The 225,148-nt window shown below is 65.1% G+C and carries 225 protein-coding genes, 2 tRNA genes, 1 other RNA gene and 3 pseudogenes (2 of these 231 only partly in view); 113 read left to right on the top strand and 118 right to left on the bottom strand.

What is annotated here, in order from left to right; genetic code table 11:
• Positions 1-343 carry the 5' portion of a hypothetical protein gene (locus EP007_RS11210; protein WP_128477736.1) on the bottom strand. The gene continues 200 nt to the left of window position 1, outside the view, so the window shows 343 of its 543 coding nt (coding positions 1-343); the start codon lies at positions 341-343; its stop codon lies beyond the left edge, outside the window.
• Between the two features lie 388 nt (positions 344-731).
• Here EP007_RS11210 and EP007_RS11205 point away from each other — a divergent pair, with 388 nt between their 5' ends.
• Positions 732-2,651 carry a beta-CASP ribonuclease aCPSF1 gene (locus EP007_RS11205; RefSeq protein WP_128477735.1) on the top strand — a complete coding sequence of 640 codons (1,920 nt, stop codon included), beginning with the start codon at positions 732-734 and terminating at the stop codon, positions 2,649-2,651.
• A 371-nt stretch (positions 2,652-3,022) separates the two neighbouring features.
• Here the strand turns inward: EP007_RS11205 and sppA are convergent, their stop codons facing one another.
• From sppA to EP007_RS11180, 5 genes are all read right to left on the bottom strand, one after another.
• Positions 3,023-4,039 (bottom strand): signal peptide peptidase SppA, encoded by a 1,017-nt coding sequence (gene sppA, locus EP007_RS11200; protein WP_128477734.1) that lies wholly within the window; start codon positions 4,037-4,039, stop codon positions 3,023-3,025.
• Between the two features lie 123 nt (positions 4,040-4,162).
• Positions 4,163-4,723, bottom strand: a complete 561-nt coding sequence (locus EP007_RS11195; RefSeq protein WP_208023489.1) for a YqaA family protein — start codon at positions 4,721-4,723, stop codon at positions 4,163-4,165.
• A 160-nt stretch (positions 4,724-4,883) separates the two neighbouring features.
• Positions 4,884-5,933, bottom strand: a complete 1,050-nt coding sequence (gene mfnA, locus EP007_RS11190; RefSeq protein WP_128477733.1) for a tyrosine decarboxylase MfnA — start codon at positions 5,931-5,933, stop codon at positions 4,884-4,886.
• 87 nt (positions 5,934-6,020) lie between these two features.
• Positions 6,021-6,509 carry an MGMT family protein gene (locus EP007_RS11185; RefSeq protein WP_128477732.1) on the bottom strand — a complete coding sequence of 163 codons (489 nt, stop codon included), beginning with the start codon at positions 6,507-6,509 and terminating at the stop codon, positions 6,021-6,023.
• Between the two features lie 47 nt (positions 6,510-6,556).
• A complete protein-coding gene (locus tag EP007_RS11180; RefSeq protein WP_128477731.1) occupies positions 6,557-6,889 on the bottom strand; it encodes a helix-turn-helix domain-containing protein in 333 nt (110 codons plus the stop codon).
• A gap of 100 nt (positions 6,890-6,989) precedes the next feature.
• Here EP007_RS11180 and EP007_RS11175 point away from each other — a divergent pair, with 100 nt between their 5' ends.
• From EP007_RS11175 to EP007_RS11155, 5 genes are all read left to right on the top strand, one after another.
• Entirely contained in the window at positions 6,990-7,556 is a 567-nt protein-coding gene (locus EP007_RS11175) for a HalX domain-containing protein (protein WP_128477730.1), read from the top strand.
• Positions 7,557-7,641: 85 nt separating this feature from the next.
• Complete coding sequence (gene trpC, locus EP007_RS11170; protein WP_128478577.1) at positions 7,642-8,454, top strand: indole-3-glycerol phosphate synthase; 813 nt, start codon at positions 7,642-7,644, stop codon at positions 8,452-8,454.
• Positions 8,455-8,461: 7 nt separating this feature from the next.
• Positions 8,462-9,700 (top strand): tryptophan synthase subunit beta, encoded by a 1,239-nt coding sequence (gene trpB / locus EP007_RS11165; protein ID WP_128477729.1) that lies wholly within the window; start codon positions 8,462-8,464, stop codon positions 9,698-9,700.
• A complete protein-coding gene (trpA, locus tag EP007_RS11160) occupies positions 9,690-10,520 on the top strand; it encodes a tryptophan synthase subunit alpha (protein ID WP_128477728.1) in 831 nt (276 codons plus the stop codon). The genes trpB and trpA overlap by 11 nt, the downstream gene beginning before the upstream one ends.
• Positions 10,521-10,547: 27 nt before the next feature.
• Positions 10,548-11,342, top strand: coding sequence for a 2-amino-3,7-dideoxy-D-threo-hept-6-ulosonate synthase (locus EP007_RS11155; RefSeq protein WP_128477727.1), 795 nt, complete (start codon positions 10,548-10,550; stop codon positions 11,340-11,342).
• A 409-nt stretch (positions 11,343-11,751) separates the two neighbouring features.
• Here the strand turns inward: EP007_RS11155 and EP007_RS11150 are convergent, their stop codons facing one another.
• The 6 genes from EP007_RS11150 to EP007_RS11125 form a co-directional block, all read right to left on the bottom strand.
• Complete coding sequence (locus tag EP007_RS11150; RefSeq protein ID WP_128477726.1) at positions 11,752-12,189, bottom strand: transcription elongation factor Spt5; 438 nt, start codon at positions 12,187-12,189, stop codon at positions 11,752-11,754.
• Between the two features lie 10 nt (positions 12,190-12,199).
• The gene (locus EP007_RS11145) at positions 12,200-12,367 is read right to left on the bottom strand and encodes a protein translocase SEC61 complex subunit gamma (RefSeq protein ID WP_128477725.1); all 168 of its coding nucleotides are present in this window, start codon (positions 12,365-12,367) and stop codon (positions 12,200-12,202) included.
• 177 nt (positions 12,368-12,544) lie between these two features.
• A complete protein-coding gene (gene ftsZ / locus EP007_RS11140) occupies positions 12,545-13,693 on the bottom strand; it encodes a cell division protein FtsZ (protein WP_128477724.1) in 1,149 nt (382 codons plus the stop codon).
• Between the two features lie 98 nt (positions 13,694-13,791).
• Positions 13,792-15,249 carry a D-aminoacyl-tRNA deacylase gene (locus EP007_RS11135; protein WP_128477723.1) on the bottom strand — a complete coding sequence of 486 codons (1,458 nt, stop codon included), beginning with the start codon at positions 15,247-15,249 and terminating at the stop codon, positions 13,792-13,794.
• Between the two features lie 121 nt (positions 15,250-15,370).
• The gene (locus EP007_RS11130; RefSeq protein WP_128477722.1) at positions 15,371-16,714 is read right to left on the bottom strand and encodes a sodium:calcium antiporter; all 1,344 of its coding nucleotides are present in this window, start codon (positions 16,712-16,714) and stop codon (positions 15,371-15,373) included.
• A gap of 47 nt (positions 16,715-16,761) precedes the next feature.
• On the bottom strand, positions 16,762-17,739 hold the full coding sequence (locus EP007_RS11125) for a calcium/sodium antiporter (RefSeq protein WP_128477721.1): 978 nt from the start codon (positions 17,737-17,739) through the stop codon (positions 16,762-16,764).
• A 124-nt stretch (positions 17,740-17,863) separates the two neighbouring features.
• Here EP007_RS11125 and EP007_RS11120 point away from each other — a divergent pair, with 124 nt between their 5' ends.
• On the top strand, positions 17,864-18,694 hold the full coding sequence (locus EP007_RS11120) for a shikimate dehydrogenase (protein WP_128477720.1): 831 nt from the start codon (positions 17,864-17,866) through the stop codon (positions 18,692-18,694).
• A 27-nt stretch (positions 18,695-18,721) separates the two neighbouring features.
• Positions 18,722-19,378, top strand: a complete 657-nt coding sequence (locus tag EP007_RS11115) for a helix-hairpin-helix domain-containing protein (RefSeq protein ID WP_128477719.1) — start codon at positions 18,722-18,724, stop codon at positions 19,376-19,378.
• 99 nt (positions 19,379-19,477) lie between these two features.
• Here the strand turns inward: EP007_RS11115 and EP007_RS11110 are convergent, their stop codons facing one another.
• On the bottom strand, positions 19,478-19,834 hold the full coding sequence (locus EP007_RS11110) for a nuclear transport factor 2 family protein (protein ID WP_128477718.1): 357 nt from the start codon (positions 19,832-19,834) through the stop codon (positions 19,478-19,480).
• A gap of 94 nt (positions 19,835-19,928) precedes the next feature.
• Between EP007_RS11110 and EP007_RS11105 the strand changes: the two genes are divergently transcribed.
• The 4 genes from EP007_RS11105 to EP007_RS11085 all read left to right on the top strand — a co-directional run bounded on the left by EP007_RS11105 (position 19,929) and on the right by EP007_RS11085 (position 24,226).
• Positions 19,929-21,029 (top strand): pyridoxal phosphate-dependent aminotransferase, encoded by a 1,101-nt coding sequence (locus EP007_RS11105; protein ID WP_128477717.1) that lies wholly within the window; start codon positions 19,929-19,931, stop codon positions 21,027-21,029.
• 955 nt (positions 21,030-21,984) lie between these two features.
• Positions 21,985-22,959 carry a hypothetical protein gene (locus EP007_RS11095; RefSeq protein ID WP_128477715.1) on the top strand — a complete coding sequence of 325 codons (975 nt, stop codon included), beginning with the start codon at positions 21,985-21,987 and terminating at the stop codon, positions 22,957-22,959.
• A 106-nt stretch (positions 22,960-23,065) separates the two neighbouring features.
• Complete coding sequence (locus EP007_RS11090) at positions 23,066-23,548, top strand: DUF7109 family protein (RefSeq protein WP_128477714.1); 483 nt, start codon at positions 23,066-23,068, stop codon at positions 23,546-23,548.
• A gap of 75 nt (positions 23,549-23,623) precedes the next feature.
• The gene (locus EP007_RS11085) at positions 23,624-24,226 is read left to right on the top strand and encodes an NUDIX hydrolase (RefSeq protein WP_128477713.1); all 603 of its coding nucleotides are present in this window, start codon (positions 23,624-23,626) and stop codon (positions 24,224-24,226) included.
• Positions 24,227-24,367: 141 nt separating this feature from the next.
• On the opposite strand, the gene EP007_RS17515 is transcribed toward EP007_RS11085, so the two are convergent.
• Complete coding sequence (locus EP007_RS17515; protein ID WP_166035552.1) at positions 24,368-24,508, bottom strand: hypothetical protein; 141 nt, start codon at positions 24,506-24,508, stop codon at positions 24,368-24,370.
• 152 nt (positions 24,509-24,660) lie between these two features.
• On the opposite strand from EP007_RS17515, the gene EP007_RS11080 reads away from it, so the two are divergent.
• The 4 genes from EP007_RS11080 (at position 24,661) to EP007_RS11065 (ending at position 28,289) form a co-directional block, all read left to right on the top strand.
• Positions 24,661-25,443, top strand: a complete 783-nt coding sequence (locus tag EP007_RS11080) for a DUF7388 family protein (RefSeq protein WP_128477712.1) — start codon at positions 24,661-24,663, stop codon at positions 25,441-25,443.
• Between the two features lie 65 nt (positions 25,444-25,508).
• Positions 25,509-26,231: a fumarylacetoacetate hydrolase family protein gene (locus tag EP007_RS11075; protein WP_128477711.1), complete on the top strand. Its 723-nt coding sequence runs from the start codon at positions 25,509-25,511 to the stop codon at positions 26,229-26,231.
• A 162-nt stretch (positions 26,232-26,393) separates the two neighbouring features.
• A complete protein-coding gene (locus EP007_RS11070) occupies positions 26,394-27,164 on the top strand; it encodes a creatininase family protein (RefSeq protein WP_128477710.1) in 771 nt (256 codons plus the stop codon).
• Positions 27,165-28,289 (top strand): NAD(P)/FAD-dependent oxidoreductase, encoded by a 1,125-nt coding sequence (locus EP007_RS11065; protein WP_128477709.1) that lies wholly within the window; start codon positions 27,165-27,167, stop codon positions 28,287-28,289.
• Positions 28,290-28,500: 211 nt separating this feature from the next.
• Here EP007_RS11065 and EP007_RS11060 read toward each other — a convergent pair.
• Both EP007_RS11060 and EP007_RS17510 read right to left on the bottom strand, forming a co-directional pair.
• Positions 28,501-28,911 (bottom strand): annotated as a pseudogene (locus EP007_RS11060) (Hsp20/alpha crystallin family protein); the annotation flags it as partial.
• Positions 28,908-29,066, bottom strand: coding sequence for a DUF7559 family protein (locus EP007_RS17510; RefSeq protein ID WP_166035550.1), 159 nt, complete (start codon positions 29,064-29,066; stop codon positions 28,908-28,910). The gene EP007_RS17510 and the pseudogene EP007_RS11060, both read right to left, overlap by 4 nt.
• A gap of 123 nt (positions 29,067-29,189) precedes the next feature.
• Between EP007_RS17510 and EP007_RS11055 the strand changes: the two genes are divergently transcribed.
• The 3 genes from EP007_RS11055 to EP007_RS11045 all read left to right on the top strand — a co-directional run bounded on the left by EP007_RS11055 (position 29,190) and on the right by EP007_RS11045 (position 32,553).
• Positions 29,190-29,981, top strand: coding sequence for a hypothetical protein (locus EP007_RS11055; RefSeq protein ID WP_128477707.1), 792 nt, complete (start codon positions 29,190-29,192; stop codon positions 29,979-29,981).
• A gap of 83 nt (positions 29,982-30,064) precedes the next feature.
• Positions 30,065-31,792, top strand: coding sequence for a radical SAM protein (locus EP007_RS11050; protein WP_128477706.1), 1,728 nt, complete (start codon positions 30,065-30,067; stop codon positions 31,790-31,792).
• A 329-nt stretch (positions 31,793-32,121) separates the two neighbouring features.
• Complete coding sequence (locus EP007_RS11045) at positions 32,122-32,553, top strand: TRAM domain-containing protein (RefSeq protein ID WP_128477705.1); 432 nt, start codon at positions 32,122-32,124, stop codon at positions 32,551-32,553.
• A gap of 219 nt (positions 32,554-32,772) precedes the next feature.
• On the opposite strand, the gene EP007_RS11040 is transcribed toward EP007_RS11045, so the two are convergent.
• The 3 genes from EP007_RS11040 to EP007_RS11030 all read right to left on the bottom strand — a co-directional run bounded on the left by EP007_RS11040 (position 32,773) and on the right by EP007_RS11030 (position 34,643).
• Complete coding sequence (locus tag EP007_RS11040) at positions 32,773-33,456, bottom strand: YkgJ family cysteine cluster protein (RefSeq protein WP_128477704.1); 684 nt, start codon at positions 33,454-33,456, stop codon at positions 32,773-32,775.
• 81 nt (positions 33,457-33,537) lie between these two features.
• Positions 33,538-34,314, bottom strand: a complete 777-nt coding sequence (locus EP007_RS11035) for an MBL fold metallo-hydrolase (protein WP_128477703.1) — start codon at positions 34,312-34,314, stop codon at positions 33,538-33,540.
• A gap of 59 nt (positions 34,315-34,373) precedes the next feature.
• Positions 34,374-34,643, bottom strand: a complete 270-nt coding sequence (locus tag EP007_RS11030) for a MarR family transcriptional regulator (RefSeq protein WP_128477702.1) — start codon at positions 34,641-34,643, stop codon at positions 34,374-34,376.
• A 151-nt stretch (positions 34,644-34,794) separates the two neighbouring features.
• On the opposite strand from EP007_RS11030, the gene EP007_RS11025 reads away from it, so the two are divergent.
• Complete coding sequence (locus tag EP007_RS11025) at positions 34,795-35,199, top strand: PPOX class F420-dependent oxidoreductase (RefSeq protein ID WP_128477701.1); 405 nt, start codon at positions 34,795-34,797, stop codon at positions 35,197-35,199.
• 2 nt (positions 35,200-35,201) lie between these two features.
• On the opposite strand, the gene EP007_RS17505 is transcribed toward EP007_RS11025, so the two are convergent.
• Complete coding sequence (locus EP007_RS17505) at positions 35,202-35,363, bottom strand: hypothetical protein (protein ID WP_166035548.1); 162 nt, start codon at positions 35,361-35,363, stop codon at positions 35,202-35,204.
• 126 nt (positions 35,364-35,489) lie between these two features.
• Here EP007_RS17505 and EP007_RS11020 point away from each other — a divergent pair, with 126 nt between their 5' ends.
• Positions 35,490-36,197 carry a class I SAM-dependent methyltransferase gene (locus EP007_RS11020; protein WP_128478576.1) on the top strand — a complete coding sequence of 236 codons (708 nt, stop codon included), beginning with the start codon at positions 35,490-35,492 and terminating at the stop codon, positions 36,195-36,197.
• Between the two features lie 110 nt (positions 36,198-36,307).
• On the top strand, positions 36,308-37,261 hold the full coding sequence (locus EP007_RS11015; RefSeq protein WP_128477700.1) for a glycosyltransferase family 2 protein: 954 nt from the start codon (positions 36,308-36,310) through the stop codon (positions 37,259-37,261).
• Positions 37,262-37,277: 16 nt separating this feature from the next.
• Here EP007_RS11015 and EP007_RS11010 read toward each other — a convergent pair whose 3' ends face one another.
• From EP007_RS11010 to katG, 3 genes are all read right to left on the bottom strand, one after another.
• Positions 37,278-37,760, bottom strand: a complete 483-nt coding sequence (locus EP007_RS11010) for a DUF7344 domain-containing protein (RefSeq protein ID WP_128477699.1) — start codon at positions 37,758-37,760, stop codon at positions 37,278-37,280.
• Positions 37,761-37,875: 115 nt separating this feature from the next.
• Entirely contained in the window at positions 37,876-38,694 is an 819-nt protein-coding gene (locus tag EP007_RS11005; protein WP_128477698.1) for an amidohydrolase family protein, read from the bottom strand.
• An 88-nt stretch (positions 38,695-38,782) separates the two neighbouring features.
• Positions 38,783-40,918: a catalase/peroxidase HPI gene (gene katG, locus EP007_RS11000; protein WP_128477697.1), complete on the bottom strand. Its 2,136-nt coding sequence runs from the start codon at positions 40,916-40,918 to the stop codon at positions 38,783-38,785.
• Positions 40,919-41,192: 274 nt separating this feature from the next.
• Between katG and thsA the strand changes: the two genes are divergently transcribed.
• Both thsA and EP007_RS10990 read left to right on the top strand, forming a co-directional pair.
• Positions 41,193-42,755 carry a thermosome subunit alpha gene (gene thsA / locus EP007_RS10995; RefSeq protein ID WP_128477696.1) on the top strand — a complete coding sequence of 521 codons (1,563 nt, stop codon included), beginning with the start codon at positions 41,193-41,195 and terminating at the stop codon, positions 42,753-42,755.
• A gap of 94 nt (positions 42,756-42,849) precedes the next feature.
• Positions 42,850-43,659, top strand: coding sequence for a hypothetical protein (locus EP007_RS10990; RefSeq protein WP_128477695.1), 810 nt, complete (start codon positions 42,850-42,852; stop codon positions 43,657-43,659).
• A gap of 169 nt (positions 43,660-43,828) precedes the next feature.
• Here the strand turns inward: EP007_RS10990 and EP007_RS10985 are convergent.
• A pseudogene (locus tag EP007_RS10985) lies at positions 43,829-44,915 on the bottom strand (SDR family oxidoreductase).
• A 280-nt stretch (positions 44,916-45,195) separates the two neighbouring features.
• Positions 45,196-45,987, bottom strand: coding sequence for a GHMP family kinase ATP-binding protein (locus EP007_RS10980; protein ID WP_128477694.1), 792 nt, complete (start codon positions 45,985-45,987; stop codon positions 45,196-45,198).
• A gap of 132 nt (positions 45,988-46,119) precedes the next feature.
• On the opposite strand from EP007_RS10980, the gene pyrF reads away from it, so the two are divergent.
• Together pyrF and EP007_RS10970 are read left to right on the top strand one after the other, a co-directional pair.
• The gene (gene pyrF, locus EP007_RS10975; protein WP_128477693.1) at positions 46,120-46,923 is read left to right on the top strand and encodes an orotidine-5'-phosphate decarboxylase; all 804 of its coding nucleotides are present in this window, start codon (positions 46,120-46,122) and stop codon (positions 46,921-46,923) included.
• Between the two features lie 56 nt (positions 46,924-46,979).
• Positions 46,980-47,249, top strand: coding sequence for a DUF7520 family protein (locus EP007_RS10970; protein WP_128477692.1), 270 nt, complete (start codon positions 46,980-46,982; stop codon positions 47,247-47,249).
• Between the two features lie 34 nt (positions 47,250-47,283).
• On the opposite strand, the gene EP007_RS10965 is transcribed toward EP007_RS10970, so the two are convergent.
• Both EP007_RS10965 and EP007_RS10960 read right to left on the bottom strand, forming a co-directional pair.
• Positions 47,284-48,042, bottom strand: coding sequence for an SAM hydrolase/SAM-dependent halogenase family protein (locus EP007_RS10965; protein WP_128477691.1), 759 nt, complete (start codon positions 48,040-48,042; stop codon positions 47,284-47,286).
• A gap of 149 nt (positions 48,043-48,191) precedes the next feature.
• Entirely contained in the window at positions 48,192-48,710 is a 519-nt protein-coding gene (locus tag EP007_RS10960) for a nicotinamide-nucleotide adenylyltransferase (protein ID WP_128477690.1), read from the bottom strand.
• 170 nt (positions 48,711-48,880) lie between these two features.
• Between EP007_RS10960 and lonB the strand changes: the two genes are divergently transcribed.
• The 4 genes from lonB (at position 48,881) to EP007_RS10940 (ending at position 52,510) form a co-directional block, all read left to right on the top strand.
• Entirely contained in the window at positions 48,881-50,893 is a 2,013-nt protein-coding gene (lonB, locus tag EP007_RS10955; RefSeq protein WP_128477689.1) for an ATP-dependent protease LonB, read from the top strand.
• Positions 50,894-51,064: 171 nt separating this feature from the next.
• Positions 51,065-51,256 carry a hypothetical protein gene (locus EP007_RS10950; protein WP_128477688.1) on the top strand — a complete coding sequence of 64 codons (192 nt, stop codon included), beginning with the start codon at positions 51,065-51,067 and terminating at the stop codon, positions 51,254-51,256.
• Positions 51,257-51,430: 174 nt separating this feature from the next.
• The gene (locus EP007_RS10945; RefSeq protein ID WP_128477687.1) at positions 51,431-52,258 is read left to right on the top strand and encodes an acyl-CoA synthetase family protein; all 828 of its coding nucleotides are present in this window, start codon (positions 51,431-51,433) and stop codon (positions 52,256-52,258) included.
• Positions 52,259-52,327: 69 nt separating this feature from the next.
• Positions 52,328-52,510 (top strand): GNAT family N-acetyltransferase, encoded by a 183-nt coding sequence (locus EP007_RS10940; RefSeq protein ID WP_128477686.1) that lies wholly within the window; start codon positions 52,328-52,330, stop codon positions 52,508-52,510.
• Positions 52,511-52,522: 12 nt separating this feature from the next.
• Here EP007_RS10940 and EP007_RS10935 read toward each other — a convergent pair whose 3' ends face one another.
• From EP007_RS10935 to EP007_RS10900, 8 genes are all read right to left on the bottom strand, one after another.
• The gene (locus EP007_RS10935; RefSeq protein WP_128477685.1) at positions 52,523-54,532 is read right to left on the bottom strand and encodes an AMP-binding protein; all 2,010 of its coding nucleotides are present in this window, start codon (positions 54,530-54,532) and stop codon (positions 52,523-52,525) included.
• Between the two features lie 272 nt (positions 54,533-54,804).
• Positions 54,805-55,656 (bottom strand): hypothetical protein, encoded by an 852-nt coding sequence (locus EP007_RS10930; protein ID WP_128477684.1) that lies wholly within the window; start codon positions 55,654-55,656, stop codon positions 54,805-54,807.
• Between the two features lie 45 nt (positions 55,657-55,701).
• Complete coding sequence (locus EP007_RS10925; protein ID WP_243700370.1) at positions 55,702-56,742, bottom strand: CPBP family intramembrane glutamic endopeptidase; 1,041 nt, start codon at positions 56,740-56,742, stop codon at positions 55,702-55,704.
• 55 nt (positions 56,743-56,797) lie between these two features.
• Entirely contained in the window at positions 56,798-57,964 is a 1,167-nt protein-coding gene (dnaJ, locus tag EP007_RS10920) for a molecular chaperone DnaJ (protein WP_128477683.1), read from the bottom strand.
• A 954-nt stretch (positions 57,965-58,918) separates the two neighbouring features.
• A complete protein-coding gene (gene dnaK / locus EP007_RS10915; protein ID WP_128477682.1) occupies positions 58,919-60,823 on the bottom strand; it encodes a molecular chaperone DnaK in 1,905 nt (634 codons plus the stop codon).
• Positions 60,824-61,048: 225 nt separating this feature from the next.
• Complete coding sequence (locus tag EP007_RS10910) at positions 61,049-61,690, bottom strand: nucleotide exchange factor GrpE (protein WP_128477681.1); 642 nt, start codon at positions 61,688-61,690, stop codon at positions 61,049-61,051.
• A gap of 90 nt (positions 61,691-61,780) precedes the next feature.
• On the bottom strand, positions 61,781-62,056 hold the full coding sequence (locus tag EP007_RS10905; RefSeq protein ID WP_128477680.1) for a hypothetical protein: 276 nt from the start codon (positions 62,054-62,056) through the stop codon (positions 61,781-61,783).
• A 315-nt stretch (positions 62,057-62,371) separates the two neighbouring features.
• A complete protein-coding gene (locus tag EP007_RS10900) occupies positions 62,372-62,836 on the bottom strand; it encodes a luciferase domain-containing protein (protein ID WP_128477679.1) in 465 nt (154 codons plus the stop codon).
• Positions 62,837-62,979: 143 nt separating this feature from the next.
• On the opposite strand from EP007_RS10900, the gene EP007_RS10895 reads away from it, so the two are divergent.
• The gene (locus EP007_RS10895) at positions 62,980-64,323 is read left to right on the top strand and encodes a DEAD/DEAH box helicase (protein ID WP_128477678.1); all 1,344 of its coding nucleotides are present in this window, start codon (positions 62,980-62,982) and stop codon (positions 64,321-64,323) included.
• Positions 64,324-64,363: 40 nt separating this feature from the next.
• Here the strand turns inward: EP007_RS10895 and EP007_RS10890 are convergent, their stop codons facing one another.
• Positions 64,364-64,777: a hypothetical protein gene (locus tag EP007_RS10890; protein ID WP_128477677.1), complete on the bottom strand. Its 414-nt coding sequence runs from the start codon at positions 64,775-64,777 to the stop codon at positions 64,364-64,366.
• Positions 64,778-64,854: 77 nt separating this feature from the next.
• Here EP007_RS10890 and EP007_RS10885 point away from each other — a divergent pair, with 77 nt between their 5' ends.
• The gene (locus EP007_RS10885) at positions 64,855-66,393 is read left to right on the top strand and encodes a DUF790 family protein (RefSeq protein WP_128477676.1); all 1,539 of its coding nucleotides are present in this window, start codon (positions 64,855-64,857) and stop codon (positions 66,391-66,393) included.
• A 35-nt stretch (positions 66,394-66,428) separates the two neighbouring features.
• Here EP007_RS10885 and EP007_RS10880 read toward each other — a convergent pair whose 3' ends face one another.
• Positions 66,429-66,938 (bottom strand): DUF7122 family protein, encoded by a 510-nt coding sequence (locus EP007_RS10880; protein ID WP_128477675.1) that lies wholly within the window; start codon positions 66,936-66,938, stop codon positions 66,429-66,431.
• Positions 66,935-67,888, bottom strand: a complete 954-nt coding sequence (locus EP007_RS10875) for an RsmB/NOP family class I SAM-dependent RNA methyltransferase (protein ID WP_128477674.1) — start codon at positions 67,886-67,888, stop codon at positions 66,935-66,937. Before EP007_RS10875 ends, EP007_RS10880 begins: the two co-directional genes overlap by 4 nt.
• 147 nt (positions 67,889-68,035) lie before the next feature.
• On the opposite strand from EP007_RS10875, the gene EP007_RS10870 reads away from it, so the two are divergent.
• The 3 genes from EP007_RS10870 (at position 68,036) to EP007_RS10860 (ending at position 69,635) form a co-directional block, all read left to right on the top strand.
• A complete protein-coding gene (locus tag EP007_RS10870) occupies positions 68,036-68,314 on the top strand; it encodes a hypothetical protein (RefSeq protein WP_208023486.1) in 279 nt (92 codons plus the stop codon).
• 93 nt (positions 68,315-68,407) lie between these two features.
• Positions 68,408-68,794 carry a hypothetical protein gene (locus EP007_RS10865; protein ID WP_128477673.1) on the top strand — a complete coding sequence of 129 codons (387 nt, stop codon included), beginning with the start codon at positions 68,408-68,410 and terminating at the stop codon, positions 68,792-68,794.
• A 94-nt stretch (positions 68,795-68,888) separates the two neighbouring features.
• The gene (locus EP007_RS10860; protein ID WP_128477672.1) at positions 68,889-69,635 is read left to right on the top strand and encodes a proteasome assembly chaperone family protein; all 747 of its coding nucleotides are present in this window, start codon (positions 68,889-68,891) and stop codon (positions 69,633-69,635) included.
• A gap of 241 nt (positions 69,636-69,876) precedes the next feature.
• Here the strand turns inward: EP007_RS10860 and EP007_RS17500 are convergent, their stop codons facing one another.
• A complete protein-coding gene (locus tag EP007_RS17500) occupies positions 69,877-70,029 on the bottom strand; it encodes a hypothetical protein (RefSeq protein WP_166035546.1) in 153 nt (50 codons plus the stop codon).
• A 289-nt stretch (positions 70,030-70,318) separates the two neighbouring features.
• Positions 70,319-71,689, bottom strand: a complete 1,371-nt coding sequence (locus tag EP007_RS10855) for a geranylgeranyl reductase family protein (RefSeq protein ID WP_128477671.1) — start codon at positions 71,687-71,689, stop codon at positions 70,319-70,321.
• Positions 71,690-71,830: 141 nt separating this feature from the next.
• Between EP007_RS10855 and EP007_RS10850 the strand changes: the two genes are divergently transcribed.
• Complete coding sequence (locus tag EP007_RS10850) at positions 71,831-72,166, top strand: 2Fe-2S iron-sulfur cluster-binding protein (protein ID WP_128477670.1); 336 nt, start codon at positions 71,831-71,833, stop codon at positions 72,164-72,166.
• A gap of 132 nt (positions 72,167-72,298) precedes the next feature.
• On the opposite strand, the gene EP007_RS10845 is transcribed toward EP007_RS10850, so the two are convergent.
• The 7 genes from EP007_RS10845 to EP007_RS10815 form a co-directional block, all read right to left on the bottom strand.
• Positions 72,299-73,111 (bottom strand): aminoglycoside N(3)-acetyltransferase, encoded by an 813-nt coding sequence (locus EP007_RS10845; protein ID WP_128477669.1) that lies wholly within the window; start codon positions 73,109-73,111, stop codon positions 72,299-72,301.
• A 120-nt stretch (positions 73,112-73,231) separates the two neighbouring features.
• Positions 73,232-73,825 (bottom strand): flavin reductase family protein, encoded by a 594-nt coding sequence (locus tag EP007_RS10840; protein ID WP_128477668.1) that lies wholly within the window; start codon positions 73,823-73,825, stop codon positions 73,232-73,234.
• A 93-nt stretch (positions 73,826-73,918) separates the two neighbouring features.
• Positions 73,919-75,124 (bottom strand): MBL fold metallo-hydrolase, encoded by a 1,206-nt coding sequence (locus tag EP007_RS10835; protein WP_128477667.1) that lies wholly within the window; start codon positions 75,122-75,124, stop codon positions 73,919-73,921.
• A gap of 247 nt (positions 75,125-75,371) precedes the next feature.
• The gene (locus EP007_RS10830; protein ID WP_243700369.1) at positions 75,372-76,043 is read right to left on the bottom strand and encodes an HAD family hydrolase; all 672 of its coding nucleotides are present in this window, start codon (positions 76,041-76,043) and stop codon (positions 75,372-75,374) included.
• Between the two features lie 106 nt (positions 76,044-76,149).
• A complete protein-coding gene (locus EP007_RS10825; RefSeq protein ID WP_128477666.1) occupies positions 76,150-76,560 on the bottom strand; it encodes a CoA-binding protein in 411 nt (136 codons plus the stop codon).
• 47 nt (positions 76,561-76,607) lie between these two features.
• Positions 76,608-77,264, bottom strand: coding sequence for an RAD55 family ATPase (locus EP007_RS10820; protein ID WP_128477665.1), 657 nt, complete (start codon positions 77,262-77,264; stop codon positions 76,608-76,610).
• A gap of 193 nt (positions 77,265-77,457) precedes the next feature.
• Positions 77,458-78,576, bottom strand: coding sequence for a hypothetical protein (locus EP007_RS10815; RefSeq protein WP_128477664.1), 1,119 nt, complete (start codon positions 78,574-78,576; stop codon positions 77,458-77,460).
• A 119-nt stretch (positions 78,577-78,695) separates the two neighbouring features.
• Between EP007_RS10815 and EP007_RS10810 the strand changes: the two genes are divergently transcribed.
• From EP007_RS10810 to EP007_RS10805, 3 genes are all read left to right on the top strand, one after another.
• Positions 78,696-80,000 (top strand): geranylgeranylglyceryl/heptaprenylglyceryl phosphate synthase, encoded by a 1,305-nt coding sequence (locus EP007_RS10810; protein ID WP_128477663.1) that lies wholly within the window; start codon positions 78,696-78,698, stop codon positions 79,998-80,000.
• Positions 80,001-80,135: 135 nt separating this feature from the next.
• Entirely contained in the window at positions 80,136-80,303 is a 168-nt protein-coding gene (locus EP007_RS17495) for a hypothetical protein (protein ID WP_166035544.1), read from the top strand.
• A 72-nt stretch (positions 80,304-80,375) separates the two neighbouring features.
• A tRNA-Arg gene (locus EP007_RS10805) sits at positions 80,376-80,450 on the top strand.
• A gap of 136 nt (positions 80,451-80,586) precedes the next feature.
• Here EP007_RS10805 and EP007_RS10800 read toward each other — a convergent pair.
• A complete protein-coding gene (locus tag EP007_RS10800; protein ID WP_128477662.1) occupies positions 80,587-81,093 on the bottom strand; it encodes a DUF7311 family protein in 507 nt (168 codons plus the stop codon).
• On the bottom strand, positions 81,093-81,623 hold the full coding sequence (locus EP007_RS10795; RefSeq protein ID WP_128477661.1) for a DUF7310 family coiled-coil domain-containing protein: 531 nt from the start codon (positions 81,621-81,623) through the stop codon (positions 81,093-81,095). The genes EP007_RS10800 and EP007_RS10795 overlap by 1 nt, the downstream gene beginning before the upstream one ends.
• A 176-nt stretch (positions 81,624-81,799) precedes the next feature.
• Here EP007_RS10795 and EP007_RS10790 point away from each other — a divergent pair, with 176 nt between their 5' ends.
• The 3 genes from EP007_RS10790 (at position 81,800) to EP007_RS10780 (ending at position 83,723) form a co-directional block, all read left to right on the top strand.
• Complete coding sequence (locus EP007_RS10790) at positions 81,800-82,879, top strand: tubulin/FtsZ family protein (RefSeq protein ID WP_128477660.1); 1,080 nt, start codon at positions 81,800-81,802, stop codon at positions 82,877-82,879.
• 83 nt (positions 82,880-82,962) lie between these two features.
• Entirely contained in the window at positions 82,963-83,268 is a 306-nt protein-coding gene (locus tag EP007_RS10785) for a toxin-antitoxin system TumE family protein (RefSeq protein ID WP_128477659.1), read from the top strand.
• 35 nt (positions 83,269-83,303) lie between these two features.
• Positions 83,304-83,723 (top strand): HVO_A0114 family putative DNA-binding protein, encoded by a 420-nt coding sequence (locus tag EP007_RS10780; RefSeq protein WP_243700368.1) that lies wholly within the window; start codon positions 83,304-83,306, stop codon positions 83,721-83,723.
• Positions 83,724-83,765: 42 nt separating this feature from the next.
• Here EP007_RS10780 and EP007_RS10775 read toward each other — a convergent pair whose 3' ends face one another.
• The 3 genes from EP007_RS10775 to EP007_RS10765 all read right to left on the bottom strand — a co-directional run bounded on the left by EP007_RS10775 (position 83,766) and on the right by EP007_RS10765 (position 86,984).
• Positions 83,766-85,109, bottom strand: coding sequence for an alkaline phosphatase family protein (locus EP007_RS10775; RefSeq protein ID WP_128477658.1), 1,344 nt, complete (start codon positions 85,107-85,109; stop codon positions 83,766-83,768).
• A 123-nt stretch (positions 85,110-85,232) separates the two neighbouring features.
• A complete protein-coding gene (locus EP007_RS10770; protein WP_128477657.1) occupies positions 85,233-86,348 on the bottom strand; it encodes a DHH family phosphoesterase in 1,116 nt (371 codons plus the stop codon).
• A gap of 102 nt (positions 86,349-86,450) precedes the next feature.
• Positions 86,451-86,984 carry an inorganic diphosphatase gene (locus tag EP007_RS10765; protein WP_128477656.1) on the bottom strand — a complete coding sequence of 178 codons (534 nt, stop codon included), beginning with the start codon at positions 86,982-86,984 and terminating at the stop codon, positions 86,451-86,453.
• Between the two features lie 227 nt (positions 86,985-87,211).
• On the opposite strand from EP007_RS10765, the gene EP007_RS10760 reads away from it, so the two are divergent.
• The gene (locus tag EP007_RS10760) at positions 87,212-87,568 is read left to right on the top strand and encodes a PadR family transcriptional regulator (RefSeq protein ID WP_128477655.1); all 357 of its coding nucleotides are present in this window, start codon (positions 87,212-87,214) and stop codon (positions 87,566-87,568) included.
• Positions 87,569-87,592: 24 nt separating this feature from the next.
• Here EP007_RS10760 and EP007_RS10755 read toward each other — a convergent pair whose 3' ends face one another.
• The gene (locus EP007_RS10755) at positions 87,593-88,204 is read right to left on the bottom strand and encodes a DUF7108 family protein (RefSeq protein ID WP_166035542.1); all 612 of its coding nucleotides are present in this window, start codon (positions 88,202-88,204) and stop codon (positions 87,593-87,595) included.
• Entirely contained in the window at positions 88,197-88,790 is a 594-nt protein-coding gene (gene rnhA / locus EP007_RS10750; protein WP_128477654.1) for a ribonuclease HI, read from the bottom strand. The genes EP007_RS10755 and rnhA overlap by 8 nt, the downstream gene beginning before the upstream one ends.
• Positions 88,791-88,968: 178 nt before the next feature.
• Between rnhA and EP007_RS10745 the strand changes: the two genes are divergently transcribed.
• The 3 genes from EP007_RS10745 to EP007_RS10735 all read left to right on the top strand — a co-directional run bounded on the left by EP007_RS10745 (position 88,969) and on the right by EP007_RS10735 (position 91,873).
• Positions 88,969-89,934 (top strand): transcription initiation factor IIB, encoded by a 966-nt coding sequence (locus EP007_RS10745; protein WP_128477653.1) that lies wholly within the window; start codon positions 88,969-88,971, stop codon positions 89,932-89,934.
• A gap of 412 nt (positions 89,935-90,346) precedes the next feature.
• Positions 90,347-91,606: a DNA repair protein NreA gene (gene nreA, locus EP007_RS10740; protein WP_128477652.1), complete on the top strand. Its 1,260-nt coding sequence runs from the start codon at positions 90,347-90,349 to the stop codon at positions 91,604-91,606.
• Positions 91,607-91,651: 45 nt separating this feature from the next.
• The gene (locus EP007_RS10735; RefSeq protein WP_208023484.1) at positions 91,652-91,873 is read left to right on the top strand and encodes a hypothetical protein; all 222 of its coding nucleotides are present in this window, start codon (positions 91,652-91,654) and stop codon (positions 91,871-91,873) included.
• Here EP007_RS10735 and EP007_RS10730 read toward each other — a convergent pair whose 3' ends face one another.
• The 6 genes from EP007_RS10730 to EP007_RS10705 form a co-directional block, all read right to left on the bottom strand.
• A complete protein-coding gene (locus EP007_RS10730) occupies positions 91,874-92,323 on the bottom strand; it encodes a DUF302 domain-containing protein (RefSeq protein WP_128477651.1) in 450 nt (149 codons plus the stop codon).
• 92 nt (positions 92,324-92,415) lie between these two features.
• The gene (locus EP007_RS10725) at positions 92,416-93,096 is read right to left on the bottom strand and encodes a CPBP family intramembrane glutamic endopeptidase (protein WP_243700367.1); all 681 of its coding nucleotides are present in this window, start codon (positions 93,094-93,096) and stop codon (positions 92,416-92,418) included.
• A 1-nt stretch (position 93,097) separates the two neighbouring features.
• Positions 93,098-93,388 (bottom strand): DUF5789 family protein, encoded by a 291-nt coding sequence (locus tag EP007_RS10720; protein ID WP_128477650.1) that lies wholly within the window; start codon positions 93,386-93,388, stop codon positions 93,098-93,100.
• A gap of 134 nt (positions 93,389-93,522) precedes the next feature.
• Positions 93,523-93,819 carry a HalOD1 output domain-containing protein gene (locus EP007_RS10715; RefSeq protein WP_166035540.1) on the bottom strand — a complete coding sequence of 99 codons (297 nt, stop codon included), beginning with the start codon at positions 93,817-93,819 and terminating at the stop codon, positions 93,523-93,525.
• 108 nt (positions 93,820-93,927) lie between these two features.
• Complete coding sequence (locus EP007_RS18270; RefSeq protein ID WP_368408073.1) at positions 93,928-94,521, bottom strand: plastocyanin/azurin family copper-binding protein; 594 nt, start codon at positions 94,519-94,521, stop codon at positions 93,928-93,930.
• A 38-nt stretch (positions 94,522-94,559) separates the two neighbouring features.
• Positions 94,560-95,852 (bottom strand): amidohydrolase, encoded by a 1,293-nt coding sequence (locus EP007_RS10705; protein WP_128477649.1) that lies wholly within the window; start codon positions 95,850-95,852, stop codon positions 94,560-94,562.
• Between the two features lie 254 nt (positions 95,853-96,106).
• On the opposite strand from EP007_RS10705, the gene EP007_RS10700 reads away from it, so the two are divergent.
• Together EP007_RS10700 and EP007_RS10695 are read left to right on the top strand one after the other, a co-directional pair.
• Entirely contained in the window at positions 96,107-97,681 is a 1,575-nt protein-coding gene (locus tag EP007_RS10700) for a Na+/H+ antiporter NhaC family protein (protein WP_128477648.1), read from the top strand.
• Positions 97,678-97,944, top strand: a complete 267-nt coding sequence (locus tag EP007_RS10695; protein WP_128477647.1) for a DUF7513 family protein — start codon at positions 97,678-97,680, stop codon at positions 97,942-97,944. Before EP007_RS10700 ends, EP007_RS10695 begins: the two co-directional genes overlap by 4 nt.
• Positions 97,945-98,054: 110 nt before the next feature.
• On the opposite strand, the gene EP007_RS10690 is transcribed toward EP007_RS10695, so the two are convergent.
• On the bottom strand, positions 98,055-98,381 hold the full coding sequence (locus tag EP007_RS10690; RefSeq protein WP_128477646.1) for an uS10/mL48 family ribosomal protein: 327 nt from the start codon (positions 98,379-98,381) through the stop codon (positions 98,055-98,057).
• Between the two features lie 215 nt (positions 98,382-98,596).
• On the opposite strand from EP007_RS10690, the gene EP007_RS10685 reads away from it, so the two are divergent.
• Entirely contained in the window at positions 98,597-99,034 is a 438-nt protein-coding gene (locus tag EP007_RS10685; protein ID WP_128477645.1) for a bis(5'-nucleosyl)-tetraphosphatase, read from the top strand.
• A gap of 206 nt (positions 99,035-99,240) precedes the next feature.
• Positions 99,241-100,320, top strand: coding sequence for a DUF5787 family protein (locus EP007_RS10680; RefSeq protein WP_128478566.1), 1,080 nt, complete (start codon positions 99,241-99,243; stop codon positions 100,318-100,320).
• Positions 100,321-100,351: 31 nt separating this feature from the next.
• Here the strand turns inward: EP007_RS10680 and EP007_RS10675 are convergent, their stop codons facing one another.
• Positions 100,352-100,852 (bottom strand): DUF5797 family protein, encoded by a 501-nt coding sequence (locus EP007_RS10675; protein WP_128477644.1) that lies wholly within the window; start codon positions 100,850-100,852, stop codon positions 100,352-100,354.
• Positions 100,853-101,240: 388 nt separating this feature from the next.
• On the opposite strand from EP007_RS10675, the gene EP007_RS10670 reads away from it, so the two are divergent.
• Positions 101,241-102,017 (top strand): enoyl-CoA hydratase/isomerase family protein, encoded by a 777-nt coding sequence (locus EP007_RS10670; RefSeq protein WP_128477643.1) that lies wholly within the window; start codon positions 101,241-101,243, stop codon positions 102,015-102,017.
• 131 nt (positions 102,018-102,148) lie between these two features.
• Here EP007_RS10670 and EP007_RS10665 read toward each other — a convergent pair.
• Positions 102,149-102,433 (bottom strand): annotated as a pseudogene (locus EP007_RS10665) (MFS transporter); the annotation flags it as partial.
• Between the two features lie 295 nt (positions 102,434-102,728).
• On the opposite strand from EP007_RS10665, the gene EP007_RS10660 reads away from it, so the two are divergent.
• Together EP007_RS10660 and EP007_RS10655 are read left to right on the top strand one after the other, a co-directional pair.
• On the top strand, positions 102,729-103,940 hold the full coding sequence (locus tag EP007_RS10660) for an inorganic phosphate transporter (protein WP_128477641.1): 1,212 nt from the start codon (positions 102,729-102,731) through the stop codon (positions 103,938-103,940).
• Positions 103,941-104,176: 236 nt separating this feature from the next.
• Positions 104,177-104,770, top strand: a complete 594-nt coding sequence (locus EP007_RS10655; RefSeq protein ID WP_128477640.1) for a cupin domain-containing protein — start codon at positions 104,177-104,179, stop codon at positions 104,768-104,770.
• Positions 104,771-104,812: 42 nt separating this feature from the next.
• Here EP007_RS10655 and EP007_RS10650 read toward each other — a convergent pair whose 3' ends face one another.
• On the bottom strand, positions 104,813-105,244 hold the full coding sequence (locus tag EP007_RS10650) for a universal stress protein (protein WP_128477639.1): 432 nt from the start codon (positions 105,242-105,244) through the stop codon (positions 104,813-104,815).
• 124 nt (positions 105,245-105,368) lie between these two features.
• On the opposite strand from EP007_RS10650, the gene EP007_RS10645 reads away from it, so the two are divergent.
• On the top strand, positions 105,369-106,562 hold the full coding sequence (locus tag EP007_RS10645) for a threonine synthase (protein WP_128477638.1): 1,194 nt from the start codon (positions 105,369-105,371) through the stop codon (positions 106,560-106,562).
• Here the strand turns inward: EP007_RS10645 and EP007_RS17490 are convergent, their stop codons facing one another.
• Together EP007_RS17490 and EP007_RS17485 are read right to left on the bottom strand one after the other, a co-directional pair.
• On the bottom strand, positions 106,563-106,718 hold the full coding sequence (locus EP007_RS17490; RefSeq protein ID WP_166035538.1) for a hypothetical protein: 156 nt from the start codon (positions 106,716-106,718) through the stop codon (positions 106,563-106,565).
• An 81-nt stretch (positions 106,719-106,799) separates the two neighbouring features.
• Positions 106,800-106,970, bottom strand: a complete 171-nt coding sequence (locus EP007_RS17485) for a hypothetical protein (RefSeq protein WP_166035536.1) — start codon at positions 106,968-106,970, stop codon at positions 106,800-106,802.
• A gap of 243 nt (positions 106,971-107,213) precedes the next feature.
• Between EP007_RS17485 and EP007_RS10640 the strand changes: the two genes are divergently transcribed.
• Positions 107,214-107,927, top strand: coding sequence for a metal-dependent transcriptional regulator (locus EP007_RS10640; protein ID WP_128477637.1), 714 nt, complete (start codon positions 107,214-107,216; stop codon positions 107,925-107,927).
• Between the two features lie 75 nt (positions 107,928-108,002).
• On the top strand, positions 108,003-108,677 hold the full coding sequence (locus tag EP007_RS10635; RefSeq protein WP_128477636.1) for a LysE family translocator: 675 nt from the start codon (positions 108,003-108,005) through the stop codon (positions 108,675-108,677).
• Positions 108,678-108,726: 49 nt separating this feature from the next.
• On the opposite strand, the gene EP007_RS10630 is transcribed toward EP007_RS10635, so the two are convergent.
• The 4 genes from EP007_RS10630 to EP007_RS10615 form a co-directional block, all read right to left on the bottom strand.
• The gene (locus EP007_RS10630; protein ID WP_128477635.1) at positions 108,727-109,437 is read right to left on the bottom strand and encodes an HD domain-containing protein; all 711 of its coding nucleotides are present in this window, start codon (positions 109,435-109,437) and stop codon (positions 108,727-108,729) included.
• A gap of 258 nt (positions 109,438-109,695) precedes the next feature.
• Positions 109,696-110,418 (bottom strand): alanyl-tRNA editing protein, encoded by a 723-nt coding sequence (locus EP007_RS10625; RefSeq protein ID WP_128477634.1) that lies wholly within the window; start codon positions 110,416-110,418, stop codon positions 109,696-109,698.
• 68 nt (positions 110,419-110,486) lie between these two features.
• A complete protein-coding gene (locus EP007_RS10620; RefSeq protein ID WP_128477633.1) occupies positions 110,487-110,747 on the bottom strand; it encodes a hypothetical protein in 261 nt (86 codons plus the stop codon).
• A 207-nt stretch (positions 110,748-110,954) separates the two neighbouring features.
• Entirely contained in the window at positions 110,955-111,164 is a 210-nt protein-coding gene (locus EP007_RS10615; protein ID WP_128477632.1) for a DUF2065 domain-containing protein, read from the bottom strand.
• A gap of 241 nt (positions 111,165-111,405) precedes the next feature.
• Here EP007_RS10615 and EP007_RS17480 point away from each other — a divergent pair, with 241 nt between their 5' ends.
• On the top strand, positions 111,406-111,564 hold the full coding sequence (locus tag EP007_RS17480; protein ID WP_166035534.1) for a hypothetical protein: 159 nt from the start codon (positions 111,406-111,408) through the stop codon (positions 111,562-111,564).
• 54 nt (positions 111,565-111,618) lie between these two features.
• Here EP007_RS17480 and EP007_RS10610 read toward each other — a convergent pair.
• The 8 genes from EP007_RS10610 to EP007_RS17935 all read right to left on the bottom strand — a co-directional run bounded on the left by EP007_RS10610 (position 111,619) and on the right by EP007_RS17935 (position 121,447).
• Positions 111,619-111,722: transfer RNA gene (locus EP007_RS10610), tRNA-Gln, on the bottom strand.
• A gap of 52 nt (positions 111,723-111,774) precedes the next feature.
• The gene (locus tag EP007_RS10605) at positions 111,775-112,524 is read right to left on the bottom strand and encodes an HNH endonuclease (RefSeq protein ID WP_128477631.1); all 750 of its coding nucleotides are present in this window, start codon (positions 112,522-112,524) and stop codon (positions 111,775-111,777) included.
• A gap of 86 nt (positions 112,525-112,610) precedes the next feature.
• Positions 112,611-113,039: a metal-dependent transcriptional regulator gene (locus EP007_RS10600; RefSeq protein WP_128477630.1), complete on the bottom strand. Its 429-nt coding sequence runs from the start codon at positions 113,037-113,039 to the stop codon at positions 112,611-112,613.
• A complete protein-coding gene (locus EP007_RS10595; RefSeq protein WP_128477629.1) occupies positions 113,036-113,527 on the bottom strand; it encodes a ferritin-like domain-containing protein in 492 nt (163 codons plus the stop codon). Before EP007_RS10595 ends, EP007_RS10600 begins: the two co-directional genes overlap by 4 nt.
• 157 nt (positions 113,528-113,684) lie before the next feature.
• On the bottom strand, positions 113,685-114,899 hold the full coding sequence (gene sufD / locus EP007_RS10590) for a Fe-S cluster assembly protein SufD (protein ID WP_128477628.1): 1,215 nt from the start codon (positions 114,897-114,899) through the stop codon (positions 113,685-113,687).
• The gene (gene sufB / locus EP007_RS10585) at positions 114,896-116,326 is read right to left on the bottom strand and encodes a Fe-S cluster assembly protein SufB (RefSeq protein ID WP_128477627.1); all 1,431 of its coding nucleotides are present in this window, start codon (positions 116,324-116,326) and stop codon (positions 114,896-114,898) included. The genes sufD and sufB overlap by 4 nt, the downstream gene beginning before the upstream one ends.
• A gap of 9 nt (positions 116,327-116,335) precedes the next feature.
• The gene (locus tag EP007_RS10580; protein ID WP_128477626.1) at positions 116,336-117,235 is read right to left on the bottom strand and encodes an ABC transporter ATP-binding protein; all 900 of its coding nucleotides are present in this window, start codon (positions 117,233-117,235) and stop codon (positions 116,336-116,338) included.
• A 150-nt stretch (positions 117,236-117,385) separates the two neighbouring features.
• Positions 117,386-121,447: a DNA polymerase domain-containing protein gene (locus tag EP007_RS17935; protein WP_128477625.1), complete on the bottom strand. Its 4,062-nt coding sequence runs from the start codon at positions 121,445-121,447 to the stop codon at positions 117,386-117,388.
• 591 nt (positions 121,448-122,038) lie between these two features.
• On the opposite strand from EP007_RS17935, the gene EP007_RS10570 reads away from it, so the two are divergent.
• From EP007_RS10570 to EP007_RS10560, 3 genes are all read left to right on the top strand, one after another.
• A complete protein-coding gene (locus EP007_RS10570) occupies positions 122,039-122,224 on the top strand; it encodes a DUF7331 family protein (protein ID WP_128477624.1) in 186 nt (61 codons plus the stop codon).
• A gap of 81 nt (positions 122,225-122,305) precedes the next feature.
• On the top strand, positions 122,306-122,803 hold the full coding sequence (locus EP007_RS10565) for a DUF7322 domain-containing protein (protein ID WP_128477623.1): 498 nt from the start codon (positions 122,306-122,308) through the stop codon (positions 122,801-122,803).
• Positions 122,804-122,828: 25 nt separating this feature from the next.
• The gene (locus EP007_RS10560; RefSeq protein ID WP_128477622.1) at positions 122,829-123,254 is read left to right on the top strand and encodes a DUF7346 family protein; all 426 of its coding nucleotides are present in this window, start codon (positions 122,829-122,831) and stop codon (positions 123,252-123,254) included.
• A gap of 78 nt (positions 123,255-123,332) precedes the next feature.
• Here EP007_RS10560 and rad50 read toward each other — a convergent pair whose 3' ends face one another.
• The 12 genes from rad50 to EP007_RS10500 form a co-directional block, all read right to left on the bottom strand.
• Entirely contained in the window at positions 123,333-125,999 is a 2,667-nt protein-coding gene (gene rad50 / locus EP007_RS10555; RefSeq protein ID WP_128477621.1) for a DNA double-strand break repair ATPase Rad50, read from the bottom strand.
• Entirely contained in the window at positions 125,996-127,456 is a 1,461-nt protein-coding gene (gene mre11, locus EP007_RS10550; RefSeq protein WP_128477620.1) for a DNA double-strand break repair protein Mre11, read from the bottom strand. The genes rad50 and mre11 overlap by 4 nt, the downstream gene beginning before the upstream one ends.
• Before the next feature lie 264 nt (positions 127,457-127,720).
• Positions 127,721-128,146 (bottom strand): hypothetical protein, encoded by a 426-nt coding sequence (locus EP007_RS10545; protein WP_128477619.1) that lies wholly within the window; start codon positions 128,144-128,146, stop codon positions 127,721-127,723.
• A gap of 224 nt (positions 128,147-128,370) precedes the next feature.
• On the bottom strand, positions 128,371-129,354 hold the full coding sequence (gene fen, locus EP007_RS10540; RefSeq protein WP_128477618.1) for a flap endonuclease-1: 984 nt from the start codon (positions 129,352-129,354) through the stop codon (positions 128,371-128,373).
• Between the two features lie 252 nt (positions 129,355-129,606).
• Positions 129,607-130,146 carry a peptide-methionine (S)-S-oxide reductase MsrA gene (msrA, locus tag EP007_RS10535; protein ID WP_128477617.1) on the bottom strand — a complete coding sequence of 180 codons (540 nt, stop codon included), beginning with the start codon at positions 130,144-130,146 and terminating at the stop codon, positions 129,607-129,609.
• Between the two features lie 386 nt (positions 130,147-130,532).
• The gene (locus EP007_RS10530) at positions 130,533-131,189 is read right to left on the bottom strand and encodes a cytochrome c biogenesis protein CcdA (RefSeq protein WP_128477616.1); all 657 of its coding nucleotides are present in this window, start codon (positions 131,187-131,189) and stop codon (positions 130,533-130,535) included.
• Positions 131,190-131,238: 49 nt separating this feature from the next.
• On the bottom strand, positions 131,239-131,766 hold the full coding sequence (locus EP007_RS10525; RefSeq protein ID WP_128477615.1) for a TlpA family protein disulfide reductase: 528 nt from the start codon (positions 131,764-131,766) through the stop codon (positions 131,239-131,241).
• Positions 131,763-132,440, bottom strand: a complete 678-nt coding sequence (locus EP007_RS10520; RefSeq protein WP_128477614.1) for an SCO family protein — start codon at positions 132,438-132,440, stop codon at positions 131,763-131,765. Before EP007_RS10520 ends, EP007_RS10525 begins: the two co-directional genes overlap by 4 nt.
• 120 nt (positions 132,441-132,560) lie before the next feature.
• Complete coding sequence (locus tag EP007_RS10515) at positions 132,561-133,787, bottom strand: ABC transporter substrate-binding protein (RefSeq protein ID WP_128477613.1); 1,227 nt, start codon at positions 133,785-133,787, stop codon at positions 132,561-132,563.
• Positions 133,788-133,957: 170 nt separating this feature from the next.
• Positions 133,958-134,614: a rubrerythrin family protein gene (locus tag EP007_RS10510; protein ID WP_128477612.1), complete on the bottom strand. Its 657-nt coding sequence runs from the start codon at positions 134,612-134,614 to the stop codon at positions 133,958-133,960.
• An 81-nt stretch (positions 134,615-134,695) separates the two neighbouring features.
• Positions 134,696-135,676: a PLP-dependent cysteine synthase family protein gene (locus EP007_RS10505; RefSeq protein ID WP_128477611.1), complete on the bottom strand. Its 981-nt coding sequence runs from the start codon at positions 135,674-135,676 to the stop codon at positions 134,696-134,698.
• 100 nt (positions 135,677-135,776) lie between these two features.
• On the bottom strand, positions 135,777-136,079 hold the full coding sequence (locus tag EP007_RS10500; RefSeq protein ID WP_128477610.1) for a DUF5798 family protein: 303 nt from the start codon (positions 136,077-136,079) through the stop codon (positions 135,777-135,779).
• Between the two features lie 81 nt (positions 136,080-136,160).
• Here EP007_RS10500 and EP007_RS10495 point away from each other — a divergent pair, with 81 nt between their 5' ends.
• The 3 genes from EP007_RS10495 (at position 136,161) to ffs (ending at position 137,632) form a co-directional block, all read left to right on the top strand.
• Positions 136,161-136,580 (top strand): DUF7548 family protein, encoded by a 420-nt coding sequence (locus EP007_RS10495; RefSeq protein WP_128477609.1) that lies wholly within the window; start codon positions 136,161-136,163, stop codon positions 136,578-136,580.
• A 118-nt stretch (positions 136,581-136,698) separates the two neighbouring features.
• Positions 136,699-137,163: a DUF5658 family protein gene (locus EP007_RS17930; protein ID WP_243700365.1), complete on the top strand. Its 465-nt coding sequence runs from the start codon at positions 136,699-136,701 to the stop codon at positions 137,161-137,163.
• Between the two features lie 156 nt (positions 137,164-137,319).
• An RNA gene (gene ffs / locus EP007_RS10485) (signal recognition particle sRNA) lies at positions 137,320-137,632 on the top strand.
• A gap of 87 nt (positions 137,633-137,719) precedes the next feature.
• Here the strand turns inward: ffs and EP007_RS10480 are convergent.
• Both EP007_RS10480 and EP007_RS10475 read right to left on the bottom strand, forming a co-directional pair.
• Entirely contained in the window at positions 137,720-138,139 is a 420-nt protein-coding gene (locus EP007_RS10480) for a Rieske (2Fe-2S) protein (protein ID WP_128477608.1), read from the bottom strand.
• Positions 138,140-138,267: 128 nt separating this feature from the next.
• On the bottom strand, positions 138,268-138,558 hold the full coding sequence (locus EP007_RS10475; RefSeq protein WP_128477607.1) for a transcriptional regulator: 291 nt from the start codon (positions 138,556-138,558) through the stop codon (positions 138,268-138,270).
• An 89-nt stretch (positions 138,559-138,647) separates the two neighbouring features.
• Between EP007_RS10475 and EP007_RS10470 the strand changes: the two genes are divergently transcribed.
• The 3 genes from EP007_RS10470 to EP007_RS10460 all read left to right on the top strand — a co-directional run bounded on the left by EP007_RS10470 (position 138,648) and on the right by EP007_RS10460 (position 141,821).
• Complete coding sequence (locus EP007_RS10470) at positions 138,648-140,264, top strand: bacterio-opsin activator domain-containing protein (RefSeq protein ID WP_128477606.1); 1,617 nt, start codon at positions 138,648-138,650, stop codon at positions 140,262-140,264.
• 102 nt (positions 140,265-140,366) lie between these two features.
• Positions 140,367-140,729, top strand: a complete 363-nt coding sequence (locus EP007_RS10465; RefSeq protein WP_128477605.1) for a DUF7344 domain-containing protein — start codon at positions 140,367-140,369, stop codon at positions 140,727-140,729.
• Positions 140,730-140,852: 123 nt separating this feature from the next.
• A complete protein-coding gene (locus EP007_RS10460) occupies positions 140,853-141,821 on the top strand; it encodes a sugar phosphate nucleotidyltransferase (RefSeq protein ID WP_128477604.1) in 969 nt (322 codons plus the stop codon).
• A 307-nt stretch (positions 141,822-142,128) separates the two neighbouring features.
• Here the strand turns inward: EP007_RS10460 and EP007_RS10455 are convergent, their stop codons facing one another.
• From EP007_RS10455 to EP007_RS10445, 3 genes are all read right to left on the bottom strand, one after another.
• Entirely contained in the window at positions 142,129-142,884 is a 756-nt protein-coding gene (locus tag EP007_RS10455; RefSeq protein ID WP_128477603.1) for a diphthine--ammonia ligase, read from the bottom strand.
• A 48-nt stretch (positions 142,885-142,932) separates the two neighbouring features.
• On the bottom strand, positions 142,933-144,090 hold the full coding sequence (locus tag EP007_RS10450; RefSeq protein WP_128477602.1) for a DUF373 family protein: 1,158 nt from the start codon (positions 144,088-144,090) through the stop codon (positions 142,933-142,935).
• 386 nt (positions 144,091-144,476) lie between these two features.
• Entirely contained in the window at positions 144,477-145,196 is a 720-nt protein-coding gene (locus EP007_RS10445; RefSeq protein ID WP_128477601.1) for a PHP domain-containing protein, read from the bottom strand.
• 61 nt (positions 145,197-145,257) lie between these two features.
• On the opposite strand from EP007_RS10445, the gene EP007_RS10440 reads away from it, so the two are divergent.
• Positions 145,258-145,695, top strand: coding sequence for a hypothetical protein (locus EP007_RS10440; RefSeq protein WP_128477600.1), 438 nt, complete (start codon positions 145,258-145,260; stop codon positions 145,693-145,695).
• On the opposite strand, the gene EP007_RS10435 is transcribed toward EP007_RS10440, so the two are convergent.
• The 3 genes from EP007_RS10435 to EP007_RS17475 all read right to left on the bottom strand — a co-directional run bounded on the left by EP007_RS10435 (position 145,692) and on the right by EP007_RS17475 (position 147,309).
• Complete coding sequence (locus EP007_RS10435; protein WP_128477599.1) at positions 145,692-146,579, bottom strand: endonuclease III domain-containing protein; 888 nt, start codon at positions 146,577-146,579, stop codon at positions 145,692-145,694. The two genes, EP007_RS10440 and EP007_RS10435, sit on opposite strands and share 4 nt — an antisense overlap.
• Before the next feature lie 45 nt (positions 146,580-146,624).
• Positions 146,625-147,056 (bottom strand): DUF371 domain-containing protein, encoded by a 432-nt coding sequence (locus EP007_RS10430; RefSeq protein WP_128477598.1) that lies wholly within the window; start codon positions 147,054-147,056, stop codon positions 146,625-146,627.
• 100 nt (positions 147,057-147,156) lie between these two features.
• Positions 147,157-147,309 carry a hypothetical protein gene (locus EP007_RS17475; protein ID WP_166035532.1) on the bottom strand — a complete coding sequence of 51 codons (153 nt, stop codon included), beginning with the start codon at positions 147,307-147,309 and terminating at the stop codon, positions 147,157-147,159.
• Positions 147,310-147,421: 112 nt separating this feature from the next.
• On the opposite strand from EP007_RS17475, the gene EP007_RS10425 reads away from it, so the two are divergent.
• From EP007_RS10425 to EP007_RS10385, 9 genes are all read left to right on the top strand, one after another.
• The gene (locus EP007_RS10425; RefSeq protein ID WP_128477597.1) at positions 147,422-149,296 is read left to right on the top strand and encodes a glycoside hydrolase family 2 protein; all 1,875 of its coding nucleotides are present in this window, start codon (positions 147,422-147,424) and stop codon (positions 149,294-149,296) included.
• Positions 149,297-149,663: 367 nt separating this feature from the next.
• Entirely contained in the window at positions 149,664-150,527 is an 864-nt protein-coding gene (locus tag EP007_RS10420; RefSeq protein WP_128477596.1) for a coiled-coil protein, read from the top strand.
• A 610-nt stretch (positions 150,528-151,137) separates the two neighbouring features.
• Positions 151,138-153,309 carry a methionine--tRNA ligase gene (metG, locus tag EP007_RS10415; protein ID WP_128477595.1) on the top strand — a complete coding sequence of 724 codons (2,172 nt, stop codon included), beginning with the start codon at positions 151,138-151,140 and terminating at the stop codon, positions 153,307-153,309.
• 390 nt (positions 153,310-153,699) lie between these two features.
• Positions 153,700-154,293: a twin-arginine translocation signal domain-containing protein gene (locus EP007_RS10410; protein WP_128477594.1), complete on the top strand. Its 594-nt coding sequence runs from the start codon at positions 153,700-153,702 to the stop codon at positions 154,291-154,293.
• A gap of 100 nt (positions 154,294-154,393) precedes the next feature.
• Positions 154,394-156,157 carry a pyruvate kinase gene (pyk, locus tag EP007_RS10405; RefSeq protein ID WP_128477593.1) on the top strand — a complete coding sequence of 588 codons (1,764 nt, stop codon included), beginning with the start codon at positions 154,394-154,396 and terminating at the stop codon, positions 156,155-156,157.
• Between the two features lie 86 nt (positions 156,158-156,243).
• Positions 156,244-156,423 (top strand): DUF7312 domain-containing protein, encoded by a 180-nt coding sequence (locus tag EP007_RS10400; protein WP_128477592.1) that lies wholly within the window; start codon positions 156,244-156,246, stop codon positions 156,421-156,423.
• A 110-nt stretch (positions 156,424-156,533) separates the two neighbouring features.
• Positions 156,534-157,121: an NfeD family protein gene (locus tag EP007_RS10395; protein WP_128477591.1), complete on the top strand. Its 588-nt coding sequence runs from the start codon at positions 156,534-156,536 to the stop codon at positions 157,119-157,121.
• A 99-nt stretch (positions 157,122-157,220) separates the two neighbouring features.
• Entirely contained in the window at positions 157,221-158,378 is a 1,158-nt protein-coding gene (locus tag EP007_RS10390) for an SPFH domain-containing protein (protein WP_128477590.1), read from the top strand.
• Positions 158,379-158,637: 259 nt separating this feature from the next.
• Positions 158,638-159,249: a winged helix-turn-helix transcriptional regulator gene (locus tag EP007_RS10385; protein WP_128477589.1), complete on the top strand. Its 612-nt coding sequence runs from the start codon at positions 158,638-158,640 to the stop codon at positions 159,247-159,249.
• Positions 159,250-159,461: 212 nt separating this feature from the next.
• On the opposite strand, the gene EP007_RS10380 is transcribed toward EP007_RS10385, so the two are convergent.
• The gene (locus EP007_RS10380) at positions 159,462-159,704 is read right to left on the bottom strand and encodes a DUF7123 family protein (RefSeq protein WP_128477588.1); all 243 of its coding nucleotides are present in this window, start codon (positions 159,702-159,704) and stop codon (positions 159,462-159,464) included.
• A 384-nt stretch (positions 159,705-160,088) separates the two neighbouring features.
• On the opposite strand from EP007_RS10380, the gene EP007_RS10375 reads away from it, so the two are divergent.
• A complete protein-coding gene (locus EP007_RS10375) occupies positions 160,089-161,939 on the top strand; it encodes a flippase-like domain-containing protein (RefSeq protein WP_128477587.1) in 1,851 nt (616 codons plus the stop codon).
• Positions 161,940-162,086: 147 nt separating this feature from the next.
• Here the strand turns inward: EP007_RS10375 and yjjX are convergent, their stop codons facing one another.
• Both yjjX and EP007_RS10365 read right to left on the bottom strand, forming a co-directional pair.
• Positions 162,087-162,605: an inosine/xanthosine triphosphatase gene (gene yjjX / locus EP007_RS10370; protein ID WP_128477586.1), complete on the bottom strand. Its 519-nt coding sequence runs from the start codon at positions 162,603-162,605 to the stop codon at positions 162,087-162,089.
• A 48-nt stretch (positions 162,606-162,653) separates the two neighbouring features.
• Positions 162,654-163,430 (bottom strand): cobalamin-binding protein, encoded by a 777-nt coding sequence (locus tag EP007_RS10365; protein WP_128477585.1) that lies wholly within the window; start codon positions 163,428-163,430, stop codon positions 162,654-162,656.
• 260 nt (positions 163,431-163,690) lie between these two features.
• Here EP007_RS10365 and EP007_RS10360 point away from each other — a divergent pair, with 260 nt between their 5' ends.
• From EP007_RS10360 to EP007_RS10345, 4 genes are all read left to right on the top strand, one after another.
• Entirely contained in the window at positions 163,691-164,659 is a 969-nt protein-coding gene (locus EP007_RS10360; RefSeq protein ID WP_128477584.1) for a transcription initiation factor IIB, read from the top strand.
• Between the two features lie 134 nt (positions 164,660-164,793).
• Positions 164,794-165,825 carry a DNA-methyltransferase gene (locus EP007_RS10355; RefSeq protein WP_128477583.1) on the top strand — a complete coding sequence of 344 codons (1,032 nt, stop codon included), beginning with the start codon at positions 164,794-164,796 and terminating at the stop codon, positions 165,823-165,825.
• Positions 165,826-165,918: 93 nt separating this feature from the next.
• A complete protein-coding gene (locus EP007_RS10350; protein WP_128477582.1) occupies positions 165,919-166,590 on the top strand; it encodes a type I 3-dehydroquinate dehydratase in 672 nt (223 codons plus the stop codon).
• A gap of 73 nt (positions 166,591-166,663) precedes the next feature.
• Complete coding sequence (locus EP007_RS10345; RefSeq protein WP_128477581.1) at positions 166,664-167,113, top strand: zinc ribbon domain-containing protein; 450 nt, start codon at positions 166,664-166,666, stop codon at positions 167,111-167,113.
• 30 nt (positions 167,114-167,143) lie between these two features.
• Here the strand turns inward: EP007_RS10345 and EP007_RS10340 are convergent, their stop codons facing one another.
• From EP007_RS10340 to ppsA, 3 genes are all read right to left on the bottom strand, one after another.
• A complete protein-coding gene (locus tag EP007_RS10340) occupies positions 167,144-168,310 on the bottom strand; it encodes a 3-dehydroquinate synthase II (protein WP_128477580.1) in 1,167 nt (388 codons plus the stop codon).
• A gap of 91 nt (positions 168,311-168,401) precedes the next feature.
• Complete coding sequence (locus tag EP007_RS10335) at positions 168,402-169,445, bottom strand: hypothetical protein (RefSeq protein ID WP_128477579.1); 1,044 nt, start codon at positions 169,443-169,445, stop codon at positions 168,402-168,404.
• A gap of 150 nt (positions 169,446-169,595) precedes the next feature.
• Positions 169,596-171,935 carry a phosphoenolpyruvate synthase gene (gene ppsA, locus EP007_RS10330; RefSeq protein WP_128477578.1) on the bottom strand — a complete coding sequence of 780 codons (2,340 nt, stop codon included), beginning with the start codon at positions 171,933-171,935 and terminating at the stop codon, positions 169,596-169,598.
• A 518-nt stretch (positions 171,936-172,453) separates the two neighbouring features.
• Between ppsA and EP007_RS10325 the strand changes: the two genes are divergently transcribed.
• Positions 172,454-172,885 carry a hypothetical protein gene (locus EP007_RS10325; RefSeq protein WP_128477577.1) on the top strand — a complete coding sequence of 144 codons (432 nt, stop codon included), beginning with the start codon at positions 172,454-172,456 and terminating at the stop codon, positions 172,883-172,885.
• 371 nt (positions 172,886-173,256) lie between these two features.
• Here EP007_RS10325 and EP007_RS10320 read toward each other — a convergent pair whose 3' ends face one another.
• Positions 173,257-174,171, bottom strand: a complete 915-nt coding sequence (locus EP007_RS10320; protein ID WP_128477576.1) for a PhzF family phenazine biosynthesis protein — start codon at positions 174,169-174,171, stop codon at positions 173,257-173,259.
• A 163-nt stretch (positions 174,172-174,334) separates the two neighbouring features.
• Here EP007_RS10320 and EP007_RS10315 point away from each other — a divergent pair, with 163 nt between their 5' ends.
• The 4 genes from EP007_RS10315 to EP007_RS10300 all read left to right on the top strand — a co-directional run bounded on the left by EP007_RS10315 (position 174,335) and on the right by EP007_RS10300 (position 177,026).
• On the top strand, positions 174,335-175,045 hold the full coding sequence (locus EP007_RS10315; RefSeq protein ID WP_128477575.1) for a phosphoribosyltransferase: 711 nt from the start codon (positions 174,335-174,337) through the stop codon (positions 175,043-175,045).
• Positions 175,046-175,146: 101 nt separating this feature from the next.
• Entirely contained in the window at positions 175,147-175,485 is a 339-nt protein-coding gene (locus tag EP007_RS10310) for a DMT family transporter (RefSeq protein ID WP_128477574.1), read from the top strand.
• A 116-nt stretch (positions 175,486-175,601) separates the two neighbouring features.
• Positions 175,602-176,456, top strand: coding sequence for an S-methyl-5'-thioadenosine phosphorylase (gene mtnP, locus EP007_RS10305; RefSeq protein WP_128477573.1), 855 nt, complete (start codon positions 175,602-175,604; stop codon positions 176,454-176,456).
• Positions 176,457-176,555: 99 nt separating this feature from the next.
• The gene (locus EP007_RS10300; protein WP_128477572.1) at positions 176,556-177,026 is read left to right on the top strand and encodes a CBS domain-containing protein; all 471 of its coding nucleotides are present in this window, start codon (positions 176,556-176,558) and stop codon (positions 177,024-177,026) included.
• Positions 177,027-177,065: 39 nt separating this feature from the next.
• Here EP007_RS10300 and EP007_RS10295 read toward each other — a convergent pair whose 3' ends face one another.
• From EP007_RS10295 to EP007_RS10280, 4 genes are all read right to left on the bottom strand, one after another.
• On the bottom strand, positions 177,066-178,127 hold the full coding sequence (locus tag EP007_RS10295) for a segregation and condensation protein A (protein ID WP_128477571.1): 1,062 nt from the start codon (positions 178,125-178,127) through the stop codon (positions 177,066-177,068).
• Positions 178,120-181,701 (bottom strand): chromosome segregation protein SMC, encoded by a 3,582-nt coding sequence (gene smc / locus EP007_RS10290; protein ID WP_128477570.1) that lies wholly within the window; start codon positions 181,699-181,701, stop codon positions 178,120-178,122. Before smc ends, EP007_RS10295 begins: the two co-directional genes overlap by 8 nt.
• Before the next feature lie 25 nt (positions 181,702-181,726).
• Positions 181,727-182,008 carry a DUF7518 family protein gene (locus EP007_RS10285; protein WP_128477569.1) on the bottom strand — a complete coding sequence of 94 codons (282 nt, stop codon included), beginning with the start codon at positions 182,006-182,008 and terminating at the stop codon, positions 181,727-181,729.
• A gap of 82 nt (positions 182,009-182,090) precedes the next feature.
• Entirely contained in the window at positions 182,091-183,734 is a 1,644-nt protein-coding gene (locus tag EP007_RS10280; protein WP_128477568.1) for a sensor histidine kinase, read from the bottom strand.
• A 79-nt stretch (positions 183,735-183,813) separates the two neighbouring features.
• Here EP007_RS10280 and gatB point away from each other — a divergent pair, with 79 nt between their 5' ends.
• From gatB to EP007_RS10265, 3 genes are all read left to right on the top strand, one after another.
• A complete protein-coding gene (gene gatB, locus EP007_RS10275; protein WP_128477567.1) occupies positions 183,814-185,301 on the top strand; it encodes an Asp-tRNA(Asn)/Glu-tRNA(Gln) amidotransferase subunit GatB in 1,488 nt (495 codons plus the stop codon).
• Between the two features lie 286 nt (positions 185,302-185,587).
• Complete coding sequence (locus EP007_RS10270) at positions 185,588-185,872, top strand: lytic murein transglycosylase (protein ID WP_368408103.1); 285 nt, start codon at positions 185,588-185,590, stop codon at positions 185,870-185,872.
• A 155-nt stretch (positions 185,873-186,027) separates the two neighbouring features.
• Positions 186,028-190,200, top strand: coding sequence for a DNA topoisomerase I (locus EP007_RS10265; RefSeq protein ID WP_128477566.1), 4,173 nt, complete (start codon positions 186,028-186,030; stop codon positions 190,198-190,200).
• A gap of 70 nt (positions 190,201-190,270) precedes the next feature.
• Here EP007_RS10265 and EP007_RS10260 read toward each other — a convergent pair whose 3' ends face one another.
• The gene (locus EP007_RS10260; RefSeq protein ID WP_128477565.1) at positions 190,271-190,645 is read right to left on the bottom strand and encodes a hypothetical protein; all 375 of its coding nucleotides are present in this window, start codon (positions 190,643-190,645) and stop codon (positions 190,271-190,273) included.
• A gap of 216 nt (positions 190,646-190,861) precedes the next feature.
• On the opposite strand from EP007_RS10260, the gene EP007_RS10255 reads away from it, so the two are divergent.
• Positions 190,862-191,584, top strand: a complete 723-nt coding sequence (locus tag EP007_RS10255) for a phosphoglycerol geranylgeranyltransferase (RefSeq protein WP_128477564.1) — start codon at positions 190,862-190,864, stop codon at positions 191,582-191,584.
• A gap of 36 nt (positions 191,585-191,620) precedes the next feature.
• Here the strand turns inward: EP007_RS10255 and EP007_RS10250 are convergent, their stop codons facing one another.
• The 3 genes from EP007_RS10250 to EP007_RS10240 all read right to left on the bottom strand — a co-directional run bounded on the left by EP007_RS10250 (position 191,621) and on the right by EP007_RS10240 (position 195,084).
• Positions 191,621-193,834 (bottom strand): amino acid permease, encoded by a 2,214-nt coding sequence (locus tag EP007_RS10250; RefSeq protein ID WP_128477563.1) that lies wholly within the window; start codon positions 193,832-193,834, stop codon positions 191,621-191,623.
• A gap of 6 nt (positions 193,835-193,840) precedes the next feature.
• Positions 193,841-194,326, bottom strand: coding sequence for an NAD(P)-binding protein (locus EP007_RS10245; RefSeq protein ID WP_128477562.1), 486 nt, complete (start codon positions 194,324-194,326; stop codon positions 193,841-193,843).
• Positions 194,327-194,604: 278 nt separating this feature from the next.
• Positions 194,605-195,084 carry an Lrp/AsnC family transcriptional regulator gene (locus tag EP007_RS10240; protein WP_128477561.1) on the bottom strand — a complete coding sequence of 160 codons (480 nt, stop codon included), beginning with the start codon at positions 195,082-195,084 and terminating at the stop codon, positions 194,605-194,607.
• A 128-nt stretch (positions 195,085-195,212) separates the two neighbouring features.
• Here EP007_RS10240 and EP007_RS10235 point away from each other — a divergent pair, with 128 nt between their 5' ends.
• The 7 genes from EP007_RS10235 (at position 195,213) to EP007_RS10205 (ending at position 202,948) form a co-directional block, all read left to right on the top strand.
• A complete protein-coding gene (locus EP007_RS10235; protein ID WP_128477560.1) occupies positions 195,213-196,154 on the top strand; it encodes an ABC transporter ATP-binding protein in 942 nt (313 codons plus the stop codon).
• The gene (locus EP007_RS10230; RefSeq protein ID WP_128477559.1) at positions 196,147-196,944 is read left to right on the top strand and encodes an ABC transporter permease subunit; all 798 of its coding nucleotides are present in this window, start codon (positions 196,147-196,149) and stop codon (positions 196,942-196,944) included. The genes EP007_RS10235 and EP007_RS10230 overlap by 8 nt, the downstream gene beginning before the upstream one ends.
• Positions 196,944-197,156, top strand: a complete 213-nt coding sequence (locus EP007_RS10225; RefSeq protein WP_128477558.1) for a TetR/AcrR family transcriptional regulator — start codon at positions 196,944-196,946, stop codon at positions 197,154-197,156. The genes EP007_RS10230 and EP007_RS10225 overlap by 1 nt, the downstream gene beginning before the upstream one ends.
• A gap of 66 nt (positions 197,157-197,222) precedes the next feature.
• Positions 197,223-198,524 (top strand): aspartate--tRNA(Asn) ligase, encoded by a 1,302-nt coding sequence (gene aspS / locus EP007_RS10220; protein WP_128477557.1) that lies wholly within the window; start codon positions 197,223-197,225, stop codon positions 198,522-198,524.
• Positions 198,525-198,668: 144 nt separating this feature from the next.
• Complete coding sequence (locus EP007_RS10215) at positions 198,669-199,505, top strand: pantoate kinase (protein WP_128477556.1); 837 nt, start codon at positions 198,669-198,671, stop codon at positions 199,503-199,505.
• A 30-nt stretch (positions 199,506-199,535) separates the two neighbouring features.
• Positions 199,536-200,285, top strand: coding sequence for a 4-phosphopantoate--beta-alanine ligase (locus EP007_RS10210; RefSeq protein ID WP_128477555.1), 750 nt, complete (start codon positions 199,536-199,538; stop codon positions 200,283-200,285).
• A gap of 98 nt (positions 200,286-200,383) precedes the next feature.
• The gene (locus EP007_RS10205) at positions 200,384-202,948 is read left to right on the top strand and encodes an AAA family ATPase (RefSeq protein ID WP_128477554.1); all 2,565 of its coding nucleotides are present in this window, start codon (positions 200,384-200,386) and stop codon (positions 202,946-202,948) included.
• A 75-nt stretch (positions 202,949-203,023) separates the two neighbouring features.
• Here the strand turns inward: EP007_RS10205 and EP007_RS10200 are convergent, their stop codons facing one another.
• Positions 203,024-203,218 (bottom strand): cold-shock protein, encoded by a 195-nt coding sequence (locus EP007_RS10200; RefSeq protein WP_128478563.1) that lies wholly within the window; start codon positions 203,216-203,218, stop codon positions 203,024-203,026.
• Between the two features lie 208 nt (positions 203,219-203,426).
• On the opposite strand from EP007_RS10200, the gene EP007_RS10195 reads away from it, so the two are divergent.
• From EP007_RS10195 to EP007_RS10175, 5 genes are all read left to right on the top strand, one after another.
• Positions 203,427-204,356, top strand: coding sequence for a sulfide-dependent adenosine diphosphate thiazole synthase (locus tag EP007_RS10195; RefSeq protein WP_128477553.1), 930 nt, complete (start codon positions 203,427-203,429; stop codon positions 204,354-204,356).
• Positions 204,357-204,373: 17 nt separating this feature from the next.
• Positions 204,374-205,159 (top strand): DUF7001 family protein, encoded by a 786-nt coding sequence (locus EP007_RS10190; protein ID WP_128477552.1) that lies wholly within the window; start codon positions 204,374-204,376, stop codon positions 205,157-205,159.
• A gap of 163 nt (positions 205,160-205,322) precedes the next feature.
• Positions 205,323-205,772, top strand: coding sequence for a winged helix-turn-helix domain-containing protein (locus tag EP007_RS10185; protein ID WP_128477551.1), 450 nt, complete (start codon positions 205,323-205,325; stop codon positions 205,770-205,772).
• Positions 205,769-206,047, top strand: coding sequence for a DUF7521 family protein (locus EP007_RS10180; protein WP_128477550.1), 279 nt, complete (start codon positions 205,769-205,771; stop codon positions 206,045-206,047). Before EP007_RS10185 ends, EP007_RS10180 begins: the two co-directional genes overlap by 4 nt.
• Before the next feature lie 237 nt (positions 206,048-206,284).
• Positions 206,285-208,864 (top strand): efflux RND transporter permease subunit, encoded by a 2,580-nt coding sequence (locus EP007_RS10175; RefSeq protein ID WP_128477549.1) that lies wholly within the window; start codon positions 206,285-206,287, stop codon positions 208,862-208,864.
• Between the two features lie 185 nt (positions 208,865-209,049).
• Here EP007_RS10175 and EP007_RS10170 read toward each other — a convergent pair whose 3' ends face one another.
• The gene (locus EP007_RS10170; RefSeq protein ID WP_128477548.1) at positions 209,050-209,727 is read right to left on the bottom strand and encodes a class I SAM-dependent methyltransferase; all 678 of its coding nucleotides are present in this window, start codon (positions 209,725-209,727) and stop codon (positions 209,050-209,052) included.
• Positions 209,728-209,883: 156 nt separating this feature from the next.
• On the opposite strand from EP007_RS10170, the gene EP007_RS10165 reads away from it, so the two are divergent.
• Positions 209,884-212,430, top strand: coding sequence for a methyl-accepting chemotaxis protein (locus EP007_RS10165; protein ID WP_128477547.1), 2,547 nt, complete (start codon positions 209,884-209,886; stop codon positions 212,428-212,430).
• 155 nt (positions 212,431-212,585) lie between these two features.
• Positions 212,586-212,834 carry a PRC-barrel domain containing protein gene (locus tag EP007_RS10160; RefSeq protein ID WP_128477546.1) on the top strand — a complete coding sequence of 83 codons (249 nt, stop codon included), beginning with the start codon at positions 212,586-212,588 and terminating at the stop codon, positions 212,832-212,834.
• Between the two features lie 33 nt (positions 212,835-212,867).
• Here the strand turns inward: EP007_RS10160 and EP007_RS10155 are convergent, their stop codons facing one another.
• Genes EP007_RS10155 through EP007_RS10145 form a run of 3 tightly spaced genes read right to left on the bottom strand, consistent with a single transcriptional unit; the run spans position 212,868 to position 215,136 of the window.
• Entirely contained in the window at positions 212,868-213,767 is a 900-nt protein-coding gene (locus EP007_RS10155; RefSeq protein ID WP_128477545.1) for a thiamine-phosphate synthase family protein, read from the bottom strand.
• The gene (gene dcd, locus EP007_RS10150) at positions 213,764-214,369 is read right to left on the bottom strand and encodes a dCTP deaminase (protein WP_128477544.1); all 606 of its coding nucleotides are present in this window, start codon (positions 214,367-214,369) and stop codon (positions 213,764-213,766) included. The genes EP007_RS10155 and dcd overlap by 4 nt, the downstream gene beginning before the upstream one ends.
• Before the next feature lie 41 nt (positions 214,370-214,410).
• Positions 214,411-215,136 carry a Yip1 family protein gene (locus tag EP007_RS10145; RefSeq protein WP_128477543.1) on the bottom strand — a complete coding sequence of 242 codons (726 nt, stop codon included), beginning with the start codon at positions 215,134-215,136 and terminating at the stop codon, positions 214,411-214,413.
• A 101-nt stretch (positions 215,137-215,237) separates the two neighbouring features.
• Between EP007_RS10145 and pth2 the strand changes: the two genes are divergently transcribed.
• The 9 genes from pth2 to EP007_RS17775 all read left to right on the top strand — a co-directional run.
• Positions 215,238-215,576, top strand: coding sequence for a peptidyl-tRNA hydrolase Pth2 (pth2, locus tag EP007_RS10140; protein ID WP_128477542.1), 339 nt, complete (start codon positions 215,238-215,240; stop codon positions 215,574-215,576).
• A gap of 417 nt (positions 215,577-215,993) precedes the next feature.
• Positions 215,994-217,331: a tRNA pseudouridine(13) synthase TruD gene (gene truD / locus EP007_RS10135; RefSeq protein WP_128477541.1), complete on the top strand. Its 1,338-nt coding sequence runs from the start codon at positions 215,994-215,996 to the stop codon at positions 217,329-217,331.
• A gap of 316 nt (positions 217,332-217,647) precedes the next feature.
• Positions 217,648-218,772 carry a biotin synthase BioB gene (bioB, locus tag EP007_RS10130; RefSeq protein ID WP_128477540.1) on the top strand — a complete coding sequence of 375 codons (1,125 nt, stop codon included), beginning with the start codon at positions 217,648-217,650 and terminating at the stop codon, positions 218,770-218,772.
• A 15-nt stretch (positions 218,773-218,787) separates the two neighbouring features.
• A complete protein-coding gene (locus tag EP007_RS10125; RefSeq protein ID WP_128477539.1) occupies positions 218,788-219,846 on the top strand; it encodes a transcriptional regulator in 1,059 nt (352 codons plus the stop codon).
• Positions 219,847-219,852: 6 nt separating this feature from the next.
• On the top strand, positions 219,853-221,076 hold the full coding sequence (locus tag EP007_RS10120) for an aminotransferase class I/II-fold pyridoxal phosphate-dependent enzyme (protein WP_128477538.1): 1,224 nt from the start codon (positions 219,853-219,855) through the stop codon (positions 221,074-221,076).
• Positions 221,073-221,765: a dethiobiotin synthase gene (bioD, locus tag EP007_RS10115; RefSeq protein WP_128477537.1), complete on the top strand. Its 693-nt coding sequence runs from the start codon at positions 221,073-221,075 to the stop codon at positions 221,763-221,765. The genes EP007_RS10120 and bioD overlap by 4 nt, the downstream gene beginning before the upstream one ends.
• A 51-nt stretch (positions 221,766-221,816) precedes the next feature.
• The gene (locus tag EP007_RS10110) at positions 221,817-222,551 is read left to right on the top strand and encodes a DUF2103 domain-containing protein (RefSeq protein WP_128477536.1); all 735 of its coding nucleotides are present in this window, start codon (positions 221,817-221,819) and stop codon (positions 222,549-222,551) included.
• 194 nt (positions 222,552-222,745) lie between these two features.
• Entirely contained in the window at positions 222,746-222,913 is a 168-nt protein-coding gene (locus EP007_RS17470) for a hypothetical protein (RefSeq protein WP_166035530.1), read from the top strand.
• Between the two features lie 298 nt (positions 222,914-223,211).
• Positions 223,212-225,148 carry the 5' portion of a hypothetical protein gene (locus tag EP007_RS17775; protein ID WP_208023483.1) on the top strand. It continues 2,392 nt past the right edge of the window, so the window shows 1,937 of its 4,329 coding nt (coding positions 1-1,937); the start codon lies at positions 223,212-223,214; its stop codon lies beyond the right edge, outside the window.

Genomic DNA, 225,148 nt, shown 5'->3' with positions numbered 1-225,148 from the left:
AGTGGAACGTCGCCTCGCCGAGCAGGCGGAGCGGTTGGGTCCCGGCGACCGTTCCGGCGAGTTCCCGGCCCAGCATCTCGTCTACCACGAACCCCGGATAGTCGCCTGCCACGTCCAACTCACGGAGGACGGCGACCAGCGCCGCGACGTTGACCGCGCGGTCGCCGTCAGCGAAGACCGCGTCCACTTCCTCGCGGTAGGCCTCGGAGCCGACCTCGGAGACCTCCGTCTCGAAGAGGTCGCCGAGGCCCGCGCGGACCTCGTTGATGAGCGGTACCACCACGTCCGCCCGGTCGCGGACCCACTCGTACTCGTCGGCGACGCGCTCGGGAGTCAGTCGCATGGTCGGAGGATGGTCGCCCGCCGACTTGTGTCTGTCCGCTTTCGAAGCGGTCGGTCCCGCAGGCGCGACCCAGAGCGCGGCGATGCCCGCTTTGAGAAGGCTTTTATAACATCGGCAACTAATGGCGCGTAAGCGGGTTTTCCTGCGTCCCCGAGTGAGCGTCCGGTCATCCCCGGTGGTCTCGGGGACGTGGACGACTCGCTGACGCGAGTTCCCACATCCCGCGGAGAAGGAAATCTATGCTGTGCTGTACTCTACATCGTAGTCTTGACGGCGTTTCGACCGGTCCGACGTGCGACCGTGAGCGAGTAGCACGCGGAGGCACACGACCGGTCGGCCGAGCCACGAGTAGAGTCCCAGTACGGACAGACGGAACCACTTTTTCACTATGAGTAAAGTAGACCAGCAGTTAGAGGACCTGCGAGCAGAGATTACGAGCGAGTTACCGAGTGACATCTCGGTATCCGACGTGAAGTACGAAGGCCCGGAACTGGTCGTGTACACGCGCGACCCCAAGAAGTTCGCCCGAAACGGCGACCTCATCCGGCAGTTGGCCAGCCAACTTCGCAAGCGCATCACGGTCCGGCCCGACCCGGACGTGCTGTCGCGGCCCGAAGACGCCCGCCAGCAAGTGCTCGATGTCATCCCCGAGGAGGCCGGAGTGACCGACCTCGACTTCCACGCCGACACGGGCGAGGTCGTCATCGAAGCCGAGAAGCCGGGCATGGTCATCGGCAAGCACGGGTCCACGCTCCGAGACATCACCCAAGAAGTCGGCTGGACGCCCGAAGTCGTCCGGACGCCGCCCATCGAGTCTTCGACGGTCTCGAACGTCCGGAACTTCCTGAAACAGGAGCGCGACGAGCGCCGGGACATCCTCGAAAAGGTGGGTCGCCAGATTCACCGCGAGGAGATGTCCGACGACGAGTACGTCCGTATCACGACGCTCGGTTGTTGCCGGGAGGTCGGTCGCGCGAGTTTCATCCTCTCGACACCGGAGACCCGCATTCTCATCGACTGCGGCGACAAGCCCGGCGCGGAGGGCGAGGTGCCGTATCTCCAAGTCGAGGAGGCGCTTGGCGCGGGCGCCAACACCATCGACGCGGTAGTGCTGACCCACGCCCACCTCGACCACTCGGCGCTGATTCCGCTCCTGTTCAAGTACGGCTACGACGGTCCCATCTACACGACGGAACCGACCCGCGACCTGATGGGCCTGCTCCAACTCGACTACCTCGACGTGGCCGCCAAAGAGGGCCGCGCGCCGCCGTACGACTCCGAGATGGTCCGGGAGGCCATCAAACACACCATCCCGCTGGAGTACGGCGACGTGACCGACATCGCGCCCGACGTGAAACTCACGCTCCACAACGCGGGTCACATCCTCGGAAGCGCGGTCTCGCACTTCCACATCGGCGACGGCCTGTACAACGTCGCGTTCTCGGGTGACATCCACTATGACGACACGCGCCTGTTCAACGGCGCGGTCAACGACTTCCCGCGAGTCGAGACGCTCGTCCTCGAATCGACGTACGGCGGTCGCAACGACTACCAGACCGACCAAGAGGACTCCGAGAAACGGCTTAAGGAGGTCATCAACGAGACCTACGAGAAGGGCGGGAAAGTCGTCATCCCCGCGTTCGCGGTGGGTCGCTCCCAAGAGATGATGCTCGTCATCGAGGAGGCGATGCGCAACGGCGACATCCCCGAGATGCCGGTCCACTTGGACGGCATGATTTGGGAGGCGACGGCCATCCATACGACCTACCCCGAGTACCTACGCGACGATTTGCGGGACCGCATCTTCCACGAGGACGAGAACCCCTTCCTCGCCGACCAGTTCAACCACATCGACGGCGGCGAGGAGGAGCGCCAAGAGGTCGCCGACGGCGACGAGTGCATCGTCATCTCGACCTCCGGCATGGTCACGGGCGGTCCCATCATGTCGTGGCTCGAACACCTCGGCGGCGACCCCGACAACACGATGACGTTCGTCGGCTATCAGGCCCAAGGGACGCTCGGCCGACGCATCCAGAACGGCTGGGACGAGATTCCGCTGAACCGCGGCGGCGGCCGCAACGGCAAACTTTCGCTCGAACTCGACGTGGAGACGGTCGATGGCTTCTCCGGCCACGCCGACCGGCAGGGCCTAATGAACTTCGTGAAGACGATGAACCCGCGGCCCGAGAAGGTGCTGTGCGTTCACGGCGACGAGTCCTCCACGCAGGACCTCTCGTCGTCGCTCTACCACGAGTTCAACATGCGGACGTTCGCGCCGAAGAATCTGGAGACGTTCCGGTTCAAGTGAAGTAGGCGAGCGTCGATTCGGTTCGCAGGTTTTCCCTTTCTCCGGTCTTCGGGGGGTTTCGAGTGGTCGGTGGTCCCGAGTTCGCGGGGAGAGGTGGTTTTGCTCGCTGATTCTACTCGCGGAGAACGACGGTGCGACCGGGACGGAGCTAGCTACTGCCGACGCCACTCAAACCGCAACCGCACCGCCCCGCGAGGGCCTCACACCTCCCCAACCTCCTCACTCCTTCGCTTCGCTCAGTCGTTCGTCCCTCACGCGATGGGCGCGGCCACTTGCGGGCCGCGCCCGCACGCGCCGGGTCGAAGGTACAGATACGCGAGAAAATCCGAACTCCCGCTGCGAGACGAGTCCGCGACGAGTCGAGCGCCGACCTATCGCAACTTGAACTCGAACCCGTCCACGTCGCCGCTGTCGCCACCCAGCGCGCTGGCGACGCCAGCGCCGAAGGCGTACGCAACCGCTTGGGAGCCGCCGCGGAGGCGATCCATCACGCCGCGGTCCGGTTCGAACTCCTCGACCGTGACCCCCTCGACGCCGAGGTCCGCGGCGAGGCGGTCCTCGACCTGCCGCTTCGTGGCGAGTTCGTCCACCAGTCCGATGGATGCGGCGTCGTCGCCCAGATACACCCTCGCCTCGGTGTCTCGGACCTGCTCGTCGCTCAGTTCCCGGCCGTCGGTCACGCGCTCGACGAACTCGTCGTAGTAGCCGTCGATGATGCCCTGCAAATACTCGCGCTCGTCGTCGGTCATCTCTTTGAGCGACTGGCCCGCGTCCTTGTACTTGCCCGCCGCGAACCGCTCGTACTCCAGCCCGAGCTTGTCGGCCATCCCCTTGGCGTTGACCCGCGAGCCGATGACCCCGATGGAGCCGACGATGCTTCCCTCGCGGGCGTAGATGTCGTCACAGCCGCTAGCTATCCAGTAGCCGCCGCTGGCGCACACGTCCGTCGCGTAGGCGACCGTCGGCCCGTCGAAGCGCTCGGCCGCGAGTCGGATGTCGTCGCTCGGCACAACCTCGCCGCCGGGCGTGTTGAGTCGTAGGAGGAGCGCCCGCGCGGCGTCGTCCTCGTCGGCGCGCTCTATCTGCTCGACCACGTCGTCGGCGGGTGTGCCGCCGGGTCGCGGGGGAATCGAACTACCGCCGCCGTCGCGGGTGATTGGTCCCTCAACCGCCACCTCCGCCACGTCGTAACTGGCGGCCCACCGCGACGCGAGGTTTCCGGCCGCCCGTGCGCCGAGGACGCCCGCCAGCACGGCCAACACGACGCCGAGGAGTCTGGCGAGGTTGCCCTCGGGAACTGCCACGAACAGGAGCCACCCGAGCGCCACCGCCGCGAAGACCCCGACGAGTACGACGGACCCCTGTACGACCCGCGAGCTATCCGCCACGGTCGCTCACCTCGATAGACTGCATACCACGGAGTGAGGCCGGACGGCCCGTAAGTCTTCGCTCGGCGGCACTCCCCGCTACGGCAGGGGGTTTCAGGTGAGAAATCCAGTAACGCCGGAGAGTCAGAGGACGGCCACGGTCGAACCCACGAGGAAGAGAGTCACGAGCAGTCGGCCGACACTCCCGGCGAACGTCGCCAGCGCGAACTTCCCGTAGTCCTCTTCGAGGACCGCGAAGGCGTAGATGGAGATGGTGTCGGGGAAGAAGGGAACTGACAGCGCCAGCGCCATCCCGACGTACCCCCACTTCTGGGCGAGTTGGACCGTCTTCTTCTCGGACCACTCGATGACATCGAACCGCGAGCGCCGGAGAAAGCTGATGATGGGTCCCGACTCCTTGGCCTCTTGGCCGATGTGGAACGCGAGCATGCTCCCGGCGGCCTTACCGACGCCGCTGACGACGATAATGAGCGCAAGTCGTCCCGCCCGCGAGAGACCGAGGTCCAGCGGCGCGGCCAGCACGACTTCGCTCACGCCGGGCAACGCGAACGCGATGAGGAACGAGTAGACGAAAATGATGGCCAGCCCCGCCCACCCCGTCGTGGTCTCGACGGCGTGTTCTAACCACTCGAACGACCCGAGAGCCAGCCCATCGACGAACACGGGGGCAACGATACCGAACACAAGTGGATAGACAGCAAACCACGATTATCAGCTTTTTGCCTTCGTTTTTTCACGGCTCCCTGCGCCGGAATCGGTACTGACTCGGGCGAGACTCGGCAGTCGCGTCGGAGGCGTCCATTGGTGTCACGAACGCCGACGAGTCGGAAAACCGGTTGGGCGCTCAGACCGAATCGAGGTCCGCGAGGAACGTTTCGAGCATCTCGCGGGTGACGTGGGGCATGCAGACGATCCGCAACTCGCCGGTCGCGGTGGGCGAGACTCGCCACCCCTCCGACTGGAGCGCCGAAATCTCCTCGCGGGGGATGTCGGCCGCGACGAGCGGAAGCACCGGGTCAACGACCTCGTAGCCCCGCGCTTCGAGTTCGGCGGCCACCCACTCTGCATTCGCCTGTCCGCGCTCGTAGTTCTCGCGGTAGCCCTCGCGCCAGAGGGCGTCTATCGCGGCCTGCGCGCCAGCGACGCCCGCGCCGCTCCGAGTGCCGGTCAGGGTCGCCTGCGAGGTCGATTCGAGGTAGGGCGTATCCACCGCGAGCGCGTCGAGAGTCGCCTCGTCGCGGGCGAGAAAGCCACCCGCGGGGACCGGCGCGCGGCCCATCTTGTGGGGATCGATGGCCATCGTATCCACCGGCGCGTCCGCGAAGTCCCACTCCCAATCGGTAAAGGGCAGGACGAATCCGCCCCACGCGGCATCGACGTGGAAGAGCGCCCCGACCTCGCGCGCAATCTCCGCGAGGTCCGGAATCGGGTCCACACGGCCGTACTCGGTGGTCCCAGCGACTCCCGCGAGTAGCGCGGTCTCGTCGTCGGCGAGTCGTCGAACCGCCGCGAGGTCGGCCCGGCGGTCGTCGTCTGCTGGCGCGAGTCGGAGTTCCACGTCCAGCACGTCGGCGGCCTTCTGAAAGCTGAAGTGGGCGCTCTCGGGCGCGACGACGTTCGGGTCGTCGGCGTCCGCGAGGTTTCTGGCCGCCCGGACCGCCTGTAGGTTGGCTTCGGTCCCGCCGCTGGCGACGTAGCCGTGCGGGTCGTCGAGACCGGTCATCTCCCCGAGGAGGGAGACGGTCTCGCGCTCCAGTTCGGCGACCGCCGGATAGGTCGTCGGGTCGCCGGGGTTGTCCGCGAGGAATCGCTCGGCGGCCTCGCGGGCGTCGGGGTGGGGCACGGTACACATCGAGGAGAGGACGCGCCCGAAGTTCTGCGGCGCTCGCTGCATGGTCAGTACATTTTGTCGGGAGCGTTTATCGGTTCTGTTATCGGTCGCCGCGAGGGTCGGCCGACGCCGGGCGACACGCGCCCCGTCTCACAGTCCTTCCAGCGAGCGCAACTTCTGTTCGACCGCGGCGGGGGCGGCGCTCGGCCCGTCGCGGACGCGGTGGTCGGGAATCAGAAGCGGCGCGGGGTTCTCGTCCAACGCGGTCCGGACCAGATTCAGGTCCTCGTCGTCGGTGTGGTCGATGCCGCTGGTCATTCGGGCCAGCGTCTCGACGTTTATCTGGTCGCCGTAGGGAATCTCGCGGACGCCCTCCAGCACGCGGCGCTGGTCGGTCGGAACCGTGAGCGCGATTTCCACGTCTGAGAAGTCGTCGTCCTCGATGCCGTCGAGGTAGTCGAAGATGCGCTCGAAGAGGTCGTGGTCCTCGGCGGCCTCCTCGTCGGGCGTCTCGGGAAACGAGACGCTGAGGACTCGACCGCTCGCGGTCCCGAACTGGACGTATCGGTCCAGATACGACGACTCGCGCGCGAAGATGCCAGTAATGCCGTCGTCTCCGCCTGCGTCGTCAATGTCCATGCCGCCTGATTCGGGCGGGCCGGACTTGAACATTCCGCGGGCGGTCGTCAGTCGAACCGCCACGTCTCGGCGCGCGTCGGACCGTCAGCCGTGAAGACGCGAGCGGTCGCGGCGTCGTCCCCGACCTCGAAGACGATTCGGTCGATTCGGGACCGATAGACTCGATAGTGATTCCCGTCGGCGTCGATTCGAGTCCGTTCGGCGAGCAAGCCCCGGTCAACGAGTCGTGGGAGACGCCGATACAGCGTCGAGTCGGGGACACCAAACGCTTCGCGTATCCGCTTTGCGGGGACCGGACGCGAACTCGCCGCGGACAGAATCGCACAGGTGTACCCGTCCAACAGTTCTAACGCGTCTACAGCGATACCATCTCGGGCCACGCTCGGACCTTATTTCCTGTCATTCAAATGCTGTGAGGTGATTCCCGGAGGTGGGAACGCGCGTCGGAGTTTATAATTTTGCGACTCAAGCACCGGAAATATGGACGAGAATGAAACGAAGCCGACAGTTCTCTTCGTGGAGGGCGAACCGACGCTCCGGACGCTCTACGAGGAGTGGTACTCGGCGGCCGTCGGCGTCCCGACCGCCGCGGACGCCGACGCCGCGCTTGCGGCCGACGAGCGAGATTACGACGCAGTCCTGACCGAGCGACGACTGCCGGACGCGACCGGCCGCGAGATAATCGCGGGCGTCGGCGAGGACCGTTTCACGGGGTTCGTCACCAGCGCCACGCCCGATTTCGACCTCGTGGCCGCGCCGGTTGATGTGTACCTCCGCAAGCCCATCTCCCGCGAGCAGTTTCGCGCGACGGTCGAGCGGTTCGACGCCCTCGCCTCGCGGAGTCCGGAGGTCCGGACGTTCGCGGCGCTCGCCGAGAAGCGTCGGGCGCTCCGGGCGGCGACCTCCCGCCGGGCCAGACGGTCGAGCGAGGCGTTCGACAGGTTAGAGTCGCGCTTCGAGACGCTCCGGGACCGACACGCCGAAGCGGTCGAAGACGTGCCCTCGCCGACGGTCGGACGGAAGGCGGAATCGAACTCCTCGGTGTGACCGAGTAACGCCTCCGAACAGTCGCCGGTCCGCGGTCCGGGTAGACGCAAGTCTTATGTACAATTCCGTCCGTCATTGTACAATGATGAACGACAGCGACGAACTCGCACCCGCGGTCGCCGCCATCCTGCGGTCCGCCGAGGGCCGCGGCGACCCCGATCGAGGGCCGGTCTCGGTGGACGCGCGGTCGCTCCCCGCGGCGCTGGCCGACGCCGAGACCGACGGGCGCGCGCCGGTTATCGCGGAAGTGAAGCCGACGAGTCCGACCACGGAGGGGACCCGCGAGGAGGACCCCGTGGCGCTCGCCGAGGCGATGGTCGAGGGCGGTGCGGCCGCCCTCTCGGTCCTCACGGAACCCGACCACTTCGGCGGGTCGCCCGAGAACCTGCGGCGAGTCCGCGCGGCGGTTGACGTGCCGGTCCTCCGGAAGGACTTCCTTCTGCGCGAGGCGCAACTCGACACCGTGGAGGCAGACGTAGTTTTGCTCATCGCTCGGTTCCTCGGCGACGACCTCCCGGACCTCGTAGCGGCCGCCGAGGAGCGCGGATTCCAGCCACTCGTGGAGGTTCACGACCGCGAGGAACTGCGGGCGGCCCTCGACGCCGGGACCGACATCGTCGGCGTCAACAACCGCGATTTGGCCCGACTGGAGGTGGACCTCGAAACCTTCGAGAGCGTCGCGCCCGAAGCGCCCGACGACGTGACGCTGGTCGCCGAAAGCGGTATCGCCACGCCTGACGACGCCCGCCGGATGATCGGGGCGGGCGCTGACGGCCTGTTGGTCGGGAGCGCGATTATGGACGGCGTTTCGGAGTCCGACGACTCCGGAAGTCGAGCGAACGACTCGCTCGACAACGTAACCGAGAACACGCGGCAGTTGACACGAATACGACGGTGACACAGACATGAGTAGCGAATCCAAGTTCGGCGAGTACGGCGGCCAGTACGTCCCAGAGGCGTTGATGCCCGCCATAGAGGAGTTGACTGACGCCTACCAGCGTTACGTCCTCGACAACGAGGACGGCTTCATGGACGAGTTCCGCGAGCGCCTGCGTGACTTCGGCGGACGCCCCACGCCCCTGCAGCGTGCCGACCGCCTGAGCGAGCGGTACGACCGAGACGTGTATCTCAAACGCGAGGACCTGCTCCACGGCGGCGCGCACAAACTGAACAACGCCTTGGGACAGGTCCTGCTGGCGAAGTACATGGGCAAGGAGCGAATCGTCGCCGAGACCGGGGCGGGCCAGCACGGCACCGCGACGGCGATGGCCTGTGCGTACCTCGACATGGACTGCGAAATCTACATGGGTCGGACCGACATCAACCGCCAGCGGCCCAACGTCTTCCGGATGCGCATCCACGACGCCGAGGTGAACCCAGTAGACATCGGGTCGGGGACGCTGAAGGAGGCCATCAACGAGACGATGCGCGACTGGGCGACCAACGTCGAGGACACCCACTACGTCATCGGTTCCATCGTGGGTCCACACCCCTTCCCCCGGATGGTCCGAGACTTCCAGTCGGTCATCTCCGAGGAGGCCCGCGAACAGATTCGAGAGCAGGCGGGCCGACTCCCCGACAGCGTGGTCGCCTGCGCTGGCGGCGGGTCGAACACGATGGGGACGTTCCACGAGTTCGTGGGTGACGAGGACGTAGACCTCGTGGCCGTCGAGGCGGGCGGGTCCAGTCTCACAATCGAGGAGGACGAAGGACTCGCGCCTCACTCAGCCTCGCTCTCGACCGGCGACGAGGGCGTCCTCCACGGTGCGCGCACCAAACTCCTCCAGAGTACGGACGGCCAGATTCTCGAATCCCACAGCGTGAGCGCCGGACTCGATTACTCCGGCGTCGGCCCGGAACTGGCCCACCTCGCCGACGAGGGCCGCGTGAGGCCGGTCAACGTCGGCGACGACGCCGCGCTCGAAGCGTTCCACCGACTCTCGAAGATGGAGGGCATCATCCCCGCGCTCGAATCCAGCCACGCGCTGGCCTACCTTGAAGAAAATCCCGACGAACTGGGCGACCTCGTCGTCCTCAACGTCTCCGGACGGGGCGACAAGGACCTCGATACGGTCATCGAGGAGAGCGACAAGCGGAATCTCGACGCCGCGCCGACGATGGAGGTGTTCGAGCATGGGGAGTGAAATCCGCAACGCCTTCGCCGACGACCCGGCGCTGGTCTCGTACGTCGCGGCGGGCGACCCCGACGCCGAGTCCACGAAGGAGTACGTCCGGGCGCTCGTCCGCGGCGGGACCGATGTGGTGGAACTCGGCCTGCCCTTCTCGGAACCCATCGCGGAGGGACCGACCATCCAGCAGGCCATCCGCCGGGCGCTCGACGCCGGGATGACCCCAGACCGGTACTTCGACCTCGTGGCCGAGTTGCGCGAGGAGGTGGACGTACCGCTGGTCTGTATGACGTACTACAATCTCATCTACCAGTACGACGCTGGCGACGGACGGGAGGGTCCCGAACCCTTCGTGGCGGCCGCCGCCGAGGCGGGCATCTCCGGCATCATCGTCCCGGACCTGCCGGTAGACGAGAGCGACCCGCTGAAAGACGCCTGCAAGAAACACGGTCTCGACCTCGTTTTCATCGTCGCGCCGACGACGACCGACGAGCGACTCGACCGCATGCTCGACCGCGCCTCGGGGTTCGTCTACGTCCAGGGGCGACTGGGCACGACGGGCGCGCGCTCGGACGTGAGCGACGACACCCACGGGAGCCTCGACCGCCTCGCCGAAACCGACCTCCCGAAGGCGGTCGGGTTCGGCATCAGCGAGCGCGGCCACGCCCGAGAAATCGTCGCGGGCGGCGCGGACGGCATCATCGTCGGGAGCGCGTTCGTAGATATCGTTGCCGAACAGGACGACGCCGCAGACCGCCTCGAAGCGAAGGCCCGCGAACTCAAACAGGGCGCGCTCGCTGGCGCACCAGACCTTCCGGAACCGGAAGGCAAATAACCACTCTTTGCTACATATTCACACATTATGGACGTAGGAACTGCGGCACGACTCGAACGAATCGGCACAGATGGGACACACGTAATCGTCCCGATGGACCACGGCATCACACTGGGCGCGGTGAACGGTCTCGTGGACATCGAATCGACCATCGACGCCGTGACCCGCGGCGGCGCGGACGCAGTCCTCACGCAGAAGGGCATCGCGCCGCGAGTCCACGACAACAAGAACGGCGCGGGCTACGTCGTCCACCTCAACGCCTCGACTTCCATCGGACCGGACAACAACGACAAGCGCATGACCGGCACGGTCAAGGAGGCGGTCCGTGCAGGCGCGGACGCGGTGTCGCTCCACGTCAACGTCGGGAGCGAGTACGAGCGCGAGCAGATGGAAGACCTCGCCCGCGTCACCGAGGAGGCCGCCGAATACGGCGTGCCGGTGCTGGCGATGGCCTACGCCCGCGGGCCGGGCGTGGACGAACACGACGCCGAGAGTCTCGGCCACGCGGTCCGCTTCGCCGAGGAGGTCGGGAGCGACGTGGTGAAGACCGCCTACAGCGGCGACACCGAGAGCTTCGAGCGCGTGGTCGAATCGACGCGCCTCCCGGTCGTCATCGCTGGCGGCGAACCGGAAGGCGACCGCGCGACCCTCGAAGCGGTCCGCGGCGCGATGGACGCGGGCGCAGCGGGCGTCTCGATGGGCCGGTCCATCTTCCAGCACGACGACCCCGAGGCGATTACGCGCGCCGTGACGAGCGTGGTCCACGACGGTTCCTCTGCCGAGGATGCGCTGGGAGAAGCCGGTCTGGCGGTCGAAGCCTGACGGTTCGGGGGTCAGCGGACAACATTTCTGTCGCTACGTGGATAATCGGTTTCGTTCTCCTGCTGTTCTCGGAGCGCGGATTTGGGTTCGGTCTCTCGAAAGCGACGGGTAATTTCTCTCCCGGCGCGTGCGGGCGCGACCCCGCGGCGTCGCGTCCATCCGCGCGAGGTCTGCGCGAACGGACGTGAGCGCAGGCTCGGAAGACGCGGTTTGTCTTCCGGTGGACGACTGAACGACCGGAGGGAGTAAGGGAGGAGGTTGGGGAGGTGTGAGGTTCGCGGTCGCGGTGCGGTGCCGTGCGGTATGAGTGGTTTCGGCAGTAGCTAGCTTCGCTCTGCCTTTCGATTTTCTCACTACTTCACTCTCTCTCGAAACGTACCGCCAGAAAACGACCTCGCTCGAAAAGCCTCTACCGCTCTTCGGAGTCCAAGACGCGAATCTGGTCGCCCCGAACCGTCACCGGAATCGGAACGGTCGCCTCGTACAGTTCGACTGTCACTTGGTCCTTGCCCTCGTCGATGCGCTGGACCTGCGCCTTCTCGCCTTTGAACGGTCCAGCGATGAGTTCCACGATGTCGCCCTCCGCGATGCCCTCCACGTCGGGGGTCGGCGAGAGGAAGTGTTCGACCTCGGAGATGTCGCTCTTGCCCGGCACGATGCTCTGGGCGTGGGGAATCTCTTCGAGGACGCGGTTGATGACGGCGTCGTCGTCGGCCTCGACCATCACGTAACTCGTCAGCGAGTCGGGCGCGAGCGCGGCGTGAATCTCCGGCTCTTCGCGGGTGATAATCATGTCCGCCACGGTGCGCTCCTGACTCGCGGTCGTCTTGACTGCGTACATTGGCATTCTAGATCACCTAGGCGGGGAGGAAACTCATGATGGCGAACATAATAAAGCCGAGCAGTCCTACGAGGATGATTCCCGCACCCGCAATCTTCGAAATCTTCGAGAACTCCTCCCACGAGGGCGTGCTGGCGAGTTTCAGGACTCGCACGTACGACGAGAGGTCGAGCTTGATGTCCATGTTACCGGGGCTTAGAGAGCGTCCTTTTTCTATCTATTGCTCTCGTGTCGCGGCGTCCGGGTCGAAAATTTCTCCGGCTTACTTCGTCGTCGCTACAGCGAGCGCTCTCAAGAGTGCGACCGAGGAGAGAACGGGGCAGGGCGGCCCCCAACTGCTCCCGAAATTCGTGACGGCGAGTTACTCTACGTAGTCGATATCCTGCAGTCGCTTGTTGGCCTTGGCCTGCTGGGCCTCGTTGCGGCCGTAAATCTGGGGCGACTCGACGCCGGTGACGACGATCATCGTGCGCATCTCGCCGTCGAGTTCTTCGTCGATGGAGGTCCCCCAGATGATGCGCGCGTCGGGGTCGATGCGGTCGTATATCTCTTCGACGACGCCTTCGGCCTCCTCGATGGACATGTCGTTGCCGCCCGTGACGTTCACGAGTGCGGAGTTCGCGCCCGAGATGTCCACGTCCAAAAGCGGCGAGCGCATCGCGGATTTCACCGAGTCCTGTGCCTTGGCGTCGGAATCGCTCTCGCCAAGACCGATCATCGCCACGCCGCCTTTCTCCATGACAGTCCGAACGTCGGCGAAGTCGAGGTTGACGAGACCGGGTTTCGTGATGAGTTCCGTGATGCCCTTGACCGAGCGCATCAGCACCTCGTCGGCGACCTTGAACGCTTGGCGGACGGGAAGCTTCCCGACCGAATCGAGCAGGCGGTCGTTGGGAACGACGATAACCGTGTCAGAAACGTCGCGCAGGCGCTCTAGTCCCGCCTCGGCGTTGGTCCGGCGGACCTCGCCCTCCGCGGTGAACGGCGTCGTCACGATGGAGATAGTCAGCGCGCCCGACTCGCGGGCGGCCTTGGCGACGACCGGCGCGGAACCGGTCCCCGTCCCGCCGCCGAGTCCGGCGGTGACGAACACCATGTCCGAACCCTGAATCGCGTCGTAAATCTCTTCCTGACTCTCAAGAGCGGCCTCCTCGCCGACTTGCGGGAGCGAGCCAGCGCCCCGGCCTTGGGTCTTCTGCTCGCCCATGAGAATCTTGGTGTCGGCTTCGATCTCTACGAGATGCTGTACGTCCGTGTTGGCCGCCACGAGTTTCGCGCCGTGGATGCCTTCCTCGGCCATGCGATTGACCGTGTTGCCACCGGCACCGCCACAGCCGACGACGGTGATATCCGTCTGGAGGTCCTGCAGAACGTCTTTGAGTTCCTCGTCGGTCATCGTCCCCGACGCATTCGCGGCCTGCGACTGGGCCCCAGTCCCCGAGCTGGCCTGTCGGGAGTCCTGCTGTCCCCCCTCGGCTTCCTCGATGGCGTCTTCGACTAGCGAGTCCATGCTGAAGTTGGCTTGAGAACGGAGCGTAATTATCTTTCCCCTCTCTGTCGGACGGATGTCTGACAGATACGGCCGCTCGCGGACGCGAGCGCCGAAACTCACGCGTCGAATCGGCGAACGCGTTCCGACTGGACCGTCTCGGGTTCGATTTCTCTGCCGTTTACCGTGACCGACTGCCCGGCCGAGAGCTTTCCGAACGCCGGTCCCTCCGAGACCCCGAGCGTCTGGGCTTTCTCTGGGTCGAACGCGGTCTGGCGCGCGACGACCGCGCCGTCCTCGCGCGCGACCGAATCGTACTTCTCGTGGAGTAGGTCCGCCAGCGTCTCGACTAACGCCTCGCGGTCGTCCACATCGCGGACCGCGGCCCGGCCCGCCGCGCGACTCCCGCTCTGCTCGGTCTCGAACGCGAGCGTTCGGGCGATTACCGCCTCGCGGGTCGCCTCGTCGTCGATACTCTGCGCTTCCGTGAGCAGGTCGGTCGGCAGTTCGACGACCTCGTAGGCGTCGTCCATCTCTCCAGTGCGGTCTCTGTCGTCGGCGAGACCATCCGTGTCGTCCGCGAACTCCTCGGCGGGGTCGCCAAAGCGCAGGCCCGCCGAAATCGCCGAGAGGTCGGCTTCGAGAGCTTCGACGAGTTCGAGCGGAACGCCGGTCGTCTCCCGGACCCACGTCTCGCTCACCACGTCGTAGCCGAGGTCCGCGACGACTCGCTTCAGGTCGGGATAGTCACCCTCGATGACCGCGCGCTCGGCGCGACTCTCCTCGAAGGCCCGCCGGACCACCTCGCGGTTGTGCTCGGGCGACCCCATCGCGTCCAGCACCCAGTCGGCCGCGATGTGACCCACGGTCCAGTCGGTCCCGCGCTCGATGCGCTCGAACCGGGGGACGTAGTGGCCCCCGCCGAATCCGACCAACTGCCGCTCGCGGTGGGGGGAAACGCCCGCCAAGTCGAGGACGGCCTTCGCCACCGCTCGCGCGCCCTCGGGGTCGTCCCACTGCGCTTCGTCGCTTCCCAGTTCCGCGAACAGCGAGGGGACGCCCACCTCCGAGGGACCGTGGTGGGTACACTCCATCCCGACTTCGTAGGAGTCGGGCGCGTGGTCCGCGAACGCCGCTAACAGGCGCGCGTGGGCGTTCGGGCACGCCTCCGCGAGACCGCCCTCGACGCCGCCGTAGTCGGCCGGGCCGAAGTTGCCCGTGAAGTGGGCCGTCAGGAGCGGGCCGGTGTCTCCGGAGTGGCGCGAGACGAAGACGAGTAGGTCGGGTGTGTCCGAATCGGCGGCGGCCGATTCGGACGCGCCCGAGTCGGTCGCTTCCGCGGCGTTCGGTTCGCCGAACGCCGCGGCCGTCTCCTCGATTTCGAGGTGGAGGGCGTCGAACTCTCGGAGTTCGAAGGAAGCGTCTCGACTCGTCCCGTCGAGTCGGTAGTAGGGTCCGCCGCCCTCGGCGTCCGGGCGGGCGTCGTCCTCGCGTCGCTCCCAGTCCGCGAGGTCCAGCAGGTGGTCGCCGATGTGTTCGGAGGCCGAGTCGGCTCTGCTGACGACGATGGCAATCACGCGAGAAACTACGGCAGGACCGAAAGAAAAGCGCGTCGGATAGCGTCGTCGGAGACGACGGGGAAGATAGCGTCGTCCAGAGGACACGAAAATAGCGTCGCCCCGTCGGCGACGACCGGTCTCAGTCGGCGTGTTCGACCGGGTCAGAGCCGCCGGGGAGCGCGTTGCGGGCGTTCGCGGCCGTGCGGTCGAAGATGCCTCGGAGTTCGCCGCGCCGAAGGACGAACAGCGCCGCGCCGAGGACGAGGTAGACCGCGGTGTAGGCGTAAAGAATGAGCATGCTCCACTCACCGGCCTGCGGTTCGGCCAGTATCCGAATGACGGCGAACTCGGCGACGACCTGCGAAAGGAAGAGTACGAGCAGGACGATTGCCTCCCGGACGCTAATCTCGAAGTTCGCCAGTATTCCCAGCGCGAAGAAGCTCTGGGCCGCCGTAATCCAGATTTCGGCCTGCTGTTTCTCGTCGAACGGGAGCGACCCGACCGCGCCCGAGGCGATGCTGTAGACCACAGCGAGCGTCCCGATGAGGAGCGTCCACTGGTTGAGCTTCGAGGAGATGAGCGCGTTGAACCCGGCGGTCGAACGCGCCTTATTGACGAGGTACGCGACCACGATGAGTTCGGGCGACTCGGAAGCCAGCGGCGCAATCCACTGAATCATGAAAAAGGGCGGGATGCCCAGCGCCAGTCCCAACTCTTCCAAGCCGTGCGCGAAGGGGTGGACCGCGGTGTAAATCATTCCGCCCGAGTAGCCAAACAGCAGGAGGACGCTGGCGACGCGGGGGAGTTTGGAGAAGCTCTGGAAGTACGCCGGAACGCCGACCTGTTCGTCGTGTTCGTCCACCTCGCCGCGGATGATGATACCGATGTAAATCGCGTACAGGCCGACGAGGAAGAGAGTATCCACCATGCCGATGCCAGCGCCGAACGGCACGAAGAAGGCGTAGGCCGTCGCGGCCAGTAGAAACGCGATTTCGGTTGCGAGGTCGCGGTCTATCTGCACCTTGCTCTTCAGGAATCCCGACTCCTTGACCACCGCGGGGTCCTCCGAGCTAAGCGTTCGATACACCGTGAACAGCGCGATGCCCGACCACCCCAGACCGATGAGAATGCGGTTCGCGCCGGTCATGTTTGCGACCGCGAGGTTCGCGGCCTCCATGCCGCGCTCGGTGCCGACGTTCGCTCCGGCGGTCCACGCGTAGAGCGCGTCAACCGCGTACTCGGGAGCGACCGCGAGGACCGCCAGTACGGCCAGCGCGAACGCGCGCGGTACGTCTTTTTCGGCCGTCTCGGCACCCCACGCCAGCATGAAGGATGCCCCGAGTACCGCGATGCCGGAGATGGCGACCGTCTGGAGGTGAGTCAGGGCGGGCGTGCTTCCCGTCGCCCAGATGTAGAGCCACGGGAGCGTGAGCGCCGTGGTCGCGCCGACCGCGGAGAGCGGATGACGTAAGCGACCTAACATTCTGCTCGGGGATAGCGCATCCCGAAAAGTAGGTCTTGCGTTCTATCTCAGGGGAAGAGAAGGTAAACGAACCCACCGTACGCACCGATGAGCGCGATACCGCTCCACCGCGAGATGTTTCGTCCGTAGGCCATCAGCGCCATCGCACCGACGGTAAACGCGATCATCACGGGGAAGTGGAACGTCTGGACGTTGGAGTTGACGGCCAGCGGGTTGACCACCGCGAGCAGGCCAATAACCGCGAGGATGTTGTAGATGTTCGACCCGACGACGTTCCCGATGCTGAACTCGGCCTCGTCGCGGAGCGAACTCACGAGCGAGGTGGCCAGTTCGGGCAACGACGTGCCGAACGCGATGATGGTGATGCCGATAAAGAGGTCGCCGAAGCCGAACGACCGGAGGAGACCGGTGCCGCCCTGCACGAGTCCGAACGAGCCAGCGAGAAGACAGACTCCCGCGCCCGCCAGCATGGCGAGTTGTCGAGGCGTCACCGACCCCGACGCTTCCTCGATCTGCATCTCGTCGGGGACGGCCTCTTCGTCCGCCGAGCGGGAGTTGTAGAGCATGTATCCCGTGAAGACTGCCAGAAGGGCGAGCATCCCGACGCCGTCCATCTGGCCGAGCGTCCCGTCGCTCCCCAGAACGACGAGCAAGACCGCGGCCGCGAGCATGAACGGCCCGTGTCGCCAGAGGACCTTCGAGTTGACCGACAACGGTTGGACGAGCGCCGACGCGCCGAGGACTAACCCGATGTTGGCGATGTTCGAACCGATGATGTTGCCCAGTCCGATGTCGTCCGAGATACCGATACCACCGACGAGACTGACGAACAGTTCGGGTGCAGTCGTCGAGAACGCGACGATGGTGACGCCGACCGTCGCGGGCGCGATACCGTAGCCGATAGCCAGCGACGAGGCGCTATCGACCAGTAACTCCGCACCGAGATACAGCAGGAGAATTCCCCCGATGAGATAGAGCGTATCGACTGACAGTAGTAATCCTCCTAATGCTTGAAGTGGTATCATCGTTCCCTACTGGCGTTCCAACCAGAGTATCGTCATAAATACTTGGATTATTATATGTCGTGATAACTGGTATCACGGGTCAGCGAACACAGCAGTTAACCCGTTCCTCGGCCTTGCGCCCGACATGGACGTGTTCGGACTCCTCGGCAACCCCGTGGGTCACTCGCTGTCGCCGCCGATGCACGAAGCGGCCTACGACGAACTCGAGGTGGACGGGCGGTACGTCACCTTCGAACCGGCACCGGACGACCTCGGCGCGGCAATCGAGGGCGCACAAGCACTCGGCGTTGCGGGCCTGAACGTCACGATTCCGTTCAAACAGGATGCGCTAGCCCACGTCGAGCCGGACGACCTCGCGGCCCGCATCGGCGCGGTCAACACAATCGACTTCGCGGACGGCGGCGACTCGGCGAGCGACGCCGCGGACGACCCGCCGACCGGCCACAACACCGACGCGGCGGGCGTTCGCCGGTCGTTCGCCCACCACGACGTAACGCTCGCGGACCGAGACGCCGTCGTCGTCGGCGCTGGCGGCGCGGCCCGCGCGGCCGCTTTCGCCCTCGCGGACGCTGGCGCGACTGTCCATGTCGCCAACCGAACGGTCGAGCGCGCCGAAAGTCTCGCCTCCGAACTCCCGGAAACGACCGCTGGCGGTCTCGACTCGCTGGAGACCCGCGTGCCCGACGCCGACGTGTTGGTCAACGCGACCAGCGTCGGCATGGAGGAAGACCGGTCGCCGGTCCCGGCCGAGACGCTCCACGGCGACCTCGCCGTGCTGGACGCGGTGTATCGCCCCCTCGACACGCGACTCCTGCGGGAGGCCCGCGAGCGCGGCGCGACGACCATCGACGGCGCGTGGATGCTCCTCTATCAGGGCGTCGAAGCGTTCGAACTGTGGACCGGCCGAGATGCGCCCGTGAACGCGATGAACGAGGCGCTTCGGGCACGGCTTTAAGTGGCGCGGCCGTCTACTGTCGCGCAAATGGGACTGCTCACTAAGCTGAAGTCGTTGCTTGGACTCGAGGACGACCGCTCGCAGGTGCGCCGAACCGAGTCCGGCGTCACTATCGAGCGCGAACCCGACGAGTCGGCCGAACCGAACGTGGAAGCCGAGAGCGCCGTAAAAGGCGTCGATACCGGCACGGAGGAGTCCGCCGACGCGACGGAGTCCGACACCCCCGACATCGAGGACGCCGAACCGACGGACGGCAGCGAAACTGCGGACGAAACCGAATCCACGGACGACGCGGCCGAGACCGGCATCTCCACAGAAGACGTGACGACCGCTCCGGAGGGAAGCGAGAGCGCCGAGACCGGACGCGACGCCGCCGAACCGGCAGAGGCGGTCCAACCGTCGTCGGACGCGGCCCATCCCGACCAGAGCGCGGGTGACGAACCCGAACCAACCCCCGAGGAGACCGAGGACTCCGAATCGGACGCCGCCGAGGAACCGGTCGGCGAGGGCGAACCGCTCGAAGAGATCAAGGGAATCGGGTCGGCCTACGCCGAACGCCTCCGAGACGCTGGCGTCACCGACGTGACCGAGCTAGCGAAGGCCGACGCCGAGCAACTGGCCGACGAGACGGGTCTCTCGGACAAGCGCATCTCGACGTGGATCGAGCGAGCACAGGCGCGATAGTTCGGCGCGTCAGAATCGAGTAGTTCGGCTGTTCTCCGGAGTCTATCTGTCGTAGCGGCCGCTCTTCTCGATGCGTCGAAATAGCTCACTTCGCGCCTGCTACACCTCGTCGCGGTCGGTGTAGGTCCACCGCGCCTCGATTTTGCCGTCGTCGTCGAATCGGTGGAAGTCCGCGAAGTCGAAGGCGACCTCCTCGCCGTCCTGCCAACCGGTAAATCGTCCGCGCACCGCCACCGTGTCGCCGTCCGCGACCAACTGATTGATTTCGTGGTCGCCGTCTTCGAGCGGTCGGTTTTCGAGGTAGAACTCCCGAAACTCGGCCATGCCATCGAGCGTGGACTGGCCGGGTCGGTCGTAGGTCACGTCGTCGGCGAACAGCGAGAACACCGCGTCGTACTCCTCGGCGTCGATGTGGTCGTAGTACGCTCGGACCACGTCGGGGTCTGCGTTCGTCACGTCTCGAAGCTATCGTCTCGCCGAAGTTAATTTCGGGGGTTGTCGAGACCCGTTGGTCGAAAGAAAGACTTGCTCGGGGTCCGAGCGTTGCGGTATGGATTACGACACGCCGCTGTTCTTCCACGTAATGCAGTACGCGGCCGACGCCGACCGTGACGTGGTCGATATGGTGAGCGGCAACCCCGACTGGGGGTCGCCCGACGCAATCAGCGAGGGTCTCCACGAGTACGCCGATTTGGGAGGCGCTGACTTCCAGTATCCCCCGAGCGAGGGACTGGCCGCGCTCCGCGAGGAGATCGCCGAGCGCCGGAACGTTGACCGGTCGCAGGTCGTCGTCACCAACGGCGGCGGCGAGGCGAACTACCTCGCCATGGCCCGCGCGCTCGAACGCGAGCGCGGGTCGGAGTTCGTGCTGACCGACCCCGTCTACCCGTACTACCCCGGCAAGACGACGATGCTCGGCGCGAGCGCAAAGTACGTCGCCACCGCCGAAGACGGGTCGCTCGACCCGGCCGACGTGCGCGAGGCCGCCAGCGAGGAGACGGCCGGAATCGTGGTGAACACGCCCAACAACCCCACCGGCGCGGTCTACGACGAGGCGACGATGCGCGAACTCGTCGCTATCGCCGAGGAGTACGACGCCCTGCTGGTCAGCGACGAGGTGTACGACCACTTCGACTTTTCGGGGGAGTTCACCTCGGCGCTCGCCTTCGACTCGGACCACCGCGTCGTCACGAACTCCTACTCGAAGACGTTCGCCATCACGGGATTCCGGGTCGGCTACGCGATTTTCCCCGAGTCGCTGGTGGACGTGGCCAAGACCCGCCACATGCTGACCAACGTCGCCACTACGCGACCCGGCCAGCATGCAGTCCTCCACGCGCTCCGGAACACCGACCCGGCCTACTACGAGGCGAACCGCGAGTTGTTACGCGAGCGCATCGAGACGTTCACCGACGCGTTGGACGCCGCTGGCGCTGACTACTCGACGCCCGAGGGCGCGTTCTACGTGATGGCGCGGTTCCCCGAGTTCCCCGGCACGCTGGAGAACGTCGAGCGACTGGTGGACGAGGCAGGTGTCGCGGGCATGCCTGGCGAGGCGTTCGGCGAGTCCCGAAGCGATTGGCTCCGGTTCGCGCTCGTCTCGCCCCGCGTCGAGGAGGCCGCGGAGCGATTGGCGGACTACTTCGCGTAGCGGTCGCTCGCTGTCGAATTGGCTCAGCTCTTTCGAGGTAGTCGGACTGGCGGTTACGGCGTCGGGCGGCTTTGCCGTCCGACGACGGTACAGTGCGATAAAATCACGCTTTAGATTCGGTTTCTGACGAGAGGTGCCTGCGAACGTTAAACTGCGTCTCACGAGTGATTTCGTCTCCAGTACCGAGCGTTCCAGTCACCGAAAACTTGTACGCCCCATCGGGTAGGTTCACGAACAGATACGTCGTCGTCTGACCGTAGGGCGTCGGGTGTTTGAACAGGCTCAGGGACCACTTATGCCGCTCTCCGCTTTTCAGTGTGCGGCCTTCGGACGTTCCGACACCGCCCTCATTTGCGACTCTTTCCCAGCCGGACGACGATTTTCGCTCGATCTTCCATGCTTTCATCGGCTGGATGTTCAGCGGACACTCAGTCTTATTGTGTAGCGTGAAGAGCAACGAGTCATTCCGTTGTTCAACAGTGAAATCATCCGTCCCGGCTGACAAAGAGACGTTTTCAGGACTGCTACAGTTTGAACCGGAGACTCCTGTCCGTGACGTCGTAGTATCTGGTGGCTCGGACGATGAGTTATCTAAAAGCTGTCTACCCGACGCCATACAGCCTGATAACGGAACGAGGCTTGCACTACACAGGGTGAGCAGTTCTCTACGGCGCACAAGTGTTACTTATCCATCTGATCTCATATTCTTTCTGTTGGCTCAAGAATTTCTTTTGAGTGCAAGACAGCTTCGATAGAGGGTCGTGTATCACCGGTTTTATAGCGTGAAACACAGGTTTTCGAGATTGAGCGACAGAGTCTCGTATTTGCTGTTGTTCCCCACGGTAGAATACACTGTGAAGTGGGGACCCCATAACTGTTTTTTATTTGCCAAATTTAGACTTAATATAATATTTTCTAGATTAAATATAAGTTTCATTGGAGCAACTTCTATGGTATGGTGGATACCAATCCTACCACGGAAGCGACGGGGCAGAGTAGAAGAGATTACCTGAAGAGCGTCGGTTCAGCCGCTGTTGCACTAACTGCGACTACGGGAAGTGTGTCCGCAGGTGAGTCTGATACGATTGTCTTACCAATCGGGAAGGAGGTCCCTTCCTCGGACGTTATCAAAACAGGTACTCGCGGACAGGCTGATGAGGTGAGGCCCGACTTCCTCCCGGATTTGGAACAGGTGAGAGCCGAAGAAGCGGCCCGCTCCCAGTCATCTTCCGATCCATCAGGTGTGCGCGAATCTTCAACTGCCAGTAGCTCTTCACAGCACGAAGATAGCGTAACGATTAGCCAAGATTTCAACGGATGGGCTGGCAGTACGAGCTACTGGCACGACGACGGGAGCCACATTACGAACATCTACAGTCGGTGGGACGTCCCGAGCGAACCGGAGAACGAGAATACGGACGCAACTCACTTCTTCTTCCCCGGATTGCAAAACGACGGAGACCCACACTCCATCCTTCAGCCGGTGCTTGAGTGGAACAACGGCACCGGAAAAGAATGGATCATGCGGTCTTGGCGAGTCGGCGACCAGACTGAGAACAGCCCCCACATCAGCGTCAGTCCCGGTGATACGCTCGAAGGGTTCGTTTACATGCAGGGGTCGGACAACACGTCTGACGAATGGATGATCGGAGGCACGAATCTAGATACCAACGAGACGGTCCAACTCACCACGCCCGCACTCGATAGTAGAGGCGAGTTCCGACAGGCTGTCACCGCCTTCGAGACGTACGATTTCCCGGAAGGAGACTGTGACAAGCTCCCCGGAGGTGTTACCTTCAGAAAGCTCCAGATGCTGGATGACCACGACGATGTCAGTGAGAACTGGGGCGTGTGGCACGAGGAGGACATCGGGTGTTCTCTCAGCGTCTCCTACTCTAACTCCGCTAACGAGACGTACATCTACCCGTAGTAGTACGGTGTAGTTCGGCGACTCGGTCGGGATGGTCGCTCGAACTCGTCGCTGACGGTGCCTTCCCGAACAACTAAGCCCCCGCGAGAACCCCACCCGATAACGAATGGCCGACACCAAGGACGAACTCGCGGGGGTGGTGGACCTCTTCGGCGGTCTCGCCCGCGACGACCTCGAACAGGCGCTGGTCGAACTCGCGTTCAAGCAGGGCAAAGAGGTCGAGCGCGAAGCGTTCGCCGCCGAAATCGAGCGCGCGGTCGCGGATTACTATCTCGTGGAGACCGAGCGCGGAGTTGAATCGGGCGACGCGGACGAACCGCTCCTCGTCGCCGGTCCCGCGGCGTTCCCCACGGTGCCGGAGAACGGCGAGGACCTGCCCCACATCCTCGACGCGCCCGACCGCGAGTTGGACCGCGAGCGACTGGGTGAGGCGGTCGCCGAGCGCCTCGCCGAGGAGGCGCGGACCCTCGCCGCCGCGGGCGACGCCGAACGAGCGCAGGAACTGCTCGACGTGAGCTACGACCTCGAAGCGTGGGCACCCGTCGAGACCGACGACGTGCGCGAGCGGTTGGACAGGGCCTTCGAGTAGTGCTAGCAGAGTCGCCTCGCCGCAGGCCCGTCCGCGGACGGACGAATTAAGGCCACGCGGTGCGACGTTGGGCGTATGGAGTTGGGTCGCGTAGCCGACCACATGCCGCGGACGGTCGCCGACGAGGACCACGACGCGGCGGTGGTAGCCCCGGTCGTCACTCGCGGAAGCGACTACTACCTGCTGTTCACCAAGCGCGCCGACCACCTCGGCGAACACGCCGGGCAGATGAGTTTCCCCGGCGGCGGGTGCGAACCGAGTGACGCCGACCTCCGGGCCACCGCGCTCCGCGAGGCCGAAGAGGAAATCGGGCTTCGCGCCGACGAGACCGACGTGGTGGGTCAACTCGATGACATACGGACCACGAGCAGGTACGCGGTGACGCCCTACGTCGCCCGCGTCCCCGACCGCGAGTACACCCCCGACGAGCGCGAGGTGGCCGAAATCGCGGTCCTGCCGGTCGATGGGCTGTTGGACCCCGACAACTACGAGGTCGAGCGCAGGGAGCATCCCCAGTACGGCGAGGCCATCGTCCACTTCTTCCGCGTGAACGGGTACACCGTCTGGGGCGCGACGGCCCGAATTTTGGTGCAGTTGTTGGAACTGACGACCGATTGGCGTGCGCCGAAGAAGGTCGATAGGGTCGTGGACCCCGACGCCGACGTTCGACAGGATTGAGACCGCGTAGCTACGTCGAGCGAAGCGAGACGTTTAGGGTTACGTTGACTGGGGCGTTTTCGACGGCGAGGAACTAGCTTCGGGCTTGAGCCAATCATACCGCACCCGCACGGCACCGTTCCGCACCGCACCGCATCAGCCTCACGCCTCCCCAACCTCGTCGGCCGCATCCGCGGCCGACTTCCCTCGCGCGGTTGGCGCGATGCACGACGGCGTCGCGCCCCCACGCGCCGGTTCGTAAATCAAGTCGAGTGCCCTCACCCAATCACCGAAATCGCTCACGTCTCCACCTCGGTAAGTATCGACCGCGCCGATACCCTTTTCACCCTCCCACGGATACGACTGGCTACATGGTCGCACAGACGATGGATCGCGTTCCGCACGAGCAGTAGAACCGTACGACGACGAGCGACTGTTACTGGAGGTGTTCGCGCATGCTAACTACTAGTGAGACTATCGCAGAGACTGGACTGGACGCCGCCGCGCTCAAACCCGCCGAGTGTGACGTGTCGCGCGCGGCCGAGTTACCCTTCGAGACCGTAGCTATCGACTACGAGGGGCGCGAACACCTGCCGGACGAAGAGACGCTGGCAGGTCTCGCCGAGGAGGTGGAGGTCCGCCTGACCACGCCGGTCAGGGCCGAGGGGTTCGACCCCCTCGGCGACGACTCGGGCTACGACCGCATCCCCGATACGGTCCAGCGCGTCGCCGTGGCCGGACACGCCGCCTACCTCTCGGAGACCGAGCGCGGGAAGGCCGTCGCGCCCCGACTCCGCGCGGCGGTCGAGCGCGACCCGGCGGCGTGGGTCGGTACCGAGGGCGTCGAACGCCTCGCGCTGGCCACCGGCGCGACGCAGTTCGAACTCCTCTCTCGAACCACCGAGCAAGACCTGCGCGCCCTACGAGCGGCCGGGTTCGACGGCGAACTCGCGGTGTACGCACCGACCGTCCTCACGGACGACGACGACGCGGTACTCGACGCGGTGGGCGACTACACCGCCCGGCGCGGCCCCGTGGCGAGCGCGCTCCCCGAGGGCGCGTCCACTGACGGGACCGCGAGCGGACGGGCGCGCGAAGTCCTCTCGGCCGCGACGCGGGACTACGCGCTGGTCGGGTCGCCCGCCGAAGTCGGCGAGCGCGTCGCCGACCTGAAGGCAGCGGGCGCGGACCTCGTAGTCGGCTATCCCGCACGCGGCGTCGAGGAGTTCGTGAGCTAACTTCCAGTCGGCCACTACCCTGCCGGAGTCGGTATTTCTTTCCCGCCGAGTTCCGAACGTCGAGTATGCGACTCGCACGCCTGCTGACGCCGGAGGGACCGGTTTCCGGCCAGTACGAGGACGGTACGATTCACGCCGACGACGGCACCTACGAGGTCGGCCGCGACGGGCGACTGCTCCCGCCCGCCGACCCGACCGCGCTCTACTGTGTCGGCCGCAACTACGCCGAAACGCTCGACCAGATGGAGTACGAGCGCCCCGAGGAACCGGACTTTTTCATCAAACCGCCGACCTCCCTGCTCGCTCACGACCAGCCGATTCCGTACCCCGAGTTCACCGACGAACTGACGTATGCGGGCGAGTTGGCGGCCATCGTCGGCGAGCGATGCCGGAACGTCGCTCCCGAGGAAGTCCCCGAGGTCGTCCGCGGCTACACCATCATGAACGACGTGGACGCGCTCGACCAGCAGGGCCGGACCGCCCGGAAGGCCTTCGACGGGTCGGGACCGCTCGGCCCGTGGGTCGAGACCGACGTGGACCCGAGCGACCTCGACATGTGGACCGACGTTGCGGGCGAGCGCCGCCAAGAGGCCAACACCGAACTGATGCTGTTCGAACCCTACGAAATCATCTCGTACCTCTCGGCGCGGTTCACCCTCCGCCCCGGCGACGTAATCGCGTTCGGCAGTCCCGCGAATCCGGGGACCGTCGAACCCGGCGACGAGGTCGAAATTACCTACGAGGGCGTCGGGACGCTTCGGAACGAAGTGGTCGCTTCGAGCCAGTAGCGTCGTTTTCGAGGTCGGTGTCTCGGACTCCGAGAAGAACGGGTAGAAAGCCCCCGCCCGGTCCACCCAAACGGTGGTTTGCTCGGCCTGCTACCGCTACGTTGAACTCCACGCTTTTCCGGCGGCCACACCTCTAAGTGCCCGCTGGCCCTTCCCCCGGCCATGAGTTGCAGGTATCTCCACGAACGCACGACGACCGCGGCGGCCGACGCCTTCCAGCAAGCCGAAGTCGCGGTCCTGCCGACCGGGAGCGTCGAACAGCACGGTCCCGCGCTCCCGCTCGGAACCGACCTGCTGGCGGCCCGCGCGGTGGCTGAGACGGTCGGCGACCACCCCGACGCCCTCCTGCTCCCGCCGATTCCGGTCGGCGTCAGCGCCCACCACCGCCAGTTCGACGGGACGCTCTGGACCGACCCCGAGACCTTCGAGAGCTACGTCGCCGACATCGTGGCGAGCGCGGCCGAACACGGCGTCCGGAAAGCGGTCGTCGTCAACGGCCACGGCGGGAACTCCGAGGCGCTCCGGCGCGCGGCCCGCGGCCTGCGCGAGGAGGAAGTCGCCTTCGCCGCGCCGTGGAACTGGTGGTCGAACCTCGACGCCCTGATTGCCGAGGAGTTGGATACCTCGCTCGGTCACGCCGACGAGGTCGAGACCAGCATGATGCTCGCCGTCGCCGAAGACCTCGTGCGCGAGTCGGCCCTCGAAGCGGCCGAAGACGAGGGCGGCGACTCGTGGGGCAAATCGATCCAGGGCGCGTCGGTCGGCTTCGACGCCATCGACTTCACCGAGAGCGGCGCGGTCGGCGAACCCACCGCGGGGTCGAAGGAAGTCGGCGAGAAACTGCTGGCCCACGCGACCGACGACCTCGCGGCCCTCGTAGAGTGGTTGGCCGAACAGGACGTAGACGACCTCTGGCCGCGGGGGCACAAGTAGATGCGAATCGCAGTCATCGGCGGCGGTGCGGTCGGCGTCACCGCGGCCTACGACCTCGCGCGACGGGGCGAGTCGGTCGTCCTCTACGAGAAAGGCAACATTGCGGGCGGAAGCACCGGCCGGGCCGCGGGCGTCCTCTACGACGCCTTTGCCGCGCCGGAGGACGCGCGCGTCGGCGACCGCGCCATCGAGCGGTTCCGCGAGTTCTCGGGCGAAGGCGACTTCGAGTTTCACGAAACGCCCTACGTCTGGTTCGCCCACGAGGGCGACGAGCGCCGCGGGGCGGCCGTCCGCGAACAGGTGTCCCGAATGCGGGACGCGGGCCGAAACGTCGCGCTCGCGGAGCCTGCGGACCTTCGAGAGCGGTTCCCCGCGGTGGACTGGTCCGATGTCGGCACCGCCGCGGTCGCGGAGAACGCGGGTCACGCCGACACCGCGAGTTACGCCCGACTGCTGGCCCGAAAAGCCGAGCGAGCGGGCGCGGAGATTCGAACCGACACCGAGGTCCGAATCGACGCCGACGAGCGCCGGGTGTGGCCCGCTGGCGCGGACGACGACGCGGAGTCGTTCGACGCGATACTGGTCGCCGCGGGCGCTCACACCAAGCGTCTGCTCGCCCTCGCGGGGATTCCCGTCCCGCTCAAACCCTACCGCGTGCAGGCGCTGACCGCCGGATTCGACGCCGAGCGCCGGGGCGACCTCCCGATGTGCTACGACGCGACCGCTGGCTACTACCTGCGGCCCCATCCCGAGGGCCTGCTGGCGGGCGACGGCACCGAGGAGGTCGAGAGCGACCCGGACGACTGGACCCGCGACGCTGACCGGGAGTTCTGCGAGGTGACTTGCGAGCGACTCGGCCAGCGACTCGGCGAGTTCGGCGCGGTCCGGGAGTCGTGGGCCGGTCTCTGCGTGGCGACGCCCGACCGCGACCCCCTGCTCGGCGAACTGCGCGAGGGTCTTTTCGTCGCGGCCGGGTGGCAGGGCCACGGGTTCATGCGCTCCCCGGCGCTCGGCGAGGCGGCGGCCGAGACAATTCTCGGCGAAAATCCCGTGCCGGAGTTCGTTCCCACCAGATTCGGCGGCGACGAAGAGTTCGAGATAGTCGAGGGAATGACCGTCGAGTGACGCCTGCTACTGTTCGAGTGAGTTCGCCGAGTAACCGGCCGACTCGCTCAGTCGTCTCGTCCATACCGAACGGTCGCTCGACTGTCGATTCGGTGTTGTGTCGGCGCAAGGATAGCAAGCGGCCCGCCAGTGAGGTGAGATGAGGTGTGAGGTGAGAGCGTTGCGCGACGCCGGTCGGAGAGTCGGCGGGGGTCGCGGCGGCCGACTACGCCTCGGCGGACTCCGGCACGGAGCTGTCAGTCGCCGCTTCGCGCTTGGGGACGTGAACTCGAAGCGTTCCGTTTTCGGTCAGGGTCGCCGACGCCTCCTCGGCGTCAACCACGGCGTCAGCGGGCAGGTCGGCTTTGCCGTCGAGCGAGAGACCTCGACCGGGGAACAGCATCTCGAACCCCTCGTAGAAGTCCCGGAAGCGGTCGATGCGGACGTGGACCGCGCCGTCGGCGTACCGGACCTGCACGTCGCTTCCGGTCGCGCCCGGCGCGTCGAACACGACGAGGTAGGCGTCGTCGCTCTCCAGCAGGTCTACGGGGAGGGGTTTGGACTCTTGGACCTTGCTCGCGGCCCGGCCGACGCGCTGGAGGACCGTGCCACCGACCGACCGGGCGATATCTCGCAGAGTCATAGCTCGATAGCGTTGAGGCAATCAGTTCCGCCGCAGTACGGACACTGGAAGTCCGAGACTCCCACGTCGTCGGGCATGTCATAGGTGTAATGCATCTCGAACATGTCCATCTCGCAGTCGTCGTTCGTACACTTCACTTCGAGCGTCGCGGGCATGACTGAATCTTACGGCCCAGTGACCATAAACGCGAGGGCTTCGGCGATTCTGCGTCGGGCGGTTCGACGCCGAAACCGACCCGAACGAAAACAATGATGTGCCGCGTGACACGATACAAGTATATGTCATTTCGCCGCCCCGAAGCTCGGCACTTTCCCCTCTCGCTCGGCGTCCTCGTCGGTCTCGGTGGCTACCTCGCTACGCCGGGACCGTGGCCGACCGACCCCGTCCTCAGTCTCGGTCTCGGCGCGTGCATCTGCGTCGTCGTCTGGACCGCCGTCGAACAGAAACCGGACGCGCTCGACCGAGCGGTCGAAGCGCGCGCCTACCTGCTCGTCGGCGGTCTCGGTCTCCTCGCAGTCATAGGCGTCGCTGCGCCGACGCTGGTCCACGGGACGACGATGGGCGACGGTAAATCGATTCGACTCCTCGTCTTCATCTGCGGGATTGCTGTCGCGGTCGCGCTCGGTAACTCGCATCGAGGAAAACTGCTGCTAGAGCGCCAGCGCGTCCGGGCGAGCGTCGCCGCGGTCGAACCCCAGCGATGGGAGTTCGGACTCAGCGTCGTGGGTTCCGCCGCGCTCATCTCGGTCCTCGGGCTCGTGATGGGAGATTCGTTCTCCGTGACATCGTTCGTCGGAACGTTACTCGGGCTAACTATCGGAAACGCTTTTACCGGAACGACCGACCGCGAACTGGTCGCACTTGAGGACCATCTGCTGATTCGCCAGACCGGGAATCGAGGAGGGACCGCAATCCCATGGCGGCGACTCCGAGACGTGACTATCGAGGACGACACGCTCAGAGTCGCGCGGGGCCTGCCGTATCCCACCGTCTACACGGCCGACCTCTCGGAGGTCGAAGACGCCCACGCCGCCCGCGAAGCGTTCCGGTCGTACCCGTATCTGCACTGACTGCGGCGGGAGTTTCCTCGGGAAGGGGGTCGCTTTCGCACCGTGTAGTCACCGTTTTACCCATCGAGGGGCAACTGTGGTCCATGACCGACCTCGCGGACCTCGACGTGACCCTCGTGGACGGGTACGTCGACGAACCGGCCCACTTCGGCGTGCCGCCCTATATTTCGACGTATCCGCGGTACACCGCTGGCGCAATCGTGGACGCGGGCGTCCCGAAGGACAACGTCACGTACCACACCATCGACGAGTTGCGAGACGATTCCTCGAAGTGGCACGACGTGGAGGACGCCGACCTGTTCGTCTACATCGGCGGGATGACCGTGCCCGGCAGCTACGTCGGGGGCACCCCGGCGGAACCAGACGAAGTGCGCAAGATGGCGTGGAACGCGAACGGGACCAGTCTGATGGGCGGTCCCGTGAAGTTCGGCGTCGGCGACGAGAACGCGGGCGCGACCGAGACCGAACGCGACGACTTGGACTTCGACTTCGTGGCGAAAGGCGATGTGGAGGCCGCGGCCTACGACCTGCTCGACAGCGGACTGGAAGGGTTCAACAACCGGATGCGCGACAACGAGGAGATAGACCGGTGGGCCGCGGACGGCGCGTTCGTCATCGAACAGCACCCCAACCACCCCGACTACCTCATCGCCGAGATGGAGACCTCACGGGGGTGTCCCTACCGGTGTTCGTTCTGCACGGAACCGCTGTACGGCAACCCCTCGTTCCGGCGACCGCCGTCGGTCGTCAGCGAGGTCCAGACGCTCTACGAGCGGGGCGCGCGACACTTCCGACTCGGGCGACAGGCCGACATCCTCGCGTACGGCGGCGACGGCGAGAAGCCCAATCCCGACGCGCTCCGGAACCTCTACGGCGGCATCCGGGAGGTCGCGCCCGACCTCGAAACGCTCCACCTCGACAATATGAATCCCATCACGGTGGTCGAGTGGCCCGAGTTGGCCCGCGAGGGCATCCGGGTCATCGCCGAACACAACACGCCCGGCGACACCGCGGCGTTCGGTCTCGAATCGGCCGACCCCCGAGTGCAGGAGGAAAACAACCTCAACGTCACCGCCGAGGAGTGTTTCGAGGCGGTCAAAATCGTCAACGAGGAGGCTGGGTGGCGTCCCGGCGAGGACCCCGCGGATGCTCCCACGCACGGCGACGCGGCGAAAAACCGACTCCCGAAGCTCCTACCGGGAATCAATCTGCTTCACGGCTTGAAGGGTGAGCGTCGGGAGACGTTCGACCACAACAAGCAGTTCCTCGAACGAGTCTACGACGAGGGTCTGATGCTTCGTCGCGTCAACATTCGGCAGGTCATGGCCTTCGACGGCACGGACATGAGCGACGTGGGCGCGGACATCGCCAAGGACCACAAGAAACTGTTCAAGCAGTACAAGACCGAGGTCCGCGAGGAGATAGACAACCCGATGCTCCGGCGTCTCGCGCCGACGGGGACGATTCTGCCGGACGTGCATCTCGAATATCACGAGGGCGGCCGGACGTTCGGGCGACAGCTCGGAACGTATCCGCTCCTCGTTGGGATTCCGGGCGAGCGCGACCTTGGCCAGACCGTGGACGTAGCAGTCGTGGACCACGGCTATCGGTCGGTGACGGGTCTCGTCCACCCGCTCGATTTGAACAGCGCGACGATGGACGAACTCACCGCGATTCCCGGACTCGGCAAGCAACGCGCCGGAAACGTCATCGTGAACCGCCCCTACGACTCGCCCGCGGACCTCGATGCCGACGTGGGCGTGGACCTGACGACGTTCACCACCGCAGAACGCCCGGAAGGCGCTGACTGAGTGCTGTTGCGGTGCTGTCGCAGTCCTGTTGCAGTCCTATCGCGGTCCGCAGCGAGGGAGCGGAGCGACCGAGCGAGCGCACCAGCAGCACCCGAGTACACCGACACCTCCCGCGAGCGAGGGAACGGAGTGACCGAGCGAGCGGTCCGAGGAACCCTCGAAGAAGCGCCGACGGCGCTTCTGAGGGGGTGACGACGGATTTTGATCGACCTTTTGCCAGCGAGGGAGGCCGCGCGCCGCTGGCGCGCGGCCGACCGAGCGCAGCAAAAGGTCGTTGGGTAAAATTCTTTACGCGCTGACCACTTAGGTTCAAATGGAGGCATATAGCCTTGGAGATCTCTGACAAACTCCTGTGTCTGTTCAGTGCTGACGTAACTATCGAAGACGACAAGTACGTCGTCGAAGTACCGCGTCGAGAAATCGAAACCGGATCGGTCGAACCGGGCGAGACCTACCGCGTCGCGCTCATCTCGGACGACTCGGACTCCTCTCAGCAGTCCGAGTCGAAGTCCCAGTCCAAATCTCAGTCTCAGTCCGAGAGCAGCGGCGCGCCGTCCGAACCCCAGCCCCCCGTCGAGGAGGGCGAAGTGCGCTACGTCGAGGTCGAGGACATCGGCAAGCAGGGCGACGGTATCGCCCGCGTCGAGCGTGGCTACGTCATCATCGTCCCCGACGCCGAAATCGGCGAGCGCGTCAAGGTCGAGATTACGGAAGTCAAGTCCAACTTCGCTGTCGGCGAAATCATCGAAGAGGACTTCTAAACGACCCTTTTTGCTGTCGGGGCGGTCGCCGTCGGCGGCCGCTCGGCTCTCAGTTCATCAGCCGTGAGTGCGCGCTCGGACACCCTCGCCAGTCGCCAGTTCCCGAGGGTTTACCTGCGAGGACGGGACGAACCGGTCGCGTGCCGACTCATCGACCGAACTCCGGACGATACGCGCTGGTCGCCGTTGCGGTTCTGCACGCGGTCTCGCTCGCTGCGTTCACCCCTCGTAGGCCGACCCGTCCGGGCGCTTCGCGCCCTCCGAGTCGTGGACCACGACGCCGTCGTCGGGTTCGGCGGGGGCGTACTCGTCGCGGACCGCGATGGCCTCCCGTAGTTCCCGGACCGCGCGCTCCTTGAGCGCCGCCGCGAGGTCCTCGGCGTCCTCCCGAGAGATATCTCTCCCCAGTCCCTCGCACTCGTGAGCGCGGACGACGCCCTCCTCGTCCACCGCCTCGCCCATCGGCTGGCTCGTCCCGCCGAGCGCCACCGAGAAGGGGTAGGTCTCGCAGATGAGCGGCCGGTCGCCGTGGACCGAACAGGCTCCGGTGCCGTCGTCGGTCTCCTCGTAGAAGGTACAGTCACCGCACGAATCGGTCTGGAGCGCCCATTCGAAGGTCTCGCCCGCGGGTTCGGCGTCGGTGGTGTCGTCCGCATCGGCGTTGCCCTCTCCGTCGAGACCGTAGGGCATCGGCCGAGCAACGTCTCTCCAGTCGTACTCCGTCGCGGCTTGGAGGTCTCGAACCTCGTCGGGGAAGACCGTCGCAGTGTGGGCGTCGTCAGCCTCGGCTTTACAGCACGCACCGCAACGCGTACACTCGAAGCCGATGGTCTCGATGGCATCCGCGAGGTCGTCGGTGTCGAGGGCTCGGGCGTTTTCGAGTTCCGTTTCGAGACTCTGCACACGTTCGAGTTGGCGTTCACGGGCAAAAGGGTGTTTATCGGTGCTGTGAACTCGGCGAGTGTTACCGAGCGCTCGCGGCGCTTACCGGCCGGAGTCCGCAACGAGCGCCCGGTTGCCGTCCCACTCTACTTTGCCCTCGACGGCCAGTTTGTCGAGATGCGCGGCCGTCGTAGTTCGCGCGAGGTCCCGAACGCCCGAGAGGTCCTTGTCGTAGGCGGCGTTCAGAATCTCGTCCAGCGCGCTCGCGCCGTCGCGGACCGCCGCCAGAATCGTCGCCTCGCGGTCGAGACGGTGGCGGAGCAGGCGCTCGATTTCGGCTCTTGGCTCGTCGATAGCGAGACCGTGACCGGGGAAGAGCCGGTCCGGGTTCCGAGCGTAGAGTCGCCGGAGCGAGGTGAGGTAGGCGCGCACGTCGCCCTCGTCCGCGCCGACGACTACGCTCCCCGACGAGACCACGAGGTCGCCGGTCAGTATCGCACCGTCGGCCGCGAGCGCGACGTGGTCGGGCGCGTGGCCCGGCGTCTCCACGACCGTCGCGTCGGCGATTGCAGTTCCCTCGCGGAAGGTTCGGTCGGGTGGGACGCCGGTGGCGCGCTCGAAACGCTCTTCGCGGCCCGCCCGCGCCCAGACGGCCGCGTCGCAGGACTCCGCGTAGTGGGCGACCGCGCCCACATGGTCGGGGTGGGCGTGCGTGACGAGGACGTGTTCGACCGACGCCGACGCGACAGCGGCGTCGAGGTCGGCGGTTCGGTCCGCGGGGTCTACGAGAATCGCGTTCGTGTCGCCGAGGACGTAGGCGTTGGTCGCTCCCGTCGGCGCGAGCGTCTGGGTCGGGACCGAGACTCGTCGGAGTTCCATGTTGGACGTGAAGTCGGCGGAGCAAAAAAGGGAGGAGAGTCTACTGCGACGCGGCGCGGTTAGCGGTCGAGGAAGTAGACTTGCTTGCGCGCGTCCTGAAAGCTGTAGCGCGAATCGACGAGGTCCTGCTCTTCGAGGCGGTTCAGCGCGTAGCGAACCGTGCGGTCGGGCAGAAGCGATTCCTCGGCGAGTTGGCCCTGCGAGAGGGGCGAATCGGTCTCCAGTACCTTGGCGACCAGCTTGGCGCTCGGGGGGAGTTCGCGCAGGCGGTCGCGGAAATCGTCCGATAACGGTTCGGCGACGGGTGGCTCGTCCGTGGTCGTGCTCATACGTACCTCACTTCCGAAGAGACGGGTAAATGTTGGCTATATGTTTATCAGTATACCCTAAATTCCTTAAGGTTGTATTATGTCACCTTAAATTGGTCTCCGCTCCGACAGGGCGGCAAAAATTACGTCGGCCGACCGCGATTAATTCGGCATGGAGTCGATTCCCGAGTCGTTCCACGACTTATTCGAGCGCGAGACGTTCGCCAACTTCGCCACCCTGATGCCCGAGGGGACCCCGCAGGTGACGCCGGTCTGGATAGACCGCGACGAGGACGACCACCTGCTGGTCAACACCGCTCGCGGTCGCCGGAAGGCCAAGAACGTCGAACGCGACCCCAAGGTCGGCGTCTGCGTGATGGACCCCGACGACCCGTACCGATACGTCTCGGTCCGGGGCGAGGTGGTCGAAGTCACCGAGGACGGCGCAATCGAACACATCGACGAACTCGCGCGGCGCTACATGGGCGTCGAGGAGTACCCCAACCACGGCGAGGAGTCGGGTCCGCGAGTCCTCGTCAGAATCCGGCCCGACCGCGTCGTCACGAGCGGCGAGTAGACCTACTCGCGGAGACGGTCGGTCCGCGGGTCGTCGCCGTGACGGTTGTATCGCCCGAGCAAGCATTTGCAGTCCGGGCAGTGGACGACGACGAAACGGCCGCGTTCGTGGCGAACGAGGTCCGCAGCGTCGAGGTGGCGTCCGCATCCCTTACAGTTAGTCACGCGTTCCCCTGTGTGTGATTCGGTCCCGAGACTCAAAGAAGTTCCTTCCGACGAGCGAACCGGTCGGTCACGAGACGGTTCCAATACCGTTTTAGTCCCCCCGTGGACTACATGAATACGAGAAGCGTGAAAGGAGCGGAGTGGTATCAGGCCGACGAGGTCGCCGAGGAGTACGAAGACAAGCGATTCTCCCGCGGTGGGCGGCTAATCGACCGCCGGGAGAAGAAGGCCGTCCTCGACGCTATCGGCCCGCTGGAGGACCAAAAGGTGCTGGAGCTAGCCTGCGGTACCGGCAGATTCACCGTCATGTTGGCCGAGCGCGGGGCCGACATCGTCGGGTTGGATATCTCTGCCGCGATGCTCCAACAGGGCCGCCAGAAGGCCCGGAACGCGGGGGTCGCCGACCACCTCGAGTTCATGCGCGGCGACGCGGGTCGGTTACCGTTTCCCGACGACCATTTCGACACTGTGTTCGCCATGCGATTTTTCCATCTCGCGGACACGCCCGCGACCTTCCTCTCGGAGATGCGTCGAGTCGCCAAGGAACGAGTCGTCTTCGACACGTTCAACGCCCGGAGTACCCGGAGCGTCTACAACTGGTTGCTTCCGATGGGGTCGCACCTCTACTCGCGCGAGGACGTTGACAAACTGTTAGACGAGGCCGACCTTCACCTCGTGGATGCCGAACACGACTGGATACTGCCCTACGGCTTTTATCGAAAGATTCCGGGGGCTATCGCGGGACCGATTCGGAACATGGATACGTCAATCGGCGAGTCACCAGTCGGCGACTACTTTGCGTCAGTCTCCTACTGGAACGCCCGCGTCGAGTGAGCGAGACCAACACCTCCGTTAGCGTCTCGGAGGCGAAAACTCCCGCTACGTGATAGTTCTCCGAACCGAGGCCGAACTGTTTTTAAGGCTTCGGCCGGAGATTCCGGGGTATGGAGCTATCCGTGGTGGTTCCGACGCTCAACGGCCGCGAGCGTCTCGCGTCCTGTCTCGACGCGCTCGCGGCCCACGCTCCCGACGCCGAAGTGGTCGTCGTCAACGGCCCTTCGGCCGACGGGACCACCGGGATGATACGAGAGCGCGACGACGTGGACGTGCTGGTCGAGGTCTCCGACCGGAAGCTCAACGTCGCTCGCAACGCCGGTCTCTTGACCGCCAGCGGCGACGCCGTGGCGCTGGTCGGACAAGACAACGCGGTCGAACCGTCGTGGACCGAGGGCGTCCACGACGCGCTCGAAGGCGACGACGCCGACGTGGTGACTGGACCGGTCCACCGCTCGGTCCGTGCGGGCGTGACCACCGAGTCCGAGGAGTGTCGAACCATCGACGGGCGGGAGGTAACCTACTTCGACGGCGGGAACGTCGCGTTCACCCGCGAGGCCATCGAATCGGCCGACGGCTTCGACGAGTATCTCGTCACTGGCGGCGCGCGCGACTGCGCGCACCGACTCGCCGCCAACGACTACGAGGTAATGTGGTCGTCGTCAGTCTCCGTGAGACACAACGACGGCGACGACGGCGACGAGGAAGACGACGACCGCGACTGGGGGTGGAAGTACCGCGCGCTGGCGTACCGACTCGTGAAGAACTACGGCCCGCGGCCCGGCATCTTCGGGCGGACGCTCAAAGACGCGGTGTCCGACGCGGCGTCAAACGCGGCCGACGTAGTTCGGGGCGAACAGGCTCCCTCGGGGTGGTTCGGAACCGGCAAGCGCGTGACCAAAAACATCGCTGTCGGCGCCAAGGACGGTCTCTGGGCGCGGTTCAAAGACCGAAGCGACGCCAGAAACCCCTACGGTCTCTCGATGCGGGCCGACCGGGCCGTCGAGGTGTACGACTGGCGGACCGACCCCGAGACGCTGGACGAACCCGAACAGAAACGGTGAGCGGACCGCGGTCTCCCTACTGCTCGTCGCTGGTCTCGATGCGTTCGTGCCAGCGTTCGAGTCTGTCGCTTCCCCAGTAGCGAATTTCCTGCGTTCGGGCGTCGTAGTCAACTACGCCCGCGTCAACCATCTTCGGGATGTGGATGTGATGGAGCGTCGAAAGGACGTGGCTCCGGCCGGGGCGCTCGCCGGTTCGCTCGGCGCGTCGCTCGACGAGGTGGTCGGCCAGTTCGTCCGCCGTCGCGGTCCGGCGGGACGCGTCCCGGAGGTAGGAGATAATCGCACGCCGGTCGTGGTTAGCGAGGAGTTCGAGCGTCGCATCGAGCGAGAGCGTCACGTTCCCGGCCGGTGGGTCGGCGCGCGAGTCCGCGCGGTCGCATCTCTCGCAGTTCTCTCGCCTCTCGTTTTCCTCTTCTCGCTTCTCCTCGCAGTCCTCGTGGTCTCGCTCGCCGTCGTGGCCGTCGTTCGCGTCGCTTCCGTTCTCCCCGTTGTCTGCCATCCGTTTCCGCCCCGAGTACACATCGGGAGCGTGAACCTAATGATTTTGCCCGCGAACTGACTGGTTCGCTGGCGTCGAACTGGGTTCGTGGCTGTCGGGCCGGGGTCGCCGCGCCTCAGAAGTCCTCGGGGAGCGAGTCGCCGAGGACCCGCCGGGCGTTCTTGTCGAACACCTTTCGCATGGCGTCTTCGGGCACGTCGAGGGTCAGAATCTCCATGACCGCCACGTTGGGATGAGAACTGGGCGCGCCGCTGCCGAACAGCACGCGGTCGGGGTGTTCCATCATCGCGCGCTCCAACAGGTCCCGATACCGGACGTAACTCGTGTCGAGGTAGCAGGTGTCGTGTGACTCCAACATGTCCACCGCCTCGCTCATCAGGTCGCGGTTGAGGGGGTGGCCCCCGAAGTGCGCCAGCACGACGGGCAACGACCGCGAGAGTAGGGTCTCGCTGACCGCGGTCGGCGAGAATCCCTCGCCGCCGTGGACGAGAACCGGCAGGCCCACGTCCTCCAACTGGTCGAGAGTCTCCTCGTCGGGCAGACCGTCCTCGGCCGGGTTCAGCTTGAACCCGTGAAATCGGTCGTCGTAGGCGTACTGCTCTACGTCCTCTGGAGACGTGTGATGCTCTTTCCGGCGGGCGGTGAGGTTTCGTAGCCGCGAGGACGCCCGGTCGCCGGAGTCGCGCGGTCCGTTGATGCGGGCGAACGCCAGAAACGGTCGGTCCACGCTTCGGCGCGCGACGGCGTTGTTCGCGCTGACGTAGCTTCCGCCGTCGCGCGGGCCGGGGAACACCACCGACCGGACGACGCCCGCTTGATGCATCTCTCGCTCTAATCTGTCTGGACTAATTGCCCGCCCGCGGGTCTGGACGCCCCCGGCGTCGAGGCGCGCGTGTACGTCCACCACCCGGAAACGATGCTCCAACTCCAGCATTGAGAGATAGATTCGAAACTGCCCTATTTTTCAGTGTCGGTTGCATCCGGCCGGGTCGGCGAGGAGTCTCGCCGTCGAGCGAGCGAGACTACTCCAAGTCGAAGCGGTCGAGTTTCATGATCTTGCTCCACGTCTCCGCGAAGTCGCGGACGAACTTCTCTTCGGCGTCGTCGCTGCCGTAGGTCTCCGCGATGGCTCGAAGTCGGGAGTTCGACCCGAAGATGAGGTCCGCGCGAGTGGCCGTCCACTCGACTTCACCCGTGTCGCGGTCGATTCCCTCGTACACTCCGTCGGCGTCGGAGACCGGTTCCCACTCCGTGCCCATGTCGAGCAGGTTCACGAAGAAGTCGTTGGTCAGCGTGCCCGGTCGGTCGGTGAAGACGCCGTACTCGGACTGCTGGTAGTTCGCGTCCAGCGCGCGCATGCCGCCGACCAGAACCGTCATCTCGGACGCCGTCAGGTTCAGGAGGTCGGCCTTGTCCACCAGCAACTCCTCGGCCGGTCGGTCGTACTCGCCGCCGAAGTAGTTACGGAACCCGTCAACTTCGGGCTTGAGCGCCTCGAAGGATTCGACATCGGTCTGCTCCTGCGAGGCGTCGGTCCGGCCCGGTTCGAACGGGATTTCCACATCGTACCCGGCGTCCGCGGCCGCCTGCTCGACGGCCGCGGTGCCGCCCAGCACGGTGAGGTCGGCGAGCGAGACCCGCGTCTCGTCGGACCGCGAACCGTTGAACTCGGCCTGAATCTCTTCGAGGGTCTCCAGTACCGTCTCCAACTGTTCGGGTTCGTTCACTTCCCAGTTGTTCTGCGGTTCGAGGCGGATGCGCGCTCCGTTCGCGCCGCCGCGCTTGTCGCTGTCGCGGTACGTCGATGCCGCCGCCCACGCGGTCTTGACGAGTTGGGAGGTGGACAGTTCCGAGTCGAGAATTTCCGCTTTGAGTTCGGCGACCTCCTCGTCACCGACGAGGTCGTAGTCGGCGTCGGGGAGCGGGTCCTGCCACAGCATCTCCTCGTCCGGAACCTCGGGGCCGAGGAACCGCTCGGGCGGTCCCATGTCGCGGTGAGTCAGCTTGTACCACGCCTTGGCGAAGTTGATGCCGAACTCCATCGGGTTCTCTTGGAAGCGCTCGACGATTTCCCGGTAGTCCGGGTCGCGCTTCAGGGCGATGTCCGTCGTCAGCATCATCGGCGTCTCCGTCTCGCCGTCCTCGTGAGCGGCGGGTGCGGCGTCGCGGAGTTCTTCGTCAACCGGAATCCACTGCCACGCGCCGCCGGGACCCTTCTGGGCCGCCCACTCGTAGTCGAGCAGGTTGTCGAGGTAGCCCGTGCCCCACTGGGTCGGTGCCTGCGTCCACGGACCCTCGATACCGCTGGTGATTGTGTCCTGACCTTTGCCCGAGCCGTAGTCGCTCTCCCAGCCGAGACCCTGCGCCTCGATGGGGGCCGCTTCGGGTTCCGGACCGACGTGTTCGTCGGGGTCGTCGGCACCGTGGACCTTCCCGAACGTGTGTCCGCCAGCGATGAGCGCGACGGTCTCCTCGTCGTTCATCGCCATTCGGCTGAACGACTCGCGGATGTTCTCCGCGGACGCCTCGGGGTCGGGGTTGCCGTCCGGTCCCTCGGGATTCACGTAGATGAGACCCATCACGGTGGCACCGAGCCCGTCTTGAAGTTCTCCGTCCTCGTCGAAGCGCTCGGAGGCCTCCCACTCGTTCTCGGGACCCCAATCGACGGCGTCGTCGGGCTTGAACGCGTCCTCGCGTCCGCCAGCAAAGCCGAACGTCTTAGCTCCCATCGATTCGATGGCGACGTTCCCGGCCAGAATCATCAGGTCGGCCCACGAGAGCTTGCGACCGTACTTCTGCTTGACCGGCAGGAGCAGTCGGCGCGCCTTGTCGAGGTTCGCGTTGTCGGGCCAACTGTTGAGCGGCGCGAGGCGCTGGGCACCCTCGGACGCGCCGCCGCGGCCGTCGCTGGTACGATACGTACCGGCGCTGTGCCACGCCATCCGGATGAAGAGCGGGCCGTAGTGGCCGTAGTCCGCTGGCCACCAGTCTTTCGAGGTCGTCATCACATCTTCGAGGTCCGCCTTCACCTCTTCGAGGTCGAGCGTCTGGAACTCCTCGGCGTAGTCGAAGTCTTCGTCGTACGGACCGAAGCTACGGTCGTTGTCGTCGAGAATCTCCAAGTCCAACTGATCCGGCCACCAGTCGTGGGTAGACATTTCACTTGACATATTCTGAATTCACTCATTAGAGACCGGGAACTGCTATTACAAAAAAGTAGGTGGTCTTCCCTGGTTTTCGATTTGCAAAACAGGAACATGATTTTCTATAACGTCAAATCAGCTGTGCGCCGCGATTCGTCGCCGTGCCGAGACCACGACGACGGAGTTCGGTGTGGCTCTCGGGTACGTCGCGGAAACTTTTATATAGATGTTCAAACATCTTTTGAACGGGGGAATAACCATGGCCGAATCACCATCCGGACAGCCACGCATGGGCGGACGACCAATGTTCATCCTCTCGGAGGATACCGAGCGAACGCAGGGCAGAGACGCTCAGTCGTCGAACATCTCCGCGGGAAAGGCGGTCAGCGAGGCCGTACGCACGACGCTCGGACCGCGCGGAATGGACAAGATGTTGGTCACGGACACCGGCGACGTGACCATCACCAACGACGGCGCGACCATCCTGAACACGATGGATATCGAACACCCCGCGGCCCAGATGATAGTCGAAGTCGCCGAGGCTCAAGAGGACGAGGTGGGCGACGGCACAACCACGGCCGCGGTCCTCGCGGGCGAACTGCTCTCGAAGGCAGAGAGCCTGCTGGACGACGACGTACACCCGACGACAATCGTCGAGGGGTACGCAGCGGCCCGCGACATCGCGCTCGACGCAATCGATGGTCTCGTGCGCGAAGAGGAACTGACCGACGACCTGCTGAGACAGGTGGCCGAGTCGAGCATGACGGGCAAGGGGACTGGCGACGTGACGACCGACAAACTGGCTGACGAAGTAGTCCGAGCAATCCGCCACGTCGAGGACGAGGCGGGCGTGAGCCGCGACGAGGTTCGCGTCCACACCCGGACCGGCGGATCGTCGTCCGCCACGGAACTCGTACCGGGCGTCATCAGCGACGCCGAACCGCTCCACGACAACATGCCCCTCGAAGTCGCGGACGCGACCATCGCGGTCATAGACGAGAAGTTCGGCGTCCGCGAGACCGAAATCGACGCCGAGTACAGCGTCGAGAGCGTCGAGCAACTCACCGCCGCCATGGACGCCGAGGACCGCGAACTGCGCGAGTACGCCGACGCGCTCGCCGAGGCGGGCGTGGACGTGGTGGTCTCGACCGACTCCATCGACGACCGCCCGGCCGCCTACCTCGCGGACGCGGGCATCCTCGCGTTCGAGAGCGTGGACGACGACGAGGCCGCCGCTATCGCGTCGGCGACCGGCGCGAGCAGGACGAGCAAGGTCGCGGACATCGAGGACGCCGACCTCGGCGCGGCCGAGACGGTCCGCGTCCGGACGTTCGGCGACGACGACCTCGCGTTCGTAGAAGGCGGCCAAGCCGCCGAGACGGTCACGATGCTCGTCCGTGGTGGCACCGAACACGTCGTGGACGAACTCGAACGCGCGCTCTCGGACGCGCTAGACGTGGTGACCGCGGCGCTCGACTCCGGCGGCGTGGTCGCGGGCGCTGGCGCGACCGAAATCGTCGTCGCCGACCGCGTCCGCGAGGAGGCCGCCAGTATCCAGGGCCGCAAGCAACTCGCCGTCGAAGCCTTCGCCGACGCCGTGGACGTACTCCCACGCACGCTCGCGGAGAACACCGGCATGGACCCGATAGACGGACTGGTGGACCTCCGGGCCGCCAACGAGGAGCGCGCGGGCCGGGCCGGTCTCATCGCCACGGGCCAGCACGGCGAGGTCGGCGACCCCGTTGAGGCGGGCGTTCTCGACCCCGCCGCGGTCAAGCGCGAGGCGGTCGAGTCGGCCACCGAGGCCGCGACGATGATCGCCCGTATCGACGACGTGATTGCGGCGGAGTAACCGAACCGCCTACTTTTTGAGTCGAATTGGCGCCTCGTTTCGGTTTCTATCGGAATATTCTTACGCCATCTTAGTCATTATTGACTACAAAGACGTGAATCAATTTGACGCTGGCGACACGAACCTTTCGCGGTCTATCGCGCTCGACGCAAGTACGGTTGATTCTGTCACGGTTACTGTCGCAGTTCCGGCCACACGAACCGAAGAGTGGGCCGTACTCGACTCGCTTTATACCACTTCAAAAGCTAGTTTCCGTCCGTTTCTCGATAAAGCGAGCGACCTACAGTACGACTCGAACATCGATTTCTTCGACACTGTTCGTCGTGATGCTCCGGTATCAGTTCTGACAACGACTCATCTCGGCAAAGACGGCTCTAATCCGGAACGTGTTGAGGCAGTCCAGTCGGCGCTTCTCGTTTCGGAACTCACCAATTCAGAGACGCTCGTTCTGGTGGACGGAGGCAAAACGAAAGCTGAGGCGTTTGTGAAGGCTATCGATGGTATTGTTTCCGAAATTCCGCCGACGACTCACTGTATCCGTGCCGAACAGTATTTTCCAACTGCCTTACTCGCGGACATCCTTGCAAGTCATCTCGCACATCAGATTACAGATTCGAGCGACTGTACTGCGGTGACTCCACCGTCTCCCGAATCGAAGCGTGAATACGCAGACGAGTGGGGCAAAGCATACAGTTCACTTTTCCAGTCCCAAGCAAGATACGAGCGAACACCCGTGCCGACGAAACGCGGTCGAACCGTCCGTGAGCGAATTCGGTGCTGGTACGAGGGTTACGTTGCAGTCGGAAACGGTGAGTATCCGATGACGGACTCGCTAACACCTGTAGTTCACTCCGCAGAGAAACGCGGATTTTCGAGGCTAGCCGACCAATTATCCCAGATATGAGTCGGTGTCAGTTCCTACGTCCACGTCCATCATCGACGCCCGTCGAACTTGCGTTCTCGGACTTCCGGGCCATGGTCACGCAGGCTCCACGCGGACACCACGCGCTCGTTTTACTGTATCTTCTCCCGACGTAAATATCTTTAGGTTAATTAGACTATTTACCGGAGCGTCAGTTTCGCGGTATCCGCACCGCGGACTCGCTGGACTGTTCCTCCTCGCGCTCACGCGACTCCGCACCGCGGCGCTTCGACTGATACCGACCGTACAGCGCCAGTCCAACCGCTCTGAGACCGGCGAGCGCGAGGCCGGTCAGACTTCGGCGCTGCGCGGTCTCGGTGTAGGCGCTCGACTCGGAGACGTGTCGGTCGTAGTCGCCGCGCGCTTCGAGTTCACCCGTGGGGCTGTCGATGTTGTTCTGACTCTCCGTCTGCGGGCGCGCCGGGCGGTCTTTCTTCTGCATCGGGACGAACAACGTCTCCATGATGGTATCCATCAGTCCGGCGGCGTAGTAGCCGAGGGCCGCCATGCCCTTGGCACCGCCGCCGCCGCACGTCCCGCTGGGGATGCTCCGCGGCGTGCAGAATCGCCCGCGCTACCGTCTCGGGCGTGTAGAGTGGCGGCGGGAGCGTCGCCTCCTCGTCCATGTAGTTCTTCGCGTGGTCGGAGTACGGCGTGTCGATGGACGCGGGCTTGACCAGTGTGACCGAAATCGGCGCGCCGTCCCGTTGAAGTTCCATCCGGAGTGCGTCCGTGAACCCCTTGACGGCGTGTTTGCTCGCCGAGTAACTGCCCTGTATCGGGATGGCGCGGTCGGAGGCGACGCTCCCGATGTTGATTATCGCGCCGCCGTGCTCCGTCAGGTGTTCGGCCGCTTCGAGCGACCCGTAGAGCAGGCCCCAGACGTTGGTGTCGAACTGCTCGCGCATGTCTTCGACCGGCGTGTCCACCAACTTCCCGTAGAGGAACGCGCCCGCGACGTTGACCCACGTGTCGAACCCGCCGTATTCGTCCCGCGCCGTCTCCGCGATTCTGCGAACGTCGTCGCGGTCGCTCACGTCGGCGACGACGTAGGTCGCGTCTCCGCCGAACTCCCGTATCTCGTCGGTCAACTCGCGCAGGGCGTCCTCGCTCCGGGCCGCAAGGACCACCCGTGCGCCGCGCTCGGCGGCCATTCGCGCCGTCGTCAGGCCGACGCCCGACGACGCGCCGGTGATGACCATCACCTGCTCCTCAACGGGTTTCAGGTCCACGCTCATCGGGACTCCACCTCGGTCGGAGTTGCCGCGGTGCTGGCGCGTAGGTCTGCGAGCGGGGAAGCGGAGAAAGAAATAGTCGCGCGCTCCTGTGCTACCGTGACGCCGCCGCGTTCTGTCCGTGTCATCGTGTGGTCTCCACCCCTGTCGGGGTTCGAAATCACACTCACCGTCGTCTTAATCTCGGTGGCAGAATCGGCGGCGACTCTCGGCGGCGGAACGGTGATCATCGCTCGGCGACGGAACGGTGGTCAGCCTCTGCGACGGACCGGTCGGGTGACGGTCACCGCAGTTGCGCGCCCTCCGAACACACTTCGGTCCGACGGTCCAACACGCCCTCGACGCCCACCGCGAACACCGTCTCGCCGACCATCGCCATGCTGGCGACACCGCCCGCCGACTCCACCTCGGCGACGGTCTCGCGGACCGCCTCGGTCGGTAGGCCGATGGCTCGCGCGAACTGCCACGAGTCGCGGGTTAGACGCGCCAGCGAGAGGTCGTCAGGGAGCGCGTCGATAGTGGCCGACCCCTCGCGGGCGACGCGGGCCATCAAGTCCTCGTCGGCCAGCGCCTCCTCGGTGGCGATAGGACCGAACGAGGCGTACTCGATGGGTGTCTCGCGCTCGTATTTTCGAGGGTCGCCGCCGTCGCCGACGACCAGACCGCCGCGGTTCTGGACGAACACGTCGCCGAGACCGGTCCCTGCCTCGACTTCCGCGCGGTGGGCGAGTTCGACCAGTTGCTCGCGCGAGCGGTCGAGTCCGAACTCGGCGTTCGCGGCGACGACAGCGGCGAGAGTTGCGGCCCCGCTTGCACCGAACCCCCGGCCGATGGGAATCTTGGCGATGAGGTCGGCGCGCGCTGGTACGTCCAGTTTCCGGAGCGCGCGCTCTACGGGGTCGAAGTCGGTTCGCTCGCCATCGACCGTGACGAGGGGGTCGGCGCGCGGGTCGTCGTGGGGCGTCACGTCGGCGACCACGCCGTCGGCGATAGCCACGCTCGCGCCCTTCGACTGGTCTGCGGTCTCGGCGGGCGCGAAGACGGCGGTGACGCTTCCGGGGGCGAACGCTCGCATGTCGGTTAATTGGCCGGAATCCCTTTTGAACCCTCGGGACTCGGCGATTCGGGACGGGACATCGCGCCGTCGAACCGAGGTCACTACACGAATTCGACGCCTTTGTATCCGCACCCGCAGAATCCGGGAGCAATGACCGCGTTCTTCGATAGACTCGCCGACCGCATCGCGGACATCGACAGCATCGTCTCGGTGGGACTCGACCCCGACACCGACCGCTTGCCCGACGAAGTTCGGGACGCCGACCTGCCGCGCTGGGAGTTCAACCGCCGCATCATCGACGCGACCCACGAACACGCCGCCGTGTTCAAGCCCAACGCGGCGTTCTACGAGGACCCCGAGGGCTGGCGGGCCTTGGAGCGGACCGTCGAGTACGCCCGCGAGACGGGCGTTCCGGTCCTGCTCGACGCCAAGCGCGCGGACATCGGCAACACCTCGCGGCAGTACGCGAAGGTTCTGGACTCGGTGGACGCCGTCACGCTCAACCCCTTCCTCGGCCGGGACTCGCTCGCGCCGTTCCTCGACCGCGAGGACGCCGGGTGTTTCCTGCTCTGTCGGACCTCCAACCCCGGCGGCGCGGACGTACAGGAGTTGGAACTCGCCGACGGCGGACTGGTCTACGAGCGCGTCGCCGACCTCGCCAGCGAGTGGAACGACAACGGTAACGTGGGTCTCGTCGTGGGCGCGACGACGCCCGACGAACTCCGAACTGTCCGCGAGCGCGTCCCCGACCTCCCGTTTCTCGTGCCCGGCGTCGGCGCGCAGGGCGGCGACGCCGATGCCGCGGCGACCTACGCGATGGCCACGAACGGCGCGGGACTGGTCAACTCCACGCGGGGAATAATCTTCGCGGGAGAGGACTCCGAGCGGTCGTACGCCGACGCCGCCGAGGAGGCCGCACGGAACCTGAAAGAGCGTCTGAACCGGTATCGTTGAGGGTTTCCCACGGCTGAGACCGATACGCCTAATCGCCGCCGGTTCGAAGGCCGACTGTGAACACCGACTCGACGATTTCGAGCCGACCGATTTTCGCCGCCGTCTCCGTCATCGTCGTCCTCTTGGCGGGCGGTATCGGCGCCGTCGTCGGCGCGTCCGGACAGGAGCGGTCCGTGGCGATGGACCTGCTCGGCGTCGTCTCGTTCCAGATGACGCCCGTCTCGATGGCCGCGTTCGGCATGACCGTGACCGCGAGCGTGCTGGCGCTTCTGTTCGGTCTCGTGACCGTCGCGGCCCGGTACGACGACGCTGGCAAGGGTGTCTGAACGCGGAACCGCTCGCTAAACGACCGAACTCTTTTCACTCGATTTGCACGTTGTCGCCGACCGAGACGCCGAACGCCTCGTCGCCGCGGCCGCGGTTCACCGCCAACTCGACGTTGCCGTGGCTTCCGACCGTGACGAGTCGTTCGCCCGGTTCGAGTTCCGCGTAGGCCCGCGCGACGGGCGCGGACTCGCTGCCGACGGCGACCTCTTCCCGGCCGTCGAGCAGTTCGCCGGGGAGGTTCGTCACGGCGTTGCCGAAGCCGTCCACGACGAGGACTTCGCCGAGCGCCGTCTCGCCGTCGAGTGATGGCTCCGGAAAGCGCAGGTTCTCGTAGTCGCCGACGGCCGCCACGTCCTCGCGCTCGTGGAGGCTCTCGACGCCGACCTCGTGAATCGCGGCGGCGGCGGGCGCGAACACGTCTCGCCCGTGGAATGTCGAACTCTCCGGGTCGGCGTATTCGACTTCAAAAACCTCCACGTCTGCGCCCTCGCGCTCGGCCAACTCGCGGGCCGCGGGAAGCAGGACGCCGTTGTCGGGACCGACGAGCGCGTGGTCGCCCGCCCGCACAGCGAGGGCGGCGCGCTCGGTGCCGACGCCGGGGTCCACGACGACGAGGTGGACCGCGGGCGGGAAGTACGGCAGAACCTCTCGAAGCCAGAACGCCGCGGTCCGCACGTCCTGTCGGGGGAAGTCGTGGCCGACATCCACCAGTCGCACGTCGGTTCGCTGTAGCATCACGCCCTTCATCGCGGCGGGGTAGGGCGTGCCGAAGTCCGAAGCGAGCGTTATCATGGTTGCTCTTCGGCTCCCGCCATCTAAAACGTACCAGTCTGTGAGTCATCGGGAGCGAGTCGGGATTCCGAGTCGAATCAACGTCTCCGTGACTCCTCGGACTCGCCACTAGTTATACGGAGAAACCCTCAGACGCCCCGGACTTCGCCTCACTCTCCGTTGCTGTCCGAATCACTGACTTTTTGAATCCGTTCCAGTCCGCCGGTCTCCTCGACCACTTCCACGACGGCGTCGGGGACCAGTCGCTCCCAGTCGTCGCCCTCGATCATCCGGTCGCGGACCTCCGTCCCCTCCAGCACGTCGCGGTTGTACATCGGCGACTGGCGCACCTCGACGCCCGCCTCCTCGAAGAGTCGGATGACGAGCGGGTTGTTCGAGTACGCCACGTCGAAGTCCGGACTCATGCTTTGGACGTGGCTGACCCACACCGAGTTGCGGTCCAAGTCCTCGATGGGGACCGCGTAGGTCACGAGGTCCGAATCGACCAGCGACTTGGTAATCATCATGATGCGCTCGCCAGCGGTGAAGGGGTCGTGTCGGCTGTGGGAATCGCCCGCGCTCCCGATACCGAGGACTAACTCGTCTACCTCCTCGGCGATACTCTGGACCACGTTGTGGTGGCCGTTGTGGTAGGGTTGGAACCGACCGATGTAGAACCCGCGAGTCATACGTATCGTTCCACGGTGAGGTTTTATAAGGGTGGCGAGTCGCCCCGTTCGAGTGAAACCGGAGTTTCAGCCCGCAATGAGTCGAATTGGGCGCGGCCCCCGCTGGCAAATCAAGGGAGAAAGTATATCAATTCTCCAGCCCTGCCTTTAGACACGTACAGGACAGTTCTATGAGTAAGGATACCGATAACGAGGCTCCGCCGCAGGAGCAAGCGTCCGAGCAGGGGGACTCGGCGTTCGAGGACCTCGGCAGTGACATCGAGCCCGACATCGTTGACGACGACGCTGTCGAGGCCGATCTGCTGGGCGGACTCGACATCGAGACCACCGAAGAGATAGACATTCCCGACCGACTGGTGGATCAGGTAATCGGTCAGGATCACGCCCGCGACGTAGTGCAGAAGGCGGCGAAACAGCGCCGTCACGTGATGATGATCGGCACGCCCGGAACGGGCAAGTCGATGCTGGCCAAGGCGATGAGCGAACTCCTGCCGAAGGAGGACCTTCAAGACGTTCTCGTCTACCACAACCCCGACGACGGTAACGAACCCAAGGTTCGGACCGTTCCGGCAGGGAAAGGCGAGCAGATAATCGACGCCCACAAGGAGGAAGCCCGCAAGCGCAACCAGATGCGGTCGTTCCTGATGTGGGTCATCATCGCCATCGTGGTCGGCTATGCGCTTCTCATCGCTACCCGACCACTGTTGGGCATTCTCGCGGCGGGTGTCATCTACCTCGCGTTCCGCTACGGGTCGCGGGGCAACGACGCGATGATTCCGAACCTGCTGATCAACACCGCCGACCAGAACAGCGCGCCGTTCGAGGACGCCACCGGTGCCCACGCCGGTGCGCTGCTGGGCGACGTTCGTCACGACCCCTTCCAGTCCGGCGGGATGGAGACTCCGAGCCACGACCGCGTGGAACCGGGAGCCATCCACAAGGCCAACAAGGGCGTGCTGTTCGTGGACGAGATCAACACCCTCGACATCCGGTCCCAGCAGAAGCTGATGACCGCGATTCAGGAGGGCGAATTCTCCATTACGGGCCAGTCCGAGCGCTCCTCGGGCGCGATGGTCCAGACCGAACCCGTCCCCTGCGACTTCATCATGATCGCCGCGGGGAACATGGACGCGATGGAGAACATGCACCCGGCGCTCCGCTCGCGCATCAAGGGGTACGGCTACGAGGTGTACATGGACGACACCATCGACGACACCCCGGAGATGCGCCGGAAGTACACCCGGTTCATCGCCCAAGAGGTCGAGAAAGACGGGCGTCTGCCCCACTTCAACGAGGAGGCAATCGAGGAGGTCATCCTCGAAGCGCAGCGTCGGTCGGGCCGCAAGGAACACCTCACGCTCAAGCTTCGTGACCTCGGCGGACTCGTCCGCGTCGCTGGCGACATCGCTCGCGCCGCGAACAAGGACCAGACCGAGCGCGAGGACGTGCTGCAGGCCAAGCGCCGCTCGCGGTCCATCGAACAGCAGGTCGCCGACGACTACATCGAGCGCCGCAAGGACTACGAACTCACCGTCAATCAGGGCAACGTCGTCGGCCGCGTCAACGGACTCGCCGTGATGGGCGAGGACTCCGGCATCGTCCTCCCCGTGATGGCCGAAGTGACGCCCTCGCAGGGACCAGGCGAAGTCATCGCCACGGGCCAACTCAAGGAGATGGCCATGGAGGCGGTCCAGAACGTCTCGGCCATCATCAAGAAGTTCAGCGACGAGGACATCACCGAACGGGACGTTCACATCCAGTTCGTGCAGGCGGGCCAGCAGGGCGTTGACGGCGACTCGGCGTCCATCACGGTCGCCACGGCCGTCATCTCCGCGCTCGAAGACATCCCGGTCGCCCAAGACCTCGCCATGACCGGGTCGCTGTCGGTCCGGGGCGACGTGCTGCCGGTCGGTGGCGTCACCCACAAAATCGAGGCCGCCGCGAAGGCGGGTCTCGACCGCGTCATCATCCCGGCCGCCAACGAGGACGACGTGATGATCGAAGAGGAGTATCAAGACCAGATCGAGATCATCCCGGTCAGCCACATCAGCGAAGTGCTGGAGGTCGCACTCGCTGGCGAGGCCGAAAAGGACGGTCTCGTGGACCGCCTGAAGAACATCACCGGGTCGGCACTCGACCGACAGGTCGGCCGTCAGGGCACCGGCAGTCCGAGTCCGCAATAGCCTCGCGCCCTCGACTCCGACCGTTTCTCCGTATTTTCACTCCGACAGTGCGAGCGACGGCGCTCGTCGGCCGAATCGACGCTCCGTGGGTCGCCAGATAAGCATGAGATTCGCTCCCAATCGCTGGAAGCGATAGACATTTCTTTTAGGCGACGTACCGTAGAACGAACCATGGGACTCAAAAAGAGCCTCCTCAGCGGTATCGTCGCGTTCGTACTCACCACCCTCATCGCCCGCGTTGGCGGCGGAAAGGGAACGAAAATGGGACTGCTGACCGGTAGCGCAGTCGCGCTCGTCACGTTGCTGTCCGGCGAGAGCGACAGCACGGAGATCGAGTTCGAGGACGAAATCCCCGCCGAGTAATCTCTCGGTTCGCGGACGGTCGAGCGACTGCCGCACGGAATCACCCTCTTTTGGTCGAAGCGAGTTCCGAGAATCGTCGGTCGCGCCCGGAGTCGTCCCCGAGATGGAACAAACCGCGAGTGTCGCGGCCGCGAATCGACGCGACTTTTCCGACCGACTCCTAATTCTTCGACTATGGACGTACTGGGCGACCTCGTGACCCGCGAGCGCCGGAGCGACGACGCCGGTTCGGACCGAGTCTCGCAGGACGACGACGAGCGCCAGAGCGCCACCGCTCTCCTCGCGCCGCGCGAGAACCGGCGCTACGACGCTCACCGATTTCGGACGACCGCGCTGAAGACCGGCAACTTCTGGCGGCGGCGAGGCGTTCACGAAGACGCCACCGTCGCGGTCGCCGACGACCCCGAACCGGAGGCGGTTTTCTCCCTGCTCGGGGCGGCCCTGCTCGGTGCGAGGACGCGGTTTGGTCTCCCGGAGACCGCTGACGCGGCCGACTCCGTCGTCAGGTCCGAGACCGACGCGCTCGACGCCCGCGTCGTCGTCGCGCCCCACGACGAAATCGGCGATTACGAGGTCCCGCCGGGAAGCCAGCGCGTGGGCTACGGCGGACCGCCCGACGACCCCGCAATCGCACACTTCGAGCGCGACGTGTGGAGCGAGAACCCCTCGTTCCCCGAGACGCCGATAGACCCCGAGGCGGTCGCGCTCGTCGCGCGCGACGAGCGCGACGGGTCGGGCGTTGACGCCGTCCGCGAGTTCTCGCACGCCGACCTCCTCGCGGGAGCGCGCACGGTGGCCGACGACTGGGGTCTCGAACAGGGCGACGAGGTTGCGGTCCGCGCGCCGCTCGCGGTCCCCGGAACGGTCGTCGCGGGCGTGGTCGCGCCCTTGCTCGCGGGCGCGACGGTGTTGCTTCCGGACGCCGAGGCGACGGGCGACTTCGCAGTCGCACGGGGCGAGGCCCCGGAGCGCGAGGTCGTTCGGCCCGAGAACGTACTTTGAGGTGCCGAGGTCCTCCACCCAGCCACCCAAGAGAAAACGGCTTTACCGCGTCCGCTCGGAGACGAATGTATGCCCGGCGTCACTTTTGCGCGCGGCGAGCGAGTCACGCTCCGCACCGTCGAACGCGACGACGTGCCGTTCCTCCAGCGCGGCCGCAACCACCCCGTGGTCCGCGGACCGCTCGGTCTGCCCGACCCCACGAACGCCCGGCAGGTCGAGGACACCGTCGAGGAGTGGGTCGAAGAGGACTGATTTCGGTCCTCGCTACTCGGCGTCTTCCAACTGCTCCAAGGATTCGGGGTTCTCGATACTACTCATATCGCCCAAATCCTCGCCGGTGTAGGTCGCCTCGATTGCTCGCCGGATGATTTTGCCGGATTGGGTCTTCGGGAACTCGTCCACGAATAGCACCTCGCGGGGGCGGAACGGTTTCCCGAGTTCGTCGCCGACCTGTCCGCGCAACTCCTCGCGCAGGTCGTCGCCGACCTCGAAGCTGTCTTCGAGGATGACGTAGGCGACGACGGCCTGCCCGGTGGTATCGTCGGGCACGCCGACCGCGGCGGCCTGATTGACGGCCTCGTGGTCGATGAGCGCGCCCTCGACCTCCGCGGGACCGACCTTGCGGCCCGCCACGTTGATGGCGTCGTCGGCCCGGCCGTGGAGGAACCAGAAGCCATCGGCGTCCTTCTGGGCCCAGTCGCCGTGGTCCCACATCGGCGGGTCCTCGAACGTGGACCAGTATTCTTCGAGATAGCGCTCGTCGCCCGACCAGAGGCTTTTGGTCATCGAGGGACACGAATCTCTGGCGACGAGGAACCCGCGCTCGTGGGTGTCGGCGATGGACTCGCCCTGCGAGTCCACGATGTCGATGTCCATGCCCAGTCCGGGTCCGCCCAACGTGGTTGGCTTGAGCGACTGAATCGGCATCGGCATGAGGAAACAGCCCATGATTTCGGTGCCGCCGGAGATGTTGATGATGGGCGCGTCCCCGCCGCCGACTTTCTCGTGGAACCACCGCCAGCTCTCGGGGTCCCACGGTTCACCCGTGGACCCGAGTAGGCGGAGCGTCGAGAGGTCGTGTTTCTCGACCTGTTCGTCGCCGTACTTCCGGAGTGCGCGAATCGCGGTCGGCGAGATGCCGAACGTCGAGATGCCGTGGCGGTCGATCATCTCCCAGAAGCGGTCGGGTTCGGGGTGGTCTGGCGCGCCCTCGTACATGAAGACGGTGCCGCCCAAGGCGTGGTTGCCGATGAGCGTCCACGGTCCCATCATCCACCCGATGTCGCTCACCCAGAAGAAACGGTCGCTGGGCTTGTGGTCGAAGCCGAAGTAGATTTCCTTGGCGGCCTGCATCAGCGCGCCAGCGTGCGTGTGGACGATGCCCTTCGGCTTGCCGGTCGTACCCGACGAGTACAGCAGCATCGACTCGTCGTTCGAGTCCATCGACGCGGTGTCGTACTCGTCCGATTGAGTCTCGACGGCTTCCTCCCACGACTCGTCGCGGCTCCGCCACTTCAGGGACTTCTCGTCGCTGGTGATGTAACCCAGTCGCTCGTAGACGATGGTGTGTTCGACGTGGCCCGCTTGGTCGATGGCCTCGTCGGCGGCGTCTTTCAGCAACACCTCGTCACCGCGACGGTAGAAGCCGTCCGCGGTGAACAGCACTTCGCATTCGGGGTCCTCGATGCGGGTCGCGGTCGCGTCCACCCCGAACCCGGAGAAGATGGGCACGACGATGGCCCCGACCTTGAACGCGCCGTAGAGAATCGAGACGACCTCTGGGACCATCGGCATGTAGAGTCCAACCGAGTCGCCCGCCTCGACGCCGCGTTCTTCGAGCGCGTTGGCGACCTTGTTCGACCGGCGAGCGAGTTCGTGGTAAGTAATCTCCCGGACCTCGCCGTCCTCGCCCTCCCAGATGGTGGCGACCTTGTTTCGGGTCTCGCTGTCGGGCCGAGCGTGGCGGTCCACGACGTTGTGGGCGATGTTCAACTCGCCGCCCTCGTACCACTCCGAGAACTGCGGTCCCTCGCTATCGTCGCGGATAGCGTCGTAGTCCTCGTAGAAGTCGATGCCGAGGTACTCGACCAGGTCGTCCCAGAACCACTCGACGCCCGACTCCTCGACGCCCTCGACCTCCGAGGTCGTCCGTTCTATCAATTCGTCGTAGTCCTCGATGCCGTACTCTTGCATGAACTGGTAGACGTTCGTCGATTCCACGAACTCCTCGCTGGGTTCGTGGACGACCTCGTCTACGTCTTCGAGCGTATCCATGGTGTCCTCCTACTCGCAAATGTTGCGCGGACCTGCCAAGTAACTTGCTCAACGACCTTTTCCAGCGGTCGTCGCGCTTGCAAACTGTCGGTGAAAAACCGTCGGCACCGCCTCAGCCGGTCCTCACTTCGTTCGGACCCTCCCTTCGAAGGGTTCCTCGGTCCGCTCGCTCGGTCGCTTGCGCGACGCTTCGCGCCGCGCTATCGCTCTCTCCCTCGCGGAAGGTTTCGGTGTGTCACTCCCGGACTCCACTGCGACCCCGAACGTACGTCTCACTCGTGCCGGGGCAGAAATCGTCCGAGCGCGTCGGCGACCGCCTCGGGGTCCTCGACATCGCTCGCGTCCCGGCGAACGTCCCGCAGTCCCCACGGCGACCACCCGGCGCGCCGGACGACGACCGCGTCGTCGGCCACGTCGTAGCTCTCGAACTCCGACCACGGCCGGAGTTGCTTGTGGGCCGGACTCCCCGCAATTAGCCCCGCCGACGAAATCCGAATCTCGCGCTCGGTCGTCCCGCCGTAGAGTCCGGCCGCCATCGGAACGAGTAGCTGGAACAGCCACCTGAGCGGGTCGAAGTGGAGCAGTATCTCTCCGACGAAGCAGAGGACGCCGCCGACGAACAGCGCGACGACGGTCCACTTGATACGCGTCCGGTCGCGTTTCGGGGCGCGTGCGCTGAACGCGACATCCACCGGAGCGTCCGCGAGGCGGGCCTTCACGTATCGGTTGTGCGACGCCACAATTAGGCCGAGACCCGCGACCAGTCCCGCCAGCGCACCGGCGAAGGCAACGCCTGCGACCGCTCCGGGCGGGGCCTCGCCGCGAACGACTTCCGAGACGAATAGCGCGACGAGATAGCCCAACGGCGGGACCAGTGCGGCCCAGACCGACCGCGTTCCGCCGAGTCGGACCGCCAGCGACTCTCGGCGGCCGAACAACCCGACCACGTACGCGACGAGGACGGTACTCCCGAGCAGGACGAAAAAGAGTGTGCCGGGACTGGGCGTCGCGGCGAGCTCGAACGCGATGGTGACCGCCGGGACCGCGACCGCGGCGGCGTAGAGACCGACGACGAAGCCGAAGAATCCCTCCGTGCCGTCGCCGTACGTCGAGTCCTCAGACATGTCTCTCGACCGGACGTTTCGGGCATCGAAACAAAAGCGTTCCCCTCACGCCCACTCGACGCCCAAGCCCTCGTGGACGACGAACTCCAGCGCGTTGACGAGGTAGTGGGCGACCACCACGACCAGCAGACTACCCGAGAGGACGTAAGCGGCCGCCAGCGCGAACCCGAGCAGGCCCGTCACCGCAACGCCGCCGGGACCCTGCGCGCCGTGGCCGATGGCGAACGCGACGGTCGAGAAGAGAGCCAACAACCACGGCGAGACGCCGAATCCCGCGGCGAACGCGCCGACGAGCGCCGCTCGAAAGAGCAGTTCCTCGAAGCCAGCGATGATCGGCAGGACGACCCCGAGCAGGACTGCCCACCCGCGGAGCGAGTCGGGCGCGAGCGATTCGCGCAGGCCCTCCGAATAGTCGATGCCCGTCGCGTCCAGCACCGTCGCGGAGAGTTCGTTGGCGAGGTAGAGCGCGACGCCGAGGACCGCGCCGATTCCGAGGGCGGGCAGACCGACGCTCCACGGATTGCCCGTCTCGACGCCGAGCGCGACCGGGGGCAGGTCGGCCAGCCACGCCGCACCGAGGATGGCGACGCCGAAGACGCCCTGACTCAGCGCGACGTTCGCCAGCAGGGCACCGGTCGAGAACTCGATTTCGTCGGGATCGCGTTTCGCGTCCTCACCCTCTGCCCGCCCGCGCTCGCGCGCTCGCCGAGCGTCGGCTTCCGCCTCGTTCTCTCCCCACGGTGCATCGTCGTTGCCAGCGGCGTCGCTCGGCCGGTGGTCGAGAGCGTTCGCGTCGTCCGCGTCCTTCCCTCGGTCTCCCTCGTCGCTCCACGGGTCGCCGCCCTCGTCGAGAATTTCGCTGGCGCGGCGCTCGGCCCGCGACCGGCCGGTGTCGCGGTGGCGTTCGATTCGGGCCGCGCCGGTCGCCGGAACCCCGGAGTGAGAGTCCCCACCCCCGTCTCCCGGCGGCGCGTCGTCCTCGTCGCCGTCGAACATCGCCTGCGAGGCCCGCGCGAGGACGATGAGCAGTCCGAGAACGAGCATCGTCACCGCGGCGAATGACGGGTACTGCGGCGCTGGCGACATCGCTATCGAGTAGGGACCCCGCCGTCAAAAACCTCGGTCCCTCGGTGGCGGTCGCTCAGAACGAGTTTTTGATTTTCTCGAAGAAGCCTTCCTCGACGCTGACCTCCTCGCCACCCGCCTCCGCGAACTGCTGGAGCGCCTCCTTCTGCTCGTCGTTCAGGTTGTCGGGGGTGACGACCTGCACCTGCACGTAGAGGTCGCCCTGCCCGCGCCGTCGGAGGCGGGGCATCCCCTTGCCCTGCAGGCGGAACGTCTCGCCGCTCTGGGTGCCCGCGGGCACGTCCATCTCGACGGTGCCGTCGAGGGTCGGAATCTCGACGGTGTCGCCGAACGTCGCCTGCGGGAACGAGATGGGTTCCTGCCGCCGGAGGTCGTCGCCGTCGCGCTCGAAGTCGGGGTGGTCCTCGACTTCGATCTCGATGAGCAGGTCGCCGTTCGGGCCGCCGTTGGGTCCGGGCGCGCCCTCGCCCTCCATCTGGAGGCTCTGGCCCGACTGGATGCCCGCCGGGACTTCGACCGACAGCGTGGCTTCCTTGCGGACCGTGCCGTCGCCGCCACAGGTCGAACACGTCTCGGCGTAGATTTCGCCCTCGCCGCCGCAGTGGCGACAGGTCTGGGTCTGCTGGACGCGCCCGAGCGGGGTCTGTTGGACCTGCGTGACCTGCCCCCGACCGTTGCACTCCTGACAGGTGTTCGAGTCGGTGCCCGGCGGGTGACCCTCGCCGTCGCAGTCGCCACAGCGCTCGGGCCGCCGGACGCTGACCTGCTTCTGGACGCCCTCGTAGGCGTCTTGGAGGTCGATGGTCAGGCGCGTCCGGAGGTCTTGGCCCTTCTGCGGGCGGTTGGACCGGCCGCCGCCACTGCCCCCGCCGAAGAACTGCTCGAAGATGTCGCCCATACCGCCTTGGCCGCCCATGCCGCCGCCGAACGGACCGCCGCCGCCCATACCCCCGCGGCCAGCGCCGCCCGCCCCGCCGTCGAAGCCGCCGCGCTTCTCGGCCTGCTCGAACCGTTCGTGGCCCATCTGGTCGTAGGCTTGGCGCTTCTCCTCGTCGGTCAGCACTTCCTTGGCCTTCTGGAGCTTTTTGAACTTCTCCTCGGCGTTCGGGTCGTCGCTCACGTCGGGGTGGTAGTCGGTCGCCTTGTCGCGGTAGGCAGATTTTATCTCGTCCTCGTCGGCGTCCCTACTCACGCCGAGTATGTCGTAGAAGTCCTCGCTCATTCGTTGTGCCTTCGTAATCGGTTCTGCCACTTGAAGGGACCGGGTTCCTACGAACTCGACGCGAAGCGAGCGAATCGCGCGAACGTCGCGTTTCCGCGTCGAACCTCACGCACGACTACTCGGCCGGGGTCGTCTACATTTCTGGTTAAGTAAAATTTATTATTATCCATTAATAACGTATTGTTGAGTGGTAGACAATGAATGTCAAACGACTCGCTATCACGCTCGTACTCGCACTGTGTCTTGTCACTGCCGGTAGTGGCGGCGTTTCCGCCACTGACGTCGGTACCGACGACTGCATGCCCGCGCAGGGAACGTCGGTCACTACGCAGTCCGACGTTGGAACTCAAGGCTGTACCACACCCATCTGCGGAAGTTGGTGTTACGACTCGGTCTCCGCCGAGCCGTAATCGCGCCACAGAACGCTCTTTTCGGACGCTTGGCGGCGTCGGCCTGTATCAGAAAATGACCGCTGTACGAACTTCGTAGTCTCGCGTCAACTCTCGTGGTCGTCGCCGCGACGAGAGTTATCAGATATTGCAATGAATAAAATTTATATTTGTGCCACTAGATGTTATTGCTGAGTGGTAGACAATGAATGTCAAACGACTCGCTATTACGCTCGTACTCGCACTGTGTCTTGTCACCGCAGGTACCGGTTCGGTTTCGGCCGCCGACGCCGGAACGGACGACTGTCTACCCTTCCCGGAGACTTCGGTCAGTGATTCGGACGTGGGTACGGAGTGCTGTATAATACCTCCGTGCCCTACGTCCGGTGACTCAGCCACGAGTGCGTCCGGCGTATAGCTCGAAACTAACTGCTCGGGAGATTTTTCGAGTCGCTGTGACTTGTTCTGCGACGCCGCTGTCCGACTCCAGCACATCGGTCCCCGTGGGCGAAACACCTCACATCTAGCCGCACGACGATAAAAATAGTAGCCCGCCGAAACGCGATTACTCTTCGTCGTCGTCCACGTCCTCGAAGTCGGCGTCAACGTACTCTTCGTCGTCGCCAGCGTCCGCACCGCCGGGTCCGGCCTGACCGCCCATGCCGCCCGGTCCAGCACCCGCCGCGCCGCCGGGACCTGCACCCGCACCGCCAGCACCGGCCTGAGCCTGCTGTTGGTACATCTGCTTGCCGATTTCCTGAAGCGCCTCACTGAGGCTTTCGGTGGCGTCTTCGAGGTCGTCCTTCGTGGCGTCCTCGTCCTGTAGGACCTCCTGAAGTCCCTCGATTTCGGTCTCGATATCGGATTTGAGGTCGTCGTCGATCTCCTCCTCGTTCTCGTCGAGCAGGGTCTCGGCGCGCTGGATGGCGCTCTCGGCCTCGTTGCGGGCCTCGATGCGCTCACGGCGCTGCTGGTCCTCCTCCTCGTGCTTCTCGGCCTCTTCCTGCATCTGCTCGATCTGGTCGTCGGAGAGACCCGCACCGCCCTCGATGGTAATCTCCTCGGAGTTGCCCGAGCCTTGGTCCTCGGCCGTGACGTTGACGATACCGTTCTCGTCGATGTTGAACCCGACCTCGATCTGGGGCGTTCCGGCCGGAGCGGGCGGGATGCCCGTCAACTGGAACTCGCCGAGCAGTTCGTTCTCCTCGGCGATTTCGCGCTCGCCTTGGAAGACTCGGACCTGCACGGAGGTCTGGTTGGCCGCGGCCGTGGTGAACACCTTCGACTCCTCGGTCGGAATCGTGGTGTTCTTGTCGATAAGACGCTCGAAGAGACCGCCCTTGACCTCGATACCGAGCGAGAGGGGCGTCACGTCGAGCAGTACGATGTCGTCCACGTCGCCCGAGAGAACGCCGCCCTGAATCGCCGCGCCGAGCGCGACGGCCTCGTCGGGGTTGACGTTCTTCTTTGGCTCTTGGCCGGTCATCTCCTCGACCTGTTCTTGGACCTGGGGCATCCGCGTCGAACCGCCGACAAGGATGACCTCGTCGATGTCGCTCTCGGAGTAGCCCGCGTCTTCGAGCGCCTGCTCGGTCGGGCCGACAGTGCGCTTGATGAGGTCCGAAGTCAGACTCTCGAACTTCGCGCGAGTGATGCTGTTTTCGAGGTGGACCGGACCCTCGTCGGTCGCCGTGATGAACGGGAGGTTGATGTCGGCTTCTTTCCGGGAGGAGAGTTCGATTTTGGCTTCTTCGGCCGCGTCCTTCAGCCGCTGGAGGGCCTGTCGGTCCTCGCGGAGGTCGATGTTGTGCTCGTTCTCGAACTCGTCGGCGAGGTAGTCGATGATGGCCTCGTCCCAGTCGTCGCCGCCGAGGTCGTTGTCACCGTTCGTGGCGACGACCTCGTAGACGCCGCCGCCGAGGTCGAGGATGGACACGTCGAAGGTCCCTCCGCCGAGGTCGTAGACGAGGACGGTCTGGTCGGACTCGTCGTCCAGTCCGTACGCCATCGACGCGGCGGTCGGTTCGTTGACGATGCGCTCGACCTCGAACCCGGCAATTTCACCGGCGTCCTTGGTCGCTTGGCGCTGTTTGTCGTTGAAGTAGGCAGGGACCGTGATGACCGCCTTCTCCACGTCGTCGCCGAGGTACTCCTCGGCGTCGCGCTTGATTTTCTGGAGGGTCATCGCCGAAATCTGCTCCGGCGTGTAGTCCTCACCGTCGATTTCGACGGTGTAGTCCTCCTCGCCCATGTGCCGCTTGATGGACTGGATCGTGCGCTCGGGATTCTGAACCGCCTGATTCTTGGCGGGTTTCCCGACGAGACGCTCGCCGTCGTCGAACGCGACGACCGAGGGCGTGGTTCGCTCGCCCTCGCTGTTGACGATAATCTCCGGGTCGCCGCCCTCCATGACCGCGAACGCGCTGTTCGTGGTACCAAGGTCGATGCCCAGAATCTTGTTGCTCGCCATCTTGTTCGATACGTTGCGGGTTCTGCCGTTTAAGCCTTGCTAGTCTCGCTGTACGGCATCGAGACGAGATTCGGCCGCCCTCTTGCGGTTTCAGAAATGTCCTGTGCCCGTGAATGACATACTTATATATCGGACCGCAATTCTACTCGTCGGCGAGAATACTGATTCGAACGGCGCACGGATTCGGACAACGTACGGATTCGAACGCCGAACTCCGGGCGTCGGCTACTCGCCGTCGCCACCCTCGCTGACGGTCACCTGCGCGGCCCGGAGGACCTTCTCGTCCATCTCGTAGCCGGGTTGGTACACGTCGGCGACGGTGCCCTCGGGTTGGTCGCTCTCGACCTGCATCATCACTTCGTGGCGCTGGGGGTCGGTCTCGGTACCGGGTTCGGGGGCGATTTCGGTTACGTCCTCGTCCTCGAACACGCGGTCGAGTTCCTTCAGCGTCATCTCGACGCCCTCCTGTAGGCTCTCGACGTTCTCGTGGTCGTCCTCGACGGCGCGCTTCAGGTTGTCGCGCACGTCCAGCAGATTCTCCACGAGGTCCTCAGTGGCGCGATTTTTCATCTGCTCTTGGCGCTTCTTGGCGCGCTTCTTGTAGTTCTTGAAGTCCGCTCGGTTGCGCTTGAGTTTGGATTCGAGGTCGTCGGCGCGCTCCTCGGTCTCGGCCTTGTCGGCTTCGAGACCCGCGAGGTGGCCTTCGAGGTCGGTGGCGAGTTCGGCGTCCTGCGCGGCGACTTCGGCGACGAGTTTGGTACTCTCCGGGCCGAGGAGGTCGGCCTGCTCCTCGGCGTCGGCGTTCTCTACGTCTTCGGTCGCCTCGGCGTCGTCCCGAACCTGCTCGGTGACTTCCTCGTCGGTCATACCCGATACAAACGGTTGGGCGCGTTTAAGGATTCAGAATCAATAATCGCGGTACCGATAGAACGCGGTTCCCTGACTCGACCACATTGCTCACGAGTCAGGACAGCCGAAAGTATGCAACAACTCAACGTCACCTTCGTCGTCTATTTCGGCTTCGACGTTCACACAGTCTACTTGATTACTCAGGTCTGCCGTCTTTAGCGAAGCAATCGACTCCGAGTCATCTACTCGGACACGAATCGTGTAGTTCTCCGATTTGCGTGGGATATTCGAGACGTATTCGAATCCCGCTTGCACGGTCTGACCGTATTCCGCCGCCGGAACTCGTTTCGTTTCCCAAAGCTCGACTTCGTCGTTCGTCTCCATCAGAAACTGCACAGAATGAGGTGTATCATCGAAATTCGTGATTTTGACACTCTCTATCCGTGTACCAGCGTCCTCAGATGATTGTATGCATCCGGCTCCGCCAAGAACGGGTAAAAGGCTCAAAAAGTGTCTGCGATTCATTTTCTATGTCAGTTCTCGTAATCAGCCGTTAGTCAACGACGAGATGAGACACTTACGCTCTTAGTTCGTCTCGCGTCGTCGTTTCCGTTGGAATCGTTTCGGTCGTCTACAACGACATCCGTAATTGCTTTAGCCCCATGTCGCAGAACCGTTCTCCGTCTGCTGTCCGGCAGTCTATTTCCCAGTCTCCATCACGCCCCGCCGCTCGAACGCCGCCCGAACCGCCTCGCTCACGCCCAAATCGTCTAGCTCCGCCGCGACATCGACGTTCTCGAAGTTCTCCGCACCCTTCGGCGTCTTCTTCAGGTTGTTGACGTGGTAGAGATACGACAACCGCAACAGCCAGATGGACTGTTCTACGTCCTCGTCGTCCTCGACGTAGCGCGTCGTCCACCCCGATTCGGGGACGACGTGATGCTCCTCGGTCGCGCCCTCCCCGACGAGGGTCTCGCGCAGGCGCTTGGTGAACGGCACGTCCACGATACCCCACCGGTGGACGTGACCCACCTCGCGCGGGCCGAGCGTGAACTCTCGGCCCTCGAAGCGGTGTTCGTTGGTTTCGACGTGGGGCCACGCGGCGACTTCCTCGATGATTCGGTCCACGAGTCGCGCCGCTTGACGCTGGTCTCGGTCCCCCATAATCTCGCTCGGCATAACGCCGCCCGGAAACTTAACCTACCTGCCCGTCCGTCGGTGGCCCGGTCGCTCCGGAGCGGCGACGCAAGACTCCGCGAAGCTACGGCGCGCCGTTTATGTCTCGCGGGCACCGAGTTCTCACCAACGTGGCCGACGCGACGCTGACCTACAAAGGGGGAACCGTCCGGGTCGAGAGCGACACCGACCTCGACCTGCCCCACGCCGAGACCGACGCGCGCTCGAAGACCTTGCGAGCGCCCGCCTTCCGGTACGCCGCGCTCCGCGAGGCGCTGGACCGGCGAAGCGTCTCCTCCGAGGATTCGGTCCTCGACGCGCCGGACCTCCCCGACGTGGCTTCGACCTACGAACTCCGGGAGTACCAGCGCGACGCGCTCTCGGCGTGGGCGGACGCCGGGAAGCGGGGAGTCCTCGAACTCCCGACCGGGAGCGGCAAGACCGTCATCGGCCTGCAAGCCATCGAGGAGTGCCAGACCGCGACGCTGGTCGTCGTCCCCACTATCGACTTGCTGGAGCAGTGGCGCGGCGAGTTGGAGGCGGAGTTCGGCGTCCCCGTCGGCCAACTGGGCGGCGGCGAGCAGACCGTCGAACCCCTCACCGTCTCGACCTACGACTCGGCGTACCTGCGCGCCGACGAGTTGGGCGACCGATTCGGTCTCGCCGTCTTCGACGAGGTCCACCACCTCGGCGGCGAGGGCTATCGGGACATCGCGCGCCTGCTGGCCGCGCCCGCCCGGATGGGCCTGACCGCGACGTTCGAGCGCCCGGACGGCGCACACGAGGCCGTCGCCGAGTTGGTCGGCGAGCGCGTCTACGCCATCGACCCCGACGAACTCGCGGGCGACCACCTCGCGCCCTACGACATCAAGCGCCTCGAAGTCGAACTGACCGACGAGGAACGCAGGCGCTACGAGGACGCCAACGAGGTGTTCACGAACTATCTCGCCAAATCCAACATCCGGATGCAGAGCGGGAGCGACTATCAGGAACTCGTCAAGCGCTCCGGGTCGGACCCCGAGGCGCGCGAGGCCCTGCTCGCCAAACAGCGCGCCCGAGAAGTGATGATGAACAGCAAGAGGAAAGTCGAGACCCTCGAAGCAATTCTTGGAGACCACCGCGACGACCGAATTATTGTCTTCACGGCGCACAACGATCTCGTCTACCGACTCTCCGAGCGATTCTTACTCCCAGCCATCACCCACCAGACCGGCGCACCCGAGCGCCGCGAGATTCTGAGCAGGTTCCGCGAGGGCGACTACTCGCGGGTCGTCACCTCGAACGTTCTGGACGAGGGCGTGGACGTGCCCGACGCGAACGTCGCGGTCGTCCTCTCGGGGAGCGGGAGCGAACGCGAGTTCACCCAGCGTCTCGGTCGCATCCTCCGGCCGACCGAGGACGACCGGCCCGCCCTGCTCTACGAGGTCGTCAGTGCCGAGACCGCCGAGGAGCGCGTTGCCGAGCGGCGGCGCTGAGTTGGGCGGCGACTCTTCGCGGTGAGCGGAGCGGCGATACCTACTCGTCCAGCGTGCGAATCTCGGCGTTGATGGACCCCTCGCGCTTGAACTGGGCGTAGGTGAACTCGAACTCGACGGCCACCGTCCGAGTCTCGCCCGCTGGCACCGTCACGTCCGCCTTCTCGCGGGTCGCGTCGGTGGCGACGCTCCCGTCGTCCGCGGTCTCGGTTCCGGTCTCGGACTCGGCGGCGACGACCGTCACGAAGAGCGTGCCCGAGCCGTCGATTTCGCCCGCGTTCTCGACCGTGATGTCCACGACGAGCGCGCCGGAGTCGCCCTCTCGGAAATCTGTCCCCGCAACGTCCAGCGCGGCCGCCGGTCCGTCGTCGCCGCCCGCGCACCCCGCGAGGAGGGAGAGACCGCCGGTCGCGCCGAGAAGCGCACCGTTTCGTAGCGTGTCGCGCCTTCGCATACGCGGGAGTCCCAGTCCACCGGAATGAGTCTTCTGCCTTCCGACCGCTTTTGTACGCGCCGGTCCTCTCTCCGAGTATGCTAACCAAGGACCTGCTTCGCGTCTCCAGAGCAGGCGGCGGGTATCGCCCCCAGTTCGCTGGCCGGGAACACCGGCCGCTGGCCGCGCGGGTCCTCGGCACGTATCAGGGCCACGTCGGCGAGACCCGGAGCGACCTCGATTCGGCGCTCGCCGACTTGGAAGGCGAGGCCGACCACTTCAAACTCGTCCGGGGGTTCGCCAAACTCCTCGAACGCGAGGCCGCCTTCGAGACCCGCGCGACGATTCCACCGGAGCGCGCCCGCCGGGCCGCCTTCGAGGCCGCCGAGACGGTTGGCGTCGTCTCCGAGAGCGAGCGCGACGCCGCGCTTCGGGAGGCGAGCGACCGCCTCGCGGCCAACCCCGACCCCAGCAAACTCGCCGACTCGCTGTACGCCGACTTGGAGGAGCGACAGGTCCTCGCGGCGTTCGACGCGCGCTGGGACCCCGACCAACTGCTCGCGCAGTACAACCTCTCGCTGGCCCAAACGGCCCTTTTTGATGCGACCGAACTACGCGTTCGCACGTCGGACCCGAAGGCGCTCGTCTCGGCGGTCAAGCGCCTCCGCTTGATGTACGAGATTCGCAGGACGGAGGACGAGCGCCAAACGTCCCTCTCGGACCGCGAAGTCGTCGTCACCGGTCCCGACGCGCTCTTTCGCTCGACGCGGCGGTACGGCACCCGGTTCGCGCGCCTGCTCCGGACCGTCGCCAAGGCCGACTCGTGGACGCTCTCGGCGACCATCGACGATTATGGCACCGAGCGCACGCTCTCGCTGTCGAACGACGACCCGGTACGCGTGCCGGGCGTCGAACCAGTCGCGGACGTGACCTTCGACAGCGGCGTCGAAGCCGACTTCGCCGCCCGGTTCGAGTCGCTGGACTCGGACTGGAAACTGACCCGCGAACCCGAACCGCTCGAAACCGGCGCGCGGGTGATGATTCCGGACTTCGCGTTCGACTATCGCCACGCCGATTTCCGAGTCTTCTTCGAGATTATGGGCTTTTGGACGCCCGAGTACGTCGAGAAGAAACTCTCGCAACTCGAAACCGTCGAGGACGTGGAACTGGTGGTCGCGGTGGACGAGAGTCTGGGCGTCGGCGAGGAGATAGCCGCCCGCGACCACCGCGCGATTCCCTACTCGGGGACGATTCGGCTCAAGGACGTGCGCGACGCCCTCCGGCGCTACGAGGACGAACTCGTCGCCGAGAGCGCGGCGGACCTGCCCGACGAACTCCGCCCGGCGGCCGACGTGATTTCGCTCGCCGCGCTCGCGGGCAAGCGCGGCGTCAGCGAGGACGCAATCGAGGAGACGGCGTTCCCCGACCACGAGCGCGTCGGGCGAACCCTCGTCCGGCCCGCGGTCCTCGCCGACCTCGCCGACAACATCGAGACCGGGATGGCGTTCGCGGACGCCGAGGCGGTGCTGGCCGAGCGAGGCATCGATGACGCGAGCGCGGTCCTCTCGGAGTTGGGGTTCGCCGTCGAGTGGGAGGGACTGAGCGGCGGGACCGTCCGGGAGAAAGAGCGGTCGTAGCGGACCAGTCGAATCGAATGGCGGCGGAATCCGGCTCAGAGGTCGCGCTGGCGACCCTTCGGCACCGGACTCTTCAGTTCGCCGTGGACGAACAGGCCGACGCCGAGCGGTTCGGGCGCGTCGGCGAGTTCGTGGGTGGCGACTAGATACCCCCAGTCGCCGTCCCAGTCGAGTTCTTGGTCCTCGCCGCGGACGAACCGCCGGGCCTGCTCGCGGGTGAGTTCGATGACGTTCTTTGTCGCCTCGCGGCCGAACCGCTGGACCGCGTTGGTCGTCGGCTTCCAGTGTTCCTGCCGGGTGCGCAGGAACTTCATGCCGAGAGCTTCGATGCGGAGCGGCGACGCGATGTCGCCGTGGAGAATCCAGATTTTCCCCTTGCCCTTCTCCCAGAAGGTGTACTCCTCGAAGGTCTCGGGCGGGATTTCGAACCGCTGGTCCCACCACTCGACGACCTCCTTGCGGGTCGCGCGCCCCTCGACCTCGCGGTCGTCGGCCGTCGCTGGCAGGCGGTCGAATCGCTGGCCGTCGTTCGATTTTTCCGTCATCCCTCCACCTCCAACTTCGCGCAAAAGAACCCGCCGGTGTCGTTGTGGTGCGGGTAGAATCGCTTTGCCTTCCGGACGCTCTCGTCGTAGCGCTCGCCCTCGAACTCGGTGACGCCGGGCCGCGAATCGAGGTCGATGTCGAACTCCACGAGTCGGCAGTCCTCCGCTTCGAGCGCGTAATCGAGGACCGCCTCGTTCTCCTCGGGCGCGAACGTGCAAGTCGAGTAGACCACGGTGCCGCCCTCCTTCGTGGCCTGAATCGCGCGAGTGAGGATGCCCTTCTGGACCCCGGCGACGCTCCGGACGTGGTCCATCGTCCACTCGTCCAGCGTGGTCGGGTTCTTCCGGATGGTTCCCTCACACGAGCAGGGCACGTCCACCAGCGCCTTGTCGAAGGCGTCGAAGTTCTGCGACTGCGTCGCAGGGCTCGATGAGCTTCGCTCATCGGTGTTGAAGGGCTTCAGCGAGAAGTTCCGCGAGTCGGTGTTCGTGACGAGGGTGTTGGTCACGCCCAGTCGCTCGGTGTTGAACCGCAGGGCCGAGAGTCGCCCGAGGTTGTTGTCGTTGGCGACGACCAACCCCTCGTCGTCCATCAGCGCGGCGAGTTGGGTCGTCTTGCTCCCCGGCGCGGCACAGGCGTCCCAGACGACTTCGCCGGACTCGGGCGCGAGGACTTCGGCGGGAATCGCCGACACTTCCTCTTGGCCGTGAATCCACCCGTGGTACGACGCCCACGTACTGCCGGGACCGTCGGTGTCTACCTCCAACACGGTGTCGGACCACTCGCGGCCGGTCCACTCGACGCCCTCCTCGTCCAATGCCGCCGTCGCTTGCTCCGGGGTTGCCTTGATGGTGTTGACGCGGACCACCGAGGGAAGCGGGCGCTGGCACGCGTCGAGGAAGGCGTCGAAATCCTCGACCAGCGGTTCGTAGCGCTCCAGTGTCTCCATTGGCGGTGAGTTGGCGCGAGCGGCGTTTGTGGGTTTCGGAAGGCCGCAGTGCAGGCGTCGGGGAGGGCGACCGTGTGCCATCCGGACGGCGATGGTGGCGTCGAGACGGCCGTAGCCGTTACCCGTCTCTCCGGCATCGTCTCACCCATGGCAAATTCGAAGAACCCCGACGACGTAGACTGGGACGACGCGGCGCGCATGGAACTCGAACCCGACGCCGTCCACGAGGGCGAGGGAGGCTACTACTTCGACTGCCCGGAGTGTGGCTCTCCGGCGACCATCGACAACATCATCGAGGAGGGTCGGTGCAACGGCTATCTGAACGAGCAGGTCGAGGGCGTGGACGTGGACATGGCGACCGTCTCCTGTTCGGCCCGTCTCCAACTCGAACTGGCCTACACCGCGGACCCCCAGTCCGAGACGTAGCCTCAAATCCCCAATTTCCGAGATATAGCTCGCTAGATACGATGACACGGGCGATTAGCAACTATTTTCAGGGCGAATCGTCTCGACTTGGCCATGAACGCACCGGGTGAAAGAGAAGGGATGGCGCGAGAGGTCGCTCGCGGGGTCGGACTACTGGGAATCGTCGTGGGAATGTTGACCGTCGGGACGCTCGGTCCCGAGGCGTTTACGCTCGAAGCAGCCGCCGCGGCGGTCGAGACGATTGTGACTGCGAGTCGGTCGGCGTCGCCAGCGCCGCTGGTCGCGGCCGGACTGTTCTTCGTCGGGGTTCTTCTCGCGGTCCGCGTCGAATACGGTCCGTTCGGAGCTATCGACGCCACACAGCGACGACGGTCAGGAACGTGTCGTATCTGCGAGCATCGCATCGGCGAGTCGCGGACCGAATGCCCGTACTGTAACACGGCAGACCCGGTCGATTCCGACGCCGCCGAATCTCGATAGGACGACGACTTCTCGACGCGCCGAAGCGAATCGAGCCGTGTCCGAAACTTCAGTTGCCCCGACTTTTATGCGCTCGCTGGCGTATCATTTTCACATGGCAACTGTCACTGTCGTAGACGAGGACGTGGCACTGAGCGAACCGACGCTGGTCGAAGGTCTCCCCGGTGTCGGACTGGTGGGCAAAATCGCAACCGACCACGTCGTGGACGACCTCGACATGACCTACTACGCGAGCATCGACTGCGACGGGCTTCCCCGAATCTCGGTCTACGAGGAATCGAGTCGAGAGCTTCGACCGCCGGTTCGACTCTACGCCGACGAGGACCGCGACCTTGTGGCGCTCCAGAGCGACGTGCCGGTGTCGGCGTCGGCCGCCTCGGACTTCGCCGCCTGCATCAGCAACTGGGTCGAAGACCACGACGCGACCCCGCTCTACATGAGCGGCCTTCCCGACCAGAAGGAGACCGGCGAGATTCCGTCGCTCTACGGCGTCGCAACCGGCGAGGCGAGCGACCGACTGGACGAGCAGGACATCGACTCGCCCACGGAGCGCGGCGCGGTCAGCGGTCCCACGGGCGCGCTCCTCCATGAGGCGGGCGCGCGCGACCTCGACGCCCTCGGTCTCATCGTGGAGAGCGACCCGCAGTTCCCCGACCCGGAGGCCGCCCGCATCCTCATCGAACACGCCATCAACCCCATCGCGGACATCGATGTGGCGACGACCGACCTCGTGGACCGCGCCGAGGAGATCAGCGAGCAGAAAGAGCAACTCGCCCAGCGCATGCAGGAGGCCGACCTCGACGAGAGTTCGCAGGCCCAGTCGATTCGGATGTTCCAATGAAACTTTTACTGCGCTCGTAGATTCGCCTTCGGCGAATCTTCTCGCTGGTAAAACTTTCATGAAAAACGCGGCGTCACCCCCTCAGCCCGCGCCGACGGCGCGGGCTTCGAGGGATTCCTTGGTCCGCTCGCTCGTCGCTTCGCTCCTCGCTCGCGGTAGAACTGCTCTGTGAACCGCACTGCAGAAGTTGCTGGTGCGCTCGCTCCTTTCAGTCGCTCGCTGTGAACGAGGTGTTTCGCTTCTACTCCGAACGGGCCTGTTCTCGGAGTTCTTCGACTTCCTTCTCGATTCGGCTCAGGGCGGCGTCGGCGTCCATGTATCCTTTGTCGTACTCCTCATACACGGCGTCGGTCTCGCTCAGGAACTCCGAAACTGCGTCTTCGAGGTCGGTCATATCCTACAGGAAGTGAGACACCGAGAAAGGTGTGGTGAAATCGTGACGGCTCGACCCTCCACGCGAGGCACCAACGTCCGGGCGAACGCAGTGAGCGCGGTTCGCCGCGAGCGAAGCGAGCGGACCAAGGGAGGACCAAAGCGAACGGAGTGAGTGGCGGGACGACCGCCGTGTCGTCGTGAGCGGAGCGAACGACGGCTTGGAAGACGCGGTTTGTCTTCCGGTGTTTTTCATGAACGTTTCACAAGGAAGAGCGCGCCTACGGCGCGCTCGACCGCAGTAAAAGGTTCTAGTATTTGGGGTCCGCGCCGGTCGTCGCGTAGATGTCTTCCATCAGCGAGTCGCGCTTGCGCTGCCACGGTTCCAGCCCCTGCGGGCGACTCGGGTACTTCTCGTAGTGGTCGATGAGGTCGTCCGCGAGGTTCTTCGTCTCGTAGAGGTCATAGACGAGGTCCCAGTGGCCGAACGACTTGATCGCCATCTGTATCTTGAGCCACCACCCGATGTTCGCGCTACCGGAGTAGAGTGCCTCGGCCAGTTTCGTCGCCGGGAGCGCGCCCAGCAGACCCATCAGGTCGTCCACGTCCACCGCGGTCGAGAAGATGTTGTACACGTCCAGTCCGGCGTAGCGCGCCCCGAAGTGGTCCATCACGCGCTGGTTGTACTCCCAGAGGTTCGCCTCGCCCACGTCGCCGTCCTCGATGGCGTCGATGGCGGCCTCGGCGGCGTACTTACCGGCGTAGGCCGCGCCCGCGATGCCGCCGCCCGTGGTCGGGTTGACGTGGCCCGCGGCGTCGCCAATCGCCATGAATCCCGGCGCTGTCGCCGAGTCGTAGGGGCGGCGCGTCGGGAGCGCCGCGCCGAGTTTGTCCTTGACCGTCGCGTTCTGGAACTCCGAGCGATTCCGGAGATCTTGTTTCAGGTCGTCCACGAGATGCATCGGCTCTTCGGTCATCTGGAAACCCAGCCCCGCGTTGATTTCGGTGTCGGTCCGCGGGAAGTACCAGAGATAGCCCGCCGCGCGCTCGGTAGGCTTGAACACGAGCGCGTCGTCCCACGCCACCGGCTCTTCGACCTCCACGATTTCGCGGTAGGCCGAGCAGAACTGCGAGTAGGTGACGTTCGTGTCGAAGGTGGGACTTTCGAGGTTGGCCTTGTCCTGAAGAATCGACAGCGACCCCGCGGCGTCCACGACGATGTCGGCATCGTAGCGCTGGATGTCGCCCTTGCGCTTGCCGCGGACGCCCGTGACCCGGCCGTCCTCGCGCTGGGTCACGTCCTTGACCACTGTGTCGTAGTGGAACTCGACGCCCGCGCGCTCGGCACCCTCGATGATGCGGCGGCCGTATTCCCAGCGGTCGATGACCGCCAACTCGCCGGGCACCGGAATTTCGAGGACCGTGTTCTCTTGGGGAATCTCGAACCGGCCGTGGTCCACGTCCGTGTTGGTAAAGGACGACTCCAACTGGGACTTCGGGATGGCCTCGGGGAAGTCGTCCGCGCCCTTCAGCGCGTCGCCGCAGGCGATGTGGCCCGCTTCCTCCTCGTCCTTGCGCTCGACGATGACGACATCGTACCCTTCGCGCGCCGCGGTCGCGGCGGCGTAGCAACCCGCCGTTCCCGCCCCGACGACGACGATGTCGCACTCGTGCGTAGTCATGCCTTCGGCTACGTGACGGAGAGGGCAAAACTCTTTATGAGCGAATCGACGTTCTGTCGCTTCGACGCCGACACTCTCGGTAATCTACGGGGCGCGGCCCGGCGATAAAGAGTAAAGTGACGGAGTTTCGTAGCACGAGGTATGACCGAGTACACCGTCGAATTCGTCGGCACGGGCGAGACCATCGAGATGTCGGACAAGGAGACCATCCTGAGCAAATGCATCGAGGAAGGCATCGCGCAGGAGTATTCCTGCCGCGTCGGGATGTGTCTGGCCTGCTCGGCCGAAATCGTCGAGGGCGACGTGACCCAACCCGCGGCCCGCGGCCTCACCGACGAGGAGGCCGAGGAGTACGCGCTGACCTGCATGGCCCGCCCGCAGAGCGACCTGAAACTGGACCGCGGGAAGTACCCGCCGAGCATCGAGGACGAGACCGGCACGCTGGAGAACGAGGCTGCGGCGGCCGACGACGACTGATAGGGATTCTCGTAGTGCTTCAGAGATTCACCGACCGGAACGAGGGTACTGTCGCACGATTACGCCGAACCCTATCGTGAGAACCACGGACTTGCTACGATAATCCCGATGACTGCGCTTCCGCTCGTCTCGCTACTCCCGATTCTTCTCGAACCACTCCGTGCCGTAGTCCACGACCGCCCGCTGGGAGACGAGTCTCGCGTCCGCGGGACCGACCGTCCCCCGCGTGACTGCTTCCGGACGGTCGTTCTCGAAGTCCTCGCCCGCGTCGGCGAAGTCGTCGGCCTCGTAGGAGAGATGTTCGAGCGTAATCATCTCTGGGTCGCCATCGTCGCCGACGACGGTCGTCTCGTGGGTCGAAACTTCTTGCTCGCGGTCGGCGCGATGCTCCGCGAGGTGGAACGAGGTGTTCGTGTCGAACTCCGTGCCGAGCATGAGAATCCTGCCGTCGCGCTCGTAAATCTCCGCGAGCGGTGATTCTTCGCCGAGTCCGTTCTCGAAGGAGTGGTCGGCGACGATTTCCTCGGCGTCGGCACCCCACGCCGCGAACGAGTAGGTCGGGTGGCGACTCCGGTGGACCTCGGGATAGGTACGGAAGCACTCCGGAATCGCGCCGACGTTCCACGTCGGCGTCACTGCGGGCCGGTAGGGCGGGCGCTCGGTCCGAATAGTCTCCTCCCAGTCGTCGGGGACCGGCGGGTTCTCCCAGACCTCGGGGTCGGTGTACTGCGACGAGTGAGTCGGCATCACCAGCGTTCCCTCGGGCGTGAGGACCGCCATCAGCGCGTCCACGACGGCGGGCGCGCCGCCCGTGACCCACCCGAGCGACGACAGCGACGAGTGGACCAGCAGGGTCTCGCCGGACTCGACGCCGAGGTCGCGCAGGTCGGCGGCGATTCGGTCGGGCGTTACGGGTTCGTCGGTTTGTTCAATGCGTTCTTCCATGTTTGAGAGTCAGGCGGTCACTTCGCGGTCGTTCACTCCGAGCAACTGGCCCCGTCGGTAAAACCTTTGTCGGGCTGTGGGGCATCGTTTCACGACACTCGACGGAACGACGGAGACCCTTCAGGGCGGGCGCTCCATCGAAAATCGCTCTTCGGTCGTCGCGTAGAGACTCCCCGAGAGTCGGCCAACGGCGTCCAACTTCTCCACGTCTACCTTCCCGTCGGTCGTCACGTCGTCGTCCAGATGGACCCACTCGACTTCGCCAAGCACCATCGTGGAGTCGCCCACGTCCACCATCTCGTAGCGCGAACACTCGAAAGCGACCGGCGACTCCGCGACGCGGGGCGGCGCGACGACCGTTGAGTCGGCCCGCGTGACCGCGGCGCGGTCGAACTCACTCTCGCCCGCGGGAAGGGTCGCGCTGGTCTCGTTCATCGCCTCGGCGACCGACTCGGTGACGACGTTGACGACGAACTCGCCGGTCTCGCGGACGTTTCGGGGCGTGTCCTTCAGGCCACCGGGCGCGCCGCCGTCGTCCACGGGCGAGAACATCACCACCGGCGGGTCCACCGCAACGACGTTGAAAAAGCTGTAGGGCGCGAGGTTGTCCACACCCTCGGGTCCGGTCGTGCTGACCCACGCGATGGGTCGGGGGACGACCGCGCCCGCGAGCGTCCGGTACAGCGAGGACTCCTCGTCCGGGTCGATTTCCATACCGAACGCACGGAGTACGGGGGTGAAGGGTTTGCGCTTCCGGCGAGCGACGGATAGCGGAGCGTCCTGACCGGCGGCCACAGTTGCGGGGAGTCAGTCGCTCTCGGCGGCCACCGCGCAGTTGTTCGGCCCGAGTTCCATCTCGAAAGCCGCCTCGTCGTCCGGCGACTCCCGGCCGAGATTCGCGGAGATAATCTCCTCGTAGTTGGCGGGCCGCGCCGAGAGCGAGTCGAGAACCCGATCCGCGAACGCTTCTTTCTCGTCGGGAATCCGAAGTCGGTCGCGCACCGCGTCGAGTCTCGCCGTGAAGGTCTCGTTTTCGGCGGGATTCGGGTCGGAGTCGGGCGTCCGGTGGCCGGGCGCGACCAGCGTCTCGTCGGGGAGCGCGAGCAGGCGGTCGGTCAGCGTCTCGTAGAGGGTGCCCGCGAGGTCGCGGGCACCCTCGTCGCCGCGTTCGAGGTCCGGCCTGCCGAAACTGTCCGCGAAGAGCGCGTCCCCCGAAAGGAGGATTTCGCCGAGTTGGAACGCGGTCAGTTCGGTCGTGTGGCCGGGCGCGTAGAGCGCGGTCAGCGTCGCGTCGCCGACCCGAATCTCGTCGCCGTCTTCGAGCAGGGTGGCGTCGAAGGCGAGGCCGCGCTCGGCCGCGCCAGCGGGCAGGACCGCCTCGGCGTCGGTCTCGCTCGCCAGTTTCCGGACGCCCGAGAGGTGGTCGGCGTGGACGTGCGTGTCGATGGCGTACCGGAGGTCGGCACCGCGCGACTCCGCGTCGGCGACGTAGCGGTCGGCGAACGCCCGTAGCGGGTCCACGACTGCGGCCTCGTCGCCAGAGACGACCAGATACGCGAGACAACCGCTCGCCGGGCGGTCGTACTGGATGACGGTCAGGTCCGTGTCGGTGGCGTCTCCGGAGAGTGGGACCTCGCGCCCGGCATAGACCCGCGCCCAGCCCTCCATTCCGGCGTCGAGGTTCCGGGCGTCGATGCCCTCCTCGCGGAGGAGTTCGGCGACGGTCGCACTGACCTCGCCGCGGGGACAGACCGCGACCACTGGCTCTCGGAGGTCGAGGTCCGCGACGAACTCGCCGACCTCGCCGCGGGCCTTCGCGGCCATGAACTCGGCGTACGTGACCTGCGTGGCATCGACGCTTTCGCCCGTAATCCGCCACGCCTCGAACTCGTCGCGGTTGCGCACGTCGAGCAGGGAGACGCGCTCGCCGCGCCGGAGTCGGTCGTGAAGGTCCGCGGGCGAAATCGACGGGGCGTCGTCGGTCGCTTCGGTGGAACTCTCGTCGTCGCTCATGGCCGAACGTAGGACTTGCAGGGAGAAAACGGTGGGGTAGCGTTCTGGCGAAAGCGGCCGTCGAAACGAACGCCCCGGCGCGTGGGGCGCGGTGCTGTATGCTGTGCGGTTGCGGTATGAGTGGCGTCGGTAGTAGCTAGCTCCCACTCGACGTTCTCCATCGTCTCGCGGTAGCGAGATAGCCTCTCAAAGTCGGCAGTAGCTACTTCGCTACACATCGACCGAGGGTGAGCCAACTACTCCGGATTCACGTCCACGGCGGCGCGTGCAGGTCGTGCATCGAGTCGATGCGGTACTCCGGCACGCAGTTGCCGTCCGCCTCGGCGCGGGCCAACCAGACGGCCGCCACGCCCGCGGCCTGCGCGCCCGCCACGTCCGAGCGCAGAGAGTTGCCGACGTGGACCGCCTCGCTGGCCTCGATGCCCAGCGCCGAGAGCGTCCGGTAGAACGGGTCGGGGTCGGGTTTGACCACGCCGTTCGACCCCGCGAACGTCGCCGCGGCGAATCGGTCGGCGATGTCCAGCGCGGCCAACTTCGCGCGCTGGGTCTCCCGGTCGCCGTTGGTCACAAGCGCGAGGTCGTGGCGCGCGCCGAGAGCGTCCAGCGCCGACTCCGCGCCGGGCAGGAACTCGACTGCGGTCGGGTCAGGGTCCTCGTAGGCGCGGGCCACCGCCAGCGCGTCCGCGGGGTCCCGACCCTGCTCGTCGGCGATGCCGGTGAAACACCGCTCGCGGAGTTCGACCAGCGAGTCGGCCGTCACGCGCGCCAGCCAGCGCCGGAACTCCGGGACGCCGAAGAAGGGGTCAACGCCCGCGGTATCGAAGGCGTCGGCGAGTCGGTCGGCGGTTGAGCGGGGCTGCTCGCAGATGGTGTCGTCCAAGTCGAGAAAGACGGTGGCGGTGTCCGCAGTCACAGTCATTGGCGGTCGATACGCGCTCGACGGACAAAACGGCTCCGAGGGTTCTCGGGACCGCGAGCGGCGACCCGACTGCTCGGCCGACAGGGATGTCGGAGACCGAGACCGCTCAGGCCACCAGTCGCTGGTGTTCGACCTTGAGACACTTGTCCTGCACGACGCGCAGTCCGGCCTCCTCAGCGCGCGCGGCGGCCTCCTCGTCGGCGATGCCGAGTTGGGTCCAGACCACTGCCACGTCGTCGCGGTCCAGCGCCTCATCGACGATGCCCGACACCTCGTCGCTCGGCCGGAACACGTCCACGATATCGACGGTCTCCTCGACCGCCGACAGCGAGTCGTAGGCCTTCCGGCCCAGAATCTCGTCGGCGGTCGGGTTCACCGGAATCACCTCGTAGCCGCTGTCGAGCAGGTACTTCGGAATCTCGTGGGCGTCCTTGCCGGGCGTCGAGGAACACCCGACGACCGCGATGCGGGTCATCCCGAGGATTTCGCGGAGTTCGGCGTCGCTCTCTACGGGCATAGGTAACGTGACGCCGCCTGCGGCCAAAAGGGTTGAGGTAGCGACAGTCAGCGGCCGGGAACCGGCCGCCAGTCGGTGTCATTGCCGATACCCTTCACGCGGAGTTCCGAGTGGTTGTCCTCGCCCTCGCGGACCTCGATTTGGCCGTCGAACAACTGCTGGAGCGTACTCATCGTCTGCTGGTCGTGGGCCGTCGAGTCGATGACGAACACACCCAGTGCGTCGGCGCTCTGGACCCGACCGGTGAATACGTGAAGAAACCGAAACACCGTCTGGAGGTTCGAGTACATCAACAGCGTCGAGAGCGAGTGGAGCAAAATTCGGTTTCGCTGGACGTTCTTCTCCTTGTAGAACCCCTGTAGAAACTCCGAAAGCTGAATCCCGATGCCGGTCATGTCCTTCGGAGAGGAGGCGTAGGCGATGTGGTCGCTCTGGGAGGGGTTCATGCCCTGTTGCTTGGAGACGCAGTCCACGATGCCGACGGGACCGCTTTCATCGCGGCCGAGCAACTCACGGAGGTCCTCGCGCACGTCTTCGCCGCCGTCCTTCGTCGTGACGACGATGGTGCCGTCCCCGCGACGGCTTCCGTGTGCGAGAATCTCCAGAGCGAGAGTTCGTTTGCCCGTCATCGGTGGCCCGGCCACCAGGAGGTTCGTCCCCGGTTCGACCTTGACCCCCGGACAGACCTCTCCCAATCCGTACATGGCGATTCCTCGCGTAGAGTTGCGACCGGAACGGGGTCGCGGCTAGCCCCGTCCCGGCGTCGTCTGGCAGTAAAATATCCTCTTCCGCTTATATTCTTTTTGATTACTCCCGAGGCACCGACTCGCAGAGTAGCGCTCTGCCTGCCACTATCTAGTTCACGTCTCGCGCCCGGCCGTCACGCGCTCGGTCGGCTTACGCGCCCAGTCGTTCGATGCGGTCGAGCGACTGCTGGCGGATGTACTCGATGGCGATTCGCGTGAGGTGGTCGCCGTCGTCGGCGCAGTCGTCGGCCCGGTCGAGGTAGGCGTTCACGATGCGCCGGAGGCGTTCGACCCCGACCGCTCGGTCGTCCGCCAGATTCAACTCGGCGGTGACGGGGGTGAGCTGCGTGCCCCTGTCTTCGGGGTAGTCGTCGGTGTCGTCCAGCCCTATCTGTGCGCCGACGACCATGAGGACGATTGCGCGCTTGAACCCCTCGCCCAACGCCACGCCAAGGTCGGCCTCGTACATGTTGAGCATGTCCTCGTAGAGGACGCCGACGCGGGCGTACTGCGTGGCGAAGTACGGCAAGTCCGTCGCCGCCTCGAAGAGGTCCGCCCCCTCGCTGTCGGCGAACTTGTACTCTTCGCGGATTGCGTCGGTGACTTCCGCGCGCTCGTCGGACCCGGCCGCCGAGTCGTGGAATCTATCGAGCAGGTCGCGGAACGCCTCGTCGTCGTCCTGATGGCGCTCGGAGAGTTCGACCGCGCGCTCGTAGGCCGCCCGGACCTCCGGGGGCGTCCCTTCGCTGTCGAACCACGACTCGACGCCCTCCTGAAGGCTGGCCTGCGCGAGTTCGGCCACGCGTTCTCGCGGTCGGAGGTTCGTCTCGAAGTCCTCGTACTCGTCGTCGTTGATGGCGTCGCGCATGTCGCCGTCGAGGAGCGCACGCACGACGTTCCGCGTCGTCTCTCGCCCGCGAGCGACGAACTCGCGGTCCACGTCGCGGCCGGTTCTGGCGAGCGGTACGTCGCCAGCGACGACGTGGATACGCCCGAGCGTCAACAGTGCGGGCAGGACCAGTCGCGTGTCGTAGTCGAATCGGGCCTGCTCGTCTTCCGCGCCGGGCGCGGGGTCGAGGTCGCCGTCCTCGCGCGCCCGCTGGAGGTCTCGCTCGACGCTCAGAAACAGGCGCTCGGTCATCGACTCGATTTCGGACTCGACCTCGTTGCGGAGCAACACCATCGTCACGACCCGCGGGTCCCGCGACTCAGCGAGGTGGCCGAACAGCGCCCGCACAGTCGCCGGGATTCGGGACCGAACGCTACCCATGTGAACGTGAGTCTCCCGCCGCAGTATTTGAGGGTTGTGTTCTCCGAGGGCGTTACCGAGTCGGTCGCCGCTCGATGAAGCGAGCTATTTATCTATCTCACGGCAGGTTGTGGGCCTGTATGACGAGTTTCGACGGTGCCGCGCGACTGCTCGGTCGCCTCGGTCGCGGGGTCTCGCTGGCCGCCCGGACCGTCCTCCCGGTCGATACCAACCCGGTTCCGGGTGACTGGACTCACGTCACCAAAGTGGACCCGGAAGACGAAAAGAAACTCCCGCTGCTCTATCCGCTCTATCTCCGCCACTCCGGCGCGGTGTCGGTCGGCGGGTCGGCCGACGTGAACGCGACGAACACCGAGCAGACCTTCGACCTACTCGCGCCCGCCTCGGTTCCGGTGTTCCACGAACCGAGCGGCCCGCGCCACGTCACTCCGAAGACCCGCGAGCAGGCCGACCTGCTGGCCATCCCCGAGGTGCTGAACGGCGACTCCCAGTCGCTCGTCGGCCAGTTGGGCGCGGGCACCGAGTACATCCGCGAGGAGATTGTCCCCGAAGTGTTGAGCGCGCGCTTCCCGTGGCTCCCGGCCGTCGTCACCGACGCGCTCGCGGACTCGGCGACCTCGTGGCTCCTCGCCGACGCGGTGTTCGAGGCTTACGTCATCCAGAACCCCGACAGCGCCGCGGCGCGCGAGGCCAACGTCACCGACTCGGACCTGCTGTCGCCCCGCGAGGCCAAGCAGCGCGCGATGGCGGCCGAGCGCCACCTCGAAAGCGAACTCGTCTACCTCGAATACTCGGGGACCTACGGCGGCGACGAGGCCGCCGAGACGCTCGCCGCCATCTCCGATGGGCTGACGTGGTCGCGGCTCTGGTACGGCGGCGGTGTCGATTCCCGCGAGCGCGCCGAGGCGATACTCGACGCTGGCGCGGACACCGTCGTCGTCGGCGACGCCTTCCACCGCGTCGCCGACGAGGAGACCGACATCTGTGAGCGCGCCGCCGATGCGCTCGACCTGGACGCGTCCGCGTCGGCGGTCCGCGAGTGGGTCGCCGAGAACGTCGCCGTCGCCGATTCGAACGCCGCGGCCTATCTCGCCACGATTCCGAGTGCGCCCGACCCCGAGCGACTGGCCCGCAGGTATCTGACCGCGACGGTTCGGACGTGGCTTCGACTGCGAGCGCACCGCGAGGAGGACGCGTCGGCGTCCGACGGGCGTCTCCGTGCGGACCTCCGGCGCGCGCTCGGTCCCGACCTGTTCGGCGGTCTCTCGGACGCCGACGCCCGACTGGTCGGGCGCACCCTCGCCGCGCTTCTCAACGACGCCCGAAGCGGCGCGAGCGAGGGCGTCGCCGGTCGAGAGGACGGGTCATCGCCGAACGACGCCGACGCGGTGGCGACGCATCTGGGACTGACCTCGTCGTCGTAGCGACGCTCAAGCGACGATTCGAGCCGGGGTAGAGGGCGGTGAAAAATATCTTTTCAGACTCTCTCGGGCATATCCTTGGGAAGAGGAATGAAAAACGACTTAACCTAGTTCGTAGAAATGAGCGTTCGTAGTGCCATGAGTCTCGCCGAAAAGCTTGCGCGCGTGGTCTGTACGGACGACCCCGAGGAGACCTACGAGTGCAAGGACTGCGGCGCGGCGTTCTCGCTCGACCGCCAGACCTGCCCCGACTGCGGGAGTTGCATCATCGACCGCATCGACTGGAACAGCGTCGTCTCCGACTGAGCCACGGTAAGCCAGCACACGGTCGGTCGAAATCATTGTGTTTAAAACGAGCGAGACAGTAGGGTTGAGTGCGGGCGCTTAGCTCAGTCTGGACAGAGTACTTGGCTTCGGACCAAGCTGCCACGGGTTCAAATCCTGTAGCGCCCACTCGTTTTCCGAACGGTCCACATTCACGCGACGGCAGTACGGTGGTTATAAATCCGCCGTCAACTCCACGTTTGCTTTCTTTCGGATTCCGAATGCGGTGGCCACCATCCCGTGAGGGACGTCACCGACGTATTATCTACCCAACGTTCGCCGAGACGACCACCGTCGGCCGCCCGTCGAGTCGGACCAGTCGGAGCGTGACCGCGTAGGTCTCGCCGCCGCGGAGGACCAGCGCCGACGCGTCCGACTCGGCTACCGCACCATTCCGAACCACCCGCAGGTCGGTGCCGACTCGCCGGACCTGTCGGGGCGCGCCCGCGACCCCGAAGACCATCACGTCGCGCTCGGCGGAGTCGTTCGCTCGAACCGACTGTCCCGGCGCTGACTCTCCGTCCGGAACGCCGCCGATAGCGACGACGCCGAGCGCGGCCGCCGTCGGCGACCGCTCTGGGAGCGACACCGCGAGCGTCCGGCGCGCGCCGGGTGCGTCCTCGCTGGCGAGCGTCGTCGCGGCCGCCTCGATTCGGTCGAGTTCGCGCTCCGCGAGACGTTCGCTCCGGGTCGCTCGCGCGTCCTCAATCGCGGGCGTCGCGGCCGCGACCAGCGCGACTGCGAGCGCGACGGCGAGGACCAGTCGAAGCACTACAGTCGCTCCGCGATGCGGTCGAGCAGGCCCCGCTGGTCGGTCTCGGGCGTCCTGTCACCGAACTCGTCGTCTTCGTGAGTCGCGTCACCAACTTTGTCGTCGGTCTCGAACCTCGCCCTCCTGCGCTTCGAGGGAGTGGCCCGCCCAGATTCGCATCTGCAGTGTCGCTCCGAGCGAGCGCGGTCGTCGGTCGCGTCATGCTCTGGGTGCTCCGGGCACTCTGGACGCTCCGGACGCTCGGCATCGAGCGCCGTCTCCAGCGCTTCGGCTTTCGCCAGCGCGGCGTCGGCCCGGCTCTCGACCGACTCGTTGACCGCGCGGACGTTGCCGACGTACCCCCGGAGCGCCTGCGTCGCGGCGTTGAGTTCGTCGAGGCGCTCGTCCACATCGTCGAGTCGCGCGGACAGCGTTTCGACTTCGCGGGTTAACTCCGCGGCGTCCCGAAGGTCCGTCAGGTCGCTGTCGTCGTCGGTCAGCGCGCGTTCCACGGCGCGGAGTCGCCGTTCGAGTGCATCGGCGTCGGACATGGTGGCGGTTCGTGACGTTCCGGTATTTAAACCTACGTCTACTGGGGACGGTGGCGATTCCGATACAGTTCCGAGTCGAGTTAAAAAAACTCCAAACTACCGCGTCTCGGAGATAACAAACAGGAGAAGGCTCGGACGCCGGAAGGTTGATTAGCCGTCAATTCGACTCACCGTGCATGAAAGTCGTCCTGATTGGTGTCGGACAGGCCGGGGGGAAACTCACCCAGCGACTGGCCCAGTACGACCAGAAGATGGGTTTCGATGCGGTACAGGGAGCCCTCGCTGTCAACTCCGCGAAGGCGGACCTTCGAGAGCTAGACCTCGATACAGTGCTGATCGGACAGGACCGCGTGAAAGGCCACGGCGTCGGCGGTGACAACGAGTTGGGTGCCGAAGTCATGCAGAACGACGCGACGCAGGTGATGGACGCCTTGGACGGCCGTATCACCGCGCAGGCCGAGGCTATCTTCGTCGTCGCGGGACTCGGTGGCGGCACGGGGTCGGGCGGCGCGCCCGTCCTCGCGCGCGAACTCAACCGCGTCTACCAGATTCCGGTGTACGGACTCGGCGTCCTCCCCGGCCGGGGCGAGGGGGCGATGTATCAGGCCAACGCCGGGCGCTCGCTCAAGACCCTCGTCCGGGAGGCCGACGCGACGCTCCTCATCGACAATGACGCGTGGCACACCTCGGGCGAGAGCATGGGCGAGGCCTTCGAGAAGATAAACCAGAACATCGCCCAGCGCGTCGGCCTGCTGTTCGCCTCGGGCGAAGCGGTCGAAGGCGTCGGCGAGAGCGTCGTTGACTCCAGCGAGGTCATCAACACACTCCGCTCGGGTGGTATCGCCACGCTCGGGTTCGCCAGTGCGAAGGCCGCCGAGGACGCCGAGGAGAACGTCAACGCCGTGACCTCGATGACCCGGAAGGCCCTGTTGAGCAATCTTAGCCTCCCGAACGCCATCGAGGCCGATTCCGGTCTCCTCGTCGTTGCCGGACAACCGGAGTCCATCCCGCGAAAGGGCGTCGAGCGCGCGCGAAAGTGGGTCGAACAGGAGACCGGCAGTCTACAGGTCCGAGGCGGTGACTTCCCGCTCGACAGCGACCGACTCGCGGCGCTCATCGTTCTCGGCGGCGTCGAACGCTCCGAGCGCGTCGAGGAGTTCCTCGAACGCGCGAAGGAAGCGAGCAAGGAGGCCGACGAACCCGACGAGGACCCGGCCGAGCAGTTCCACAACGACGAGCTAGAGGACTTGATTTAGCGACCGGTTCGATTTTGCTGGCGGAGTTTCGTTGGTCCGAATGCCAACATTCATATTGTTGGCAATGATACCAACATATGTCGATGGCTCCGAGCGACCGCGACGATGTTGTCGTCGTTTTCGACCGTCGCCGTGACTTTGGTACCGACATCGTGAAACTTCGCGTTCTTCGTGTCCCCTGTTCAGAGAAGTTTCCAAACGGGGTCAAGTACGCGTACCACTACGCAGAGAAAGGGGCAGATGTTCCGTATCTTCGGTACGACAACCACCACGGCGTACACGAGAGACACGAAGGAGAACACGTCGAGGAGGTCGAGTTTCCGGGATACGAAACGTTGCTCCGGCAGTTCGCTCGGGAAATTCCGGTTCACCTCCAGTTGCACCGCTGACGACACTCGAACGACGTTTCAAACACACCCTTACCATGACCGAACCAGAAATCGACCCGACGACGCTCACGATTCGCGTCGAATCGGCCGAATCGTTTTTCGAAGACGCATTAGACGACCTCAGCGGACTCGAATCAGGCGACGAGGTCGCGGAGACCCACGTTCTCAGTCTGCCGGACGAAGAAGCACTCGACCGGGTGTTGAACCCGAAAAATCTCGCGTTGCTCCGGGCGACGCTGAACGACGAGCCAGCGAGCGTCCGAGAGTTAGCTCGTGCCGTCGAGCGCGACGTAAAAAACGTCTCGACCGCGGTAAACGAACTCGCCGAACTCGGCGTCCTCGAACTCGAACAGGACGGGCGAGCGAAACGGCCAGTCGTGTGGTACGACGAAATCGAAGTCCGGTACTCGCTTCGAAATCCGGACCTCGGCGGACGAACTGCCGGTCTCTCGTAGCGGCAAAAACCGGACTCGGTCAAGTCAGAACTTCTCCGGTCCTCAGACGAGACTCTTCCCGTCGAACTCGCCCGCGTCGTACTCCATCTCCATCAGGTCGAGAATCGTCGGCGCGATGTCGTAGAGGTCCACGTCCCGAATCGTCGCGTCGGGGTCGTCCACGAACAGCGAGGCGTTGTCGAAGCTATGCATACCGTTGCGGGGACCGTGACCGAACACGTCCGCGTGACCCTTGAACCCGGCCTTGAGGTCGAAGCCGTGGTTCGGGATGGCGACGAGGTCGGGCGCGATGTCGTCGTGGTCGCCGTGGAACGCCTCCTCCTTCTCGACCACGCGGTCACAGACCTTCCGGCCCTCGGGACCTTCGAGGTTTTCGAGCGCCTCCTTGAGTTGCGCGCGCTTCTGTTCGTACTCGCTCTCGGGGACGCTCCCGCGAGGTTCGCGGTCTTCGAGGTTGATGTAGAACCGGCCGGGGATGAGCGAGTAGGCCTCGGTGTCGTCGCTGATGTCGCCCAACTCCTCGTGGTCGTCGTCCTCGTAGGAGAGCCACCCCTCCTGTCGAAGCCACTCGTTGAAGTGGACCTCGTAGTCCAGCGAGGTGAACCCGTGGTCGGAGGCGACCATCATCGTTACGTCGTCGGGGAGATTCTGGCGAATCTCGCCGAGATAGCGGTCCACCTTCCGGTAGAACTCTACGAACTCCTCTTTGTACTCCATGTCCTCCTCGTAGTGCTTGTAGAGGAAGTGGTTCACTCGGTCAGTCGTCATGAAGACGCCGAAGAAGAGGTCCCAGTCGTCCTGCTGGAGGTAGTGTTTGAACGCCTCGTAGCGCGCGTCGAGCGTCTTGTGGGCGTCCTCGATGAACGCTTCTTTGTCTTCGTCGTGTCCGAGTTTCGGGTTCGCATCGAGTTTGTAGTCGATGGACTGCAGGTAATCGCGCAGTTCGTCAGGGTACGCGGCCTTGTCGATGCTCGGCGAGAGGAACCCCGAGACCATCCGCTGGACGTTGCGCTGGGGCGGGAAAGTGACGGGGACGTTCATGACGGTGGCGTCCCGTCCGGCGTCCTGCACACGGTCCCAGAGGCGGGTCGCCTGCACGTCGCGGCCCATCGGGACGTAGGTGTCGTAGGAGCCTATTTCTCGGTCCTGAAAGCCGTAGACGCCGGTCTTTCCGGGGTTAACGCCGGTCGTCAGCGACGGCCAGCAGGCCGACGACTCGGGCGGCACGATGCTGTCTATCGCACCCGAGGAACCTTCCTCAGCGAGGGCGGCCAGATGCTCGAACTCGTCGAAGTGGTCCTTAAGGAAACTGTACGGAACGCCGTCGATACCGAGGAACGCCACGCGGGGCTTGTCGTCGCCACGAAGCTTGTCGAAGAGACCCATGTATCCCGGTAGAACGAGCGGACACATGAAATTTCTTTTCGTAGTCACGGCCCACGACGTGAAAGATGATGAAGGAATGGGGCACGACCGAAGGATTTGAGAGACGACAAGGACGCGGAGTCGCTACGAACTCTCGAACGCCTCGAACAGCGCCTTCCGGGTGCTGGCGTCGATGAGCATGTCGAGGGTTTCCTCGTGTTCGCCGCCGACCTGCGCGAACAGGCCGAGCGGGACGCGAGCGGTCGCCGAATCGGTGTTGCCGCCGGTCGTCTCGCTGGTGCCGAACGCCGAGTCGAGAATGTCGAAGGCGTTGGTCCGCACGTCGTCGGCCCGGCAGGAGACGACGATGGTCTCCTCGTGGATGCCGAAGACGGCGGCGGTCGAGACGCCTTCGAGTCGGAGCATCGTGTCGGCGGCCTCTTCGAGCGCCGAGACGGAGGGCACCGACCCGACGTTCGTCACGGCGAAACTCGCCCGGCGCTCGCGGTTGGCGATAGCGTCGCTGATCACGTCGAAGGTGTCGCCGCTCATCCCCGGCGAGCGCAGGTCCTCGATGCGCCCGAGGTCGGCGTAGGCGTGGAGGAACCCGGCGGCCTCGTAGTCGTGCTTGCCGTTCGCCCGGCGGAACTCGCGGGTCCCGGCCCGGACGCCGTGGAGGAGCGCGGTGGCGACTCGCTGGTCGGGGACGACGTTTTCGTCTTCCAACAGGCGCGTGATCGTCGTTGCGGTCGCGCCGTCGTCGGTCGGCGTGACCGTGAGGATGTTCTCCTCGGCGGTCGGTCGGTGGCGAACGACGGCGACGACCGGCGGGTTGTTCGAGAGGCGCGGCGTGCCGCCGCCGCCGCCGACCGCGATGGCGGCGTCGGCGTCGGTCAACTCCTCGGCCCCGTCGCCGATGACCGACAGTTCGAGGTCGAAGATGTTGGAGAACGTCTTGCTGTCCTCGCCCGTGACCGGCCCCTCCGCGAACAGGTGGGCGGTGACGCCCCACTCGGTGCAGAGCGTCTGGAGACCCATCGCGGCCGCGAGCGCGTCGATGCTCGGTCCCTCGGGGACGACGAGCGCGACGCGGTTTTGTCCCGCGACGGTGTTTTTCAGCGCGTCCACCGGTTCGTCCCCGTCCTCGCGCCGCCAGTCGGTGAGCGATTGGGCGGCATAAAGGACCAACCCGCCCGAGAAGACGAGCGTCACGGCTACTACGACCATCTCTGTACTGCCGAGCGAGGACCCGAAAGCCATCGATTCGTGGTTGTTCAGGCCACCGTCAAATAGTTTCGGGCGGCTATCCGGAAGCTGAGAGTATCAAAACGAGAAAACGGCGCGAAAACGGGAATCGAGCAGTTAGGCGAAGTTCTCTTCGTAGAGGTCCATCGCGTGCTCGATGGCGTCTTTCGCCGACTCCTTGTCTTCCCAGCCGAGCGTTTCGGTCTCTTTGCCCGCTTCGAGGTTCTTGTACGTCTCGAAGAACTCAGAGATTTCGTCTTTCTGCTGACTGCTGAGGTCGTCTACGTCCTGCACGTTGTCGTAGCGCGGGTCCTCGGAGGGAACCGCGATGACCTTGTCGTCCTGTTCGCCGTCGTCGTCCATCTTCATCAGCGCGACCGGACGGGCCTCGATGACACAGCCGGGGAACGTCTGGTCCTCGACGAGGACGAGCACGTCGAAGGGGTCCTCGTCGTCGTAGTAGGACTGCGGGATGAAGCCGTAGTCGCTCGGGTAGTGGACGTTACTGTGGAGAACGCGGTCGAGGACGACGCCGGGGATGTCCTTGTCGTACTCGTACTTGTTGCGCTCGCCTTTGAGACATTCCACGACGGCGTAGATTTCTTCGGGCGGGTTCGGTCCGGTTTCCAAGTCTTCCCAGAGATTAGCCATGTTGCAGTCCGGAAATCCGTCCGAAGTCCGGAAAATCCTTTCGGCATTGCGCCGTCCGGGGACTTCGCAGCGAAGAGGAAAATTACATTACAATTACCGGCAATTTTCGGGCGGTACTTCAATTTACATAACGACTAGTGGTACAACTAGGGGGTAGAACGTGGAAACTCCGACCAAGTGGGGAAGGATTAAATACCATCGTGACAAATCGCAGGGTGTCAGAGTCTATGTCAGAGGCACAGACACTCACAGAGACTAGTACAGCACGCAACCTCACCGCCTTCCAAAAGAATATCCTGAGCATCCTCTCGGAAGAAGCGATGTACGGACTCGCCATCAAGCGCGAGCTGGAGGACTACTACGGGGAGGAAGTCAATCACGGTCGCCTGTACCCCAACCTCGACACGCTCGTCGAGAAGGGCTACGTGGAGAAGAGCGAACTCGACAAGCGGACCAACCAGTACGAGCTGACCGACGAGGGCCTCGCGGTCGTCGTGGACCTACTCGAGTGGACGCTCTCGAAGTTCGTCACGGGCGAAGACCGCGCCGAGCAGATTCGCAACCTCGTCGCGGACAACGAGTAAGAGTCGCGTTCTCCCGACGAGCGATTACTCGTCGGCGACCTCAAACACGAGGTCGATAGACTCTTGGACCGTTTTGCGTTGTTTTTCCGTCGGCCACGCGTTCCGTGGGAAATACTCCGAGAAGAACTCCGACAGTTCGTCGCTAGTCGCCGATTCGACCGGCCGAGCGTAGTGATTCCCCATGAAGTCGGCGAACGCGGCGGCGTTGTCGCCGTGAACGTCGCCGTGGACCTCGCGGACGCGCGCCGCGATGTCGCGGTTGTGTTGCTCGACTGATTCCCACTCGTCGGGGTCGCCCGGCCCGGACAGCGATATCTCGACTGCGCGGTCGGTGTCCTCGATGCGTTCGGTCCGGATCAGTCCGTCTTCGAGCCACTCGTCGGGGTGAAGGACAAGCGTCTCGCCGGGGTCCTCCTCGCGGACGCGCGCCCTGAACTCGTGGTCGTCGAGGAGTTCGCTTCGCTCCTCGCGGTAGGCCTCGGCCTCCGCGTCGTCCACGGCGTCGCGCGCGAGTCGCGTCAGGCGCTCGGCGCGCTCGACGGTCTCTCTCGGGAGTTCGCCGTCGGCGGACTCGCCGTCCGCAGTCGATTCGTCGCCGTTCTCGATAGCGTCGTCAGAAGGGTGCGTTTCAGGCATCGTCGAGGGCCTCGTTGGCCAGTTTGTCGGCGCGCTCGTTTATCTCTCTCGGGACGTGGCTCAACTCCCAGTCGTCGAACTCCGTGAGCAGTTCTCGGACGGTCACGCGGCGCTCGCGGAGTTCCGGGTCGTTGGTGTTCCACGCGCCCGTGACCTGTTTGACGATGAGTTCGGAGTCACCCTTCACCTCGATGGTGTCGAAACCGTAGTCGCGGGCCGCGCGCACCGCCCGAATCAGCGCCTCGTACTCAGCCTGATTGTTCGTCGCGCGGCCGATGGTCTCGCTCCCCTCGGCGGCGACGCCCTCGCTGGTGACGATGACCCACCCGACCGAGGACGGTCCGGGATTCCCCCGACACGCGCCGTCGAAGTAGACGTAGGCGTGGCCGCCCTCGTCTCGGAGAACCGTCTCGATGTCCTGTGGACTTGCGCCCTGTACCACGACCTTGCCGTCGTAGGCGACCGCGTTGGCGTCGCGCAGTTGTGCGCGCCACTGCTCGTGGTCGGAGTTGCCCGCCGACACTTCGGCACCTGCGTCGGCCAGTTTCTCCCGCGCGGCGTCCACGTCGCACTCGATGACGGGCATACACGTTGGTCCTCGATAGCCGCATAAACGCGTTCCGATGGCGGTTCGTGGGAGTTACGTCGGCGACCGGCGGGACACAGAGCGGAGGGCGCGCGCCAGGAGGTATTCTGACCTCGGAGTAACCATCCATTACCGGCCGAGGATTTAAGTGCTTCGACACTACTACTATAAAAGTGCGATGACACGGTCCACTCGCCAGCGGGAGCGCCAAGCCGAGACGGAGCAAACGGAGGATGAGTCAGAGGGTGTACGGGAATGTCCCGAATGCAATTCTGATAACCTCGTAAAGAGTTCCGACAGGGCGGAACTCGTATGTGAAGACTGCGGCCTCGTCGTCGAGGAAGAGCAGATAGACCCCGGTCCTGAGTGGCGCGCGTTCAACCATCAGGAGCGCCAAGAGAAGTCGCGCGTCGGTGCCCCGACCACGCAGACGATGCACGACAAGGGCCTGACGACGACTATCGACTGGAAGGACAAGGACGCCTACGGGCGGTCCATCTCCTCGAAGAAGCGAAGTCAGATGCATCGCCTGCGCAAGTGGCAAGAGCGCATCCGCACCAAGGACGCGGGCGAGCGCAACCTCCAGTTCGCACTCAGCGAAATCGACCGCATGGCCTCGGCCCTCGGCGTCCCGCGGTCGGTCCGAGAGGTGGCCAGCGTCATCTACCGACGAGCGCTGAAGGAGGACCTGATTCGGGGGCGCTCCATCGAGGGCGTCGCCACCAGCGCGCTCTACGCCGCCTGTCGAAAGGAGGGCATCCCGCGAAGTCTCGAAGAAATCTCGGAGGTATCGCGCGTCGAACGCAAGGAAATCGGTCGAACCTACCGCTACATCTCCCAAGAACTCGGCTTGGAGATGAAACCGGTGGACCCGAAGAAGTACGTTCCGCGATTCTGTTCCGAACTCGAACTCAGCGAGGAAGTCCAGACCAAGGCCAACGAAATCATCGAGACCACCGCCGAGGAGGGTCTGCTCTCGGGTAAGTCGCCCACGGGGTACGCGGCCGCCGCCATCTACGCGGCGTCGCTGCTCTGCAACGAGAAGAAGACCCAGCGTGAGGTCGCGGACGTGGCCCAAGTGACCGAAGTCACTATCCGCAACCGGTATCAGGAACAGATCGAGGCGATGGGCATCCACAGCTAACGCCTCGACGGACCGCTTTCGACCGACGACTCGCAGTTTCGGCGACTGGTGGTGTGCGCCGGAAACCATCTCGGCGATTTTTCCGGTTTTATTTTCGCGTGCTAGCGGCCGTTCTGCGGATTAGGAGCGGCCACGGTTCGGGGTCCGGCGGTTCGAAGAGCGCGGCGCGTCCCGAGGTCGATTCCACCCAGTGCGCCCGAAACCCGGTTCACGGGTGGCTCCGCGGTCCGTAGGTTCAAGTACCAGAACGGAACCAACCCCGGCCGTGACCTGACAGTCGTCGCGGGCCAGCCAAGCGAAACGGTGGTTCGACTGGCCCGCGCCGGACAGAACCACCTGTACGCCACAGCGCGAGACACCGCTACCGCCGAGCGAGTAAGGTTCAAAGCGTTCGGGGTCCAAGGAGCGACGAATGCGTCTCGACGAGTACATCGAGGGACTCGGCCCGGACGAGGCCGACCGCAAGCGCCGACTCGCCGAGGAGAAGTCCTACGAGATTCTCGACTACGTCGAGCAGGTCGAGGACCGTTTCTCCGAGGTCACGCAGGGCGACTCGCTGTTCGGCAGCACCTCGCCCTCGGTGTTCGTCGGCCGGTCGAACTACCCCAACGTCTCGACCGGCATCCTCTCGCCTGTCGGCGAGGAGGAGCGCGCGGCCGACTTCGCCACGAGTAGCGAGTGGTACGAGCAGGGACTCGACATCGACAACGTCCTCCAGTACCGGACCGGCCTGTTGAACTCGAACCACTCCGCGGACGTGGACAACGTGACCGACGCGTGGGACGGGTTCGTCGGCACCCAGCGCGAGGTCGCCATCGCCGACCGGCCGGTAGACGTGGAAATCGGTCTCTCGAACTCGCTGGACCTCGATTTGGACGTGGACGACGTGACGACGCCGACGGGACCCTCCGCGCGGGCCACGTCGGCGGACCTCGCGGAGAACCCCCACGTCCCGCGCCCGGTCAAGAAGACGCTCGAAGACGACGACTGGCAGGCCCAAGGCGCGATGACCTACCTCTACCGCCGAGGGTTCGACGTGTACGACATCAACGACATCCTCTCGGCGGGTGCGCTCGGCCGCGGGCAGAACCGGCGACTCGTCCCGACTCGGTGGTCGATCACCGCGGTTGACGACACCATCGGCCAGTATCTCCGGGGCCAGATACGGGACCGACCGAGCATCGACCAAACGCAGGTCTGGGTCAACGAGTACATCGGCAACCGCTACTGGGTCGTCCTCACGCCCGGCCAGTGGGAGTACGAACTCGTGGAGATGAAGGCCCCCGGAAGCGTCTGGAACCAAGACCCGACCGGCGAAACGTGGATGGCCAGCGCCCACGAGGGGTACGAGGGTCGAACAGGCTACGTGGACGAGACCGCGGGGGCGTACTACGCGTCGCGCCTCGCGGTCCTCGAACACCTCGAGTCCGTCGGGCGACAGGCCAAATGTCTCGTTCTCCGGGAGGTTTCGGACGACTACTGGGCACCGGTCGGCGTCTGGCAAATCCGCGAGAGCATCCGCAACGCCTTCGAGGGCGAGTTCGGAGAGACCGAGACGTTCCACGACGCGGTTCGAGAAATCGCGCCACAGCTACCGGTCTCGCTTGCCGACCTCCGGCGCAAGTCGAACATGCTCTCGGGCCTGCAGGCGAATCTCGCGGACTTCTCCTGACTCGCAGGCGAAGGTTTATCCTGTCGGTCGAACAATTATTCGACCGTGCTACCCCTTCAAGTCGGCTTCCCTGGCGGAATGGAGCTGATTGTCATCTTCATCATGGCGATTCTGCTGTTCGGTATCCCGATAGTTCTCATCGCGGGTGGTCTCGCCCTCTATCGACAGACCCAGACCGACCAACCCGCCAGCGAGGAGATCGAATCGCTCCGGCGCGAAGTACAACGTCTCCGCGAGGAAATCGACGAGTTGGACGACGAGGAGTAGTCAGGCCGTATCGAGGTTCGACCACGCTTCTTCGACGAACTCGCCGGTGTCGCTCACGATTTCCTCCCACTCTGCCTCGTCGGGAGCCATTCCTGCGAGTCGCGCGACCTTCATGATGCTGACGTGGTAGACGGTCTGACGGCCGGGTTCCTCCTGCCAGACGACGACGTTACACGGGAACAGCGCGCCGATTCGGTTGTCGCTAGCGTCGAGCGCGCGGTCGGCCATGTTCGGGTTGCATGCGCCCAGTACGTGGTAGGGGTCGCGGTCCGCACCGATTTTCTCGGCCAACATCTCGGAGGGCGAGAACTCGGTAGCGACGCCGAATCCGGCGTCGGTGAACGCCTCGCGGACGTGTTCGACTGCCTCTTGGTGGTCCATCTCAAGCGTCGCGCGCTTCTCGCCGATGTCGTCGCTGTCGAGTGCCGTGGGGTCGATTGGAAGTGTCATACAGGACTCGCTTCGCGGTCAAGGGTGAAAAGGACGGCCCTCGCAGATATCGGGGTGCAAAAAACGGACGGCACCGGTGGTTCGACCCGACCTCACAGCGGAATCGGGAGCCACCGAAGCCATCGAACCACGCGCTCGGGGGGAATCAGCGGCGGATGAAGAACCAACCAGTCCAACAGCGCCAGTCCGACGCCGTGAGCGACGACGGAGGGTACGATGGAGTTGCTCTTGTAGTCCACCGCACCGAACAGCACGTCGGTCGGTCCCGAGAGCAGGAGTTCGATGGGCGGCTTGTACATGTGGTGGAAGGCGTAGACGACCGGACTGATGAAGACGCTCTTGAACCCGAGTTCCCGTACGCCGACGCAGAGCAGTCCCCGGTAGTACGTCTCGGCGGCGAGCGCGACGAGGAACTGCATCGCCGCGTGGGGGAGGAACTGCCCGAGCGCGGGACTCGTCTCCCACATCGGGTAGTAAGTCCGAATCGTCGGGAGCGACGACCCGACGACGTAGAACGGGAGAACGAACAGCGAGAGCAGGATGGTGTTGCGAATCACGGTCCGGTCCACGCGGTAGCCCAGAGTGCGGCCGTGTCGGAACGCCAGCCCGAGCGGCGCGAGAATGTAGACGAGAGTATCCCGGACCAGTCGCTCGTTCAGTCCGCGCACGTCCCACGACATCCAGACGACTGTCAGGACGGCACCCGCGAGGAGCGCGCGCTGAACCCAACTCAGCCGGGCGACGCCCCGGCGGACCGACCGGGCGACCGACACGCTACTCGCTCGCGGTCGGGACTGGTCCCGTGCCGGTCACGTCGCGGACCATCTCAAGGAACTCTTGTCGGCTCTCGAAGTAGGTCTCGTCGAGCTGTTCCAGCAGGTCGGCCAGTTCGCGTGGTCCCTCAGGCGTCCGGACGGTCGCTCCGTTTTCTTTCCGGAGAATTTCGCTCTTCTGGACGGGCCAGTGGAGGCGCGAGGCGACGCGAGCGAGCGGCGCGCCCTCGACGGACTCGCCCTCACCGAGTTCGACGGCAGGCTCTGCTTCTTCCTCGTTGTCGTCAGCCATACGCCGGAATTCGAATCCCTCGGGATTAGAGCTTTCGGAACGACGCGTTCGGGGGTCTCGGTCCGCGGGGACGCCGCACCGGTCGGAACTGGGCGGTAGGTCGAGTGGTCGGTACTGTCTCGTGGAGTAACGAACTACTCGCGGACGACGACGTAACCGTCGCTGTAGACGGTTACTTCGTAGTCGAGAAGCGTAAAAACGACGTGGCCGCTCCCGCGGGCCATGCCGTTGTGACGGTCACTGAAGAGATTGTCGAGGGCGTCGGGGTCTATTTGATCGTAGAGCGGCGTCCCGAGTTCGGCCGGTTCGAGGTCGGCCGCGTCAGCGACCGCCTCAATGACCGCCGCGCTCAGGGGTTGGTCCCGGTCGTCAGTCGTGCGTTCGGTGATTTCGTGTGCGTCGGTACAGTTTTCAATAGCGTGCTCACTCATATGTCGTTGTCCTCCGATCCGCAGGCGCTACCCAAACGTGCCGCAGCAACCCATAAAAAAACATCGCAACGCATTTGAAAAGGTTGTTCCAATGTCAGTATTCGGCTCCTACTCTACTCCGTAGTCGCCGCCATACTTCAGGAAGAAGTACGCGAGGAGAACGACCAAGACCATCGCGGCCGTCGTGACGATGCCGACGAGTCGGGCGCTGTTCGGGATGTCGGGGACGAGGCCGTTGTCACCGCCGTCGCCACCGCCCGCGTCGGCCGAGACCGTGAGTTCCGCTACCATCCCTGCGGTCTCGTGAGGGATGCAGAAGTAGCCGTAGGTCCCCTCGACCTCGAAGGTGTGCTCGTAGGTCTCCCCGCCCGCGACCTCGCCCTCGGGGGAGGCCTGTCTGGCGGCCTGTTCGGCGTCGAAGCCCCCCGACGCGAAGAAATCGGCGTCGCCGGGAATCTCGTCCTCGTAGGCCGTCACCGAGTGGCCGATACTGCCGACGTTCTCCCAGACGACGGTCGTGCCCGGCGCGACCGTCGCGTCGTCGGGGTCGAACACGAGGCCGTCAGTCATGTCGATGATGCGCTGGTTCTCTTGGTCTCGGGCCAGTGCTTTCCCCGAAGCGTACGACGACGCGACTGTTCCCGCGGCCGCGCCGAGGAAGTCGCGCCGCGAGACGGCGGTCGAACTGTTTCCCCCATGCACTCTTCGCTCGGTCCCGACTCACATAGCAGTTACCCCGCTCAGGGTCGTCGGTCGGCGATGTCACGGATAGCGCCCGCGAGAACGTCGATACCGACGGGGAGCGACGCCTCGTCCACGTCGAAGGTCGCGGTGTGGTGGCCGCCGGGGTGGTCGGTGCCGACGCCGACGTAGGCCGCCTTCCCGCCGTTGCGCTGGACCGCGCGCATCAGGTAGGTCGCGTCCTCGCTCCCGCCCAACTCGTCGCGGTGGACGACGTTCTCGACGCCTTCCGTCTGGCCTGCCACGTCGCCGACGATAGAGACCAACTCCTCGTCGCTCTCGGCGCTCGGGGCCTCGCCGTTGGTCGTGATATCGACCTCGCAACCGTGCATCTCGGCCGCGGATTCGAGGACGCGCTCGGCGCGCTCTTTCATGTAGTCTTTGAGTTCGGTCGTCTCGCCCCGGACCTCGCCCTCCACGAAGGCCTCCTCGGGAATGATGTTGGTCGCGGTGCCACCGCCGACCTTGCCCGCGTTGACTCTGGTCGCGCCGTCCTCGTGGCGCGCGATGGCGTAGAGGTTCTGGACCGCGGTCGCCATCGCCTGCACGGCGTTCTCTCCGGCGTTGGGTTCGCCGCCCGCGTGGGCCGGAACGCCTTCGAACTCGGCCCGAAAGTGGCTTACCGCGAGGAAGCCGCCGAGACCCGCAACGATTTCGCCGGTCGGGTGGTCGAGTCCGATGTGGGCCGCCAGCAGGTAGTCCACGTCTGCGAGGTGGTCGCTCTCGGCCATCGACTTCCCGCCCGCGATCATCTCTTCGCCGGGTTGGAAGAAGACTTTGAGCGTCCCCTCGAAGTCGCTATCCTTGATGGTCTCGATGACGCCCAATCCGATGGTCGCGTGGGCGTCGTGGCCGCAGGCGTGCATCGCGCCGTCGTGTTCCGAACGGAAGCCCTCCGCGGCGGGTTCGTGGTCGTCGTCCTCGGATTCGGCGCGGAGGAGTCCGTCGATGTCCACGCGAAGACCGACTACGGGACCCTCCTCGGGATTCTCGCCTTCAATTACGGCGACAGCGCCGGTGTAGCCGCCTTCGAGTTGCTGGAGGATTTCGTCGTCAGCGCCCGCCTCACGGGCCTGCTCGTACCACTCGGTCAGTTCCTCGTCGTCGGGGACCGCCATGCGCGCGTCCTCGGCGATGGCGTCGGGACCGACGTAGCGGTCGTCTACGCCGATGCGTTCCAGCTCTTCAGCGATTTTGGCGGTCGTGTAGAACTCCCGCCACGCGGGTTCGGGGTGGCGGTGGAGGTCGCGTCGAATCTCGACTAGTCGGTCGCGCTCGGCCTGTTGGCTCATGTGCGGTCGCAGGGGCGCGGGAGCCTTAAGTGCTGGAGGCCCGGCAAACTGGGTCGGGTCGCCCGCGCCGCCGCTCCGCAGTCGCCCGCGCTGATAGTCGAAACCGAGCGCGGAATCCGGGAGTTAATAAATTGGTTATAATACGTGGCTTGAAATAGCCAGTCCTGACAGTGACACCCTAAAGAGGAACTGACAGTACCCCCTGCTGGAGGGGTGGCTTCTTGTACCCGGCCTGAATACACTTCCGCGAGAGTATGGCTGACAAGGGAGACGACCCCCCAGAAGAAGTAGTTTCAGAGGAATTATCAGACGCAGAACAAGCTCGGTCGGGACCCCGAATCGAGTTCTACGGTGGTCCCGCGGCCAGCGCCATCCCTATCGGACTGTTCATCGCGTGGGCCATCTTCCAGAGTGGACTCCTTCGAATCGGCGACACGCAGGGCCTCGTCGCCGGGATGCTCATCTCGCTCATCGTCGGGATGTTCTTCGCAAAGGGCGACTGGAAGAGCTACGCCAACACGATTTTCGAGGGGATGACCCAACGCGTGGCCGCGACAGCCATCGTCGCGTGGCTCTGGGCGGGCATGTTCTCGGACACGATTCAGGCCGGTGAGTTCGTCAGCGGTCTCGTCTGGGCCGCCGACGCCCTCTCGGTCGGCGCGACGCTGTTCCCCGCGATTACGTTCATCCTCGCGGGCCTGCTGGCGACGGGCATCGGGACGGGGTACGGGACGGTCATCGCGTTCACCGGACTGTTCTTCCCGGCGGGCGTCCTCATCGGCGCGAACCCGGTCTTGCTGTTCGGCGCGATTCTGTCGGGCGCGGTCTTCGGTGACAACCTCGCGCCAGTCTCGGACACGACTATCGTGAGCGCGGTGACTCAAGACGCCGACATCGGCGGCGTCGTCGCCTCGCGGTTCAAGTACGCCATCGTCGCCGCGGTGCTGGCGTTCGTGAGCTACCTCGTCGCTGGGTCGGTGATGCCCGGTGCGGACGTGGCGGGGAGCGCGGACATCCTCAGCGGACAGACCGAGGCGCTCGGTCTCGTCCATCTCGCGTCCATCGGCGTCGTCATCGCCACGGCCGTCAGCGGCCGACACATCGTAGAAGCGGTTTCGTGGGGTCTCATCGTCGCCGTCGCGGCCAACATCGCATTCGACCTCGCGTCGGTCTCGGAGATGCTGCTGTTTACCGCCCCGGACAGCGTCGCGCTGGCCGAATCGCTGGAGTTCCTACCGTTCATCGCAGTCGCTCCGGCAGGGTCGGATGCCGTCGGCGTCTCGGGCACCATCTACTCGGGCGCGGTCGGGTTCTTCCCGCTCATCGTGCTGACCCTGCTCATCGTCGCGGGAGCGCGCATCATGATTCAGGGCGGCGGCTTCGAGGCCATCCAGAACTGGTTGCTCGAAAATGTCGCCACCAACGTCCGGCGGGCCGAGACCACGATGGTCCTCGGCACGGCGTCGGTCAACGCGATGATTACCATCAACACCGCCGCGGAGATCGCCATCGCGCCCTACATCGCGCGCATCGGCGAGCGGTTCAACATCAACGGCTACCGGCGCGCGAACATTCTCGACGCTAACACCTCCGCGCTCGGCTACATCTTCCCGTGGGCGGGCGGCGTCCTCGTGGGCTACACCGAGATGCAGGGTCTCCCCGGACAGTTCGACTGGTTCACCCAATCGCTGCTGGTCAACCCCGTGGAGGTCTGGCCGTTTGTCTTCCACGGCTGGTTCCTGTTCGGCGTGTTCATCCTCGCAGCGCTGACCGGATTTGGGTTGGAGTACACGACCGACCGCGAGTCCGAGGAGGTGGCTCGCGTATGAGCCTCCGTAGGAAGTATTTGGCTGGCTTGACCTTCCGGACGAGCAAGCCCACCTTCGAACCGGGCGAGGAGGTTTCGGCGTTCGTGACGGGCACCGAGCGCGGCGCGCCCGTCGCGCGCGTCGGCGACACGATTCTCCGCATCGAGGGCGCGCCCGAGAACGCCCTCGACACGCGCGTCAAACTCCGCGTCGAGGAGTTCGACGGCAACGACCATCGAGGCACGGCGACGTATCTGGAGACGGTTGGCGAGTCGTCGTTCTGAACGCGGCGCTCGTTCGAGGTTCGACGCGACGCTCTATTCTTTTGAAAACGCGAGAAACCGACGGTCGAGAGTCTCACCGAAAGTCGCGTCCTCGCAGAAGAATCCGGCAGTCAAGCCATCTGCTCTACTTGTTCGAGTTCGGCTTCGACGTGGACGCCGTCGGGGAAATCGAGCGCGGTGACCTGTCGTGCCAGCTCGTTGTGGCCGACAATCTCCATCTCGCGGGTATAGACGGTGTAGTCCCACGACCGGAACTGGCGGTGTTCGTCGCCCGCGGTCGATTTGTACTGCGGGACGCTGAGTCGTTCCGGCGGGGCCGAGTGGGGTCCGCGGAGTTCCGCGCCTTTTCGTTCTGCTGTCGAGCGAATCTCGTCTACGATTCGGTCCAGAGCCGGGCGATTCCCGCTCTGAAGCCGGAGTTTAGTTACGAAGGTCATGGCTGGGAGTTCGCTGTCGATGTTCTTCAGCACCGAGGTACGTAAAACGTCTGTTCTCGTCGCGGGCCGCGCGGAGTTCGAGCGCGTCCTCCCGAAGTCGTCGCTCGCGTCGATTCGGGACTCGTCCGTATCCGTTCGAATCGCCGGACAGTCACAATCGACGCACGCGGGTTCTCCGACATTCTCTTAACCGACGGCCGTTTATACTCCGCTAAATGACGGTTGAAGCTACGAGCGCGGGCGCAATCCTCTACCGGGATACCCGCGGTCGCCGAGAATACCTCCTCCTCAAGTCTCGTCCGGGCGACTGGGAGTTCCCCAAAGGCGGGGTTGAGGGGAGCGAAGAGTTACAGCAGACAGCTATCCGCGAAGTGAAAGAAGAGGCCGGAATCAAGGACTTCCGGCTCCTCGACGGCTTCCGCGACGACTACGACTACGTCTTCGAGGCCAACGGAAACACCATCCACAAGACGGTCCACCTGTTCATCGCCAAGTCCTACGAGGCCAGCGCGGAGCTGTCCCACGAACACCGCGACCACCAGTGGCGCGACTACGACCAAGCGATAAACACCATCACGCAGGACGGGCCGCGCGAAATCCTCGAAGACGCCCACGAGTTCCTCAACGAGAAAGAGGAGCGCGACGAGGAGTAGCCGCCGCGCGCGGTCGTCGTTCGACTTACTGTCGAGCCACGGCTTCGCCGTTCGAGCGCTCCGCTCTCTTCCGAGTGGTCTTGCCCGCCTTCCGAACGACTTAGGCCCGTCCGCTCCGAACGCCGACCGTGAGCGACGCGGACGCGGACGACCGGAGCGCCGAGACCGATTCGAACGCGGAGGCCGACCCCGAGTTCGTCTTCGAGTTGCGGACCTGCCGGTGGGCCGAGCGCGAGTGGCCGCCCGGCGACGAGGATAGCGCGGACGATAAGGGTGACACGAACGACGCCCTCGGAACTCGCCCCGCAATCGTCGCGCGCCAACTCGGCACCAAGCGCAGGCGATGGGACACCCTCGTCGTGGAGGTGGACCCCGAGGCCCTGCGCCAGCGAGCGAAGTTCGGCCGCAAGCGCCTCGACTCGAACCTGCTGGACGTGATTCCCCACGCGCCCGCCGACTGGGCGTATTACCGCGATGCGCTCCCGGACCCCGGCTACCCGTGGCGGTACGTCCGCGAGACCATCCACCGGGCCGACGACCGCGGCATCCTCGATACTCGAAAGCGAGCCAATCGCATCGAGATTCGCCGCAAGCGGGCCTATCCCGACTGGATAGAGCGCATCGTCGCCGTCGAGAACAAGCCCGACTTGGACGCGAGCGCGGCCCGCGACCTCGCCGCCCAGATGGAGTACGACGTGGCGCTCTCGCTGGCCGACGAGGTGTGGGTCGCTACGCGCGAGACCGGCGAGCGCGTCGAACCCGCCATGTTGGAGCGCCTGCCCGTCGAAGCCGGGATTCTGACGCTCGATAGCGAGACCCGAAGCGCCTCGGAAGAGCGAGCGGGGAGAAACGACCCACAAGCGAGCGTCGAGTGGTTCCCCCGGAGCCTCGACGCCGAGGCTCCCGGCACGCGGATTCTGGAGCGCGGCGAGGAGACGAAATACGGCGAGTCGGCCGCGCGCTTCGAGTACGCCGACCCCGAGTGGAAAGCCGACAAGCGCCTCGAAATCGCCGAGCGCGCCTACGAGAAGGGGTGGCGGGCCTTCGCCGAGACCATGCGCCCGGACTGTCGGCACTTCCAGTTACGCAGGGAGGGACGGACGCTCCTGCCGTGGTGTGGGGCGAAGAACTGCCACCAGACGAGTTCGGAGTGTTCGGGGTCCTGCGGGGATTTCTCCCCGGAACCGCCCCAGTGGCGAACGAAAAACTGGCCAATCGAGGGCGGGCCGGGGAAGGGGATTCAGAAGCTATTGGAAACGCGCCGGGAGCGCAATCGGCCGGAGTAGCCGGAAAACGCCCTGCCCGGACTCGACCGAGTCAGTCCGAAACCGACACCTCGACCGAATCGCGCTCGACAGCCAGTTTGAACGTCGGTACGGTCCGGTAGACGACTTCGACGACGCCCTTGCGCCGCAAGGCCTGTAGCGCGCTCCGGACCGCCTCAGCCTCGGGGTCCACGTCGAACTCCGCGCGCAACTTCTGGAGGACCGAGACCACGCTCTCGGAGTCGTCGTCCGGCCCGGCGACGACGGCGAACACCTGTTGCTGGAGTCGCGGCACCCGAATCGCCGAGGGCGCGCCCTCGCCCTCGTCGTCCACGACGCCGGGTTCCACGTCCACCAGTTCCGCGGCCTCCTTGTTCGCCCGAATCAGGCTGTTGTCGTCGCGGTAGTAATACTCCCCGAGTTCGTTTTCGAGGTACTGGTGGACCTCGCTACCGCTTTCGAGACCCCATCGCTCCTGTAGCTCCGAGTTTTTGGTCGGCTGTAGCTCCACGAGGTCGGCGAGTCGCTCGCGGGCCTCCTCCGAGAGAGTCATCGCTCGGCGCTACGGCGGGGTGATATTTCCGCTTTCCGGAAGGAAGAAAGGGCGACGATAGAGTGAGTGTGAGTAGGGAAAGGGTGACGGTGGAGGGACTGTGAGTGAGGGAAGACGAGAAGAGCTAGCTTCAGGCTTGAGCCAATCATACCGCCCAGCACCGCAACCGCACGGTCCCGCGTCGGCCTCACGCCTCCCCAACCTCGTCGGCCGCATCCGCGGCCGACTTCCCTCGCGCGGATGGGCGGGGCGCGCAGTCGCGCGCCCCGCCCGCACGCGCCGGGGGTGATTGGCCAATCTGCCCCGCGTCGGGGACATCCCCGAGAGAGACAGCGCGTCGATGTCCGGTCTCGGAAGGATTATTCCCGAGGCGGTCGTTCTGTCAAATATGTCCGATTGGGAGACCATTACCCTCGATTACGAGGACGGCGTCGCAACGCTGACCGTGGACCGACCCGACCGACTCAACGCGCTCAACGTCGATACCCTCGAAGCCATCGAGGAAGCCGTCGAGGAGGCCGAGTCCGAGGGCGTCGGCGCGCTGGTCATCACCGGCGCGGGCGACGACGCCTTCGTCGCTGGCGCAGACATCGGCTACATGCAGGACCTCTCGGTGCCCGAGGCCCAAGCCTACGCCGAACTGGGCCACCGCGTCGCGGATAAAATCGAGCAGTTCCCTGCGCCAGCCATCGCGGCCATCAACGGCTACGCCTTCGGCGGCGGGTGTGAACTCGCGCTGGCCTGTGACCTCCGAGTCGCCAGCGAGAGCGCCGTCCTCGGCCAGACCGAGATCGACCTCGGCATCATCCCCGGTTGGGGCGGCACCCAGCGACTCCCCCGACTCGTCGGCGACGAGTTGGCGCGCCGCCTCATTTTCTTCGGCGAGCGCATCGACGCCCAAGACGCCAACGAACACGGTCTCGTCGGCGAAGTCGTCGCAGGCGACCAACTCGACGAACACGTCGGCGAACTCGCGGCCGACCTCGCGGCCAAGCCGACCTACGCGCTCGCCGCCGCCAAGGAGGCCCTGAATCAGTCCCACGAGACCGACCAAGCCGCGGGCCTGCGCTACGAGCGCCGCCTCTGGAGCGGCCTATTCGGCACCCACGACCAGCGCGAAGGGATGGAGGCGTTCGTGGAGGACCGGGAACCGGACTTCGAGTGAGCTAATCCTGCGGCACCGGCGCGGCGATTTCTTCGGGTTCCGAGACGGTCTCCTCGACCTGCGTGTAGACCAACGCCAACCTATCGCCGCCAGCGCGCTCCCGAACGCGAAGGGCCAGACGAACCCGAACGTAACCAGAAAGCCCGACGCGAGCGGTCCGAGAGTCGTCCCGTGAACGGTTGGCCGAAACTGCTGAGAAAGCCGAACAGCGAGAGCGCGACGCCGATGAGAACCGATTGGGAGACTGCGACACCCAGAATCTCGGTGCCGCTCCCGGCCGCACCGCTCGGCGCGTCGAGGACGACCTCGTCCAGAAACTGCGGGAGGACGACGATGAGAAACGAGTTGCCCACCGCGTCTATCATCCGGGCGAACGCGAGGGTCAACACTCGTCGGTCGGTGCCGAGCAGTGCCATCCGTGGGAAGGTAGACCTCTGTGAGCAATAGAATTGTGGTAACAGTAGTCAGGAGAGGTACGCTACCGACCGACACGGTTTTGCTCACTCGGGGCGTGCGTAGATTTATCACCGCCAACGACGTATCAGTCGTGGTATCGGTTCAGGGGTCGGTCCGCGATAGAGTCGGCCGACGCCCGCGAATTGAGACGGACGACGGAGACAGCATGGAAACCCAACAAAGCGACCCTTCGCCTCGGACGCCCCGACCGCCGACCGCCCTCGACCACCGAAGCGTCCGGAGCGCCCGCCACCCGTGACGGGTCTCGTCTTCTGGGCGCTGGTCGTCCTCGCCACGCTGACCGGCCTGTTTACGGCGTGGGCGCTCGGCGCGAACAGCAACTCCCCGCCCTTCGCGCCCGCCATCGGCGCGAACGCCATCTCGACGATGCGCGCGGCGTTCCTCATCGGAATTTTGGCCGCGCTCGGCGCGCTCACACAGGGCGGAAGCATCTCGGACACCGTGGGCGCGGGCCTCATCGACGGCGTAGCCATCACCTCGCTGGCGGCGACCGCGGGTCTGCTGACCGCGACGGCGTTCATGGCCTTCGGCGTCTACACCGGCTACCCCGTCCCGGCGGCGTTCGCCACGACAGGGGCGATGGTCGGCGTGGGCCTGTCGCTGGACGGGACGCCCGCGTTCGACACCTACCGGCGAATCGCCACGTTCTGGGCGCTCGTCCCGCCGGTCTCGGGCGGACTGGCGTATCTGACCGCCACGGTCCTCCGGCGCGACGACATCCCCGAAACGGTCAGCGTCCCGCTGTTAGCCGGGGTGGTCGGCGGCATCGTCGCCAACGTCGAGTTGAGCGTCATCCCGTCGCCGCCCGGCGAGGAGCAAGGCTCCGTCGCGGGGTTCCTCGCGCAACTCGTCGGCAATCCGGCGGTCGCTGGCGTGGACCTCGCAGTCGCGCTCGCTACCCTCGCCGTCGCGGTCGCAAGTTTCCTGTTCATCCGTCGCCGGACGCAGACCTCCGTGGACAAGGGCGTCAAGACGTTTCTGGTCCTCCTCGGGAGCGTCGTCGCGTTCTCCAGCGGCGGCAGTCAGGTCGGCTTAGCGACCGGCCCGCTCGAAAACCTCTACCGGACGGAACTCGGCCTGCCGGGTATCCTCCTGCTGGCTATCGGCGCGACCGGCATCCTCGCCGGTGCGTGGATGGGCGCGCCGCGACTCCTGCAAGCGACCTCGCGGGAGTACGCCCAACTCGGCATCCGGCGCTCCATCGCTGCGCTCGTGCCGGGATTCATCATCGCACAGGCCGCCATCGCGCTCGGCATCCCCATCTCGTTCAACAACATCATCATCTCGGGCGTCATCGGCGGCGGTCTCGCCGGAGGGTCGGCGGGCGTCTCGCGCCGGAAAATAGGCGTGACCCTCGCGTTCTGGGTCATCACGCTGGTCTCGTCGGTCGGGGTGGGCTACGGCGTCTACTGGGCGTTCGCGCAGGTGTTGGGCGGGGCGGTGTAGCCCGACGGGCGGTCGGTCGGGACCGTTCAGCGCGTCGCAACCGAGAGTCTGGCGAGGAGACGCGTCGAACCGAGTCCGGCGGTGAGGAAGACGCGAATCCAGCGTTCGCCGGGAGCGAAGACGGCGCTCTCGTACAGTCCGGTCAGGTTGTGTCCCGTGTCGAACAGGAGAGCGACGCCGACTCGAAAACGTTGACGAAGCGAAATTTTTTGCCACGGTTCCTCGAATCTCCGCGCATGGAAAAAACCGCCATCGCCGACACAGAGCCTATCCAGTTCGGCGACGACGCCGCGGTCCGGGACCTCACGGACCGCCTCGGGGCGACTAACCTCGCGGTCAACCACTACCGAATCCCGCCCGGAGAGGAGTTCCCGAGTGGTCTCCACGCCCACGGCGACCAAGCCGAAATATTCGTCATCCTCGACGGCGCGGCGACCTTCGAGCGCCTCGGCCCGGAGCGCGAGAGGGCAGACGAAATCGCGGTCGAGGCGGGCGAGGTCGTCCGCTTTGCGCCCGGCGAGTTCCAGTCGGGGCGCAACGCGGGCGACGGTCACCTCGTGGCGCTCGCGCTCGGGGCACCGCCGGACAGCGAGGACGTGCGAATCCCGCTCGACTGCCCTGACTGTGGCCACGGCTACCTTTCGCCGGAAGCCAGCGACGCGAGCGACGCGGGCGTGACCCTCGACTGCCCGGCCTGCGGCGCGGCGAACGTCCCACAAGGGTGTCCTGACTGCGGCGCGGAGATGCGGGTCGCGCTCGGCGCGGAGACCGAGACGGTCGTCCGCTGTCCGGACTGTGGCGGCGCGTCCGAGAGTCCGTTCCGGGCGTGAAATGGCACTCGACGCTCGGAACGGCGTAATCACCTTCACCGGCTATCGGACGACCGTCACCGTCACGGGCGCTTCCGCGACGACCGTCGTCGCCACGGTGCCCAGCAATCGCCGGGCGAGTTCGTGGCGCTCGCCGCCGTGGCCGCCCATGACGACGTGGTCCACGTCGTTGGTCTCGGCGTACTCGATGATGGTCTCGGCGGGGTCGCCGGTCTCGACCGCCGTCTCGACGCTCCGGTCGGCCGCGGCGGCGCGCTCCTCGGCGCGATTCACGAGTTCGTCGGCGCGGTCGCGCGCGCTCTCGCGGCGCTGTTCGTCGGGTTCGAGGACGCCGCTCTCGCTCATCGAGGAGTCCAGCGGCGTCACGACGTTCAGGACCGTGACTCGGCACTCGAAAGTGTCGAGCGCGTGGACCAACGCGTCGTCGGCGAGCGGCGACCCGTCCAGCGGGACGAGAACGTGTTCGGGAGCCATGTCGGCGGGTTGGACCCCTATCGGTAAGTATCTCTTCGCCCATCGGACGCTTCGGCCGACGCCGAGACGCAAGCGCTTACCGCGAAGGGGCAGGGATTTGTCCCTCGACTCCGAACGCCCGGACATGGAAACCACCGACGCGTTCGTCGGCCTGACGTGTGTCGATTGCGATGAGACGTTCGACGCCGAGGAGACGACCCACCGCTGTCCCGACTGCGGCGGGATTCTGGACCCCGAGTACGACTACGAGGAAATCGACCTTACGCGCGAGGACATCGAGTCGCGCCCGTTCGACTCGATGTGGCGCTACGAGGAACTCCTGCCGTTCACGCGGGAGACCGCCGTCTCGATGGACGAGGGCGCGACCCAACTCGTGGAGTGTCCGAGCCTCGCCGACGAGATGGGCGTCGGTCGCGTCCTGTTCAAAGACGAGGGGCGGAACCCGACCGGGACGTTCAAGGACCGCGGGCAAACGGCCGCGATAACTGCGGCCGTTCAACACGGCGCAACCGACGTGGCGCTCAACTCGGCGGGCAACGCCGGACAGTCGGCGTCGGCGTACGCCGCCCGCGCGGACCTCCAGTCGCACGTCTTCCTGCCCTCGCGGTCCGGATTCACCAACAAGGCGATGGTCAACGTCCACGGCGGGGATATGACTGTCGTGGAGGGGCGCATCGGCGACGCGAGCGAGGCCTACGCCGACGCGATGGCGGAGAACGACGACTGGTACTCGGTCAAGACGTTCGTGACGCCCTACCGCCACGAGGGCAAGAAGACGATGCTCTACGAAGTGGTCGAGCAAAACGACTGGGAGGTTCCGGACCACATCGTCTACCCGACCGGCGGCGGCGTCGGTCTCGTGGGGATGCACAAAGCCGCCAAGGAACTGCGGGAGTTGGGCCTGACCGACGAGATTCCGTCGATGTACGCGGCCCAGTCGTCAGGGTGTGCGCCCGTCGTCGAGGCCTTCGAGGAGGGCAAAGACGTACACGAGGTCTGGGAAGTCCCCGACACCATCTGTGGCGGTATCGAAATTCCCGACCCCGGCGCGAGTCCCCTGATTCTTTCGGCCCTGCGCGAGAGCGACGGCGGCGCAGTCGCCACCAGCGACGAGGACATCCTCGACAGCGCCATCGCCGTCGCCCAACAGGAAGGCTTGGAGATGGGCGCGACCTGCGCGGCGGCCGCCAGCGGGGCGTGGGAACTCGCGCGCCGCGGCGAGTTCGACGACGACGACACCGTCGTGCTGCTCAACACCGGCGCGGGCAACAAGGACGACGACGTGCTCCGCAGTCACCTGATGAGCAAGGGAATCTAGTTACTGCTCGACACTAACAGGGTGTTCGGCGATTATCCACGCGTCGGGCGACTCCTTCGACCGCAGTTCGAGACCCCTATCGTGGAAGTGAGCGGTGATTCGGTCGCTCGTCTCGGACTCGGACATCGTGTCGGGCGCTACGTCGGACCCGGCCATTACTATTCGGCGTCTACGAGCGAGTACAGTCTGTCTACGAGCGAACACGCTGCGATTACTCGGGGAAACGTGCGTCGAGAGTCAGTAGAAGTACACTTCGAACTCGTCGCCGCAACTGCTACAGTCCACCGTCGTCCCCGTGAGTCGGTCGGCGTCCAGAAACTTCGCGTCGGAGTCGCGGCCGTCAGCGGCCAACTCGACGGCCCTGTCGTCGCAGTTCGGACATCCGACCCTCGTCGCTGCTTTCGACATGTCCCCACCGACGGACGCGGGTCCGTTAGTTATAAACGGTCTGAACGACTCGCGGACCGACCGTTGGCCGCGCGCTAACGCGGCGTAGCCTCGGGGTACGTTCGCCGCCGGGACCGATTTTCGATGCCTATCCGCGAGTACGCCGGTCGTACTCGCGGGTCGAACCCTGTGGGAGGGGTCGAATGGTCCCGAGTCGCCCTGAGACAAATATAAGTTTTAGACGAATCTAATCAGGGTACCGTGATGCTGAGCGACGTGATGGAAGATTATCTCAAAGCGATATACGCCCTCCAGCAGGACGAGGAGGGTCCCGTCGCCACCTCCGCCATCGCCGAGTATCTGGACGTGACGCCCCCGACCGTGACCAGCATGGTCGAGAAACTCGAAGAGCGAGGGCTAGTCGAGCGCGAGAAGTACAAGGGGGTCGAACTCTCCGCGGAGGGCGAGACCGTGGCGCTGGAAGTCCTGCGCCACCACCGCCTGCTCGAATCCTACCTGACCGAACACCTCGACTACTCGTGGAGCGAGGTCCACGAGGAGGCCGACCGACTCGAACACCACATCAGCGAGGAGTTCGAACAGCGCGTCGCCGACGTGCTTGGCGACCCCGAGGTAGACCCCCACGGCGACCCGATTCCGAGCGCCGACCTCACGCCGCCCGAGGAAGACGACACCACGTCGCTATCGGACCACGGACCCGGCGACAGCCTCGTCGTCGCGCGCGTGAGCGACCGCGACGAGGAGGAGCTGCGCTACCTCGCCGACGCGGGCATCGCGCCCGAGACGGAACTGCGCGTCGTGGACGTGGCTCCCTTCGGGATGGTGACGGTTCGGTTCGACGGCGACGGGGACCGCGAGCAGAGCCTTCCCGAGAACGTCGCTCGCTCCATCCGGGTCCGACCCGCGGACGGTAACGACGGAGCGAACGGCGACGACGGCGGGGAGATAGGTATCTGACGCACCTGTCAGAGGGGCGGCATTTCAGCTATCGGAGAGACAGCTTTTTCTCGCCCGCGGCGTCACTCTCGGTAGATGCTGAACGCCGTCGTCTCGGGACTCGCGGGCGTCGCGCTCGGTCTTTCGCTGGCGGCCCCGCCGGGACCGATGAACGCCATCATCGCCGAAGAGAGCGTCCTCCGCGGGTGGGGGTCGGGATTCCGCGCGGGTCTCGGCGCGCTGTCGGCCGACGCCTGTTTTTTCGTCCTCGCGCTGTTGGGCGTCGTCGCCGTGGTTCGAGACGTGCCCGTCGTCCAGCAGGCGCTGTTCGGCTTTGGGGGCCTGTTAATGCTGTACTTCGCGTACGGCACGGCGAACGACGCCGACGCCGCGTTCGGCGGCGACGCCGCGCCCGACGGGGCCGGACCCGCGGCGAGGGCGGAGAGCAAGGGATTCCGGAAGGCGTTCGTGCTGGCGCTGACCAACCCCTATCAGATTCTCTGGTGGCTCACGGCGGGCGTCGGCCTGCTCGACCCCGGCACGTTTTCGCCGGACGCGCTCGGCGGCCTGACGGTCTCGACGGGGAGTCCGATAATCGTGGTCGGGTTCTTCGGCGGCATCGCGCTGTGGGTTATCGGCTTCCCGGCCGCGCTGGTGACGGTCGGGCGGCGCGTGGACTCGTTCGCCCCGGTCGTCGCCTACCTGAGCGCGCTGGTGCTGGCGCTGGCCGGAGCCTCGTTCCTCTGGAAGGCGACCGGGATTCCGGCATAGACCGGGCGACGTGATACCGGCCGCGCAGAACTGCGAGCGCGGCGTCTCGTTATGGCCGTCGTTGTGTCCGGCGGTCCGACTGCTCGTTGTGGTCCATCTGTGGCACCTCGCCTTCCAGCCACTCGCGGAACCACTTGACGCGTTTCAGGCGCTTGTGGGCGATTCCTTCAGCGGTGTCGGTCTGGACGCGACTGGCGGCGTCCTTGCCCCGCTCCATCACCCTATCGACCATCTCGGCGGCGTCCATGTGGGTCCGGGCCTCGTAGCCCATCCGAAGCAGCATTAGCGCGGTACCGTTCGCGCCCACCTTGTCGAGTAGGTCGGCCTCGATGAGACACTGGGTCTCTTTGGGTAGGTCGGTCAGATCGCCCTGATAGGAGTGGTTCTCGACGGCCTTGCAGACCTCCTCGATGAACGATTCGGGGAAGTCGCCGTGGGTTTCGAGGTACTTCCGGGCGATGCGCGCGCCCTCCTCGGCGTGGACTTCTTGGTCGGCGTCGAGTTTGGCGATGTCGTGGAACAGCGCCGCGACACGGGCCACGTCCACGTTTGCGCCCTCCTGCTCAGCGATGGTGCCCGCCAAATCGACCACGTTGAGGATGTGGTTGAACCGGTACTCCGCGGAGTGCCACGGGTACCACCGCATTCGGCCGCCGCCGTCCTCGTTTTCGACGCTCGCCGCGAGGTACTCGTAGACGAAGTCCTCCATTGCCTCGAACTCGGTCTCGGTGACGGGCGACTCCTTAATTTCGACTCCCACAGAACCACCTCGATTTGCAGATGTCCGTACTCATTCTTACTCGTATAAACGAATGATTGACTCTTTAGACTTACGACGACGACACCGCCAACTGCGCGGCCGTTTCCGCGCGTTCGTCCGAAACGCCGGTCGCCCGAATCGAAGGTGGAACCGCCGGACTCGGACAGGTGCCTGACACCTCGACCGGACACGGGGACTTACCCTTGGCGTCGGTGCGTCTGCGAGGGCGTCGCAGACGCACGTCTTGCTTCTCGCGGACTACTCCGCCAGCACGAACTCGATTCGTTCGGTCTTCTCGCCCTTCGACTCCCGGTTCGTTATCTCGACTCGACCGACCTCGCCGAGGTGATCGACGTGCGTGCCGCCGCAGGGGCAGTAGTCGAACCCCTCGATTTCGACCACCCTGAGCGGATCGACGTGGTCCGGAATCAGGTTCAGGAGCGCGCGACCCTCCTCGGTCCGCTCCTCGGCCTCCTCGCGCGGGCGCTCGGCCTTGGTGACCGCGAGGTCGCGCTCGATGGTCTCGTTCGACAGGCGCTCGATGCGTTCTACGTCTTCCTCCGAGAAGTCTACCGGTTCGAAGTCGATGCGCGAGCGGTCGGCGTGAATCTGATTGCCCGCCGTCTCGGCACCGTACTCGTCTAAGACGACGCGCGAGACGACGTGCTGGGCGGTGTGCATCCGGCGGTGGGTCTCGCGTCGTTCGGCATCGATTCGTCCCTCGACCGTCTCGCCCGGTTCCGGCAGGTCGCCTGCAACGTCTTCGACGTAGTGGCGCACGTCGCCGTGGTTCTTCCGGACCTTCGTCACGGACGCGGACCCGCCGTCCCACGACAGTTCGCCTCGGTCGGCCGGTTGGCCGCCGCCCTCGGGGTAGAAGTAGGTCCCGTCGAGGACGAGGTGGTCGTCTCCCGCCACGCTGACGGTCGCCTCGAACTCGGTCACGTCGTCGGCGTCGGGAAGGTAGCGTTGCTCGGTCACACCCGGTCAAAAGCGGTCCAACGGCTTAACCGATTGGCTGGCGGAAGCGCGCTACGCCGCCGTCGTCGTCAGTTGAGCCAGCCAGCGACTCGCCGCCGGAGTCGCACGAACATCGGCGTCCGCTGTGGGTCGTCGCCGCGGTCGGTTCGGCGGTTCGCGGCGTCGGCCCGCGACTCGCGCGCGACTGAAGAGGGGTGGCCCTGCTCGCGCGACCGGAACAGGTCGCGGGTGGCGAGCGCGAACAGCGCCCCGCCGAGCAGAGTCCAGTTGACGACTCGCGGCCGCGGAGCGCGACGAACGACGACGTAGCCGACGCCGACGAAAAGCACTGAGGCCGGTATTAGCCACGTCAGTTGCATCGCTCTCCGGGAGAGAGGTGGTTTAGCCGTCGTTGCGTGCGCGTGGGGACCATCGGTTGAGTCGTCAGTTCGTAGTATGTTTGTTATACATCGCCTGATAAGCTTTTATATTTTTGTTACTTAAGAAGTGGAAATATATGGCCGAGGTAAAGAGTCTTTGTAGCGGAGTAGGCACCGTCAACTGACGGCCAAAACGAGCGTAACGACGCCGACGAGGATACAAACCAGTCCGACTCGACGCTTGTAGGCGGCGAAGTCGTCGTTGGGTTCCGGTGGGAGCGACAGGAGCGCCGACTGGACCCGCAGGACGCTCCGCGGAACGAGGTAGTCTGCGAATCCCCACGCGACCAGCGCGAGTCCGACGGCGAGTTTCACGGGGTCGGACATAGGGTGTTCTTAGTCAACATGAGACAAGAAATAAGTTACTGCAAATACAACGCATCTCCTCTCGTTTCGATGATGGCGTAGAGACTTTCTTCGCAATCCGTTGGTTGCTTCCCGAGTAGAGGTGCATACGCTCTTGGGTCGCCCAGCGCCCACGACTGGACACTCAAATACCCGATAATGACACAAATCTTTGGTTTTCGCTATGTGAAAATTACTTATTGTCGATGTGAGGACGATATCCATGGCTCTGGTAGAGAACTGCTGTGTCTGTGGCGGCGACATCGACACCGGCCCCCTTGGCACTCCGCGCAACTCGTGCGACGACTGCGGCGGACTGTTTCACAGGGACAAGTGCGGCCGAGGAACGCTGTACGGGTTCAAGTGCAACGACGGTCTGTGAGCGGTGACGGGTAGACAACCCTGTTTCGCGTCGAGAGTGTCTGTAAAAGGCGTATAGTCCCGGGCGGATTCGAACCGCCGTCATAGGCTATCTTCCGTAACGACTCGTAACCCGCTACGTCCAAAGGCCCATATGATTGGCCACTACACCACGGGACTTCGTTCGCTCGTAAGAGCGTACCAAGTGGTAGTCTTTCCTCGTACAATAGTGTTACTTTTCGGCTGGCGGTGACGGTACGGTAACGTTTCCCGCTTCCACGTTTCGATGACAGCTTCGGCAGAGCGCAACGACGTTCTCTAATCGATGTGCTTGCTGTGGGCGCTCGAAACTGCGAACCGGCTTGATGTGGTGAACGTCGGGGTTTCGACCGATTTCTTCCGCCGTCGCTCCGCAGTTCTGGCACGAATGTGCGTCTCTATCTAACGCTTTGCGTCGAACCTGCCACCACTGCTCTCCATAACCGAGATCCCCGCCTTCCCACTGATGGTGATTCTCGCCGACGACGTTCTCCGAGAGCCACGAACCGTAGCAGTCTACATCGCAGAATACGCCTCGTTTTCGATTCTCGACGCGAGAAGGGCGTGCTTCGATGGCATCACCGCAATACTTGCATGCTGTCGAAACTCGGTCTCTCGTCGCTGGATTCTCGGGGAGCAACCCGACCGAACTTTCGACGCAGTCCGAGCAGTACGTTCCCTCTTTGTCGGACGGATAGTACTGAAACTCAGAGCCACAACAGACGCACGTTTCCGTCTCTGTCGCGTCTTTCCAGTTCCCGTTGTTCTCACCGGCGTTCGGGTCACAGTCGTCGCAGTACTCCAACCGAGCCTTCGGGTCGTAGAAATCGGTTCCACAGCCGTTACAAGTACGATTCGGCAGTTTCTCACCGTGTGCGTGACTGTGGTGGATTCGTGTTCCCTGTTCGGAGTCGAACGAGTCCCCACAGGTCGGACAGTCCATGCGTGGGATTTGTGACTATCTAGACTTCAACGTTCGGACTGGAACGTAGAACGCAACGCGAAAGCCCCCGAGAACGACCCACGCACTCAGTCCGCTTCGCCTTCGCTGACCAACTCCGCGCACATGTCGGCGTCGGCGTCGAAGCAGTCCGGACACTGCGGTTCGCGGTCGATGATGGTGTCGAGTCGCTCCGCGACGGTCTCGTCGATGACGCTTTCGAGCGCCTTGGCCTCGCTCGGGAACTCCTCGACTTCGAGAACGTTGTGAAGGAAGCGCTCGATGATGCAGTAGGTCTGAAGCGCCTCGCGGGCCTGCTCGATGCCCTCGTCGGTCAGCGAGACGCCCTTGTACTTCTCGTGGTCGGCGAGGCCCCGTTCCTGAAGCTTCCCGATCATCTCGTTGACGCTCGCGGGACTCACGTCGAGACGGTCAGCGAGCGACCCGGTTGACGCCGGGCCGTTCTCCATCCGCTGTACGAGATATATCGCTTTCAAATACTGATCTGCGGTGTTCATTCTCGGGCCTCCATAATTTCGGTTACTTCCTCGACACCTTCGGCCTCTTCCTCACGAATCGTCTTCAAAGTGGCGAGCAGTTCCTCGCGGTCGAGCGCGTAGTCGGTGTCGCTGGCCTCGATGGCTTCGATGAGGTCGTCGTAGAACTTGTACGCGGTCTCCTCGCCGTGGAGTTGGTCGTAGAGAACGCCGTCGAAGCTCTCGGGACCCGTCTGGGCGTAGCGTCCTTCGACGAGCGTCTGAATCTCTTCGAGGGGCACCGCGCGGGCGTCCAACTGGTCGATGAGGTCTTCCAGTCGGCGTCGGTGGTCCGCGGACTCCTCGCGGGCCGCTTCGAGCAGTTCCTCGACGGCGTCGTCGCGCTCGTCCGGCGAGAGCGTCTCGTAGTGACGCGCCGCGCGGACCTCGACGACTTCCTCCAGTACGACCCCGATTTGGAGCAGGCGGGCGAGTTGGTTGTCCGTCGAGACGCGGTCGTTGACCGTCATCCCGACCACCCGTGGCTGTACTTCGGTACGACTGTCATTGATACACTGTCGGGAGTTGGGAGACTTAACACGTTTGGTCGGGTTCGACCGCGCGCACCGCTGGCGACGCGAGCGCGAAGGAAGCAGAGAGAAAGAAACGGTAGAATCGGGAGAGCGACTACTCGTGGAGTCGTTCCCGCACGCGGGTTTCGAGGTCTTCGCGTAGTTCCTCGACTTCGACCTCTTCGAGCACCGGGACGAAGAAGCCTTCGACCAGCATGTTGCGGGCCGACTCGTCGTCGAGTCCGCGGGAGGTCATGTAGAACATGTCCTCCTCGTCTATCTGGCCGACGGTCGCCGAGTGACTGGCCTCGGTGTCGTGGTTGTTGATGATGAGCTTCGGGGAGGCGTCGGCCTCGCTCTCGTCGCTCAGCATCAGGGTGTTCTCGCGCTGGTAGGAGTTGGTGTCCCACGCGTCTCGGCCGACGTCCTGCACGCCCTCGTAGACCGAGCGCGCGTCGTCGTCGAGGACACCGCGAGTCACGAGGTCAGCGGTCGTGTGAGCCGTGTTGTGCCAGACGCGGGCCGCGATGTCGAAGTGCTGGTCGTCGTGACCGAAGAACGCGCCGACCGTCTTGGTTTCGGAGCCTTCGCCGTTCAGTTCGGTCTCGACCGAGGACTTCGTCAGACGCGACCCGACGTTGCCCTCGACCCAGTTGACCGTAGCGTAGTCGTCGGCGTCGCCGCGCTTGAGCGTGTAGTTGTACGTCTCCTCGTCTAAGTCCTGTAGCGAGCCGTACTGGACGTGGCTGTTCTCGCCCGCGGCGACTTCCACGAGGCCGCTGTAGTAGCGGTCGCCTTCGACGGATTCGCCGGTGTCCTGCCGTTCGAGGATGGTAACGGACGAAGACTGCTCGGTGACGACCAGCGTGTAATTGAACAGCGACTGGGAGTGCTGGGTCGTCCGGATAGTAACGTCCTCGGCATCGACGTTCTTCGGGACGTAGACCAGCGTGCCCGTGCTGAACAGGGCGGTCGAGAGTGCGGTCAGGTAGTTCTCCTGCGGGTCGATGACCGACCCGAAGTGCTCCTTCAGGAGGTCCTCGCGCTCTTCGACGGCTTCCGAGAGCGGGAGGACTTCGGCCTCCTCGGGACCGAGTTGGTCTTTCTCCTCGGCGGCGTTCAGCGGGTCTACGAAGCTCTCGTAGTCCAGCCCGTCGAGGTTGGTCCAGTCGCGGCCCGGCGTTCGAATCACGTCGGGCATCTCCAACTCGTCGAGCGCCGCGAGGGCGTCGAGGCGAGTGTCGAGGAGCCAGTCGGGTTCCCCGAGTTCGTCGGAGATCTCCCGAACCGTCTCCTCGGAGATGGTCTCGTGGACTTGTGTCGCGGTCATCCGAGGCTCCCCTCCATTTCGAGTTCGATGAGTCGATTGAGTTCGACGGCGTACTCGATGGGTAGCTCCTCGGTAATCGGCTCGATAAACCCGGAGACGATCATCTGCTTGGCGTCGTCGTCGTCCAAGCCACGGCTTTGGAGGTAGAACACGTCCTCGTCGCCGATTTTCCCGACCGTCGCCTCGTGGGCCACGTCCACTTTCGACTCGTCGATCTCCATGTACGGCATCGTGTCCGACGTTGACTCGTTGTCGAACATCAGCGCGTCACACTCCACCGATGTGGAGGAGTGTTCCGCGCCCTCCGAGATGTGGACGAGACCGCGGTAGTTGGTGCGGCCACCGTCCTTGCTGATGGATTTGGACTCGATGGTGGACTTGGTGTGGGGCGCGTTGTGGTAGACTTTCGCGCCGGTGTCGATGTTCTGGCCCTCGCCAGCGAACGCGATGGTGATGTTGTTCGCCGACGCGTTGCGGCCCTTCAGGATGGTGCAGGGGTAGAGCATCGTCGCTTTCGACCCCATGCTTCCGGACACCCACTCCATGCGGCCACCTTTCTCGACGATGGCGCGCTTGGTGTTGAGGTTGAAGGTGTTTTTCGACCAGTTCTGGACGGTCGAATACTGAACGTGGGCGTCCTCGCCGACGAAGACCTCGACGCCGCCGGAGTGAAGATTGTGGCTTCCGTATTTGGGTGCCGAACAGCCCTCGATGTAGTGGACTTCCGAACCCTCTTCGGCGATGATGAGGGTGTGCTCGAACTGGCCCATCCCTTCCGAGTTCATCCGGAAGTAGGCCTGCACGGGCATTTCGACGGTCACGTCTTCGGGGACGTAAACGAAGCTCCCGCCCGACCAGACGGCGCCGTGAAGCGCGGCGAACTTGTTGTCGCTCGGGGGAACGCAGGAGGTCATGAAGTGTTCTTTGACGAGGTCTTCGTGCTCTCGCACGGCCTCGTCCATGTTGCAGAACACGACGCCCTTCTCTTCCCACTGTTCCTGCATGTTCTGGTAGACGACTTCGGACTCGTACTGGGCGCCGACGCCCGACAGCGCCTTGCGCTCGGCTTCCGGGATGCCCAGTTTCTCGAAGGTGTCCTGAATGTCTTCCGGCAGGTCGTCCCAGCTATCCGCGCCCTCGCGTTTGTCCACGTCCGGCCGGATGTACGGCACGATTTCCTCTACGTCCAACTCGGTCAGGTCCGGCTGGCCGGGCCAGTCGGTCGGCATCGGCATCTCGTTCCAATGCTCGAGTGCCCGGAGCCGTCGCTCCAGCATCCAGTCCGGTTCGCCCTTGTCCTCGCTGATGAGGCGTACGACCTCTTCGGTCAGCCCCTTGTCGGATTTGACCGCCGCGCTCTCGTCCTTCTTGAACGCGAAACGTTCCTCCGTGTTTGTCTCTTTTAGTTGATCTTGTTCCGAACTCATGCTATCACCTTACGCAGCCTCGTAGACTTCGTCTCTGACCCAGTCGTACCCCTTGTCTTCCAGCTTCTCGGCCAGTTCCGCGCCACCGCTCATGGCGATTTCGCCGTCGAGCATGACGTGAACGTGGTCGGGTTCGACGTAGTCGAGAATCCGCTGGTAGTGAGTAATCTGGAGAACGCCGGTGCCCTGCTCGTCGCGCAGGGCGTTGATACCGTTCGACACGTCCTGTAGGCGGTCGATGTCGAGACCGGAGTCGATCTCGTCCAGCACCGCGATGGACGGTTCGAGGATGGCCGCCTGAAGGACCTCGTTTTGCTTCTTCTCGCCGCCGGAGAAGCCAGCGTTGAGGTACCGATGGGCGAACTCCTCGTCCATGTCGAGCAGGTCCATCTTCTCGGAGAGAATCTGCTGGAACTCCGCAACGTCAACCTCGCCCTCGTCGGCGGGACCCTCCATGGGACTGGTGTCGTAGCCCGCGTCTTCGTCTTCGTCGTCGGCCTCAGCTTCCTCGTCTTCGTCCTCGAAGAGTTCCGCTTGCTCGTCGAGTTTGGCGTTGAGCGCCTGTCGGAGGAAGTTGACCATCGTGACGCCCTCGATTTCGGCCGGATACTGGAAACCGAGGAAGATGCCGAGCGCCGCGCGCTCGTTCGGTTCGAGGTCGAGAAGGTCCCAAGACCGCTTGTCTTCCGGTACGTCCTCGTCGTCGAGGGTGAGAATGACCTCTCCCTCGGTTACCTCGTAGGCCGGGTGGCCAGCGATTACTTTCGCCGTGGTGGACTTCCCGCTTCCGTTCGGTCCCATCAGGGCGTGAATTTCTCCCGAGTCAACTTGGAGGTCGACGCCGTTGAGAATCTTCTCGTCGGCTTCGACGACCTCTGCGTGTAGATTTTTGAGTTCGAGCGTTGCCATTGTTAGGTTCACCTAAGTCGTATGGAGAATGGGTTGTGCCACCCATAATACTTTCGCATTCCCACGTAAATGGTTTCGCGCCACGGAAAATATCTTTTCGGAATGAGAAAAGCTATCACGAGGGATGACCGGTCAGTGCGACACCCGAACTCAGACGAAACTGCCGAGTCCGGTCTGTTCCTGCCCGGATTTCACCTCGTCCCACGAGATGTCAAGCGCTTCGAGAATGCGTTCGATGGGACCCTGCAACGTCTTGTCGAGCATCTTGGGCCAATCGACCTCGAACTCCTCGGGCACCTCGTCGGAGAACTCGAAGCAGATCACGTCGGGGTCCTTCTTGAACTCCCGGTAGAGACGGTCTTCCTTCGAGTTGCCGCTCGGGTCGAACCCCCTTTCGTTCTCCATCCGCTGCCAGAAGTCCGGGTGAACGCCCTCAAGGTAGAGTCGCTTGGGCTTGCTTCCCCGCTGGAAGTTCGTCCCGAGCATGAGGTTGGCGTACTTCGCGCCGCGGACCTGCGCGGTGTCGGTGTCGTAGGCGTCGAGACGCTTGCCGATGCCGCCGGGGATGCCCACGTCGTCCAGATTCACGTTACCCGCTTGGTAGTCCTCGATAACGTCGTGGACGTACTCTTTCACGTCTTCTAAGTCCTCGCCGTGGACGATCATGTCGATGACTCGCTTCTGGACCTCCTTGGTGATGGGCGCGATGTCCGACCGCTTGTACTCGAAGCCCGTGATGTCGATATCGTCTACGTGCTTGCCCTCCTTCCAGACGATGTGTCCGGCGTAGCGCTTCTTCTTGCCCGCTTGGAAGAACCGGCGATAGAGCTTCTCGAACTCGATCTGGAAGCGGTGGTGGTCGGCGTTCAACTCCTCACGCGCGAAGTCGTCGTACGCCTCGTTGATGTGTTCCTCTATCTCGAAGGACTGCTCGATAGCTTCCTCCTTGTCGATGTCACCCCCGAGTTCGAGCATGACCGAGTCCGTATTGTGGAGGACTACCCCACCGACTGCATCGACAAAGTTCTCGTTGTCTGCGACGCTCAAGTCGTAGACGTATCCGTCGTGTTCGACTTCGGTACGTACGGGTTCTCGACCGGAGCGATAGTAATCGCAAGTGCGAATCGTATACGAGTCCTTCGAATCGCGGTACTTGAGCGAGTGATTCTGTCCGCGCTGAGTAAGCAACGTCGATAGCCCTGCGGCCAGTTCGCGGCTTACCGTCTCGAAGTCGAAATTCTGTTCCGCGTACTCCTCGGAGTACCTTGGGAACTCCCGCGAACCGTCGCCCTCCACAAGCATCTGGAGGAACACGTCCTGTTTCTCCTCGGGGAGATGGAACACGAAGGAGGGAACTCGCTTTCCACGTGAGGTCTGTCCGGCGAACTCCCTGAAGAACACCGCCGCCAGTTCGTTCATCATCTGGAGTTTCTGCGTCCCATCGTCGTACGTCACCGAACTGTCTCCACTAGCGGTGTCGTACTCGATGGTTCGTTCGCCATTCGTGTCGCTAGCGATGATATTGGCAGTCGTACCGTCGAACAGTCGGTGATAGTCCTCTCGAAGTTGGCGAAGCCATTCTCGCCTCGACTCCGCGATGCTGGCACCGAACTTGCCGGAGGCAGTTTCGACTGTCGAAGCACTGCCTTCCGGAACGTACGCACCTAGTAAGCGGAGTAGCGCCTCACCGCCCTCACCATCGAGGTCGATGTATCGCTTGACGGTAATTGTCTTGTCGAGACCGTGATGATGCTCGTGTCCGAACCAAACGCACTCGTCGTTCGCATGCACTCGCTTCGTCTTGGTCGTCGTGCCGCCGGTTCCGCGGCCGTCTTCATACTCTCGCTCGTACCCTTTCAGGACCTCGTACACGTCGATTTCCTCGACAGCCTCGACTTCCGGTACGCCGGGAACGCGTAGCGGCGCCTCAACGTCTTCCGGCGTCGCTTCGACCAGTTCGTCGCCATCTTCAACGACGTAGGAGTGGTCACGAGTCGTCACTGACTCGCCGAACTTATGCTGGAGTTTGACGACCTGCTTGTCGGTTTCGTGTCTAATCACGCCCTCGATGGATTTCCACTCGGCTTTCCCGTTCTCATTTACTGAGAGCGCGTCCCACTCCTCCAGTGCGGCATGGTCCTTTGGCGATTCGACACTGGCGACCGGACCCCCGTCGGCGGTAACGAGAATTCCGTCGTCCGGTTTCGGTGTCGCTCTCTCGAACAGTTCTTCGATAGGCCGGATACGGATGTTTCCGTTCGGATCACGGACGACAATGGGTCTATCGCCGGTTACGCTGTCGCCATACGCAACGTTATGGCCCATCTCTTTGGCCTGCTCCTGCGTGTAGTCGATGACATCTCGACCCGTCGCGGTAATCGCGGCGGCCGCTTTCTTGTCGTAGAGGCGGAATCGATCCCAACCAGAGACGCCGTAGAGAGAATTCATAATTACCTTGACAGCTTGTTGCTGCCGGTTAAAACGCTCGTACTCGACGGTTTCGGGGTCGTGTTCGTCGCGCAGGGCCTTCTTCTCCTCGCGCTCGTCGAGGGTTTCGTCGATTATCTCCCGGATGATGCCGTCCGGTTCCTTTCGGAAGTGGGTCCCGGTCGGCGCGGTGTACGTCTCGGCCTCGAACTCCTCGCGACTCTCGTAGTCCTCGGGGTCGGCCTGTGTCTCGGGTGAGGCGTTGATAGTCGTCATCGCCATCGGGTAGAGACTCTTCAGGTCCAGCACCGTCACGTTCTCCTTGACGCCGGTAATCGGCTCGAACACCGCGCCGCCCTCGAAGTCCTCGCTCTCCTGTTTGCCCTTCGAAGGGAGCGCAAACCGCCCGTAGGCCTTGTGGAGGACGTACATGTCCACGGCGTCGCCCGGCGTCGTCGCGTCTTCGAGTTTACAGCCGACGAAGGAGGCGACTTCCTCCCAGAAGGAGACGATGTCCTGCTTGCGGTCGAGTTCCACGCAGAGTTCCACGTCCCTGACGTTGTACTCCAGCAGGCGCTCGGGGTCGTTCTCCCAGAGGTCGCCGATGTCGCCCGCGTACCGCTCTTTGCCGACGCCCAACTCGACTTCGCCCACGGCGTCGAGGCGGTAGGATTCGAGTTCCGTGCGCTGGGTGCGCTTGTAGGCGTACAGCAGGTCGAAGACGACCCGACCTTTGACCGTTGGGCCGCCCCAGTCCGAGCGCCAGACCTCGTTCACGCGCGAGAGGCGGTCGGAGTCGAGGTCGTACTCGTGGGGACCGTTCAGTTCGTCCAGTCGGTCGATGAGGTAGGGAACGTCGAAATCGTCGGCGTTCCAGCCGCTGATGATGTCTCCGTCCGTCTCGTCCAGATAGTCGAGATACGCCGCCAGCATCGCGCGCTCGTCGTCGAACGAGCGCACGTCGAGGTCAATCTCCTCGATGGGTTCGTAGTCGGGGAGCGCCGCGGGGGCCTCAGCGTCGCCGTCGGGCGCGTCGGCCAGCCACGCGATGTACTCCTCGTCGTAGGAGTCGAAGGTCGTCAGACAGATAATCGGCTCTTCGCCCTCCTCGGGGAAGCCCGAGCGGTCGTCCACCTCGATGTCGAAGTAGTGGACGCGCGGGTCGGCCTCGACCTCGACGGCTTCGAGCGTGTCCAACTGGTCGTGGAAGTGCAAGTCGCCGTCCTCGTCGCGGCGCTCGGGGAGGCGGATGCCGCTCTGGATGTCCTTGTCGATGAGAAACCGGTTGGGAAAGAGGATGTCGGCCTCGTAGTGGTCGAACTCGTCGCGGACGTTCCCAACGTCGCGGGGCGTCCGGCCGATTATCTTGGTGAGTTTCTCGCCGCGGATGCTCTCGAAGGAGTCGCCGTTCTCGTCGGTCTCGCGGCTATCCACGAGGCTGTCGTACTGCTCTTCGGGCGGCGCATCCAGCGAGTCCGTCGGGGCGTAAAAGTACGGCTCGAACCCGTGGACCAGCACATGTTCGAGGTCGTTGTCCCGCGTCCGTCCGAAGACGTGGACGATGGGCTTTTCGTCGTCTCCCGACCCCTCGATGGTGTAATCGACCTGTATAACGGAGAGTTCGACCGTCCCGTCGGCGTCGGGAAGCCAGTCGTCGGCATCGACGACCGAGTCGGTGCGCGGAGTGTCGCTTCCGGCGACCGCACGGGCCTCTGCCTCCACGTCGCGGTCGTCGCCGCCACCGTCGGAAAAGTCTGCAAGTGTCGTAGACCCCGAATCGCTCATATACCCCGATTTGGCCCTTTCAAGTAAAAACTCTCCCTTTTTGTGGACTCCCATGTATAGAATGTGTTTCACATCATGGTCATACTAGACAGAAGTAGAAACATTCTTTTTGGAGAAAATTGTTGTCATATTATGGTAATAAACAGAGAACACAGACCTATATTAATTCTTAAAGAAAATAAAAAATATGCGTTTGTGATTATCTTTTCATTATTAATATTCCAAATCTTTATCTCTTCAGGGCGGATTTTCGCGCTGTCAAATATCGTTGAACAAATCCGACACACGCTGCAATTCCTATTCTTTGGAACCATATTCGTTCTATCTCTAGAAACAATGTTTCAATATGCTATATTCTTCAAATATATTCTATAGAATAAAATATATAGGGAATAAAGGGGCGGTGATTTTTCATGCGAGATGGGAGATATTGAGAGGGCAGTCAACAATAGGCGAAAATATCTGGGACATTCATGAAAAATTACTTGGGAGAAATCTCATTACTGCGACTCTTAGGAGTTGGCTATTTATCCATGTTAAAGGGAAAGCTATATAATGTGTTAACGCTTACCACGGTATGAGGTGACGCCAATGTCCGACTACGCCAACCCCGGCGACGAACTGGACCGTGCGGAAGCGGCGCTTCCCGAACCCTCGGAGACGGAAGCACCCATCGAAGCCTACGAGACGGAGGACGGCGTCGTATTCTATGACGCGGAAAATCCGTTGGCGTGGTTGAAGGCGGGCCGACCGCTGACACTCAAAGAACAGATCTGACGGTCCCGGACCTCCCGACCTGCGACTACCCACCCGACGAGGGCGAAGCGTTTTTGCTCGCTCCCTTTCGACTGTCGAACAGTGGCTCCCGACGACTCGAAGCCGAACGACCGCGACGACCCGGTAGCGGACTTGCTCCCCGAGGACCCCACGGAGGCCGAGACCGACCTGATTCCCGACGACCCCTCGGAGAATCTCGCTCCGGACCCGCCACAGGTCCCCGACACGTCTCAGAACGACGCCGACCCGGAACTCAAACAGCAGTTCTGGTCGCTGGTTCTTCTCTTCAACGTCGCGCTGTTCGGCATGAGTCTCGGCCTGATGCTCGTCGGCTTCGAGGGACGCTGGCAGGTCGGCGGTGCGCTGGTTGCCGTCGGTGCGTTCGCGTTCCTCCGCGGGTGGCGTCGCTATCGGATCGTCCAGCGCGAGATAGAGAGCGACGACGAGGACAATGGAGAGGCCGACGACAGCGACGCTGACAGCGAGGACGATGGGGTGACCGACGGCGAGACTAACCCCGCGACCGACGACGGGAAAACCGACGCCGAGTCCGCCGACTCGGAACTTCAGAAGGACTAACGGCGCGCCGCGCCTACGACCGTCCATGCGAACTGTCCGGGACGAGTCCGGCGACCTGTTCTTGTTACTCACCGAGTCGAGCGACGCCTGCAAAGTTCGGGACCCCGAGACAGGGGAGGAGACGTATCGCGGCTGCGACGAACTCGAACGTGTCTCCGGGGAGTCGCCGCTGGCGACGGCGGCCCGCGCAGTTCCGGAGTCGGCCCGAGCGGTCCTGACCGCGACGCCCGACGAGCGCGCGCTCGGCCTGTTGATCGACCTCCGCGAGCGCGGTCCTCACTCGGTCCGCCACCTGCTCTCGGCGACCGACCTCTGCGAGAGCGACCTGCTCGGTCTGCTCACGGAGTTTCGCGCGGGCGGTCTGGTCGAGGAAACCGACGTGATGGGCGAACGTGGCTACGCGACGACCGACCGAGCGAACGAGGGGCTGGCGCTGCTGACCGACGAGTAGGGACTGTCGGCGAACTCCGAGACCTGCGTCCCCGACTCCTTCGAGAGCGTGAGGGTCTCCCTGTTCTGCTCGTCTTCGTCAGTCGGCCGCTTCCAGTGCGCGCTCCCGGCGCTCGACCGTCGAGCGGTTCGACACCGAGTCCTTCTCGACCCACACCACGTCGTCGGCCGCCGCGACGAGTTCGTCGTCGTGGCTCACGACGACGATCTGCTCGACGCCGAGTTGCCGCATCGACTCGATGAGTTCGGCGAGTTGCGAGACGTGCCCCGAGTCGAGGAAGACCGTCGGTTCGTCCAGAATCAGCGGCGGCATCGGCGCGGTCCCTTCGATACCCTCCGAGAGCAACCGATAGATGGCACACCGCAGGCTCAGGTTGAACAGCGCGCGCTCGCCGCCCGAGAGCTGTTCGGGGTCCAGCGACTCGCCGTCCTTCTGGTAGACCGTCAACTCGTACTCGCCGTCGAGTTCGATGCGCGCGTACGAGTCGTTCTGGTAGACGAGGTCGAATACCTCGTTCAGCATCTCCTCTAACTGCTCGACGTTGCGCTGGCGGAGTTCCGACCGGAGGTCGCCGTACATCTCCTGCAACTCGGCGGCCTCGTCGCGCAGTTCCGCAAGCGACTCGACGCGCTCGGCGAGGTCGTCGCGTCGGTCACGCAGGCGTTCGAGTTCCTCGATTTCGCCCTCAACGCCGCCGATGGCGCTCTGGAGGTCGTCGCGCTTTTCTCGGAGTTCGTCCAACTTCACCGCGACGTTCTCCAGATACTCCTCAGCCTCCGCTTTGTCCTCGCGGGCGGTCTCGACTTTCCGCTCGTCGTAGCTCTCCCGGAGGTCGTTGCGGCGCTCGCGCTTGTCGGCGAGTCGGTCCCGGCGCAGGTCGTTTTGCTCTTCGAGGTTCGCGCGCTTCTCGCGGTGGCGCTCGACCTCGTTTTCGGCGTCCGCGATGTCCTCGCGGACCGACCGAATCTCGTCTAGTCGCTCCCGCTTGGCGTCGATTTTCTCGCGCTCGGTCTCCAACTCCTCGACGCGGGCCGCCCGGTCGTCTGCCTTCTCCTGGAGTTGTTCGGCGTCCGCGCGCTTGTCCTCGGCGTCGGCCTCGTGTTCGTCGGCCGCCTCGCGTAACTCGGCGGCCTCCTCGCGCTTCTCGGCGACCGACGCTTCCCTGTTCTCGACCAACTGCTCGACGTTCCGGCGGTTTTCCCGCGTGTTCTCGACGGTCTGCTCGGCCTCGCGGAGTCGTTTCGCTTCTTCTACACTTTCCTCCGTCTGCTCGCGCTCTTCCCGAACTCCGGCGAGTTCGGCGTCGAGTTCGTCGGCGCGCTCGCGGTCCTCGGCCAGCGAATCGACGTGGGGCGAGTCCTCGACAGGTTGGCCACACTCGGGACATTTCCCTTCGTCGAGCAGTCCTTCGGCCTCCTCGATGCTGTCGCGCAAACTGGTCAGTTCGGCGGTGAGGTCCTGTTCGCGCTCCCGGAGGTCGGTCAGTTCCTCGCGGCGGGTTTCGAGGTACGACTCGGCCTCGCCGAACTCGACGGGCGCGTCCTCGAACGTCTCCTTCTCGGTCTCGATTTTCTCGCCGAGCGTTTCCAGTTTCTCGCGGTACGAGTCGAGGTCCGCCTCGGCCTCCTCGGCCTCGGCGTCGAGTTCGTCGGCGCGCTCGCGCTTCTCGCTTGCGCGCGACGCCAGTTCCGCGGCCTTCTCGGCGAGGTTTCCGGATTGCGTGTCGAACATCTGGGCTTGGGTCTCCGCGTCGGTGAGTTCCGACTGCAACGCCTCGTCCTCGGCGTCGAGTTCGTCCAGTCGCGCCTCGATGGTCTCCTCGTCGGCCGAATCGAGGTCGGTCTCGGCCAGCAGGTCCGCGGTTTGCGATTCGAGGTCGTCGATTCGCTCGCGGAGTTCGCTGACGCGCTCGCCGTGTTCGGTCCGCTCGCGCTCGGTTTGGCCGATTTCGGACTCCAACTCCCCGATGTCCGCTTCCAACGACTCCAACTCCTCGCGCTTCTCCTCGTAGGTCTCCAGCACTTCGACGGCCTGCTCGCGGGTCTCGCGGGCCGTCTCCTCGTTGTCCTCGAAGCGCTCGATTTCGCTCTCGGTCTCTTTGAGCGCGGATTTGCGGTCGTTCAGGCGTTCGTGGAGGTTCTTGTCCTCCTTCTGTTCGATTTGATTCTCTAACTCCGAGAGACTGCCGCGCTTGTCGTCCAGCACTGACGTGACTCCGCGACGGGCCTTGCTGGCGCGCTCGCGGTACTCCTCCAACTTTCCGAGTTGGAGCAGGTCGTCTATCATGTCTTGGCGCTGGCCCGGCGAGGCGTTGATGAGTTTGTTGACCTCGCCCTGCCGGACGTACGCGCAGTTGACGAACGCCTCCGAATCCATCCGGAAGAGGTTCGTCACTTCCCGGCGCACGTCGCGGGCACCCTCAACGGTGTCGTCGGGCGTTTCGAGAACGCATTCGGCGGTCGTCGCGCGCTCGCCGGTCGCCCGAATCCGCCGCCGGACGTGGAAGTCGCCGCCGTCGTGGGTAAACCAGAGTTCGATGATGGCCTCTTCTTCACCGATTGTCACCACGTCGTCCAGCGTCCTGTCGAGGGCCTTCGCGCCGTAGAGCGCGAAGAAGCAGGCCTCCAGCAACGAGGACTTGCCGCTCCCGTTCAGGCCGTGGATGACGGTGACGCCGGGGTCGAGTTCGAGGTCGGCGTCGGCGTAGCACTTGAAGTTCCGCAGGCGCACGCGGTTGAACTTCATAGGTACTCCTCCAGCGTTCCCTCCGCCGCGTCCGCGGCGTCGGTCTCCGCCGTAGAATCGTCATCCGGCGGTTCTGGGGCTTCTTTGGCTTCTGCGGTTCCTTCAACTCTCTCCGCAGATTCGGCTTCCGCCGCGGCCTCCGCGACCGCTTCCACGGCTTCGGGGTCGTTCGGGTCGGGCGCTCTCTCGTCGCTTTCGTCGTCGGTCTGGTCGGTCTCGATTTTGTCACCGTCGCTTTCGGCGGCCTCGTCCACATCGCCCGCGGAGTCGTCGCTTTCCTCGCTTTCCTCGCTTTCCTCGCTTTCCTCGCCTTCCTCGCCCGAGGAGTCCGTTCCGGGCGCAGACTCGAAGGCGTCGAGGTCGCCCTCGGCGACCAGTTCGCTCACGCGATTCCGGACCGACTCCCGGATGTTCGAGTCGGCGACCTTGCTCGTGCGAACGGTCTCGTCGATGCTGCGGGCGGCCTCGCTCAGGCCGAGGTCGCGGACGCGCTCGCGCACGGCGTCGTCGGGGTCCGCGAACGACACGTCGAGGTCGCCCTCCTCCTCGTCTCGCTCACGGCGGTCCTTGACGCGAGCGACCAGCGCGCCAGCATCGAGCGCGAACTCCTCGACGCGGGCGGGCGTGACCGTCTCGCCCTCGCCGTCGATTTCCACGATGACGACCGCGTCTTCGAGGTCGCGCTCCCGGAGTTTCTCGCGGACGCGCTCGATGCCCTCGTCCTCGGCGAGGATCGCCTCGACGAACTCGAAGTCGCGCGTCGCGTCGAGACCCCGCCGGGCGATGGTGGTCTCGCCGTCGAAGGTCACGATGTTGTAGCCCCGGTCCTCGCGCTCGCTGGCGCTACAGCGCTCGGTCGAGCCACAGTAGGTGACCCACGTCTCGGCGACCTCCACCTTGTCGGGCTTGTGGTTGTCGCCGAGCAACATCGCATCGAAATCGACGTTCGCTTCGGTCAGCACCTCCTCGGCGTCCCAGTCACCGAGGTCGAAGGGCTGAAACAGACCGTGGCTCACCAGCGCGGCGTGTGATTGGTCGTGGTCGCCGAACTGGTAGTCGAGGTCGTCGCGCTTGGACTGGGGAACGTGGTCGAGACCGTAGAATGCGGTCTCGCCGACGATTTGGGGGTCGTCGCCGAGTCGTGTGGCCAACCCCAGCATCTCGAAGAGGTCGAGCCACTGGCGGCCCCGCGTCCCCTCGTGGTTGCCGACGACGGCGAGAAACGGGATGTCGGCCTCGCGGAGGCGACGCAGGACCGAGATGGTTCCGTGGAGCGCGTTCAGGTCCGGGCGACGGTCGTGAAACAGGTCGCCAGCGTGGACCACGGCATCTACGTTCTCCTCGATGGCGTCCGTTACGACCTGCTCGAAGGCCCGGAGGAAGTCCTCCCGGCGCTCGGGGGAGTGGTACTGCTGGTACCCGAGATGGGTGTCCCCCGTGTGTATCACCCGTGTCATTGGGTCGTGGTTTGGGTCCGGGGGCTAAAGGCGTTGTGCGACAGTGTAGCGCTCTCCGCCGTCGGTTTCTGTCGGGACTGCTCGGCGTCGGTCATACCCCCGGTTGGTTCGCTCTGCGGTATAAACGTTGTCCGGGAAGGAGTGGATTTTCGGTCTCCGTGGGACTCTCATCTCTTTTTCACGACTGGGTGCGCGTGTGCGCGACCCGCCAGTGGCCGCGCCAATCTGCCCGAGGTCGCCGCACGAGTCAACAGAAATCGGGAACTATGCGGATTCCGGAGGACGATAGGCCCATCGAGTCAGCGCTGCGACAGCGTCACTCCGCTGTTCGTAGAGGTCCGACCGAAACGGATCCTTCTCGGAACTGGAGGACCATTCCGCCCGGAACGCATCACCCTCTTTCCGGAGTTCTACGACGAACGTCTCCGTCTCTCGCTCCCACTCGTATACGATTTCGTCCTCAGCGTCCGTACGACGGGTGTACTGTGAAACAGTTGAACTACCAATCTTCGGAAGGTTCAGCTCGTCCAGCACAGCTAACTGAAAGCTAGAATAAATGTGTCCCGCAGCCGGTTCGAGTTCCCGCAGTGCTTTTTCGAGACCGGCAGCAGTCGTTACTCCGTCTCGTACCAACGCATCCGCCGCGTACTCTCCGATTCCGTGGATTCGGAGCAGGTCAGATTTTGTCATCAACGAAAACAGTCCCTCTACTTACATAGGTCTGTGGACAGCAGAATATCGGTTGGAATCCACAACTATCGGCCAACTCTCACTCTCTCTCTCTTTCTGGGCTACTCAGTAACTATCCTACACTTAGAGCGATTTCACGCGTTTAAGTTTCTTGCCGGAGTCCGTCGAGAGTGTATCGGGACCCTCGAAACAATCACGGATTGGTACGCGGTAGAATCACACCGTTACGTCCAGTTGTCCAGCCCCGTCTGTACGACGGACTCCTCGATGCGCTCGAAACCGCGTTCCACTTCGTCTTCAGCGACTTCCCACTCCTCGACGACGTACTCTCGCGCTGCCTCCAAGTCGGGGTCCATCTCGGCGTCGAACTCGTAGTCGTCCGAGACGGTCGGGTTCAAGAACAGGTCCCGAATCACGTCCACGTCCTTCTCGATGCTCGCGCCGCGGGCCTCCAAGACGCCCCAGATGTCGCCGTACTCCCTGACCTCCTTCAGGGCTGTCTTCGGCCCGACGCCCGACACTCCTTCGTTGAAGTCCGTGCCACAGAGGATGCCGATATCCACCAGTTGCTCCCACGTCACATCGTGTTCGTCGAGGGTCGCCTCGAAGTCCATCAGTTCGGGGTCGCCCTTGCTGGTCAGTTGGCGGAGCGTGAGGGGCGCGCCCAACAGGAGCGCGTCGTAGTCCTCAGTCCCGCAGTAATCGACCGCGCCCGTGCGGGCCATGTGCGCGGCTTGGGACTCCCCCTCCGCGGGTGCCTCGATGTAGGGCACGTCGAGGTGGTCGAACAGTTCGCGGGTGGTCCGCTGGATGGTGTTGGTCAGGCGCTGGGTGTGGGCGTCGAGGCGAGCGATTTCGACCGCGTCGCCCCTCTCGCGGGCTTCTTCGAGTTTTTCCTCGCGCTTGGCGCGCTCCTCGCGGCGCTGTTCGATTTCCGCGGACTTGTGGTCGGTGACCGCACCGTCGAAGACGAACACCGGCGTGAGGTCGTTCTCGAAGAACTTCGGCAGGCCCTGCACGACGCCGATGAGGTTGGCGACCTCCGTGCCGTCGTCGGTCGTGTAGATTTCGTCCCGCGTCCACTTCACCGTCGTCGTGAGGTACTTGTAGAGCCAGTTGTGGGCGTCAACCGCGACGACGCTCCCCTCCAACTCGTCGAAGGGGACTTCCGAGAGAACCGCCAGTTGGCGCAGGTCCGTGTTTCCCATCGTTGGTCGAGGTAGGGAACGCGAGGGTTTGAAAGCTACTGCTCAGTCCCGCCCGAGAGTTCCGGTGGCTTCACCATCCGCCCGACGCAGTCGTCCGGTTCCTCGCAATGGCACGTATCGCCACCTCACCTCGTCGTATGGCCGTCCGGCGACGACTCGGACCCCGTCGTCGCTTCGAGAGTCCTTACGGTCGTCTCCCCGCCACCGTTCGCGTCCCGAACGCGGAAACCGAGGTGGCTACCGATACGGACCCTACTGCGTCGCCTTCTCGCCGAACTTCTCGCGGACCTTCTGGACCTTCGGTTCGGCCTGAATCGAACAGTACTGGTCGTTCGGGTTTTTCTCGTAGTAGTCCTGATGGTGCTCCTCGGCCTCGTAGAACGTGTCGAGGAGTTCGATTTCGGTAACGATGTCGTCCTCGTCGTAGGCACCTTCGGCCTCCAACTCCTCGACGAAGCGCTCGACGGTCGCGCGCTGGTCGTCGTCGTGGGCGAAGACCGCCGACCGATACTGGGTGCCCACGTCCGGTCCCTGCCGGTTGAGTTGGGTGGGGTCGTGGACCGTGAAAAACACCTTCAGCACGTCCTCGAAGCTCAACACGTCGGGGTCGTACTCGATCTGCACGACCTCCGCGTGTCCGGTGTCGCCCGAGCAGACTTCCTCGTAGGTCGGGTCCTCGACGTGGCCGCCCGCGTAGCCGGACGTGACTTCCTCGACGCCGTCGAGTTCCTTGAACGCCGCCTCGGTACACCAGAAACAGCCACCGGCGAGGGTGGCGCTGTTCGTCGTCATGGACTGTAGATAGGGCGTCCAGACGGTTAGGTTTGCGGGAAGCGGCTAGGTGATGTAGTCAACAGGTAGCAAGCTGACTCGGTCGAAAACTCCTCGAAAGCCCCCGTCCGCTCGCCGCCGGAAGACGGTCCTGCTCGGCCTTCGGCCTGCGCGGGCTGCGACTTCCGAGGTCTCGTTCGCTTCGCTCACGAGACGGTCGCTCAGCGACATATCTGCGCCTCTCCGCACCGCCCGGCGCAGATAGAGGTCGCTGAGGCGACTGAACTGAACACGAGCGGACGGCCCCTTTCAGTCCACCCAAACAGTTGTCCGTGGCGTCGAGCGTCCGCCGGGTGATTGGTCCACCGAGCGCGAGCCTCGACCGCAACCGCTTCTACTCGCCCGCCTCACAGCACGTCCAGCACGACGACCGAGAGGTACAGTTGCCCGAGACCCGCAAGAATCATCACGACCGCGGCCGCGCGCTCCAGCGACCCGGCGTAGCGTCCGAGGTCACGCCACGTCTCGACGCCCGCGCTCGCCAGCAGGGTAACGCCCACGAGCGGGGCCGCGACGCCGCCCGCGTAGACGCCGACGACGGCGACGCCGCGGGCGGGCGAGAACGCGAGGGCTTGGGTCACGACGCCGAGGAACAGCGGCGCGACGCATCCCGCGGCCGCGACGGCGTACACCGCGCCGAAGACGCCGAAGCCCAGAACCGACCGCGGGCGCTCGGGGAGCGCGACCCGGAGGTCGGGCACGCGACCCGCCAGCGTCAGCGCGCCGAACGCAACCAGTCCCGCGCCGACCAGCGGTTCGAAGAGCGGGAGCGCCGAGGTGAGAGTCCGACCGAGCGCGAACGCGAGGGCGGCGATTGCGCCGAGCGCGACCAGCGCGCCCCCGGCGGCCGCCCCCGCGGAGGGGACGCCAGAGGTGTCGTCGCTGCGCTCGACGTAGTAGCCCACGTACCCCGGCAACAGCGGGAACGCGCAGGGAGCGAAGAACGTCGTCACGCCGGTGCTAGCTGCGAACGCGAGCGCACCAGCGAACTCCGCGCTCGTCACGGGTCGGCCTCCGCGCTCGGTCCGGCGCTCGTCATCCGGCGTTCCACGGTCATTGCTCTCGGAGCGCGCGGTCGATTTCGGTCCGGAGCGTCGCCGCGTCGGTGAGACCGCCCTCCTGCCAGCGGACCTCGCCCGCGGCGTCGAAGACGGCGACGTGAGGGATAGACCCCGCGCCGAGCGCGGACATGAGGTCGCTGGCCGGGTCGAGACCGAGCGTCCACTCGCCGTCGTTGTCGCGCCACCAGTCCCGAACGTCGCCTCGCGTGAGCGACCCGCCCATGCGCTCGTTCGTGACCGAGACCATCGACACCTCGTCGCCGTACTCCTCGCGGACCGTGCCGAGCGCGTGCATCTGCTCTTCGCAGGGCGCACACCACGTCGCAAACAGGTCCACGACTGTCACGGTTCCGTCGGCGGGAACGCGGGCGTTCCCCGCCGACGACCCCGGCGCGTCCATCGTCTCGACGCGAATGGGGAGACCGTCTCCGGTCTCGCCCACGCCGTTTTGGAGGACCCACGCGCTCGCGCCGGTGAGACCGAATCCCCCGAGCGCGAGCAGGGCGCGGCGTCGATTCATGTTCGAATGTCTTCGAGGTCCGAGATTATCTGGTCGGCGTCGGGCGATTTCGACCGATAGGCGCGCTCGACGTAGCCGTCGGCGTTGACGAGAAACGTGAGCGCGCTGTGAGCGAACATGTACATGTCCATGTCTTCGGGTTCGGTCCGGTCGAAGCGGACGCCGAACTGCTCTTGGACGACCGCCTTCGCGCGATCTTTCGATTCGGGCCGAAGGAAGTGCCAGTTTCCGGCGTCGGTGTCCACGTTCATCTCGTCGGCGTAGGCCCGGAAACGGTCGGCGTCGTCGCGGGCCGGGTCGAACGTCGTCGGGAAGAACGCCACCTCGTCGGCGTAGCCCTCGTTCAGCGAGTGAGTCTGTATGTTCCGCATGGCAGAGATGAGGACCGGACACACGGTGTTACAGTGACTGTAAAAGAAGGTCACAAGGCTCGCTTTGTCGATGCTCCGAAGGCTGACCGTCCGGTCCTCCAGCGGGACCGGAACCGAGACATCCGGCACCTTCTGGCCCCACGCCGGATAGGGCAGGTCCTCGCTACTGGCATCGACTTCGCGGTCCGGTTCGCCCAGCGTCACGTTCGGGTTTCCGTCGCCGTCGAGCAAGCCCGTACATCCCGCAACACTTCCCGCGAGTCCGACCGCGGTTGCAGTCCGAAGATAGTCGCGCCGGTTCATGCTCGGTCCTTACCACCCCCCGGCTAAAGGTAATCTGGTACGACTGTCGAAAACCGCTGTGTGGGTCGTGACCAGTGGTCAGTCTCGGCCCGAAAGATATACTCGCCGTCGCGCCCCTCGTTAGAACGCTCCGCTCACGATGTTGGCGACGCGCTGGCGGTCGAACAACTGCTCCCCTTCGGGAATCTCTGGATACGGACCCTCGGCGTAGGTCGGCCAGTCACCGAACTGCTCGGGATAGAGTTGCTTCGCCGTCATCTCCAACTGGAACAGGTTCAGAATCGGTCCCTGATAGCGGGCACCCTGCGCGTAGATGCGGTCGTTTTCGACGGCATCGATCTGCTTGGTTACCTCGTCGTCTCGGAGTCCGTTTCGAATCGCCCCGATGTCGGTCCCCGGATGCATCCCGCCGAGTGCGAGAATCACCTTCGGATTCGCTTCCAGCAGGGCCTCCGTATCGACGGTATCGCCGGACGCGACAGTCGGGCTGAAGGCGCTATTCGGTTCCAGCGGACGGGTATGTGCGGTCAGGAAGCCGGGGTCGTCGAGGCGGTAGGCGTAGATGCTCGACAGATCGCTGGCTCCGATCATCACGGCCGTCGGACGCTCGGACTCAGGGGGGAGATTCGACGCAATCGTGTTCAGGAGGTTGCTCCGCACCTCGGCGAGCGCCCGATATCGGTCCTCTTCCTGAAAGACTTGCGCGACCTTCTCGAACATCTCCCAGAGACCGTAGTATTCGTATCGGTCCGCCCATTCGGAGGGAGGCTCGGCGTGCGTGTCGCTGAACTGGTTCCCGAACCACGGCGAGACGTTGTTTCGTATCTCTTCGAGGTCCGTCATGCTCCAGCCTTGGAGTGCGAACACACTGGCCGGGTCCGCGAGGTGGACATCACTGTCCAGTTCGTAGAGTTTCTCTTTGCTCGGCTCCCACGAGGAGTACAGGCCCGTCCAATCGAGCGTGACGCCGTCGAGTCGCGGCGTGAACTGGTTCCAGAGCGCGTCGTAGTAATCCGGGGCGTGCATCGCGTTCACGTCGTCACCGCGCCCGAGCGCGAACGCCATCCCCGCGAGATGCGTCAGTCGCGTGAAAATCCTCTCCGGCGGCGACTCGAACTCGACGGTCCCCATCGGGGCCATGCCGACCGTGTACGATTCGTCGGCCGTGGTCGTATTCGTCGGCGTATCGGTCTCCGTTTCGCTTGCGGTGGTGCTGTCGGTCGGGGTGGTGCTGCCGTTGTCTCCACCGACACAGCCTGCGAGGAGACCGCCGCCGAGAAGCGCGCCGCCGTACTTCACGTAATCTCGTCGCGTCGGTGCCTCGTGCCCGCCGTCATCGTCTTCCATATGATTTAGGCCCGCCTAAACATAGATAACGACTTCGATTCTTAGGCGAACCTAAATTCTGCGTATCAGTTTGGCGCGCCACAGCGCGGACACGTCGGTATGCCGTTCTCGGAAAGCGCGATTTCGAGACCGAAGATGGGAACGAAACGAGAATACGACGGCAGGCGCGCTCAGCAAATCGGTTTCGGGTCGAGTCCCATCCCCTCCAACGTCTCGGCGTACTCGTCGTAGGCGATTTGCACGGTTCGCTCGGCGACTTCCATCGCGCGCTCCCAGTCGTCGCCGTCACAGCGGTCGGCAAGCAGGTCAGCACCGGTCGAGACGCCCGCCTGCGTGTCCGAGCGCAGGTCGCGGAAGAGGTCGGCCCGGCGCTCGTCGGCCTCGTTGACGAAGAAGTTCACGACCTGCAACTGCGTGCGGTCGCTGGCGAGCGACCGCCCAACCAGACCTGCCGCCCACTCGACGGCGGTGTCGAGGTCGCGGAGGTACTCGTGCATCGAGTCGATTTCGCCAGCGACTTCGAACTCTGCGTCGAGTTCGGCCGCTACGCGGTCGTAGTGGTCGCGCTCCTGTTCGGCAAGCGCGGCGAAGGTTTCGGCGGCGTCGGTCGCTCCGTCGCCCTCTTTCTCCCCGTCCACCGTCGCGGACTCGGCCCACTCGCTGAAGGTTTCGCTGGCGGTGTGCTCGCTCCGGGCGGCGGCCCGTAGGACCTGTTCGGTGTCGAGGTCGGCGTCGGTGAGCGCGACGAGCGCCTGCTGGGAACCGAGGCGGTCGAGTTCGGTCGCCTTGGCGGTGCGAATCGCGTCCGGAAACGTGTCGGCGTCCATGTCCCTCCGTTGGGTGTCGGCGCGCTTGAAAGTTTGCGAGAGTCGGGGCGGGGACCGAGAGCAGGTAACTGTCGAGAAGAGCTATCCGTCCCACTCCTCGAACGAGCGGTAGATGCCCTTCGAGAGGTAGCGCTCGCTGGAGTCGGCGAAGACGGTCACGACCGAGTCGTGGGGTACATCGAGTTCGTCGTCGCGGATGCGCTCGGCAACGTTTCGGGCGGCCGCGCTGGCCGCGCCCGCACTCGATGCGACGAGTTGGCTCTCCTCGGCAGCGAGGCGCTTGAGTTCGTCGTGGGCGCGGCGGTCCGGGACCTGCAACACCTCGTCAACGAGGTCCGGGTCGAACAGTTCGTTCGTGTCGAGGTCGTGCGTGCCGATGCCCTCGATTTTGTACTCGGACTCCGCGACAGCCTCGCCCTTCGTCTCCGAGTAGAGCGACCCCTCGGGTTCAACCGCGGTGACATGGATGTCGGGGTTCTGTTCAAGCGCGTACTCCGCGATGCCCATCAGCGTGCCCGCGGTGCCACATCCCGCGACGACTGCACCGACCTCGCCGTCCAGCGCCTCGAAGATTTCCGGGCCGGTGGTCTCGTAGTGGGCCTCGACGTTCAGCGGGTTCGAGAACTGCTGGGGAACGACGGCGTTGTCCATCTCGCTGGCGAGTTGGTGCGCGCGGTCGATGGCCCCGCCCATACCGTCTTCGGTGGGCGTGTTGATGACTTCCGCGCCGAGCGCGTCCATCAACTGCTGTTTTTCGACGCTGAACCGCTCGGGAACGACGAACACCGCGTTCACGTCTAATTGGCCCGCCGCGATGGCGAACCCGATGCCGGTGTTCCCGGCGGTCGGTTCGATGACGGTGCCGCCGGGTTCCAGTTCGCCCCGTTCCAGCATCGTCTCGACCATGTACTTCCCGATGCGGTCCTTGATGCTCGCGCCGGGGTTGAACGACTCGGCCTTGGCGTACACCGGCACCTCGTCGGGCGACGCCTGCACCCGAACGAGCGGCGTCTCGCCAATCGTCTCCAAGACGGAATCGAGTGGCGTCTCGTGGGTCGTCATTGAGTAGGCAAAAGTTGGGAGGGCGGTTAACGTTTTTTGTGTGGCGCTCGCGCCGCTCGTGAAACGTCGGCACGCGGACCGCGGAGACGCTGTGTGGTCGTTACGCTTCCGTCTCGGCCTTCTCGTCGTCGCTCGATTCGTCGTCTCCGGTCTCGTTCTCGTCGAGGTCCACGGTGTCGGTCTCGACGGCGTCCACGTCGATGCCTCGTTCCTCGGCGAGCGCTTCGAGGAGCGCTCGCTGTTGGGCGTTCTCGCGCTCCAGTCGCTCGACGCGCTCGCTGGTCGAGTCCAACTGCTCGCGCATCTCGGCGACCTGCTGGCGGAGGTCGTTGAGTTTGCTGTACAGTTTCTCGGCGGTGTCGGCTAGCTTCTGGACTTTCTTGGCCGTGCTTCCGAATCCCATACCGGACAGTCGTGTCGCCTGATACGTGACTTTTCCGACTCGACCGCTGGTCTTTTGCTCTCGCCCCGAAAAGCGTCGGACATGTCGCAGGAACGGTTGCCCGAGACGCCAGCGCCGACGGTCGGCGTCGTCGCCGCGCTCACCGTACTGGCCGTCATCGTCGTACCGTACTTCCTCATCGACGCCGCCGCGGCCGGTGTCTACTACAATCAACCGACCGCGCTGCCGGTCCACCTCGTCGTCGGCCTGTTCTCCGCAGTCGCCGTCATCGTCTTCGCGGCCGGGCGCAACGGCCGAACGGACGCGCCGACCGCGGCGGGCGTGGCGGTCGTCCTCGGCGGATTCATGACACTGCTCGTCCTCTGGTGGGCGGTCGCGGTCGGCGGTCTCGTCGGCAGTCTCACCGCGAACGCGATGTTCGACTATCACCGCTGGCTGCTGGTCGCGGCGTCGGTTGGAGTCGCGGCCAGCGCCGGATGGTTCGCCAACGAGGTGCTGTGACCCGCGGCCGCGCGACGGCGGATTTTCGCCGGTAGCGACCCGTTACTACCCGGCAGGCCGACCGTAAAATTTTGTCAGTCGGTACATAACGAAGCCCCGCGAGGCGCTACTCGGCGTCGTGTCAGGGAACGATGTCGGTATCGACGCGTCCGAGGACGACCGACTGGGGGACCTCGCCGACGACTCCGCCGCCCGCGAGAAGTGGATGCTCCGGGACGACGAGTTCCTGTTGGAGGAGGACCGCGAGTACGTCCTGCGCGACGAGGGCCGGTCGTGGTTGGGATACGTCTCGCCCGCCGTCTTCGGCGCGGTGCTGGCGGTGATGGTCGGCGACGTAATCACGACCGCGGTCGGTCTGGCGATGGGACTGGAAGAGGTGAACCCGGTCGCCGCCGCGCTCATCGCCGAGGCCGGTCTCGGCGGTCTCGTCCTGCTGAAGACGCTGGCGGCAATCGTCCTCCTGCTCTTGCCCGGTATCACCAGCGACGCCCGCCAAACCTTCCGGGCGGGGAGCGCGGTCTACCTCTTCGTGGGCTTGGCCGTCGTCGCTGGCAACGCGTGGGCCATCCTCGCCGTCGCGTGAGTCGGGGGGTCTCGCGGTGTTTTCGGTGCAGTCTCACGGTGTTTCCGGCGCAGTTTGGCGACGTTTTTGGTCCATTCCACCGGCGTATTCGGTGTCGAGGACACCCGCCGTCGAGCGATTAGCGAAAGGCCCTTAAGGCCGTGGCCGCTTATTCTAAAATGGACTAGGTCGGGCAGTTAGGCCCTGCTCGTTACCCGCACTATGGCCTTTAGCGGGGACCAAACCCCGGAGGCGTCCGGTCAGACCGTGCCGGGCCCCGGAAGCCGACTTCGAAGCCTCGTCCTGCGGGGACAGCGGTCTCCGGCGGGCACTCGCAGGAGTGCCGCAGTCGGAGTTAGCCGATGGTAATCCGTCAGGCGCGGAAGCGAGCAGCGGGCCATTGGACACCTGTCGCTCGTAGGGTTACGGGGTGGAGGACGCGACCGGGACTCCCCGGCACGGAACGCCGGGCAAGTTCGGGCGTCCAACCATTCATACGCCGCATTCTTATACCGCACTCAGTCACCCAGAAGCCGAAGGCTTGGAACCGAGGGAAACTCTCAGAACGGAAGAGCACTCAGAACTCGATGTTCGACTTCGAGGTCAAATCTGTCGGGTCCGTCTCGATTCCGCCCTCCCGAACGAACTCGTACTCGTCGTCGGTGAGGTAGACAGTTCCGTCGCTGACCTCGACCTCGATTGGGTCCAGATATGCGCCTTCGCACGGCCCGTGGGTACAGCGTCCGCTATCCCCCTCGAAGAGCGCGCCGTGATTCGCGCAGACGAGTTCGCCGTTCCGCTTCGGCGCGCCCGTCCCCTTATCGAGTCGGATATGCTGAAAGTGCATACACCGATTGAGCCAGCCGGTGACCGTCCCGTCTACCTTGGTCAGAATCGCCTCGTCGTCCTCGTTTGACTCCTCGTCGCGGACCGTGAACAGAACGGTCGTATCGGCCGGGACGTTCTCAACCGACGTAATCCGTTGGTCAGAACTCATTACCTGCGTGTAGCTGGAGGGTCGCAAATTTCCTTTCGGTCGCGGGTTCGACGACGTGCGCCGCGATACGGGAGCGGCGACGGTCGTCGGTCGCGGCGTTTCGCGCCGCGCGACGCTTCTCGCTCACCTCACTCGATTCTGAACGTCGGTTGCTCGACGGCCTCGCTCTTGCACTCGGGACACCGTGAGGGGCGGTTCGCCGGGTCGTCAAAGTCGCTGAAGCCGCAGTCGCTACACTCGGGGGGCGCGACGAGCAACTGCTCGTCGCTGGCGGACAGCGACTCGGCGACGTGGCGGACGTGGTCGATGGCGACGCCCGCAGTCACGTCGAACTCCACGGCCAGCGCGCTCGGCGAGGCGGCCGTCTCGCGGAGGTGGGCGGCGATTCGCTCGCGGGTGGTTTCGTCGGCCTCGCGCATGCCTCTGGGTCGCCACTGCGAAAGTATAATCCTTTCCCGCGGGAGTGGATTTATGTAGACGGAGTGAATCTTTGTCTCCGAGTCATCGGATGAACGGGGACGAACTCTCCGAGTACGCCCGACAGCTAGAAACTATCGTCCAGAGCAGCACCGACGCCATCCTCGTCAAGGACACCGAGGGCCGGTATCAGTTCTGCAACGAGAGCGCCGCGGCGTTCCTTGACTCCGAACCCGACGACCTTGTCGGAGAGACTGACGCCGACCTCTTCGGGGAGGAGACCGCCCGGAAACTCCGAGAACAGGAGCGTCGCGTTCTCGACACCGAGACGACCGCGACGTTCGAGAAGACGCTTCCGACTGCGGACGGCGAACGCGTGTTCGAGACGACGTGTTCGCCCTACTACGATGCGTCGGACGACCTCGCGGGAACCGTCTCGGTCTGCCGCGACGTGACCGAGTCGAAGGTCCGCGAGCGAACGCTGGAAAACCAGCGCGACGAGTTGGCGACGCTCGACCGAATCAACGAGGTCGCCCAAGAGATTATCCGGGCGCTCATCGGCGAACCCACCCGCGAGGAGATAGAGCAGGCCGTCTGCGACCGACTCGTGGAGACCGAACTGTACCGGTCGGCGTGGGTCGGCGACCCCGACCCCGCCAGTTCGAGGATGACCGACTTCGTCGGCGCGGGCCTGAAAGACCGGATTCGAACGCTCGTCGAACTCGTGAACGTGAGCGAAAAGAGCGAGGACCCTGCGTCCCGCGCCTATCACGACAGCGTTCCGCAGGTCATCGAGAACGTTTCCGACGACGAGACGATTCCCGACCCGATTGGGGAGCAACTGCTCGAACTCGGCTACCGCTCGGGCATCGTCGTTCCGATTCGGTACGGCGATACCACCTACGGACTGCTCGGCGTCGGAACCGAACGCAAATCGGCGTTCAGCCAGCGCGAGGTGGACGCCTTCGATGTGTTGGGCGTGGTCATCGGCTTCGCCATCGGCGCGGTCAAACACCGCCGACTCGCGCTGTCGGACACGGTAGTCGAACTTACGTTCGGTCTCACCGACCCTGACTCGTTCTACGTCGCCGTCTCCGAGCGGTTGGACTGTACCCTGAAACTCGAAGGCATGGCCGCGGGTCCCGAGGGCAGCCTCCTGTTCTACGACACGGTTTCCGGTGCCGACCCCGACGCCGTCTTCGAGTTTGTCGAGGACTGGGACGGCGTCGAGAACGCCCGCCTCGTCAGCGACCACGGCGGGGAGGCGCTGTTCGAGTTCACCATGTCGGCGTCGTCGCTCGTCGTGACGCTCTCGGAGTACGGCGCGAAGACCACCGACGCGATAAGCGAGGGCGGCGAGGCGACCGTCGTCGCGGAACTCCCCTCGGACGCAGACGTGCGGAGCGTGGTCGAACGCGCCCGCGCGAAATTCCCCGACATCGAACTCGTCGCCAAGCGCGAGACCGACCGCGACCTCCGGACCGCCCGCGAGTTCCGGCGCGACTTGGGGAACCAACTTACCGACGCACAGCGCACCGCGCTCCGAGCGGCCTACTTCGCGGGCTACTACGAGTGGCCCCGCGACAGCACCGCCGAGGACGTTGCCGAGGCGCTCGGGGTCTCCTCGCCAACGTTTCACCAGCACATTCGCAAGGCACAGCAAGAACTTCTCGCGGCGTTTTTCGACCGAAACGACGACCGACCCTAGCTGTTTAGGTCCACTGTTCTTTGTGGTCCGGTAGAAAACTAATCATGGGCGCGCCGCAACATGAGCAACGAACACGCACCGACAGGAGGAGAGGGGGCAACGATGGACGGTAACCCGTCCGTTTCCGACCAGCAGACCGCAGCCGTAGGACTCGACGAGCTGTTCCGGGTTCTCGCGGACGGACAACGCCGTCGCCTCCTCGCCTATCTTGACCGCACCGAGGATGACGTTGCGGCATTTTCGGAACTCGTCGAACACGCCGCCGACGAATCAGTCGCGGTATCGAACGAAGACCGCGAGCGGGTCGCGGTGAATCTCCACCACAACCACCTGCCGAAACTCGAAGACGCGAATCTCGTTGAGTACGATCCGCGAAGCGAGACGGTCCGGTATCGAGGCGGTCCAGTCGTCAACGAGTGGGTCGAGTTGGCCCGCACCTACGAACCGAACCGCCAGCCATTGTAGTTTTCGCCTCGACCCGAACGCTATCCTCATCGCCGTATTCGAGACGTTACCCCCGAGCGACGCCAGCGTCGGCAAATCTCGAAAATGAAAAAGGACTTACCGCGCGGGACCGACGCTCGTCGTATGAAAGCCGTCGTTCTTGCGGGTGGATACGCGACGCGACTCTGGCCGATTACCAAGCACCGCCCCAAGATGTTCCTGCCGGTCGGTGACTCGACAGTCATCGACCAGATTTTCTCGGAACTGGAAGCCGACGACCGAATCGACGAGGTGTACGTCTCGACAAACGAACGCTTCGCCGACGACTTCCGGACTCACCTCTCCGAGAGCGAGTTCGACAAGCCGCGTCTCACGGTCGAGGACACGACCGAGGAAGACGAGAAGTTCGGCGTCGTCGGGGCGCTGGCCCAACTGTTCGACCGAGAGACCATCACCGAGGACACCCTCGTCATCGCCGGTGACAACCTCATCAGTTTCGGCGTCAGCGACTTCGTGGACTTTTTCCAAGCGAAGGACTCGCCGACGCTCGCGGCCTACGACGTTGGCTCCCGCGAGCGAGCGAAATCCTACGGGTTGGTCGAACTCGACAACGACGAGGTCGTGGACTTCCAAGAGAAACCCGAGGACCCGGCGAGTACGCTGGTCTCCATCGCGTGTTACGCTTTCACCGCCGAGACCATCCCGCTGTTCGAGAAATACCTCGAAAACGGCAACAACCCCGACGAACCCGGCTGGTTCGTCCAGTGGCTCCAACAGCGCGACTCGGTGTACGCCTACACCTTCGACGAGGCGTGGTTCGACATTGGCACGCCCGAGAGCTATCTGGAAGCGGTGGGCTGGAAACTCGACGGCGAGAATCAAATCGCCGACTCCGCGACGGTCGAGAACACCACGCTCGGCGACAACGTCCACGTCATGCCGGGCGCGGAACTCGTCAACTCCAGCGTCAACAACTCCATCGTCTTCCCGTCGGCGACGATTCGAGACTGCGACATCCGCAACTCCATCATCGACGAGAAGACCCGCGTCGAGGAGATGGACCTCTCGGGGGCGCTCATCGGCGCGCACACCCAGATTCTGAACGGCGAGTAACTGTTCGAACTACTCTTCTTGCGGTCTTCCGGCGTGAACCACGTAGCGAGTCCGCCGAGATTCGTCATCTCACTTCGGCCCGAGGTCGGTCTCCGTGCTGACACCGGGGAGGTGCATACTCCGGCCCTCGATGGCGATGTGTCGTTCGGTGAACAGCGCCGCTGAACGGCAGGAGGTTCGAGCAGACGACGGGACAGAACTCGCAGAAATCGGTTTTTGCGTCCGCGTCGGTTCGACTGTCAGAGACCATCGGTTCGACGTGTTAGACGCTGGTCGATAAGGGCCGCGTTCTACCGCTCGCTGGCGGTCACTCGCCGAGTCGAGCGTCGGTAATCCGGAGGGTGCCCCGCGTCCCATCCCACTCAGTCTCGTAGTCAAGTTCGATAGAGCGGTCCATGTGCGGGCCGTCGGTCACCAGCGTCTCGAACTCGCCGCCCTCGCCGAGGATGTGGACGCCGTGGCTCTCGTTCAACCCCTCCAGTTCGGCGAGTGCCTCTTCGTCCAGCGTCCGGCCGAGCCACGACTCGTCTAGTCCGTACGCCGCGACCCGGATGATGGTGATTTCGAAGCCCGCGTCGAGCATCGCGTCGGCGAGTTCTCGGGGGTCCTCCTGCCAGAGCGGCGCGAACACCTCGGCGTCGAGGCGGTCGGCCATCGCCTCGATGCGAGAGGTCTGGTACTCGCTCTCGACCGCGCCCGCAGTGACGCCCGCGAGGCCGCCGGAGAGGTCCGCGTCCAGTTCGCCCAGCGCGGCTTCCAGCGGTCTGAGTTCCGCGTCGCCCTGCGCGCCCGACTCCGCGGCGTCCTCGGCCTCGAAGTCGTCCGGTTCGACCTCCACGAGCGGCACACCGATGCTCTCGGCGGCGAGCGAGGCGAGTCGTGTCGCCGGAACGTGATACATGTAGGAGTCGCCCTCCGGGTGGACCGTGACGAGACGCGACACGTCGAGTCCCGATTCAAGGGCTTGGTAGAGCGCCCACGAGGAGTCCTTGCCGCCCGAAAAGAGGCTGACCCACGACCCGTCGTCTGCGGCGTCGTCGGTCGCGGCGGTGTCTTCGGTCATGGCGGCCACTCCGGAGGCTGTGGATTTAGGTGCGGCGAATCGGGCCGCTCATTCCGCCAGTTCCTCGTCCTCGAACTCCTCGTCGAGCGCTGACCCGGTGACGTACGTCGAGACGCGGACGCCGAGCAGACTCACCACGACGCCCGCGACGACGAACAGTGCCATCCGCGTGCCGGGTTCGAGGACGATGCGCTCGACGGCGAGGCTCCCGACCGTCGTGTGGGGCACGACCAGCGGTTCGACGTACGCCTCGCGCTGGAGGAAGTACGCCGAGAAGCCGCGGACGACCAGTCCGACCGCCAGCACGCCGAACGGGAGGTTTAGATAGGAGTTGCGAAGGTTGTCGTTGCGGATGACCTCGTCCAACAGTCGGCCCGTCGAGGCCGCCAGTGCCGCCGACGCCAGCCACGGTACGCTGGCGAACGCGAACGCCATCGCGGGCATCAGGATGCCTCCCGTGGGCGCGGTGGGGTTCGAGACGCGGAGCGCCCCGGCGAAGATGCCGATGAGCGACAGCCCCGCCGCGATGACGTAAGTGACGATGGAGACCCGACCCGAGTACAGCGCGTCCTTGGCCTCGCTCGGCACGTCGGACACGTAGTCATCGACGCCGAGACCCTTGTAGAGGACGAACAGGCCGATGACCGCCGTGATGGAGGCGACAGCCATCGCCGGGCCGAACGCCATCAGCAGGATTGGGAACGCCAGCATGGCGACCCCGACCGGAACGAGGACGGTCTGGCGCAACTCCTCGTCGGCGAGAAACTGCTTGAGCAGGTAGTAGGTCGATTCGATGTCGCGGGCCTGCCGGACGACCACCCTATCGACCGCGTCCACCGTGACGCGGCTCTCGATGATGGGGACCAGTCGCTCGTCTTGGGCGCTGTCGATGACGACGACCGCCGAGTCGGGGTCGTACTCGGAGATGAGGTCGTCCATCTGGTCGGCGACCGCGCGGTCCCGGCCGACCATCGTCTCGGCGGCCCCCGAGATGACCGCCACCGTGACCTCCTCGTCGCCGTCCCGCAGGTCGCGGGCCACGCGAAGGGATTCGAGCAGGCAGTTGACGCTGGCGTCTTCGGGGTCCGCGAGACCGACCTCGGTGACGAGCGACCGGACCGCTTCCCACCCCGCAACGGGGGTTTCGAGGCCGGTCTTGGTCCCGATGTCGTCGTCCCGGTCAACGCACACTACCAGCGTACTCATGTCGCGTATCTGAATCCAGACGGTCGGGCGTTAAAAACCCTCGTCTCGGTGAACCTCCGCGCGACCGCGCCGCAGGCAGGGAAAGTGGACCGTCGGCGAACTCGTCGCAAACCATGGGGCGCTCGACGGTCGTCTACTTGCCCGGCGCGCGCCGGCGTCGTCGTGAATGGACGTGAACGACGGCTCGTCAGAGCGTGCCTCTGACGGTGGACGAGTAGTCTGCGAACGCGGTTCGCAGACAACGCAGGAGGTTGGGGGGCGTGAGACCCATGCGGGGCGGTGCTGTGCAGTCGCGGTGCCGTGCGGTATGATTGGTGTCGGTAGTAGCTAGCTCCGACGAACGTTCACCACCGACGTATTCGTAACAAGTCCCGACCACAACGCCCTCACAACCGTGTGAAACTCGCCACACTCGCCGCGACGCCGTGGCCGACTTTCCGCCCGGCACCCATCGCGTAGTGCTGGACGCTCCGGTGAAGCGGCTGACGGCGGCCGTGAACGGCCGCGTCGCCGTCGGCCAGCGCGCTCACAATGCGGTCGCTGTCGAGGGCGGCCTTCGAGGTGGCTTCGATCGTGAGTTCGGTGTACGCGCGGCCGATATACTTTGCGGAGTGGGCGTCGCTGGCCGCGACGCCAGGGTAGTCGTTGCGGGCCGCGAACTCCCGAGCGCGGCGGTTCCGATAGCCCGTGAAAATCCACGCGTTGTAGACCTCGATGGCGTCGCAGTCGGTGATTCGCCCCCGACGGACGCCGTGGCGAGTGCGCTGGAACGGGTGGGGCACGATTGCGACGCCACCCGCGTCCCGGACCTTCGCGACGGTCTCATCGAGCGGTCGGTGGGGTTCCGGGCGCTCGGTGACGCCGATGGCGAGCAGGTGGCCCGCGGCGGTCGAGACCTCGACGCCGGGAATCCCGACAAGTCCGTACTCCGGGGCGAGTTCGGCCGCCCGGAGCGACTCGCGGATGGTGTCGTGGTCGGTGACGACGACGCCGTCGAGTCCGATGTCGCTGGCTTGGGCCAACAGCATCTCGACCGGTTCGTGACCGTCGTACGAGCCGTCCGAGTGGACGTGCGGGTCTATCCTCACCGTTACCTCTGGGGCCATTTTCGCCTTCTAGCGCCCGAAACGGCAAAAGTGCGGCTCTCGAAGAACTGACAGTACGACGATGGACGGAACGTCGGCGAACCGGCCGCCACCGGGCGGGCCGACGGTGCGGGTGACGCTGGAAGCCGAGGAGTGGTACGTCCTGACGAACTGGCTCCGCGAGCGCGAGAACCGGCTTCAGTACGCGCTCCGGCCGAAGTCCGACGAGTGGGCGTTCGTCCGTGACCTCCGGCGGAGCGTCGAGCGCCAGCGCGGTGAGGAGTCGGAGACGGCGGACCGCCCGGAGACGGGAGAGGACAACGACATCGCGGGCGTCACGGAGACCGTCGCGCTCGCCGACCGGCAGGTGGCGTACCTCTCGTCGTTCCTTCGCAAGCGAGCGCGAAAACTCCGCCTTTTGCCGTGGCGCAACCGCGAGCGCCGGGACGTGTTACACCTTCGGGACCACCTGCGTGCGACCGTCGAACGCGAGGAGGGCAAGCAGAGAGAGGCTCGTTAGTCGGCGTCCGCGGGGTCCACGACTCCGCCGGACTCGACATCGACGCCCACTCGGTCGCAACTGTCCGACACGGGACACTCGTCCAGTCCATCAAGACAGGCGGGCTTGCGGGCCGTACAGTATTCTCGTCCGAACTGAATCGTTGCCGTGTGGCCGAACCCGCACTTCTCGGCGGGCACGTCGCGTTCCAGCACTGCCCGAACTTCCTCGTGGTCGGCGTCGGCGGGCGCGATACCGAGTCGGCGGTAGATGCGGTGGACGTGCGTATCCACGGGGAAGACGCCTGCCTGACCCCCGGCGAACAGCAGGACGCAGTCGGCCGTCTTCGGACCGACCCCGTCCATGTCGAGGAGCGCGGGCCGGACTTCCGCGGAGGGACGCTCCCGGACGAAGGCGTCGAACGCGGCCGCGCTCCCGTGTTCGTCCAGCACGCGCTCGGCGACGCCGACCAGCACCTCGGTCTTCCGGTTGTAGAGACCTGCGGGCCGAATCGCGTCCGCGAGTTCGTCGCAGTCGGCCGCCGCGAGCGCCGCGGCGAGGTCGCTCGATTCGTCGCCCTCGCCGCCGTATCGCTCCATTAGGGCGTCGTGGGCGGGCTGGCTCGCCACGTCGCTTGTGTTCTGGCTCAGGACGGTTCGCACCAGACACTCGAAGGCGTCGCGCCCACCGTAGGTCTTCTGCCAGTAGCGCTCCCCGAGGCGGTCCACAACGGCTTCTGCGCGGGTCGCCGCCTCGCCGGGGGTGAACTCGGCGACCGAACTCGCCTCGCTGTCGCCGCCGCTGATGTTCTCCGCGGGTTCGACGCGGGTTCCGGAGTCGTCGCTCGCGCTGCGTTCGACGGGGTCGGTGGAGTCGGCAGGCTCGGCGTCGGACTCCTCACTCATGACTGGAGATGAGGACCGGATCGGATTAAAAGGGTCGGCCCTCGGCTACTCGCGCTCGACGGTCAACGTCACGGTCAGGTCCGCGCCGTCCGCGAGCGCCGCGACCAGTTCGCGGTCGAACCCCTCGGCGGCGAACTCGGACCCGACGAGAATCGTCCGGTCGTCCACGTAGTCGCTGGTTCGGCCTACGGCGCTCCGGTCGTTCTCGAACGCGAGGTCCGGGTGGCCGCGACCCGTGACGGTCTGGCTATAGGTCTCGTCGTCGCCAGCGACCTCGAACCTCGCGGTGATGGTCGCGTCGGCGTGCTGGCAGGCCGCGACGAACTCGGGGTCGAAGTCGGCCGGGGAGCGGTCGGCCTCGATGCCGAGGATGCAGTCGCCCGCGGGCGTGAGGTAGTCGTCGGTCGTCACCTCGAAGGTGCTTTGATGGGCGGCCGAGACGTTCTCGTGGCCCCGCGCGTGGATGACTTCTTCCATGCGTCTCGGTTTCGCCACCGGCCACTTGAGGGTCGCCTTTCGAGACGACGCTTCTCGTCGGCAGGGCTACCGACCTGTCTCAGTTACCGACCCGTCTCAGCTACCGAACCACCGTCACCGTGACCGCGCCGCAGGCGCACTCGTAGGCGCGGCGCTCGCCCGCGTCGGTCGTCATCCGGAGCATCAACTCGCTCTCGCCGAGGGTGCGCTCGCAGTTCCGGCCGTCGCAGGCACACTGCAAGTCTTCGAGCATGGAACGAGGTCGTCGCGCCACCCTACTTAAATTGTGCCAAGGGCGGAGTGAAAGTGAAAGTGGTCGTCGCCGGGACGTAAAACCTATCAGGTGTGGGTTTCGTTCCCCGAGTATGTCTCTGACCGACTGGACGGGCGCGGCAGTCGAACCGTCCGCAGAGGACGGACCGCCCTCTCCCGACGAGTGGCACCCAGTGGAGGTGCCGGGCCGCCCCGAGCGGTTCGCGGACGCCGACGCCGTCGCCTACCGAACCGAGTTCGGCGACCCCCGTGACGGCGACGAACGCGCGACCCTCGAACTCCGCGGCCTGTTCGCGCACGCCCGAATCTGGCTCAACGGCGAGCAGGTGGGCGAACACGACGCCCACTTCGTCCCCGCGAGATACGAACTGGACCTCGACGCCGAGAACGAACTGGTCGTGGAGTGTCGCGCGCCCGACGCGTTCGGCGGCGTCTACACCACCGACCGCGTGCCCGACGAACGCGCGGTCCCCGGCATCTGGTGGGCCGCCGAGTTGGAAACCCACCCCGAGACGTTCGTGGACGCGCTCTCGCTGACGCCGCGTCGGACCGACGCGGGCGCGGTCATCGACGCCGAAATCGCCGTCGAGGCGGGCAAGGCGCTTGACGACCGCATCTCGCTGTCGGTGCGCCCGCAGGGGTTCCGGGGCGGCGGCGTGATGGAGCGCGCGCGAGTCGAGACCGACACCGGGGAGCGCACGACGGTCGAGAAGACCCTCGAACTCCGGGACCCGGCCTACTGGTGGCCGACAGGATTCGGTCCCCAACACCAGTACGCGGTCCGGGCGAAACTCGGCGACTCTGAGCGTGTCGTCGAGACGGGACTCTGCGAGGTCGCGCAAGCGGACGACAGCGACGCCCTGCTGGTCAACGGCCAGCGGGTTCCCGCCCGCGGATTCTCCCTGCTCCCCACGGGCGACCCGACGTGGGACGTGGAGCGCGCCGCGAACGCCAACGCGAACCTCGTCCGGGCGTACGGCCACGTCCCGCCCGCGGAGTTCTACGAGGCCGCGGCCGACGCGGGCCTGCTGGTCTGGCAGGACCTACCGCTGGTCGGGACCGCAGAGACCGACACCGAGCGCGCGAAGTCGCTGGCGGAGACGGTCGCCGCCTCCGTCGAGCGCCACCCCTGCGTGGCCGCGTTCGGCGTTCGGGCCGACCCGACCGACCATCTCGCGGGCGTCGGTCCCTCGCGGGTTGCGCGCTACAAGGTCCGCTGGTGGGCGTGGCGCGCGAGTTACGACGGCGGCGCGGACCGCGACATCGCGGAGGCACTTCCGGAGGAAACGCCGGTTTTCCCCGTCTCGGGCGGGCCGGGCATCGACGCCGACGCGACCCACCTCTATCCCGGTTGGCAGTTCGGCACGCCCGGCGACGCCGAGTGGGCGCTGGAGAAGTACGACTGCGACGGCCCGGTCGGCGCGTTCGGCGCGGGGTCGCTCGTCGGCGAAGACGGCCACGACGCCGCCGGATTCGACGCCGACGCCCACCGCGCGTACGTCGGTTCGAGCGGTGACGACGCCCCAGTCGAGTCCTCGCAGGCGTATCAGGCGCGGGTCCTAAAGGACGTGACCGAAACGCTTCGACGGCGCGGGAGCGGTCTCCTCGCGGCCGATGCACTCCGCGACGCCGACGAAGGCGCGGGCATGGGCGTGGTGTCGGCTGACGGGAGCGAGAAGGCAGGCTACGAGGCGATTGCGGCCTCGCTGGAACCCGTGCAAGTCGTCTTGGACGAGTACCCCGCGGGCGGTGACACCCGCGAACTCACAGTCCTCAACGACACGACCAAGGCGGTCGCTGGCACCGTCTCGTGGACTGCTGGCGGCCAGAGCGGCGGAAGCGACGTGGAAGTCGCGCCCCTCGACCGCGAGCGGACGGGGTCGCTGACCGTGCCCGCGGACGCCGAGAGCGTCGAGTTGTCCTTCGGGCACGCGGACGGAGCGGTGCAGAACGTGTATCCGCTGTAAGTTCGCGCGTCTCGACTGTCGATTCGACGCGCTGCACCCGGCATCTCTCGGCGTCGCTCCCCACCGTCCGCGGGTGATTCCTCCGCTTCCGCGGCGGCTATTTATAACCCCTCGAAAAGTGTGGTAACGGCTTACACGGCCGTTAGCGGCCGTGTGAACCGTTTCCACCGTCTAAATAGCCGGAACATTTATATGGTCGCAGGAAATATGTACAGATACCAGAACGCCACGAGCGTTCGGCCAGCATCGTGCGACAAATGACATGGGACTATTGTCACCGGTCGATTGCCAGTTGTATAGAGCGGTTGCTGTCGCTCACTGGACTGCCGAACGCGACGGCGGGCATGGAATCGAGGTTTAATTAAGCATGGTAAGTGTAACAGAAGAGGAACTTCAGAACAAGTCGAAAGGCGAACTAATCAAACTTGCGGGACAGCTCCGAGACCGACGAAACGAGCTGAACCAGAAGGCCAGCAAGCGCGCCTCCAAGCGCGACGACCTGAACGCCGAGACGCGCGAGAAGGTTGACGAGGCTCAGGAACACCGCGAGAAGCGCGACGAGCTCAACGAGCAGGTTCAAGAGCACAAGGAGAGCCGCAACGAGCTCAACGCGAAGGCCAACGAGCTGTTCGACGAGGTCGAGCAGAAGAAGTCCGACCTCGAACTCGACGAGGGCAAGGACATCGAGGAACTCGAGTCCGAAATCGAAGACCTCGAGTTCAAACAGCAGACCGAAGTTCTCTCGACCGAGGACGAGCGCGAACTCATCGAGGAGATCGAGGAGAAGCGCGAGAAGCTTCAGGAGCGAAAGGAGAAGCTCGACGACAGCGAGAACCTCGACGAACTCGTCGAGGAGGCCGAGGAAGTCCGCGCCGAAGCGAGCCGTCACCACGAGAAGGTCACGGAACTCGCCGACAAGGCCCAAGAGCATCACAACCAGATGATCGAGGCCTACCGGGAAGCCGACGAAATCCGCGACGAAGCCGACGAGATGCACGAGAGCTTCGTCGAGGCCCAAGAGTCGGCCGACCAGCACCACGAGGACTTCGTGCGCGTCCAGAAGCGCCTGCGCGAACTCGACAAGCAGGAAGAAGAAGAGCGCAAGTCCGAGAAGGAAAAGGAGCGCGAAGAGGCCAAAGAAGAGGCCGAGGAAATCTACCAGCAGTTCAAGGACGGCGAGACCCTCGACACCGAGGACCTCATGAAGCTCCAGAAGACGGGCCTGCTGTAAGTTTGTAATTTTGCGATTCTCGTTTCTTCGCTCTCAGCGCGGGTAGCGTTGGGTGTGTCGAGCGAAGGTGGTGAGTGAGTTAGCCGACGAAGCCACATTTCGTTACCGAACGACGGAGCGACGACGAGTAGTAGCTAGCTACTGCCGACGCCAATCATGACCGCACGGCACCGCCACCGCACCGCAGGCCTCACGCCTCCCCAACCGCTTGCGGTCCTCGCTTCGCTGCGGTCCTCAGCCCTCGCGCGCTGAAGGCGCGACACGGGGTCGCGCCAGCGCGCGCCGACACAGATGGTCCAACGAGCGAGACGCCCGTAAACGAGTAACACGCGAGACCAACGTTTAATTGTCAAGGCGACGACCCCGAAATCGTGCCACTCACGGTCCGAGACCTCTCGCGGTCGCAGGCGCTCGCTCGCGCTATGCGCATGCACAGCGATGCGTAGCGTCGGGAGGACCCGCCGGACCGTGGCGCGCGGTATTTTTGCGGTGGCGAAACCCGACCCATCGGTCGAATCGCCAGCCAGTGTACCATCGAATCACGCGACGACAGCCATGCACGAACACGGAAATCGGCGGGTTTTACACCCGCCGCGAAGGAGTAGATAGTATGAGCCACGACGACTTCCCCACGGAGAAGCCAGCGGTGGTGACCTGCGGGTTGCCCTACGCCAACGGCGACCTGCACATCGGGCACCTCCGGACATACGTCAGCGGCGACGCCTACGCTCGCTCGCTGGAGAAACTGGGTCAGGAGACCGCGTTCGTCTCCGGGTCGGACATGCACGGGACCCCTGTCGCGGTCAACGCCGCGAAGGAGGGCGTCTCTCCCGAGGAGTTCGCGCTCCGCCACCACGAGACCTACGAAGAGACGTTCCCTCGGTTCAACGTCGAGTTCGACAACTACGGCCACACCCACGACGAGACCAACACCGAGTTGACTCAGGAGTTCGTTCGGTCGTGGATAGACGAGGGCCACGTCTTCGAGAAGGAGATTCAGGTCGCGTGGGACCCCGAGGCCGACCAGCCCCTACCCGACCGCTACGTCGAGGGGACCTGTCCCTACTGCGGCGCGAAGGCCCGCGGCGACGAGTGCGACGAGGGGTGTCAGCGCCACCTCGAACCGGGCGAAATCGAGGACCCGCGCTCGACGCTCACCGGCAATCCCGCCGAGTACCGCGCCCGCGAACACGAGTTCCTGCGTCTCGCTGACTTTCAGGAGTACCTTCAGGGATTCATCGACCGCCTCGAAGGCACCTCCAACGCGCGCAACCAGCCAAAAGAATGGATAGAGGGCGAGCTACAGGACCTCTGTATCACCCGTGACATGGACTGGGGTATCGACTACCCCGGCGACGATGGGGAGTCTGGCGAGGGTGCTGAAGACCTCGTCCTCTACGTCTGGGTGGACGCTCCAATCGAGTACGTCGCCTCGACCAAGCAGTACACCGAGCGCGTCGGAGCGGACGAGTACGACTGGGAGGCGGTCTGGAAAGACGGTGCCCCGGACGCGGGCGCCGACGGCGAGACCGACGACGAGACGTGGGAAGACTCCGACACCGGCGAAATCGTCCACGTCATCGGCCGGGACATCATCCAGCACCACACCGTCTTTTGGCCCTCGATGCTCCGGGGCGCGGGCTACAACGAACCGCGCGCGGTCATGGCCAGCGGTTTCGTCAACCTCGACGGGCAGGCGTTCTCGACCAGTCGCAACCGAGCAGTCTGGGCCGATGACTACCTTGACGAGGGCTTCCATCCCGACCTTGTGCGCTACTACCTGACCACGACCGGCGGGTTCCAGCAGGACGTGGACTTCTCGTGGGAGAAGTTCCAAGAGCGCGTCAACGGCGAGTTGGTCGGCACGCTGGGTAACTTCGCCTACCGGAGCCTGCTGTTCGCGGCTCGGAACTACGACGGCACCCCGGACGCAACCACCTCCGAGGAGGTCGCCGACCGAATCGAAGCGACTGTCGAGGAGTTCGAGGCCGCGGTCAACGACTACTCGCTCAAGCAGGCGGGCGAGGCCGCCGTCTCGCTGGCCGGATTCGGCAACGAGTACATCCAGCGCAACGAACCGTGGAACCTGACCGACGACGACCCCGAGCGCGCCGAGCAGGTCATCTACGACTGCGTCCAGTTGGCGAAGGCCGTCGCCGTCCTCTCGGCACCCATCCTGCCCGACAAGGCCCAACACCTCTGGGAGCAGTTGGGCGAGGAGGAGTCGGTCCACGACGCCGACCTCGACGCCTGCCTCGAAGCGCCCGCCGACGAGTTCGGCGAACCGGACGAACTCTTCGAGAAAATCGAGGACGAGCGCGTCGAGGAACTGAACGAGAAGCTAAACGAGCGAATCGCGGCGGCGACCGAGGACGAAGACACCGACGAGACTGACGAAGACACTGCGGATACCGACGAAGACGAAACCATGAGCGACGACATCGACATCGAACCCATCGACGAGGACCGCATCGGCTTCGAAGAGTTCCAAGACCTCGACGTTCGCGTCGGGGAAATCGAGGTCGCGGAGGGCATCGAAGGTGCAGACGACCTCGCGCGACTCGAAGTAGACATCGGCGTCGAGACCCGCCAAATCGTCGCGGGCATCAAGCAACTCCACGACCTTGACGAACTGCCGGGAACGAAGGTCGTCGTCGTAGCGAACTTAGAGCAGGCCGAACTGTTCGGCGTCGAGAGCAACGGGATGGTGCTGGCGGCGGGCGAGGACGCCGACCTGCTGACGACCCACGGCGACAGCGTGCCGGGCACGAAAGTCAAGTGAGGGCGGCCCGACCGCGGCGAAGTAACAACCAAAAAGTATTTTCCGCCCAACGATAAGAGATGATTACGGTGGACGTAGCGGTCGTACCAATGTCACACGCAACCTCCGGTACCGGAACGTCCGCTCCGCCGTGAAAGAACGAGATGGCAGTTATCGCGTGAGTTATCCCTCACGCCATCTCGGGTTCCCCCCATTTGTTCGCGTCGCGCCGACGTGGCTTGGAGTCGATAGCGCGTCGTACGAGATTAGCTTCGGTAGTCGATACTACGCCCATATTATATAAATTATAAAATATTTAATTCTAATATTTATAAATAGATATTATCTATTCTCTGATAACTAATATAATGAATTACCTTGGTGGGAGTGTATTCGCTAGCTGTTGTTTCCATGATGGGAAATACCTCCAACCGACGCGCGTTCCTCAAGAAAACGGCGACGACCGCCGTACTGGGCGGCGGTCTGCTCGCTAGTGCAGAGCCAGTCGCGGCATCGACTCAAACGATCAAAATCAAGGGGACTGGTAGCTACGATATCTTCGTCAACGACCCAAACGCTACGAAGCAGGACGATGTCGAGGACGACGATATGATCGATTCGGACCCCAATAAGTCTATCCTCGATGGGTCAGTCAGCGGAGACGCGGACACGTACGATTTCGAAGGACAGGTCACGCGTCTCTTTCTCGACGGCGACATCACGGTCGTCGTCTCCGACCCGAACGGGATGAATCGCGGTGGCCGTCTGGACGTGCAAGGAGGCGACGGAGCCTACTATCTCGTCCAATCGAGCGAGAGCATGGAAGAGCAGTACGATAATCTCGAATCGAAGGACGCCGTCGATAGCGACGGCCAACACTGCGACGGGCACCTCGACGGATTGGACGACACCGACTCGTACTACCTCGACGGGACTATTCAGGCCGTGATGGTCGAAACGGATAGTGGCGGATACGACTCGGTTCGCATCGACCACAACCTGTAGAACGGTTCTCTATCTTTTCGAGCGTCGAAACAACTCGGAGCCGAGTGAATCCCAATTGAATCACCGTAGGTTTTTGACGCGGTCGGACCTATCCGAACCCATGAGAAACGCGAAAATCGTCTGTACGCTGGGTCCGGCCTCCGACTCCCAGCGGACAATCCGAGAGTTGGCCGACGCGGGGATGACCGTCGCCCGACTCAACGCCAGTCACGGTACGCGAGAGGACCGTGCCGAACTCGTAGACCACGTCCGACACGTAGACGAGACCACCGCCGACCCCCTCGCGGTGATGGTTGACCTGCAGGGTCCCGAGATTCGGACCGCCGAGACCGACGACCCGGTCCACCTCGAAACCGACTCGACGGTGCGGTTCGTGAAAGGTGACACCGCCACCCCCGAGGAGGTCGGTCTGAGTTACTCCATTACCAACGTCGAACCCGGCGACAAGGTGCTGTTGGACGACGGCCGCATCGAGACGGTCGTCGAGGAAATCGACGCGGACGCGGACGGCGAGGGCGCGGTCGTCGCGCGCGTCGTGAGCGGCGGCGACCTGAGCAGTCGGAAGGGCGTCAACGTCCCCGGCGTGGATTTGGACCTCGACGTTATCACCGAGAAGGACCGCCGAGACCTCGAACTCGCCGCCGAGAAGGAGGCCGACTTCGTGGCCGCGAGTTTCGTCCGGAGCGCCGCGGACGTGCTGGCGGTCAACGAAGTGCTGGAGGAACTGGGCGCGGACATCCCCATCGTCGCCAAGATAGAGCGCCGCGGCGCGGTGGAGAATCTGGACGAAATCGTGGACGCCGCCTACGGCGTGATGGTCGCGCGCGGGGACCTCGGCGTCGAGTGCCCGCTCGAAGACGTGCCCATGATTCAAAAGCGCATCATCCGGGAGTGCCAGCAGACCGGCACACCGGTCATCACCGCGACCGAGATGTTGGACTCGATGGTCCACGCTCGCAGACCCACACGCGCGGAGGCCTCCGACGTAGCGAACGCCGTCCTCGACGGCACCGACGCGGTGATGCTCTCGGGCGAGACTGCAATCGGCGACGACCCGGTGCAGGTCGTCGAGACGATGGACCGCATCGTCCGGCAGGTCGAGGCCAGCGGCGAGTACGACGAAATCCGCGAACAGCGCGTCCCGACCGCCGAGGACGCCCGGACCGACGCGCTGGCGCGGTCGGCGCGCTATCTCGCGCGGGACATCGGCGCGTCGGCCATCGTGGCGGCCAGCGAGTCCGGATACACCGCGCTGAAGGTGGCGAAGTTCCGGCCGCAGGTCCCGGTCGTCGCCACCACGCCCAACGACGACGTGCGCCGCCAACTCTCGCTGACGTGGGGAGTCAACTCCCAGTACACGCCGCTCTCGTCGGGCGTGGACAACGTCATCGAGGACGCCGTGCAGGCCGCCCTCGACGCGGACGTGGCCGATAGCGGCGACACGGTGGTCGTTCTCTCGGGGATGATGTCGGAACTGGAGGGAACCTCCACGACGAACACGCTCAAGGTTCACGTCGCGGCCGAGACCATCGCTACCGGCCGGAGCGTCGTGCGCGGGCGGGTCGCCGCCCCGGTCGTTCGGACCGAGGACGGCGACCTCTCGGGCGTGCCCGAGGGGTCGGTTCTGGCGCTCGAACCCGATTTCGACGGCGAGTTCGACGGCGACGCCTCGAAACTCGTCGGCATCGTGGACGCCCGGCCGGGTATGACGGGCTACCCCGCGATGGTCGCGCGGGAACTCGACCTCCCGATGGTCAGCGGCGCGCCGCTGGACCCCACGATTCGGGGCGGCGACGTGGTGACTCTCGACGCCGAGCGCGGCGTGGTCTACGAGGGCGACGTGACTCACGCCGAGCGCTCGTAACTGACGCTGACGCCGACCTTCGCTCTCGATAACGACGCGACGCCTCCGGAGCCAACCTTTTCCCGGTGGCGTGCGTACCTCCGGTCATGTCGGACTGGAAGTTTGACACCGACGAGGTCGGCGAGGACGGTTACGAACCCGAAGAACCCGACTTCGAACCGATAGAGCCGGGGTCGCCGACGGTGGAGAACGCCTTTTTTGTCGCGCTCGGCGTGGTCTCGACGCTGTTCGTCTTCGCCCGCGTCGTCCTGCTCGCCGGTGGATAGTGTTCCCCGTCGCCGGGAGATAGTTCTCCACGACGACCAGATTCCGGACCCGGCGAACTCGCGCTTTGAGACTGCAAAACGTTAACCGGTCCGAATCCCAAGACGTTGGTATGGCACCGCTGTTGGACTCGCTCCCGCTGTTGCTCCTCGTCGCTGGCATCGGTCTCGCCATCGCCGAGGCGCTGATTCCGGGCGCGCACTTCGTCGTCCTTGGCGTCGCGCTCGTCCTCGCGGGACTCGTCGGACTGTTGCTCGGACCGGCCGCCTCGCCGCTGCTACTCGCCGTGTTGGTGTTGGGTTTCGGCGCGGCCTCACTGTACGCCTATCGGGAACTCGACCTCTACGGCGGCAAGGGCGTCGCTCGTACCCGCGACTCCGACTCCCTGAAGGGCGAGACCGGCCGCGTCACCGAGCGCGTCACGACCCAAGAGGGTCAGATAAAGCTCGACAAGGGCGGGTTCAACCCCCACTACGCCGCCCGGACCGTCCGGGGCGAGATTCCGGAGGGGACCGAGGTGATGGTCGTGGACCCCGGCGGCGGCAACGTCGTGAAAGTCGAGGCGCTGGAGACCATCGAGGACTCCATCGACCGCGAATTGGCGAAGGGACTGGAAGACGACGCCATCGACCGCGAACTCGCCGACGAGCGCGCGAGCGACGACTCGCCGGGGCGCGAGACCGATACCGAAGAAATTTGAACAGGTCGTAGTCCGTCCCGTCCGTGCGACAAAATTTCGTCGGCGGACGGCCGACGGCGAGGGGAACGCTTAACATTCACTCTTGCTAACAGTCCGAGTATGTTGGTTCCACTACAGGCCGCCGCGGCAGGCGGTTTCACGATAGTCGCACTGCTGGTCCTTGCACTGGCAGTTATCACCATCTGGCAGGCGGTCGAAATCGTCGATGCGACCGAGAAGCGCGCGCTGACGGTGTTCGGTGAGTACCGAAAGCTCCTCGAACCCGGTATCAACTTCGTGCCGCCGTTCGTGAGCGCGACCCACCGCTTCGACATGCGGACCCAGACCCTCGACGTGCCCCGGCAGGAAGCCATCACCCGCGACAACTCGCCGGTGACCGCCGACGCCGTGGTCTACATCAAGGTCATGGACGCCAAGAAGGCGTTCCTCGAAGTCGAAGACTACAAGCGAGCAGTGTCGAACCTCGCGCAGACGACCCTGCGGGCCGTGCTGGGTGACATGGAACTCGACGACACGCTGAACAAGCGCCAAGAAATCAACGCGAAAATCCGGCGCGAACTGGACGAACCCACCGACGAGTGGGGTATTCGCGTCGAAAGCGTCGAAGTCCGGGAAGTGAACCCGAGCAAGGACGTGCAGCAGGCGATGGAGCAACAGACCTCCGCGGAGCGCAAGCGCCGCGCCATGATTCTGGAAGCGCAGGGTGAGCGACGGAGCGCCGTCGAGACGGCAGAAGGTGACAAGCAGTCCAACATTATCCGCGCGCAAGGTGAAAAGCAGAGCCAGATTCTGGAAGCGCAGGGTGACGCGGTTTCGACCGTTCTCCGGGCGAAATCCGCCGAGTCGATGGGCGAGCGCGCAGTCATCGACAAGGGGATGGAGACGCTCGAAAGCATCGGTCAGGGCGAGTCCACGACGTTCGTCCTCCCGCAGGAACTCTCCTCGATGCTCGGCCGCTACGGCAAGCATCTCACCGGGAGCGACGTGAAGGAAGACAACGGCGAACTCGACAGCCTCGACTTCGACGAGGAGACCCGCGAACTCATCGGTCTCGACAACATCGAGGAAATCCTCGGCCAGATAGACGAGGAGGCCGAGATGGACGTGGAAGCGATGGAGCAGGAGGCCCAAGCCATCAAGGAGGGCGAGGACCCCGCGAGCATCAAGAGCGCCGACGAGGTCATCAAGGAGATGGACGAAGACGACCCCGACTTGGAGGACGTGCAGGCCGAGATGGACGCCGAGTTGGAGAAGTAGTCCGCTCGCCGCTTTCGATTTTCCGCCGTTTCAGTCCGTGAGGGGCATCTTCCCGTCTCGCGGGATTCAGCGTCCTCGGTAACGCTCGGAATCGTCGCGCGAGCGACCGAATCGTGACCGATGCCCGAAACGACGACTCGCCGACTACCCCGCGACCGTTGGCACGGCCGCTCTCCGGTCGGTCCTAAAACCCTCGGCCGTGCAACCACCCCTCAAGCCGAAGGTGTTTTAATCCTCCATGCCGACCCTTCGGTTGTAGATGGTTGAGCGCTCCGAAGTGGATGAAAATAAGCGAGCGACCCTCCGCCGATTTGCAGTCTTGGGGGCCGCCACGCCGCTGGCGTCGTTTCGAGCCGAGGCCGACAGCGGCGAGAGCGAGGCCCGCGACGCCATCGCGGGTTACGTCGCCACCACGCCGGGCGCGCACTTCTCGAAGGTCCGTGACGACCTCAAACTGGGAACGGGAGAGGCCCAGCACCACCTCCGACAGTTGCTCGACGCGGGCGTGGTCGAGAGCCGACGAGACGGCGACTACCGCCGGTTCTACCCGGCCGAGCAGTTCTCCTCGTTCGAGCAGGTCGCACTGGGTTACCTCCGCAGAGAGACGCCGCGGGGGATGCTCGTCGAGTTACTGCGCGACCCGTCGGCGACCGGTAGCGACCTCGCCGACGCGCTGGACGTATCGAGACCGACCGTGAGCAAGTACGCCGCCGACCTCGAAGACGCGGGCCTGTTGGACCGCGAGGACGGCTACGCGGTCCGGAACCCCGAGACGGTCATTACTCTGCTCGTCCGGTACGCCGACTCGTTCGGCGAGGGCGCGGCGACGTTCGCGGCCGAGGCCGACGAGTTCATCTCGTTCGATCCGTAGCGTTTCAGTCGCTCGCAGTCCGATACTCTTTACTGACGCGAGCAAGGCCGAGCGACTGCTCGGCTGGTCGGCGAAACGGTCGTGGCGAAACTTCAAAAGAGAAAACGAATAACGGGACCGAACGGACGGCGGGAAACCCACTCCCCCGAGCACGTACCGGCACCGGTCGTCTCGGGTGTCTCAGCGTCGCAGGCGTCGGACTCCGAGACCCGTCAGGCTGTGACCTTCCATGTCGTGGACGAGGAGTAGCCCCACTTCTCCACGTCGATGTCGAACTCGCCCTCGGAGATGGCGGTCATGTTCGCGCCGACCTCCTTGGCGGTCATGCCGAGTTCGTCGCCGATGAGGCGGGACTTGAAGTAAGTCTTCATCTGGCCCTTCTCGCGGAGGTACTGGAGGATGCGCTGTTGCTTGTCGGTCAGGGTCGTCGTGCCAGCAGTTGCGGTCGTGCTCATGACGTACTCAGTCCTTGGGCCGAAGCCGTCTTAGTGGATTTGGTACGTGGAGTTAACACCTCGCCCTCTTGCGTTTTCACCTCAATTTTGCTTGAACTAAACCACCCCCGAGGGGACTGTTGGTACGGCTGGTTAATCCGAAATTTCCAGAGAACGTTCCGCGGAGACGCCGGGTAGCGAGAGGGACCTCTCGGCGGGCGACCGTTCGGGGTCGCACCGCGAGGTAAGCCCGGATTACCGAGCGTAACGAGTCCGCGACTGGCTTCCACAAGGGCTTTTCGACGTGAACGAGCGTGAACGACGCCGCAAGGTCGGGCTTAGGGGCGTGTACTGGCTGGAACGGAGCAGAAGGTACTTAGGCGGGCGGAAAGACTCTCTTCGATAATGAGCGGTCGTGGAGTCGAAGTGAGCGTCGTCCTTCCGGCCTACAACGAGGAGGCGACCATCGAGAACACGGTCGAGACGACGCTCGCCACGCTAAACGGATTCCTTCCCGCGGGAACCTTTGAGGTCATCGTCGCCGAGGACGGGTGCGAGGACCGCACGCCCGAAATCGCCGACCGGATGGCCGCCGAGGATGAGCGGGTCCGCCACTACCACAGCGACGAGCGGTTGGGCCGTGGAGGAGCGTTGAATCGCGCCTTCGAGGCCGCTGACGGCGAGACGTTGGTGTACTTCGACACCGACCTCGCCACGGACATGCGCCACCTCGAAGAACTGGTCGAGAGCGTCCGGTCGGGCGAGTACGACTTTGCCACCGGGTCGCGCTGGATGCCGGGCGAGACGGCCGACCGGCCCGCCAAGCGCGACGTGGCGAGTCGGGGGTTCAACGGACTGACCCGGACGTTCCTCGGGTCGGAGATGCGCGACCACCAGTGCGGGTTCAAGGCATTCGACCGGACCGCGCTCTTCGACGTGCTGGAGGATGTGGAGGACGAACACTGGTTCTGGGACACCGAAGTCCTCGTGCGCGCACAGCGCCGGGGCTACGGCGTCAAGGAGTTCGCGGTCGATTGGGAACCCAAGGGCGACTCGAAAGTAGATATCGTCCGAGACGTGTTCGGGATGGGGAGCCAGATTATGCGCTGTTGGTGGGAGTTTTCGGTCCAACCGCGCATCACCAAGCGCGTCTCCATCGCCGCGGGCATCCTCCTGACCATCGTGGCAGTCGTGTTGATGGGCGAGTATCTCCCACTCGGCGACGTTGTCGAGCGGATGAGTCAGGCCGATCCGGCGCTGGTCGGTCTCGCCGCGCTGGTCTACGCCGTCTCGTGGCCCCTGCGCGGAAGCCGGTACCGCGACATCCTCGAAGAACTGGGCTACACCGAGGACGCGAACTTCCTCACGGGGGCGATATTCGTCAGCCAGACCGGGAACCTCGTGTTCCCCGCACGGGCGGGCGACGCGGTCCGCGCCTACGTCGTGAAGGCCCGCCGGTCGATTCCCTATCCCACGGGGTTCGCCTCGCTGGCGGTCGAGCGCGTCTTCGACCTGCTAACCATCACGATGCTCGCGGGCGTCGTCCTGATGGGTCTCGCGCTGACCGGCGCGACCGGTGGTCTCGAATCGACGCTGTTCGGGTCCGGGCCAGCAGGCGGCGAGGCGGCTGCGGGCAGTGAGTACGGCGCGGCCGGACAGACCGCTCTCTACGTCGCTGGTGGTGTCGGTGCCGCGGCCATCCTCGCGGTCGGAGTCATCGTGTTGAGCGCCCGGTCTGACCGCAATCTCGTCCGCGAGGTCGTCTCGGGCATCAGTAGCGACTCGTACGCCGATTACGTGGCGGGCATCGTCGAGCGATTCACGGGCGACGTACAGACTGTCGCGGGCAACCGGAGGGCCTTCCTCACGGTCGGCGCGAGCAGTCTCGCCATCTGGACGCTGGACGTGCTGACGGCCCTGCTCGTACTCGTCGCGTTCCCGACCGTCTCGCTCCCGGTTCCGATGCTCGTGGCGGTGTGTTTCTTCGCGGTCAGCGTGGGCAACCTCGCCAAGGTCCTGCCGCTGTCGCCCGGCGGCGTCGGTCTCTACGAGGGCGCGTTCACCCTGCTCGTGGTCGGTCTGACCCCGATTGGCTGGAGCATCGCGCTCGGCGCGGCCATCCTCGACCACGCCGTCAAGAACATCGTCACGCTGGTCGGTGGCGTCGCCTCGATGCTGTGGCTGAACGTCTCGTTGACGACGGCCGTCGAGGAGAGCAAGGACGCGCGGGCCGCGGCGGAACCGACCGACGACTGACGACGTGCGATTCGCCTTTCGGCGTTCGCACCAGCAGTCACAGTAATTGTTTTCCGGAGCGGTACGCTCGACCGCGACCTCGACTTCGAGACGGTCGGCGAGCGAGAGACAGAGCGCATTCGGGAGTGACGGCTTGCGGGAATCGTCTCAGTCGTACAACTCGGTCACGAACGGCCCGAGCGCGCCCGCGAGAGCCTGTTCGAGCGCGCCCTCGCGGTCGATGACGTGGCCGGTCAGCGCGCCCGCCGCGCCCTGCTTCTCGGCGACGTTCTCCATGTCCAGCACGTCGTCCATCACCGGTCCCAGTTCCTCGCCGTCCCGGACCCTGCCCGCGATGGACTCGGGCAGGCGAAGGCGGGGACCCGCGCCGCGACCGACGCGCTCGCCGTCGGTCGCGGCCGCCCACATAATCAGAAAGAGTCCCTCTGTTCCTTCGACCTCGGCGACACCGCCTTCCAGTCCGACGCCGAGGTCGTAGTCGCCCGCGTCGAGGACGTTGCGGGCGCGGTTCCGTGCGCCCGCGACGGTCTCTCGCTCGCCGACCGGTTGCTCGCTCACGCCCGACTCGACGGCGACCGACTCGACGGTCGTGGCCGAAAAGTCGGTCAGGGCGGACTCGGTCGCGGCGCGTTTCACGGGATTGGTGCTTCCGACGCCGACTCGCATGGGCGAGTGGAGACGCCCGGCCGACTTGGCGGTTGCGCTCCGGCGGCGCTACGCGTCGAACGCCTCGGGATGGAGGAGCGCGGCCAGTCGCTCGACGCCCTCCACGAGTCGCGGACTCGGCTGATTCAACAGCGAGTCGTCCACGACGTGGACGTTGTCGCGGGCTATCGCCGAGAGGTCCCAGTCGCGGTCGGTGACGGTCTCGGGGTCGGCACAGGCCCCGTGGCCACAGACGTGCAAGACAACGTGGTCCGGGTCGGCGGCCTCTACCTCGGCGGTCGAGACCTCGCGGGAGCGCTCGCCCGGTTCGAGGAAGGGGTAGCGCCCGCCCGCGACTTCGACCACCTCGGGCACCCAGTTGCCCGCGACCATCGGCGGTTCGGACCACTCTTCGCAGTAGACCGCGGGGCGCTCGGCGTCGTCGTCCGGGACGAGTCGCCGAACGCGGTCGAGGCGACTCCGCGCGCGTCGGACCAGCGCCTCGCCCTCGTCGGGCAGGCCCACCGCCGCGCCGAGGTCGGCGAACGACTCGACGACCTCCTCCAGCGTACTCGGCGTCAGATGAACCACTTCGTGGCCGCGCTCGCGCAACGCGTCGGCCACGTCGTCCTGCAGATCGTCGGCGGTCAACACGAGGTCCGGGTCCCGGTCGGCGATGGTCTCGTAGTCGGGATTGAGCCAGCCGCCGACCGCCGGAGCGTCGGCGTCGCAGTGGTGGGTCGCGCCGACGAGGCGGTCAGTCGCGCCGAGTGCCCGCAGGGTCTCGGTCGCGCTCGGGGCCAAGGAGACGACTCGGGCCGCAACGTGATCGGTCTGGACTGCCATCGCCGGAGCCTTCGAAGCCCGTTGGGTTAAATCGTCCGACGCCCGCGCTCGGACCGGGGAAGACGGGTTTTAAATTTTCCCGGCGGAGAATCGAGACTGGCGTCTCGACGTGGCATGTGTACCGTTCACGATACTCGCCAAATCCGTTTCCGAAAATACTAAATACCTTTCGGAAGAAGCCAACGTCAAGGAATTGAGACCGGGTTTTTCAGGTTCTCCCTGCCCGGTAGCCCGCGCCATCTCCGCAACGAGGAGTCATCATGTCAGACGTAACTACGCGAGTCAAGCGAACGGAAGAAGAGGAACAGGTCGAAGAAGAGTCCGAACAGTCCACCGCCTGCCCCGAGTGCGGCGGTAACCTCATCTCGGACACCGAACACGGCGAGACCGTCTGCGAGGAGTGCGGACTCGTCGTGGACGAAGACCAAGTTGACCGCGGCCCGGAGTGGCGCGCGTTCGACTCCAAAGAGAAAAACGAGAAGTCCCGTGTCGGCGCGCCGACGACGAACACGATGCACGATAAGGGTCTCTCGACCAACATCGACTGGCGGAACAAGGACGCCTACGGTAACTCGCTGGGGTCGCGCCAGCGCGAGAAGATGCAGCGACTTCGAAAGTGGAACGAGCGATTCCGAACCCGAGACAGCAAGGAGCGCAACCTGAAGCAGGCGCTCGGCGAAATCGACCGCATGGCCTCCGCGCTCGGTCTGCCGAACAACGTCCGGGAGACGGCATCGGTCATCTATCGGCGCGCGCTCGACGAGGACCTTCTGCCCGGTCGTTCCATCGAGGGCGTCTCGACGGCCTGCGTCTACGCCGCCGCGCGACAGGCGGGGGTCCCGCGCAGTCTGGACGAGATTGCGGACGTAAGCCGCGTCGAGAAGAGTGAGGTCGCCCGGACGTACCGCTACGTCGTTCGGGAACTCAACCTCGAAGTCAAACCCGCCGACCCCGAGAGCTACGTCCCCCGGTTCGCTTCCGGACTCGACCTCTCGGACGAGGCCGAACACCGCGCCCGCGAACTGCTCCAGACCGCCAAGGAGAAGGGCGTCCACAGCGGCAAGTCGCCGGTCGGTCTCGCCGCGGCCGCCGTCTACGCCGCGGCGCTCCTGACCAACGAGAAGACCACGCAGGCGGAAGTCAGCGAGGTCGCCGACATCAGTGAGGTCACGATTCGCAACCGCTACCACGAACTGCTGGAGGCCGAAGAGGCCCCCGCGATGGCCTGAGTCGTCGGCGAGACCCCGTTCGTCGGTCGGAACGGCCGACACGACGACGACCCGAGCGAGCGAACGTTTCTAGTTACCGAGTGTACGAAACCGAAAGAGAGTTGTAACGCCCCCAGAGACGGGTTACAGAGCGGATGGAGACCGAACACCGGATTCACGTTGGCGACGCCCGCGAGATGACGGCGCTGGACGACGACTCCGTCGAACTCGTCGTCACCTCGCCGCCGTATCCCATGATAGCGATGTGGGACGACTTGTTCGCAGGGTTGGACCCCGAAATCGAGGACTTGCTTGCCGAGGGCGACGGCGAGGCCGCCTTCGAGGCGATGCACGCCGCGCTGGCTCCCGTCTGGGACGAACTCTCGCGGGTCCTCGTGGACGGCGGCGTCGCCGCGGTCAACGTCGGGGATGCCACGCGGAGCGTCGGCGACGGCTTCCAACTCTACCCGAACCACGCCGAACTCATCACCCGGTTCCGGGACCGAGGCTTCGACCTCCTGCCGGACGTGCTGTGGCGCAAGCCGGTCAACAGCCTCACGAAGTTCATGGGGTCGGGCATGGTGCCGCCCAACGCCTACGCGACGCTCGAACACGAGTACGTCCTGCTCTTCCGAAACGGCGGCGACCGACGGTCGTTCGAGCCAGGGGCCGAGCGACGCTACGAGGCCGCGTACTTCTGGGAGGAGCGCAACGACTGGTTCTCGGACCTCTGGACCGACGTGCAGGGCGAAGGGCAACAACTGGACCACGACGACCTCCGGACGCGCTCGGCGGCGTTCCCCTTCGAGGTTCCCTACCGACTCATCAACATGTACTCGGTGTACGGCGACACAGTTCTAGACCCCTTCTGGGGCACCGGAACCACCAGCCTCGCGGCGATGGTCGCCGGGCGCAACTCGGCGGGCTACGAACTCAGCACGGAGTTCCGCGAGGTGTTCGACGACCGCCTCGCGGACATCGAAGGATTCGCCGACGAGAAGACCCGCGGGCGACTCGACGCCCACCGCGAGTTCGCGGCGGGCCAAGACCTCGCGTACGATGCCGAGAACTACGACTTCGAGGTCAAGACCAAACAGGAGCGACAGTTGCAGCTGTACACGGTCGAGGGCTACGAGCGCGACGGCGACCGGTACGTCGTCAGCCATCGGCCGTTCGGCGAGAAGTGACTCCGACGCCCGGACGACTCGCGCTTCGGCGTCGTTTCGCTCGCCGTCCCCGCAACGAGTACACTTTTCCACGCCCCCGACAGAGACCCACGCATGAACTTCGAGGAGTTCGTCCTCGCCGCGAGTCTCACCGACCTCGACGCGGAGGCCCGCGCCCGCGAGCACGCCGACGCCGTGGAGTTCCGGATGGACCTCGCCAGCGACCCGCTCGCGGCGCTCGACGACTACGACGGCCGACTACCCGTCCTCGCCACCAACCGCGCGGCGTGGGAGGGCGGCGAGGCCGAGGACGACGAGGGGCGACTCGCCCAACTCGCGGAGGCCGCGGAACTCGCCTGCGTCGGGGCAGTGGACGTGGAACTGAAGAGCCTCACCGCGGGCGAGGGCGAGCGCGTCGCCGAGCGCGCGCGCCGGACCGGAACGAGCGTCGTCGCCTCGGTCCACAACTTCGAGCGCACGCCGCCGAAAGCCGACCTGCGCGGGCACCTCGAAACCGCCACCGAGCGCGCCGACGTGGGCAAACTCGCGGTCACCGCCGAGCGTCGGAGCGACGTGCTGGACCTGCTGGCGGTCACCCACGAGTTCGACGCCGCGGGCGAGCGCGTGGCGACGATGGCGATGGGCGCGCCCGGTCGCCACTCGCGGGCGGTCGCGCCCCTCTACGGGTCGGCGATTGGTTACGCTCCCGTTGAACCCGAAGACGCGACTGCGCCGGGCCAGTACGACCTCGAAACGCTGGCGAACCTCGTGGAGAAATTAAAATAGAGCGCCTGCATTGACGGATAGCGCCGGTTTCGTGGGACAGCATTTATTAGCGTCGGCCGGTTAGCGCCGAGTAGTGACTCGTACGAATTCCGAGAAGCGTCCGTGGTTGGGCGCACTGCTGTCGTTTTTCCTCCCCGGACTCGGCCACGTCTACCTCCGAAAGTGGCTTCGCTCGGCGATGTGGTTCGCGTTCATGGTCAGCGCCGTATTGCTGTTCGTCCCGCTCCCCGAGACGGCGGCCGCCTCGGGAGACATCTCGGCCGCGTTCGAGGCCGCGATGGAGGCGACGCAGGACCTCGGTTGGGAAACGTTGCTCCCCATCTGGGTCGTTCGCCTGTTCAGTTCCATCGACGCCTACTGGCTGGCGCTCCAGCGCGAACCCGACGAAGAGGAGGGCGAGCAGTGCCCCTACTGCGGCAAGCCCGTGGACGAAGAACTGGACTTCTGTCAGTGGTGTACGACGCCGCTTCCGGAGCGCGAGGGTCCCAACGGACCGACCGAAAGCAACGCCGTCTCGCGTTAACCCGACGTAACTCGTCGCGGACCGACGGCGCTACTTCTCGATGATGCTCTCTTCGACCGCCTCGCCGAAGTGCCGAGCGCCGCCCTCGCGGAAGACCCGGAGTTCGTCGCCCGCTTCGAGGTCGGTGACAGCCTTGCGCCCCTCGCTCGTGGCGACCTTGATGGTCTCGGCGTTCTGGAGGAGCGTCTCGACCCGGTCGCCGTCGTCGAACTCGGCGACCACCCGGAACATCGGGCGCTTCTCGATTTTGACTCGGCCGACCGTCGCCTCGCGTGTGTGCCCCTCGGTGTCAACGAGTTGCACCTCGTCGCCGGACTTCAGTTCCGCGAGGTACTTCGTGCCGCCGTCGGGCGTCCGGACGTAGGCGTGGACCGCGCCAGCGTTGACCCGGAACGGTCGGGAGGCGACGTACGGCGATTCGGCGGTTTCGGCGTGGACGAAAAAGAGGCCGCGCGACATCGACCCGACGAGCATCCCCTCGTCGTGGTCCATCAGACTCCCCGTATCGACGCAGACGCGGTCGGCGCTCCCGGTGCGCTCGATGGTCGTGACCTCTGCCCAGTCCAGTTCGAGCGTCTCGCGCTCGGCCTCGTCGCGGACCTCGACGGTCTCCCGAATCTCGTCGGGGCTGTCGGTGTCCAGCAGGACGGCGTCGCTCCCGATTTCCAGCGTCTCGAACGCGGTCTTGGCCTCCTCGGCCGTGGTGACGCCCGCGACGAGGTCGGTCTCCTCGCCGATGCGCGCGATGAGGTTTTCGAGCGGGATGATGGTCCAGTCCTCGCCGACGACGATGGTGTAGTCGGCCTCGTTGGCGGCCGCCTCGGCGAACGCCTCGTAGTCCTCGTTCAGGATGCGGACGTACGCGCCGTCCGCCCGGTCGTCATCGCGCCGGAGCGTCGAGAGGTCCGCCGACCCCGAGAAGTCGTTGGGCAGGTCCACAGTCCCGTCGCCCTCGCCGTCCTTGCCGACGATGTAGGCGTCGGCCTCGGCCCGCGAGTCGCTCCCGTCGATGACCTGCGCGTCGCCGTCGGCGAACACCGCAACGTTCACCTCGCCGAGTTCGCGCACTCGTTCCACGTCGGCGGCGTCTACCAGTACCCAATCGACGCCCGCTTCGAGTCCCGCCGTGATTCGCTTCCGGCGGGCGTCCCAGTCGCCGACCGCGTCGTCGGCCTTGAGCCAGACAGAGCGTGTCATGTTCTCAGGCTTGTATCCGGAGGGCTTGAACGTGGCGGATGTGTCGAATCGTGCGATAGCGCGAATCGATTCGACTCGTTGGAAATCCGACTTAGCTCTCTGTCGTGGTCGTCACGGCTGTCGCGTTTTCGGCGGTCGTCTCTACCGACACCGTCGTCGTCGCGTTCTCCGAGCGCGTGGTCGTCGGCCGCGTCGCGGCACCGACCCACGCCGGGCGCTGGACCGTGGCGTCGCCGACCTCGGTCAGCTCGAACTCGTAGTGAATCCGGGTCTCGTTGTCGCCCTCGTAGGTCGCGGTCAGCGACAGCGAGTGGACTCGGCCCTCCGAGTCCACGCGAATTGTCGAGCGGAGGTCAGTGTAGTTGGCGGCCGCGACCGGGTCGGTCGCGCGCAGGACCGTCATCGTCCGTGTCTCGTTGCGCGCGGAGCGGGTGGGGTTTCGCTCGTCGTCGCCGTCTCGCTCGGTCCGGACGCGCTCGTACTCCCCGGCGGCCAGCGCGAGTTCGAGGAGCCACGATTGGGTGACCTGCGAGTCGAGGTCGGCTCTGGGCAGGTGTGCCCACGTCTCGTCGGCGACATTCCCGCCCGAGCGGTTGTAGCGCCGGAGTTCGCTCCGGCTGTCCCCATCGTATCGGACGACCACGGCCGTCTCGTTGGCCCAGAGGTCCGTCGCCGTCGAGGAAGTGCCGCCGTCGAACTGCCGGACGCTGGTCGAGTGGACGACCAGCGGCGAGAGACCCGCCGCGACGCGCCCGCGCTGGAGCGTCCACTGGTTCGCAGGGCCGACCGAGACGTTCGACCGGAAGCGGAACGCGAAACTGGTCCCGTTCAGCGCGCTCCGGTGGGCGGCGACCAGCGCCTCGGGGTCCTCGACCCCCGTGGCGTTCACCCCCGGCGGGAGCGAGGCGTTGACCGACGAGTCGTTCGTCGCGGTTTCGTTGGTCCCCGGTTCGTTCGCTTCGGGTCCGTTCGCCCCGGCTCCGTTCTCGGCGGTGGTCGTCGGCGTGTCGGCTATCGGTTCGTCGTTCGCCGTCGTGGTCGTTGTCGCCGTCGTCGCCGCTGGGCCGTCGGCGCTTCCGGCACAGCCAGCGAGGACGAGGAGGGCGACGACGAGCGCGGCTCTGCGTGACGCCATTTTCAGTCCCGTCCAACGGCCGTCCTCATAAACCGAGGGTATCGTGACGCCGCGTTCGCGGGCGTAGCTGTGTATTTCGTGTCTTAATCGCGGCCTACTCAGTGAGACCGGCAAAAAGCAGGTCGGTCTAACTCACTCGCCCGAGAGTCGTTAGCGCACCGAGTCGAGCAATAGCTTCTGCTCGACGCGCTTGACTTCGTGTTGCACGTCACGGACCGCGTCGATGTTCGCCGAGATGGAACTGACGCCCTCGTCCACGAGGTGCTGGACCATCTTCGGCTTCGACCCGGCCTGCCCGCAGATGGAGGTGTCCACGTCGTGTTCCCGGCAGGTCCGGATGGTCTGGCTGATGAGTTGCAGGACCGAGGGGTGGAGTTCGTCGAACCGGTCGGCGACGTTCCCGTTGTTGCGGTCCACCGCGAGGGTGTACTGGGTCAAGTCGTTCGTGCCGAACGAGGCGAAGTCGATGCCCTGCTCGGCCATCCCCTCGACGCCGAGCGCCGAGGCGGGCGTCTCTATCATCACGCCCCACGTCCGCTTGTCGGGGTCGATGCCCGACTCCGCCATGAGGTTGCGCGCCCGAATCACGTCCTCGGCGTCGTTGACCAGCGGGAACATGATTTCGACGTTGTCGTAGCCCATCTCGTAGAGGCGGGCGAACGCGTCGAGTTCGTGTTTGAACACGTCCGGCCGGTCGAGGCTCCGTCGGATGCCCCGGTAGCCAAGCATCGGGTTGTGTTCGTCGGGTTCGTCCTCGCCGCCCTGCAACTGCTGGAACTCGTCGGTCGGCGCGTCGAGCGTCCGGACCCGGACGGGCCGGGGGTAGAACTCGTCGGCGACGCCGCGGATTCCCTCCACGATTTCGTTGACGTAGGCGTCCTCGCCGTGGTCTTCGATGTACTTGGCGGGCGTCTTGTTCGTGGACAGAATCATGTGTTCCATCCGGAGCAGGCCCACGCCGTCCGCGCCCGTCGCCGCCGCGCGCTCGGCGGCCTCCGGAATGGAGACGTTGACCTTCACCTCCGTCGCGGTCATCGGCTTGACCGGCGTCTTCGGGCGGGCCTCCTCGATGGGTTCGCGCTCGTCGGAGGTCTCCGTGCGACCCTCCGTGATGGTGCCCTTGTCGCCGTCGAGACTGATGCGCTGGTCGTCGGTCAGCGTCGTTGTGGCGTCGGTACAGCCGACGACTGCGGGGACGCCGAGTTCGCGCGAGACGATGGCGGCGTGGCTGGTCATGCCGCCCTCGTCGGTGGCGATGCCCGCCGCGCGCTTCATCGCGGGCACCATGTCGGGCGTCGTCATCTCGGTGACGATAATGTCGCCCTCGCTCACCTTGTCGAGTTGGTCGAGTTGGTCCACGATGCGGACCGCGCCCGAGGCGATGCCCGGACTCGCGCCGAGACCGGAGACGAGTACGTCGTCGCCACCGCCCGAACCGGTGTCGCTCGCGCCGCCGCTGGCGGCCTCGACCGCACCGCTCCCGTCGGCGATGCCCTCGGAGTCAGCGGCGGCGCTCGCCTCGGTGTCGGTCTCGATTTCCGCGTCGTCGTCGATGGTCGTGATGGGCCGAGACTGGAGCATGAAGACCTCTCCGTCCACGATGGCCCACTCCACGTCTTGGGGCGTCTCGTAGTGATCTTCGACACGTTCGCCGAGTTCCACGAGGCGTTCGATGTCGCGCTCGTCCAAGACTTGGGTCTCGCGAAGGTCTTCGGCGACCTCGCGCTCGACGGTCTCGCCGGTCGCGTCGTCTTTCTCCATCATCGTCTTCTTGTCGGCGATGGTGGTCTCCTCGACCGCTCCCGATTCGCGGTCCACGACGTAGTTGTCGGGCGAGACCGACCCGGAGACGACCGCTTCGCCGAGACCCCACGCGGCCTCGATGATGATGCGCGGCGCGCCGGTCGAGGGGTGGCTGGTGAACATCACGCCGGATTTCTCGGCGTCCACCATGCGCTGGACGACGACGGCGATGTCCACCTTGTCGTGGGCGAAGCCCTTCTCTTGGCGGTAGTAGATGGCGCGCTGAGTGAACAGCGACGCCCAACATCGCTTGACGCGGTCTACAAGGTCTTCGCGGGTGACGTTGAGGAACGTCTCCTGTTGCCCGGCGAACGAGGCGTCGGGCAGGTCTTCGGCGGTCGCCGACGAGCGGACCGCCACGAAGTCCTCGCCGTCTCCCATCCGGTCGTAGGAGTCGTAGATTTCTTGGCGAATCTCTTCGGGCATCTCGGTCTCTAAAACGAGTTCCTTGGCCCGAGACTGAGCCTCCGCGAGCGCCTTCGAGTCTTCGGTGTCCACGTCTACGACCTCGAACAGTTCCTCGTCGATTCCCGTCTCCTCGATGAACGAGCGGTAGGTGCCAGCCGAAACCACGAACCCCGAGGGGACCGGCAGGCCAGCGCCGGTGAGTTCCCCCAGCGACGCGCCCTTCCCGCCGACCAGTTCGAGGTCGTCCGCGGTGATTTCGTCCAGCCAGAGTACAGCCATTGGTGCATGTGGGAGAACAAGAAGGTGAATAAAGAATGTTCCGACCGGTTAGCGAAATGGATATTAACTCGTAACCGGATTTGATTTTGTAACGTCGGGAGCCGTGCCCAGTCGCCGACAATTTTTGCCAACGAACGTCCGAGTCGGCGGATTTCCGAACGCGCTCGGTGGAACGAACCACCGGAGTGCGCTCGCCGAATCGTCTCGGAACTCGCCCCGTGTCAGCGACCACGGGACGCGCTCGGCACCACCAACCACGGGACGCGCCGCGTCCTCGGCCGCGCGGAACTGCAAGCGCGGCCGAGGGCGCGGTCGGGAGGTTCGGGGCGCGGTGCTGTGCAGTGGCGGTGCCGTGGGGTCTGAGTGGCGTCGGTAGTAGCTAGCCACCTATTCACAACTGACAACCGTTGTACTCCCCGACAACCGACAATTGCTCTACTTCGACGCCACAACCGACAGTCGTTCACTCCGACGAGAAAACGGATGCGTTTATACTCCCGCGCTCGCCTCTCTCGGACATGGATGCGAGTCGTTCGCTTCGGTGGGCAGTCTACTACGTCGTCCTTGCCGGAATCGCTACCCTTCTCGGTGGTGCGCTGGTCGGCGGCGGCGTCCTCTTAGGAATCGCGGAAGGGTACGAACAGTTGACCAACGGCGCGGCGCTCACGGCCGCGCTTACCACGGCCGCGCCGGGTCTCGCGCTGGCGTTCCTCGGCGTCGTCGTCTGGGCCATCGGTACCGTCACAGCGTTCGTGCGGGTGTTCACCGCCGCGGTCGAAGAGCAGATGCGCGAGCGCTTCGACGGCGAGCGAGTGAAGAGCGAGATTCTGTCGGTGCTGGACGAACGCCTCTCGGAAGTCGAACACGACGTGTCGGAGACGCGCCGCCAGATGTCGGAACTCAAGCGCGAGGACGACGCCGAGGAGTTCCAGTTCGGCGAACAGCAGTGAAATAATATTTAGAGGGGTGAAATAGGGTCTCTATTTATGAGAACCACCACACTATTTTTCACCTTTAACTGAGTAAAATGTTATGTTGAAATTGGACATTAAAACCGGAATCAAGTTACTATCATATATTTAACTAAAAGTATGGAAGACGCAGACCTATTTTCGTTGATGATGATGTTTCTATTAGCCACTATGTCAGTTTTCGTGTTCTCAAATGCGGAGGGTACAAGAGTTAATCGAGCATCAATATTCGCATTGGTTATCTCCATATTTGGTATTATATACTATAGTTACCGAATAGTAATTGTGGAATAGATGATTGAAAAGCGCCGATCCGTTCTAATTACTATGCAAAACGTTGCCTCATTTGCCTACTCCGCCGCATTGATAATGTCGTCGCCGTCCTCCATCTCCGGAACTCGTAACTCGCCGTCGAGCGCCGTGACCGCCCGACCGCCCACGCGCACCTGCTCGCCCACGCACACGCGGACGTGGCCCGGTCGGTCCACGAAGTGGCCCTGCTCGAAGACCATCTCCTCGGGGACGCCCTCGCCGTCGAACGCCTCGACCTCGCGCAGGTAGGCACCCGTCGCGCCGCTGGCGGTGCCGGTCACCGGGTCCTCCGGGACGCCCGCGGCGGGCGCGAACATCCGGCCGTGGAGTGTCGAATCGACGCCGAGCGCGTCGAAGCTAAAGGCGTAGAGTCCGGTCGCGTCCACCTCGTCGGTGATGGTCTCGATTTCGCCGAAGTCGGGGTCCATTGCCGAGACATGTTCGAGGAAGTTCACCGGTACGACGAGGAAGGGCAGACCGGTCGAGGCGACCGCGAGCGGGAGGTCCGCGCCAACGTCCTCCATCGCGGCGTGGTCGATGCCGAGCGCGTCGCCGAGTCGCTCGTAGTCGAGGTCCACCTCGCGGACTTCGGGGCGGTCCTGGGTCATCCAGACGGTGCCGTCGTCCTCGATTTCGATTTCGAGGACGCCGACGTTGGTTTCGAGGCTGTGAGTGCCGGGCGAGACGACGCCTTCCTCCAGCAGATGGGCGTGAGAGGCGATGGTTGCGTGTCCGCAGAGGTCCACTTCGGTCGTCGGCGTGAAGTACCGAACCCGGCGGTCGGCCTCGTCGCTTGACCGGAAGAACGCGGTCTCGCTGACCGCCAGTTCGTTGGCGATGGCCTGCATCTGGCTCTCGGTGAGGTCGTCCGCGTCGGGGACCACCCCGGCGGCGTTCCCCGCGAACGGTTCGTCGGCGAAGGCATCGACCTGTAGGGCGCGTCGCGTGTCCATGCTCGCACTCAGTTGCGCGGCCCCCTTAGGCGTTTGTGGGACGAATCGACGGCCGACACGTCCGCCGCCCACGAAACCACCAGACACGCCCAAAATCGCCGAGACGGACGCGAAACCCACCTGTAAACGGTTAAGTGTGCAGGGCCTCGATTTGCGAGGTGGTATGAGCGAACTCCCCGACGAGTTCAAATGCACGATTACGAACTGGGAGTATATTTACGGTCTCTGCCGCGATGTCAGCGACCAAGTCAAACACGACTCGTTCGACCCCGACGTGGTGGTCGCGCTGGCCCGCGGCGGGTGGTTCGCGGGGCGGTGTATCTGTGACTTCCTCGGGATGGACGACCTGACGAGTCTGAAGATGGAACACTACGTCGGAACCGCCGAGAAGTCGGCGGAACCCGAGGTACGCTATCCGATGCCGGAGGGGAGCGTGGCGGGCAAAGACGTACTCATCATCGACGACATCGCCGACACCGGCGGGTCCATCGAGCGCGCCGAGGAGTACGTTACCGACCGCGACGCCGGGGAGGTCCGGACCGCGACGCTCCAACTCCTCCAGACCAGCGAGTTCGAACCGGACTACATCGGGGAGGGACTGGACGAGTGGGCGTGGATAGTCTACCCGTGGAACTTCATCGAGGACATGATCGACATCACCAGCGGCGTGATGGATAAGGCCGACGGCGAGCAGTTCACCACCGAGGAGATTCGACACCTGCTCAGCGAGTTCCACGACGTGGAACGCATCGAGATGGAGATAGCCCAACCGGACCGGATGGACGAAGTGTTAAACGAGATGGTCCGCCGGGACGTGCTGGCCGACGAGGGCGAGATGTGGCGACTCGTCGAGAATGAGGGCGTGGGAGCCTAACTCCGCGCCAAAGAGAGTGTACGTCCGGGGACGCTCCGGCGCTCGGTCCCGGAAAAAGTCGAACAGATGGAATTTTACTACCGGAGACAGAAGGCCGAGATATGAAAGCGTATCTCTACTTGGGCGTCGCTATCGCGGCCGAGGTGACCGGCACCGCGGCGCTCAAGTTCTCGGAGGGGTTCACGAACCTCGTTCCGTCGCTCGTCGTCGTCGCCGGGTACATCGGGTCGTTCTACCTCCTGAGTCTCACTCTGCAGGAGTTACCGATAGGGCTGGTGTACGCGACGTGGTCGGCCATTGGAATCGTGGCCGCGGCGCTCCTCGGCGTCTTCCTGTTCGACGAGACGGTTGACGCGGCGGGCGTCGTCGGAATGGCACTCATCGTCGGCGGCGTCGTCGTCCTGAACGTCTTCTCCGAGGCCTACAACCCCGCCCACTGACCGGCCGTTCGACGGCCTTCGACCGGCGGGTCTCGGAGAGCGCCGACCTGAACGGAGACTGTCCGTTGCGATGGCGAAGGATAGCCGTTTAGTACCCGCCGACACGACTGTGGGGCATGACGATTGGCTTCATCGGCGGAAGCGGAATCTACGAAGCACTGCCGCTCGAAGACACCCGCGAGGAAGAGATTTCGACGCCGTTCGGCGACCCGAGCGCGCCGGTCACCATCGGCGAACTCGCCGGAAAAGAGGTCGCGTTCCTGCCGCGCCACGGCCCGGACCACCAGCACACGCCCACGAACGCGCCCTACAAGGCGAACATCCACGCGCTCAAGCAGGTCGGCGTCGAGCGAATCCTGTCGAGCAACGCGGTCGGAAGCCTGCGCGAGGACCTGCCGCCCCAGAGCCTGCTGGTTCCCGACCAGATTTTCGACCGGACGAAGCATCGAGACTCGACGTTCTTCGGCGACGGCATCGTCGTCCACATGCCCTTCGCGGACCCTTACTGCCCGCACATGGTCGAACATCTGTCCGACTCGTGCGAGACGGCGACCGACGCGGATTCCGAGGAAGGCGGCACCTACGTCTGCATCGAGGGACCGCAGTATTCGACGCGCGCCGAGAGCGAGTTCTACCGCGACCAAGGCTGGGACGTTATCGGCATGACGACGATTCCGGAGGCGAAACTCGCCCGCGAGGCCGAGATGTGCTACGCCACCATTACCGGCGTCACCGACTACGACGTGTGGAAAGAAGACAGCGAGGTCACGCTCCAAGAGGTGCTGAACAACGCCGCGGAGAACGAGGAGGCCATCAAGGAAGTCGTCGAACACGCAGTTCGGAACATGCCCGACGAGCGCGACTGTGACTGCGGCCACGCGCTCGAAGGAACCATCAACACGCCGACCGAGGCGATTCCCGACGAGACCCGCGAGCGCGTCGAACCGTTCGTCGGCGAGTACCTGAACTGAGCGAGCGCACGACGCGACGTCGGTTGGCCGACCGAGGCAGACGAGCGTCGGCCGACCAGAGGTGGACAGGTATTCGTGTCACCGGCGAGATATCCGGGTATGAAAGTCAGCGACGTGATGACCGAGCGGGTCGTCACGATAGACATCGACAACACGCTCCGACTCGCCGCGAACCGAATGCTCCACTACGGCGTGGGGAGCGTCATCGTCCTGAGAGACGAGACGCCGACCGGCATCATCACGCGGTCGGACGCGGTGGAGGCGGGCGCGAGGTCCGACGAACCGTTCAGTCGCCTGCCGGTCGAGCGCGTGATGACCGACCCCGTGGTGACGGTCCGGCCGACGGCGACCGTCAGCGAGGCCGTCGAGGTGATGGCCGACAACACCGTCAAACACCTCCCGGTCGCGGCCGATGGCGTCCTCTGTGGCATCGTCACCAGTACCGACATCGTCTACAACCACGAGGAACTGATACACGAGGTCAAAGCCATCCAAGAGCGTGAAACGGTGGCCGACGACGAAGGAGAGTCCGAAGACGCGCAGAACGAATTGCCGGAATCCTCGGCCTGAAAGGTCTGCGGAGCGCCGAGACCAACTCAACTCCGGCGGTCAGTCGGCAATCGCGGGCGTTTCGGATTCCTCGGCGGTCTCGGCGTCTTCGACCCACAAATCGCCGAACATGTCGTCTTGCTCTAAGGTGACGGTCCCGCGGTGGGAGAGAAACAGCAGCGCGAGGAACGTCTGGATTCGGGACCCGCCGATGGAGTCGATTTCGGCGTACAGCACCTCGGACCGGCCCTTCTCGTAGTGGTCCCGCAACTCCTCGCGCACGTCGTCGATGACCGCCTCGATGTCCTCGGCGTGGGCCGTGCCCGTCACGTCGTCCGCGGAGGGTTCTTCCTCGACGCGCATGTCGTCGTCCGTCCGGTAGTCGAGCGTCTGGGTTCCCCGCTGAAACCCCGACGGCGAGTCGGTCGTGTCGTAGCTTCTGGATTCTTTCCACCACGACCCGCGCTCGCGTTCTCGCAACTCACGGACGAGTTCGTCAAGCGTCTCGGGCGACCCGCGGGCGCTCTTGCGGTCGAGGCGACGCTCCATTTCGTCTTCCAACTGCTCGACCGGGTCGAAGTCGGGGAACTCCCCGTCGTCGGGTCGCGGCGCGTCCGCGCCGGGTCCCCAGTCGTCCCACGGGTCCTCCGGTTCCACGTCCTCCTGGTCGTCGTCGGCCAGCATCGCGTCGCTCTTCATCCGGAGCAGGACACTCGCGTAGAACAGCGCCCGGCCCGAGGTCCGGAGGTCCGCGCCGTCGAGTCTGTCGAGGAACTTGTCGGTGACCGTCACGATGTCGATGTCCCACGGCTCGATTTCGCCGTCCTCAGCGAGTTGCACGAGGAGTTCGACGGGTTCGGCCTCGTCGTCGCCGGGGTCCGGGTTCACCCCCAGTTCCTCGCTAATAATGGAGTTTTCGCCGTTGTCGGGCGATTCGACCGAATCGCCCGACGACTCAGACTCCTCGGCGTCGTCCGACGATTCGGACCCCTCGTCATCCTCATCGCCCAAGAGGTCCGAGGTCTCGCCCTCGCGCTTGCGCTTCTCCTCCTCGTGGCCCGCGATGTTCAGCGAGAAGTCCTCGTTGCTCTCGTCGTCGTCACCATCGGACTCGTCAATCATCTGCGGGCACCTCCTCGTCACTCTCGCCCAACTGGATGCCCGTCACCGTACTCACGTTGTCGCCTTGCATCGTGACGCCGATGGCACGCTCGGAGCGCTCCATCATCGCCGAGCGGTGCGAGACGACGACGAACTGGGCGTCGCCCGCGAGTTCGTCCACCATCTCGCCGACGCGCTCGGCGTTCGCGGCGTCGAGGAAGGCGTCCACCTCGTCCAGCGCGTAGAACGGCGCGGGGTTGTACCGCTGGATGGCGAAGATGAACGCCAGCGCGGTCAGACTCTTCTCGCCGCCGGACATCGCGTCGAGGCGCTGGATGGGCTTGTCGCCCGGTTGGGCCTTCATCGTCAGGCCGCCATCGAAGGGGTCCTCGTCGTCTTCCAGGTGGAGCGTCCCGGTCCCGTTCGACAGGCGCTCGAAGATGTCCTCGAACTGGTCGTCGATGGCCTCGTAGGCGTCCATGAACGTCGCCTTCTTCTGGTCCTCGTAGGAGTCGATGCGCTCGCGGATGCCCTCGCGCTCCTCGACGAGGACCGACTTGCGCTCCTCCAAGTCGTCCAAGTCCGCTTGCACGTCGTCGTACTCCTCGATGGCCAGCATGTTGACAGGTTCCAACTCCTCCATCTGGCGTTCCAGACGCTCGATGTTCCGCTCGACCTCCCGCAGGTCGGGAATCTCGTCGGCGTCGTAGTCGCCGACCGCGTCTTCGAGTTCCGCGATGTCGTCTTCGAGTCGGTCGGCGCTCCGCTCTAAACTTTCGAGGCGGTTCTCGACGGACTCGACCTCGGACTTCTTCTCGTCGCGCTCCTGTTGGGCCTCCCGGAGGTCGTCTTTCACGTCCCCGCGCTCGTCTTTGAGGTCGGCGAGTTCGTCTTCGAGTTCCGCGACGGCCTCGCGTTTTTCTTCGAGCAGGGCCTCTTGGTCCTCGATTTTCTCCTCCAACTCCTCGATTGTCTCCTCCTGGTCGGCTTTGCGGTTTTGGGCCTGCTCGATGTCGTCGTGAAGGTCCTCGATTGCCTCCTCGGCGTACTGTTTTTCGAGTTGGAGTTCGTTGAGTTCGCCGTCCAACTCGTCCATCCGGGCCTCTAACTCGTCTATCTCGGTCTCGATATCCTCGGCCTCGGCGGTGAGTTCCGGAATCTTCGAGTCTTCGAGTTCGGTTTCGAGGTCTGCAATGGCGTCCTCGATGTCGGCGATGGTCGCCTCGTGGTCGTCGATTTTGGCCTCTAACTCCTCCATCTGCTCGTTGACGGCCTCGCGTTCGGTCTCCATCGCCACGAGTTCGTCTTCGAGGTCGCCGATTCGGGCTTTCACCGAGTCGAGTTCGTCCTCGGTCGCCTCGATGTCGGACTCGATGGACCGGACTTGATCGGTCGCATCGCTCTTGCGGTCGCGGGCGTCGTCCAGTCGGCCCTCCACGTCGCGCACGTCCTCGCGGATGGACTTGCGCTCGTCCTCCAACTCGTTGATTCGCTGGGCGACGCGCTCCAACTGGCCCTTGCCGGACTTCGAGAAGGAGTAGCGCGACCCCGACGACGACCCGCCGGTCATCGCGCCGCTCTTCTCGACCAGTTCGCCTGAGAGGGTCACGAGTCGGTAGTCGCCCATCAGGTCGCGGGCGGTCTCCATGTCCTCGACGACTAGCGTGTCGCCGAGGACGTAGGCGAAGATGCCCGAGAACTGCGAGTCGAAGTCCACGAGATTGTACGCAAAATCCACGACGCCGGGAACGCTCGGCGCGCTCGGGAGGTTCCGGTCGTGCATCTCGGTCAGGGGCAGGAAGGTCGCACGCCCGGCGTTCCGGGACTTCAGGTACTCGATGCACGACTGGCCCACGCCGTCGTCGTCCACCACGACGTGCGCCATCCGGCCGCCAGCGGCGGTCTCGCACGCCGTGGCGTACTTCTGGTTGACGCCGCCCAACTGGCCGACGGTGCCGTGAACGCCGGGTTTCTCGGCGTTCAGAATCGTGGACACCGCGCGGCCGTACGAGGAGTCGCCGCTCTGTCCGGCCTTCGCTTCGAGTTCGGCGTACTCCTGCTGTTTGGCCTGAATCTCGTCCTCGACCGAATCGAGGTCGTCCTGTAGCTCTCGTTTCTCCTGCTTGAGGTCCGAGACCACGTCGTCTATCTGGGCGCGGTTGCGCTCGGCCTTCGCCAACTCGTCTTCGAGGTCGTCGAGTTTGGTCTCCAGTTCGGGAATCGACTCGCGGGCCTCGTCGAGTTCCTGTTCCGTGTCGCGCTCGGCGTTCGACCGTCGGCGCGACTCGTCGATGAGTCGGTCCTTCTCGCGCTGGAGGTCGTTTCGCTCGCTCTTCTGGGTCTCCAGTTCGTCTTTCTTCGCGGCGAGTTCGGCTTTCACCTCGTCGTACTCGGTGTCGATGGCATCGATTTCGGTCTCGACCTCCTCCAACTCCGCCTCCTTCTGCTGTACGTCGGCCTTCACCGAGGACTTCTCTATCTTCAAATCGCGGATGTCCGACTCGAACTCCTCGACGTTCTCTTGCTTGCGGTCGATTTCGACGAACGCCTGTCGCCGGGTGTTTTCGGCGTCCTGAATCTTCTCTTCGGCGGACTCGATGGCGTCTTCGAGGCGCGAAATCTCGCCTTTGACTTCCTCGATTTCGCTCTTGATGCGCAACTGCTCGTCTTCGCCCTTCCGCTCGATTTCGGCGTTCAGCTCCTCCAACTCGTCTTCGAGGCGGATGACTCGCCCCTGCTTTTCGTCCAACTCGGCTTGCAGGTCGGCGAGTTCGGTCTCGCGGTCCTCGATGTCCGCGCGCGTGTTCGAAAGGTCTTCGCGCTTCTCTTCCAACTCGGCGGCCCGGAGGTGGCCCTCGTACTCCTGTTTCTCGTCGCGCAGTCCCTGATACTCAAGGGCGGTCTCGCGCTCGTCGGCCAACTGGTCGAGTCGGTCCTGCTTCTCGCCGATGCGGAGTTCGGCCTCGCTGATGCGCTCTTTGACCGTCTCCAGTTCTTCGAGCGCGTCTTCCTTCTTGGCGTCGAACTCCGCGACGCCCGCGATTTCGTCGATTATCTGGCGACGCTCGTACGGCGTCATGTTGATAATCTCGGTCACGTCGCCCTGCATGACGACGTTATACCCCTCGGGGGTCACTCCGGCCTGCGCGAGCAGGTCCTGAATGTCCGAGAGGTTGACCGACCGGCCGTTGAGGTAGTAGTACGAGTAGTAGTTGTCCTCGGTCTCCTTGACCCGGCGCTTGATGACGATTTCGCCCACGTCGCCGACGTTCTCCGAGCCAGCGGCGTTGACGACCTGCGCGCGGTCCAGCGTGCCGTCGCCGTTGTCGAGTACGACCTCCACGATGGCCTCCCGCGGGCCGCTCTGTTCTTCGCTCCCGTCGGCGTGGCCGGGGTTGTAGATGAGGTCGGTCAGCTTTTCGGCGCGGATGCCCCGCGTTCGCGCCAACCCGAGCGCGAACAGGACGCTGTCGATGATGTTGCTCTTCCCGGAGCCGTTCGGACCGCTAACGGTGGTGAAATCCTCGTAAAAGGGGATTTCGGTTCGTCGCCCGAAGCTCTTGAAGTTGTCCAAGACGAGCTTTTTGATGTGCATGGTTGCTCGTACGTGGGGACTCCCGTTACGCGACGATGATGTCGTCGCCTAATCCGGAATCTTCCCCCGTCTCGTCTTCGTTCTGGGACTCTTGGCTTTTAGCCTCGTCGTTTTCCGCGGTTTCGGTCCCGTCAGGTCCGGACTTGCGCGACGGACTCGCGGTCGCCGTCTCGGTCGCGCCGCTCTCTTCAAGCGTTTCGAGTCGGTCGTGAACTTCGACTAACTCCTCGGTGAGTCCCTGAATCGTCGCTTCGAGTCGCTCGACTTTCGATTCGAGTTCCTCGACGCGCTCGCCTTGGTCGCTCATGTCCGTGTTGCCCCACGGCAGAACCATAAACGTACGTCAGACGTATGTCGGATTGGTTACTTTTTTGCGGGTGGTCGAACGCTCAGTCACCGTCCGCGGGCCGCAGGTCCATCCGGACGACCGACCCGCGGGGGTCGTTCTCGGCGAACGACAAGCGGCCGTCCGAGCGCTCGACGACCCAGTGAACCAGCCAGAGACCGAGACCGCTTCCGTGGTCGAGGTCGGTTTCCTCGCCGTCGGTCAGGACTGCGCGCTCGTGGGCCGGAATGCCGGGACCGTCGTCGGCGACCGCAACGCGGGTCCACTCCTCGCCGTCCTCGGTTATCGTCTCGACGGCGACCGACACCGTGGGGTCGTCGGTATCGTTGTGTTCGACCGCGTTCTCACAGACGTTTTCGACTGCCGCGTCGAACGCCGGGATGGCCACCGACGACCGTTCGTCGCGGACCTCGACCGACACGTCGGCCTCCGGATACTGTTCGCGGACCGTGGCCGCAACGTCGGTCACGACGGCGGCCACGTCGGTCTCGACCGGTTCGGTGCCCTCGCCCTCCATTCCGGTCCCGAGACGACGGGCCTTCTCGCCCAAATCCACGAGGTCCCACCCGTGTTCCGCGATTTTCTCGGCCGCGTTCCGGACTGCGGGGTCGTCGGACTCCTCGACGGCGAACTCGGCGTAGTTGGCCACGACGGTCATGTCGTTGCGGATGTTGTGGCGCAACACTCGATTGAACACCTGAATCCGCTGTTCGCGCTCCCGGACTTCGGCCTCGCGGGCGGCCAGCGCGTCCGCGAGGTCGTCGAATCCCTCGCGTATCTGGTGCCACTCCTCGCCCGACCCGAGACCGGGTGTGTGGTCGTAGTCGCCCTCGCGGAGCGACTGAAAGCCGTCGAGAAGCTTCTCGGCCTGCCGGATGTTGGCGTTGTACTCCCAGACCGCAAGTCCGACGACCAGCGACAGCACCAACACGAGGCTCCCGACCTGTAGTATCGCCATCTGGCAGAGGCGGGCGTCCAGCGCCGCTCGACTCCGACTGACTCGCACGGACCACCCCGTGGAGATGACGGTCGCCGTACTGGAGACGTTGTCCGCGAAGGTCATCTTCGATTCGTGGAACGTCCGGTTGCCCGCTTGGATCGAGACCGTCCGCACGTCGGTCTCAAGCGGCGGCACCATCGTGAGGAACGTGAACTCGTTGATGGGGAGTGCGGCCGCGAGGACGCCGACTCTCTCGCCGTCCTCGAAGATGGGCGCGCTGACGACGACGATATACTGGTCGGTCCCCTCGATGCGCTCGGGGTCCGTAACGTACGTCTCGCCCGTCTGGGCGGGACGTCGCACGTAGGGCCGGTCGCCGATGTCGTCGCCGATGGTCTCGCGGCGCATCCCGGAGCGAACGTCGCCCTCGAAGGCGACGACGGTACCGTTGGCCGAGACGACCTGTCCGCCGAACACGTACGGGTTGGTCAGGAGTCCGCGGAGGAACTCGTCGGACCGGTCGAAGTCGCTGGCCCGCGGCCGCGAGGCGTAGAAGCCGATGTAGTCTTTCTGGCGGCGAATCTGGGCGTCTATCTGATCGGCCGTCTGGACCGCAGTCTGGTCAACGTTCTCCCGCATCTGGGAGACCGACCGGTCTTTGGCCAGTTCGAACTGGCCGTAGACGACCGCGGTCAGCGCGAGCGTGATGACCAGCATCAGTACCGCGAACTTCGTCCGGCCCTTCACGTTTCCTGCACTTGCTCACTCCGGGGTAATGAACCTTCGTTCGTTAGTCTTTAGCGGCCCGGCCGCAAACTGGCGGGTAATGACTGCACAGGCTATCCAGCAGGAGGACCTCGCGGTCGTCATCGGACTGGAGGTCCACGTTCAACTGGAGACGGAGACGAAGATTTTCTGCGGCTGTTCGACCGACGTGGCCGACGCCGAACCGAACACCCACACCTGCCCGGTGTGTCTCGGTCTGCCGGGTGCGCTCCCGGTGTTGAACGAGGCCGCCGTCGAGTCGGCAGTCAAGGTCGGGAAGGCCATCGACGCCGACATTCCCGAGGAGACGACGTTCCACCGGAAGAACTACTTCTACCCCGACCTGCTGAAGGGGTTCCAGATAACCCAGTACGACGCGCCGGTCTGTCAGGACGGCGAACTCAACGTGGAAGTGGACGGCGAGCGCCGCACCGTGGGCATCCAGCGCGCGCACTTAGAAGAGGACCCCGGAAGCCTCCAGCACGAGGGCGGGGCCATCGACCGCGCGGACTACACGCTGGTCAACTACAACCGCGCTGGCGTCCCCCTGATGGAAATCGTGACAGACCCCGACTTCCGCGGGGCCGAGGAAGTCCGGGCCTTCCTCGCAAAGTTGGAGGAAGTCCTCGAATACCTCGGCGTGTTTGACAGCCAGCGCGACGGGAGCCTCCGCATCGACGCCAACCTCAGCGTGGTCCCCGCCGAGGAAATCGGCGAAGACGGCGACATCAGCGACGAGGCGCTCGAAGCCGCCAACCGGACCGAGGTCAAGAACATCTCCAGCCACAAGGGCGCGGAGAAGGCACTGGCCTACGAGGCGACTCGCCAGAAGAACTCGGTCAAGCGCGGCCGGGAAATCCAGCAGGAGACTCGCCACTGGGACGAGGGCCGAGGCGTCACCGTCTCGATGCGCTCGAAGGAAGCGGAGAAGGATTACCGCTACTTCCGAGAGGCCGACCTGCCGCCGCTCCGGGTCAGCGACTGGAAGCAGAAGTTGGACATCCCGGAACTCCCCGACGCTCGGCGCGAGCGATTCGGCGACGAGTACGGCCTGAGCGAGGAGGCCGCGAGCAAACTCACCTCCACGAAGCAGGTCGCGGACTTCTACGAGGACGTGGCCAGCGAGTACGACCCCGACCTCGCGGCGACGTGGGTCGCCGACAACCTGCTGGGCGAACTCAACTACCGCGACATGGCGATTACGGACGTGGAGGGTCGCCTCGACGAGTTCATGCACCTCATCGAGTTGGTCGCCGACGACGAGATTACGACGAAAAACGCCGAGGAGGTCGTCCTGCGCGACATGCTCGACGAGGGCGAGGACCCCGAGACGGTCATCGACCGCGAAGGTCTCGGCAAGGCTGACGAGGGCGCAGTCGAGGGTGCGGTCGAGGAGGCCATCGAGGAGAACCCCGACGCAGTCGAGGACTACCACACCGGCGAAGGCGGCGCGCTCAACTTCCTCGTCGGGCAGGTCATGCAGAAGACCGGTGGGAGCGCCGACCCCGGTTCGGTGAACCAACTGCTCCGCGAGCGACTGGACGAGTAGGCCCGCAAGCGACGATTGAGAAGTGTCGGGAGAGAGAAGGCGAGCAGGCGGTGCGTGATTACGATTCGATTTTGTACCGGTTTGCATCCGCGAGGGGCGCACCGCGCTCTCGCCTCGACGCCCTCGCGGCGGTCGTCAGGTCATGGGAGGGGTTGGTCCCGTTTTCAGAGATAAACCTTCGTGAGGTCGTCCGCTGTCGAAATTTGGGAGAGCCTTCTCGCCGTCGGTGTTTCCGTCGAGGAGACTCGCTATTTATTACTTTAAAGAATATTAAAATCTTAGTTATATATTAAATAGAAAGTGTGCCATACCATCACGACGCGACGCTCTCAAGAAAACCGGGGCGACCGGCGCGGGCGCGTGCGGGTCGATGCAGTTCATGCCCGCGACGTGGGACGCCTACGGCGTTGACGGGGACGGCGGCCAATTGCCCGGTGTCATCGACCTTTTTGTTTACCGCGCGAGACCGGAGGACGACTACTACGAAATCGAACGTCGCCCGAAGACGATGAACCTTGCGTGCCCGCGCACTCGTCCTCGCACGCACCCGTCCGACGCGTACGCGCCTTGAGCCGCCGCCCTCTGGCGATTTTCGCGGCGAAAGCTTTACCAATTCACTTGTCCTAGCGGGGACACGATGGACGACGAGCGACCCCCGAGCGGCGGGCGACGCCCCCGAGAGCGACCCCCGCAGGCCGGGCACTCCACCGAGGCCGGAGGTGAGGCATGGAGCTGATAATCACCGAGAAGGACAACGCGGCCAGACGCATCGCCGATATTCTGAGCGGCGAGTCGGCCGAGGCCGAGCGCAAGAACGGCGTCAACGTCTACAAGTGGGGCGGCCGCCGCTGTATCGGTCTCTCGGGCCACGTCGTCGGCGTGGACTTCCCCGACGAGTACAACGACTGGCGCGACGTGGAACCCGTCGAACTCATCGACGCGCCAATCGAGAAGAAGGCCACGAAGGAGAACATCGTCTCGACGCTTCGCCTGCTGGCCCGGAAGGCCGACACCGTGACGATTGCGACCGACTACGACCGCGAGGGCGAACTCATTGGCAAGGAGGCGTGGGAACTCGTCCGCGAGGTGAACGAGGAGGTCCCGATTCGCCGGGTCCGATTCTCCTCCATTACGGACAACGAAGTCACGAGCGCCTTCGAGAACCCCGACGAGTTGGACTTCGACTTGGCCGCCGCGGGCGAGGCCCGACAGGAGATAGACCTCATCTGGGGCGCGGCGCTCACCCGGTTCCTCTCGCTCTCCTCGCGTCAACTGGGCGAGGACTTCATCTCGGTCGGTCGGGTGCAGTCGCCCACGCTCAAACTCATCGTGGACCGCGAGCGCGAAATCGAGGCGTTCGACCCCGAGGACTACTGGGAACTGTTCGCCGATCTGCTGAAAGAGAGCGACAGCGAGGACGGCGAGGACGAGGAGGTCGTCGAGTTCGAAGCGCAGTATTTCTACCGCGACGAGGACGACAACGAGGCCGAACGCGTCTGGGACGAGGACACCGCGGAGGCCGTCTTCGAGGCGCTGGAGTCGGCCGCGGCGGCGACCGTCGAGCGCGTCAACCGGCGCACTCGAACCGACGACCCGCCCGCGCCGTTCAACACCACGCAGTTCATTCGCGCGGCGGGGAGTCTGGGCTACTCCGCCCAGCAGGCGATGAGCATCGCCGAAGACCTCTACACCGCGGGGTACATGACCTACCCCCGGACCGACAACACGGTCTACCCCGACGACTTGGACCCCGAGGAACTGCTCGACGCCTTCTCGGGCGACTACCACTTCGGCGACGACGCCGACGACCTGCTCGACCTCGACGAGTTGGAACCGACCGAGGGCGACGAGGAGACCACCGACCACCCGCCGATTCACCCGACAGAGGACATCCCCGCGAAGGGCGAACTGAGCGACGACGAGTGGGAAATCTACGAACTCGTCGTCCGGCGCTTCTTCGCCACCGTCGCCGAGTCCGCGACGTGGGAACACCTCAAAGTCGTCGCGGGCGTGGGCGACCACACACTCAAGGCCAACGGCAAGCGCCTCCTCGAAGAAGGCTACCACGCGGTCTACCCCTACTTCAACACCTCCGAGAACTACGTGCCGGACGTGACCGAGGGCGAGGAGTTGGCGGTCACAGCGGCCCGCATCGAGGACAAGCAGACCCAACCGCCCCGCCGATACGGCCAGTCGCGGCTTATCGAGACGATGGAGAAGATGGGGATTGGGACGAAATGCCTGACCGGAGACACCGAGGTACTCGTCGAGGATGGCGACGACATCGAACGAAAGCCGATAGCCGAAGTCTTCGAGCAGGGCCAAGTGGTGATGGCCGACGGAGATACCGACATCGCCGTCACCGACGACGGGCCGACCGTCCTCTCTCTAAACGAACGTACCGAACGGCTGACCGAGCGAGAGAAGACGTTGGTGAGCGCTCGTCCGATGGAGACCGACGAACGCGTCTTCGAGGTGACGACCACTGCCGGGCGATTCTCGGCGACCGACGACCACCCGGTGTACGCCCGAATCGACGGAGAGATTCAGGTCGTTCCCGTTGCAGAACTCAGTGACGGTGACGAGTTGATAGCGTCGCGCCAAATCCCAGCGGTACCCGACGAGTGCGAGGGGATAGTAGCGACGTGGGAAGAGTTCGTGTCCTCCTGCGACATATCGTCGAAACTCTACGGCGTGGACTGCAACGAAGCACTCGCAGAGTATCGTCGGGAGAGCGACGCGACTCAGCAGGAACTCGCCGACCGAATCGGAACGTACCGAGCCCAGATTTCGCACTTCGAGAACGACGACAAGGACGTTCCGGCGTGGATTCTCGGCGAACTCGGAATTCGACCGGACGAACTCCACGGGCTGAACTACGACGCCACGTTTTCGAATCCGTTCCCGCTTCAGTGGAGTCCGGAGCTAGCGAGGATACTCGGGAATCTTCTCGGCGACGGGTCGGTTCACGTCAACGAAGCGGAGAACACGGTGGATGTCCGGTATCACAACACGGACCGACGGCTCATTGAGCGGTTCGCCTCCGACATCGAATCCGTCTTCGGCTTCGACCCGAACGTGACGGAAAGACCGGGGCGTAAAGACCACCACAAGCAGAAGTATCAGGTTCAGCTCCCCGTAGCACTCGGCCGAGTTATTCGGTTCGTTCTCGATGCGGTCACGGAGGACGGTTGCCCCCGCGTACCGAAAGCACTCCGTCCGGCGTTCGTCGGCGCGCTGTTCGACGACGAAGGCCACATCTCGACGGACGGGAAGGCATTCATCTCCAACACCGACCACGAACTCCTGCGCAGCGTCTCTACGATGCTCGACGGGATGAGAATAGATGCGATGCTGAACGAGAGTCAGCACAAGCTCTACGTTCGCGGTCGTCGGAATCTGGAGCGATTCCTCGACGAGATTCCGATTGCCGCGGACGAGAAGTTCTATCGGGGTCTCGACCGACTCGACAGCTACCCAGTCATGCGACGGAAGGCTCGCGTACTCGAAGCGCTCGCAGTAGACGAGATGACCTCGGAAGAACTTAGCGAGTCGTTAAACGAGTCGGTGGCCGTGGTCCGGACCGCCCTCAGTGAACTCGACGAGGAAGGCCACATCGAGACCCGAATCGACGGAAGCAATCGTAGCCGCGATGGGAACCGAAGCTTCCACTACTCCGCAGCCGACTTCGAGCATTCGATTTACGCGACGATACAGCGGCGACCGGCGACCGTTACCGTCACGAACGTCGAAGCGCGCGACTACGACGGACGGGTGTACGACCTCACCATCGACGAGACTGCACCGAACTTCGCGGTCGAAGGCGGCGTTATCGTCCACAACTCGACCCGACACAATACCATCGAAAAGCTCTACGACCGCGGTTACATCGAGAGCGATCCGCCGCGGCCGACCCAGTTGGCCGACGCCGTCGTCACGGCGGCCGAGGAGTTCGCGGAGTTGGTGGTCAGCGAGGAGATGACCCGCGAGTTGGAGGAGGACATGACCGCCATCGCGGAGGGCGAGGCCGACCTGAGCGAGGTAGCAGACGAGTCCCGCGAGTATCTGGAGCAGGTGTTCGCCGAGTTGCGCGAGTCGCGCGAGGAGGTCGGCGACCTGCTACAGGAGTCGCTGAAGGCCGACAAGAAACTCGGTCCCTGTCCCGAGTCGGACCACGAACTGCTGGTGCGCCAGAGCCGGAACGGGTCGCACTTCGTGGGTTGCGACGGCTACCCCGACTGCGAGTACACTCTGCCGCTCCCGAACACGGGCAAGCCCCTGATTTTGGACGAGGAGTGTGGGGACCACGGCCTGCGCCACGTCAAGATGCTCGCTGGTCGCCAGACGTTCGTCCACGGGTGTCCGCTCTGCAAGGCCGAGGAGGCCGACGAGCAGGAGGACAAGGTGATTGGCGTCTGTCCGGAGTGCGGCGAGGGCGTTGGGCCGGAGGAGCAACGAGACGAAGGCGGTGACACCGCCGACGAGGACGGTGGCGAGTTGGCGATAAAGCACCTCCAGAACGGCTCGCGGCTCGTGGGCTGTACCCGGTATCCCGACTGTGACTACTCGCTCCCGCTCCCGCGCCGGGGCGACATCGAGGTCACGGACGAGCGGTGTGAGGAACACGACCTGCCGGAGTTGGTGGTACACAGCGGCGACGAACCGTGGGAACTGGGCTGTCCCATCTGCAACTATCGGGAGTTCCAAGCCCGCGAGAGCGAGTCGGGAAGCGACCTCGAATCGCTCGACGGCATCGGGTCGAAGACCGCCGAAAAGCTCTCGGAGGCCGGTATCGAGAGCATCGAGGACCTGAAAGACGCCGAAGTTGAGCGCGTGGCCTCGCAAGTGCAGGGCGTGAGCGAGGACCGACTTCGCGGCTGGCAGGCGAAGGCGGACTAATAGATAATCGGAAAGCCGAGAGCTCGTCACGTCTCACTCTCTTCGGCAAAATACTGCGTCCAGACCGTTCTCAGACGCCGTCGCAGGGGCGACTCTGGTCTGAGTTACATTTGGGAAGCGAACAGTCGGCCGTGTAGCCACAGTTAGCACTGGCGGCGTACCAGACGGTCTGACCGTCGCAGTACTCGCGCTTTTCCCAGTTGACTTGATAGTAAAGGGCTGGACTGTTTGGCGGGTCCTCGCACTGATTGTTGAGGTCCACACAGGTACACTCGTCGATAACCGTATAGTCTCCGTCAGCACACTGTGTCTCGACAGAATCGTTCTCTATTTCACCAGTCGCAGAAACGCTCCCGATGGCTCCGAACGACACTGCGGCTCCGACTCCGCCTGCTTTCGCCGCATTGTTCAACACTGCTCGACGGGATATTTTCTCATTTCCCATGTCAATTAATCCATACTACAGACTAATAAAACGCATGTTATAATATCTATCATATGTTGACGAGTTGTGAGTTCGCCATTTCCACTTTGCTCGGTCATCAGATCATCGAACGTTACTGCGGTTATCGAGGTATTGACTGCCGGACCTGCTCGATTTAGTCTGCTTTGAGAGTCGGTTCCGAAGAGGTTTTAGCACCCAGTACGGTTTACACCAACAATGAGTAGTTCGTGGACCGACTGGGACCACATCGTCAAACTGGACCCGGACAAGACGCTCGTGGAGGGCGAAACCTTCGAGGACGTATGCCGAACCGGCACCGACGCCCTCGAAATCGGTGGCACCCTCGACATGACCACCGAGAAGATGCAGCGAGTCATCGACGCCTGCGCGAAGTACGACGTGCCGCTGTATCAGGAACCGAGCAACCCCGCCGTCGTCGTCGAGGACGACGCGCTGGACGGCTATCTCGTGCCGGTCGTGTTGAACGCCGGGGCGGTGTCGTGGATTACCGGCGCGCACAAAGAGTGGGTCCGGATGGACGAGGTGAACTGGGACCGCACCACGACGGAGGCGTACATCATCATGAACCCCGACGCCAGCGTCGCGGAACTCACCGAGGCCGACTGCAACCAGACCCCCGAGGACGTGGCGGCCTACGCCGAAGTCGCCGAGGAGATGTTCGGGCAGGAAATCGTCTACATCGAGTATTCGGGCACCTTCGGCGACCCCGAGGTCGTCGCGGCCGCCGCGGACGCGCTCGAAGAGGCGACGCTGTTCTACGGCGGCGGCATCCACGACTACGAGTCGGCCCGCACGATGGCCGAACACGCGGATACCGTGGTCGTCGGCGATCTCGTCCACGAGGAGGGCTGTGAGGCCGTCCGCGAGACCGTCGAGGGCGCGAAGGACGCCAAGAAGACGACCGCCGAGTCGGTCTGAATCGGCGGGCGACGGCAGTTTCGTTCTCTTCGGAGTTTAGAACGCGACCCGTTCCAGCAATCGACCGAACAGTCCCGGTCGACGGGAGTCGTGAGCGTGAATCTGAATCGACGGCGTCGCCGTCTCGTCGGCGATTTGGTCGCGGTCGCGCCGGAACAGCGACCGACGGGTTCGACCGCCGTCGTCGCCGACCACGACGAGATCGACCGCTCGGGTCGCGTTCGTGAGGTCGGTCAGCGTGTCGCCGTCCGACTCCACGAGCGTGGACTCGACCGGCACGGAACACACCGACGCGATTTCGTCGTGGTAATCCCGGAGCGTTTCGCGGCGCTTCGGACTGGCGTCCGGCGAGACGGGGTAGAGCAGTTCGATGATCGCGCCCGTCTCGCTGGCGAGCGCGTTGGCGACTCCGACTTTCAGCGAGTCGTACGGCCCTCTGTCGGTCACGATGCCGAGCGTCTTCACCGACCCGAGGTCGTGGCCGCCGACCGCCAGCACGTCGCAGGGCGCGTGGTCGAGTATCCACTCGAAGTCGTCGGCGAACAGCGTCTGGGGCACCTCGGGCGAGTCGCGTTCGAGGACGATGAGGTTTGAGTCGTGGTGGGACGCGAAGTTGACTATCGCGTGCTTGGTGTCGTGGCTCACGATTTCGCCGTACTTGACCGACGCGTCCACGTCGGCCGCGAGTCGGTCGGTTCGCTCCTCGAACTCGATGTCGGCCGCCGACTGTTCGGCGGACGCCCGTTCGAGGGGCGTCTGGTCGGGCACCTCGTCGAACTGGACGACCCGGACCGTCCCGCCCCTCTGTCGGACGAGGTCGGCCGCGATGCTCAACAGCGACGCCTCGCGCTCCTCGCTGGTTTCCTCGGTGACGGGCACCAGCACCTCGTACCCGGTCGCGTCAGAGAGGGTCGAGCGAGTCTCTTCGACGGCGCGGCGACCGACCGACCGACGGACCGCGTCTCTGGCGACGCCCTCGCGCTCGATGCGCCCGCGGACGTACGCGAAGTACCAGACGACGGACGCGGCGATGATGACCGCCGCGCCGACGAGCGCGATGGTCCCCATCTGGGTGAGGAGCGCGAGACCGCCGACCGCGCCGACGACCTGCATCCACGGGTAGAGTGGCGACTCGAAGTCGGGGTCGTAGCTCTCCACGTCACCCTCTCGGAACGCGACGAGGGCGATGTTGATGAGTACGAACACGAGAATCTGGAACGCGCTGGCGAGCTTTGCGATGTCGAGGACAGGGACGAACGCGATGAGCGCGAGCATCACGCCGCCGGTCAGCGAGATGGCGAGCGTCGGCGTGTTGAATCGCTCGCTGATCGTGCTGAGCGAGGGCGGCATCAGTTTGTCGCGGCTCATCGCCAGCGGGTAGCGCGACGACGAGAGTATCCCCGCGTTGGCGGTACTGACGAGCGCGAGTATCGCCGCGACGACCACGACGACGACGCCGGGTCGGTCGAGCGCGACCTGCGCGGCGTCAGCCATCGGGGTCAGCGACCCCGCCAACTCCTCGCCGGGGACGATGCCGACGACCACGGTGACGATGAGGACGTACAGGAGCGTGGTGAATCCGAGCGACCCGAGGATGCCCAGCGGGATGTTCCTGCTGGGGTCTTCGACCTCCTCGGCGACGCTGGCTATCTTCGTCACCCCCGCGTAGGAGACGAACACCAGTCCCGTCGCCGCGAACACGCCGCCAGCGCCCTTATCGAAGAAGCCGTCGTACTGGACCGCCGCTATCGACCCCGCCCCGCCGCCGACGAACCAGACCAGCGCGGCGAGCATGGCGACGACGATACCGACCTGCAGGCGGCCGGTCTGCTTGGCTCCGAGCATGTTGACGGCGATGAGGACGACCGCGAGACCGAGCGCCACGGGCTTTATCGGCAGGTCGAATAGCACAACGAGATAGGGGACGCCGCCGACCAGCGCGAGCGCGCCCTTGAACGACAGCGAGAACCACGTCCCCAGTCCGGCGACGGTTCCGAGGAGCGGTCCCATACCGCGCTCGATGTAGATGTACGTGCCACCGGCTTCGGGCATCGCGGTCGCCATCTCGGCCTTGCTCAGCGCCGCGGGAACGACGAGCAAGCCCGCGACGAAGTACGCCAGTATGACGGCGGGTCCCGCTAACTTCAGTGCGAGTGCGGGCAGAATGAAGATGCCGCTTCCGATCATCGCACCGATACTAATCGCAATTACCGCGAACAGTCCGAGGTCTCGTTCGAGTTCTTTCGGCATTTGTAGTCAGGGTTCGGCGACATCATCGGCGAACGATTCGAGTCGAGCGGCCAGTTCCTCAACGAGCAGGTCGGGAATACAGACGGCTTCCACGTCGAGGTCGTCGAAGGAGTCCATTTTCTCGCAGTCGTCAACCCGAAGGACGACGTTCTCGACGCCGAATCTCGTGCGGAGCAACTGCGCGACGAGGAAATTGACGGCTTCGTCCGGCGAGGCGACGATGGCGACCGAAACGTTTTCGACACCTATCTCGCCCAACGCGGCCGCGTCCATCTCTTCGACGTGTCGGGAATCGATACCGTCGCGTTCGGTGCGTTCGACCGCCCGCCGATTTCGACTGACGAACGCAACGTCGTAGTCATCGCTCAGGTGTGACGCCACCGTCCGACCGATGTGACCCCCACCGGCGACGAGAGCGCGATTACCTCCGCGGGCGTTCCCCCCGAATCCGACGGCGGACGCTATCCCGGCGGTCGGTCTTTCGCGGGACATCCGAACTCACCTCCGTAGGTCTGAACCGGTGCAGTTCGCCGCCGCGTGGCAGGTCTCTCGATTCCGCAATCCGCTACTGGTGACTGGGAACGTTGTAAACTCATGGTTCCATCAACCGACCGTTGCCCCCGAGAAGGCATAAAATCATCGGATTTTTCGACGGTTCGGGGAGATGTGCCTTCTATATTAACGCTCCGTCAAAAGACGGGCGTGTCGAGACGGAACCGGAGACTGTCGCGTTACACTACCGAAACCGGTTGCAGAACGGAAGAGAAAACTCAGGACTCGTCGGCGTCGAACGTCCGGAATCCCTCGTAGGGATTGTCGTAGTCGTTGCGTATCAGGTCCTCGTCCTCGATTTCGAGACCGAGACCGTCGAGTTCTTGACCGATTCGGCTCAGGTCGTCGCCGTCGGTTCCCAGCACCTCGACGTGGATGTTCTCGTGGCCGGTCATCACTTCGCGGACCGCGACGACGCCCTCGACCTTCTTGGCTTTTTGGGCTAGCGTCTCGCGCTCGGGTATCGGCGCGGTACAGATGATGAGCGTCAGGAGTTGGAACCCGGCCGCCTCGTAGTCGATGGACGGGCAGTAACCGTGAATGATGCCCGACTCTTCGAGTTGCCGAATCCGGTGGCGGACCGTGCTGGCCGACACGTCGGCCTGTTCGGCGATGGTACTCGTAGAGGCCTTGCGAGCGTTCTTCTGGAGGGAGTAGATGATGTGTTTGTCGAGGTCGTCGAGTCGGTCGTCGCTCATACACCTCCGTGGGACCCGAGGGTGAAAGAATTGTTCCACTTCGGGCGCGGTCCCGCGACAATCGACAGTTCCGACTTCGTGAATAGGTGACCAAAACGTTAATCGATTCACGCGGTGACCTATCGGGAATGACCGCCATCGAAACGACCGGGTTGACGAAATACTACGGCGACACCCGCGGCATCGATGACCTCTCCATCGAGGTCGAGTCCGGCGAGGTGTTTGGCTTCCTCGGCCCGAACGGCGCGGGCAAGACCACGACCATCCGGACCCTGCTCGGGTTCGTCGCGCCGACCGGCGGGTCCGCGACCGTTCTCGGCCGCGACGTGACCGACGAGAGCGCGCTCGTGGACGCCAAGCGCCGAATCGGCTACCTGCCGAGCAGTCCCGGCTTGGACGAGGGCGTGACCGGCCGACGACTGATTCGCTACCACGCCGCGCTCAAGGGCGACGAGCGGAGCGACGACCTGCTTGACCGCTTCGACCCGCCGGTCGAACGCGAGGTCGGCGAGTATTCGACCGGCAACAAGCAGAAACTCGCGCTCGTGCTGGCGTTCATGCACGACCCGGACCTCGTCATCATGGACGAACCGACCTCGGGGTTGGACCCCCTGATGCAGGAACGCCTCTACGAGTTCATCGAGGACGAACAGGCCCGCGGGACGACGTTCTTCTTCTCCAGTCACATCCTCAGCGAGGTCCGGAAGGTCTGTGACCGCGTGGGAATCATCCGCGACGGCCGCCTCGTGGCGATGGAGGGCGTCGAAGAGCTACTGGACCGGTCAGGCAAACACGTCTCCGTCAGCGTCGAATCGACCCTCGACGCCGCCGACTTCGACCTGCCGGGCGTCCACGACTTCGAGGCGAGCGACGGCGACGCCTCGTTCATGTTCACCGGCGAGTACGACGCCCTGCTCGACCACCTCCGAAACTATCGCGTGGTGGACGTAGAAATCGAGGAGGCTCCGCTCGAAGACGTGTTCATGAAGTTCTACGACGACTCGGCCGACCGGAGCACCCCGAACGGTTCGACCGCCGCCGCGTCCGCGGGCGGTGAGACCGATGCTTGAGGTGGCGACCTACGAGTCCGAGCGGAGGATTCGGGGCGCGCTCGTGCTGGCACTCCTGCTGGCCGTGATGTCGGTCCTGTTCGTCGCGCTCTTTCCCTCTATCGCCACCTCTGGCGCGGACTTGGACGCGTACATGGAGAGTCTGCCGCCCGCGATGCAGACCGCGTTCGGCGCGACGGGCGCGTTCTCCATCACCACCATCGAGGGCTTTCTGGCGGTCGAACTCTACCAGTTCTTCTGGTTGCTCCTGCTGGGCATCTACACCGCGTACGTCGCGGGCGGCCTCGTCGCTGGCGACGTGGAGCGCGGCCGGATGGACGTGTTGCTCGCCGCCCCCGTCTCCCGGCGGCGCGTCGTGGTCGAGAAGTTCGTCTCGCTGGTGCCGGTGGTGGTCGCGGTCAACCTCGTCGTCGGCGTCGCGGTGTACGCCGCTGTCGCCGCCATCGGCGAGACGATTCCGGTCGCCGACCTCGTCGCGGTCCACCTGCTGTCGATTCCGTATCTGTTGGCCTGTGGCGCTATCGGCCTGCTCCTCTCGGTCGTCGTGGACGACTCGGACGTGGCCAAGCGCGGCAGTCTCGGTGCCATCTTCGCGCTCTTCCTGCTGGAGACGGTCAGCCAGTCGGCCGACGCGGGCTGGCTCGGCGCGATAAGCCCGACCCGGTACTACGACCCGACCGCGATTCTGGTCGGCGGCGAGTACGACTGGGCGGGCGCGCTCGTCCTGCTGGCGGGGACCGCCGCGCTCGTCGCGGTCAGCGCGTGGTGGTTCCGCCGGAGGGACATCTGATGCGGGGCTTCGACGCCGACGAGCGCGGGCGCATCCGCGACTCGCTCCGAGAGACCGGCCGGGACCTGTTCGCTCGCCGCGGACTCGACGGGACCACAATCGCGGACCTCACCGACCCGGCGGGCGTCGCCAACGGGACGTTCTACCGGTTCTACGACTCGAAGGCCGAACTCTACGACGAGATTCTGCGCGAGGAGCGGGCCAAGACGTGACTCGAATCGGACAGGTAGTTCAAATAAGTGAGCGATTTTAAGTCTGTCCCGGCGCAATTCGGGTGCATGCGAGACCGCACTTACGCCGCGGACGCCGAACCGGGCGAGACCGCGACCGTCGCCGGATGGGCACACGAGATTCGGGACCTCGGGGGCATCGCGTTCCTCATCGTCCGGGACGCGTCCGGGAAGATTCAGGTCAAGTTCGAGAAAGGGGAGATGGACGACGACCTCGTGGCGACCGGCACGGAGGTCAACCGCGAGAGCGTCGTGCGCGTCACCGGCGACGTGGAGGCAGAGGAACGCGCGCCTACTGGGGTCGAAATCGTCCCCGAGTCGGTCAAGGTCGTCGCCGAGGCCGACCCCGAACTCCCGCTGGACCCCTCGGGGAAGGTCGAGGCTGACCTCTCGACCCGACTGGACAACCGCACGCTCGACCTCCGGCGAGACGAGTCGAAGGCCGTCTTCGAGATTCGCGCCGAGGTCCTGCGGTCGGTCCGCGAAGCGTTACGCGACCTCGGCGGTACCGAAATCAACACGCCCAAAATCGTCGCCACGGGCACCGAAGGCGGCACCGAACTGTTCCCCATCACCTACTTCGGTGAGGAGGCGTTCATGAACCAGTCGCCCCAACTGTTCAAGCAACTGATGGTCGGCTCCGGGTTGGAGCGCGTCTTCGAAATCGGTCCCATCTTCCGGGCCGAGGAGCACAACACGCCTCGCCACCTCAACGAGGCGACCTCCATCGACTTCGAGAGCGCCTTCTTCGACCACCACGACGCGATGGACGCCTGCGAACACGTCGTGAAAGCGGCCTACGAAGGCGTCGCACAGCACTGCGAGTCCCAACTCGAAGCGCTCGGTTACGACGACTTCGAGGTTCCCGACGGCGAGTTCCCCCGCCTCGCCTACGAGGAGGCCATCGAGCGCATCAACGCCACCGGCGAACTCGACGCCCAGTTGGTCTGGGGCGACGACCTCCCTACCGAGGGCGAGAAGGCGCTGGGCGACGACGTTGGAAGTCACTACTTCGTCACCGACTGGCCGAGCGACAGCAAGCCCTTCTACATCAAGGACCACGACGACGAATCCGACCTCTCGACGGGGTTCGACCTGATGGCTCCGAGCATGGAACTCGTCTCGGGCGGCCAGCGCGAACACCGCTACGAGAAATTGGTCGAAGGCTTCGAACAGCAGGGCTTGGACCCCACGGCGTTCGACTACTACACCACGATGTTCAAGTACGGCATGCCGCCCCACGCCGGGTGGGGACTCGGCGGCGAACGCCTCGTCATGACGATGCTCGGACTGGAGAACATCCGCGAAGCGGTGTTGTTCCCGCGAGACCGTCAGCGGCTGTCGCCCTGACGGTCTCGCGGGTGCTCGTCACGAGCAACGCGAAGTGACGGTGTTCCCGCGAGACAGGCAACGCCTGTCGCCGTAAGATATCCCGAACGTCCCCCGCCGCCGAGGATTATAAACGTTATACGGCCCGACTCGCAAGACTTGCACATGACCGACGACTCGTCGCGGGCGTTCGTGCCGGGCCACGTCACCGGCTTCTTCAGCGTTCACGAGGCCGACGACCCCGAACAGGCGGGGTCCCGAGGCGCGGGGCTGACCCTCTCGGAGGGCGTGACCGTCTCCGTCGAACCCGCCGCCGAGACCTCGATGCAACTGAACGACGAACCGGCCGCCGTCGAAGCGGTGACGCGCGTCCTCGACGCGCTCGACGTAGATGCGCGCGTGACCGCGACGACGGACTTGCCCATCGGCGCGGGATTCGGCGTCTCGGGCGCGGCCGCGCTCGGGACCGCGTTGGCGGCCAACCGGAGTTTCGACTGCGGGCGCTCGGAGAACGAACTGGTCGCCATCGCCCACGCCGCGGAGGTCGAGTCCGGGACCGGACTCGGCGATGTGGTGGCCCAAGCCCGCGGCGGGGTCCCGATTCGACTCGACCCCGGCGCGCCCGAGTACGGCCGGATGGACGGCGTGCCCGCCCGGAGTCGGGTCGAGTACCTGACGCTCGGCGAGCGTTCGACCTCGGAAGTCCTCGCTGGCAACACCGACCGCCTCTCGGAGGTCGGCGTCGATAAACTCGTCCGATTGGTCGAGGAACCGACGCTGCCGACGCTGATGGCCGCTTCGCGGGAGTTCGCCCGCGAGGCCGACCTGCTCACGCCCGAGGTCGAGGAGGTCTTGGCCGCGGTCGAGGAAGAAGGCGGCGAGGCCGCGATGGCGATGCTCGGCGAGACCGTCTTCGCGCTGGGCAACAGTCTCTCGCGGGCGGGCTACGAACCCGAGACCTGCGAGACCCATCCCGCGGGCGCGACGCTGAAGATGGACTGATTTTTCCCCGCCGGGTGCCGAGAGGGAAATATGACCGAGATTCCCGACGACCACCCGCGCGCCCAATCGCTCCGGACCCGCCACCGAATCGAGGCGGGCGTCGAGAAGGGCATCACGAGCAAGCAGGGACTCATCGCGCAGGGTCGCGGCGAGACCTACGACTACCTGCTCGGCGAGGAGACCATCCCGAGCGCCGACGCGGCCGAGCGAGCGGCCGCCGCGAAACTCCTGCTGGCGGACCACCCTGTCCTCTCGGTGAACGGGAACGTCGCCGCGCTCGCGCCCGAGGCGATGGTCGAGTTGGCCGCGGCCGTGGACGCCGACATCGAGGTGAACCTCTTCAACCGGACCGAAGAGCGCGTGCGGGCTATCGCCGACCACCTGCGCGACCACGGCGCGGAAAGTGTGAAGGGACTCGCCGCGGACGCCCGGATTCCGGGTCTCGACCACGAGCGCGCGAAGGTGGACGAGGACGGCATCTACGACGCCGACGCGGTGGTCGTCCCGCTGGAGGACGGCGACCGAGCGGAGGCGCTAGCCGAGATGGGCAAGACCGAAATCGTCATCGACCTGAATCCGCTGTCCCGGTCGGCCCAGACCGCCGCGATTCCGATTATCGACAACATCGTCCGGGCCGTGCCGAATATGACGAGACACGCCCGCGAGTTGCAGGAGCGAGACGCTTCCCGCGAGGAACTGGCAGAAATCGTGGCGACTTTCGACCGCGAGGCCGCGCTTGAGGAAGCCGAGGAGGCGATTCGAAGCGGTGAGTTGGACTGACCGCCCGCGCTCGCTTCCCGGCATCTTTTTGTCGCTCCGACAGAACTACGCGACGATTGCATGAGTTCTCGGAGTTCACTCGCACGGGGGACGACGCCGTGAACGAGTACGAAGTGCGCTACGTTGACCGGACGCTGCCCGACGCCGAGACCGTCCGGGACGCGCTCGGAGCGGTGGACGACGCGCTCGCCGACCAGCGACTCGTCAGGCTCTGTCGCGTTCTCTACCCGGTTCTCAGGGTCCGCATCGCGTACACGCCGCCCGGCGACCCCGACGCGGTCGCCGGACGCGCTGACGTGCTGTTGGACGGGCGCGATGCGGGCCACGAGGCGGCGCTCGCGCCGTTCGCCGAGAAGTCCGGGTCGCCGGTCCCGGTCTCGCTGGTTGGTCGGTACCGACTCGGCACTCACGCCGGGCCGGAGTCGGTCCTTCCGCTCGATTTCAACCGCGACAAGCGGGCGGGCCGGGCCGAACTCGCCGAGACGCTTCGAGAGACCGACGCCGACTCGGCCGAGCGACTCCGCGAGCGCTACGGCCTGCCCGCGGAGTTTGACCCGGAGAGAGTCGTCGAAATCGAGGACGTGACTCGGCTCTACCTCCCCTTCTGGCTCGCGGAGTTCGGCGACGACTCGGGCGGCGAGCGACTGGTCGCGTTCCGCGACACGAAGTGGATAGACGACGACGCGACTCGTCGGGGCGCGTGGCTCTCGGACCACGTCGCTAGCGCGCCGACGCTCCTATCCCGGATTCGAGACGTGGCGCGCGTGGACGGTTCGGACGCGCGGGAGAACCGCGACGAGTCGGAGGTCGGCGACGATTCAGTGGTGGGCAACGATTCGAGGACCGGCAACGACGCGGAGAACGCGATTCGCGGCGCGCTCTCGCCGGACGACTCGTCCGGCGAGGCGCGACCCGACGGGGAGTCCGCCACAGAGGCGGGCGAAGATTCCGACGAGTCGGCCGACGAGATAACCGTCCCCGACGACGTGGAACTGTCGGTTCAGTCCATCGCGGAGACGAATCCGGACCGGGACTTCGGCGACGTTGGCGGGATGGCCGACCTCAAGAGGACGCTACAGGAGTTGGTCGTGGACCCCCTGGAAGACCCCGAGAAGTACGAACGCTACGGACTCGGCGTGACCGACGGCGTCCTACTCTACGGCCCGCCGGGGTGTGGCAAGACCCACATGGCGGGCGCGCTGGCCGGGGAACTCGACCGCCACTTCCTCTCGATTTCGCCGAGCGACCTGACGAGCAAGTGGGTCGGCGAGGCCGCGGACAACGTCGCCGACGTGTTCGCCGTCGCGCGGGCGAACGCGCCCTGTCTTGTCTTCATCGACGAGATAGACGCCGTGGCGAGCGACCGGAGCGGCGAGATGACCAACACCGAACAGCAGATGGTCAACCAACTGCTCGCGGAGTTGGAGGGCGCGAGCGACGAAGATGTGGTGGTGCTAGCCGCGACGAATCTCGTCGAGGACGTGGACGACGCGGTACTGCGCTCGGGCCGGTTCGACGAGCGCGTCGAAGTCTCGCCGCCCGACGCCGCGGCGCGCGAGGCTATCCTCCGGGTCCACCTCGACGGCCGACCAACCGCCGCGGACCTCTCGCTGGTGGAGACGGTCGAACGAACGTCGGGATATGCCTCCAGCGACGTGGAACTCGTCGCCGAGCGAGCGGCGCGGGCGGCGCTCGCCGATGAGGCGGACATCCGCGAAAACCACCTGCTGGCGGCCGCCGAGGAGGTCGAGACGAGCATCCCCGCGTGGTTGGACGAGTACGACGTGACAACGAGTGGCGGGGACTGCGAGGACGGCGTTCGGCAACCGCCGGGCGTCTCGCTGGACGCGAGCGAACTGCTCGAACCCGTGCCGGAGCGTGACTTCTCGACGGTGCCCGGCATGGCGGAAGCGACGACAGCGCTCCGCGAGCGCGCGCTCGACCAACTCCAAAACCCCGAGCAGTACGCCGACTACGGTCTCGACTCGCCGGGCGGCGTCCTGCTCTACGGTCCGCCCGAGTGCGGCAAGACGTACCTGAGTCGCGCCGTCGCTGGCGAACTCGACCGGCCGTACCTCCGAGTGACGCCGACGAAGTTGGCCGTCGAATGGGAGGGGTCGCCGACCGAGAACGTCGCCGACGCCTTCGAGGTCGCGCGGGCGAACGCGCCCTGCGTGCTGTTCGTGGACGACCTCGACGCGCTCACTCCCGGTAGTTCGGCCGCGGCCGACCGCGCGCTGACCCATCGACTCGTCGCCGAACTCGCCGCGACGCCCCCGGACGTGTTCGTCGTCGGCGCGACCCACCTCGTGGAGGACGTGACCGACTCGGTACTCCACACCGGATGTTTCGCCGAACGAATCGAGGTGCCGCTTCCGGACGCCGACACCCGCGAGGCGGTCCTCCGGGCGACGCTCGACGACCGACTGCTCGGCGACGTGGACTGGGACGCCGCGGTCGAAGCCTCGGCGGGCGACACCGTCGGGGACCTCCGCTTGGTCGCCGAGAGCGCGGCGCGCGCGGCGCTCCGCGAGGACGAGGCGGTCGATACCGACCGCCTGCGCTCGGCGCTGGAGACTGTCGGCCGGAGCGTCGCCGACTGGAACGAGCGCGGTCGCTACGCCGACAGCGAGTACGGCTCGGACCTGCGGAACGCGCTCTAAGCGTTGCGCTGTTAGGTAGGTGATTGTCGCAAAAATCGTAGTGCTGGCGTCGCGTTACGCGACGTACCGTCCGATTTATGCGCGGACGACGTTCGTCGCGCGCGGGCCTTTGGGGGCCTGTTCGATGTCGAATTCGATGTCCGTTCCCTCTTCGAGATCGGGACCGCCAACGTCCTCCATGTGGAAGAATACGTCGTCGTCCTCGTCTTCAGTAGAGATGAAACCGTAGCCGCCTGTGTCGTTGAAGAAATCAACAGTTCCGTTTGCCATTACAATTACATAGAGACCCCCGCCACCGATAACCCTTCCGAGGGTCGCGGTATCACGGGTATTGAGGATTCTGAGCCGGATTTTCTGTCGAGCGCGGGCGGCACGGACGACGACCGGAGAGCCAACGCCGACGCCGACTAGACCGCAGTACCCCACGCCGACCGATTCCGCAACCTCTTTCAACAACCTTGTGGTATTACTGAGTTGTATGAGCGAATTCGACCAGTTCAGCGACGTGGGTGAGGCGGAAGTGACGCGTGCTATCGGACAGGAGTGGACCGAGGAGTTCATGGACTTCAGCGACTCCGACGTAATTATCGTCGGCGGCGGTCCCTCGGGTCTGATGGCCGCGAAGGAACTCTCGGAGCGCGGCGTCCAGACGATGGTCGTCGAGAAGAACAACTATCTCGGCGGTGGGTTCTGGCTCGGTGGCTTCCTGATGAACAAGGTCACGGTCCGAGACCCGGCACAGCACGTACTGGGCGACCTCGACGTGGACTACAAGCAGTCCCAAGACTCCGAAGGTCTCTACGTCGCCAACGGCCCGGAAGCCTGTTCCGGCCTCATCAAAGCGGCCTGCGACGCGGGCGCGAAGATGCAGAACATGACCGAGTTCACCGACATCGTGATTCGGAAAGACCACCGCGTCGGCGGCATCGTGATGAACTGGACGCCGGTTCACGCGCTCCCGCGAGAAATCACCTGTGTGGACCCCATCGCGGTCGAGGCCGACCTCGTCATCGACGCGACCGGTCACGACGGCATGGCCGTCTCGAAACTCGACGAGCGCGGCGTCCTCGACGCCCCCGGCATCGGCGACGCCAAGGAAAACTCCACCGGCATGGACCAGACCGGCGACGACTCCTACGGCGCGCCCGGCCACGACTCGCCCGGCCACGACTCGATGTGGGTCGGCGAGAGCGAGGACGCCGTGGTCGAACACACCGGTCTCGTCCACGACGGCCTCATCGTCACCGGCATGGCGACTGCGACGACCTACGGTCTCCCGCGGATGGGACCGACCTTCGGCGCGATGCTGCTGTCGGGCAAGCGCGCCGCTCAGTGCGCCCTCGACGAGTTGGAAGTCGATGCCGAACCGGTGGACATGACCACGAAGGCGGCCTCTGCTGACGACTGAGGACTCCAACCAGACCCATGACCGAGGTCACGCTGTATCGCGCGCCGACGACCGTCGCGGACGCCGAGGAGATAGCCGACTGGCTCCGCGAGCGAGTCGCCGGTGTCGAGGATGACGACGGCGAGACCATCGCCGTCGAGGTCCGCGACCGATTTTTGGACGTTCACCGCGACGAAGCCCTGCCCGAGCAGTTCGCCGAGACGCGGGTCTCCTCGCCGTACGAGCGCGAAACGGGCAACACGATGCTCGGAATCGTCCGGTACGAGGAGCGCGCGCTCGACCACCCCGAGCGCGCTGGCGGCGTCCTCTACGACGGTCTGGGCGTCCAGCGCGCGCTCAACGCCGCCATTCCCGAGCGCAAGCGAACCCTCGACCACCTCCACGTCGCCCTGCTGGACCGTCCGGTCGGAACGTGGGGCGACCACGACGGGAGGTGGCACAAGCGCGTGAACGTCCTCGGGCAACCGGCGCTCGTGTCGGTGCCGGGTCTCTACGAAGCGCCCGCCAAGCCCGAGGCGTACTATCAGGCCAAGCAGAAGACGGCGTTGCTGTCGGGCGACGCGCCGCCCCGCGAGGTGCTTGAGAGCGAAGTCGAGGGCGAGTTTCTGGTCGCCGAGGACCCTCGGACGACCGAGGCGCTGAAAGGCTACGTCCTACAGGCGGTCCACTGCTGGCGGACCGGCGAGGGGTTCTGTGACGACGAGCGCTGTCGGCTCTCGAACCCGCATCGCCAACCGGGCGTCATCGAGGCTCAACTCCGAGACCCCGAGTTCTGCGAGACTCACGCCGAACTGTACGAGTAGCCCGACCGCCGACGCGCGACGGCTCTCGACCCCCGACCTATCGGCTCTCCATGCACTCCAAAACTCCGGGAAGATTCGGTACCACTATACCGTCCTCGGCACGTAACGTGACTCACTACCGACGAATCGGCCGTAGAGTCGAGGCACAGGAGTACGTCATCGGATGGCAGGGAACTACATCGACCCGAGTCGGCTCTCACTCGTCCCGACGCGCTCGAACTCGGCGCGAACAGCCGAGACGACTGCGGAGCGTTCGGGAGACGGCGACCCGCCGGTCTCGACGGTCTTACAGTCGCTCGAAGACGACAAGTGTCGAGAGCTACTCGTGGCGCTCGACGAGCCGAAGTCCGCGAACGAACTCTGCGAGGAGTGTGGACTGGCGAGTTCGACGGCGTATCGAAAACTTGACCGGCTCCGTGAGGCGGCGCTCGTCAGAGAGTACACCGAGGTTCGGCGAGACGGTCCGAACGCCACGCTGTACGAGCGCGACTTCACGGAAGTCGCCGTCACTATCGACGACGACGACGAGTTCTCGGTCTCCATCGACAGACCCGGCGACGATCCGGAGGACCGGATGGCGACGTTCTGGTCCGAGATGAAGCGAGAATCATGACCGACCGTCTGATACTGTTGCTCGGCGTCGTCAAGATCGCCGCGTTGCTCCTCGGGAGCATCGTCACCCTGCTGGCGTACCGGGCCTACCAGCGGACCAAGATCGACGGACTCCAGTACTTCGCGGTCGGACTGCTGGTCATCACCGTGGGGACGTTCCTCGTCGGAATTCTCCACCACGTCTTCGGTGTCCCGAGCGTACAGGGGATGCTCTTCGAGAGCGTCATCGCCTGCCTTGGCTTCCTCGTGATGATATACGGTCTCTACGGCTACTGACCCGGAGCGCGCTTCGACCGGTTCAGGTCGTCTCGTCGCGTTTCGGTCGTTTCGGTCCGACCACTCCAGTCGTCCCGCTCCGGGCGGCCGTTCCGGTTGTCCCACGCCGCGGGAACGCTCCGGTCTTCTTTATCACCGTACGACCGAGAAGGGAGTGATGAGAAGTCCCGACGCAGCGACCGGTCGCCCCGACTCGCCGAGACAGACCGCCCGAACGCTCGGGAGGTGGCGGTACCGATGAAATCGCGGTTGCCCGCCCGATACGCCGACGCGCTCGCATCGCACAGCAAACTCTTCGTCGCGGTCGTCCTCGTTCTCTCCGCGGTCGTCGGCGCTGGCGCGATTCTCGGTCCCGACGCGAGCGGCGAGACCGGCGGTGCAGCCATCGACTCGCCCGAGCAGGCCGCGCTCGACCGCATCGAATCGACGTACGAAGCCGACGACGCGGTGGTCGCGCAAGTCGTCGTCAGAGACGAGGGCAGGGACGTTCTCACCCGCGAGTCGTTACTGCGGAGCCTACGACTCCAACGGGCGATGCGCGAGAACGCGACCGTGAACGCGACCCTCCGACCGAACGCGGGAATCGTCGGCGTCGAGAACCTCGTGGCCGCTGCTGCCTCCGCCGAGGAGCGCCCCGCTGCGAGCGGGACCAACGGGACGGCGGCAGCCGGGCCGGACGCGGGCCGCCCGCCGACGCTCGACCGCCAGATAACGGCGCTCGAATCGCGCTCGCCCGCCGAGGTCGAGACCCTCGTCGAGGAGGTCCTTGGCTCGGAATCGACGGCGAGCGGCCGCGACCCCGCAGCGTTCCTTCCATCGGACCACGAAGCGGGCGCGACGACGGCGGACGCGCGAGTGACGCTGGTCTTCCAGAACGGCGGGGACCGTGACTCCGGTGGGTCCCAAGAGGCGTACGACGCGCAGGTCGCGCTCGACTCGCTGGTCGAGGCGCGCTTCGCGGACGCGTTCGTCTTCGGACAGGGCGTCGTGGACGAGGCCTCGTCGCGAGCCATCGGCGACAGTTTCCTCGTCATCACGCCCGTCGCGGTCGCTCTCCTGCTCGCGGCGTTGACGTTCGCCTACCGCGACCTCCTTGACGTGCTCGTGAGCGTCCTCGGCGTCGCCGTCGTCATGGCGTGGTTCGCGGGCGTACAGGGCTGGCTCGCCATCCCGTCGAGTTCGATACTCATCGCCGTCCCGTTCCTCCTCGTCGGACTGTCCATCGACTACTCGCTCCACGTCGTCATGCGCTACCGGGAGGCCCGAACCGGGAGCGACGCCGAGTCGGGCCGAGGAGGCGACGCCCCGGCCGACGCGATGCGGACCGCCGTCGCTGGCGTCGTCGTCGCGCTGGCGGTGGCGGCGTTCACCACGGGTATCGGGTTCTTCTCGAACTACGTCAGCCCGTTGGCGTCGATTCGGGACTTCGCGCTCCTCAGCGCGAGCGGTATCGTCGCTATGTTTCTGGTCTTCGCAGCGTTCGTCCCGGCGGTCAAACTCGAAGTCGAGTCGCTCCTCGACCGGCGCGGTCGGGAACGCCGGAAACCCCCAGTCGGGGGGCAGTCGGGACCGGTTCGGCGGCTGCTTGAACGGGCGACGAGCGTCTCCCGGCGGGCGCCCCTCGCAGTCGTGTTCGCGGCGCTGGTCGTCTCCTCGGCGGGAGCCTACGGCGCGACCGGTCTCGACACGGAGTTCAACCGCGCCGACTTCCTGCCCGAGGAGGCCCCTGAGTGGATGGAATCGCTCCCCGAGCCGTTCGCGCCCGGCGAGTACGACGTGCGCGAGAACTTCGAGTACATCTCGGACACCTTTCGCCAGCGCGGTCAGGGATCGCAAGCCCAGATACTGATACGCGAGGAGGTGACCGCGCCGAGCGCGCTCACCGCAATCGACCGGGCCGACCGGAACGCGGACCCCGACGGAACCGTCGCTCTCGACGCGGACGGTACCGTAGCGATGGAGAGTCCCGTGACGGTCCTCCGGTCGGTCGCCGCCGAGAACCGGACGCTCGCGCGAGCCGTCGAACGGCGAGACGCCGACGGCGACGGACTTCCGGACGAGGAGGTCGGGGCGGTGTACGACGTGCTGTTCGAGGTTGCCCCCGAACGGGCGTCTTCGGTTCTCCACCGGACCGACGGCGGGTCCTATGCGTCGGCTCGACTGGTCGTTGGCGTCGAAAGCGACGCGTCCGTCCAGTCGGTCGCTGGCGACGTGCGGACAGTCGCGGCGAGCATCGAAGCGAGTGCCCCGGTGACGGCCGTCGCCACCGGCGGTCCCGTCATCACCGCGGTCGTTCAGAGCGCCCTGTTCGAGACGCTCGTACAGGGCTTCGCCGTCACCTTGGTCGTCATCCTCGCGTTCCTCGCGGGCGTGTACTGGTGGCGGTACCGCGCACCGGGACTCGCGGTCACGATGCTCCTGCCGGTCGTCCTTGCGCTCGCGTGGCTCCTCGGTGCGATGGCGCTGCTCGATATCCCGTTCAACAGCGAGACCGTCGTCATCACCAGCTTGGCCATCGGGCTGGGCGTGGACTACAGCGTCCACCTCGGCGAGCGGTTCGTGGACGAGCGGCGGCGTCGAAACTCGCTGGACGAAGCCCTCTCGGCGGCGGTGACTGGAACCGGCGGCGCGCTCCTCGGCAGTGCGACGACCACGGCCGCGGGCTTCGGCGTCCTCGCGCTCGCGCTGTCGCCCCCGCTCCGGCGGTTCGGTCTCGTGACCGGACTGAGCATCGTCTTCGCGTTCGTCGCCTGCGTGACGGTGTTGCCGAGCCTCCTCGTCGTGCGCGAGCAGTTGGTCCGGCGGTTCGCCGGGTGAGACCGGTTCGCCGAGTCTCCGGGCCGCCGGTCTGACAGACCGCACTGTCTGATGGACTCTGTTTATTCTATCGGCGCACCACTATCGAAGTGACGACACGCGACTCTGCCAGTCAGTGTCCGTCATCCGGGAGTGGTATCGCCTACCGCTCCCCAAACTGGACCCTTCTGGCGCGAGACCACTCGTCAAGCCACTCGCCCGCCCGTAATCCGCACGACGCCAAGCGCGTGTTCGCTGTGGGTCGTCTCGTCGGCGCGCGCTCTGAGCGCCCGCCGAGCCGCCGCGACCCGACCGTCCAGTACCGTCCACGGCGCGGCGTCGTAGGCGTCCGTTCCGGTCGGCGACGAGGCGACGACGAGACCCCGAAACGCCCGGTTCACCGGCCACCCGAACCAGCGCGTCGTCTGGGCGGCATCCAGAAGCGCGAGTCGCCCGCCGGGCGCGAGTTGGTCGGTCCACCGCTCGACCTCGGCGGCGGGGTCGGCGACCATTCCGACGACGAAGGTGGCCAAGATGGCGTCCGGGGCTTCGCAAAACTCGGTTTCGGTGGCGTCGGCGCGGACGCAGTGGACGTTCCGCCAGCCCTCGCGCTCGATGCGCTCACGGGCGCGCGCGAGCATCCCCTGCGTGAAGTCCACGCCGACGACCCGGCCGGTCGGCCCGACGCGCTCGCGGAGGTGCGGGAAGTTCGCGCCGGTGCCACAGCCCATCTCGACCACGGTGTCGCCGGGTGCGAGCGCGAGGGCGTCGGCCGCGCGCGCCCGGAGGTGCCCGAGACCGGGCGTCGAACGCGCGAGGAGGTCGTAGAAGTCGGCCCACCGGCCGTAGAACTGCTGTGCCGCCGCGGTCGCATCGCGTGACATGTCGGAGTAGACGACGGCCGACAAGTAAACGTCTGAGGCCAAATCCCGAACTTCGGTGGCAGATATGCAGACGAAACGGCCAAATTTAAGATATATTCTCTTACGTTACCTATATAGTCTTAGGTTTTAAGAAGGGCGGGTGGAGAGTTCAGACCGATGAAGGATACCGACAGGTGGTACCAGCGACTCGGGATATCAGATTTCGTCCCTAACTCGATACGGAAACGATATGCACGCAAGTTCTTCGTCGGCGTGCTGGTCGTCATGCTGGTCACCGGGACCGTCGGTGCGTTCAGTTACGCGAGTACCCAAGCGGAACTGGAGTCGGGGGTTCGCAACCAACTCACCTCGACCGCGGAGTTACAGGCCGACGGGCTGAACGGGTGGATTCGCGGACTCGAACGCCAGACGCGGACGCTCTCGCAGGCCAAGCAGTTCCAGAACGGGAACGTCGAGGAGATCGGTCTCTACCTGCTGGGCCAACAGCGGTCGCTCGGCGAGAGCATCGTCGGGGTCCACTACGTCGAAGTGAGTTCTGGAGAGGTACTAGCTAGCACTTCCCGCGAAGTTGTGGACGAGAACATGTCCGACCTCGGTGCGACGTGGGACGTAGCGACGTTGGACGCGAAGACGAACGAGCCGTCCAACGTCCACGTCACGAGCGACCCGTACGTGAGTCCGGTCTCGGAGGAGAAGGCCATCGCGTTCGTGAGTTCGCCGCCCAAAAACACCGAGCACGCCGTCGTCGTGGTCGCCAGCCTGAGCGTGCGGGCGAACAACTTCCACCAGACTATCGACGGCGGCGAGACGCTGGTCGTGGACGGCGCGGGCGAGACGGTGCTGGACACCAGCGGGAACACCTCCGAGTCCTTCGACGCGGCCGCGCTGGCCGAGCGCGCCGAGACCGGCGAGTCGGCCGATTCCGCGGGCGACACCGCCAACACCACCGCGTCCGGGTTCGCGTCCACGAAGTCGTCAATCGTCGGTTACGCGCCCGTCGATGGCACCGACTGGGTGGTGCTAAGTCACACGCCGAAGGGGGTCGCGTACGCGATGCGCGACAGCGTCGGGCGGAGTCTCGGGGCGATGATACTGGCGACCATCGCAGTGTTGGGGGTCGCGGCGGTCGGATTCGGTCGCCGACAGACCGCGACGCTCGAATCGCTCACCGAGTCCGCCGAGGAGATGGAACGGGGCAACCTCGACGTGACCCTCGAAACCGGTCGCATCGACGAGTTCGGTCGTCTCTACGAGGCCTTCGGCGCGATGCGCGACTCGCTGCGCGACCAGATTCGGGAAGCCGAAACCGCCCGCGAGAAGGCCGAGCAGGCCATGAGCGAGACCGAGCAGGCCCGCGAAGAAGTCGAACGCGAGCGCCGCGAGGCCGAGCGCGCCCGCGCGGAGGCCGAGCGACTCGGCGACCGCCTCGAAGCGACCGCCGCGGCGTTCGGCGAGACGATGGCCGACTGCGCCGACGGCGACCTGACGCGCAGACTCGACGAGGACGCCGACAGCGAGGCGATGGCCGAAGTCGCGCAGGCGTTCAACGAGATGGTAGACGAGTGGGAGGCGACCCTGCGGTCGGTCCGGGCGTTCGGCGAGACGGTCACCGACGAGAGCGAACTCGTGGACGAGACCGTCTCGGAGGTGACCGCGACCAGCGCGGACGTGAGCGAGTCGGTCCAGCAGATTTCCGACGGCGCGGCCGAGCAGAGCGACCACCTCCAGTCGGTCGTCGGCGAGATGAACGACCTGACTTCGACGGCCGAGCGGGTGTCGGCGGCCGCCGACGACGCGGCCGACCGGGCCGAGCGCGTCGCCGAGCGCGGCCAGCACGGCCGGGAGTCGGCCGCCTCGGCGGTCCGAGAACTCGACGCCATCGAGACGCAGACCGAGGAGACTGTCGAAGCGGTCGAGGAGTTGCGCGACCTCGTGGCCGACATCGAGGACGTGACGGAGTTCATCACCGACATCGCCGAGCAGACTAATTTGCTCGCGCTCAACGCCTCCATCGAGGCCGCTCGCGCTGGCGAGGCCGGAAGCGGATTCGCCGTGGTTGCCGAGGAGGTGAAGGAACTCGCCGAGCAGACCCGCGACGCGACCGAGGACATCGAAGACTCCATCGACCGCGTCCGCGACCAGACCGACGACGCCGCCGCGGGCATCCACGAGACTCGCCGGAAGGTCTCGAACGGCGCGGAGACGGTGACGGAAGCGGTCGAAGCCTTCGAGGCAGTCGTGGACGGCGTCGCCGAGACGAACCAGGACATCCAAGCGATGAGTCGCCAGACCGAGCGACAGGCCGAGTCGGCCCGCGAGGTCGTCTCGATGGTCGAGGAGGTCTCGGACATCAGCGAGGAGACGACCGCCGAGACCCAGACCGTCGCGGCCGCCGCCGAGGAGCAGACCGCCGCGCTCGGCGAGACCGCCGAGGGCGTCGCCGAGTTGGCCGACAGCGCCGACGAACTGAGTAGACTCCTCGAATCGTTCGAGACGGCGGCGGACGCGACTGACGAAGGGACGGACGACGGCGAGTCGGACGAAATCGAACCCCGAGAAATCGTCGCCGGGGACGCGGCCGTGGACGGAGAGTCGGGTGCGACGAGTGACGGTGAGACTGACGACGAATTCGACGCTGACGACGCGACGGCCACCGAGGGCGCTGACGACGAATCCGAGGACGAACTGGTCACGCCACCGTGAGTGACTCCCGCCGCTTTTCGGCGGCGTGTCGGCACTGTCGAGGTACGCGAAGCGCGTTTTTCGACGGAGAAGAAAGCGACCCGTGACCGCAACCACTCGGGTGGCCCGTCCGGAATGGCCACAGTCGTCTTGCCTGAGGGCGTCGAATTTCGCTCATGGAGTTCACCGAAGCCGACGAGGGCGCGTCCGTGTTCGACGCCGACCGCGAGAAGTTCGGCGTCGTGACCGAGGTGCGGGACGGCACCGCCTACGTCGAACCTGACCCGACCCTGACCGAGGAGATGAAGGCAAAACTCGACTGGGGGAGCCACGAGGCCGACGAGGAGGCTTTCGCGCTGAAGGGCGATTGGGTCGAAGCCGTCGAGGACAGCGAGATTCTACTGCGAACTCGTCCGGAGAAGTAGCACCGCGGCGAGGGAGACGGAGCGGACGGCGACTCAGAGCAGATTTCTGGCCATTTCCGCGACTGCCTCGGCGTCCTCGCCCAGCAGGTAGACGATTGGTTCGACGCCGTAGCCGCCGGTGTGGTACAGCACCGTCGCGTCCGGACTGTCGCGGAGCGCCGCGCCGACCACCGAATCGAGGTCGTCGTACTCGGCCTCGAACTCGACGGTCGCGTGGCCCGCGTCCTCCAGCGCGGCCACGAGGTCCGCGTCGTAGCGGATGTTCAGCGCGGCGCGGGCATCGTTCCCGGCCTGGCGCGCGGCCAGCAACAGCGAGGCGACGTGTTCGCTCACGCCGAACTCGGGTTCGGAGGGGATTGTCGCCTGACCTTTCACGTCGAAGATGCGGCCGGGCACGCCCGCCACGTCGTCGATGCCGTCGGCGTCGGGCGTGCATTCACAGAGGTTCGAACCAACCGCGGGGATGAGCGACGCGAATCCGCTGGCGCTCTCGACGATGGTCAGGCCCCGACGGAGCGACGACCGGACGCGCTCGGTCGTCCGGAGGTCGCCCTCGGGGTCGTGAACGTGGAAGTCGCCGCCGTGGCCCGCGAGTTCGGGCATCTCGGTCTCGTGAATCTCGGCGATGAGGTCCCGGTTTTCGAGTCGCCGAATCAGAATCTCGATTTCCACGAGGGCTTCGACCCTGCTCATGGTCCCCTCGGCCAGTCCCTCGCCGAGTCGGCCGACGAGGTTCCCCACGCGCTCGTCGGCGAGGACGCGCTCGTTGCGCTCGACCTCGCCGTTGGCGTACTTCGACACCGCGCTCTGGCTGATGCCGAGCAGGTCCGCAACCTCGCTCTGGGTCAGGCCGCGGTCGCGCAGGTCCTCGGCCAGCATCGAGCGCACCGTCGGGAGGAACTCCTCGACGACGATCTCCTCGGCGAACCTCACGCCGAATCACCCGATTTTTGCTCGCCGCCGAACTCCTCGTCGCCGCCGATTTTCGACGCCTGCGGGCCGGACTGGTCCTGATACTTCGAACCCCGTTCGGCACCGTACGGTCGGTCTGACGGACTCTTGAGTTCGGTGAAGATGAGTTGCGAGATTCGGGTGTCGGGCCGGAGCGCGACCGGGGCGGTCCCGAGATTCGACAGTTCGAGGGTTATCTGGCCGGAGTAGCCGGGGTCCACGACCCCCGCCGTCGCGTGGATGACGACCGCGAGACGGCCGAACGACGACCGGCCTTCGACGTGGGCCAGCAGGTCCGGCGGAATCTCGACGCGCTCTTTGGTCGTTCCCAGCACGAAGTCGCCGGGGTGGAGGATGAACTCGTCGCCCTCATCGACGTAGGTCTCGGTGACGTACTCCGAGACCTCCTGTTCGCTGTCGGGGTGGATGCAGGGAATGTTCGTGCGCTGGAACTCCAGAAATTCGCGGCCGAGACGCAGGTCCACGCTCGCGGGCTGAATCTGGAGGTCGGGGTCGTCCAACGGTTCGACCACGAGGTCGCCTGCCTCCATCCGGTCGAGAATGTCGGCGTCCGAGAGTATCATACTCGGGAGTTAGCCCCGAGGGGCCTAAATGAACCGGTCTCTCAAGCGAGACCCAGAAGGAAGACGACGAGCGCGACGCCGCCGCCAGCGAACGCCGCCCCGCCGGTCGAGAGGTCTCGGGTGTGTTTCAGCCCGAACGACCAGACGTACCCCTGCCAGACCGCTCCGGCCAGCGACAGGAGCACGGTGTCGCCCCGTGCGCGCTCGACCATCGACTGTATTTGGGGCGCGAGCGCCTCGGGGTTCGACGCCGCGAGGTCGATGCTACCGAACGCGGCGTAGAGGAAGGCGACCCCGACTATCACCTGTATCGCGCTCGGAATCATGCCCCACGCCGTGACCGCGAGCGTGTCGGTAAACGACCCCTGTCCGCCGACCATCGCGGAGGCGACGTGAAGACCGACCGCCGTCAGCGGCCACACGACAAGGCCGCTGACGAACACCAACGGAAGGAACTCGCTGAAGGTGTCCCAGAGGAGGTCGCCGACTACGACCGTCTTCTGCTTCGGTTCGTCACAGTCTTCCTGTATCATCTCCTCGGCGTCGCTGTCGGCCTCGTTCTCGCAGATCCAGTCTGGCGGGCGCTCCTCGTTGGGTATCTCGGTCGTGGCGGTGAGTTGCTGGCCGAGCGTCCACCCGAACGCGCCGACGGCGAGGGTCGTGACGAGGGCGACGACGAGGACGACTGCCGCGGCGCGGCCGAGACTCAACTCCGGCGCGCGCTCGGCGAAGAAGTCGTCCGGTCGGAGGAGGGCGTCGAGGACCATGCGAAACGGTGGAGAACCGGACCACATGATTTTGTCGATTCGGTGTCGTTTTCGCGCCCGGAGTAGCCACCGATTTAACGCCCCGAATCGTTCGACTCCCCATGAAACAGACCATCGTCGCCCGTGCCGACCTCGGCATGGGGCAGGGAAAACTCGCCGCACAGGTCGCTCACGCCTCGCTGTCGGCCTACGAGGACACTGGCACGAAGACCCGAAAAGAGTGGAAGGGCGGCGGCCAGAAGAAAGTCGTCGTGAAAGGCAACGGCGAGAGCGAACTCTTCGAACTCGCCGAGAAGGCCCGCGCAGAGGGCATTCCCCACGCGATTATCCGTGATGCGGGCCACACCCAACTCGACCCCGGCACGGTCACGGCGCTGGCGGTCGGCCCGGCGGACGACGACCTCGTGGACAAAGTGACGGGCCACCTCTCGCTGTACTGACCGACCGGATTCGGTCGAAAACGGTCGCCGACTCGTACCGGGACTTACCCGATGATGTTGGGCATGTCGTCGTCCCAGAGCAACCGAACGAACGAGTACGCGAGGGCGAATGCGACGGAAACGGCAACTGCGAACGGTATCGGCTTCATATGAGAGCGGACTCATTTCATCCTGAAACAAGTATCGGTCTGCGAGGATGTCGGACGAGCGGTTCGGCCGCTTCGACTCCGAAACCGAACGAGCGAACCGCACTACCGACGACCGATACCCACCGACGCGACGAGCTAAACAGGTTCGAGGAACCGCAAGAACCGCCTCTGTAGTCGGGTCGCTCGCTCCCGCTCGGCTCGCAACATCTCGGTACCCCCTCGTCGCAGGAAGCCAGATACAAGCCCACCGACCACCAAGACCGAGCGAATGCGCGAGGCGTACCCAGTCGAGCGGGCGGTCGGCATCGAATATTTCGTCAGCGACGGCGACGGCGTGGGCGGGCGACTCAGGGACTCTCCCGAGGACTTCCGCGTCCGGGAGATAGAGCGGTTCGACGCCGAACCCGCCGACGCCGACCCCGGCGCGTACCCCCACCTCGTCGTCCGGGCGACGCTCCGGGAGTGGGACACCAACGACTTCGCCAAGCGACTCGCCGACGCGCTGGGAATCAGCCGCGAGCGCGTCTCGTGGGCCGGAACCAAGGACAAGTACGCCGTCACGACCCAACTGTTCAGCCTCCGGAAAATCGACAAGTCGGACCTCGCCGAAGTCTCCATCTACGACGCCGACATCGAAGTGTTGGGTCGCTCGGGCCGCGGAATCCAGTTCGGCGACCTCGCGGGCAACGAGTTCGAGATTACGCTCCGGGACACCGAACGCCCCGAGAACGCTGAGGAGATTCGCGGGCAACTGGCCGACTGGGCCGACGAGTCGGCGGGCGCGGTCGGCGTCCCCAACTTCTTCGGCCAACAGCGGTTCGGGAGTCGCCGCCCCGTTACTCACGATGTCGGTCTCCACGTCGTCCGCGGCGAGTGGGAGGAGGCCGTCCGGGCCTACGTCGCCAACCCCTACGAGACCGAACCCGAGGGGAGCCAGCGCGCCCGCCGCGAGGCCGAAGACGCCTTCGAGGAACGCGACTGGCAGGCCGCGCTCGACGCCATCCCCCCGCGCCTCGGCTTCGAGCGCGCGATGGCGAATCAGTTGGTCGAGTCGGGCGGCGACGACCCCGAGGACTTCCGGGCGGCGCTGGAAGCCGTCCCCTCGAACCTCCAGCGACTGTTCGTCAACGCGGCCCAGTCGTACGCCTTCAACAAGATTCTGAGCGAGCGACTGGAGCGAGACCTGCCCTTCCACCGCCCGGTCGAAGGCGACGTTGTCTGTTTCGCCGAGGAGGTTGACGGTCTCGCCCTGCCGGACCCCGACCGCGAACAGCGCGTGACCGAGCGCCGGGTCGAAACCGTCGCACGCCACTGCGAGCGCGGTCGGGCGTTCGTGACCGCGCCGCTGGTCGGGACCGAGACGGAACTCGCCGAGGGCGAGCACGGCGACATCGAGCGCGAGGTCCTGGACGAGTTGGACCTCGCTCCCGAGGACTTCGACCTGCCGGGCGAGTTCCACTCGACTGGCACCCGGCGCGCGATACTGGTCCGGACCGACCTCGCAATCGAGCGCGACCCCTTGACCTTCGAGTTCGCGCTCCCGAAGGGGTCGTACGCGACGGTGGTCCTCCGGGAGTTCATGAAGAACGACCCCGCCGAGGAGTAATCTCTGAGAGTTAGCGGCCGTATTTAGAGTACAGACACCCAGAATTTCAAAACCTTCGTCCACGGCCCGTACAAGTACCGAAACGCCTCTCAGCGGCGGGTCCTCCGGGACTGCAAGGCTCGTTCTGAGTGTGGCACGTCGGTCCCATTGGGCGCGACCTGCTGTCGGAACTGCGGGACCGACCTCGCCAACGAGGTCGAGTCGGCCTCCTGAGAAGCCGAATCCGACCCGCCTGCAATCCCGCTCGTTTCAATTTTCATATTACTCTCCTTGGCTTTCCAAACTACTATGACGCTCGTAAACTCAACTAGCTGACGTGGTTGACAGGACAGGCAATCGGACGGTAGACGACGCGGTCGCCAGAGTCATCGACGGCGAGCGCCTCGACCGGCGCGACGCGCTCGCGTTGCTGGCGCAACCCGTCGAGGACCTTGCGCCCGCCGCCGACTACGTGCGGGCCTACTACGGCGACGACACGGTAGACGCGTGTAGTATCGTAAACGCGAAGGCGGGCAACTGCGCGGAGGACTGCGGGTTCTGCGCACAGTCTGTCCACTTCGACACGGGCATCGACAACTACGGCTTTCTCGGTCCCGAGGAGATACTCGAAGCGGCCAAGCGGGCCGAGCGCGACGGCGCACAGCGGTTCGGCATCGTCGTCGCGGAGAAGGGCGTCAGCAAGGAGAAGCGCCCTGACGAGTGGGACGAGGTCATCCAAGCGATTCGACTCGTCCGCGACGAGACCGACGTGGAGGTAGACGCCAGCCTCGGCATCCTGACCGAGGAGGAAGCCGAAATTCTCGCCGACGAGGGTATCAACCATTACAATCACAACATCGAGACCTCACCGAACTACTTCCCGGAGGTCGTCTCGACGCACGAGTTCGAGGACCGAGTGAAGACCCTCGAACGCGCGAAAGCCGCCGGGATGGACCTCTGTGCGGGCGTCATCCTCGGCATGGGCGAGGCCCCGACCGACCGAGTGGACGCCGCGCTGGCGCTCCGGGATATCGGGGTCTCGTCGCTCCCGGTCAACATCCTCAATCCGGTCGAGGGGACGCCGATGGGCGAGGACGGAACCGCCGACATCTCGACCGAGGAGATTATCGAGACCATCGCGGTGTACCGACTCCTCCACCCGGAGGCGCGGGTCCGACTCACCGGCGGCCGCGAGGTCAACCTCGACGCCGACGAGCAACACCTGCCATTCGAGGCAGGTGCCGACGGGATGCTCACCGGCGACTACCTCACGACAGAGGGCCAGTCGCCCGGCGACGACATCGAAGTGGTCGAACGCGCCGGACTCGAACCCAACACGGACCAAAACGAGTTCGACCCCGAGGCGGTCAAGGCCCGGTCGAGCGACGACGGAGCGGCCGTCGAGACCGCCGCGGGGTCCGCGACCAGCAACGCCAGCGAACCGAACGCGACGGACGACTGAGAATCTTCATTCATCATGGACGACATCAACTTCGCGGTACTCGGCACCGGCGGTATCGGCAGACGAACGCTCGAAGTGAGTACGGACAAGGACGGTCTCACCCCCGTCGCGGCCTGTGACCGCCACGGGGTCGCAATCGACCACGACGGTCTCGACGCCGACGAACTCCTCGACGCGACGGAGGGCAACATCGCGGGCGACGGGACCGGCGACACCGACCCGGCCCGAACCGACGGCGGTGCGGCCGTCAAACAGCGCGGCGAGGACGCGGGCGTCGTCGCCTCCGAGCAGGGCGAACCGACCGAGACGCCCATCGAAGACGTCATCGCCGAGAGCGACGCCATCGACGCGGTGGTGATGGCGCTCCCGAACCTCGAACACGACTTCATCCCCCGAATCGCCGAGCAGTTTGCCGACGCCGACTACGAGGGAGTCCTCGTGGACGTGTTGAAACGCTCGCGGGTCATCGGGGAACTCGAAGACCGCGAGGAGTCCTTCCGAGACTCGGGTATCACCTTCGTCTGCGGTGCGGGAGCGACTCCCGGCGTCCTCACCGGCGCGGCCGCCCTTGCCGCCCAATCGTTCGTCGAGGTCGAGGAGGTCGAAATCCGGTGGGGCGTCGGTCTCAAGTCGGGCTACGAGGACAACCGGGGGACGGTCCGGGAAGACATCGCCCACCTCGACGACTACGACATGGAGACCGCCCGCGAGATGAGCGAGGACGAAATCGAGGCGGTCGTCGCGGAACACGACGGCGTCATCGAGTTCGAGGATATGGAACACGCCGACGACGTGCTTCTCGAACGGGCGGGCATCTGTGACGCCGAGGACGTGACGGTCGGCGGCGTCCTCGACGTGCGCAACGACGAGAAGCCGACGACCACGACGGTCCGCGTCACCGGCCGGACCTTCGACGGCGAGCGCGGGACGAACACGTTCCAACTGGACGACGCGACCAGCATGGCCGCGAACGTCAACGGTCCCGCGCTCGGCTACCTGAAGTCCGCTGTCCGGCGCAACCGGGCTGGCGACTACGGCGTGTTCGGCCCGGCGGAACTGATGCCGGGCTTCTAATCTGTCATGGCCGACCGAGACGCCCCCGATAGGGGGTTCGACCCCGAGAAACCGCTGGCCGACCGTGAGTCTCGGGACCTCCGGCGGGTCCTCGAACCCGCCGAAGGCGTCACCGCCCGGACCCGGTTCGCGCCCGACCCGAAGGGTGACGAACCGGCGTTCGCCGACGAGGAGCGACTTGTGTTCGCCGCGAACAACTACCTCGGTCTCGCCGACGACCCACGAGTCGAGCGGGCGGCCGCCGACGCCGCCAGCGATATCGGGACCGGCGCTGGCGCGAGCCGACTCGTCACGGGTGACACCGCTCTCCACCGGGCACTCGAACGCGACCTCGCAGAGACCAAAGACGCCGAGCGCGCGCTGGTCTTCTCGTCGGGCTACGCCGCAAACGTCGGCACTGTCGGGGCGCTCGACCCGGACGTTATCTTCTCCGACGAGTTGAACCACGCCAGCATCGTGGACGGCTGTCGGCTCTCCGGGGCGAAAACCGTCGTTTACGACCACTGCGACGCCGACGCGCTCGCCGACCGGATGGCCGAGCGGGCCGAGTCCGACCCGGCGGCCGACGAGCGGTGGCTGGTCGTGACCGATAGCGTGTTCAGCATGGACGGGACGGTCGCGCCGCTTGAAGCTATCTGCGACGCCGCCGAGCGACACGGCGCGTGGGTGATGGTGGACGAGGCCCACGCCACCGGTCTCCACGAAAACGGCGGGGGTATCGTCCAGCGCGAAGGTCTCTCGGACCGCGTGGACATCCAGATGGGAACGCTCTCGAAAGCGCTCGCCAGTCAGGGCGGCTACGTCGCCGGTGACGAACCGCTCGTGGAACTGCTGGTCAACGAGGCGCGGTCGTTCGTCTACTCGACCGGTCTCGCGCCACCAGCCGTCGGGGCGGCCCGCGAGGCCCTCAGAATCGCCAGCGAGGGCGACGTTCGAGACGGATTCTGGGCCAACGTCGAATACCTCCGGGATGGACTGGCGTCGCTGGGCTTCGAAATCCTCGGCGACTCGCACATTCTCCCGGTGCTGGTCGGCGACCGGTCCGACGCGCTGGCGCTCGCCGACCGCCTCCGCGACTCAGATGTTGTTGCTCCGGCCATCCGGCCGCCGACGGTCCCGGACGGCACGAGTCGCATCCGGGTTGCACCGATGGCGACCCACACCGAAGCGGACATAGACGCCTGTCTCGACGCCTTCGAGAGAGAAGCGACGCAACTCGACATCGTATGACCGACCACCAACACTTCGCCGTCGTCGGCACCGATACCGGCGTCGGCAAGACGATAGTGACGGCCGCGGTAGTCGCGCGACTCCGCGAATCGGACCTCGACGCCCGAGCCGTGAAACCAGCTCAGACCGGCTATCCGCCCGACGACGACGCGGGATTCGTCGCCGAGGCGTGCGGCACCGACGACGCCGCCACCTGTCTCCGACGACTCGAACCGCCGCTGGCTCCCGCGGTGGCGGCCGAGGAGTCAGGCGAGTCGCTGGCCTACGCCGAAATTCTGTCGGACTGCCAGCAGGCGCTGGCCGAGAGCGAGGTCGGCGTGGTCGAAGGTATCGGCGGTCTGCGGGTCCCGTTGGCCGACGGCCGGGAGGTCGTGGACCTCGTGGCCGACCTCGGACTCCCGGCGCTCGTCGTCGCCCGGTCGGGCCTCGGGACGTTGAATCACACCGCGCTGACGGTCGAGGCGCTCCGGCGTCGCGGGGTTTCGGTCACGGGTATCGTCCTCAACGAGTACGAGGGGGCGACGACCGCCGAGCGGACCAACCCCGAAGTCCTCGCCGAGACGACCGATGCGACCGTGGCGACGCTTCCCCCAGTCGAGTTTGATTCGCCCGCTGAGGCGGCGGCCGAACTCGAAGTGGAACTGCCGAACTCGGTGTTTCCTGACGACTCCACGACCGACGACCGCTGACTGCCAACCGAAAGCACCGGGGTTAAACCGACGCCAGAGCTAGGATTGGGTATGGACTGTCGGCAGTGTGCGTCCCCCCTCGAACGACCGGGCGACTACTGTCTGGTCTGTCGGACGCCCAACGCCGACGCCGTGGTGCTGGAACTCGACCGCGACCGCGCGACGCTGACGATGTTGGACGACGAGGACATCGTCGGCGAGACTCACGTCACGACCACGCCCGAGGACGGCGGCGAGGCGGGTGTCGTGGAACTCCGGAACTTCGCGGGGCGGGTCGCCGACGAGGTGCGGCGCAAGCGCCCCGAGGAGGTGTACGCCGCGGGCGACCGGGACGTGCTTCGGGCGACTCGGAGCCAACTCCACCACTCGTTCTACCGCATCGGCGATAGCGGTGAGGACGGAGCCGTCGAGAGCGTCCTCGCGCGCCGGGGGGACCGCGCGCTGGAAGTCGTGGAGGCGAGTCCGGCCGAGAAGCTAGGCGGGAGTCACTCGACGCTCATCGGCGACCGCGCGGGCCGGACCGCAATCGAGACGGTCGCGGGCCACCCGCACGTCAAGAAGATAATCCCCGGTCCCATCGACGCGGGCGGGTCGGGCAGTCGGACCGGCGTCCGGGCGAAGGCGACCCGCGCCGACGAGAACGGCAACGTCCGGATGCTCATCCGGGACGGCTCCAGCGTGCAGGAGAACCGCGTCGTCACGACCGCGATGGACCGCGAGCGCGGCGAGCGAGTCCGGGCGGACCTCAACGACGCGCTCGCCGAGGCCGGTCTCCAGTCCGGGTGAGCGCGGCGTTTCTGAAGCGAGCAAACCCCCTCGTAGCGGCGGGTGTCGCGGGTCCGGCAGGGCTGACGACTCCGGCGGATATGGCGTGTTCGATGGTCTGACGGCCCGACGAGTCAGACGACCCCGTTCGACCGGATGGCCGACGACCGGAGGCCCCAAGCTTCTTAGGGTTCGTAATTATATCTAATTACGTAATGCTCAGCTACTACGACGCGGTCCTCGCGGCCATTCCGCTGCTTTCCGGGGGCGGGTTTCTGGTCGGACAGTTCACGGGGATTCCGGGCGCAATCGCGGGGTTGGTGGCTTCGCTCGCGGTCATCGCCCACGAGTTGGTCAATCCGCCGACCGACGACGGGGAGTGACCCGTTTACATCCGGATTTCGCAGGCGTCGTGAGCGATTACGGTTTTCACGCGCGGTACATGACCGTTTACGGTCACGATAGCTGAGCGAGGTCCGCTCTCCGTCCTCGCAGACGACGGAGTAATCGCTCGTGTCGCCGTCGCCGACCGTGACGATTGTCGTTCGGACCGTCCGTCGCGGCCGCGACGAGATTCCCGTCACGAAACGGATAGGTCCGTTCAAGCGGACGTTCGGCGCGTAAATCTGCCAAAACGTTCTTCCGTGGTTTTAGTTCGGTCTCTCGACACGGCGAGCGAGCATGTCCACTGACGACTCGACCACCGGACGGGAGAAATTGGCCGTGCTGGTTGTCGTCCTCTTCGTTGCGACGGCGGGCGCATCGACCGCGCTCGCCGGGCGCGACGACGGCCGAGAATCGACATCGCAGAGAGCGGCCGCCGGGACCGCGCAGATATCACAAGCATCGCTTTCGAGCGCCCAGTCGCTCTCGGCGGTGCGCGAGCGTCTCGGCTTGGCGAAACTGTCGGGAGCGGTGCCGACGCTCGCGGGGATTCCGAACGAAGCGAACGCCCCGAAGCGCGACCTTCCGGCGCTCGCGCCCGCCGAAGAGACGCACGGACTCTCGGCGACCCAGCAGTCGGCCGTCTCGACCGGCGTGAAAGAGGCGGCCGCGCTCGCCAGCGAACAGGGCGTGAACGTAACCCAAGAGCAACTGGCGTCGGCGAGAGACGGGGCGCTGACGGCGGTCTCGCAGGTGCAGAACGCCTCGGTCGAGCAGATTCAGGCGTCCGTCAAAGGGGCCTCCTACGGCGCGCTGATGCAGGCCCAAGGGGCCGCGGTGAACCAATCGCAAATCGCGGCGGGCGTCGGCGGCGGGACCAAGGGAAGTCTCTCTCAGCGCCAGAACGCCAGCGTCGAGCAGTTGCAGTCGGCGAGTTACGGCGCGACCCACGGCGCGGTCGCACAGCACCAGCAAGTCGAGGTCGAGCAGTTGCAGAAGGCCGCCGAAGGAGCCGCGGCGGGCGCGACCCGCGGAGCGGTCGGGACCGAAAGCGACCGCGTCGGCAAGATACGCGAGGCCGCACAGGGGGCTTCCTACGGGACGCTGGAGCAGTATCGCGTCTCCGGCACCGAGAAGTCGAAGTACGCGGCGCTCGGGGCGGCGAAGGGGGCCATCGAGGGGAGCCAAGAGAACAACGTCAAGCAAGTGCAGGTGTCGGCGCTCGGCGGGAGTTCCGGCGCGCTCTCCCAGAGCCAGCGCGCCCGCGTCGAGCAGGTGCAGGCCGCGGCCGCGGGGGCCGCGAAGGGCGCGGCCGCCCGGAGCCAGCAGGTAACCATCGAGCAACAGCAGGTCGCGGCCCAAGCGTCCGCGTCCGGGTCCGTCTCGCAGTCCCAGCGGGCGACAGTCGAGCAAGTGCAGTTCGCCGCGCAGGGGACCTGCCGAAACGCGCTGTCGGCCTGTCCGACGTGCGCGAACGAACGGCGAACCGTCGTGAACCTCGAACTGAGCCAGATTCTGCTCGTCCTCCGTCAGAGCGCCGCAATCGTCGTCCGGGATTCCGTCGAGCGACAGGTGGTCAAGCCGACGGTCATCGTCGAGCAGACCCAGACCGTCGTGAACAAGCGCGTCGAGGTCCATCACCACTACGGCGATGGAGGTGCTGGCGGTGACGGCGACGGCGGTAACGGCGGAGACGGCGAGGGGACCCGAGTGGCCGATTCCGACGGCGACGGTCTCCGCGACGACCGCGAGCGCCGCATCGGAACCGACCCGACAGACCCCGACACGGACGGCGACGGTCTCACCGACGGCGACGAGGTGTTCGTCCTGCGGACCGAACCGACCAGCGCGGACACGGACACCGACGGTCTCAGCGATGGTGCGGAACTCAATCAGTGGAACACCATCCCGACCGACGGAGACACCGACGGCGACGGACTCGAAGACGGCGAGGAAGTCGAGCGCGGGAGCGACCCCCTCGACCCCAACGACCCCAGCGAGACCGACGCCGACGGCGACGGACTCGCCAGAGAACAGGAGCGCGAACTCGGCTCCGACCCGCGAAATCCCGACAGCGACGGCGACGGCGTGCCCGACGGTGAGGAGTTCCGTGGGCTGGGAACCGACCCGACCGACCCCGACACGGACGACGACGGTCTCACCGACGGCGAGGAGGTAGACCGCTACAACACTGACCCGACGGGACCGGACTCGGACGGTGACGGTCTCACCGA

It is taken from the genome of Halorussus pelagicus (assembly GCF_004087835.1).
Taxonomy (GTDB): Archaea; Halobacteriota; Halobacteria; order Halobacteriales; family Haladaptataceae; genus Halorussus; species Halorussus pelagicus.
Note: the sequence above shows the minus strand (reverse complement) of the source record. Positions and strands in the feature narration are given on the sequence as shown.

Bases quoted from the DNA above. Each gene is read 5' to 3' on its own strand.
- EP007_RS10835 (WP_128477667.1), bottom strand. From the start codon at position 75,124: ATGAGCGACGACGAGAGTTCCACCGAAGCGACCGACGACGCCCCGTCG.
- EP007_RS11115 (WP_128477719.1), top strand. From the start codon at position 18,722: ATGGGACTGCTCACTAAGCTGAAGTCGTTGCTTGGACTCGAGGACGAC.
- sufB (WP_128477627.1), bottom strand. From the start codon at position 116,326: ATGAGTTCGGAACAAGATCAACTAAAAGAGACAAACACGGAGGAACGT.
- EP007_RS10110 (WP_128477536.1), top strand. From the start codon at position 221,817: ATGGACTGTCGGCAGTGTGCGTCCCCCCTCGAACGACCGGGCGACTAC.
- EP007_RS10355 (WP_128477583.1), top strand. From the start codon at position 164,794: ATGGAGACCGAACACCGGATTCACGTTGGCGACGCCCGCGAGATGACG.
- EP007_RS10315 (WP_128477575.1), top strand. From the start codon at position 174,335: ATGAGCGAACTCCCCGACGAGTTCAAATGCACGATTACGAACTGGGAG.
- trpB (WP_128477729.1), top strand. From the start codon at position 8,462: ATGAGTAGCGAATCCAAGTTCGGCGAGTACGGCGGCCAGTACGTCCCA.
- EP007_RS10605 (WP_128477631.1), bottom strand. From the start codon at position 112,524: ATGGACTGTCCGACCTGTGGGGACTCGTTCGACTCCGAACAGGGAACA.
- EP007_RS17470 (WP_166035530.1), top strand. From the start codon at position 222,746: ATGCTCAGCTACTACGACGCGGTCCTCGCGGCCATTCCGCTGCTTTCC.
- EP007_RS10185 (WP_128477551.1), top strand. From the start codon at position 205,323: ATGGCAGGGAACTACATCGACCCGAGTCGGCTCTCACTCGTCCCGACG.
- EP007_RS10960 (WP_128477690.1), bottom strand. From the start codon at position 48,710: ATGACTCGCGGGTTCTACATCGGTCGGTTCCAACCCTACCACAACGGC.
- EP007_RS10815 (WP_128477664.1), bottom strand. From the start codon at position 78,576: ATGGGTAGCGTTCGGTCCCGAATCCCGGCGACTGTGCGGGCGCTGTTC.
- EP007_RS10700 (WP_128477648.1), top strand. From the start codon at position 96,107: ATGGCTGACAAGGGAGACGACCCCCCAGAAGAAGTAGTTTCAGAGGAA.
- EP007_RS10670 (WP_128477643.1), top strand. From the start codon at position 101,241: ATGTCCGATTGGGAGACCATTACCCTCGATTACGAGGACGGCGTCGCA.
- EP007_RS10340 (WP_128477580.1), bottom strand. From the start codon at position 168,310: ATGACACGCTCTGTCTGGCTCAAGGCCGACGACGCGGTCGGCGACTGG.
- EP007_RS17935 (WP_128477625.1), bottom strand. From the start codon at position 121,447: ATGAGCGATTCGGGGTCTACGACACTTGCAGACTTTTCCGACGGTGGC.
- EP007_RS10655 (WP_128477640.1), top strand. From the start codon at position 104,177: ATGGAAAAAACCGCCATCGCCGACACAGAGCCTATCCAGTTCGGCGAC.
- EP007_RS10350 (WP_128477582.1), top strand. From the start codon at position 165,919: ATGAACTTCGAGGAGTTCGTCCTCGCCGCGAGTCTCACCGACCTCGAC.
- EP007_RS11050 (WP_128477706.1), top strand. From the start codon at position 30,065: ATGACCGACCTCGCGGACCTCGACGTGACCCTCGTGGACGGGTACGTC.
- dcd (WP_128477544.1), bottom strand. From the start codon at position 214,369: ATGATACTCTCGGACGCCGACATTCTCGACCGGATGGAGGCAGGCGAC.
- EP007_RS10440 (WP_128477600.1), top strand. From the start codon at position 145,258: ATGGACGGAACGTCGGCGAACCGGCCGCCACCGGGCGGGCCGACGGTG.
- EP007_RS10390 (WP_128477590.1), top strand. From the start codon at position 157,221: ATGTTGGTTCCACTACAGGCCGCCGCGGCAGGCGGTTTCACGATAGTC.
- EP007_RS10465 (WP_128477605.1), top strand. From the start codon at position 140,367: ATGGACGGTAACCCGTCCGTTTCCGACCAGCAGACCGCAGCCGTAGGA.
- EP007_RS11130 (WP_128477722.1), bottom strand. From the start codon at position 16,714: ATGTTAGGTCGCTTACGTCATCCGCTCTCCGCGGTCGGCGCGACCACG.
- pyrF (WP_128477693.1), top strand. From the start codon at position 46,120: ATGACCGCGTTCTTCGATAGACTCGCCGACCGCATCGCGGACATCGAC.
- EP007_RS10365 (WP_128477585.1), bottom strand. From the start codon at position 163,430: ATGGCAGTCCAGACCGATCACGTTGCGGCCCGAGTCGTCTCCTTGGCC.
- EP007_RS10520 (WP_128477614.1), bottom strand. From the start codon at position 132,440: ATGAACCGGCGCGACTATCTTCGGACTGCAACCGCGGTCGGACTCGCG.
- EP007_RS10855 (WP_128477671.1), bottom strand. From the start codon at position 71,689: ATGACTACGCACGAGTGCGACATCGTCGTCGTCGGGGCGGGAACGGCG.
- rnhA (WP_128477654.1), bottom strand. From the start codon at position 88,790: ATGCCCGTCATCGAGTGCGACGTGGACGCCGCGCGGGAGAAACTGGCC.
- EP007_RS10695 (WP_128477647.1), top strand. From the start codon at position 97,678: ATGAGCCTCCGTAGGAAGTATTTGGCTGGCTTGACCTTCCGGACGAGC.
- EP007_RS10145 (WP_128477543.1), bottom strand. From the start codon at position 215,136: ATGGTCCTCGACGCCCTCCTCCGACCGGACGACTTCTTCGCCGAGCGC.
- EP007_RS10400 (WP_128477592.1), top strand. From the start codon at position 156,244: ATGTCGGACTGGAAGTTTGACACCGACGAGGTCGGCGAGGACGGTTAC.
- EP007_RS10715 (WP_166035540.1), bottom strand. From the start codon at position 93,819: ATGAGTGAGCACGCTATTGAAAACTGTACCGACGCACACGAAATCACC.
- aspS (WP_128477557.1), top strand. From the start codon at position 197,223: ATGCGAGACCGCACTTACGCCGCGGACGCCGAACCGGGCGAGACCGCG.
- EP007_RS10450 (WP_128477602.1), bottom strand. From the start codon at position 144,090: ATGAGTACGCTGGTAGTGTGCGTTGACCGGGACGACGACATCGGGACC.
- EP007_RS10525 (WP_128477615.1), bottom strand. From the start codon at position 131,766: ATGAATCGACGCCGCGCCCTGCTCGCGCTCGGGGGATTCGGTCTCACC.
- EP007_RS10890 (WP_128477677.1), bottom strand. From the start codon at position 64,777: ATGCGAAGGCGCGACACGCTACGAAACGGTGCGCTTCTCGGCGCGACC.
- EP007_RS10900 (WP_128477679.1), bottom strand. From the start codon at position 62,836: ATGGGGGACCGAGACCAGCGTCAAGCGGCGCGACTCGTGGACCGAATC.
- EP007_RS10180 (WP_128477550.1), top strand. From the start codon at position 205,769: ATGACCGACCGTCTGATACTGTTGCTCGGCGTCGTCAAGATCGCCGCG.
- EP007_RS10745 (WP_128477653.1), top strand. From the start codon at position 88,969: ATGACACGGTCCACTCGCCAGCGGGAGCGCCAAGCCGAGACGGAGCAA.
- EP007_RS10945 (WP_128477687.1), top strand. From the start codon at position 51,431: ATGGACGTACTGGGCGACCTCGTGACCCGCGAGCGCCGGAGCGACGAC.
- EP007_RS11095 (WP_128477715.1), top strand. From the start codon at position 21,985: ATGGTGGATACCAATCCTACCACGGAAGCGACGGGGCAGAGTAGAAGA.
- EP007_RS10880 (WP_128477675.1), bottom strand. From the start codon at position 66,938: ATGACGGAAAAATCGAACGACGGCCAGCGATTCGACCGCCTGCCAGCG.
- EP007_RS10885 (WP_128477676.1), top strand. From the start codon at position 64,855: ATGCTAACCAAGGACCTGCTTCGCGTCTCCAGAGCAGGCGGCGGGTAT.
- msrA (WP_128477617.1), bottom strand. From the start codon at position 130,146: ATGACGACGAACAGCGCCACCCTCGCCGGTGGCTGTTTCTGGTGTACC.
- EP007_RS11185 (WP_128477732.1), bottom strand. From the start codon at position 6,509: ATGGACATTGACGACGCAGGCGGAGACGACGGCATTACTGGCATCTTC.
- EP007_RS11025 (WP_128477701.1), top strand. From the start codon at position 34,795: ATGGAGTCGATTCCCGAGTCGTTCCACGACTTATTCGAGCGCGAGACG.
- EP007_RS11080 (WP_128477712.1), top strand. From the start codon at position 24,661: ATGCTAACTACTAGTGAGACTATCGCAGAGACTGGACTGGACGCCGCC.
- nreA (WP_128477652.1), top strand. From the start codon at position 90,347: ATGCGTCTCGACGAGTACATCGAGGGACTCGGCCCGGACGAGGCCGAC.
- EP007_RS10965 (WP_128477691.1), bottom strand. From the start codon at position 48,042: ATGATAACGCTCGCTTCGGACTTCGGCACGCCCTACCCCGCCGCGATG.
- EP007_RS10935 (WP_128477685.1), bottom strand. From the start codon at position 54,532: ATGGATACGCTCGAAGACGTAGACGAGGTCGTCCACGAACCCAGCGAG.
- ftsZ (WP_128477724.1), bottom strand. From the start codon at position 13,693: ATGGACTCGCTAGTCGAAGACGCCATCGAGGAAGCCGAGGGGGGACAG.
- EP007_RS10780 (WP_243700368.1), top strand. From the start codon at position 83,304: ATGACCGAACCAGAAATCGACCCGACGACGCTCACGATTCGCGTCGAA.
- EP007_RS11150 (WP_128477726.1), bottom strand. From the start codon at position 12,189: ATGCCAATGTACGCAGTCAAGACGACCGCGAGTCAGGAGCGCACCGTG.
- EP007_RS10310 (WP_128477574.1), top strand. From the start codon at position 175,147: ATGAAAGCGTATCTCTACTTGGGCGTCGCTATCGCGGCCGAGGTGACC.
- EP007_RS10790 (WP_128477660.1), top strand. From the start codon at position 81,800: ATGAAAGTCGTCCTGATTGGTGTCGGACAGGCCGGGGGGAAACTCACC.
- EP007_RS10335 (WP_128477579.1), bottom strand. From the start codon at position 169,445: ATGGCGTCACGCAGAGCCGCGCTCGTCGTCGCCCTCCTCGTCCTCGCT.
- EP007_RS10320 (WP_128477576.1), bottom strand. From the start codon at position 174,171: ATGGACACGCGACGCGCCCTACAGGTCGATGCCTTCGCCGACGAACCG.
- EP007_RS10480 (WP_128477608.1), bottom strand. From the start codon at position 138,139: ATGAGTTCTGACCAACGGATTACGTCGGTTGAGAACGTCCCGGCCGAT.
- EP007_RS10200 (WP_128478563.1), bottom strand. From the start codon at position 203,218: ATGGCAAACGGAACTGTTGATTTCTTCAACGACACAGGCGGCTACGGT.
- EP007_RS17510 (WP_166035550.1), bottom strand. From the start codon at position 29,066: ATGCCCGCGACGCTCGAAGTGAAGTGTACGAACGACGACTGCGAGATG.
- EP007_RS10925 (WP_243700370.1), bottom strand. From the start codon at position 56,742: ATGTCGCCAGCGCCGCAGTACCCGTCATTCGCCGCGGTGACGATGCTC.
- trpC (WP_128478577.1), top strand. From the start codon at position 7,642: ATGAACGACAGCGACGAACTCGCACCCGCGGTCGCCGCCATCCTGCGG.
- EP007_RS10445 (WP_128477601.1), bottom strand. From the start codon at position 145,196: ATGGCCCCAGAGGTAACGGTGAGGATAGACCCGCACGTCCACTCGGAC.
- EP007_RS17490 (WP_166035538.1), bottom strand. From the start codon at position 106,718: ATGGCCGGGTCCGACGTAGCGCCCGACACGATGTCCGAGTCCGAGACG.
- EP007_RS10615 (WP_128477632.1), bottom strand. From the start codon at position 111,164: ATGTCCGACCCCGTGAAACTCGCCGTCGGACTCGCGCTGGTCGCGTGG.
- EP007_RS11155 (WP_128477727.1), top strand. From the start codon at position 10,548: ATGGACGTAGGAACTGCGGCACGACTCGAACGAATCGGCACAGATGGG.
- pyk (WP_128477593.1), top strand. From the start codon at position 154,394: ATGAGAAACGCGAAAATCGTCTGTACGCTGGGTCCGGCCTCCGACTCC.
- EP007_RS10250 (WP_128477563.1), bottom strand. From the start codon at position 193,834: ATGCCGAAAGAACTCGAACGAGACCTCGGACTGTTCGCGGTAATTGCG.
- EP007_RS10830 (WP_243700369.1), bottom strand. From the start codon at position 76,043: ATGACTGTGACTGCGGACACCGCCACCGTCTTTCTCGACTTGGACGAC.
- EP007_RS10410 (WP_128477594.1), top strand. From the start codon at position 153,700: ATGATGGGAAATACCTCCAACCGACGCGCGTTCCTCAAGAAAACGGCG.
- EP007_RS11145 (WP_128477725.1), bottom strand. From the start codon at position 12,367: ATGGACATCAAGCTCGACCTCTCGTCGTACGTGCGAGTCCTGAAACTC.
- EP007_RS10850 (WP_128477670.1), top strand. From the start codon at position 71,831: ATGACCGAGTACACCGTCGAATTCGTCGGCACGGGCGAGACCATCGAG.
- EP007_RS10395 (WP_128477591.1), top strand. From the start codon at position 156,534: ATGGCACCGCTGTTGGACTCGCTCCCGCTGTTGCTCCTCGTCGCTGGC.
- EP007_RS10650 (WP_128477639.1), bottom strand. From the start codon at position 105,244: ATGGCTCCCGAACACGTTCTCGTCCCGCTGGACGGGTCGCCGCTCGCC.
- ppsA (WP_128477578.1), bottom strand. From the start codon at position 171,935: ATGGCTGTACTCTGGCTGGACGAAATCACCGCGGACGACCTCGAACTG.
- EP007_RS10600 (WP_128477630.1), bottom strand. From the start codon at position 113,039: ATGAACACCGCAGATCAGTATTTGAAAGCGATATATCTCGTACAGCGG.
- EP007_RS10360 (WP_128477584.1), top strand. From the start codon at position 163,691: ATGTCAGACGTAACTACGCGAGTCAAGCGAACGGAAGAAGAGGAACAG.
- EP007_RS10430 (WP_128477598.1), bottom strand. From the start codon at position 147,056: ATGGAAGAAGTCATCCACGCGCGGGGCCACGAGAACGTCTCGGCCGCC.
- EP007_RS10255 (WP_128477564.1), top strand. From the start codon at position 190,862: ATGAGTAGTTCGTGGACCGACTGGGACCACATCGTCAAACTGGACCCG.
- EP007_RS10865 (WP_128477673.1), top strand. From the start codon at position 68,408: ATGAACGCACCGGGTGAAAGAGAAGGGATGGCGCGAGAGGTCGCTCGC.
- EP007_RS10640 (WP_128477637.1), top strand. From the start codon at position 107,214: ATGCTGAGCGACGTGATGGAAGATTATCTCAAAGCGATATACGCCCTC.
- mfnA (WP_128477733.1), bottom strand. From the start codon at position 5,933: ATGCAGCGAGCGCCGCAGAACTTCGGGCGCGTCCTCTCCTCGATGTGT.
- EP007_RS10825 (WP_128477666.1), bottom strand. From the start codon at position 76,560: ATGCCCGTAGAGAGCGACGCCGAACTCCGCGAAATCCTCGGGATGACC.
- EP007_RS10755 (WP_166035542.1), bottom strand. From the start codon at position 88,204: ATGCCTGAAACGCACCCTTCTGACGACGCTATCGAGAACGGCGACGAA.
- bioD (WP_128477537.1), top strand. From the start codon at position 221,073: ATGACCGACCACCAACACTTCGCCGTCGTCGGCACCGATACCGGCGTC.
- EP007_RS10460 (WP_128477604.1), top strand. From the start codon at position 140,853: ATGAAAGCCGTCGTTCTTGCGGGTGGATACGCGACGCGACTCTGGCCG.
- EP007_RS11090 (WP_128477714.1), top strand. From the start codon at position 23,066: ATGGCCGACACCAAGGACGAACTCGCGGGGGTGGTGGACCTCTTCGGC.
- fen (WP_128477618.1), bottom strand. From the start codon at position 129,354: ATGGGAAACACGGACCTGCGCCAACTGGCGGTTCTCTCGGAAGTCCCC.
- EP007_RS10515 (WP_128477613.1), bottom strand. From the start codon at position 133,787: ATGGAAGACGATGACGGCGGGCACGAGGCACCGACGCGACGAGATTAC.
- EP007_RS10560 (WP_128477622.1), top strand. From the start codon at position 122,829: ATGCGAACTGTCCGGGACGAGTCCGGCGACCTGTTCTTGTTACTCACC.
- EP007_RS17500 (WP_166035546.1), bottom strand. From the start codon at position 70,029: ATGACCGACCTCGAAGACGCAGTTTCGGAGTTCCTGAGCGAGACCGAC.
- EP007_RS10870 (WP_208023486.1), top strand. From the start codon at position 68,036: ATGGCAAATTCGAAGAACCCCGACGACGTAGACTGGGACGACGCGGCG.
- EP007_RS10435 (WP_128477599.1), bottom strand. From the start codon at position 146,579: ATGAGTGAGGAGTCCGACGCCGAGCCTGCCGACTCCACCGACCCCGTC.
- EP007_RS10210 (WP_128477555.1), top strand. From the start codon at position 199,536: ATGACCGAGATTCCCGACGACCACCCGCGCGCCCAATCGCTCCGGACC.
- EP007_RS10285 (WP_128477569.1), bottom strand. From the start codon at position 182,008: ATGAGCGACCAAGGCGAGCGCGTCGAGGAACTCGAATCGAAAGTCGAG.
- EP007_RS10810 (WP_128477663.1), top strand. From the start codon at position 78,696: ATGACGAGTTTCGACGGTGCCGCGCGACTGCTCGGTCGCCTCGGTCGC.
- EP007_RS10385 (WP_128477589.1), top strand. From the start codon at position 158,638: ATGGTTGAGCGCTCCGAAGTGGATGAAAATAAGCGAGCGACCCTCCGC.
- EP007_RS10240 (WP_128477561.1), bottom strand. From the start codon at position 195,084: ATGAGCGACGACCGACTCGACGACCTCGACAAACACATCATCTACTCC.
- EP007_RS11105 (WP_128477717.1), top strand. From the start codon at position 19,929: ATGGATTACGACACGCCGCTGTTCTTCCACGTAATGCAGTACGCGGCC.
- trpA (WP_128477728.1), top strand. From the start codon at position 9,690: ATGGGGAGTGAAATCCGCAACGCCTTCGCCGACGACCCGGCGCTGGTC.
- EP007_RS10570 (WP_128477624.1), top strand. From the start codon at position 122,039: ATGTCCGACTACGCCAACCCCGGCGACGAACTGGACCGTGCGGAAGCG.
- EP007_RS10495 (WP_128477609.1), top strand. From the start codon at position 136,161: ATGTCGCAGGAACGGTTGCCCGAGACGCCAGCGCCGACGGTCGGCGTC.
- EP007_RS11205 (WP_128477735.1), top strand. From the start codon at position 732: ATGAGTAAAGTAGACCAGCAGTTAGAGGACCTGCGAGCAGAGATTACG.
- EP007_RS11065 (WP_128477709.1), top strand. From the start codon at position 27,165: ATGCGAATCGCAGTCATCGGCGGCGGTGCGGTCGGCGTCACCGCGGCC.
- yjjX (WP_128477586.1), bottom strand. From the start codon at position 162,605: ATGCGAGTCGGCGTCGGAAGCACCAATCCCGTGAAACGCGCCGCGACC.
- EP007_RS10230 (WP_128477559.1), top strand. From the start codon at position 196,147: ATGCTTGAGGTGGCGACCTACGAGTCCGAGCGGAGGATTCGGGGCGCG.
- EP007_RS10690 (WP_128477646.1), bottom strand. From the start codon at position 98,381: ATGACCTTCGTAACTAAACTCCGGCTTCAGAGCGGGAATCGCCCGGCT.
- EP007_RS17475 (WP_166035532.1), bottom strand. From the start codon at position 147,309: ATGCTCGAAGACTTGCAGTGTGCCTGCGACGGCCGGAACTGCGAGCGC.
- EP007_RS10475 (WP_128477607.1), bottom strand. From the start codon at position 138,558: ATGCGCGAGGCCGACGAAACCACCCGCGAGCGAATCGCCGCCCACCTC.
- EP007_RS10980 (WP_128477694.1), bottom strand. From the start codon at position 45,987: ATGCGAGCGTTCGCCCCCGGAAGCGTCACCGCCGTCTTCGCGCCCGCC.
- EP007_RS10505 (WP_128477611.1), bottom strand. From the start codon at position 135,676: ATGACGACCCACGAGACGCCACTCGATTCCGTCTTGGAGACGATTGGC.
- EP007_RS17495 (WP_166035544.1), top strand. From the start codon at position 80,136: ATGAGTCTCGCCGAAAAGCTTGCGCGCGTGGTCTGTACGGACGACCCC.
- EP007_RS10765 (WP_128477656.1), bottom strand. From the start codon at position 86,984: ATGGCTAATCTCTGGGAAGACTTGGAAACCGGACCGAACCCGCCCGAA.
- EP007_RS10930 (WP_128477684.1), bottom strand. From the start codon at position 55,656: ATGTCTGAGGACTCGACGTACGGCGACGGCACGGAGGGATTCTTCGGC.
- EP007_RS11075 (WP_128477711.1), top strand. From the start codon at position 25,509: ATGCGACTCGCACGCCTGCTGACGCCGGAGGGACCGGTTTCCGGCCAG.
- EP007_RS11120 (WP_128477720.1), top strand. From the start codon at position 17,864: ATGGACGTGTTCGGACTCCTCGGCAACCCCGTGGGTCACTCGCTGTCG.
- EP007_RS10720 (WP_128477650.1), bottom strand. From the start codon at position 93,388: ATGGCTGACGACAACGAGGAAGAAGCAGAGCCTGCCGTCGAACTCGGT.
- EP007_RS10820 (WP_128477665.1), bottom strand. From the start codon at position 77,264: ATGTACGGATTGGGAGAGGTCTGTCCGGGGGTCAAGGTCGAACCGGGG.
- EP007_RS10545 (WP_128477619.1), bottom strand. From the start codon at position 128,146: ATGACAAAATCTGACCTGCTCCGAATCCACGGAATCGGAGAGTACGCG.
- EP007_RS10795 (WP_128477661.1), bottom strand. From the start codon at position 81,623: ATGTCCGACGCCGATGCACTCGAACGGCGACTCCGCGCCGTGGAACGC.
- EP007_RS10875 (WP_128477674.1), bottom strand. From the start codon at position 67,888: ATGGAGACACTGGAGCGCTACGAACCGCTGGTCGAGGATTTCGACGCC.
- EP007_RS10510 (WP_128477612.1), bottom strand. From the start codon at position 134,614: ATGGACGCCGACACGTTTCCGGACGCGATTCGCACCGCCAAGGCGACC.
- rad50 (WP_128477621.1), bottom strand. From the start codon at position 125,999: ATGAAGTTCAACCGCGTGCGCCTGCGGAACTTCAAGTGCTACGCCGAC.
- EP007_RS10775 (WP_128477658.1), bottom strand. From the start codon at position 85,109: ATGGGTCTCTTCGACAAGCTTCGTGGCGACGACAAGCCCCGCGTGGCG.
- EP007_RS10675 (WP_128477644.1), bottom strand. From the start codon at position 100,852: ATGACTCTCTCGGAGGAGGCCCGCGAGCGACTCGCCGACCTCGTGGAG.
- metG (WP_128477595.1), top strand. From the start codon at position 151,138: ATGAGCCACGACGACTTCCCCACGGAGAAGCCAGCGGTGGTGACCTGC.
- EP007_RS10120 (WP_128477538.1), top strand. From the start codon at position 219,853: ATGGCCGACCGAGACGCCCCCGATAGGGGGTTCGACCCCGAGAAACCG.
- EP007_RS10910 (WP_128477681.1), bottom strand. From the start codon at position 61,690: ATGACCGACGAGGAAGTCACCGAGCAGGTTCGGGACGACGCCGAGGCG.
- EP007_RS10420 (WP_128477596.1), top strand. From the start codon at position 149,664: ATGGTAAGTGTAACAGAAGAGGAACTTCAGAACAAGTCGAAAGGCGAA.
- EP007_RS10905 (WP_128477680.1), bottom strand. From the start codon at position 62,056: ATGGAGACGAACGACGAAGTCGAGCTTTGGGAAACGAAACGAGTTCCG.
- dnaJ (WP_128477683.1), bottom strand. From the start codon at position 57,964: ATGAGCGAGGACTTCTACGACATACTCGGCGTGAGTAGGGACGCCGAC.
- pth2 (WP_128477542.1), top strand. From the start codon at position 215,238: ATGAAACAGACCATCGTCGCCCGTGCCGACCTCGGCATGGGGCAGGGA.
- EP007_RS10760 (WP_128477655.1), top strand. From the start codon at position 87,212: ATGTCAGAGGCACAGACACTCACAGAGACTAGTACAGCACGCAACCTC.
- katG (WP_128477697.1), bottom strand. From the start codon at position 40,918: ATGTCTACCCACGACTGGTGGCCGGATCAGTTGGACTTGGAGATTCTC.
- smc (WP_128477570.1), bottom strand. From the start codon at position 181,701: ATGCACATCAAAAAGCTCGTCTTGGACAACTTCAAGAGCTTCGGGCGA.
- EP007_RS10325 (WP_128477577.1), top strand. From the start codon at position 172,454: ATGGATGCGAGTCGTTCGCTTCGGTGGGCAGTCTACTACGTCGTCCTT.
- EP007_RS10705 (WP_128477649.1), bottom strand. From the start codon at position 95,852: ATGAGCCAACAGGCCGAGCGCGACCGACTAGTCGAGATTCGACGCGAC.
- EP007_RS10175 (WP_128477549.1), top strand. From the start codon at position 206,285: ATGAAATCGCGGTTGCCCGCCCGATACGCCGACGCGCTCGCATCGCAC.
- EP007_RS10190 (WP_128477552.1), top strand. From the start codon at position 204,374: ATGACCGAGGTCACGCTGTATCGCGCGCCGACGACCGTCGCGGACGCC.
- EP007_RS10840 (WP_128477668.1), bottom strand. From the start codon at position 73,825: ATGGAAATCGACCCGGACGAGGAGTCCTCGCTGTACCGGACGCTCGCG.
- EP007_RS17485 (WP_166035536.1), bottom strand. From the start codon at position 106,970: ATGTCGAAAGCAGCGACGAGGGTCGGATGTCCGAACTGCGACGACAGG.
- EP007_RS10940 (WP_128477686.1), top strand. From the start codon at position 52,328: ATGCCCGGCGTCACTTTTGCGCGCGGCGAGCGAGTCACGCTCCGCACC.
- EP007_RS10785 (WP_128477659.1), top strand. From the start codon at position 82,963: ATGGCTCCGAGCGACCGCGACGATGTTGTCGTCGTTTTCGACCGTCGC.
- EP007_RS10265 (WP_128477566.1), top strand. From the start codon at position 186,028: ATGGAGCTGATAATCACCGAGAAGGACAACGCGGCCAGACGCATCGCC.
- EP007_RS10165 (WP_128477547.1), top strand. From the start codon at position 209,884: ATGAAGGATACCGACAGGTGGTACCAGCGACTCGGGATATCAGATTTC.
- EP007_RS10375 (WP_128477587.1), top strand. From the start codon at position 160,089: ATGAGCGGTCGTGGAGTCGAAGTGAGCGTCGTCCTTCCGGCCTACAAC.
- EP007_RS10425 (WP_128477597.1), top strand. From the start codon at position 147,422: ATGTCTCTGACCGACTGGACGGGCGCGGCAGTCGAACCGTCCGCAGAG.
- EP007_RS11175 (WP_128477730.1), top strand. From the start codon at position 6,990: ATGGACGAGAATGAAACGAAGCCGACAGTTCTCTTCGTGGAGGGCGAA.
- EP007_RS10500 (WP_128477610.1), bottom strand. From the start codon at position 136,079: ATGGGATTCGGAAGCACGGCCAAGAAAGTCCAGAAGCTAGCCGACACC.
- EP007_RS11005 (WP_128477698.1), bottom strand. From the start codon at position 38,694: ATGCTGGAGTTGGAGCATCGTTTCCGGGTGGTGGACGTACACGCGCGC.
- EP007_RS10300 (WP_128477572.1), top strand. From the start codon at position 176,556: ATGAAAGTCAGCGACGTGATGACCGAGCGGGTCGTCACGATAGACATC.
- EP007_RS10295 (WP_128477571.1), bottom strand. From the start codon at position 178,127: ATGATTGACGAGTCCGATGGTGACGACGACGAGAGCAACGAGGACTTC.
- truD (WP_128477541.1), top strand. From the start codon at position 215,994: ATGCGCGAGGCGTACCCAGTCGAGCGGGCGGTCGGCATCGAATATTTC.
- EP007_RS10235 (WP_128477560.1), top strand. From the start codon at position 195,213: ATGACCGCCATCGAAACGACCGGGTTGACGAAATACTACGGCGACACC.
- EP007_RS11070 (WP_128477710.1), top strand. From the start codon at position 26,394: ATGAGTTGCAGGTATCTCCACGAACGCACGACGACCGCGGCGGCCGAC.
- EP007_RS11015 (WP_128477700.1), top strand. From the start codon at position 36,308: ATGGAGCTATCCGTGGTGGTTCCGACGCTCAACGGCCGCGAGCGTCTC.
- EP007_RS10260 (WP_128477565.1), bottom strand. From the start codon at position 190,645: ATGGGAAATGAGAAAATATCCCGTCGAGCAGTGTTGAACAATGCGGCG.
- EP007_RS10580 (WP_128477626.1), bottom strand. From the start codon at position 117,235: ATGGCAACGCTCGAACTCAAAAATCTACACGCAGAGGTCGTCGAAGCC.
- EP007_RS10645 (WP_128477638.1), top strand. From the start codon at position 105,369: ATGGAAACCACCGACGCGTTCGTCGGCCTGACGTGTGTCGATTGCGAT.
- EP007_RS10470 (WP_128477606.1), top strand. From the start codon at position 138,648: ATGAACGGGGACGAACTCTCCGAGTACGCCCGACAGCTAGAAACTATC.
- EP007_RS10195 (WP_128477553.1), top strand. From the start codon at position 203,427: ATGAGCGAATTCGACCAGTTCAGCGACGTGGGTGAGGCGGAAGTGACG.
- EP007_RS11035 (WP_128477703.1), bottom strand. From the start codon at position 34,314: ATGGAACTCCGACGAGTCTCGGTCCCGACCCAGACGCTCGCGCCGACG.
- EP007_RS10245 (WP_128477562.1), bottom strand. From the start codon at position 194,326: ATGTCCCGCGAAAGACCGACCGCCGGGATAGCGTCCGCCGTCGGATTC.
- EP007_RS10845 (WP_128477669.1), bottom strand. From the start codon at position 73,111: ATGGAAGAACGCATTGAACAAACCGACGAACCCGTAACGCCCGACCGA.
- EP007_RS10160 (WP_128477546.1), top strand. From the start codon at position 212,586: ATGGAGTTCACCGAAGCCGACGAGGGCGCGTCCGTGTTCGACGCCGAC.
- EP007_RS10860 (WP_128477672.1), top strand. From the start codon at position 68,889: ATGGCAACTGTCACTGTCGTAGACGAGGACGTGGCACTGAGCGAACCG.
- EP007_RS10380 (WP_128477588.1), bottom strand. From the start codon at position 159,704: ATGAGCACGACCGCAACTGCTGGCACGACGACCCTGACCGACAAGCAA.
- EP007_RS10730 (WP_128477651.1), bottom strand. From the start codon at position 92,323: ATGACACTTCCAATCGACCCCACGGCACTCGACAGCGACGACATCGGC.
- EP007_RS10950 (WP_128477688.1), top strand. From the start codon at position 51,065: ATGGGACTCAAAAAGAGCCTCCTCAGCGGTATCGTCGCGTTCGTACTC.
- sufD (WP_128477628.1), bottom strand. From the start codon at position 114,899: ATGACCGCGACACAAGTCCACGAGACCATCTCCGAGGAGACGGTTCGG.
- thsA (WP_128477696.1), top strand. From the start codon at position 41,193: ATGGGCGGACGACCAATGTTCATCCTCTCGGAGGATACCGAGCGAACG.
- EP007_RS10635 (WP_128477636.1), top strand. From the start codon at position 108,003: ATGCTGAACGCCGTCGTCTCGGGACTCGCGGGCGTCGCGCTCGGTCTT.
- EP007_RS11055 (WP_128477707.1), top strand. From the start codon at position 29,190: ATGTCATTTCGCCGCCCCGAAGCTCGGCACTTTCCCCTCTCGCTCGGC.
- dnaK (WP_128477682.1), bottom strand. From the start codon at position 60,823: ATGGCGAGCAACAAGATTCTGGGCATCGACCTTGGTACCACGAACAGC.
- EP007_RS17480 (WP_166035534.1), top strand. From the start codon at position 111,406: ATGGCTCTGGTAGAGAACTGCTGTGTCTGTGGCGGCGACATCGACACC.
- EP007_RS11030 (WP_128477702.1), bottom strand. From the start codon at position 34,643: ATGAGCACGACCACGGACGAGCCACCCGTCGCCGAACCGTTATCGGAC.
- mre11 (WP_128477620.1), bottom strand. From the start codon at position 127,456: ATGACACGGGTGATACACACGGGGGACACCCATCTCGGGTACCAGCAG.
- lonB (WP_128477689.1), top strand. From the start codon at position 48,881: ATGAGTAAGGATACCGATAACGAGGCTCCGCCGCAGGAGCAAGCGTCC.
- EP007_RS10455 (WP_128477603.1), bottom strand. From the start codon at position 142,884: ATGACCGAAGACACCGCCGCGACCGACGACGCCGCAGACGACGGGTCG.
- gatB (WP_128477567.1), top strand. From the start codon at position 183,814: ATGACTGCACAGGCTATCCAGCAGGAGGACCTCGCGGTCGTCATCGGA.
- EP007_RS11085 (WP_128477713.1), top strand. From the start codon at position 23,624: ATGGAGTTGGGTCGCGTAGCCGACCACATGCCGCGGACGGTCGCCGAC.
- EP007_RS11010 (WP_128477699.1), bottom strand. From the start codon at position 37,760: ATGGCAGACAACGGGGAGAACGGAAGCGACGCGAACGACGGCCACGAC.
- EP007_RS10595 (WP_128477629.1), bottom strand. From the start codon at position 113,527: ATGACGGTCAACGACCGCGTCTCGACGGACAACCAACTCGCCCGCCTG.
- EP007_RS10685 (WP_128477645.1), top strand. From the start codon at position 98,597: ATGACGGTTGAAGCTACGAGCGCGGGCGCAATCCTCTACCGGGATACC.
- EP007_RS10170 (WP_128477548.1), bottom strand. From the start codon at position 209,727: ATGTCACGCGATGCGACCGCGGCGGCACAGCAGTTCTACGGCCGGTGG.
- EP007_RS10215 (WP_128477556.1), top strand. From the start codon at position 198,669: ATGACCGACGACTCGTCGCGGGCGTTCGTGCCGGGCCACGTCACCGGC.
- mtnP (WP_128477573.1), top strand. From the start codon at position 175,602: ATGACGATTGGCTTCATCGGCGGAAGCGGAATCTACGAAGCACTGCCG.
- EP007_RS10125 (WP_128477539.1), top strand. From the start codon at position 218,788: ATGGACGACATCAACTTCGCGGTACTCGGCACCGGCGGTATCGGCAGA.
- EP007_RS10770 (WP_128477657.1), bottom strand. From the start codon at position 86,348: ATGGCTTTCGGGTCCTCGCTCGGCAGTACAGAGATGGTCGTAGTAGCC.
- EP007_RS11125 (WP_128477721.1), bottom strand. From the start codon at position 17,739: ATGATACCACTTCAAGCATTAGGAGGATTACTACTGTCAGTCGATACG.
- EP007_RS10225 (WP_128477558.1), top strand. From the start codon at position 196,944: ATGCGGGGCTTCGACGCCGACGAGCGCGGGCGCATCCGCGACTCGCTC.